A 230686-nucleotide genomic window follows, 5' to 3' on the forward strand; every position below is an offset into this window, starting at 1 on the left:
ATTATTATACTATTACTTCCAGTCTTATCTTTATTTCTACTTTTATTTTTTATATTTGTATTTTGTTTAATCTTTTGCTGGGCGTAGCATCCCGCAAGTATTATTTTTTTCTTTTTATCTGTTATACTGGTCATTTTTTTTAAAAATAAAACCGACATTTTAGATGAATGTTCTTCGTTAAACCGGTTTATTAAATAGGTGATATTATCATTATCCAACGAAGAATTTTTCTTATTTTGAATATCTTTAATATGCAGTTCATCAAAATCTTTTATTATCTCTTTTTTAACTTTAGCTTCGTCAATTCTCGAAACTTCTATCGCCTTTCTTACGTTTTTTTTGGTTATTTTGCCTTGCAAATCGTTTTCTACGCTTAAAAGGGAAATCATATCGCTTATATGACTTTTGCTTTTACCGACAAGACTTGCTATATCCCTTATAGTTTTGTTTTTGTCTAAAAGTTTTTTATATGCCTTTGCAAGCTCTATGGGTTCTAATTCTTTTCTTTGCAGATTTTCTATAATCTGAATTATAAAAATATCTTCTTCCTTTATATCGTTTCTTATATTGGCTTTGATAGTTTTTAAGCCTAACTGTCTAAACGCCGCAAGCCTTCTTTCGCCGCATATAAGATTATAGTTGCCGCCACCGTCTTCTTTTACTACTATAGGTTCTAATAATCCGTGGGTCTTAATAGAATTCATAAGTTCGTCAAACTCTCTACCGCCTATATTTTCTCTTGGCTGCGAATATATTATTTTGACTTTTTCAGTTTCTATTTCGGTTTTATCGGTTTTATTTTCTTCGGCTTTTCCTCCGAGCCAAGACAAGGGATCTTTTAGTTCAAATTTTGCCATATTTACCTCCCGTAATTTCTTTGGCAAGGTCGATGTAGTCCGCCGCGCATTTAGAATTATTTTTGTAAGTATAAACCGTTTTACACATTGCTTGAGCTTCTTTTAATTTAGTATCCGTTCTAATAACCGTTTTAAACATTTTATCTCCAAGCTGAGGTTTTAAAACAGATTCATAAATTTGTTTAGATACGGAAAGTCTTTTATTATAGCCCACGGCTAAGTATCCCATTATTTCGAGATTATTATTGATTTTTGATTTCACTCTGTCAAAAGTATTCAAAAAATCCGAAAGGCCGTCCACGGCAAACTTTTCAAGAAGTATAGGCACTATTATCCGGTCTGAAGCGGCAAGGGCGTTAAGTGATATTAAACCTAAAGAAGGCGGGCAGTCGATTAAAATATAATCGTATTTGTCTTTTACGTCCTTAAGAGCGTCCTTTAAAATATATTCCCTGCCTATTTTCATAAAAATTTCAAGCTCTACGCCCGATAAAGAAATATTCGAAGGCACTAAATCAATGCCGTCAACGTTGATTACGACATCTTTTAATAACGCCTTTTCCATTAAAACCGCTGATATTGATTTTTCCGGTTCCACTCTTTCGGTTAAATGAAGCGTAGCGTTTGCCTGAGGGTCTAAATCTACGAGCAGTACTTTTTTTGAAGCCAGAGGCAAGGTTAAAGATTTTGAAAGATTAACAGCCGTCGTAGTTTTACCTACGCCGCCTTTCTGATTTACGATAGAAATAATCATAAAATCCCCTATTAAATTAACGTTGATTAAAAGTCCGCAATGCGAACTATTAAATAAATATCACTTTAATAAATCTTTGTCAATACAAAATTTATTGACAATGTCATTTTAATATGGTATTTATTAAAACATTATGAAAAAAATATTGATTTTTATTTTTATTTTGGCCTTATTTTTTACGGTAAGAAATACATTCGCTTATAATATAGGAGACCCTGATGCTAAAATAAAAATTATAGAATACTCCGATTATGAATGCCCCTATTGCAGAAAATTTGAACTCAATGTATTTCCTTATATTTATAAAAACTATATTAAAAGTGGCTATATAGATTGGGATTTTAGGGATTACCCGTTGGTAAATATTCATGCTTTCGCTTATAAGGCGGCGGTTATAGCCGACTGCTCAGGAAATAATTATATGGCGGTAAGGTATTATCTTTTTAAATATCAAAACGAATGGAAACAAACCGGAAATATATATAAAATATTAAAAAGATATATAAACATAAAGCCTGTGGAAACTTGCGTTAATACGAGATACTCTAAAAAGATAGTAGATAACGATTTAAGGCAAGCGTATAAATTGGGATTAAGAGCTACACCGAGTTTTGTTATTTATAAAAACGGCAAATATTTACAAACTATAAAAGGATATCATAATAGCAGTTTTTGGTATTTAACTTTAAATTTTCTGCTATCCGAAAAATAATTTCTTTAACCGCACCAATATGGAAGATACCCGGGCAAACCTCAATTTGTCCGGTTTTTTTGTCATTAATTTTATCGTCTTATACTCCACATGTCCTCAGTAGTTTTTTTTAAATAGAATACTTTTTGTCAACTTGATTATCTTTCCGTATAGTGCTATATTTTATTATATTGAGTTATTAATTTTTACATAGAGGTTTACGATGTCGGGCAAGGATTTAATAATTAATGAAATTGATAGATTGCCGGAAGAACTTCTTCCTGAAATATTGGATTTTATAAAATTTTTAGAAGTTAAAGAAGAACATACGATTCATTCTTCGCAGGTTCTTTCCGAAAGAATTTTTGAAAAGATATGGGATAACGCCGAGGATGCCGCATATGACGCCTTATAAAAAGGGCGATATAATTCTCGTCCCCTTTCCTTTTAGCGATCAAACATTTTCTAAAAAAAGACCCGCGGTCGTAATAAGTTCCGATGTTTACAATAGCCGTTATTTAGATATAATTATAATGGCTGTTACAAGCAATACCCAAAATCCCCTTAGAACCGGAGAGTGTCTTATCGAGGATTACGCTTCTGCCGGACTCCTAAAGCCTTCGGTTATTAAGTCCGCTATATCTTCGATAGATAAATCCCTGATTTTGAAAAAATTAGGGGCATTGTCATCCGGCGATTTAGATTTGTTAGATAAAACGCTAAAAGAATTACTATCCTTATAATCTATTATAGGATAGAATAAAAAAATATGATTAATTTATATAAATTTCCGCCTAAACGCCAAAAGGAAGTCAGTAATAGTTAATCATCGTTATTGTGTTGTAAATACATTCCTGCTGCTTTATCATCTAAATTTAAATATTTATTATCATTATCATCATTATGATTATTATGATTCCGTGCGTTTAATCTTTTATTTAGCTTATCAAGTTTAGGATATTTTCTTGTAAGTAAATTAATAATTCCTAATACAACACCAAATATAATAAAAGGTAAATAGCTCATTTTCTCTCTCCCTTTTCTTTCGCCTTTACCTCAAAGGCAATTAATTTACCGCCTCTATTCTCTTGATAGAGGCTCTTGATTTAATTATACAACTAAAATATTAAAAGTCAAATTAAAAGGCTTAAAAAGGCAAATACGAAAAGATTTTAAAATAAGCATTAATACAAGAAAAACAGTTGATTTTTTATAAAAAATCCTTTCATATTTGCGTTTTAAGGGCTTTGATTTTTCGTTTAGGTATAAAACGATTAATCTTTTTTGCTGCTCTTATTCCACACGTCGTCAACGGCCTTACGTAAAGTGCTTGGAACTAAATGCGAATACCTTTTCGTCATCTGCGTCGTTCTATGTCCCAGAAGTTCCCCTGTAATATAAAGCGACGTCCCGTCCATTACCATTTTACTTGCAAATACGTGTCTTAAGTCATGAATATGCATATCCTTAAATCCGGCATTTTTGCAAGCGGTATGGAAAGAATTCTTAAAATCGCCTAATTTAGCCCCGTTTTTATTAAATACATATAAACAGTCCTGTTTTTTTTCAATGCCACTCAAAAGAGCTTTTAATGGCTTACTTATAGGAATATACCTGTCGTATTTGGTCTTCGTTCCTTTTATCGCTATTACATCGTTCTGCATATCCACGTCGTCCCATTTGAGGTTAAGGGCTTCCCCTTTCCGGCAGCCTGAAAGGATTAAGAAAGTTATTAAGTCTTTAGTAAGTTTATTGGAAGCTCCATTAATCAATTTTAAGATATCTTCATCGGATAAAGTTTTTAACCTGGACAGCTCGTTAAGTTTTTTAACGCCGCCTGCCGGATTCTTTTCGATGAGTTCCTTTTCAATGCAGAAATTAAAAAAATTGGAAAGAATTAAAATTTCCTTGTTTAAATACGCAAAAGATATTTCAGATTCTCTTTTTCCGATATTTTTCGGCATGGCCATAATTTCTATTTTTCTTTTTAACTGATAATCCTTAATATTGGACTGCGTAATTTCCCCGATGTTTTTATCCTTAAAGGCGGGAATAAAATGTTTAGAAATCCACTCTTTAACTTCGACCGTTCCTTTCGAATTATTTAAAGAATTAAAATATTGCTCCCATGCAGTCAAAAAGGTATAATTATTTTTAACCGGCATGCTGAATTTTTTCCGGACCAAGTCGGCTTCAATTGTATTTGCGATTTGCTGAGCGAGTTTTTTGTTGTTGGTTTTGGTAGAGCCACGGTATCTGAGTCCGTCAAGACGGATTTGATACCAATAAATATCGCCTCTTTTGTAAATATTTGCCATATTTTAGCCGTAAAGTAATGTGGTCGTTTTTGTGTCCAAAATAAAAATATGATACGGTAAAATATAGCACTTTACGGACTAAAAAGGCAAGAAAAATTTTGAAATGAAAAACAGCAAAGTCTTGAAAGTGTTGATTTAGAATGATTTTTATACCATTGATTTATCTACCTTGACACGGTAGGGGTCGGCGGTTCGAGACCGCCCGTGCCTACCAGTGAAATCAAGTATTCAAAGCTTTTCAATTTCTTCTTTATAATCTACTGCAACGATTTTGCAACGGTCGTCTAAAATTTCAACTGCTTTCTTAATATGAGCTTGCGATAAATGAGAATATCTTAGGGTCATTTTTATATCTTTATGCCCTAAAAGCTCTTTAACGGTTGTTAAATCAATACCTTTCATTACTAATTGACTTGCGAATGTATGCCTTAGATCGTGAAAATGAAAGTCTATTATACGAGACTTCCTTAATGCAGTTGCAAAGCTCCGTTTATGGTTATCATACGGCTTTAAGGTTTTTTGATTAAAGAATACATAAGGAACGTCTATCCGTCTTACAATATCTATAAGAGTTTTAAATAAAGTATTATTTATCGGTATTTCCCGCCTTTCGCCGTTCTTTGTTATATCAAGCAAAATTATCCGGTTCTTTAAATCAACCCTATCCCAAGTCAACTGCAGAATTTCCGATTTTCTCATGCCGGTATTTAACGCCGTTATAACGATAGGTTTTAAATAGTTATCGCAGCTGTCAATTAAGCGCTCCGCCTCTTCGTCGGATAAATATCTTAAACGCTTATTTTCGCCTTTAAGCTGCTTTGCTTTCCGGACCCGCTTCAAATCTTCTTCGGTTATCATTTCCCAATCTAAAGCTTTATTATACATTGCTTTAAATACCGTTAATATCTTATTAATATAAGATATTTTATAATCGTTTTTTAGATAATCGCTCTGGAGCTGCTCCATGTCGTTAATTGAAATTTGATTTAATTTAAGTTTGCCGATTCTTTTTACAAGTATACCGATAATATAGCCTTTTACCTTAGCCCCTTTCTGTCTGCCGGACATCCATTCAATATACTTTCCTGACAAATCATCAAAAGTATAAGAACGTTCAATTTCTTTTTCTCTTATAGGCATAACGCCGTTAATAATTTCATTACGCCTGTTTAAAAAAATCTCTTCGGCAAACTTTTTATTTTTGGTTTTTGTCGACTCGTAAATACGCTGTCCGTTAAGCTGAAACTTCATAAAATAATAAGGGCTGTTTTTTCTTTTGAAAAGTCCCATGGTTATTTACCGCCTCCTTTAAGGGACTTTCCGCCTGTTCCCCTATTATACGGTTTAACTTCGCAAGTTTCAAGCCATACCATTACGGCGTCAACATCAAACTTGACGAGCCGTCCTAATTTATAGTGAGGAATTTTACGCGTAGATGTCCAGTCGTAAATAGTTTTAGGGCTTGTATCTAACATCTCCGCTATTTTTTCAATTCCGACTAATTTCATTGTTATGTCCTTATTATTTTTAGCGCCTGAATCGTTATTAAAGTCTATCTTATTAATCTTTAATAAATATATGTCTTTATTTCTTTTATGCCTTTAAAATGCGTTTACGGCATTTCTATTGTTCAGTATTTTTCTTAGCTCTATTTGAACGGGTCTTTGCTCTATCGTATATGTCCATAATGCCGGATATAAGGCTCCGATGTCTTCTTCTATTACTTCGGTTCTTTCATTTAATAAAGCCTGGGCTTTTAAAAGTCCCAAGCACCAAATCTGCCTTCTTTCGCTTATCACTATATTATTTAATTCTAAATTTTCAATCAAATCCGCAAATAATTCTTTTATTTTATTTTCTAAATGAATTTTTTTAACATCATTTTGCAATGTTAAAATATCATCTAAACTTACTTTTAAATCATTAGCGCAATAATCGTCTATGTTATAAAGTCTTAGCCTTTCTTCTTTTAGCCTTAATCTTTTCAGTTCATATCTCAATAAAAATCTATCGTATAAAGCTTCTAAAGAATCCCCCTGTCCGGGTTTTTCGTTTGAAGCTCCAAAAAAACTTATTAACGGAATTTTAAGTCTTCCCGGATTGTAATAAATCTTATCGCTCATTGCCAATAATAAACTTTGCAGCGTTTCTCCCTTCGCCTTAAAAAACTCATCGCCGAAAGCAATATGCGCCTCCGGCAAACGATATTCTATATTTCTAAGCATTCTGTCCAGGCTCTTTTCTTTTATGCTCCAATGCCCCATTATTTCTTCTTCGGTGGTTGAAGGCGTAAATAAGTATTCCCAATATTTTATTCCTTCTATATGGTCGCATACGCAATGCAAAACATGGCTTTTGGCAACTCCCGGAGGTCCCAAAAGCAATGCGTGTTTGCCTGTTGCTATTGCTAAAAATATACCGTCAATAATTTCCTGCCTTTTAATAAAATAATCATTAAGATTTTTCTTAATGTTTATAATTTTTTGTAAGTATTCCATATATTCTTTTTACCTTTTCCTTATATCTAAAGCCGTCGCCGTTATGATAATTTTGCACGCCCTGCCAAATCCCGTTGGCTTGATAATGTTTTAAAATAAATGCTCCAGCAAGTATATTTATTTTAGAAGTTAATAAATTTCCTATCGATAAATTTAGTCTTTTACCCCAAAAATTATAATTAACCTGCATTAATCCGATATCTACGCTATAATTTTTTTTAATATAATATCGTGCGATATATATTGCTTCCTGTTTTGATTTAGGATATACCGCATTTCCGTTTATATCTAAAGCGTATGGATTTAAACCGCTTTCTACGTATGCAATTGATACTAATATTTTATAATTTGTTCCCGTAAGCGTTCCAGCCGTTTTAAATATATTGCCCGCTATTGATTCTCTTGCCGTAAATATTAAAATAGAGCCTATTAAGATTAATTGAATAACAAAATATATCTTAATATTATTTAGAGCCTTAAATCGCATTTCAGAACGTTTATTCTTCTTCATCGCTTGAGTTTTTCTTTTTTCTGTATGGGTGAAATTTATGCTGATTTGCATTTTCGGCGGCGTGTCTTGCCGCTCCCTTTTTTTTACTTGCTATATCTCTTGTAGCCTGAAGGGTTCCTCTTCTCGCCATTTTAGCGCCTATCCCTCCCATAAGACCGCCGCCGGTTATGCCTGCCGCTCCTAATGCCGCCGCCGTTCCGCCGGTTATTACCATTGTCGTTGCCGCACTCGCTATCGAACCCAAAGCCCCCATTCCGCCTTTATAAAGTTTTCCTGTAAGCATAGGGGCAAGTATAACAAGAACGATAAATAAAACAAGTATCGCAGCCATTACAATCGGATCTGTATTAGTTAATGAAGGAAAATCTATGTATGTACTTATTAACGTGTTTAATATTTGATATAAAATAGCAAGAGTAATAAGCCATGACATTATTTCTATCGTATCTCTTATCCAAGCCTTTAAAAGAGGTCTTAGAGGCGGTATTATGCTTAAAGATATTACTATAGGTCCTATTAAATACATAAAGGCAAGCAGTAAAAATCTGAGCCATTCGATTATCCATGCCGCTAATCCCGCAATAGCCGCAGCCAAAGCACCAAGTATGAGATTTAAATTTAAATCCCATATGCTTATTTTCGGAGAGGTTTCGCTGAATAAAGTCTTAAAGAACTCGCTCACCTCGTTAGCCGGCATAATAGCCGTGGCTATACCATGAATTACCGCTTCAAGCCAATTCCAGACCACATTATACATAACAAGCAAAGATATAATGAATATCATATAAAAGATTTCTTTCATATATCCGCCTTCTTCATTCAAATATAACCTTATAGCCATAGCAAACAAAAATATCAAAAATGCAAAAGGTATTATTGTTTTTTCTAAAGGGACAATATTGCTATTCATTAAAGTTTGGAATGTAGCCGGTATTGTTGAAGCCGTTCCTATTTTAGGATACTTCGTTATAATGTTGGTCTGTCCTGTATCTGCAAAAGCCGTCCCCGCTCCCGCCGTTATAGATATAAATAATATTATTAAAACAAATATTTTTTTCATAATTACCACCCTGCCGCTAAACTTGTAGCCAATGACTGATTAGTTTCCATATCGGTCTTTTGCTGATATGTCGCTTTCTGTGAATCTCTTAACCGCCTTGCCGTCTCCGCTGCATTAGCCTGATTCTGAACCGCCTGATTTTGCAGTATTTCGCTTAAAAGTTCTATGATTTTTCCGTTTGCGCTTGCCGTTAATCTTTCTGCGTCAAGTCCGTTTGCTTTTGTTGCTTCCTGTGAAATTAAATGTCCCGCCGTCGTTGCCGTCTGCGCTTCTTTTGAGTCTAAAGCCGCCGTTGAAGATTCGCTATTGATTGCGGATTCTTCTATCTGCTGCGTGTCCTGCGCCGTCGAGTTTACTCCAAGAGCGGAGTCCCACGGATTAGCCGCATTTAAATCGCTATTGCCGAGACCGTTGACATAATTTACAAGACTATTATCCAAACTTGCGTTCGGAGTTCCTGTCGGCACACTCGGTATAAACTGCTTATAATTTTGCAAAAAGCTGTCCATTCCGTCCAAACTTTTCAAATTCTGAATAAAGCCCGTGGCGGTGTAATAATAATTTTGATAAGTTTGAAATTGATTATATGCCGCCATAGCCTCCTTAACTGCGTCCGCATTCCTTACATCTTGCAATGCGGTTTGAATTTTAGTATTGATTGCCTGAACTTCGGTATTAGCTGCCGTTGCCGTTGTTTCAACATCAGTAGCTATTGACTGCGGATTAGGCACTGACAAAACCGCTAATTGAGCATTAGCTTTTTTAACCGGCATTATCAGCATTCCTGCGATTAATAAAATAATCATACTTAATTTTTTCATCGTTGTCCTCCATAATTATTTTTAATTTAATTATTTTTTAAAATTATTTGCTTTTGCCTTTCTCCCCCTTTGCTAAGGGGGCTGGGGGTTAGGGCTTGGTGAAAAAAAGATTTAGCCCGTCGCCGTAAGTTTTTCAATAGCCCTTTACCTGTGAAAATCGGCTTTTTGATTTTCATCAGGCGTCCATAGATTTATCAATAGCGGTTTTTTGCTGTTGATTAATCTGTGGACGGGGCTGTTGAAAAACTTTTTATATTAAAAGCTACGCAGGGTATGATTCTTCTAATTTTAATTGCTTAAATATTTTTTTTACGCCCGTCAGTTCTTCAAAATATATTTACTTATTATAATTTCAATAAAAATTAAAAATAACGGCAATGTTATAAATAAATATTCCTGTAATGTTTCCACTTTTAAAATCTTAAAATAAATTCCTGTTTTTACCGGATAAAAAGGTTTTTCTTCCTGAAAATTTAAAGTGTCTAAAGCTATATGCGATAATAATGCTAAAAATATTATTAGCGCATATATTTTACTGTAATGAAAATGCGATAATATAAAATAGCTTATAACCGTTAAACAAAATGCAAATAAAAGCGTGTGTGTAATTCCTCTATGTTTAAATAAATGCCAATTCCAATCTTTGCCCTCTCCAAATAATTTTATGTCTATGTCGGGGAGTCCTCCGGCAATTGCCCCTATTATTATTCCGTATTTACAAACTAACCCTCCTATTACCGCTCCGCCGAGCATATGCGTTATTCTTGTCATTTTATAACTCTCTCAGCGTAAAATGTCCTTTCGGATATTTTCTTGCTAAATTATATAAAAGCTCCGCTTTTGAATTAACATTGTTAAACTCTTCTTTTAAAAGGTTGTCGTTTTTGTTGTTAGTGCATATCCAGTAATCTACGCTTGAAGGTTCTATCTTTAAAATAACAGAATTGCCGCCATATTTCATAAAAGCCTGCGAGTAATAGCCGGGCCTTGATTTTAACTCGGATATTACTACCGTTTCCCTGTCATTCATACCAAATCTTTCTATCACATCAATGCCGTCTTCTACATTAAGAAAAATCTTAATAAAAGTATTATTCATTATTGCGTCTGCCGCAGGGTGTTTTATAAAATCTTTAGGGCTTTGCGATATGGTTGTTATATCTAAATTATATTTTCCGCCCATTCTATATAAATCCGCTATCATCTTAGCCGCTATTTTATTAAGTCCAAATTCGTGAAATTCGTCTAAGACAACTTGATAGCGCCCCTTCTTTTTATTCTGCATTTTTCTTAAGACCATAAAATTAATCGTAAAAAATACCACGTCTCTAAGTTTAGGGTGCGCTTTTAAAAGACTTAAATCAAAACTTACAATTCTATTATTAATATTAAGTCCTCCTTTTGAATTTAATATTTTTGAATACATTCCGCTTGTCCAATAGTGCAAAGCTTTTCCTAATATTCTTGCCTGTTTTGCGTCATCATTGTCCCGCCCTTTATATTCAAACATTTCCGTTTCTACATTTGATAAAATCGGCATATCGTTATCGTCTATATTGTCGTAAGCATAAATTATGCACTTTTCAATTATATTTAATTCATTTTTAGTTAATTCTTCCCCTTTTTCGCTTGTAAGAAGTTCAATAATCGTCGCTAAAAATTGAATTGTGTCAGAATCATAATTATCGCCTTTGATAATTTCATTTTTAACCGGAAATAAATTTAAACTGTCTGTTTCTAAATTTACCTGAAAATAAGAACCTTCAAAAATTTCAGTAAGAAATTTATAATCCGGTCCGATATCTATTGTCGTAAGTTCATTATCGCTATTACTCATTAAGAAGTTTGTCAGCAAATAAATACTTAAAAAAGACTTTCCTTTGCGGGTGCTTCCGGCTATTATTTTATGCTTTGCGTTCAAATCTCTGTCGTCAAAATCGAAATTAATCAAATCATCATTGTCGGTTTTAAGCAGCGTCTGTAAATTATCCGTCCCTTTCCAGTTCTGCCACATCGGAAGCCACATAGCCAAAGCGTCGGTTTTAAAAACAAAGGTTAATTTATTTAAATTTCCGTGTCCGGGCAAAAAACTTAAAAACAATCTTTCGTGATCGCTGTCAAATTTTATTGCCTGCGCATTGGATAATTTTGTGAAAGACTGTATTGCCGCCTCTATTTTTGAACTTAAATTGCTGTATATTTTATCTTTTATAATTACGCATATGCTGACATTGAAAAGTTTTTGCGTTGAGCTTTGCATTTCTTTCAATAAAGAGTCTTGCTCGTCAAATTTATTCTGCGCTTCATAATTATTGTTACTTGTTTTTAAAATCAAATCGCTCTGTTTTACCTTCCTTTTTAATTTGTTCAACTCATTTTCCATAATAGGCACGTCGATTGCAACTTGCAGACTGTAAGTAAAAGGCAATTCCATTATAGTTTTTAGATCCGTTATCATTGCAGATTCAGGCGGCACTTTCATATTTACCGCTACGCAATAATAACCGTCTATAAAAAAATAGCTCCATGAGGGTTTTGCCGGCGAAAATGCAATTTGTTCTCTTGTGGTTAATTCAGGATTAAATCTTTTCGGAGCGTTTATAATATTTTTTCTTTCCGGATTTAAATGACTATATACATAGTCTATCAGGTCTTCATCGGTCAATCTTTCATACTCTGCTTTCATAGACGCAAAATATTCTTTAGTTCTGTTTAATATTATATTTAATTCCGTTAAAGTATTTTCTCTTTCTTCTTCCGCTATTTTCTTATAGTTGTTAAATTTTACGGACATATCCATAAAATCTTTTTTAAAACCGTTTCTTTTCAGCGTTATAAAAAAATAAATATTTACCTTCCTTATTTTTTGATTTCTTAAAGCCTCTAATTTTGAATTAAAAATTAATTTTTCAATTTCTGTTTCAGGTTGCATATTTTCATATAGTCTAATCATTTTTTCATTGCCGTCGTCTACATCGTAAATTATCTGAACCTTTAATTTTTCGGTTAGATTATTAAGCATGCTTCTGACGCCCGCTACAATGTCGGTAGCTTCATTTTCATCTACTAAAAATATATTTTTCCCAGCAATTTTAAAACCTGCCGTATAATCTTCGTTAAGTCCTACAATGCAATTGTCCTCTATACTCCAGATGTTGATTTTATTGTAGAAGCTTTTTAACCCTTTCTGTTCTTTAGCTTTTTTCACTGTTTGTTTGCCCTCTGTTATCTTTATATAATCTAAATCTTTATTAGCTAACGTATAAGCTTTATTGCTTCCTAAATAATAAAATAAATTAGAAGTGTAGTTCGGCGGTTTGTTAAATTTAAATATTCTGAGTCCCGCATAACAAACCGCCACTATCGCTAAATTTAAAAAGGTATTCTGAGATATTGAAAAGGCTATCCCGAAAACCGCCCCCACTAAAAATAAATCCGTTATCTCAAGACCTAAGAATTTAGGTCTTACAGCTAAACTTCTTTCAACATTTACCTGAATAAGCGGCATTTATACTCCTTTAAATTCATAAATTTCTATTTCATTTATAAGTCTTGAAGATGTAATATCGGAAAAATTATTTTTTAAAAATCTTTTTACCGCTATTAAATCTTTATTTTGATTCTGATATATTTTTTTTAAAGTTTCACATTCTATATGCGATAAGATTTCTTTGTTGTAAATATCTAATATATAATCTTCAAAGTTCATTGCTCCTCCTCTGCTTCCGCCTCTCCGTTAAATAAATCGGATTTATTATATAGCCATTCGGCAATTTCAATAACGCTTCCCGCTTTTTTAACATGATTAATAGGAAACCATTCCGCTTCTTCCGTTTCGCTGTTCTTAATTAAAATCCCTTTTTCCGTTTCATGCTCAACCTCAAATTTTCCGTCCAATTTTACATACTCGTTAGATTTTTGCTTGTCTTTCAAATTGAATTTAGACATTGCCGTTCTCCTAATTTAAATTTAATTTAACTTTATCGTTTTTTTTAATACCGTATTCTTCCGCTATTCCCGCATTAACTTCTAAAACTCTGTTTACAAGGGTATCGGAATAGTATTTTTTGCAATTTTTAGTTGCGCATACAGGTAGATTTTTATAAATATTAACTACTCTGTTATTTAGAATATAAATACAGTCGATAGGCATTAGCATATTCTTCATCCAGATTGCCACTTTTGCCGGCGGCATAATCATCAATAGCCCTGTATTTTTATCTAAATGCCTGATAAACATTAAGCCTAAAATCCACTCTTTAGGCTTGTTTGCTATTAAAACATTAGCACTAAAAGTCTTTTGTCCGTATATTGTTATTTTACTTGCCCTATAAGCATAAGCAGTGTTTATGCTTATGCTTATAGAAAATATTATCAAAATTATATATTTCATCTATTAAATCCGTTTAAAAATATTAATTTTATTGTTTTTCCCGCTTTTACGGTTATAGTAGTTTTATTATTAGCCTGCGCATTTGCAAGACTGTTTGCCGCCTGATTGGTTAAAGACGAGCCTGCCGCATATTTTAGCTGGTCATTCATCGAATAGGGATTAGAATTATTTCCTCCAAAGAATAAACTTCCGAGTCCTAACACCGCTTCCCCTACTCCTTCTAATGTGTCTGCGAGCGCTGGCGAGTTTACCTGTCCCTTTATGCCTGCGCTGCCGTTATTTGATAGCGCAAGTGCATTAATATTGTAAGTTTCGCCGTTCGGATATACTGCCTGCGAAAATGCGATATTAACTCTATCCTGTGAATGAATCGTCGATACCGTTCCTAAAAATATTGTTCCCGCAGGCATAACAAGTTTATGGTTCTCCGTATATATACTTTGAAGAAGCTTTGCTTTGGCGGGAGCTTTCGTATTATAAGAAAAGACTGCCGTTGTAAGTTCTGCGTATGCCGTAGTTCCCGGCGGTATTCCGTTAAAATACGATATTATATTTTTTTTAGTTTTTTCCGTTAAAGACGTTTTAAGAAGTTTAGGCAATTTTTTCTTATAAATAAATACCGTCATTTTAGAATTTAATTTAGCTTTTTTTAATTTGATTTTTTCTTTCTGTTTATTAATTTCCTTGATTTTATGTTTTGCTTCTATCTTTGCGATTGCGATATTCCTTTTTTGTATCTTCTGCCTGAAAGATAAAAGGTAATTTTTTAAGTTTTTATTTACCTTCTTTGTTTGCGCCTGTTTTTTAATAATAGGCGTTTCTTGAGATTCACCTTTTTTAGCAAGTCCCATAAGCTGGCTGAAAATATAAATTGCAAATACTACTACCGCAAACCCGAATAATACGATTATTAAAGTTTTTTGTTTTTTAGTATTTTTTATATTTTTTTCTGTTTCTTCAGGCGGCGTCTGCTCTATATTATTATTTCCCATTTTTTACCCCCTGTATTTTTTTATTTAATGTTCCTGCCGAAGATATTACAGGCAAGCCTTCTAATTTATCTGCTTTAATCCCAAGTTTATATTGTTCCGTTTTATTTAATTTATGATTATTTATGTTGCTATTGCTATAAGCACAACCTGCCATAATAGCCATTGTGCCTGCAATTGAAAGCATAAGAAGGATTTTTTTAATAATTGTCATTAGAATTGTTTCCTCCTTCCCCTAAACTATTAAAACTAAATTTCTTAATAATTTTATTTTCGCTAAATAATAAAGTTAAATTAACCGGCTGAGCTTTTTTAGCTTTAAAAATTATAAGTCCTGTTTTAATAGTTAAGGGCTTAAATGTTTTATTTATGAGGTTTGACTTATAAATCGGCAAAATATGTCCGCTATATCTTGTATTTTCATTTAAAAACAAAAACGGTTCGGAAGAATTATTTATAATTTTATAACTTATATAATCGTATCCGTCTGCTCTTGAAATGAAATTTATTTTTACTTTAAACTTGCCGTTTAAAGCGGTTTGCGATTGATTTATTTTTACTTTATTTATTTTTAGCATTAATCCTAAAACAAATCTTTTATCGCCTGTGATTTTTTCTTTTAATTTTGCCAGTCTTTCAAACTTACCATGGTATATCTTCTGCAATTTTGCTTCTTTTATTCTTAATTTTCTATCAAAAGCGTTTTTTACATAAGTTCCTGACCACGGAGATTTTACAAAAATTATAAAATCCGCCATTTTTGCCGTTCCGGATATTATCCTGTATGAAAACTTTAAATTTTTTGTCAATATTACAAGGTCTGTTTCCGCTCCTATTTTATATGTAATAGGTTTTATCACTATATCTTTACCGTATGCGCTCGCTCTAAAGTTTGAGGTATTTCCTAAAAATACCTTTAAAGCTTTAGAAGGTAGTATTATTGTAGTAAGATAACCCGGAGCGGTATAAATCGTATGTACTAAATTATGATAAGCAAATGTTTTTCCGATTCTTCCTGAATAAACATATTTAATACTTTTGGCGTAAGCATTCGTAGTTAAAGCAAAAAATGCTATTAAAAATGTTAAAATAACCTTTTTCATACAATCTCCTATTTTTGTTTAATTTTATTTAATATCGTTTGACTATATATTGCTATTTCAAGCCCGTATGGTCTTGAAGCGCTTCTTAAAACTTTTTTTAATACTAAATGTCCTTCCACAGTTTCAATCGTAATTTTTTTATTTTCAAAATGATTTTTAATGATATTTAAAAATACTTTTAAATATATATATTTACCTTCTATCTTTGTAATTCTAATTTTTTTTATCTTTATTTTTTCTCTGATATTCGCATTTTGAATATTAGAAATTGTATTGTTTTTCTCAATACTGTATATATTTTCTTTTTCATACTTTTCCGACATCATTCTTAAAGCCCTGTCAAGCTGATTTGCTACGCCATAGCTTGATAACGACAGATAACGTCTTAAAAATAATTTTGAAAATGTATATATTTCTAATTTCGTAACCTTATCGTTATATAGAAGGTTTTTTATTACCTGTATTTGTCCTTTTGCATTTTCTCTTATAACGATAGGCGGTTTTTGATATGCTTTATATGCCAAAAATAATGAACCGCCTAAAAGAATTATAAGGATTAAAGACAGCATTTTTAAAAAGGAGTTCATGTCCATTACAAACCCCTTTATATTTGCGTGATTTAATTCTTTTACTTCTTCAATATCTTTCTTTTTTTTAAACATTATGCCCCCGTCCAAGAAGATATTAATGCCCATGCGGCTTCGCCCAGCAAAATAATTAATCCGCCGACCATAACCCTTAGTCCCCAAACATGACCCTTTTCACTTCCGATAAAATGCGCTACCGCCACGCCGGCAAGCCCCATTAAAAACATCCCCGGACCGAAAATTGTTTTAATCCATGTCTCTGCGCTCGAAAACGATGTGCCGATAGCCGAAGAATTTCCGCTCGTAAGCTGCGCCGAAGCGACAATCGGTCTTAGCCATACCCCTAAACTCCCCATTAATCCGATTAAAAATAATTCTAAAGCATAACTTAATTTTTCTAATTTCTTTTTCATAATCCCTCCTTCTTAAATTTAATAATTAATTTTTAATTTAATTTTCAGTTTTCGGATAAAGTAAATCTATTGCTTTAATTTCGTGATTTGTGTATTCCTCAATTTTCATAGCAAGCTTAGGAGAAGGAATATTTTTATATCCCCATATGTTGTAAACATGAACTTCGGTAATGCCTAAATCCAAAGCCAAGATTCTGCTCGTAATCTTATGTTCATTGCAGTATTTTTTTAGTATGTGTATATTCATAATTTATAAAATACAACTTTAAAGAAAATATGTCAAGTATATTTTTACTTTAAAGAAAGAATTTTATCAAAAGCTTTAATTATAATGAATTGCAGGATAAAACAATATTTGATAAAAATTTAGGAATTATGGAAAGAAATGTTATGTTTTAAAAAAATATAGGGGGCAGGGGGATTATTTCCCTGCTTTCTAACTTATATAAGATTTATTATTTACAAAAAAAAGGGAGCGTTTGCTCCCTTTGATATTATTTGTTTACATTAATTTTCTATTTTGAATTTTATCATATTTTTTACAGTATTTTAAAATATCTTTAAAATATTTGATTCTTACAATACTTTTAGACAGCGTTTCATAGCTTTCTAAATCTAAACTGCCATTATTATATAAATCTTTTAAAACCTGACGGCAAAAACTCTGCTCTTTTTTCATTTTTAAATATTCTGTGTCCTGGCTGTTTTCTAATTCTTGATGCAATGCCGATAAATAAGTCATCTTTTAATCTCCTTTTATTAATTATTATTTTTAAAATTAATTTATAGAATGATACCGGCGTGAAAACCTCTGCTCACGCCGGCGATTATCAAAAATCACATTTTTTTATAGCAAATGAATTGATGATAATCTCTTTTCTTTCTTGGTCGACATTTTCGGCGTCGTACCAAAAAATTACATTAACGCCTTTTTCTAAATCATCTTTATCTGATTTGTTTGGATTATTTTTTTTTATTTTCCATCCATCAATTAACTCGATTGTTATCAAGTTATTTAATGCTTCAAATGAATTGATTTCTCTAATTCGACACTCCTCATGTCTCGACATATGTTGAAGTACTGCAGCGACCCCCAATAATTTTCCTAATTTACTCATTTTTAATCTCCTTTTTTTGTTTATTAGTTATTTTTTAACAAGTTCTTTTTTCTTAAAAATATAATTCTCTATCTTGCCGTTAATTGTAGCTATTACTTCACGTCTGTAAAATGTAATATCGTCATATATCGCAGGTAATACAACTTTACAATTAGATTTTTCGATTCCTTTTTTTCCTGTTTTCATATTTTTAACTAATATACAGTGGTGATTATAATAAACCTGCGCTTGTATTTCTCTATCGTTTAACATTTTTAATCTCCTTTTTTATTTATTTTATTTAATTTATCCTGGCATCCTTGATTGGTGCTTCTCTCTAATGTTTTTTTCTCTCTGCACTCAATTTAATTTTTAATTTCATGTAATTTATCCCGTATATCCCGTCTTGTATGCTCTCGCAAATATGAACGAAGAAAAATTTACCATTTTTTTTGCAAAGAATGACAAAATTTTAGATATTTAAAAATAATTTAAACTTTTTCACTGCTAAATATAAATAAAATAAAATGCTGTCTAAAAAAATAAAGCTAAATAATGGAATGAAAAGTTTAAATTATTTTTAAATATCGTTAAGAAATTTTGGCGTGATTTGCGTACTTAAAAAATGGCAAGCGAAGCGCAGTCCCGAAGGGATAAATTTTTCGTAGTGAACTTCGAGCATACAAGACGGATATATGGGATTTTGTGAAATTAATTAAATTGGGTGCAGAGAGAACTAATAAAAGATGGTTTTATTTCCTTATAAATTTGTTTAAATTGTAAAAAAACCGACAGGCTCGGTCTTTCGTGAAAGACTTTTTTTACAATTTAAACTCCTTACTGCTTTTTGCTGAAATTATTATAAAGTAATATCGACCAACGGGAGATAAACACAGGTTAAACTGCGATTTTTGATAGTCGCCGGCGTAGCAGAAGTTTTTACGCCGGCATCATTTTAGTGATGTTTTTGTGCGGAGCGAAGCGGAGCACAAAAACTACTTACAAATTAAATCAACTGTTTTTATTTGCCGTATTTTGCCGCAAACGCTTCGTCAGACATAGTAAGATATATTATACCCTCAATAAAGCCGACAAGTTCCGGTATGAACGTCCAACAAAAAATTAAATAAACAATGCCCCACCCGATTTCTCCAAGATAAAACTTATGTATGCCTATACCTCCGAGGAAAATGCCGAATAGCCCTGCAGCTATTTTACTTTTGCCGCCGGATTGAACCGCATATTCCTGTCTTACTCCGCATTTTGGACAGATTTCGGCTTTTGCGTTTATTTTTTCTCCGCAGTCCTTGCAAAATTTAGTTGGACCGTCCATAGTTATTTGTTCTTCCATAATTCCTCCTTAATTTTTTTTATAATATTGTTAGTTCAACTTCCCGCTATTCACCGTAATGCTTCTTTGCGGCATTAAAAAAGTTTTTATGAAAAGTGTTTCCAAGGTGTTTGACAACATTTTGAGCATTAAAGCAATTTTCGTTAGCTTTCGATAAATCAAATTTCTTAGAATTCTGATTTACAAATTTCGGATTATTTTCGCATGCCTTATAAATCGTTTTAGCCTGCTTCTTATGTTTCATGTAATACGAATAAGAATGATAATTATTAACTTGATTATTTTTAGCACACCCGGATAAACCCGCAACAACTAAAAATAAAGCCCCAAAAATTAAATACAATTTTTTCATAAATTCTCCCTGTTTTTTAATAGTTTTAACTGTTATTATTTTTTATCATACTATATTACTATATATAGTATGCTTTAAAGCTCTATTCTAACTATATATAGTCAGAATTATCTATATCCGCTATAAAATCATCTAAATTAAGAACCTCTAATTTCTTAATAGTTTCATCTAATATAATTCTTTCATCTAAAGTTTTACCGCCTTTATATTCATCTATTTTAATTAATTTTTCTTTAAATTTATTTGCATTGCCTCTAACTATATAGATAAGCTTGTTTATCTCTTTTGTATTTTGCAATGCTGCTAACTTTTTTTCGTATTTTATCATAGATTTATATTCTAATTCTATCTCAAATGCTATTTTATTTTTAATTAAAATTAAATCAGGAACTAACAACCAATCAGGTTTTGTTTTTTTAATGTTTAAATCTATTTCATAATCTATATTGCGATTATTTAGTATAGCCCCTATTTCTGCTATTATTAAGTGATGATTTGCATTATTGTTAAGGGCTACTCTGTTAATATTAATGTTAAAATATTTTATATCATTTTCAAAAGATTCTTTTAATACTTGATAACCTTTAATATCTAAAGTGTATATATTTTCCATATTTTTAACTTTTAAAACCTTTATATAACCAAAATTACTTATTTTTTTTAATCTTGCATATAGAGTTTTTATTTTAACCATATATAATATATTTATCGCTTTAAGATTTGCATATCTATGTTTATACAAGAACTTAAATAGAATTATGTCCTTTTTGCTTAAATCAACCCGTCTCTGTTTTCCCATAACTACTCCAATTTAAATTTATCGTTATTTTGCGCCTGTGTTTTTGATTGTTTTTCTTCCTTGTTAAAATTCTTATCTTTAGTTTCATTGCCTACCTTTTCTTGATATTTAGCTTCAATGTTTATATGCCGTTTTTCTTCAGATTTTATGATTTTATAAGCTGTATACATAAAGATAGCTTCAAGAATAATGATGTTTTCTATTAAAAAATAAAAAGCTAACATAACTGCGCTATGTCCGATATTCAGATTAAGATATGTCCACTGTCCGCTTTTAATCAATATTTTTAACATTCCGTATTCTTTCCAAAAGTCCTTTCCGTAAAACCAATTTAATATTAAAATTGGCGCTGCAATACCTGAAACAAAAGCTGCAAATAAACCTATCAGCCATACCTTTGACATATAATTTTGAAAACTGTGTCCTTTACCTAAACTATTGCTGTTATTGCCGCTGCTATTGCCGCTGCTTTGATTATTCATCGCTTCTCCTATAATATTATTATGAAGTGTCTATTTTATTATCTTTCAATCTCCACTCTATTAAATTGAAGTCCTACTAATTCTAAATTTCCGTCTATTATTGCCTTTGCAAATGCCTGTCCGGGTTTTAATTTACTGAAAGCCTGCGGCTGTATAATATAATCTCTTCTTTCGCTTTTACTGATTCCCAATGTTCCTGTATTGTCTTTGCTTTCCGCTTTAAATTCAAATATCTTATTTCCAAATAATTTTGAGATATCTTCATTTCTTATTGAATCCTGTTTCATAAAATATTTATTCTGACTGTTGGACAAAAGAATATCTAATAAAGCTTTATCAAATCTGTCTGCGTCCGATAAAGACTGTGTCATCATTACTAATTGAACTTTAAAGCTTCTAATTTCCTTTATTATTTTTGAAAATGAAGAAAACATTAAGTCTGCAAATTCATCTATACACAAACAAACATCATAGTTTAATTCTTTCGGCTTTCTCAGTCTTAAATTTTCTATAATCATTCTTCCCATGCTGTTTTCTTCCTGTATGTTTCTTAAACTAACCCAATTTACTTTAGAAAAATTAATATTATCCGCTTCATCTATATTAAAGTTTTTTGCTAAAACATAAGGCTGTAATTTATCCATAAACCCGGAAATATATCCTGCATAATTTTTGTCTTCCACTAAACCGCCGGCAATAAGTTTTTCCGCTTCCGTCATTTTGCCGGCATGCTCTTTATATAACTTCGCAATATTGTCTTTATATAAAGCTATAAAGATTTTTTCAAAGGTAGGTTTTTCAATATATTTTAAAATAAATCTTAAAGCCTGTGTTGCAAATGACTGATAAAAACTTTCCGCCGTTGATATTTCTTTCGGATACAAACTGTTAATTATTAGCTCTGTTATTTCCTTTTCGCTTAACCCTTTTAGAAGGTTTATATTTGATTGAAAATCAAATATATTTGCCTCATCTCTTAATTTTTTAGCCGTGTCTTTTGCCGCTATTTCTCCCTTACCGTCAATAATAGTTATAATCTTTTTTCCTATCCAAAAATTTAATAATACGCTTTCCGTTTTACCCGCTCCAGTTTCTCCAAAAACTATTGTGTGTCTATCCGGCAATTCAATTTCAATTTCTTTATTATTTTCTTCTGTTAATATTGTTGCTTTTGCAAACATATTTCCTCCATAATTATCAAAAAATATTTTAACCCTCCAGTGTATTTAAGGTAGTTTGTTTTTAAACTTCCTTATGCACTTTTATTCCCCTCCTGAGAGGAGGGGGTAGGGGGCGGTGCTTCATTCTCCCCCTCTTCAGAGGGGGGCGGGGGGGTGTTTGCCTGTCGTCCGTGAAAGTTCCAATCACGGCACGACCAACCCAAAAAAAGCGTTTACGGTTTTTGCGAAGCAAAAATAAATTTCGCAAGAAATTTAAGTGCGGTCTTGTTTTAAAATTTTCGTCAGAAAAGTTTAGTTTGGCGAAGACAAACCACGAATTAGCGAAGCGTTTGCCGAAGGCAATTTGTGAAACAAGATTTTTTGGGTTGGTCGTGCCGTGATTGGCTAGCGAAGCGTTTTGCGAAGCAAACCATAAACGGCACGGACGACAGGCAAACTCTAATGGGGGCAAGGGGGTGTCCCCCTTCCTAATGCCTTTAATGTCTTTAGAATGTATTCTAAAGGTAATTCTAAAGGTAAATTTTATATTATTCTTAGTTTTTACACTGTCTACGATTTTGTTTTTGCTTTGCTTTTGCATTTTATTTTATTTTAATCAGTCTTTAATATCCTTGTTATTTTTCTGTTCCTGTTCTATTCTTTTTGCAATAATGTTTCTTGCGTTATTTACCACCGTTCTTGCGATTAATGCCTTTTCTACTCCAAGCAGTTTCGCCAGTTCCGTTATTGAATTATACAATTCGCTATCTAATGAAATTGTAATTGATTTCTTTTTGCCTTTTGTGTTTTTTATACCGTCAAATATATCCATTTACTCATCTCCTTTAATTTTAAATTTATTTAAATACTTAATAAATTTACTTGCCGTTGCATTGTCTTTAGCGTATATTGCCACAATATTATCTGTGCCAAAATAACTGTCAATAATATCAAATCTTATGTCAATTTTAATGTCTGTATGCGTATCGTTAAAATGGTCTATATCGGTTTGGATTATAGAATAATTCTCTTTAACAGCTTTATTAAAACGCTGGTCTCTTTCTTTATAGTTTCCCCATTCTTCTTTATTATCTTTATTTAAATTAATATTATTTTCTTCCTTATTTGTATCTAAGTTATTTCTTTTATTCTTAACTTCCCCTGCAGTAATGCTGTCATAATTTTTAATAAGCTTTTTCTTTTCTTGTTCATCTTTAATCTTTGATATTTCGATTGCTTTTTTAATTGTGCTGCCCGTGATTTTTTCTTTTAATTCTTCAGGCATTTCACATATACTTAATATCTCTTGCACATACGATTTTGATTTATGAATCTTTTCCGCTATCTGTCTAATAGTCAATCCTTTTTCCTTCAATTGTTTATAAACATTAGCAAGCTCTGGCTTGCTCAAATCTTTTCTTTGAATATTTTCTAAAAGCTGATAAATCAATATGTCTTCTTCTTTAATGTTCTTTACAAGACAAGGCACACTGTTTAATCCCGCCCTTTTAGAAGCCTCTAATCTTCTTTCTCCGGCTATCAAAAAATATTCGTTATCTTTATTATTATTTCTCATCACTAAAAGATTTTGATTAACTCCAAATTCTTTTATTGATTCCGTAAGTTCGTCAATATCTTTCAAAACATTTTCTTTATTTCTAATCTGCTCATTGACAATTATTTCATCTATATTTATATCAATAACGCTTGCTTTATCTTCCGTATCTTTGCCAATCCAATCTAAAGGATCGTTTAATTTCTTCATAAAATCTCCCTGTTTCTACTTTTAATTATTTGACTGACTTCTTCTCCGAGTTTTTCATAATCTTCATAACCTCTGCAATTTTTCTTATAATAAAATATGCTTTTGCCGGTTCCCGGAGCTTCCTTTAAAGAAGTATTTACCCTGATAATAGTTTTAAAAACTTGATTATCAAAATGTTTATGCAAATTTTGCAGTATATCTTTTGATATTGAAGTATTTGCATAACCTGTGGCAAGATAGCCTAATATTTCAAGTTTGCCGTTAAGTTTCTTCTTAACCATGCTTACCGTTTTTAGAAAATCAGACAATCCTTCCATTGCAAAATATTCAGTTAAAACCGGCACTATTATTTTATCCGCCGCTACTAAAGCGTTTATAGACAATAAGCCCAAGCTCGGCGGACAATCAATAATAATAATATCGTGGTATAAATCTTTTACGATATCTTTCAAAATCATTTCTCTGCCGACTTCGTTTACTATTTGCAGCTCAACTCCTGCAAGCGCTATATTCGCCGGCGCTACTTCTAAATTTGAATCTGCGATTTTTATTATATCCTTAATGTTTTTTTCTCCTGACATTACCGCTGCCATTGAATTATCTGCGGTTTCTCTAATTCCTAAATGAATACTTGCGTTTGCCTGCGGGTCTATATCAATTAATAATACATTGTCGTAATTTCTTTTTAATGCAACGGCAAGATTTACCGCCGTCGTTGTTTTACCTACTCCGCCTTTCTGATTCATAATAGCAATTATCATTTTTCACCTCTTTATTTTTTTATTTAATCTTGTCCGCTGAGTGGACAAGAAATATAATTTACTTTATATTTAATATTTATGGTCCGTTAGGGTTCTCGCTATTAAGCATATTTGATACTTCTGCTTTCAACTTTAATATTGCAAATACATTGCCCAAATCGTCATCTTTGTAATTATTTTCTATAATTATTTCTTTTATCCTGTTATTTTTTTTATCTTTCGGCATTTTTGCGATATATTCATCTGCAAGCTTTTCAGCTTCCTCTTCTTTTTCCCTTTCTTTTATTTCAGATACAATTTTTTGTTTTTCGTTTGCTATTTTTTGCTGTTCTTGCAAAATTATTTCGTCCACATCCGAAAATAAGCCGTCTTTTAATGTTTTTATTAATAAGCCGCAGGGGTTTTTTACAGCTATCTTTCCTTTTTTAGCCTGATAATCTAAATATTTGCCTGCAATAGCGGCGTCTTTATGCTGCCTTTCTATCTTAAACAAGACATTCTCATCTTCATTCTTAAATAATTCAAGGACTTTTAGCGAGGGCGTGTGTGAGTTATTTTTATTATTTTCTTCACACACGTTTTTTATAGCGGTAGGATTAACGAAATCGTTTTGTGTGTGTGATTCTTTTTCTTTTAGTGATTCTTCTTTATCTTTTATTCTTATTAGTTGCGGATTTACCGTATACGGCTTAACCGTATACGGCTTTTCAGGACACGGTTGAGATTGAGTATTATCAATGCTTTGCTGATTTAAAGGTTCTTCTCCGATAAATTCTTTATAAATTTCTTCGTAATTATCGTTAAGCGATAAAATACGATATAAAGTTTTAGAAAATTTGCCGGCGGTTTTATGTTGCTGTTTTTTTAAAAGCAGTTTAGCTTCAATTAATTCATTCATTACCCTGTATAATTTATCTCTTCCGACTCTTCCGTGTTCACAAAGATATTGAATTGACGGATATGAAATTCCCCCAAACGACCTTAGAAGTAAATATAATCCCATTACCTCCAGAGACAAAGATTTTGACCTTATTAGATCATTTTCAACCCAAGTAAACGGAGCTGCTATTTTATTTTCAATTATTATTTTTTCTTCCATTGTTTTGTTTTATCTTTAAATGTTTTCCGTTTATATTTAATATTTAGGACATGTTATAAATCATAATTTATAAAATACAACTTTAAAGAAAATATGTCAAGTATATTTTTACTTTAAAGAAAGGTATTTATTTAAAACTTTAATTATAATGAATTTATAATTTTTAGATAATATATTAATATTAAAGAGGTTTCGTTAATATCATTTACAATAAAGAAAAATATTAATTTAAATTCATAATTGTCAATACATAAAATGTCAAAAGAAATTAAGGATAAAAATCTTAAATTATTAAAATCAATAGGTGAAAAATTAAGAAGTAAACGTAAGGAACTTAAAATTTCTCAAGGAAAAATAGCAGATTTGCTTGATATCAGCGATACGCAGATTTATAAATATGAGCTTGGCTATTCTTTAATACCCTTAGATAACTTACTTAAGCTTTGCGAATTATTTAACGTAGATATACATTATTTTTTAGGAGATATTAAAAAAGAAAAACAAGAAAATATTTCTGTCATTAATTATCCGTCTAATCCGGAGTTTGCAAAAAGAGTCGTGATGTTAAAAGAAATATACGATTTTAATTATGAAGATTTAAATCTTGGTGTAAATAATTGCATAGATTCAATGTATGCAATATTAAAAAACCGGGAGAAGCAGGGAAGAGATAGAGAAACTCCTAAAAAAAAGAAGAATGCGAATAGCTAAATTTGAAAATTAATTAATATAATGAAAATAATGATTATTAATATATTATAAAATAATGATTTTGGCAATAATTTAAAAGGTTTTAAATATGGAAATAAATAATACAAATAATGATAGTCCTGTTATAAAGGAACAACCAGAAATATTTAAAAGTATTTTAGAAGAGTCAAAAGGAATAGATGCATATAATGAAATAAACAAATTAATTAATTTGGATAATATAGGAAGTATAATAGATGATATTTCTATTAATTATTCAGATGAAACAAAAGAATATAATAAGGGTATCCAGAAAAGACTTAATAATAATCTATTAATAAATAATATAAATGATTGCTTAAAAGATGCAAAAATAGACTTGAGAGCTTATAACGCCTTATTTAAAGATGCAAACTATTCTCGAGCAATTTTTAATCTTCAACAAGCAGCTGAAAAAACGATAAAGGCTTTATGTTTTATAATGTTTGACAAATTTGAACCTCTTAAAATAGGGCATAGTCCTCTCACAATTTTTAATTTCTACTTTAAAAAAGAAAAGTTATTTTCAGAAATGTTAAACATTATTATAAAAAAAGCAGATGCACAACTTAAAACAGATATGTTAGACGTTTTATCTAAAATTTATGATAAAAATTATCAAAAAGATTTTAATATAAATATAATAAAAATATTTTTAATCAAAGATGATTATAATATGGCTGGTTTAATAATAAAATTATTGCAAAACATTAAACAAAAGTTTTTGAATAATGATCATAATTTAAATAATATATTTTTTTCTTCAGAGTTAATGATTTTTAATTTAATTGTATCTCCTCATGAAAATTGTTCTAGATATTCTGGGCAAAAAATAAAACCTGAAAATTATACTTTTGAATCTAAAATAGTAGGATATTCAAGCGGTATTGCTTTAGAATTAGGAAATATAATTAATTATATAGATAAGTTAGTTAATATCGATAGTAATTCTACGCCATAAATAATTACTAATTTTGCAACTATATATAAGTAAAAATTAACTATACTTTAAGAACAAAGATTTAAATCTTGGCATAAATAATTGCATAGATTCAATGTATGCAATCTTAAAAAAACAGGAGAAGCAGGGAAGAGATACTAATCCTAATAAAAAAGCTAAAATGGAAGGTAATAATAAATCATAATTTTAAGGAATAATATTTAATATACGAAAAATATTGTTTAACGTCAATGCTTATACAACAACTAAAATAGGAATATATATAATAATGAACCTACATCAAGCAAAAAAGAGGGTATGGAATTATAAGATTATATCGATAATTCTAAGATATCTGCCTCTACTTTTAATTATATTTGGAACATTAAGATTCATTCGTTATACATTTGTTTCTGCCATAAACAATAATAATACCAAAGGTATCCAAGCATTCAATCAAATATACAGGACTTTGGTTAAATTAATAAATTCCATTCAACATGAATCAATTTTCTTTAATTTTTTTTTGAAATATTCGCCAATGCCAATTTTAAGTCAAAATATAGAAAAAATGAATACAATCGGAAATTATGAGTATTTGTTTCTTATCCTTCTAATTCCTATTGGAGTTTCCTTAGGGGAATCAGCTAAGAATTTATCTAAGCGTATTCGTAGAGTAAAAGATGAATTGGAAGAACAATACGAATGGAAAAAAACATCTTATTACGGAAACAAAAATAACGTTCAGTTTCTTGAAATAAGGATAGAACCTAAAGATAATTGGTATAACAGTTTGTGGGTTAAAATAGTTACAGGCATAGCAATAGTTGTATTGGGTCAAATTGCACTTATGTGGTTAGGTTTAACAAAATATAATTCTTAAGCTAAATATACATAAAATATTCGGAAGTTTGAAAGTGTCCGTCAGGCGGACAATAACACATTTATAACGCTAATCTATAAATTATTTTTATAAATTAAATTTTAAAAATAAAGAGGTGCAATGTCAAAAATTGACTTTAGAAGAGAAGGTGTCGGTCATCTAATTATTGATAACTTTATGGAAGTTCCTGCATACCAAAGATCATATGCATGGGAAGAATTAAATGTAAGAGATTTAATCGAAGATATCAGAAATTCAAATTTTCAAGAATATTTTATAGGGACCGCAGTTGTCACTCCTAATAATAATGGGGATTTAGAAATAGTTGACGGACAACAACGAATTGCAACAATATATATGTTTTTTGTGGCAATAAGAGATTTGATGAAAGAAATAAAAGATGACGCAAACGCAAATATTATTGAAAATCAATATTTGCTAAAAACAACTTTCGGAAGTAAAGATATAAAACAAAAATTAAAGCTAAACGATTTGGATAATGATTTTTTTCTTAAAAGAATTATCCAAGGGGACATCTCTCAACTCCCTTCTAAAGAATCTCATGATAGAATTTTGAAAGCATATGAACTAATTAAGCAATTCGCCAAGAATGAATATAATAGTTTTGGAATGGAACGAATTACAGAACTGATTAATTTTATGGAAAAAGACCTTGCCGTTATTATGGTCAAAGTCCCAGATGATGTTAACGCTTTTACAATTTTCGAAACTTTAAACGATCGCGGCTTAGCCCTTTCTCAAACCGATTTGATAAAAAATTATTTATTAAATATATCTAATGATAGACTTCAAGAAACACGAATAAAGTGGACGCATTTTACGGGTGCAATTGAAGCAGCAGAATATGAAGATGAGGTTCTGAATTACATTAGGTATTATTGGTCATCTAAATACGGATTAACAAGGGAAAAGGAATTATTTAAAAATATTAAAAATAGTATTACAAATAAGAATGCCGCGGTTACATTGCTTTCTAATTTAGATAAAGATAGCCGACTATATTTAGCTATCCTAAACCAAGATAACGAACACTGGAAAGATATGCCTAAGTGTGCCGAGTATATAAAAGCTTTAAAAGATTTGAGATTAACCCAGAATAGACCTTTGATACTCGCAATACTGGAAATGTTCAATGATAGCGAAGTTGAAAAAGCTTTAAAATTAGTTCTTAATTTATCTGTACGAACTTTAATTACCGGCGGCGGTGGCGGCACATTAGAAACAGAGTTTTCAAATCTATCTAAAAAAATACATAATGCTCTTATTAAAAATGCCTCAGAATTAAAAAACGGAATGAAAAATATAGTCCCCACTGATGAATTATTTAAGAAAAATTTTATGATCACCTCATTCTCTAAATCTTACATCGCTCGGTATTTTCTGGTTGAAATTGAAAAATATATGGACAACACCATGGAAATCATACCAAATCAAAATCCAGAAAAATTAAATTTAGAGCATATTTTGCCGGAAACCATTTCTAACTTTTCAGATTGGCCCAGTTTCAATGAAGATAGTCATAAATCATATTATAAGAGAATAGGTAATTTAACGTTATTGGATACAAAAATGAACTCAGATGCAGGAAATAATGATTTTCAAAGCAAAAAGAATATATATAAAGATTCAAGAATAGCTATTACAAAAGATTTATGTAATTTCAATAGTTGGTCTCCGCAGGATATTGATAATAGGCAACAAATATTTGCAGATACCGCTGCTAATATCTGGAACACAAAGTTTAATTAATTTAAATGAAATTAATCTCCAAAAAAATGCTTTTGCCATAACTGTAAATACTTTTTTATTAAAATTTATATGACTCTGGCTATTTTTTCGGACTTTCTAGTTTTAATTTATTTGCGGAAAGTGTCTGCGCCCTTTTCCGCGATATTCCTCATTAATCCATTTTCCTTAATTTGCTTCGTCAGACAGCCATGAATATCCGCATTAAATAAAAGTTTTAAATGCTAATTATAGTATGTAGAACTATTGTATGCAACATTCTAAAATTAATAATGTGAAAAATATTAAAAAAGAAATACTTTTAAAATTTGGCAATAAAGTAAGGAAGGAAAGACTTAAGTTAAGCCTTTCCCAAGAAGAGCTTGCAGAGAAAGCAAACGTTCATAGAACTTATATTGGAATGATAGAAAGAGCAGAAAGAAACATTACTCTGGAAAATATTGAAAAGATCGCCAAAGCACTGAATCTAACAATTAAAGATTTATTCTAGGCAAAGGCTATTAAATTATGAATATAACTGACACTATCGTTTTATTATCAGAATCTAAATCAAAAATTTTAAACCACCTCAGGAAAGTAAACGAAGAAAATAACTTTAATTACCGAACATTCGGAACTGAAATAGAAGATTATGTAGTAGATATATTAGTAAAAATCCTGAAGGAGGCCGGGTTTATCAATAGTGAAGACGATTATAATGTGGCTAAAGATAAAAATGAATTTCCTGATTTTACCCTGAACACAACAACTCCTAAATTAGCATTAGAATTCAAGTCTGGCAATCTTAGTAAAAAATCTGACGGCAAATGGGTTAAATGCAACAACAGCAACAATGATATGGGTACTCTAAATAAGTGGGAGGAAAAGCTCAGTCAATTCGGCGGCGATAATATTTACTATATTTTTATCATTTATAATTTTAACGACAATGTTAAAGAGATTTCCGATATACAGATAGAACCATTTTATAAATTTATCGGAATCAACAGAGACGGAACGCTAAAATATCGTGAAAAAGACGGCAACTTAAGGCCAAAAAACTTTGATGAACCATCCCCTATAACCAATTTAAGCATTTTCGAAAAGTTACTTGGAAAAACTAAAATATATCGCTCAAAACGCATAATTAAAAAACATGTCAAAGAAATACCTATTGAAGAAAGAAACGTTTTTCTCGATAGTCTTAAAGTTCTTAAAAGTTAAGATCTAAATATCTCTGTTTCTCGTCATTTAATAAAGCTATTCTGCCGGCTTTTAAAACCCTATGAGGTTCCGGATAAAGTATTTTTAATTGTTCTATATCTATTAAAAATTTTTCGACAAATTCATTTAGCGTTGGTCTTCTTCCAAGAGCTTGAGAATAAGCCTGCACTTTGGTTTCCAATTCTTTTTTGGTATAGACAGAAACCGCTTTATTATTCTTGCCGACCCTGTCTAATTTGCCGTTTTTCTCGATTTGCTCAAGTTTAGCTGCCGTTATGTTTAAATAGTATTCGTCTAATTCTATAGTCGTATATTTCCTATTGTTTTTTAATGCACTGATAGCAGTCGTTCCGGCCCCGCAAAACGGGTCGAATACCAAATCGCCTTCATTTGAATATGACTGAATGATCCTATCCATAAGTTTATCGGGTAATTGACAGGGATGGTCATCTCTGTCAATTTTATGTTTTATTCTATGTATATCCCACCAGATATCGGATACCGGCACTTTGTTATCTATATTTGCATTTTTTCTTGTTTTTATGCAATTTGCCCTTAAGCAATACTCTAAACTGTCGATATCCGCCGGTTTATTATAGGTAAAACCATTAGGGGCTTTAGAATATGCCAATAATGCATAATGGGCGGGCATAATTTTGCCTTTAGGCAAAGAGAGGGCATCCCACACTATCCAGTTCTGAAAATACGCTATAGAGTTAAGTAGTCTGGCATGCTCTAAAGCCCATTTCGGTATATTCAATATAAGAATATTGCCGGTCGGTTTCGTTAATTTAACGCATAATTCTAACCATTTATTACACCATTCAATATACTGTTGCTCCGATAGTTCGTCATTATATTTATTATAGCTTTTATCTAAGTTATACGGGGGGTCTGCAAAAACTAAATCAAATATACCGTCTGGATATTCTCGGGCAATTTCTTCCATTTTAGCAATGCAATCACCGTGAAGAAGCTTGTTTCTGTAACGACTCGAATCTACAAATATTTTGTCGGCAGGCCGTGGCTTTGACGTAAGATTCAGAGGTGCGATATATTCTTTATCGATATTGAGATATAGTATATTCCTTTCCTCTTCTTTTAAAAGGGCTAAAAGTCTTTTTAATACCTTATCCGGCATTCTACCATAGTCAAAATAATTGTTCGAAGATTGATAGTCTATTATATTCAAAGAAATATTATTATTATCCGGATCATTGACAGTTTTTTGAATATCGTAAAAATCTTTCCATACGTCGGATATACCTGTTCCTTTAATATTCATTAAATGTTTCTTTCCGCCCCAGTCTTTAATATTTCTCTTGCAAGCGCTGCAAGCAATATAATCAATTCGCGTATTTTTTGTGTCTAATTCTAAAAACTGCCCGCCCTTGCTAAGCATCAAAATACCAAGATGATTATGCTTCAAATGATTTTTAGCTTTTTTCTCGATAGTATTTATAGAATCTATGGCTATCCAGTATCTAAATTTAAATCCGTCAGGAATATATTCATAACACTTCATAAGCTGCGAAGGCGAACCATAAATAAACAGCAAACCTTTATCGCATATCAATTGCAATGAAGAATCAAAAATTTCTTGTATTTTCTGCACAAAATCCGGATTAAAATGAATATTGCTAAATGATTTTACCATATCTTCCGAATATACCGGCAAGTCTATTATCAAAGAATGAAAATATTTATCTTGATATGATAATTTTAAATTTTTTGAATTAAATATATTTATTTTTTTTATCATTATTTTTCCTATTAGACCGTATTTATTACAATTATAATATATAATTTATAAAAATACAAAACCTTAAGTGCAAAATGTAGCTTACACAGACACATATATATAAGATATTACAGTTGTAAGTTTTAAATGTATTTTAAATTTTACAATAGAAATTGAATTATGCAAATATTGTTGTTTTAACTTTTTTTATTGATTTAAAAAAATAAATATGGCATAATATTTGCATTACATGAATACTATTCCTAATTAACAAGGAGGAGGTGATTAAATTGCAGAATAATTATTTTAATATTCTTTTAAAGCAAGTTATTGTCGGATTAGCTGTTACTTTGGCCGCTCACGTAATAATTGCCGCATTAGAAGAAAAGTAACATTTTAGTTTAATTGGAGAAAACTGAAATTGGTTAAAATTAAATTATTCTCCTTAGGCCGTCAATGTAAGATTAAACATATAAACTACTGACGGCTTAAGGATTTAGTAAAATCATATTTTCATTATACTATGCCGTATCTCTTTTAACAAAGCAATAATTGCCGAAAAATATATTATCCTCTCTCTCCCTTTTTGCTCTTTATCGCTTATCCTAAATAAATCCATAAATTTATTATTTAATAATTTATCCATACTGTCTGTTTCCGATTCTAAACTCCTGTTCGTTTTTCCGGTAAAGAAATCGTCAATTGCTTTTTTTGACGATACCGCTCATATTTACGGTTATCTCCAGTAACTCCAAATCAACCGGCGGATATCCTACAAGTTCTTTTATATTAATCTTTATTTCATTAGTTGAATTATAAATACTTTCCATTATAGCAATAAATGTTGTTATTCTTATAATTTCTTCAGACGGATTGCCGACCATTCCGTTTTCAATTTCAGTTTTAAGCTTTTTTAATTTCCCCAGACAATTTTCATCTTTATATTTTGCCGCTGGCTCTTCCAATACTGTTAATAGTCTTAATGTATATTCGAGGTTTGCTTCAACAATGCCTGCAAAAAGGGATAAGTTATGAGTTATATCGTTCAAAATTTAATTTTATAAATATTAAAAATTTTATCTGCAATATAAAATTACATTTTATTTATTTAAGATGGTCGGACAAAAAATCACTTGTTTTTTTAATCATATCTTTAACATCATTTTTATCATATTCATCGAATTTTCCGTGATCTGCATTGTTGCGAATATCGTTCAATACCTGGATTTTCTTTTGTATTAATCTGTTATAAATATTGCTATCAGCACATTTTTGATTCATTGAACTTAGGTCTTCTTTAGATTTTAGCTTTATCCCATTTTTTAATGTTATTTTTCTAAGTCCATCTTCTAAAACTGCTCCACATAAAGAGGCGGCTGGGTCTTTGTATCCGCATTCCAAAAGGTGTTTCGCCATTTCTATGAAATCTGTAAATATTTCTGCAGAAACAAGCATCTTTATATCGGTAAGAAATCCACCTAAAACATCTTCTCTAACAGAATTAAGAATCGCCTGACCCGACCTCACGGAATCTTCATATGCTGCCGTCAATTTTATAATTTCCTTAAAACTTTGCACATATGTGTGGGTCTCTCCCAGTAAATTAATTAAAAAAGCTATCGTCTGGGTTTGCCACCCTGAAAATGAAGCTGAATCAAGGGTTGGTAATCCAAAAGGATTTGGTAGATTAGGTTTACGCGTTTCAAGTACTTTATCGCCTTTTTCAATTAGTCTGCCTATATGTTCTAATATTTTTTCTTTAGACATTTTAATACTACCTCTAATTCGGCATGCCGGTCAATATTTATAATTATTATTCAACTGTATTAAAAATCAAGTATTTTTATTGTGCCATGATTTTTAAAAATCCGGCGGATTTTATTTTCCTGAACCGTTCTTTTATTATTACGAAGCAAGCATTATATTTATTTCCCTGGAAAAATGTTATATACTTTTATTCATATCTTTTATTTTTAATCTTATGCTTTCTGCTATTTCATCGGCTTGTTTAAAAAGTTTAATGATGTTCTCTTTTAAGGAATCCAACGCATACATCTCTTCGCTGCAAGCTTTTTCTATTTCCTCACGGCTAACTTTCTTTGGGTAATATTTTTTAATGTATTCTTTAATTATATTTTCTTTTTTATCGCCCTCATCCTTATCTTTCAAAAAATCCCGCCAATTTTTATTTCCTTTTTTTGAATTACAATCTTTACAGCATGGTACAAGATTCCCGATAACATGACCATATCCGGAATATTCAGAATTTTTTACTAATCCAACGAGATGATCCCAAGTCTCGGCAGGTTTACCGCAATATACACAATGCAAATCGTCTTCATTTTGGCCAAGTAAACGAACTGCTTCTTTAAGTTTGTTAATATCGTATGAATCATTTGGCGCAATCGCCGAAGCAAAGGCATGATTTATGGTAGTCTTTCTTTTGTTGGTTATTGAGTATGGTCTTAAATGAGATTTAATGCTATCTATTTTCATTGTTTTCATAATTCTGATATAGTTATAAAACCTTTATCATTTTATTTAACGCGACATTTTTTTGTTCGACGAATTACATATTTCAAATTCTTCTTCGGTTTTGTATTCGTTGAAAAAATCACATTGCCCCATATTATATTAGTATTTCTTTTTATAACTATAACAAAAATATAATAAAATGTTAATAAAATTATATAAAATATGCACTTTTTTTAAATTACATAAGCACATAAGAATGAAATGACATACATTATCGCCATTATAATTTAATTATTTTCTCACTGCAACGCTTTTGCAACGGTAATAAACAAAAAGGCTATGAATTAACGGAAATATACGGAATAGACGGAATGGGTCAAACTGTTTAAATAACTGCAAAATCAGGCGGAAAGTCGGTTTAGTTAAATTAATTGAAACGTTTTGACACGGTAGGGGTCGGCGGTTCGAGACCGCCCGTGCCTACCAGTTAAAACCGCAGTAAACAAGCACTTTCTGCAACATTCCTCTTGACAGGCATATGCACAAAAATGTATAAATATGAATAGAAATAACTTATTTTTACTACTATATTACTACCATTTACTACTAAAAAAATGGCATGCCAAGCATTTCCTGCCGGTTTTAGGGAATAAAAATATTGCCGATATTTCGACTAATAAAATATCTTTTGCAATCTCATGTTTTTTTAAATCTGTGTCCGAAAAACCGTATAGAAATATATTCGAATCAAGGAGGATATTATCTTTCATTGGCTTCGTCTCTCGATAAAAAAGATACGCCGTCCCTAAGATGAACGGGATTGTTTACCGTCCTGAAAATAAAATCTTTCTCGCCTTTAGAATCTTTATCTAATATTATGACCTTAGCTTTTTTTGCGTTAAAATATTCTTTAGGCAAATGAATTATGCCGTTTTCTATTTCCGCCTCAAATTCTGTATTTCGCATCTTCCGTGCCTCTTAATATATTATGGTATTATAATTCTATAATAAATAAATCATTTATTTATTCATTTATTAATTATACTGCTTTTTTTGGATGTATTCAATATTTTAGCATTTTTCGCATTTTTTATTGAATCTGTAAATTTGTAATAGATATTGTTTATAATCTGTATTGTTTATAATCTGTTCTTTACTGCCATATTACTACCTTATTATAAATATGTATTAATGTATTTGCCTGTTTTATGGGACAGTAACTGCTATTTTATGAACTTGATTATTTCTATAAATAGATATATATTGAATATATATTTATATTTATATTTTATTAATATAGTTGTAATTTTTGTTTTTTACAAGTCAAATAATTATTAAAATAAAATATGGATAATAAAAATATAGTCGTAAAATTAACAAAACACGCTGAAATAAAAATAAAAGAAAGAAATATTTCTTTAAATATCATAGAAAAAATTATTTCAAATCCTGAAATGATTGAAAATGACAAAATTGACGAATAATTAGTGCATTTCATAGGAAAAGTTGACGGACGGTATTTACGAATAATTGGAAGGCGGGATAGTAAAAACAGTTTCTTGGTTATAAGTTCTTTTTTTGACAGACGGATTAAAAAAATAAACAATTGAGGTAAATTATGTTAAAAATAGATTATGATAAAGACGGCGATATTTTAGAAATTAGATTTTCCGATAATCCCATAAAGGATAGCGAATATATAAATGAATCCGGTTTAGTGATAGATTATGACAAAGACGGTAAAATAGCCGCAGTTGAAGTCATTTCATTTTCTAAGAGAGTAGCAACAAATAATTCGCTTGAAGCATTGGCTGTTTAATAAACAAATAATCACTCCTGTTGTATTTGGTAATATTTTAAACAAAAAGTACTATACAATGCTCATAACCGTTTTCTTTCATTCTTTTTATTTATTTTATTAATATTATACAATTTTATTGTCTTTGGCAAATATGATGCGAAAAACTTAAACACCTCTAAGTTCCATCCGGGCAAAACCACATGACCGCTATTTTTTGCTATAAATAGCTGCTTTTTAGATTTAATTAGTTTATATACGACGAAAGTGCCTTTGGGCGGACAATCCTCATCTTTAAGTCCTACCCCAATAAGAACGGGCGATTTAATCCAGCCGGCAAAATTCTTTGTATCTACATAATACAGTGATCTCATAACCTTAGTTTTATCGGACGGATGTTTTTTTAAGAACGATTTGACTTCCATATATGGACCCATCTTTGCAAGAGGCATCTGTACCGGTATATCGCTCAAAAAGGGAACATCTGCGGCGGCGGCTACGACATGATGGTCTATTGCGGCGTCGATTAATGATAGCCCTCCTCCCATACTTCCTCCTGTAACGAATATAAATTTAGAATTTATATTTTTAAAATGCTCAAGAAATCTTAACGACGATAGAGAATCCATTATTATTTTTACCATCGAAAAAGTTTTTACGCGTAGAATGCCGTTTGTCATGAGCCCCGGAAACCCGGGATTGTAAACTGACCTGCTCCTTCCGTGCCCCCTTAAATCAATAGAAAGTGCGCCGTAGCCCCTTTCTGCAAAAAAATGTGCCCAGCCCGGAGTACCATAGGAACCGTATCCATGCAATAACAGCACACCGGGATATTTTTTTCCTTTAACTCCGTATGGAATAGCAAAATAACCTTTTAACTTTAGTCCGTCATATGATGTTAAGGTTAAATCGTAGGTCTCTATTTTATTTATTTTGTCGTTATACAGCGGTTTTAGACTATAAACGACATTTTTTTTGCGAAGATTTCTATACATAGTGTTCCAGAATTTTTTAAACTTATGATATACAACTGACTTCATCATTGCCGTTTTAACATTATCCTTATAATAAACAGCATTTTTAATCGGTTTTGCAACCTCTGCCGATATAAAAAAGTGAGCATATAAAAAAAATGACGCTACAAAAATTATCACTGCAAACAGTATTACATATAAAATTTTATTTTTCATAAAATACCGCATTTTATCATAATTTTATTATAAAAATAGGTATATTTTTTGAAATATTCCAAAAATATACCTATAAACGCACCAATAAATATTATTATTATTTGAGTTAAATTTATCTTTTTACCTTTCTATTGAGTAAAGCAGCTGTACAAAAAGAAATTTTCGATTAATATTCATATATTTATAAAATAACGCAAATGCCCGTTGATTAATATATAAAATGAAAAAAGAAACATCATAATACCAATCAGCAGGCTATAATTTTATAAAAATAGACGGCTGAACTAATCAGAATTTTTACTTGACGGACGCGATGTTTTAAATTGCGCAGTCCTTGCATTTTGGCTTTTACCATAACGCTGCGGTCGGTTTTGGCTGCCGGGCGCTGCAGTGCGAGGCATTGCTGCATTATTTGTACGGGTTGTATAATAATTATTACCGGCACCGGTTTTTCTGCTATTATCATCAGCGTTTGCGCCGGCGGTATACCTTTTATTATCGGCACTGAAAGTCCTGCTGTTAGTGCTATATCCCCTGCTGCTATCGCCGGCTCTGTTAGCGGTTGTGCCTGCATATCTCTTATTATTATTATCGGCTCTGTTAGCGGTAGTGCCGGTATATCTCTTATTAGTATCAGCGGTTCTAGTGTTATCAGTATTAAAATTTGCGCTCGCAGTCCTTCTTGGCATATTCTGCCGGCGCGGCGACGAATTTTGAACTTCAGCCGGAAGATTAGCCGGCGGCACAAAACTGTCAAATACTACTTTAGGAATCTCCCGTTTAATAACTCGTTCAATTTCTTTTAAATATTGAAGCTCTTCTCTATCTACTAATGAAATAGCAGCACCGGCGCTGCCTGCCCGTCCTGTGCGTCCTATACGGTGAATGTAATCTTCGGCAACATTCGGCAATTCAAAATTTACTACGTGCGGCAGATGGTCTATATCTAATCCGCGTGAAACAATATCTGTAGCAACCAGTACAGAGAGGGAGCCGTTCTTAAATTGGGTTAGCGCTTTTGTCCTTGCAGGCTGACTTTTGTTGCTGTGTATAGCTGCCGACGAAATGCCGTCTGACAGCAGTTTTTCAGTAAGTTTATTGGCGCCGTTTTTAGTGCGTGTAAACACTAACACCTGTTTCCAGTCATAATGTCTGATGATGTGTGAAAGCAAATGGCTTTTAAGACGCTGCTGCACTAAATGCACACTTTGTTCTACAAGCTCAGACGGAGTATTCCTGCGTGTAACTTCGACAAATACAGGGTTATGCAATATACCTTTTGAAAGAGATTTAATCTCTTCGGAAAAAGTCGCCGATAGTAATAAATTCTGTCTCTGTTTGGGCAGCAATGCCGTTATTTTTTTTATATCCCTAATAAAACCCATATCTAACATGCGGTCTGCTTCATCCAGCACCAAAACTTCTACGCCGGATAAATCAAGCGTTTTTCTCGTTATATGGTCAAGCAGACGTCCGGGCGTTGAAACAACTATATCAATATGCCTCCTTAAAGATTTAATCTGAGCGAAAATACTGACGCCCCCATACATAACCATAGTTTTAAGAGAAGTATATTTCCCGTATGTTTTCACTGATTCTTCTACCTGAGCAGCCAGTTCACGCGTAGGGGTCAGTATTAAACAGCGCGGAAAACCTGAGCGGTTATTATTAACTGACGGCTTTTCCAACAGATGATGTAATATCGGCAGGGTAAAAGCGGCAGTTTTACCTGTGCCGGTCTGAGCACTTGCCATTACGTCGCCGCCTGCCAATATTAGCGGAATCGCCTTAGCCTGCACTGCGGTCGGCGTGATATAACCAGCGTCGGCAATAGCGCGCATTATCGGCTGTGATAGATTTAAATCTGCGAAAGATATAGAAGCATTATCCGCTTTGTCTGCACCATTATCCGCATTTTCCGGCATAGTTTTAAAAGGTGCCGTTTTAAATTCCGCTTTTTTTGCAAATTTTGAATCGTAGTTCTTTCCGTTTTTAAACATTTTTTTCAATACCTCCGGTACTGTTTTGACAAATCAAATAGTTATATGTTTTGACGCCATATCTATTCTCCGTATCTATTCTAAAGTTAAATTCTAAAGTTAAATAGTTAATTTAGAAATGCCTATACTTTGCTCTCTTTAAAATAACATAAAGCGAACATACTGCTTTCTTTAACAAAAGCCGTAAAGACAATGCTTCGTTCAATTATAGATAAAATAATCTTCACTCGGCTTTTTAGGCAATTTCTTCAATTTGAATTAGATAATATGAGATATAAAAATCAGGCTGTCAAAACGATAAAAAATTTAATGCGGAGTCAAAGCAAAAAATAACTATAACCATCACCGAAGCGTATTTTTCATCAGCAGATATTTTTTCAAATTTTTTTCATTTGAAAATTTGAAACATATATTTCATATTTACGTTAGTATATCATATTTTGGAAAAGTAAACTATTCTAATTTAAATAATTTCATTTTAAAACATTTAAAACCAAAGAGATTTTTATTCGCATAATTAATGATTAACTAATATGTTACTATTTATAAAACATTAGCAGCGCGAATTTCATGCTTAACTTAATAAAAAAGCGGAAAGACTTTTTCTGCACAGTCTTCCCGCTAATATTTTCACTATTGCTAATCAGCTCAACAGCAACATACTTTTTTTATAAAAGTGTCTCTGCTCTCTTGCGCATTTATTAGAATGCGAAGAATAAGCCTGTCTGCAATGTGTTGTCCTGTGTATGATTGGTAAAATCATATCCTGCATATAAATGAGCATTGTATGCCAAATTATATTCAGCCATTAGATATAATGCATCTTTTACACCATCGTTTCCATTATATGAACCAACTTGGTACAAATCATCATTATTTGGGTATGAAGAATTTAATGTTCGATCAAATGCTTCCTGAGCATCTTTATGCGCCCATGAATATGTTGCATAATCAGCATAAACCATCAAACCGTCTCCAACCTGCGGAAATAAATATCTTCCGTAAACTTCAAAGTCTGAATAGCCGTTTGAAGTATTGTTAATAGTATTATTACCTGTTAAACCATTAAATGTATTCACATTTTCATTGCTTGGTCCATATGGATTAGAGTCATTCTGTTCCATCCAAGTTGCGCCAAGTTCGTAAATGTCGTTAGCTAAATCTACGTCAATGCCGTTAACCGTAACTCTGTCAGTCCATGAACCAACAGTTTTAGCGGAGGCTGTTGTCTGAATCGGCTCTGCGATTGTTGCTCCATAGTAACCAAACTCTAACTGACCGACAGGGACTGGATAATATTCTTTTAACTGATAAGAATATTCCATTGCGTTGGAAGTTGTATCATTACTTAGAGCTGCATCATTATTTGCTAATGTAATTCCAGAGGTATTAAGATTTGGATTGTTATTAATAAAGCTACCCGCACTTCCTGCATCATTCGTCATTGTTACTTTATACCACAAATGATATCCGGGTGTTCCGTATAATTCGATACCGGGATTCTGGGCGTGAATTAAAGTACCAGCTTCGCCGTCATAACCAATGTTTAAGTCCTGACCATTACCTACCGGACCGACTGAATTCCAATCCATCATCTGTCTGTAGAAATAAGGACTTGCGGTTGTGATGATACCCATTTTTAAGTTAAGCAAATGCGGTGCTATACCGAAACCTGAACCTAAACCGTTAAGAGATGCCCATACCTGATTATTTTTTATAGCATTGCCATTTGTTGCTCCGGTATGCACATAAAAAGATATAGAATTTGACAGCGGTGAATAAATTTTGAATGCTCCGCCGGCAACTATACCTAATTTGTCGTTAAAACCGTCGGTTTGACCGGTACTTCCGTTATCAACAAACCCTGGAGTAGCAATGCCTTCATTTCCCTGATGTAAATAAGCAATATTCGCCTCAATCATGATAGGTACAGGCCATGGATTCGGCAATGACAATCCTTTTGTAATCTGTGTTGCGTCTGCAGGCGTTCCGTTTGTGCCCGGAAGTCTGAATCCGTTTCTCCAGAATGCTCTTCCGAAGGGGTTTAAATTTGGAAATACCGTGTGACAGACTGCGCATGAAAAATGATACTTCTGCGCAAAAGCAGGAATTGCGTTTGCTTTCTTAGGGACGATTGCGAAAGAAACCCCTAATACAAACAAAGCAATCAAAAACACTGTAAGTTGCTTTTTCATAATTCTCCTCTCTTTTAATTAATGATTAAATTTAATTTTAAAACGTTTAATAAATATAAAACAGTTAACGAACACGGGTTAAATAAATTTTAATTAAATGCCAAAGCACTTTTAACATACTTACGATTTATTAATATTTTCACCTCCAACACAAAATCTCAGTATATAAAATTATATTAACATATGCATAAATATTATCTTTAAAAATATTATATCACTTAATTTCTATTTGTAAATATATTATCTGCTATTTTAATAAAATATTAAAATAAATACATTATCTTTTGTGAAAATAAATTTGAATTTACAGCTTTATATTTATATCGCAAATTAATGCCGATGTCAATATTAAATCTTTTCTCTAATTCTGCAATAGAAAGTTATCTTTTGCTTAACCGAGCAAAGAAATGCATAAATATTTTCCATTGCAGGGTTAAGGTATAGTGTAGTATGAGTATGAGATGCAAACCCTTCTATTAAATAATTTCCAAACCAACTACTTATACTAATTATATTATACTAATTATACGAATATACAAACATCTAATATGCTAACATGCGATTATTCGGCAGCCCGAATATATTTTATATATAATATATATCGCAAAGCTATTATATTGTCAATATTAATTTGCTGCCATTCTAATAATTTTTTGGTATCTATTTGATAATATTTACATTTTTTTTATTATTTTTTTACGTAAACGGTGTATTCCGGTTCGGCTATGTCGTAGGAAAGAAATTCGTGACCTGTCTTTTTACAGTAGCTTTTTAAATCTTCGATTATGCCCTCGTCTGACGCCACAACTTTTAAAACTGAGCCGTCCGGAATCTTTTTAAATTCTTCCGCTACTTTCATTATAGGAACCGGACAGCTCAATCCGAATGTATCTAATTCATAATCGTAATTCATGGTCTATTTTTAAGTCTATTTTTAATTTAAGTCTATTTTTAATAAATTTTAATTCGCTTTAATTTTTTTTAAATTAAGCGTGCTCCAACTCGTCTAAGCCCTCATGTTCATGGTCGCAGGTCTCAACCTTGGCTATATGACCTTTACCGGCTTTTACGGATCTATAATCTTCTATTGCAAGATGAAGCGCATCAGCGGCTAAATTAGAACAGTGCATCTTTACTGGAGGCAGCCCGTCAAGAGCCTCCGCAACGGCAGCATTTGATATTTTTTCGGCTTCTTCAAGCGTCTTGCCTTTAACCAACTCCGTAACCATAGAACTGGTCGCAACGGCTGCGCCGCAACCGAATGTTTTAAATTTTACGTCTTCAATCTTATCGTCTTTTACTTTAATATAAATTTTCATTATATCGCCGCAAGTAGGATTTCCTAACTCTCCTATTCCGTCGGCGTCCGTTATTTCACCTACATTTCTTGGATGCTGAAAGTGATCCATTACTTTTTCAGAATATACAGGCATATTAATTTCTCCTTATTTAATTATTGTATTTATATTTAGTTTTTTATTTACCGCTTTTAGCTTCTTCATACAGCGGCGACATTTCCCTTAACTTCTGAACTATGGGAGGCAGCTGTTCCGTGAAATACTTGGCATCTTCCATGTTATTGTCTTCTCCCAGCGATATAAGCAGCGAGCCCTGCGCCAATGCGGCATCGACACCTATTGCGGTCAATACATGAGAAGATTTAAGGATTTTAGAAGTGCAGGCTGAACCGCTCGCGACCATTATCCCGCTGTTGTTGAGCCACATGAGAATAGATTCGCCTTCTATATATTTTATGACAAAATTTATATTATTCGGAAGCCTGTTCGTCCTGCTGCCGTTAAGATACACTTCGTCAATAGACGATAAAACGGTATCTATAATGTGTTTCTGAATAGGCAAAAGATGTTCTCGTCTTTTATTTAATTCATTTTTTGCAAGCTCGCACGCTGCGCCTGCTCCGGCTATTGCCGCCACATTTTCAGTTCCCGCCCGTCTTCCGAATTCCTGCACCCCGCCGTCGATCAGAGGCATTATGCGGGTTCCTTTTTTCAGATAAAACAAACCCGCTCCTTTAGGACCGTAAAACCTGTGAGGAGCTGCCGAAAGCATATCCACGCCGAGTTCTTTAACATCGGTTTCTATAAATCCGCACGAAGTATTGGCATCCGTATGCATATATGCTCCATTGCCAAACCCGTGAACTATCTCAGATATAGCTTTTATGTTTTGAATAGTGCCAATTTCGTTAGAAGCGTGCGTTATACTGACTAATATCGTATCTTTCCTCATTGCGTTTTTAACGTCGTCTGGATTTACAAAACCGTCCTTGTCAACCGGAAGAGCCGTAAACTCAAATCCGAGCTTTGTGAGCGATTTAACAGCGTTTAAGACGCTAAAATGTTCTATACCGGAAACAATTATATGTTTGCCTTGGGCCATACGCGCAAAAGCAGCGCCTTTTATAGCAAGATTGTTAGATTCCGAACCGCTTGAAGTAAATATAACCTCGTTAGAAGCGCAGTTAAATAACGAAGCAGCCTGAACGCGGGCTTTATCTAACGCCTCTCTGGGCGCATCGCCGAGATTATGTATGCTCTGCACATTTCCGTACTCCTCTATAAAAAAAGGCTCCATAGCCGACTTTACTTCCGGCCTCATTTTTGTTGCAGCAAAATGGTCAAAATTTATAGTTTTCAATTTTACCTCCATATGATAATAAGCAAAAAAGCATATAAATAATATTACCGCTATGCCTCATTCTTATTAATTTTTACTTATCTCTATTTATCTTGCTCTACTTTTATTTTTATTCTTATATTAATATTATTTATTTTTGTTGAACTATTCTATTAATCTGTGCTTCTTATTTACAGTAAAACATACATTACTAAATTAGTCAAGTATTATTGAAAAAAATGAGGGGCAAATTAAAATCTGCCCCTCATTGCTATGATAAAATTCAGATAACTATTTTATTTTAACTGTATTTTAACTGTATTTTAACGTGTATTTTTTTACATTATCCATAATTATGCTGCCTAATCAAGCAATTATTCTTAAACCTCACGATTCAAGCCCGTACATAAGTAGCGGTTTGATTGACTGCTGCTGATTAGCTAACATTCAACTCATTACTTCTTACCCATTCGTTGCCGATTATTTTAAAGAATCTAAATAAGAAGCAAGTTCAAACAATTCTTTTTTATTCAGCATTTTATGGTCAGGCATAATAGCCATGAAAGTTTTACCGTTTATTTTGACCATAGAACCGGATTTAAAATGTTTCCCCGGCGTGGCTATCTGTACTTCAATCCAGTGAATAGAATGTTTTGCAAGACCTTCTTTTGAAAGATTAGGTCCAACGTTGCCGCCTTTGCCGTCTATCGTGTGGCATGCAAAGCAATCAATACCGGGTTTATGGGAATGAATAAGCTCGCCCCCTAACTGAGCGGCGCTTAATTTCACCGGAGCAGTTAAAGCATGAACGGTAATATAACCGAAAACTATTACTAAAACAATAAATACGACTGTAATTCCTTTTTTCATATTTCCCCCTTAGAAATAAACGGATAAAAAATCCGCAATGTATTTTATTTAAATTAATTTAATTAATTTATTAGTTCCGATTGTTATTTAATTATTAAACTAATTTCATAGCTGTGTTATTAATTATATATAATATATATTAGGTTGATAATTTTATTATATTAAATTAACAACGACTAATAGGATATTAAAGAAAATACCCTATACGGTTTTAATTTTTCTCTGCCGTTTAAAAAAGCTAATTCTGCCAAAAAAGCAGCCTCTACTACTTCTGCTTTAAATTCAGATATAAGTCCGGCAACGGCGGCGGCAGTACCCCCTGTTGCAAGAACATCGTCCGCTATAACAACCCTGTCGTTTTCTTTAAGGGCGTCTTTATGAATTTCTAGCGTTGCGCTGCCGTATTCAAGGTCATAACTCATGGCATTGCACTCTGCCGGAAGTTTGCCGGGTTTTCTTACGAGTATAACGCCGCAGCCAAGTTTATAGGCAAGCGCCGAACCGAAAACAAAACCTCTAGCCTCGACAGAAACAATATAGTCTACCGATTCGCCGATATAACGATTCGCAAGCATATCAATCGTATAATTGAAAGCCTTAGAATGCGTGAGCAAAGTAGTTATATCATAAAAATTAATTCCTTTTTTAGGAAAATCAGGCACTTCGCGGATATAACTTTTTAACTCTTCAGGATTTTTTATGTTTTTCATTTTTTTAGGTTTAAGTTACATTTATATTTATTTGATTTATATTAGCTTAATTTATATTGATTTTATGTATATTGACTTTATGTATATTGATTTTATTTTTTCGTCTAACTGTTTAATGTTATATCTTAATGTTATATCTGATTTATTTTGTAATTATAAAACATCAATTTTTTTATGTCAATAATTTAATACCGAATATATAAAAATCTATCTTCATTTATATATTCCCAGCCTGAGTTTCAGTACCGTAAAAAATGCTTCAAATATAATGGACTTAGACATTTTAGATTTGCCGAATGTTCTTTCGTAAAAAATTATAGGTATCTCTTTATATGCGCATTTCTGTTTTATAATTCTGTATTTCATTTCTATCTGAAAAGCATAGCCTTTAGATTTTATCCCTTTCAAATTTATTTTCTTAAGACATTCCGCGCTATATGCGTTAAATCCTCCGGTCAAATCTGTTATATCCGAGCCTGTAATAAATTTAGCATATATATTGGCGAAATAGGAAATTAGAAGCCTGCTCATTTTCCAGTTAATAATCCTTATACCGTCTTTATAGCGTGAACCTACAACCATACCGCATTTTTCATTTTCTATTGTTTCAATAAATTTTTTTATTTCTTCAGGGTCATGTGAAAAATCGCAGTCCATTGTTATTACATAATCGTAATTATTCTCAGCCGCAAATTTGAAGCCCTGTACATAAGCCGTCCCTAAACCTAATTTTGACGGTCGTTTGAGCAAAAACAGCCTGTCCGCAAAAACATATTTCCCGTCTTTTTTTTTATTTTTTAAATCTAAAATGATTTCAGCCGTCCCATCCGGAGAATTGTCGTCAATAATCAAGAGATTTATTGATACATTATCATTATCGCCATTGCCATTTCTATCACCATCATCATACTTGTCTTTGTAATTATAGCTATCAGCTAAAAAATTGCTTTTCGCCGCATTTTCAAAAGATAAAGACAGAACGGCATTTATCATCTTTTCTATATTATCTTTTTCGTTATATGTCGGAATAACCGTCAATATTTTCATCGTTAATCAGAGAAATTTAATTGAAGAATGGCATTATTTTTTTAAGTTAATTAGAAACAAGTGATTGTTTGAAGTGATACACTTTATTATTATTTAATCGTTATTTTTTATGCATTATTCATTAATTATTATTTTTTAATTTTTATTTTATCAATATAATTTGTCAATATAATCTTTTTGACATATGTCTGAGCGCATATTTAGCATGGAAATCCTTCATAAGATAAATATAAAATTCTCTGACCGGCATAAATTTACGATAAATATCAAGCCTTCCGATAAATACTATGGATTTAAAATATTTTAAATAAGTCGAAACGGGGTTTATCATGTATTTATTATCCATGACAAACATAGCGTCTTTGCCGTCCAATCCTAAAATTTTGCTTCTGTTCTGCCATATATCATACTGATTTAAAAAACCTGAAATATTATATATATTCGCCTTTTTATCAAAAGCCGGTTTAAAATTCCCGTAAAAAACAAGCTCATCGCTTATAGCGTAATGATGGGTAAGCAAAAATAAGGAATGATATTTGTTTTTATATCCGGAATACACCATTTTCAGATATTTTGCGGAAGCCGTCCAGCCGAACAAATCGTCGGTAATATTCGCAGTCTTAGCTTTGCCGGGTATGTGCGGAATCAGTTTAAAGATGCCGCCTTTATGTAATTTATGTTCTTTATCTACATAGCTTATTATTTTTGCAACAGGTATAAAATTATAATAAATCTGATAATAAAGAACCATACTCATAAAAAAACCGATGAAAAGAGACAGGTATAAAAAAGATTTAAACATATTCAGTTTAAAATTATCCGGCTTTACAGATTTTGCAGAATTTTCATAATTTTTTATAACGGAACTTACGAAAAAACCTGCAAGCGGAAAAGCGGCTAAATAACCGATGTCTGGCCAGTGAAACAGTATCCTGTGGGAATAGCCGTTTACGATAAAAAAAACAAGTATAGGCGCTGACATACTTAGGGCATACAATATGCTTTCATTAAAAATGTTTTTATTATAAATAATGAAAATAATGTAATAGATAAAAACAAAAAATAAAGCAATATATATGAAAGGACTTATAGCAACAAACTGTTCAAGCCAGTTTTGAAAAAATAAAACGGCATTGGGAGCGGGACTGGAAAAGCCGTGCGACAGCTGAAATTTAAAAGAAATGAAATTATGCTCCATATTCCAGTAAATTACGGGAGAAAACACAATAATGGCTATCACAAGAGAAAAGTATGGATAAATTGTCTTAAGCAGATATCTGTTTTTATTAGAAAATAATAGATAGAGCAATGCAGAAGGCGGTATCAAAGCCGCCGTATATTTGCTTAAAAATGATAGTCCGAGAAAAACACCTGCTATAAGCCACCATTTAATATTTGTCTTAATATTGTCATTATTGTCCTTATTGTTCTCATTTTTAATACTGTTCTTATTATTATTGTTCTTATTGTTATTACCGGTCTTATTGTTCTTATTGTTCTTATCAATATTATTATTAATATTGATTCCTGAATTATTATCTGCCGTCTTGTTTACCGCTATATAAAAACTTATTAAAAAAAGCAGATAAAAGAACAGCAGGGGGGTATCAGGCAAAATCATCACCGAGAGGACAAGACCGAATATAGGAGCGCATAAAAAAAACAAGAATGCAAAAAAAGCTGCTCGTTTATCTTTAAATAACAGATAACTGAAATAATATATTAAAAAACCGTCAAAAAAAGAAAATATAATAGCGGTTAATCTCGCCGTCAGTTCGCTTTTGCCAAAAATATGCGTAAAAAAATAAATACAGTATGCAACAAGCGGGGCATCGTCAAGATAACCCGCTGACGGATGAAGCGACCATACATAATAGTGCGCCTCGTCGTTTCCGAGATTTAAAGTAGCGGCAAGATGTTCATGAATAAAAAAAGCGATAACTGATAAAATTACAAGCCATATTTCAAATTTATACGATTCTAAATAATCTAAAATTTCATCGGACTTTTCTTCTACCGCATCGCTTATTATATTTATTTTTTTTAAAATATTCTTCAAATTTCTCACTATTTAAAACTTTTTAAATTTAATTTTTTTGATACCTATAAACTCCGCATCTCAAGTAATTGCGCTAATACGCAGTTGTATCTGTCTTTTAATTCAATAGACGCGTCTATCGTCAAAACAGTTGCGCCGCCAGACTCTAAATCCGGTTCGTCGAGGGTTTTCTTCATTCTCAAATAGACTTCTTCATCTGCGTCCGAATAATCTTTGGTAAAATCGTTTGATTTAAAATTCTCATTCTCAACGGTTTGAGAATCTGCATGAAAGCTGCAGTCAACAGAATAACCGGAAAATTCTGAAGACTTTGCAGATTTAAAATCAGATTTTGTCTTTCTGCTTTTAAGCCGATCAATAATTATATTTTCCTTTTCTTTATATATTTTAGAGTAAATAACAATAAAATTACAGTATTTTTTAGTAAAATAATCAATAAATATTTTTCTATGCGCTGCTTCCAAAAATGTTGCATCCATGACAACGCTTTTTTTAAGTTCGACAGTTTTTTTGGATTCCTCAAATATATATTCGTAAACCTTTTTACTTATAGATTTATCATATAAATATACGTCTTCTGATGCGAATAATTCTTTTCTTATTTTATCGGAAGCAAACAGCGAAGCGTTTAAATATCTGCTTAAAAGAAAAGACAGAGCGCTTTTTCCGCTTCCCGGGAGTCCTACGTTCATTACGATAACGGGTTTTGTCAACAACTCGGCATAAAACATAGCTAAATTAAAATAATTGACTGCTTCATTAAGTTTATCCGCACCGTTTCCTTTACTATCATTGTTCTTTGTATTTTTTTCGTTTTCTTTGCTTTCTTTGCTTTCTTTGCTTTCTTCTATCTTATTATTTTCACCGTGTGTTTGCAGAATAGAGATTTTGCATCTGACAAGAGCCCTGTACAATTTGTATGCCGACATTACTTTAAATTCATATTCCCGAAATAGATAAATAAGACCGGAGCTAAAATAATTTTTGTAATAATCAAATATTTTAACGGATTCATAAAAATATCCCCTATGTTCCATATCCATCAAAAGAAAGGCAAAATCTAAATAAACATCCTGAAATCTTAATTTTTCGCTGAATTCTACGCAGTCGAGAATGCATATTCCGCTGATTTTCGAAATATTTCCGATAACTATATGCTCCATTCTTAAATCGCCGTGGCAATCCTTAATTAAACCTTTGCTTATTCTTAATTTTATATATTGAGCAAATTCACCGGAATTTATAAAATCATAAAAAATATTTTTCAGTTTTTTAAGATTATTTTGATTATATAGAGCATTTTGATTGTTTTGATTGTTTTGATTATTTAAAATTTTTTGAGCATTTAAATAATTTATATTGTTTGCATTATTTATGCTATTTATGTTGTCTGCGCTATTTATGTTATTTATGTTATCTAACGCATCAAAATTTAATTCTTTTTCTCCGCTGATAAAATTATAGACGTCTGAATAATTATCGTCAAAATTTTCTTTTAATATATCAACCTTTCCGAACATGGAAATTCTTTTTGAGCTGTTTGCGTTTTTATGAAAAAGATAAATCCTTTTAGCCGTCTTTTGCAGAATTTTATCAATATCAGTATTAAAATTAATATCAGTATCTTTATTTTTATCTTTATCCTTAGCAAAGATACCGTCTAAAAATTTATCATCTGCAACACGTTTCATCCTAACCAGATAATCTATAATTTTTCCTTTTTTATATCCCAATAGCAGACTGCCGTCATTCTTTAGCCTTAATTCAGGCATATCAAGGTATATTCCGGCGCACGATCTTCTGTTAAGTGACAATTCTTTTCTGCAGTAAAATTTCCTCTTTTCTAAAGACGTATAGTCTAAAAATCCGAAATTAACTTTTTTCTTTTGTTTGTATGCGAATTTTTGAGTGAGATAGATTAACGAAATGTGGGTTTCAATAACTTTTATTTGATTAATATTGTCGGAATTTATCGGCTTTTTTTCAAACTTTATAATGGCTTTAATAACATCTGCGCTGTTTATTTCATAGCCATTTAGTATCTCTGTATCCTGCATTTTATTAACAAAACTTTAAAGTTATGCGCCGTTCGGTTATACACTGCCAAGTTATATACCGCTGCATTTTATTGCAGACATGTTTTATATTAGTATAATAAGAATATTTATTTGATATAATATATTTTCTATATGTACTATGCTATATTTCCTCTATTTTTCCAACACGCCTGATTCTTTAGCCATTTTTTGCAATTTATCCATAGCTTTTGATTCAATCTGTCTTATTCTTTCTTTAGTAAGATTAAAAATACCGGCAATTTGATGTAATGTCATAGGTTTTTCATAATTCAATCCGTATCTCATCGTAATAATTTTTCTTTCGTTTTCTTTTAATGAAAAAAGCCAGCCGTTTAATAAATTTATAGTTTCAATTTTATTTAATATTTCATAAGGCGATGTACGTTCCTCGTCTTCTTTGACGACATTGTTTAAAGACATGTTCTGGTCGTCTTCATTCTGCGACATTGAATAGTCTAATGATGTTATGTTGGCAATAGACCCGTAAATTTTTTCAACTTTATCGGAATTAATGCCTATATATTCTGCAATATCTTCGGTATTCGGTTCATAGCCGTTTTCTTTTTCTAAATTTTTTGAGGCTTTTGAAATTTTAAACATACTTTCGGAAATATGTATCGGAATCCTGATGAGACGCGCAGAATTTAATATTGCCCTTTCTATAGCCTGCCTTATCCACCAAGTGGCGTAAGTCGAAAATCTAAATCCTTTAGACGGCTGAAATTTCTCAACCGCTTTCATAAGTCCGATATTTCCTTCTTCTATTAAGTCTTCAAAAGAAACACCTCTTCCAAGAAATCTTTTCGCAACCTGAATTACTAATCCTAGGTTTGACTGTATCATTAAATCTCTTGCTTCTTTATCGCCGTTCTGAGCTTTTAAACTGAGCTCATATTCCTCGTCTTTAGTTAAAAGCGGATGTTTATGAATATTTTTAAGATATTGGGTATAAATATTATTATTATTAAGTTCCTGATATTCAGTTTTGGGCTCATCAGGAAATATTGTATTGTTATTGTCTGTCATAATATTTTATATTATTATTGTTTTTATATTTTTAATTCTGTTTAATTATATATCTTAATATAATTAAATCAGCCTGCAAAACCTGATTTACCTATAAGTTTTACAAAATTTGCCGGCGCTATAATTTTTTTTTCTATCTTTCCGCTATTTTTCCTGATTACATAAATATTCTGCTGGCGGTCTATTTCAAGCGGCATTACCATAACGCCTCCGTCTTTCAGCTGGTCTATCAGCGGTTTTGGTATTTCAGGAGAACATGCGGTAATAATAATTCGGTCATAAGGGGCATATTCCTTAAAACCTATGGAACCGTCGCCGATTATAAATGTTATATTTTTGCGATTTAAGCCTTCAAGGATTGTCCGCGATTTTAAAGACAGCTCCCTGATTCTTTCTATAGTATAAACTTCCGATGCCAGATTTGAAAGGATTGCAGTCTGATAACCGGAGCCTGTTCCTATTTCTAATACTTTATGATTTTTATTGAGTTCAAGGACCGAAGTCATCAATGCAGCCGTATATATTCCCGATATTGTCTGTTTATGTCCTATCGGCAGAGGAGCATCGCTATAGCTCAATTCGCTAAAAGATTCTTCAACAAAGATATGACGCGGAATAGACCTTATTGCGCTTATAATATCGGCATCACAGATACCTTTAGATATAATATATGAATTAATCATTTTTTCAATCAAATTTTTATAATTTGCCATAAATAAAAATATAAAATTAAAATAATTTAATCTTTAAATGAAAAATCTATATTTTTAAACTTTTCGATAGCGTTATAATTCGTCAGATCAATCTGAATCGGCGTTATAGAAATAAAACCTGCATGAACTGCTTCGTAATCACTGTTTTCAATATCTTCAAATTTTATATTTTTACCGCCTATCCAGTAATATTTCCTGCCGCGCGGGTCTTCTTTTTCTACAACGAAATCTTCAAAGTATCTTTTGCCCTGCCTTGTAATTTTATATTCAAAATCCGGTGATTTGATAATTGTCTGCGGAATATTAACATTCAAAAAAGTAAATTTAGGAAGTTCTATTGCTGCAACTATGTTGGCAAGACTGACTGTAAATTTTGCAGCTTTTCTGAAAGAAAGTTCAAGGTCGTCTTCTAAAGCAGGGTCTTTAAGCAGATAGCCGCCGCCTTTATTTACGACTAAGGAAACAGCTATTGATTTTATGCCCATTATAGCGCCTTCCATAGCGGCGGAAACCGTACCGGAATATGTTACATCGTCGCAAATATTTCCGCCGTAATTTATGCCGGAAATAATAAGGTCGGGTTTATATTTCAATATTGAATTAACGCCGATATTTACGGCATCGGTTGGAGTACCGTCGACTGAATAAATTCCTGATTTAATCTCATGAACTCTCAGCGGTCTGTCAAGGGTCAGAGAATGCGAACTGCCGCTTCTTTCCCTATCCGGAGCTACAACGACGGTATTAAAATTTTTTCCGGAAGATTTAAATTCATCCAGCAATATATTTATTCCTGATGCAAAAACTCCGTCATCGTTTGAAATCAGAATATTCATTGATTGAGATGATATCTCTAAAAGCTGCAGCGATATTATTAATATTGTTAGATGTTAGATTTATCTTTTATTTATGGATATTTTGGAATAAAATATTTTTGATTATTTTCAACTCTTCAATAATTTCACTTACGTTTATGCGTCCTGAATTTTCAGCACAGCCGCTCGCTTTACCGTTGCAATCAGCATAAACAATTTGATTTTTATTTCTGTCTTCGGTATCTTTGATGTCTATAATATCTGTAATATCCGGACCGATATTGCAGCTGCTGCTGCTATTATTTTCCGCACTGTCAAACGGTACGCAATCTATTGCCGCCTGATTATTCCGCGATACAACGCTATTCGGACATTTTGAAGTATCTGCGTCATTATTAGCGGCATCGGCATTAGTTTCGGTTAATTTATAAAAACCGGATTTTAAAGCATTCCTGGCGCCTTTGATAGTAAATTTTTTATCATAAAGCAAATCTTTAATGACTAAAAGTTTCTCTATCTCTTTTTTAGAATATAGTCTATGAGAACTGTTTAATTTTAAAGGCTTAATAAATTTAAATTCCGTTTCCCAATATCTTATGACATAAGTTCCGACCTTTAAAATATCGGCTACTTCTCCAATTTTATAATAAACTTTTTCCTTTTCATCCTTCCAATCCATTTTGTCTATTTACTTTATTTTTTAATACATTAGAAGGTTTGAACTTGAGAACTTTTCTTTCGCTTATATACATTACCTCCCCATTTTGAGGATTCCTCCCTTTTCTTTTAGTCTTTTCTTTTACCGCAAAATTTCCGAATCCGGAAAATTTTAGCAATCCGGTTCTTTCGGCTTCAGATTTAACCATTTCAAAAAAAGAATTTACATATTTAAGCGAATCGTTATGAGGAATTCCAACCTTTTCATGAACTTTTGAAGAAATTTCTGATTTTGTTAAAGACATTTTTTATTTTTATTTTATATAAATTTATAATTAGACTATTTATAAACTGCCTATCAATAAATAAGCTTCATTGAACTGCGTTTGATAGGGGTGAGCAGCCTGAAAGCTGCTCAAAAAACGTACTTGCTTAAAATTTTAAAATAAAATTCTCAAAATAAATTTTTTAGAAAATTATCTTGATTGTGCGGCTGCGGTTTTAACAATTTCTGAAAACCCTGCAGGATCAGACAAAGCAAGTTCCGATAAAACCTTTCTATTTAACAATATATCATTTTTCTTCAGCATATTCATAAAAACGGAATAAGATATCCCATTTTTTCTGCATTCGGAATTAATACGCACAATCCATAGCGCTCTAAATTGTCTTTTTTTAACTTTCCTATCCCTGTATGAATATTTTAAAGCTTTATCGACTGCCTCCTGAGCAGTTTTAAAAAGTCTGTGCCTTGCGCCATAGTAGCCTTTAGCCTGTTTCAATACTTTTTTATGTCTTTTTCTAACGGAAATTCCTCTTTTAACTCTCGGCATTACTAAATCGTAAAATAAAATTTTTTGACGGTATATAACAAATTATTAATATTAATAATTAATATTAAATTGACAGCAAATTGCAGCCTATTCAGATTAATATTTATTATACACGGTAACAAAATATTTTATTTTTACGCCTCCTTTATTTTTAATTATTAAATTTAGTTTTATTTTAGATATTTGAAATAATTACTGCTGTTATTTATTTTAATAATTTTAATAATTGATTAATAATAAATTATAAATAAGGTATTAACTTCTTTATATTCAAAGAATCGACTGCGTTTACGACCCCTTGCTTAGCCAATCTTTTTTTTCTTTTATGCGCCTTTGATGTCAATATGTGGCTTTTGCCGGCTTTATAGTGCATCACTTTACCGGTACCGGTAATTTTAAATCTTTTTTTTGCTCCCTTGCTGGTTTTAATCTTTATTTTTTTCATTTTTATATCCTCTATTAAATATATTATTAAGCATATTATTAAGCATCTGGTTAAATATATTATTTTTAACAATTAAAACTAAATTTCACAAAGTAATTTACTTCTATTTTGTATATATGCTGCTTACACATAGTCCTATGGATACAATAAGTCCAATCAGTCTTGCGGCTTTGTCTGAGTACGCGGCGTACTCTTCAACGGAGCGACTATCGTGCTGAATGTTCTTTTTGCATCGGGCTTAATTGGAGATTCAGGCGATCCTATGTCTTTAATATCTTCAACAACCCTCTGCAGCACCTTCACGCCAAGGTCAGTATGAATTATCTCTCTGCCCTTGAAAGCAATGGTCAGCTTAACTTTATTTCCTTCTTTAAGAAAAGAAATAATATTTTTTAATTTAAAATTATAATCGTGGTCATCGGTATTAGGTCTGAATTTTATTTCTTTAGTATGTATAATAACCTGTTTCTTCTTTGCCAGCTGGTCCTTTTTGTTCTGCTCGTATTTGAATTTTCCATAATCCATTATACGGCAAACCGGAGGCGTGGAATTTTTTGAAACTTCAACCAGGTCTAAAGATTTTTCTCTGGCAAGTTTAATGGCGTCCGCTAAACCGATTATACCTAATTGTCCGCCCTCATCATTGACTACGCGGACTTCTTTAGCTTTAATTTCTTCATTGATATCGAATTTTTTTTGGATATTAATATCCCTCTCTTCTAATTTTATAATTATTTTATTTGTAATACTTAAATCGTATTTATTCTAAGGATTATTACATAATTCGGTATAAATTGTCAAGAATGATTTATAACCGTTCATGCTATTCTTTTTGTATATAAACTTCCTGAAAAATTGGTCTGCAGAATTTCCTTGTATTTATCGGCTTCTGTTTTATTATTTAAATTCTTATAGCATATATAAATATAGTATAAATCTTTAGGAATTATAGGATATCCTCTATATTGTTTTAAAACAATTTTAAACATATAAGCCGCCTGTTTCCACATTCCGGCATTAAAGTAGTATAATCCGGTAAAAAACGTATTTTTTGAAAGATGTATATTTATAATTTTTATCAGTTTTAGTGCTTCTTTTGAAAATTTGCTGTAAGGATATTTAGAAATAAGTTTTTCAAATTCAGCTTTGGCTTTTTTTGCCTGATTTTGAGACCTTCCGACCCCCATAATCCTTTTATAATGCGACATCCCTATATAAAACATTGCGAAAGGGGCTTCTTTGGAACGGGGATGAAGAACTAAAAAATCGGTATACGCTCCTCCGGCTTCAATATATTTCCCCGCAAAGTAATAAACATCGCCCAATTTTAATTCAGCCTTTCTTGTATTGCGATATGACGGATAGTTGGTTATAAGAGATTTAAAATTTTTTGCAGCGGCGGAATAATTTTTATTTTTTGCTTCATATAGAGCTTTTTTATAATAAACCTGCGGAGGCAATATCTTTTTGGTATTTTTAGAAGCACATCCCGAAAGCATAAAAGAAAAAGAAATAATAGAAACGAATATAGCAAAGAGAAATACAATTTTTAACTTTTTCATATTTTAATTTTTAAAGTTTCTGCTTAATGTTAATTTGCTTCCTTTTGAAAGTTTAATAATCATTTTAACATTGTATAAATAATCGTCAATATTAATTTTCAAAGGAAGATAAATGCCGCTTTTCTTTATATATCTGCTAAACGTAATTGTTTCAATAAATTTTTTGTTTCTTATAGCCGCAATTTTATTTATAAGAAAATTGTTATTAACGTAAATATAATAGTATTTTTGTTTTGGTTTATATTCAAAAAAGTATCCGTTTTCGGTATTATAGAACATATCCGATTTATTTATTTTCTCGGTATTGTCCAAGTTAAGAAGCAATCTGACCGATTTGAATATTCTTTTATAAGAATTAATGCTTTTAATTTTATATTTTTTATTAAATAAAACCTTTATTATGGGGTTTGGATTTTTTTTAGTTCTGTATGTATTGGTAAAAATTGCTCCGTTATTATTAATTTTAGACGAAAAGACAACGTTTCCGTACATATCCATTATTGCAAATTTTAGACATTTCCCTTTTAAATACTTATAGAATACCGATTCCTCGTAAGGCGTTCCGCCGTAATAATACAGCATTTTTGCCCTTCCTGAAATATTCTTAAATCCTTTATAATTTGCAGCCACTTTTTTTATAACGGTTTTTTCCGGAATAAAAATATGACTTTTGCGTATAGGAACGGTCTTTTCTTTAATATTATTATAAGCGCACCCTGTTAAAAAATATGACGCTGAAACAATGAGACATACGGCAAATATTTTAAAAAATAGCTTCATTGAATGTTATGTCGTCTAATGTTATATTGCAATTATTTTCATCGATAATACAAGGCACTTCGGCATTATGTCCCGCAATTATTAAAAATTCGTTATAAGCGTCTTTATCTGTTTCTATATTGTAAAGTTTAAAATTGATTCTTTTAAGAATCAATCCGTGTATAGCTTCATTGCATTTTTTTGAATCAGAACGTCCGAATATTCTAATGATTTTCATAAGTTATCTTATATTATCTATTGTTATCTTATATCAGAAAACCAAAGCTGTCTAATCAGTTTCCATAAATTATCTTATATTGTCTTATATTATCTTATTATAGTAATTAATGCAGACAAAATACAACGTATGTGCGGCGATAATTGCCCGTACAACAAAGTTATTGCACTTCCTAATTATATTATATATGTTTATTATTAAAATTTAAATCTTTATTTCAAATAATTTTTTATAATGCTCTCGGCATCTGCTTCAAATTCCTCGTATTTAGATAGATTAGAAGTGCCGCCCTGGGCAAAATCTTTTTTGCCTCCGCCTTTTCCGTCAAGCTCTTCCGATATTAATTTTATTATTTTAGCAGCGTCTATGGAACCCTCGGTAACCGCAATATAAATTATTTTTTCGTTTTGATAAAATGAACCTAATATGATAATAAAATTACTACTATTAGAATCGTTGACATTGACGCCCGCACCTGAACTATATTTTGATTTTATCATATTTGCAAGCTCTTTAAGTTCATCAGGAGTAAAACTGTCTAATTTTTTTATTAGATATGAATAATTTCCTATTTTCTTAAATTCTTTGCATAATTCACCCGCTTTAAGCATAAAATTGCTATGCTTAAGCTCTTTATTTTCTTTTTCTATAAACTCATAATCATAATAAAGCTTTATTATTTTATTATAAATATCGGCTTTGTTTGAATTTAAAAGGACTATTATATTGTTCAAATTATCTTCTTGAATATATACCGTATTAAGATAATTATATCCTGTAACGGCTTCTATTCTTCTAATTCCTGAAGCAACGGAAGATTCAGATATTATTTTAAAAAAACCTATCGAACCGGTGCTTTTAATATGAGTTCCTCCGCAAAATTCTTTTGAAACGCCCCCTATATTGACAATTCTTACTTTATCCCCGTATTTTTCGTCAAAAAAATGCAGCGCGCCTGAATGCAGAGCTGTTTCCATTTCAGTTTCTTCAACCTCTACCGCATAATTAGAAAATATAAAATCATTAACTATAATTTCTATTTTGCGGATTTCTTCATCTGTTAAAGGTTTAGAATAATTAAAATCAAATCTTAATTTTTCGGAATCCACATAAGAACCCTGCTGCGAAGATGTGCTTCCGAGAACCTCTCTTAAAGCTGCGTGCAAAAGATGGGTAGCGCTGTGATTTGACTCGGTCATTCGCCGTAATTTTGCGTCTACTTTAAAGAATGCCTTGCGGTGTAAGTAATTACCGGCATTGCCGCTGCCTGCCGCTCCTGTTTCCAATCCGGTGCTGTCGGTTATCCTGCCGTGATGCAAAAATACGCCTGATTTTGTTTTAATCGTCTTGTCAACTTTAAAATATCCTGTCTGCCATTCTATTATCCCTTTATCTCCGTCCTGTCCGCCGCTTTCGGCATAAAAAGGAGTTTTATCGGAAATTATAAATCCGGTCGCGTTATTTTCAGGATTACTTAATAAATTGACCTCTTCGTCTAAAAAACCGATTATTTCTGCTTCTTCTTCAAGTTTATTGTAACCGACAAACACGGTTGGATTTAAATTTAAATCCAGACCCGTAAAATCTATTTTACCCTTTTTCTGCTTTGAATAATTTTTTTGATTTTGCATTAATTTTTCAAAACCTGCCAGATCAACGTTTAAATTATTTTCGGAAGCCGCATCTATAGCCAGGTCAACCGGAAAACCGTAGGTATCGTACAGTTTAAAAACAAAATCGCCGTTTATTGTTTTTATTTTTTCAGTTTTAAGGCGGTTGATTTCATCTTCAAGCAATTTTGTGCCTGAATTCAAAGTTCCTTTAAAACGTTCAAATTCGTCTGATATAATCTTTTCAAATATACCGAAACTTTCCCTGATTTCCGGATAAAAAGCAGCCATCGTTAATACTACGGTATTGCCGATATAAACTAAATTGCTGATATTAAGATTTAATTTCAAAGCGTATCTGAACAGTCTTCTCAATATTCTCCTGAAAACATATCCTCTTCCTTCATTAGACGGAAAAATTGACTCGGAGGAAAGAAAAACGGAAGTTCTTATATGATCGCTTATAACCCTCGCCGCCGTGTCATAAAGATTGTTTCCGTCCTGATATTTTATTCCGGTTATATTTTCAATTTCACTAATATATGGCATAAAAACATCGGAGTCATAATTTGATTTAACATTCTGGAGGACTCTTGCCATTCTTTCAAGTCCCATACCTGTGTCTATTGAAGGTTTCGGCAAATTTGAAAGTTTTCCGTTGGTATCTCTTTCAAACTGCATAAATACTAAATTCCATACTTCTAAATACCTCCCGCAATCGCAGGTCACGTCGCACTCTGTATGCCCCCATTCGGAAAATCCCGTATCAAAAAAAATTTCGCTTGAATAGCCGCACGGACCGACATCTCCCATCTGCCATAAATTAGTATCATCGTCCAATTTATATATTTTTTTTTCGTCAATCTTTATTTTATCTTTCCATATCAAATACCCTTCTTCGTCTTTTTTATGAACGGTTATATAAAGTTTTTCGGCATCCATCTCAAGTTCGTTAATGAGAAAATCCCACGCAAAGCTGATTGCTTCATTTTTAAAATAATCTCCGAATGAAAAATTGCCGAGCATCTCAAAAAAAGTGTGGTGTCTTGTGGTTTTCCCTACATTTTCAAGGTCGTTATGCTTACCGCCTGCGCGCATACATTTTTGAGCAGTTACGGCTCTGTTGAAAGACGGTTTGGAAATCCCAGTAAAATAATCCTTAAACTGCACCATGCCGGCGTTGGTAAACATTATTGAATCATCGCCTGCAGGAATTAAAGACGAACTCGGAATATGTTTATGTCCTTTTTCTTTGAAATAAGCAATGAATAATTCCCGCAGTTCGTTAGAAAGTAAATATTTCATATAAAATTAATCCTTTATTAATTTAGAGTGAATTAGAGACAGGCGCCTTTTTATTAATCCGCTATAAATTGGGGCAATTGCCGTCGTTTGTTTTATTTATTTATATTTTTAAATTAAATTATTTCTATGTTTCTATAGTTTTCTTATATTTTTATATTTTTATATTTTTTTCTATATTTCTATGTTTCTATATTTCTAAATTTTTAATTATACATATTTTTCAGAATTTCCCATTTATTATATCTTCAACCGCGTCTGAAGAAAAACCTCTCCTCTGCAAAAAATCATACAGTTTTTTTTTATATATTATTTTGTCTTCTTTATATTTTATTAGAGCAGGTTTCTTTTTTTCAAGGGCTTTTTCGGCAATCTGCTTTTCTTCTTCCGAAGTATAGAGGCTTTCTAAAAGATTATTTATCAGCGAACTGTTTATTCCTTTAGTATGCATCTGATAGGCTAATTTCATTTTACCCACCATTTTCAATTTGCCGATTCTTATCATATTTTCGCCGTAGCTTTCATCATTTATATAATTTAAATCCTTCAGCTTTTTTATAGTTTGGCTTATAGATGAAGTAGAAAATCCTTTCTTAATTAATTTTTGAGCCATTGAACTTTCTGAATATGATTTAATTGCCAGAAGTTTTAAAGCATAATCCATAGGAAGCTTTTCAGTATTGCTTTTCAGTACTTTCATTTTGTTTCCCATATGGACTGGTTTGAAGACCCGGAACCGGAAGCAGAGTCCACGCCGGATATAAGCAGAGCCAGATCGTTAGGACTGGTCGATTCGGCTAATGCATCCTCGTAAGTAATAAGATTGTTTTTATAAAAACCGTATAATGACTGGTCAAATGTCTGCATACCATATTGCGTATTTCCTGCTTTTATATAATCCCTGATACCTGAAGTCTTGTCTTCATTCAGTATGCAATCCTTTATCGTTTCAGTGCCTATTAATATCTCTGCGGCGGGAAGTCTGCCTTGCTTATCTGCTTTTTGGATAAGGCGCTGGGATATGACAGCCGTAATAACACTGCTTAATTGTATTCTTATCTGCTTTTGCTGGTAAGGAGGAAAAACGGCTATAATTCTATTAATAGTTTCCTGAGCATCTAACGTATGTAATGTGCTCATAACGAGATGTCCTGTTTCGGCAGCGGTAATTGCGGTTTCTATAGTTTCAAGATCCCGCATTTCTCCTACAAGAACAACATCCGGATCCTGTCTTAACGCTTCCCTGAGTCCATGAGAAAATGAATACACGTCCATACCTATTTCACGCTGGTTTACTATGGATTTAATATCTTTGTGAAGATATTCTATCGGGTCTTCTATGGTGATTATATGAACCGACTTATTAGCATTAATATAATTTATCATTGAAGCAAGCGTCGTGGATTTTCCGCTTCCGGTGATACCTGTTACTAAAATTAGACCTCTTTCTTTTAACGCAACCGATTTGACAATAGGAGGCAAACTCAGCGTATCAATGGAAGGTACGCTGAACGGTATATATCTCATGGCTATACTTAAACTGTTTCTCTGAGAAAAAATATTTACCCTGAATCTGCCGACATCGGCAAGACTATATGCAAGGTCAACGTCTTTATTTTCTTGAAAAACTTTCATCTGATACTTATCTATCATACTGAAAGCAATCTTATCTATAATTTCCTTTGAAAGCACCCCGAAATCCGGTTGAACAACCAATTCTCCGTTAATTCTGAAAATAGGAGCGGAATTAACTTTCAAATGAACATCGGAAGCTTTTTTATTCACTGAAAATGTCAGAATTTTCTCAATAAATGTAAGAGATTGTTTCTGCTGTTCTAAAGCAATATTGCGCTGAGCGCCGTTAATATCATCTGTATTATTCGTATTGCTTATATGATTTGTATTATTTATATCAGTTATATTGTTTATATTATCGGTTTCCATATTAATCCATAATAATTAGATTACATTAAATAAGTAATTAATTAAGTTTAACCGCATTTAATTAAACTAAGTAAAACAAAATTAAATTCTTAAATTTTTTTACGGTTTTAAATTAAAATGATTCATTATTTTCCCCATTATTTCATTTTTTATAGCAGGATTGTTTCTAAGAAATTCTTTAGCGGCTTCCCTTCCCTGACCCAGTCTTTCTTTTCCGTAGCTGAACCATGTTCCCGCTTTGTCTATGATTCCGCTTTCGGAACCTATATCTACTATATCGCCTTCGGTAGATATACCGCTGTTATATATTATATCAAACTCCGCTTCTTTAAACGGAGGGGCAACTTTATTTTTGACTATTCTTGCTTTTGTACGAGAACCTACCACTTCATCCCCTTTTTTGATAGAACCTATCCGCCGAATATCAATACGTACCGAAGCGTAAAATTTAAGAGCGTTCCCTCCGGTTGTAGTTTCGGGAGAACCGAACATAATACCTATTTTCATTCTGATTTGATTAATGAAAATCACTGCTGTATTTGATTTTGATATAGCCGAAGTAAGTTTTCTCAGTGCCTGAGACATCAATCTTGCCTGAAGTCCCATATGGGCATCGCCCATATCTCCTTCTATCTCCGCTTTAGGAACAAGCGCTGCAACGGAATCGATAACAAGAACATCTACCGAACCGGACCTTACAAGAGAATCTGCTATTTCTAAAGCTTCTTCGCCTGTTCCCGGCTGTGAGACTAAAAGATCGTCCACATTTACGCCGATTTTTTTCGCATAATTTAAATCTAAGGCGTGTTCTGCATCAATAAAAGCAGCTATGCCGCCTTTTTTTTGCGCCTCGGCAATTATCTGTAAAGTCAACGTAGTCTTCCCCGAAGATTCCGGTCCAAAAATTTCAATAACCCTGCCCTGCGGTATACCGCCTATTCCGAGAGCTATATCTAGAGAAAGAGAACCCGTTGAAATTGACGGTATGTTCTCTACTATCGGTTTACCGCCTAATTTCATAATAGACCCCATGCCGAACTGCTTTTCTATTTGAGAAATAGCTAGCTCAAGCGCTTTTTTCTTTTGTTCGTTGATTGGATTTGCAATATCTCTGTTTTTTTCTTTCTCTTTTTCTTTGTATTTGTCTTCTTTTTCTTTGTCTTTGTCTTCCGGCATATCGGAATTATTAATTTTAGCAGCCATGATTTAATTTATCCTCAATAATATATATTTAATTATTTGATATTATATTATAAATTTTATAATATCAAGTTAAAATAATTTTAAAAATAGATTACATTATTGCTACGTTATATTTACAATATTGTTACATGAGCGTTACGCCTTGGCATGCCCGACTCCATCATTGCTAAAGCAGCGGATAATCTTCGCCGTACCACGCCCCGTTTCCGCAGCATTTTATTATTTATCCGTCCCTGCATATGCCATAAGTCTATAAATCCAGAATAGGACCATTTTGGCGGTATAAATCTTTATTTCATTTCTTGTGCCTGAAAAATTATACTTTCTGACCTCCTGAATATTATCGGAAGATAAAGCTATAAACACAGTTCCTACGGGATAGTTGTCCGATTCTCCTTTGGGTCCTGCAAAACCGGTTACTGCGGCGCCTATATCAGAATAAGCTTTTTTTCTTATATTTTCAGCCATTAGTATAGCACATTCCGAAGATACCGCTCCATTTTTTTCTATAATATCTTCATCAATGCCCAGTTCATTTATCTTCGCAAAATTGGAGTAGACTATCTCGCTTAAAATAAAATAAGCCGAAGCCCCGGGCGGATCGGTTAATTTGTTAGAAATATAGCCTCCGGTTAGCGACTCTGCAATAGCGACGGTAATTTGATTTTTTTTTAGCAAAGCTGAGCAAACCGTTTCTAATTCATCATCGTCATATCCGTAAATAAAATTATTAAACTCCGCAAGTACAATATCGTCTATTGCTTTGATAGCGTCTTGAAGTTTTTGGGTTGTAATGCCCTTTACGTAAATACTTAGAATAATTTCACCATAAGAAAATTCAAACGAATATTTTAAATCCGCAAACTTGTCGCTTATACGCTTTAAATTGTTTTCAAACTTTTTTTCTTTAAGACCGAATAATTTATATTTTCTTTTTTTAATAAAATAAGATATTCCCAATTTCCCTATCATTTTTCCGAGTACATGATTTTTAAACATTGCCTTTGCATCATCCGGTTCTAAAGGCATAGCGGCAAAAAAAACAGGTTCGGTCAGGTAAAAACCGGAAAGCCCGGAATTTTGATTAGGAATAACAAATGAATTTTTTGGAAAATAGCATGATTTTTCATATGCAGATTTATACTGTTTACCTTTGGATTCATATACAAGTTTCATCAAATCCAGCGCATCTTTGCTTTTTATCAGCTCCCTTTTTAATACATTCGATACCATTTCAGACGTAATATTCAAATCTTCTTTTAAACCGCCGCAAACCAATATTGCCGAGGAATCTCCCGTCAGCATATACGACAAGACTTTATAAATACTGTCTGATGAGTCGTCTGGAAGACATACCGCTTCTTTAAATTTCAAATTATAATCGGCAAGCGTATCCGAAAAATCTAAAAGAATCTCGCCTGCTTTTTTAAAATCGTAATTATCGGCAATAATTAATATCTTAATATCATCCATTAAGTTATAGGAAATTATTTTAAATATATACCCTGTATATTTTTATTATATATATTTATTTATTTAATAAATTATTTAACAAATTGTGTATTTTCATTTCTTCATGCGCGTTATGCATCTTTATAATAATATATAATGATATATAATGATATTAAGTTTTACAGACCTACAATTATAACAATTATCAATCTTAAAAGCACTGCGGAAATAACCGCGGCTATGACATCGTCAAGCATGATGCCTATGCCTCCGCCGATACGTTTGTCTGCGGCGCCGATAGGAAACGGTTTAATTATATCAAAAATTCTAAATAATAAAAATCCTATTAAAATATATAGTATCGAAAAAGGCGCCCAAAAAGCTCCGAGCATAGTGATTAAATAACCTTCAACCTCATCTATTACAACTTCTGAAGGGTCTTTTTTACCAATAATTTTTTCTGCTCTTGAAGAAAAAAATATTCCCGCAAAAAACAACACGATACATAATATAATATAACCTGAAAAGGTCAGATAATGAAAAAAGAGAAAATATAGAACCATAGAGGCAAAAGTTCCGGCAGTTCCGGGACCGTACGGAAAATATCCGACATAAAAGAAAGTTGCAAAAAATATAGATATGCTGTCTATAAAATTTTTATTTTTATACATTACTGTTGCATCCCGCTTTATGCTATTAATTCGAACACGATAGCTATTTTTTTAATTTTTAATCTTTCCCTGTATTATTACAGTTTTATCAAACCAGCGCTATAACAAACTATCATTAAATTAAAATTGAATCAAAATAAAAATAAATAAATAAATATTGTATGCCCCTTAATTTCCTGACTTATGCGGATTTGCGCCCCTAAACCCTAATTTTTCTTTCTATCCGGACTGGTATTTATATCGCCGCATTGATATGTTTAATAATATTGCTACGGCAGATATATCCACAATCAGCGAAGTTCCTCCGTAGCTGAAAAATGGAAGCGGAACGCCCACTACCGGCAATAAACCGATAGCCATAGCAATATTAATAACCGTGTGCAGCGTAATTATAAATAAAGCTCCTGAACCCAGTAAAAATGCCGGCAGTCTTTTAGTATTATAGACTATTTTAAATCCTCTTATAATTAAAATAAAATATAATCCGATTAAAATTATCGAACCGATAAATCCGAACTGCTGGGCATAGGTAGAAAATATAAAATCCGTCTGTTTGGCAGGCAAAAAATTTAATATACTCTGACTGCCGTGCCTGAATCCGTCACCCAGAATTCTACCTGCGCCGACTGCTATTTCAGATTGTATAATATTATAGCCAGCGCCTAAGGATGCTTTCGCCGGATGCAAAAATATAAGAATTCTGCTCTTCTGATAAGTTTTGAGATGTCCCCATATAACAGGCAATACAACAATGGCAAAAAACAAGGCAATCGCCATTGAAACCCTTTTGATGCCTGAAAGATAAACAATAATGCATCCGACAAAGAAAACAATAAGCGATGTTCCGAGGTCCGGTTCTTTAGCTATAAGTAAAACAGGTATAATAATTATTAAAAAAGGAATCATCAAATCGGTTAATTTATAATATTTTTTTTTAGCGTCTGTAAAATATTTTGCTAAAGCAAGAATTAACGCTATTTTCATAAGTTCTGAGGGCTGTATCGTAAACAATCCTAAAGAAATCCACCTTGACGCGCCGTGCGATATTTTCCCCTTTATTAAAACTATAATTATTAAAATCAGAACAACGCCGTAAATATAGTATGCAATATCTATAAGAGTATTGTAATCTATTGATATTATTGCAAACAGCACAAAAAAAGAAATTCCGAACCATATAATCTGTTTCACAACATAAGAGTTAAGCAATTCATGATGATTAAGACTTAATGAACCAAGCAGATTAACTATTCCTAAAAAAGAAATTATTACTACCGTAAAGAATAAAATAAAATCAAAATTTTTAATGTTATCCGATAATTTCATTTAAATATCAGTTATACTTTTAATTTATATTATATATATTTATAATTTTTGTTTTATATTAATTTTTCTAAAAACTTGTATAAATAAAACTTGGAAGATTTTTATTTTTATTATTTTTTCTTTTTTTGAGAGACGGTTTCCACATGCCTTTCTGTTCAAGATATTTTTCAACTATTTTTTTTGCAACTACTGCTGCATGAGCTCCAAGAAATTTTGCGTGCATTTCAAGAACCACTACGGCAATTTTTGGATGATTCATCGGGGCAAATCCAACAAACCACGCGTTATCCCTATCTTTTCTCGGAATATATTTTGCATCGTAAATAGAATAAGTTTTTGAGATTATCTGCGCAGTTCCGGTTTTGCCGCAAAATGAAATGCCTCTTATCCTTCCATTAGTGGCAGTTCCGTTTTTTCCGTTTACCACTTCGTAAAGACCTTTTTTTATAGCTTTTATATAGCTTCTTTTTAGCTTAATCCGTCTTATCAATCTGCTTTTAATCTGTTTTACTATCCTACCCGAACTCGATACAATTTTACTTACTATATAAGGACGGTAAAGATAGCCGCCGTTTGCGATAGCGCTGTACGCCTCAACAAGTTGCAAAGGGGTAACTGAAACATAACTCTGTCCGATTATAGAGGATAACGTTGAACCTTTATACCATCTTCTATGATAAACTTTATAAACTAATTTTCTTGTAGGAATAAATCCGGGATTTTCAGCAGGCAGATCAATTCCTGTTTTTTTGCCGAATCCAAGTAGATGCGCATAATAGGCTATCTGAGAAATATGAAGCCTAACGGCAATAGAATAAAAATAAGTGTCTACGGATTCTTCTAATGCGGTATATAAATTTATTTTCGAATCCTGATTGGGATTCCAGTTATAAAACACCGCGTCCCCCAGTTTAAAAGTAGGACCTGCAAAAATCTTTTTATTTGGTGTAATCAGATGTGTTTCAAGACCTGCAAGCGCACCGACAATTTTAAACGTGGAGCCAGGCGCCAAAGAATTTTGTATAGCTTTATTTTGAAGAGGATGTTCGTCGTTATTTATAATTTTATCCCATTCTTTTGTTGAAATACCCTTGGAAAAATAAACAGGATTAAAAGAAGGGGTAGATACCATAGCAAGAATTTTTCCGTTATTCGGATTCATTGCAATTACGGCACCCTCTTTTTTTTTCATAAGTTTATATGCAAGTTTTTCTAAAGTAAGATCGAGCGTAGTATATACATTATCCCCCATTTTAGGCTTTTCGACCACGACTTTTCCTTCGCTTTTACCGAACGAATTCACTACAACCCTTTTTTCTCCGTCTTTTCCGTGTAAATATTTTTGATAATAATATTCCAATCCTGTTTCTCCGATAATATCGGAAGGATTAACATACGAATATTTTTTTTCTTTTAATTGTTCAGAAGAGACTAAACCGACGTACCCGAATATTTGCGCTCCTATATCTCCATATTTATAATGTCTTATAGGTATTTTTTCTATAAAAAAACCGGGGAGATAGAGTTTATTAACCTCAAAAACAGATAAATTTTTTATAGACAGATTTCTTATTAAAACTATTGAATCATAATCAGGTATAAATTCTTCTTTTTTTACTATTTTGTACAATCTGGAATATTTTTTATGAAACATGGAAGCAATTAAATGAAGTTCTCTTTTTAACGACTTTGTATGAGCTACAGTTACGGCAATATTGAAAGACGATTCATTATCAACCATAATCTTGCCTGTGTCAGATAATATATATCCTCTCGGCGCCGGCAGATATATTATCCTTGTAGCATTATTTTTAGCAAGATAATAATAATGATTTCCGTTGATAACCTGCAAAAAAAATATTCTTGCAATAATCAATAAACATATCACCGAAAAAATCAACGCAATAAAATTTAATCTTTTTTTTTGGCTATTAAATATCCCGTTTTCGTTAAATGCAGAAGACATATTAAAGATATAGTTAATAATAAAATATAAAAAATAATATAAAAAATAATATAAAAAATAATATGTAAAAATGTATTTTTAATTTTAAAAAAGGTAAATTTTCTTAATCGGCACTAAGCAGAAATATGACTATATTTTAGCAGTATCTACATAGTTGCGGCGTATCTCATATTATATTTATAATAAAATTTAATAAGACTAAATAAAATTTATAAATTAAGTCCGCTGTGATTTATTCCTTCAATATCTACCGCAACTGTTTTAAATCCTATTTCTTTTATTTTTGATATAATATCAGATAATGATTCATATTGCATCAGGTTATTAATCTGCGCCGAAGGAACTTCAATTTTTGCCAGTTTTCCATAATGTCTTATCCTTACTTCGTTAAATCCGTTTTGCATCAGCACATCTTCAGCCCTTTCAACCATTTTAATTTTTTCTTCCGTTACAATGCTGCCGAATGGTATTCTTGACGCCAGACAAGCCATTTGAGGTTTGTCCCACGTATCAAGCCTAAAAAATTTAGAAGCATTTCTTATATCATTTTTAAAAAAACCTGCTTCTTTTAAAGGAGATATGACATTAAATTCTTTTTCGGCTTTCATTCCCGGTCTATCTTTAAAATTAGCCTCGTCCTCGGCGTTAGTTCCGACGGACAATTTATAGCCCTCTGGAATATAAGGTCTTATGGTCTTAAATAATGCAATTTTACAAAAATAACATCTTAAATAATCATTTTTTAAATATGATTCGTCTAAATACTCTTTAGTTTTAACTATAATATGCTTTACGCCTAATTCAAACGTTTTTTTTTTACAGAACTCAATTTCTCTGCCAGGTATTGTAAAGGAATTACCGGTAACAGCCAGTACATTTTCGGCGCCGAGCGTTTTTCCGGCAATAAATAATAGAAAAGTTGAATCGACCCCTCCGCTGTATGCGACGGCAATTTTTTTTTCGCTGCCGAGGATCGTTTGAATCTTTTCTATTTTTTGCAATAAATTGTCATCTATTTCTATCATTTTATCCGCTGTATATGTTGAAGCTGCAGTACTTATTGAAATTTCCGTATCTATAACAGTATTCATAATTGTTCACATTTTTTATTTTTTTATCCGTAAATTCGTTCTTACACACGCTGCATTATTTTATTTATTAATGGAATATTATATTTTATGTGCGATTTAGATTCAAGGTATGTTACGTAATCATCTAAAAATTCAGTCTGCTTCTCAAACATATAATTTCTGTACGCGGCAAACTTTTTTTGCGGCGTAAGTTTAAAAGCAGGAAAGTGAATATGTTTTATTTTCAATACCGTAAATCCGGATTTTATAGAGATTGGAACTAATGAAATCTTGCCTTGAATACCGGATGACGCCGCCTGCAGCACTGTACCGTTGAAGTTATATTTTTTAAATTTATTTGAAGCAATTAATTGAGTATCCGTCTGCAACGGAAAATTAACAATCTTGGCTTTAAATTGAATTGCCAGTTTTTTAAATCCGCTGTTAGAAAGAACAATTTTTTTAATAAACTTATAAGCAGCGTTTTTGGTCTTGAAAATAGCTGCTTCAAAAGCAACTGATTTATTCTGCAATATATAATTATCGGCAATCTGCTGTTTATTAAAACTAAAAGAACTCTGAATAATTGCACGCATAAAATGCCTATCGATTGCGTGTTTATAATGTTTTTCAAAAATAGCCTGCGTCATATGATTCTGGGCAAGAACAGCTGTAAAGGCTTTATTGCTGAAATTTCCGTTTTTTTGAAATGCGTAAATACCGGCTATTTTATTTGCGAGATAATGCTTAGAAACGCTGACGCCAAAATTATTAGCTCTATTTTCTAAAACTTTATCTGCGACAATAGAAGATAATGCTTTGCCGGCTATATATTTTTTCATAGTCTTATTAATATTTTTGCCATATAATTCTCTGTAATAATTTTCAAGATTACCGTAATATCTATAAAATGCAGCTACCGTAACAGGTTTCCCGTCAACCATAGCTACATTCTGCGGAGATATAGCGCTGCCTCCTCCCACAATATACGGTAAAAAGCTAAAACCTACTATAAATAAAAATCCTACAACTATTGTCACTATCTTGCCAAATAAAGAACCGTAAAATCTTCTTAAAAACTCAAGCATAAATAAATCCTCTTTTAATTTTTTAAAATTAAATATAATATATAATTTTATACGTCTTATGTTTTTAATGCAAATAAAAAATAATTTAAAGGTTAAATTAAAGAGCAATTTTATGGAGCCTTTTGACAAAAATTTCACGGACAGCGATACTTGCGCCGACACGAATTATATCAACCTGCATTTTGCAAAGTTAGATATTAACCGCCTTAAAAGAGCAGGCAAACCTGAAGCAGTTTTATGCGACGGAAAAACCCCTGCAGAAATTTTAAAAATAGCAAAAACATTAGAAAGGATTGCAAATAACGTAATTTTTACGAGAGTAAATTATAAAATCAAGAATATTCTTCTTTCGAACTGCAAAAAAACAATATACCACGACGAAGCAAAAATTATAGTATTAAATCCGCTGCAGCCGGAAGAATGCAAACTTAAAGGAAATATTCTTATCGTTACCGCAGGTACATCTGATATACCGGTTGCCGAAGAAGCCGCAGTTACGGCGGAAGTTTTGGGGAATAAAATATCTAAACTTTACGATATAGGAGTTGCCGGAACTCACAGGATTTTTGATAATATAGACAAAATCAAATCGGCTGGCGTTATCATAGCCGTTGCAGGAATGGACGGCGTGCTTCCTACTTTTATTTCAAGTTTAGTAGATGCAACGGTCATCGCAGTTCCTTCGTCTAATGGTTATGGAACCGGATTTAACGGAATATCGGCTCTTCTTTCTATGCTTAACAGCTGCTCCGGAGGTTTATTAACGGTAAACATAGACAACGGATTCGGCGCCGGCGTGGCAGCAAGCATCATTAATAAAAAGATTAATATATAGAAAATTTATATAGAAAATATTGCTTATCTATTATTATTAGCAGTAGGAATAATATAATTAAAAATAACATAATATTGCAGAAATAGTACAATATATTAGAAATATCACTAAATATTAAATTTTTAATCCGGTTTGCGACCGTTTATATCTGTAATAATCTATTTTTCTAAAAAAATAAAAGACTATCGGGGCTACCATAGAAGTAGCAGCGCTAACAGGCAGCAGATAAAACAAAACATAATAAATCAAGTTATATCTGTACTTAAAATAAATAAAACTTACGGCAAATATTAAAAAATAATAGAGCGCCGACGATATAAACGTTATAAAAATCTCGTAAATTATATTATCCGATAAAAATTTTTTCCATAAATAAAATGCAAAAATAAAAATGATAACGCCTGCCATAGCATACGTGTAAGGGTTCATAGCGGTAAAACATCCGTATACGTAAAAAAATAGATAAGATGCGATGAGCCCGTTAAAAATATTAAAATAAAGAGCAAAATAAATAATAGCAATAAGCGCAAAATTAGGTAAAATAAAAGGATTTTCAAAATAATTGGAAAAAATCAGGGTAAGAATAAGCAAAAAAAGAGAAAATAGGGTTATATAAACATTTCTTATTATTTTATCTCTCAATGAGAACATTTTTCGAATTAAATAAATTTTTATGAGGCTCTACTATTATTTTTTTAAATATATCGTTAGGCTTGCTTGTAATTTTAACTATATGACCGACGGGCAATCCTGCCGTAAAGACCCCGCCTAACCCGGAAGTCAAAATAGTATCCCCGATATAAGCCTTCTGGGTAGAAAAAATAAATTTAATCTTTAGATAACCGTTTCCTATACCTTTCGCTATACCTACAACTCCGGTTTTGGCGTCAACTACCGAAAATGCGCATTTTGGATTTGTAATAGCGATAGCTTTTGAATAATAGCGTCCCGCTTTAATAATTCTTCCTATAACTCCGCTGTCCGAAACAATTCCTTCCCCGATTTTAATTCCGCTATGCCGTCCTTTGTTTATATAAAAACTTCTGAACCACGATTGTATGCCGTGAATTGTGATAACTGCAGATATAGTTTTTTTTGAAATAATATTTCTTTTTAAATTAAGAAGTTTTCTAAGCTCGCTGTTTTCTACTTTATAGGTATTTAATTTATAAAGTTTTTCTTTAAGAATATTATTTTGCTTCAGAAGAATTTTATTGTCTTTTTTTATAGATATTAAATCAATATAGTTCGAAAAAATATTAGAAGATAACTTTACCGGATAATCCGCAATTCTATAAATAAAATATATACTGCCGTAAATGGGTCCTGACAATATACCGTTATATTTCTTGCTGTTCAAGTGAGCTAAAAATATGACGGCGGCGATAATCACGACTAATATCAGCAAAAAAATATCTTTATTTTTTTTAAAAAATTTTTTAAACCCTTTTTGCATGGATATTTTTATTATATTGCAGGTACTGTTGAAACACCTAGTTATTAGAATTTAAAACAGCTTTTTCATGAACGTTGCTATTATCACGCCGTTATTGCTAAATTGCATTTATCAAAATCTGCCGGCGATGAAATACGGTTAAATAAATAATTCATTTTTAAATAATTGGCAAAAAAATATATATGATTTTTTATTTTCTTGTAATGATATAATTGTTTTATCAATTGGTTCTGGTTTTTTTAATATGTTTTTTATCTGTTTTCATTAATTTTTAACCAATTAATAAGATATTAATTTATTAATTGCTATTAAATATCATCAACTATTTTCACGCTAATTTTCAAGAACAATATCTTTTAATATATTCAGTTCGTCTAACGCCATACCTGCGCCCCTTACAACGCAAGTAAGAGGGTCGTCCGCGATAATAACCGGCAGTTCCGTATTCTCTCTTATTAAAATATCTATATTTTTTAAAAGAGCGCCTCCGCCCGCAAGAGCAATACCTCTGTCAACAATATCGGAAGAAAGTTCCGGCGGAATTTTTTCGAGCGTAGTTTTAACCGCATCGACAATTTGGGATACGGGCTCAGATATCGCTTCATAGATTTCAGCCGAAGTAATCTCGACTATTTTAGGGATCCCGCTAAGAAGGTCCCTGCCTTTTATATTCATCGTAGATATTTCTTCGGTGGGGTAAGCTGTGCCTATCGTCATTTTAATCAGTTCTGCCGTTCTGTCGCCGATAAGGAGATTATATTTTTTCTTCACATATTGAATTATAGAATCGTCTATCTTGTCGCCGCCAACCCTTATGGATTTTGCATAAACAATACCGGACATTGAAATAACCGCAACTTCGGTAGTCCCTCCGCCTATATCCACTATCATATTTCCGGCAGCTTCCGTTATCGGCAATCCTGCTCCTATCGCCGCAGCGACAGGCTCTTCTATCAGATAAACTACTCTGGCTCCCGCAGCCTCTGCCGATTCCCTCACCGCTCTTCTTTCGACGGCGGTAATGCCTGATGGAACCGCTATAATAATTCTCGGTCTGACTAAAGTTTTCCTATTATGTATTTTTCTTATGAAATATTTAAGCATAGCCTCTACTACTTCAAAATCTGCAATAACTCCATCTTTCATCGGTCTGATTGCCTGAATGTTGCCGGGCGTTCTGCCAAGCATTTTTTTTGCATCCTTGCCGACCGACAAAATTTTCTTTTCTCCTCTTGAATCTATGTGAACAGCAACAACGGAAGGTTCGTTTGAAACAATACCTTTATCTTTCACATATATTAAGGTATTTGCAGTTCCTAAATCTATTGCAAGATCTTGTGAAAAAACTCCTATTATATTATCGATAAACATACTTCAACCTCTTTATAAATATTTTTTTATAGATTATAGATTAAATTTAGATATATATATGTATATAATTATTAAATTGAAAATTAAATTGAACTTTAAGGTCAACTTAGATTATATAACAAATATATATTAACAATAAGCATATTAATAATAAAAAACAATAAATAAACCCGGAATAAATGAAATTAATTTTTTATATGGTAATTTAATGTTATATCAGATTATTACCGTTTTTAGCAACAAAAAAATTAAAAAAATAAAAATTTAATCCATTGCTTTGATTTTTGTAAAATTATCTGCTATCATAAAATTTGATTATTAAATCAGAGATTTTCATAAATTATTTTCTTTAGTTTTTTAAAAATATAAATATTAAAAACATTTACTTATTAAAATATAAATATTAAACATATTTATTTACTTATCATGGATAAATTATTCATATCGGATTTAAAAGAAAATGAAAAAGCAGATTCAATTTTTTTAGTAAAAAATAAATCATTATTGAAAGGAAAAACAGGTAAAGATTATATATCTCTTAAATTATCCGATAAAACCGGCGATATAAAAGCCAATATCTGGGACAACACTCAAAAATTTGCAAATATTTTTGAAGCCGGAGATTTTATAAGAATTAAATCAAAAACCAGCGTTTTTCAAAATGAATTGCAGCTCAATATTTCAGATGCGGAAAAAATAGACGTCACTAGCGGCGATTTATGCCTTTTTCTAAGGTCTTCAAGGTTTAATATAGATGATATGTATTTGGAGTTATGCACTATATTAAGGGAAAATATTAAGGATAAATATATCAGCGAACTCATAAATTCATTTCTTAACGATGAACATTATACGGATAAATTAAAATCTCTGCCCGCTGCCAAATCTATACATCATGCATATATAGGCGGTCTTCTGGAGCACACTCTCAGTATCGTAAAAGCCGGTCTTTTAATGTCTATGCACTATAAAGATTCCGTAAATAAAGATGTGATGCTGGCAAGCTGTTTTTTGCATGACGCCGGTAAAATACAGGAATTGAGATTTAATAAAAATATAGCGGAATATTCTGACGAAGGAAGACTTCTGGGGCATATAGTATTAGGCATCAACTGTATAAGTAAAAGAATAGAATCTATAAAAGGTTTCCCTGAAAATTTAAAAATTATTATTTTACATTCTATCGCTTCGCATCACGGAGAATTGGAATTCGGTTCGCCTAAAAGACCTAAAACTATTGAAGCCCTTATATTGCATTTTATAGACAATATGGATGCAAGAGTAAATCAATTTGAAGGGTTAACGGAAGAAACCGCCAAAGTTTCCTACTGGAGCAATTATTCAAAGCATTTAGACAGGTATATTCTGGATTCAAAATCATATTTAGTTTAATTCATATTTAGTTTAATTGGAATATATACTTTTTTTCCTCATATCATATCGCAGCCGTATACCGATACCGATTGCCGCTGATTGCCGTCAATATCTGCTCGGAAAAGGTGTCAGATTTATTTTTTTGCAAATATTTTCTTTGTTAATTGAACTACTCTATATGCAAAAAAATAAATCTGACACCTTTTCCTTTATTGCTTAACCGAGCAAAGAAATGCATAAATATTTTCTATTGCAGGACTAAAGTGATTGAAAGAGTCTTGTTATTCAGTCATTTAATTATTCTGTTGACGACGCTATAAACTTCCTTTAAAGAAACATTATTGTTTAGCGCTATTTTTTTTAAGTTTTCATATTCGGGTTTTTTATTCAGGATTTTATTTCCTAATTTAGATACTTTAACTTTGATTGTACCGTATGGAGTATTTATCTCTTCCGTAAATCTGTCTATATAAATTTTATCTTTTATTGCTATTCTGACCCCTATAGTAGTGGTTTCTTCCATTATAACCGCCGATAATTTCTTTATTGACGGAACATCGCATAAAACATTCAAAACAATGCCGGGTCTATTTTTTTTCATTATTACCGGTGTGAGAAAAACATCTGCTGCCCCGTTTTTAAATAATTTTTCGATAACAAAATCATATATCTCCGGATTCATATCGTCAATATTACACTGCATTTCAACGATTTCTCCGTAATTCATCATATCCGTCATATCTGGAATTTGCGGATTATTGCCGCCGTCAATATTATTTTTGTAATGGCTAATGTCGTCGCAGCTGCCGCTGTTATCAGAATTGCAGCTTAAAGAAGAATGTTTATTTAATTTTCCGTAAAAAATTCTCAAAATATTCGCCAATCTGTTCAGGTCTTTCGACCCGCAGCCGTAACCTTCTGAAATAATTTCCATTGATGGTATTTTTTCGCTGAATCCGCCTGCGTAATATTTAATAAGCGCAGCTCCGGTGGGCGTGGTTAACTCGGTATCATCGCCAAAACCGTAAACCGGCACTTCTTTTAATATATAGGAAACTGCCGGAGGAGGCACCGATAAAGTACCGTGCGAGATATCTATAATGCCTGAACCTAAGTTTATTTTAGAACAGATTATATTATAATTTCCGTTATTTTTTAAATTAAGTTCGTTAATAATAAAAGCGGACAATGATACGTCTATAAGGGTATCGATGCTTGCAACTTCATGAAGATGCAGTTCTTTTAAAGATTTTCCGTGGATATATCCTTCTGCCTCAAATAAAATATTATAAATCAGGCGTATGTCGTTTTTAATATCATTTTTAAAATTAATTAAATTAATCTGCTTATCTACTTCGTTTACTGTTTTGAATTTTACGGATATTTTATCTTGATTTATTCTAAGGAATAACCCGCGAAAACCTTTTTTCTGCGTTTCTTCAAAAAAAATGTCTTTTGAAGAAAAATTCTGTATATTCAAATTATCTACTGCATCGCATAATTGCTTTTCTTTGATTAAATCTAAATTATATAAAGCGCTCAGGAATTTATCGCCTGATACGCCGCTAAAACAGTCAATATAGATAGTGTTTTGATTCATGGCGCAACCGATATATAATATAACCAATGAGACAATATTTAAAATTAAAATAAACAAACAAAATAAAATTAAATCAAATCAATACAATACATAGGATTAAATTCAATCAGCACAAATTGTTAAACAGAGTTGGATTTTTATCCGACAATTTTTTATCCGACATCATTATATTTACGAAATTTAAATTTTACCTTTTTTTCTTCCGCTATTTTTTTTACTTTTTCTATGTTTAAATCTTTTAACCCTACTGCCGAAACCGCAACGTCATTTATATATTTTTTCGATTCGTCTATAAATTCTAAAATTGAGTTAAAAGGGTTAATGCCTGAGACGCTATTTTTCTTTATCTGTGGTCTGCAAATTGCATTGTAATAATCGCTGTCGGCGGCATTAAGACTTATGCTTATACCGTCTATATATTCTCCCAGCTCTTTCGCCACATTCCTGCCATAAACGGCATTAGCAAGCCCGTCGGTATCAAGTCTTACATAAATTCCTTTATTTTTAAGATGTGCCGCGACTTTTTTAAGAACGTTCAAACGCAAAGTCGGTTCTCCTAGTCCGCAAAATACAACCTCTTTAAAATTGTAATAATGAAAAATAGATGCTAAAACCTCGGCTTCAGATGGTTCATGTTTTAATTCAAGATTGTATCCTTTTACATTAAAATTTATCGCGCCGTTCTGATATTTAGGGCAAAAAATACATTGATTTGTGCAGTTATTCGTAAGATTAACGTAAATTGAATCTCTGATTTTATAGGCTACGGCAGGATAAAAATTATCTACGCCGCTAAGAGAAAACAGATTCACGGTATTCTGCACTGTTAATTCTTTAAATTTTTCCAACTCAATATTTTTTTCGTTTGCTATTGTTTCAGCTATAAATCTTACATAAGACGGTTCGTTTCTTTTTCCCCGGTATTTTTGCGGAGCAAGAAAAGGGCTGTCTGTTTCTATTAATATTTTTTCATCGGGGAGGACTTTTGCAATTTCTCTTAAGTGCTGATTTTTTCTATACGTTATCTTGCCGGCTATTGAAATAAAATATCCCAGGTCTAAAAATTTATCGGCTTCTTCAATATTTTTACCTGAAAAACAGTGAATAACCCCTCCGTAAAATAAATAATCGGAATTATGATAGTTTTTTAAAATTTCATATGCTTCGTCGTAAGCATCCCTTATATGAACGGCGATGGGAAGTTTATTGGCTAACGCAAGCTCAATCTGAAATCTGAACAGCTCTTCCTGCTTTTTTTTATCTATCGTATTTTTACCCGTCTTTTCGACCTCTTCAAAATAGTCAAGCCCTATCTCTCCAATAGCAACAACCTTTTCTTTTAAATTTGAAAAATTTATTTCAAACAAATTTTTTATATCGCTAAGACTCTTATAATTACTTTTTGGATGAACTCCGAGTGTTGTAAATATATTGCCGTGCTCATTGACAATCTGAATCGTTTTTTCCAATCTTTCGTTTTCTGCTAAAGAACCTATGGATATAGCATGAGTTATACCGAATTTTTCCATGTTTTCAAATACGGCAGAACGGTCTGCATCAAAATCTTTCATTTCTAAATGGCAATGCGAATCTATCATAACTGCAATCCTATATTACTGCGTTAATTGATGTTGTGAATTAAGTCCAAAATATTATATTGGTATCAGCTGGCGGCTGCGCCATTTCTTAAAACGTTGTTTCTTATTATTATATAAAAGCGGGTTATCCCTGATTTTTACCGCCGGATATATTTAATCTAGGGAAAAGCATAACGCTTTCATCAGATATTTTAAAACCTTCTTTAAATACATCCTCCGGTACGGGAAATTGACCGCCGTCTGAAAAAAACTTGACGTTCAGCATGAAATTTATTTTATCCGATGTACCTGGCATAAACGGATAAATAAAATAAGAGATATAATATACCGAAATAATAGAACTTCTCAATACCGAATCTAAAAATTTGTTTTCAGTTTCATTATTGACGTCTATTTTCCATGGAGCGCTGTCATTTATATATTTATTAACTTTATTTATAAATAAAAAAGCATCTTCTAAAATTTTGGAAAATTCAAAATTTTCGTATCTTTTATCTAAAGAATCTCGCAAAGTTAAGGCATAATCAATTAAGTCCGTATTAATTTCCGCAGATATCGGTACAACACCGTTTCTATATTTCTTAATCATCGCTAAAAGCCTTGAAACTAAGTTGCCTAAATCATTAGCAAGCTCTGAATTATACCTTGTTGTAAAATTTTTCAACGTAAAATCCCCGTCAAGACCGAAAGTAACCTCCCTCATAAGATAATAGCGCAGCGGATCTTCTCCGTAAGTATTTACGACTTCAACCGGATTAACAACATTGCCTAATGATTTCGACATCTTTTTGCCGTCCATGAGCCACCATCCGTGAGCGAAAACCGTCTTCGGAAGAGGAATATCTAAGGCTAACAGCATAATAGGCCAATATACCGTATGAAATTTAAGTATATCCTTCCCTATAATATGATGAAGACTGCCGAAATAATTAATGAACTTATTTTCATTTTCGCCGTTATAATTGCAATTCGTCTTCTTGCCATCGGCATTAGCTAAATCATTTTCTTCTTTATATTTATCATCTTTTCGATAATTTAAATAGCCTGCTCCGGTCAAATAATTAATTAGAGCGTCAAACCAAACATAAATAACATGTTCGTTATTTTCGCTTACCGGAATTCCCCATTTAAAAGACGTCCTTGATACGCTTAAATCGTTTAATCCTTCTTTGATAAAACTTACTACTTCGTTTTTCCTGAAAGACGGTTTAATAAAATCAGGATTCTCATCAATATATTTTAATAGTTTTTCTTCATATTTTTTCAATCTTAAAAAATAACTTTTTTCTTTTATTCTTTCAACAGGTCTCCCGCACTCCGGACAATTTCCGTTTAAAAGAGATTTTTCGGTTAAAAAAGTTTCGCATGGGGTGCAGTACCAGCCTTCATAATCTGAAAGGTATATATCCCCTTTAGAAATAAGTTCCGAAAAAACTCTTTGCACTGTTTTAACGTGGTCTTCGTCGGTAGTTCTGATAAATCTGTCGTAAGAAATATCTAAAGAATTAAAAAGTTCTTTAAATTTTATATGGACATTATCCGCAAGTTCTTTGGGGGATATGCCTCTGGATAGAGCTTCCTTTTCTATTTTTAATCCATGCTCGTCCGTACCGGTCAGAAATAATACATTAAATCCGGAAAGTCTCTTAAATCTTGCAAGTATATCGGCAGATACCGTAGAATAGGCATGCCCTATGTGCGGTATATCATTAACATAATATATAGGCGTGGTTATATAAAAAAAATTGCCTTTATTTTTCATTTTTTTAACTTTTAATTTTGATTTATTTATTAACTTATTTATTAAATATTTTCATCATATGTATTGCAAAAAGACTGCGTGTCCTTGATGACGGAGACAAATTGTAATCCTTTAAGCGAAAGAAGCCTAAGCCGGAATATCTTCTTTAATCTCTGCATTGCCGCCGCATCCGCAGCCGTCATCATCAGAGGAACAAAACATAAAACAGCATAAAAGTCTGCCGCAAGAACCTATCATTCTCCCTGAATTCTGTTTTTGAAACTTGGCGCTTGCAGCCTTAAGAGTTATAGGTGCAAGTTCTTTTATGACTGAATTGCAGCAATACATTCTGCCGCACAAACCTATTCCGCCCAGAAGTTTACACTCATCGCGTATATTTATCTGGCGCATCTCTATTCTTAAATGGAATTTTGCCGCCATAATCTTGACTAGCTCTCTAAAATCAACTCTTTCTTCGGCGCTGTAATAAAAAATCATCTTATTTTCTGACGGAAGATATTTAACCTTAAGAAGTTTCATCGACAAGCCTAATTCTTTAACTCGTTGATTGCAAAAAACAAATCCTTCATCTTCTTTGGGATGATACTGAAACGCACTTACATCTTCATTGCCGTTGACTTTTCTTAATACCAGAGACATCTGCTCTGCGCTGCTCGGCAAGTCCTGCTTATTATCTTTAATTTCAGGCGTCTCTGATACAATACCGAGAAAAATTTTACCTTTCTTTTTAACCAAAACCCTGTCCCCGATTGCGATATTTAAAGCGCATGCATTGAATTCTTCGGATTCAGCGCCTTCATAAAGTTTTATTTTTACTGTTCTCATATTTTTTATGTTTTATTTCAATTTTATTATTATTTTATTTATTATTATTTTAATTGTTAGTTATTTATTTTATATTAATCTCATAAAACCCATATATACTTTAATTATTGTGTATATTCTACTATATATGCTTTTTATATATTATATATATCGGCATCATATTGCCGAAAAGTACCTATCTAAAGAAATATGTTTATTTAGATTATAATTGAGACCATTAATATGGCTTAAGGTAATTTCTATCATTTCAGAAATTTTTTCTTCATCAAAATTATCAAGCATAGTTATTTTTTTTATTTCTTCGTAAATATCTACATTATATATTAATTTTATATTTTTTGTAACTAAATAAACTAAAATATCTCTTAATATGACAAGTATAATTTCAAAAATATAGCTCTCGTCTATATCTATATTATCATTATCTGTATTTTTTGCCATGATACCGATTTTCTTACCTGACTTATTGCTTTTGCTTCCGTCTTCTTTATAATTTTTTATAATATTATTAAACTTATCGGACATATTATAATTATAAAAAGGTAATTTTTTGTTAAATGATTCGCTGATAAAAATGTCAAAAATTTCATTTCTGAGTTTTATGTAATTGCCGGACATTAAATTGGCTAAATTGGATATGCTTCCCCTTGCGAGCCTCACATACGCTGCCAGTATTTCGTCGTCGTTATTAAACCCCTTAATTTCTTTATCGGCTCTATTTTCTCTATTGCCGTTATTATTATCATTATTATTGTTGCTGCTGCCATTGCTATTTTGATTACCGTTGCCGTTATAGTAATTTTTAGCATAGTTGAATAATATTTCTTCATTTACGGGTTTAAAATTTACAATCATACATCTTGATATTATAGTTGGAAGAATATTATTTAAAGCTGCCGCTATTAAAATAAAAACAGTTTTTTCCGGAGGCTCTTCTAAAATTTTTAAGATTGAGTTCATTGCGCCTGCATTCATTTTAGAAATATCGTCTATAATGACAAATCTATGCATATTGTTAGCAGGCAAAAGCGAAAGAGACCTTGCTAATCCATTAATCTTGTCTATATTTATCAGTCCTTTTTCATGCTCTATGTAAATTATATTGGAATTTGTTTTATTAAGTATTCCGGCGCAGGATGAACATTTTCCGCACGGTTCAATCAATGCTGAAGAGGGATTATTTAAATTACTGCTGCGGTCGCCATTACTGTCTTCGATGCCGATCAGCTTCCTGCTATTGCCGCTATTAAAATTTAAATCTAAATTAAAATCTGAGCAAAGCACGGATGAGGCGAATGAAAAAGCGGTAAATTTTTTTCCTATCGATTCCTGACCGTAAAATATCAGACCGGATGGGATTCTGTCCTGTAAAATCAGACTATTCAGAAAAACCAGTTCACTTTCGTGTCCAAGCACCTTTGAAAATCCATACGGAAAATTATTCATAATACTGATAATGATAATATTAATAATATATCTATAATATATTTATTTAATTTATTTAACTTGCCTCATTTGGCAGAACATTTACAACTTTATTTTCTGTTCCGAAATAACAGGATTTACCGTAACATTTTATTAAACTTGTTTAACAGGGCATTTATAACGTTATAATAATCTTCATAATATATTCACGGCAATAAAGAATCCGTATCCGATAAAATTTCCGATACTATTTCATCGGTAGTTTTGGAAGCGTTTATCAATGTTATTCTATTCCGATATATTTCATAAAGATATAAATAGTTTTCTCTGATTTTTGAAAAAACATCGACAGATTGAACATCATACAGGCTCTTGATATCTTTTTTAGATATTCTTTTACCGGCTATTTCGGGGTCTATATCAAGCAGATAAGTTCTATCTATTTCAATATCATTTATATCAAGAATAAAACTGTTTACTTTAAGAATAAATTCTTTAGCTTTGTTTATTTTAGCTTTATCTTCTATTTCATCAAAACTTTGATAGGCAAATGTAGAATCTGTAAATCTATCGCATATAACAATGTCATAATCTTTAATTTTATTTTTAATACTGCTCAAATGAGCTGCTCTGTCGGATGAAAACAAAAACAGACAAATTAATTTATAAGAAATTTCGTCTAAATTATTAATATATTCATGCAGCAGTTTGTCTTTTGTACCATTATCTTTTGTATCATTATCTTTTGTATCATTATCTTTTGTATCATTATCTTTGCTTATATTATTGTTTTTGTAATTGCTGAAATTGTCGTCTTTATAATTATTTTTTTCACTGTCTCCTAAAATATATTTCTTAATAAAAGCACCCAGAGGTTCGTCTGTCGGTTCCATAGTGTATAAAACACTATAACCTCTTTTCTCAAGTCTGCTTTTTAGTTCATGCCCCGCAGTTGTTTTTCCGCAGCCGTCTATACCTTCTAAAGTTATAAATAGATTATTATTTTTATATGTTTTCATTGTTCTTCATCGTTAGTTAATTATTTTATCTTCATTTTATTCTTATTTTATCTTATTTTATCTTATTTTATCTTATTTATTTTATTCTATATTTATAATTATTTTTAGTTAAGAAATATTATTATTTTTAGAAAAATCTGCGAAATTCCCTTCTTTTTAAAGGAAAATTGTAAATATTTTGTTTAGCTAAAAGATGCAAATTAAGCAATAGACGCTATAAAAGTTATTTTGTAATAGACATTATAAAAGCTATAGAGATAGCAATTATTTATGTAATTATTTATATTTATATATTTACGGTTATTATGATATAATGCAAAAAAAAACTCAAGATTTAAAATTAAATACAACAACTCAAAATCAGATTTAAAATTAAATACAACAACTCAAAATAACTGAAAATATATGAAATTAGAAGATTTTAATTACTTTTTTGATGAAAAACTTATCGCAAAATATCCTCTTAAAAATAGAGATGAATCGAAGCTTCTTGCCGTTAACGTAAAAAAATTCACGGTAGAGCATAAAAAATTTTACGACATTATTGATTATATTAATCCCGGCGATGTAATAACAGTTAACAGCTCTTATGTCAAAAAAGCGCGCATATTCGGCAAAAGAGAGACCGGCGGAAAGGTTGAGATTTTTATACTGGATTTTCCGAACAAAATTACTTTTCCTCTTACCTTAAAATGTTTGCTTAAAACACATAAAAAAATAAAAAAAAATGAAAGAATTACAGTTTTGTCTTCGAACGGTGAAAAAAACACCGCCTGTGACAATCGGCATACATCGGAATATTTTGATTTTAAAGAAGATTTTAAAGAAGATAGGAACAGAAAAAATGAGGATAGCTGCTGCGATAATTATAATAATTATAATAACGGCAATCAAAATAATAATTTTTTTATTACCGCTTCAAACTACCTTGGAGAAAGTACATGGGAAATAATAATTCAAAATGAGAACGATTACAATTTCATATTTGATAACTGCGCCGCTGTTCCCCTGCCTCCATATATCAAAAGACCAACCGATAAGAATGATGAAATTTATTATCAGACCATATACGCAAAGGAAGCTTCCGGTTTTTCAGTTGCAGCTCCTACTGCAGGACTTCATTTTACGGAAAATCTTATTAATAAAATAAAAAACAAGGGCGGCATTTTTACGGATATTTCATTGAATATAGGATTAGGAACATTTGCGCCGGTGCGTGAAAAAGATATTGAGAACCACAATATGCATGAAGAAAGATATAAAATATCGGAAAAAACGGCAAACATAATCAACAACGCGCTCAAAAACGGGAACAAGCTAATCGCCACGGGAACGTCCTCCGTAAGATGCTTGGAATCGTCAACCGGCAATGACGGTACGGTCCGACCTGAAAGTGATGCAATTACCTCATTATATATATATCCGGGCTATAAATTTAAAATAACTAAGAATTTGATAACTAATTTTCATCAGCCTAAATCTTCTCTGTTTATTATGCTCAGCGCATTAATAGGCTTAGATAAAATGAAAATATTATATGAAGAAGCTATGAATAACGACTATAAATTTTTTAGCTACGGCGATGCAATGTTTTTATATAATATATAATAAGACATTGAAAAGGTGTCCACTGAAAAGGTGTCAGACACCTTTTCCGGAAAAGTATACGGTAAAATGAGTAACATAAAAAGGTGTCAGACACCTTTTCCGTTATAATAAAATGAGGAGCCGGCTGCTTTGCGGCAGGATTAACATAATCTATAATTAAACTATCTATATAAATAATATATGTTTGAAATTCTAAAAAAAGACCCTTTGAGCAATGCCAGAACCGGCAAGCTTCGCACAAAAAACGAAACAATAGATACGCCGGTTTTCATGCCGGTCGGAACGTTAGGCACTGTAAAGTCAATCTCTCCGTTAGAACTTTATAATGAAGGTTTTAAAATAATGCTTTCAAATACCTATCATCTCTTTTTGCGTCCCGGTATGGAAGTTATTGAAAAATTCGGTTCTCTAAGAAATTTTACAAATTATAAAGGCGCAATATTAACAGATTCAGGTGGTTTTCAAATATTCAGTCTGTCCAAATTTGCAAAAATAAGCAGCGGCGGCGCAGAGTTTATGTCTCATATCGACGGCTCGGTCCATATTTTTACGCCTGAAAGAGTTGTTAAACTGCAGGAAACTTTTGATTCTGATATAATAATGCCTTTAGATGTTTTCTCAGGTCCGGGCGTATCAAAAAAAATAGCCGAAAAAGACCTCGATATAACTTTAGAATGGGCTGAACGTTCAATCAGCGCAAAAAATAAAGAAAAAAACAATTTAATTTTTTTAATATCTCAGGGAAATTTCTTTGATGATTTGAGAGAAAAATCGGCAATATATTTATCCGAACTGAATGCCGACGGATATGCCATAGGCGGTCTTGCAGTAGGAGAAGATAAGGAAACAATGCGTGATATGCTCGGTATTTCAGTTTCTAAACTGCCTGAAAATAAACCGAGATATCTGATGGGGGTCGGCACTCCTGAAGATATAATAACAGCCGTAAGCCTCGGCGTTGATATGTTTGACTGTGTTTTGCCTTCAAGAAATGCAAGAACTGGGTTTGCATTCACATCTAAAGGTAATTTAAATATTAAGAACTCTGTTCATAAATTTGAAAAACAGCCTATAGACGATGAATGCGGCTGCTACGCCTGTTTAAACTTTTCCAGGGCTTATTTAAGACACGCTTTTATGAGCAAAGAAATATTTTCGCAGAGACTTTTGACGATACATAATCTTCATTTTTATCAGAATATGATATTAAATATCAGACGGTCTATAAATGACGGCAACTTCACAGACTATAAAAATGATTTTTTAGGAAAAAGACAACAGACAGCTGTACTGCCTGAAGATACCTCTTTATAACAATAAATGCAATTTATTCACTTTAATCCGAAATAGAAAATATTTATGTATTCTTTGCTCGGTTAAGCAAAATATAAAAACGGCTTCTGCTTATCCAAATTTTTATAATTTAACGCTTATTTTTTACATTTACTCTTTACTTTAATCAGAAATTTGAATAGAATAATAAATCAAAATATAATAAATTATATTGATTTAATCTATTAATTTAATCTAATCAATAAATAAAAAGGTAAAAAAAATGAAAATTCTATCTGATGTATTAAATTTATTTTATCCCACAAATGCTTATGCAGCACCAGCAGCCGCCGGAGGAAGTTCTCTCCAGAATGAAATTTGGAGTTTTGCTCCGCTTATCGCAATAGTAGTTATATTCTATCTTCTTGTAATATTACCGCAGCAGAAAAGAACAAAAGACCATAAAAAAATGATTGATTCTTTAAAGATAGGCGACCAGGTGATAACTAACGGCGGTATATACGGAGTAGTTGCCGGAATTGCAGACCAGGTATTTACGCTTGAAATAGCAAAAGATGTTAAAATTAAGGTTGCGAAAAACACGATAGCGACCAAAGCGTCTTAAACTTATTTGCCTTAAATTTAATTTGACAGAAAAAACAAACGATATTATTGCCGCTAATAAAAAATGTCTTAAACTTATTTGCCGTAAATTTAATTTGACAGATAAAATGAATTTAATACTAAATATTAAAGAGGGCTATTTTTCAATATTATGAAACCTGTTAAAACAAGAGTAATTCTTATAACCGTTTTAATTATCGTATCTTTATTTTCAATAGTTCCGTCAATTTACCCCAATACGCCTTCATGGTGGAAAGCGACCATAGGAAACGCCGAGATGCATCTTGGATTAGATCTTCAGGGCGGTCTTTATCTTGTTGAAAAAGTCCAGACAAACAAAGCTATCAATGAAAAATTATACAAAGATTATTCTGATATCGCGGCTTTTACCGTCTCGAAAGGATACAGCAAAAACAACATTGTGTACAATAAAAGCTACTTATCCGTCAAAGGAAAACTGCTAAAAAACAAACCGTTTTTAATGAAATTTATTTCCGAACGCCATCCTTCTTTAAAACTTGTCGGGGATAAAATAATATTCAAAAAATCGTCCGTAGCTTTATTTAAAAAGGAAGCGGTCAGCGGAGCTTTAGAGGTCATGCGCAACAGAATAGACCAGTTCGGCTTAGTAAATCCTAATATCGCAAGACAGGGTAAAAATACTATCGTTCTTGAACTCCCCGGCGTGAAGAATGTAAAACAGGCTGTCAGTCTGATAGGCAAAACTGCCAGATTAACCTTTCAGCTGGTAGATGATAAATACAGCTTAAAAAAAGCACTATCCGGCGAGATACCTCCGGGAGATGAAATTTTATATCATACTACCTACAATAAATACACGCATAAAACTATGAAAAGACCTTATCTTATCAATAAAACGGTTTTAATGAGCGGAACTAATATTTCAAGCGCCAATGTCCAAATAAATCAGTATAATCAGCCGATAGTCGCAATTTCATTTAATTCTAAAGGAACAAAGGAATTTGCAGCCGTTACTACAAAATATACAGGACAAAGACTTGCTATCATCTTAGATCATAATGTAAATTCCGCTCCTGTTATAGAAGAACCTATTACAGGAGGAAATGCTACTATTTCAGGCAATTTTACTATGGCGAAAGCAAATGACCTTGCTATAGCGCTGCGTTCGGGCGCTTTGCCGGCTCCGGTAAAAATAATGCAGGATGTGACAATAGGACCTACGCTTGGTGCTGATTCTATACATGACGGTATTGTAGCGGCGGTAGTCGGGCTTATCCTTGTTATGGGATTTATGATATTTTATTATAAATTATCAGGACTTATTGCAGATTTTGCTTTGATAGAAAATATTCTTTTTCTTATGGCAGCGCTGTCTCTTTTCGGCGCAACGCTCACGTTGCCCGGTATTGCAGGTATAATTCTTACTATAGGTATGGCTGTCGATGCAAACGTTCTTATATTTGAAAGAATAAGGGAAGAACTCAGAGAAAATAAACCGATTCCTATTGCAATAGAAAACGGCTACAATAAAGCGTTCTTTACTATACTTGATTCGCATGTTACGGCATTAATAACGGCTGCCGTTTTATTTTATTTCGGTTCAGGTCCGGTCAAAGGTTTTGCAGTTACTCTTTCATTAGGTATTATCATTAATCTTTTTACTTCTTTAGTAGGAACAAAGGTTATTTTTGATATTGTAGCAAATAAGAAAAAAATTGAAAAATTAAGCATATAAGGAGCCGATAAAAGTGGAATTTATAAGAAATACGCATTTTGATTTTCTTGGAAAAAAGAAATTTTCTTTTGTAATATCTTCCGTACTTGTTATCCTCGGAATAATCGAGGTCATTACTATGCTTCTCGGCACTGCTAACATAGGTATAGATTTTACCGGCGGCTTAACAATGCAGCTTCTTTTTAAACATAAGCTCAACGTTCCGCTAGTCAGAAAATCATTAACATCCGGCGGATTTAAAGACATCAAAATTATAAAATTTAAAGGGAAGAATGAATGTATTATTAAAACAAAATTAATCGGCAACAATATTACGAAATATGCAGATAAACTAAAATCTGTAGTGAAAAAATCTTCACCGGGTAACCCTTTTAAAGTAATAAGCAATGAGATGGTCGGTCCGTCCGTAGGCAGCAGTATGACAAAAGATGCTATTATAGCTATAATTATAGCTATAGTAAGTATTGTCATATATATCACGTGGAGATTTGAATTCAGATTCGGGGCGGCGGCGGCAATCGGGCTTGCCCATGATATCCTTGCTCTTCTTGGAGTTATATTTATATTCGATAAAGAAATTACGCTTCTTGTAATAACGGCTATTTTAACCGTTGCGGGATATTCTTTAACGGATAAAGTCGTTGTTTTTGATAGAATAAGGGAAAATCTCAAGCTTGAAAGCGAGCAAAAACAGCCTATTAATTTAACAAATTTGGTAAATAAAAGTATAAATGAAGTTTTAACCCGAACTGTAGTAACTTCATTGACTGTTATATTAGTTGTTCTATCATTATTTTTTCTTGGCGGATCGGTGCTGCATGATTTTGCTTTTACACTCCTTTTTGGAGTTATAATCGGAACATATTCTTCTATTTTCATAGCAAGCCCTATTATGGTAATATTCAATGAAAAATATTATAAATAATAATGAAAATGACGACACGGACTTTTCAAACTTGAAGAAGTACGGGTATGACAGCGAGGTGATTTTTTTATCAATAAAAAATAATTTAGATAAATTTCAGTTAAGCAATCTCACCAAATCTATTATTTCAAAAAGAATATTTTCTCAGCTTTGTTTTGAACCGGCATTTTTGAATCTGATAATATCCGAAAAGGATAAAGCGGATACTTTCGATGCAAATTCAATAAACATTTCGACAGAAATTTTAGATAACTATATATATAATTATATATCGAACTATATTGAGCCATCGTTAAAAAATCTCCACAATCCGTTTCTTATGAAAGATATGGATAAAGCGGTAAACCGTATAATTAGCGCATTAGTAAACGATGAAAAAATATGTGTTTTCGGCGATTATGACGTTGACGGAATTACCGCAACATCTTTTTTAGTTCTTTTTCTCAGAGAAATTAATAAATATATTGTAAAAGCCAACAGCAATGGTAATACCGACGGCAGTGCAGGCAATAAAGACACTGGGATTGCTATAAACGGAAACAGCGATGCCGTAAAAAAAGTAACTGATGATAACAATCATAATGAAAATGGAATAAATGGAAGCTTCGAAAACAATCATACGAATAATATATGCGGCAACGCTTGTACAAACGGCAGTAAAAACACATCCGATAATAACATAATATATAAAATTCCGGACAGAATTAAGCATGGCTATGGACTTGGCATTGAACCTATAAATGAACTGATAGCCGATAATAATTGCGAAAATGGAAAGCCGGTCTCGCTAATAATTACGGTTGACCTCGGTATCACTAATTATGAACCCGTAGAATATGCAAATTCCAACAGCATAGACGTTGTTATATGCGACCATCACGAAGTCCCCGATAGGATTCCTCCTGCAATCGCAATACTTAATCCTAAACAAAGAGACGATAAATTTCCTTTTAAATTTTTACCGGGCGTGGGCATTGCGTTTAATCTTGCAATGGCTCTAAGAAAACAACTTTTTGACGATGGTTTAATAAGTTCTTATCCAAATCTAAAAGATTTTCTTGACATTGTTTGTATTGGGATTGTAGGCGACATCGTACCTATGTATGACGAAAACAGACTGCTGGTTTACTACGGGCTTAAAATAATTAATAGCGACCCAAGACCGGGAATAAAAGAATTAAAAAAAATCTGCAATCTTCGTTTTGACAATGCAACTGAATCTGACATTGCATGGAAAATAGCTCCGAAGATCAATTCATCGGGCAGGGTTGGAAATCCTAATATCGCTATTGAATTACTCATGTCGCAGGATTACGAACAAGCAAGAACTTTAGCCTTAAAATTAGAAGAACTGAATAAAAAAAGAAAAAAATTAGAAACAGAATGTTTTAACAGCGCAATTATAAAAATAAATCAGATGGACGGCGCGAATTATTCAAATCCAGTAATTATTTTATCAGATGATTCATGGCATCCGGGGGTTATAGGAATAGCATCGTCAAGATTAGCCGAATCTTTAATGAAACCTGTTTTGCTGCTATCAGGATATAAAGAAGACATTTTTATAGGTTCTGCAAGGTCATATGAAAATATTGATATCTATTCAATTTTAAAACAATTTAAAAATTTTTTTATAAAATTCGGCGGTCACAAGCTGGCTTGCGGTCTGAGTATTAAAAAAAACGAATTCGATAAATTTATTGACGCTGCAAATAAATTATGGGAAAAAGATTCGGATAAACTTCAATCTGATATTGCTTATATCAGGACAGGCTGCAAATTTAACTACGACGAAGAACTGTCAGCCGACAATATGAGCAATGAACTTATAAATAAGCTGAGACTAATGGCACCCTACGGAGTACTGAATGAACAGCCAAAATTCTGCATAAAGAATCCTTTAATAGACAATATTATAACAAGGAAAATAAAAAATACTTACAATTCCCGCAACAGCAGCGATCAGAGAAATGCAGACACTCCTTCCCCCGCAGATAAAGTATTAGATAACAATTTAAATTTTAATTTTAAAAAAATTATAAACAATGAATATTTTACTTGCGACATAATAAATTACGGAGACAAAATCAGCAAATCGAATAAAGCTATCATTTTTAAAAATATATCCTGCTTCAGAGCCGAAGATTTTGATTTTAAAAATCTTAACAATACTACAGTTAAAAGTATAATATTTGAATTTTTTAATAATTATATTAAAATATTAGATATTATCTACTAACTAATAAATATTTTATATATAACTATATACAAATATACATAAACATATAAATAAAAATAATCATATAAATATACATAAACTTATAAATAAAAATAATCATATAAATATATATAAATATACATAAACTTATTTATAATATATATATAGGATTATAGATAGATAGCAAATAAAAAAATAGACGGCAGATAGTTGGTATATATTAGATAATAAATAATCTCCAACGATATTTAAATTTCTTAATAATTGAAAATATAATATAGCATATATGTCAAAAACCTTCACGGCAGCCATAATAGATTACAATTATATTAAAATCATTGAAGCGACTAAAAGGAATAAGACTTATATTATAAATAATTTTTCGCTCGAAAAGCTTAACCAAAACAACATTGACGCAGCAACCCATAATGATAATCCGGAAAACACGGAAAATATTTTAATGGCGGAAGAAATAAAAAAAGCATTCGGCTTAAGGCAGTTCAGTAAAAAAAATGTTTTTACAGTTTTAAATGATGATTATATTTATAATTATAATTTTTCACTCCCCGAAATGCCTGCATCTGACCTTGCTAAAGCGATAGAATACGAGATCAAGAAAAAATCTCCGTTTCCTATGTCTCAAATTGTTTACGATTATATTTACACCTATCAGGAAGATAATAAAGATGGTGGCTGCAGCCTTTTAATAACCGCATACGTCGCTAAAAAAGAATATTCCGAACAGTTAGTTAAAATTTTCGCGGATGCTGATATAAAGCTCAGGTCAATAGAATCTAAAACAACCGGGCTGTATAATGCAAATTTATTTATTTATGGGAATAATGCCGGTCTGCACTATATGCTTATAGACATCAATCTTATTTCAATAAAGATAATCATCATATATAAAAATACGATAATCTTTGAAAGAAATATTGAAGAAGTTAATATCATCAAAAATACCAAAAATATAAATGAAGCGGGAGAGGCTATAAGCGCTGAAATTCAAAAAACGGTTGATTATTATTATGCAGGAAAATCAATAGAACCGATTGAAAAAATATATATTTCAGGGGTTTACGCAAACAATGAAACATTTAAAGATATAATATCTAATTTAACAAATATACATATAGAAACAACGAGCATTGTAAAGCTATTAGACAACACCAGCGGCGCAGACAAACACGATAATAACGCAAGAAATAATAGCGTCAAAGCCGATAGCGCACGCAATAACGATGAAAATAATAAAAAAAGAAATAATAAGGGATATAAAATTCAACCTTTAATAAAACTGTCATCAAAACTTCACAAAAAAATTTATAAAACTAAAACTGCCGCAAAAAAAGTGCGCAAAGCAAACAATAGCAATAAACCGCCGGACGGCAGCGGCAATGGCATTAATAATTACACCGATAACGGTAATATCGGCAGCAACGGCGGCAATAACAGCAATAACATTAATAACATTAATCGTTATACCGATAATGACAATATCGGCAGCAATAACGGAATGATGAATATGAACGCAGATGGGCAAATGTTACCAAATTATATTCTGTATGACGAAAATAATTTATTTGATATACTGGATATTATGCTGCCCGCATTTGGGCTTATACTTGGGAAATAAACTTGTATCTCATGGTAAAATCCATCGTTAAAAAAAAGAAAAACAAAACTAGAATAAATTTATTGCCGTTAAGCGATAAAATAAATACAGCCAGAAGGAATAAGCTTATTGTTTATTTAATCGTTTTGCTCAGCTATATTTTTATCTTATCCGGATATGATTATATAATATACGGTAAAACAAACAATGCGAGAACCGTTATTTTTAATCTGAATCAGAAATTGGAGACCATTAGAAATAATAATATAATTTATACGACAATTCAAAAAGCTATTCTGAATAAAGAAAAAATAGAAGCATCGCTCAAAAAAGATTCATTGATAATAAATCAGTTAAACCGGCTTAAAAAGAAAGAATATAAAAAATTTATCGAAATAATTAAATTTCCGATGCCGGACGGCATATGGCTCAGCAGTTTATCGTCAAATAACGGAAATTTTATCATTAACGGCAATAGTCTATCATTAAAAGATGTTTCCGTTTATATTAAAAATATTAAAAAGATGAAAATATTCAAAAAAATATATTTATCAGGCATTGAAAAAAAAATAAAAAAAGGTAATAATTATTATACTTTTGATTTAAAATGCAAACTTTGATTATGAAATATTTTGAAAAAATAAAAGAATTTCTTAACAATTTAAGAAATAATAAATTTTTCTTAATATTTTTAATGCTTTTAGTGTTTATCTATTTAATAAATAATGATTTTTTTTTACAAAAATTTAATAGAAATTACTCTTTAGAAGCTATCAAGATTACACAACTGAACGGAAAGGTTAAAAAAATGCAAAAAAATTATTCTTCTATCAGCGCTGAAAGATTTGAACTATTGAACACAAAAAAATATATTAAAAAATTAAAGCTAATACTGAAACAGAATAAATCTTCGCTGCCCGATACTTTTCAGATTGCATCTTTAGTTAAACAAATATCGGATTGTATGCCGGAAACCAATTTCGAAATTAAATATATAAAATTTAATAAAATCATTAAATCTAAAAAAATAAATTACAAAATACTGCCTATTTCTATTTCAATAGTAAGCGGATATAATCAGGCTTTATTATTTTTAAAAAAGATTAACTCATTAAAAAGAATAATTTTATTAAAAAACATGGAAATTTCGGCAGACCGGAAAATACCGTCTTATCTTGAAATAAATTTAACGGCTGAAACTTTCGCTTTGACAAAAAAATAAACGTTATATCAATAAATAAAATGAAATCTATTTTTCTAAATATTCTATCGCCTGTCGGTATTACAGGATTATCTTTTATAATGCTTTTTATATGCGTAAATTCCGTCAATGCTTACGCTTACAAATTGAAAAATCCATTTATTTCACCGTTTAAACAAAAATCAATCTCAATAATACGCCATAAAACAGTTCATAAGCTAAATTTACAGGCAATAATCGCAAGTTCCGAAAAAAATCTTAATATTGCAATAATTAACGGTAAACCTTATTATATAAACTCAAAAATTTTATCAGTAGGTAAGATACTCAATATAACAAAAGGCGCTGTCATTATTGAATCAAAAAAAGGCAGAATAATACGTTTGATTTTAAAAAAATTTGAAGGTTTCCAAAATTAATTATGAAAATTCATAAAAACTTTTCGTTTATTTTATTTTTTATATTACCGGCGGTACTATTTGCTATATTTTTAGATTTACAAAATAATACGGCTGCTTTTGCAAAAACTTTTCATAGCAATAATCGCAGCAGCAATATCAGATATAATTTTGACAAAAGAGCAATTAGCAGAAAAATAAAATATATTAACTTTTACGGCATAGAACTGCCTGAAAATAAAATAACTATAAATGGAAATGATATTCCGCTGAGACCGCTCCTTATCGGTTTAACTCATGAATTTCATATTAACTATTCATTGAGTAATGCAGTAAAAGGCGATATAACCCTTCACATAAATAAGATTTATTTAAATAAGGCGCTAAAAATAATTTTTGAAGCGGGAAATTTAAATTTCAGCGTTAAAAACAAAGTACTTTTTATAGGTACAAGCTCTTCATTAAAGAATAAATTTAAAGTTTATAAAATTAAACTAAAAAATATACCGGCATCTAAAGCAATATCTCTTTTAACTCCAATGATGCCAAAAGGCGGAAAAGTTATTGCGCTGCCGAACGGTAATGAAATTTTAGCATATGATTTGCCCTCTAATATTAAACAGATAAACAGAATTATAAAAAATATAGATGTAAAAAAGAGAATTGTTCGTATTCAGGCAAAAATAGTTGACATCAGCAATAATTTTACCAGAAATTTAGGCGTTTCATGGTCAATGTCCCCCTATGCAAATAATACTATTACTACTACAGGTACGAGCATATCCGGTTTCAGCACGCCTGTCGCTCTTTCTTCAGGTACTATGAATCTGAATATAGGAACGTCATGGCAGAATTTTGGACTAATTTCGGCTCAGTTAAGCATGGGACAGCAATTAGGATACGATAAAATAATATCATCGCCGGATGTGACGGTAGTAAGCGGCAGCACGGCTACGATAAATTCCGGCACTACATTGTATTATACGGCTTATACGGCATCTTCAGGAACAGGCTCTTCGTCGCCGACATCTTCAACCGGTACCACGATCATCACACAGCAGCCAGTCACCTCTACATTGCAGACAATAACTTTGGGATTGACGCTGACGGTTACACCGATTATAGAAAGCGGAGGCAATATCATTTTAAATCTTACGGTTACTAATTCACAGCCTGATTTTGGACAGGAGGTGGATGGTTTTCCCAGCGCAACGAATCAAAGCGTTACTACGACAGTTTCGGTAAAAAATAATTCCACACTTGTTTTAGGCGGTATTCTTTATACGGAAAAATCACGTTCAAATAACGGCATCCCTTTATTATCAGATATACCTATATTGGGTTATCTGTTTTCATCAAGACAGAAAGTCGTAAATAAAGAACAGCTGATGATATTTATTTCCCCTAAATTAATTAAATAATATTTATATCATAACAAAATAAATAAGACTGATAGATAATACCGCTGATATCTAAAGCTAAAATTAAAATTAAACTATTAAAATTAATCAATTAAAATTAAACTATTAGAATTAAACAATTAAAATTAAGCAATTAAAATTAAACTATTAGAATCAAACAATTAAAATTAGACTATTAAAATTAAACTGTGGTTAAGCCACTGAGGCTAAAATAGAACGCGCTATGGAAAAAAAAATAAAAAATACTGACAATACAGATAATGCAAATAATACAGACAATACAGACGATTCGAGAATGCCTTTCCTCGAACACTTTTCTGAATTAAGAAAACGGATTGTCCATATTTTTATTATTATAATAATTACCACCGGTTTTTCATGGCATCTATCGTACAACGCCGTTAACGTCATTGAAATGCCTTTAGAGAAGCCTACTTACATTACATACTTTTCAGGAGAACTAAAAAATATTATCAAACAGAAAGTCCCTTTTATTTATTACGCCTTCGGACTTAATAAAACACCTAAAAAATTTACAAAACATATATTGCATTATTCCGCCCCGCTGGAACCGTTTTTTATGCAGGTAAAAGTATCAATTATACTTGGATTTATGATGGCATTGCCGTTTATATTCTTTGAAATATGGCAATTTATTAAACCCGGATTATTAAAAAAGGAAAGAATGTACTTGCTGCCTTTCATGTTTTTTGGAACACTTTCATTTATATCAGGAATGGTTTTTATGATATTTTATATATGGCCGGCAGTGATAAATTTTTCACTCAGTTATCAAAATACGAATTTGTCGCCTTTGATAAATCTTACTCATTTTGTTAATTTTGCTTTGAGATTAAGTATTATTTTCGGAGTAATATTTGAATTGCCGATTATTTCTACTTTGCTTTCTATAGCAGGAATACTGAAACCGGATATTTTAACCAAGAATAGAAAGTACGCTTTAATAGGCAGTTTAGTTATTGCGGCATTTCATGCAGACATTGTTACTATGTTTTTTATAGCTATACCGTTATATTCTATGTATGAAATAAGCATTGCTATCTCAACCGTCGTCTGGAAATTGAAAAAAATAAAACAAAAAAGCGCAAAAACTGAACAATAAAAGATATTTTTAATCCAAAAATTCACCAAATTGCAGAATTAATAGAATTATTTTTAGTCCAAATTCACCGTAGTTAATAATAAATAGCACTATTATAGTGCTTATATATTATATAATAATGCCAATACGCCGCACTGTAGCATATATAACGAAATGCTTAGCGCAACGTGTCAAAAAAAACTGCCGGAAACCGCAACCGCGGGTGCCAGACATCTCATATTTATAATACAAATACCAACAAATTAATAATTAAAACGATGAAATTGGACTAAAAAAATTTGCTTGTTTTAGATAAAAAATTAATAAGGAATTTATGCTTTTTTTACATAAAATTTAAATTTTCCGCCTTCTTCTGCAGATTCTAAGAGCTCATTTCCTGTTCTTTTGCACCATGCCGTCATATCATTTTTAGAACCCGGGTCGGTAGAAATAACTTCAAGAACCTGACCTGAAGTCATTGAATCGATTTCTTTTTTCGTTTTAACAATAGGCAACGGACATGATAATCCGCTTGCGTCAAGAGTTTTGTTTGATGCTGTTGCCATAATTAAATACCCTCCATTTAGTTTTATTGATTTTATTGAATTAAGTTAATACCGTCAATGGCATATTTATTAAACAAATACCGATAATACCTTTATTTTATGAAGCGTAAAACATTTGTACATTATATTATTAAAATATAAATTTGTCAATAAATACAAAGTTAAATTGACAACTTTTAAGGTATCTATTTTAATAAAGTATAATCTATTTTTGTTTCGGAAAATTTAAAGTTATCACCTCTTTATTTTTGCCTAATTTTCCAAGATATTTTCCATTATAGCTTAGCAATATTCCGCCTGCATTCCCAATTTTGATATGCAAATTCTTTTTGGCTTTCCATATTTTAACAGTTCCGGGATATAGCATGCTCTGCTTTTGCCTTGAATCGTCTATAGAAACATCTACCCATGTTTTTCTGATAACCTTGCCTTTAAGTATTACTTTATAATGGATATTAGATTTGTTTTTAATATACTTGCTTTTTAATGATTTTTTTTTATTGACAAGTTTATGTTTATGTTTTGCGGAAAATATAGAAAATAATTTGGAGGAAATATTATCTGTTCTAACTGCTTTTTGAATATTAATAAACCCGATAATGCCGAAAATAATTACAATAATAATTGCAGCTGATATAAATAATCTTTTCTTTAATTTTATTGATTTCTGATGCTCTTCTACAAATTTTTGTTTTACAATATCTTCGTGCTTAATTTCAGAAATATTTTTGTTAGCCGATTCGTAAAGCTTCATAGCATAAAATTCATCGGCTTTAATTGCTTCGGCAATTGATTTTATATAGCCCTTAATTGTATAAGAAGAAGGGAAAGGTAAAAAATTATCGTCTTCTATCGCCTGAATATATGCCGGCGATATTTTTGTTATGCGGGCAATATCGTTCTGGGTAAAATTATGCCTTTCCCGTTCCGACTTAATGTATTTACCGACCGTTTCTATATTAATTTCATCTTCCATATATCTGTAATGACAATCAATTAATAGTTTTTTAATTTTTTAAGATAATCCGACGCTTTAATGCCGAATGAATTAAGTTTGTTCTGAATATAAATTTTGCTAAATATAGCACGAGCCTTTTTATATCTTTTGAGTTTAAAATAATTTTCCCCTTCCTTAAACTGAGCAGGCACAAAATAGGCATCTATCTTCAATGTTTTTTTATAATCAATTATAGCTTCAAGAAACTTTCCTCTTTTTGAATAATAGCTTCCCAAGTAATAGTAAGTCAAAAAATATTTCCTGTTAAGCGCTTCGGAAATTAAAAGATATTTTTTGGCTTTTTTAAATTTGTTCTGAATAATATATATTTTGCCAAGTAGTGTATATGATTCATAAGGCTGATTATAAAAAGGATTCAGCAGAGCCTTTTTTAAATTTGCCGCAGCAAGATGATATTTTTTTAATTTTATATAAATCATTGCAAGATTATAAAAGGCATATGAAAATTTATTATTCAGTCTAGTTGCCTTTTTAAAACACTTTATAGCCTTATTTTGACGATGGGTCATCATATAGACTGTGCCCATTGCATTATAATTTTTAGCAGAATACGGATTTACCGTTCTGGCTTTTATAAAGTCTTGCAATGCTTTAACATAATTGCCGCTGTTGAAATACCCCGAACCGATTCTGTAGTAAAGGACAGACTTCAGTTTATCCGTCTTACTGACCTGAGAAAATCCGCATCCGTACAACATAAAAGAAGACAATATGCTTAGCGCAATAATAAAACTTATTTTAATAAGAAATTTTTTATCTAAATTAAATTTAAAAAAGCGAGACATAATTAAGTTAAGCATTAAGTGTTAAGTGTTAAGTGTTAAGTGTTAAAAAAATTTTAACTTAACTAAACCGAATTAAATTAAATTAGACTATACCGAATTAAATTAAATTAAATTAGACCAAACTGAAATTAAACCAAACTAAACTAAGTCAGAGTAAATAAAGAAATATAATTAAGATATCAGATATTATAATTATAATATATAATGTTATTATAATATAACATTTGCAACATATGCAATTAATTATTATAGGTTAAATAAATTTAAATATTTTCAAAATATGTCATATTCCTAAATTTAGAAAATCTATCTTTTATTTTATCTCCGTCTATTGAAAGAAGTTTATCAATGCTAAATGATTCAACGGCAAATGATGCCATGATATTGCCAAAAACAAGAGCTTTTTTTAAATTTTCATCGCTTAAATTACCGGTATTATCAATATATCCTAAAAATCCGCCGGCAAATGAATCGCCTGCTCCGGTCGGGTCTACGACATTCTCTAAAGGATATGCCGGAATCATAAAAAACATCCCGTCGGTAAATAGAGTAGCACCGTAAGAACCTCTTTTAAGGACAATTATCTTAGCGCCGTATTTAAAAATTTTTTTAGCGGCAGAAAATATGGAAGCCTCGCCGGTTAGCAATCTTGCTTCAGATTCATTTATGATAAATATATCAGATTTATTTATAGCCTGCAGCAATTTATCTTTCTTTTTTTCAATCCAGAAATTCATAGTGTCTAACGCAATTAATTTAGGAGATGACATTTGCTCTAAAACTTCAAGCTGAATATCCGGGTCAATATTAGCTAAAAAAAGCGCATCGTTTTTAAAGATATGCGGGACTGAAGGTTTAAAATCTAAAAAAACACCCAGTTCGGTATTAAGTGTTTGAGGGTCCGACATATCATAATCGTATTTTCCTTCCCAATGAAATGTCTTACCGTGCTTTTTAATTATATTATCAACGTTTATGTTTTTACTTTTTAGAATATCTATATATTTATCGTCAAAATCGCTTCCTACTACCGCAATGACATTGACATCCGTAAGATACGAAGAGGCAACCGAAAAAAAAGATGCAGAACCCCCCAGTATATTTTGTTTTTTTTCAAAAGGTGTTTCTATATTATCGATAGCAACAGAACCTATAACAGTTATAGCCATATTTTTATTTTCCTCAAAATTATTTTATTTAAATTAGAATAAATTAGATAAATTGGAAATAATCAGGGATAATTAGGGATAGACACTAATTTATATGCCCTTAATTACAATATATACTTTTTAAGTATTTAAATTAGTATATGCCATTAATTATATAATATATATTTTTTAATTATTTAATTAGTGAATGCCATTAATCAGCAATTATTTTATTTATATATTTCAAAAATAGCAAGTTTTTTTAAAATTTGTTCCGGCACGTCTTTTTTAGCAGTCACAACAGCATGCTCTAAAGACGATGGACATGAGCAGGAGCAAACATTATAAATATTTCCTTCAGGGTTTATATTATTTGAATAATGTATCTTATTAATATTAGCATAGGCATTATCATTACGATTATCAATATCAGCAATATCATTAATATTATTATTAATATTATCGTTTCCGGCATTATCGCCATAAGCTATATGCTTAATAGCTTCCTTGATAATATTTTTTGCTTTTTCTGCATTTTCGTTTAGAATTTTGATAATAATATCGGCATTAACATTTTCTTCATCTTCGTGCCAGCAGTCATAATCCGTCGCCATAGCAATCGTGGTATAGCAGAGACTTGCTTCGCGGGCAAACTTTGCCTCTGTTGCATTTGTCATACCTATAACATCAAATCCGCTGTTTTTAAAAAATAAAGACTCCGCTTTTGATGAAAATTGAGGTCCTTCTATGCAAATATACGTTCCTTCGGAATGATATCTTATCCCCAAAGATTTGCACGAATCAATAACGATATTCCTTAGGCATGGACAAACCGGCTCCGCCATAGAAACATGAGCTACAATACCGTCTCCGAAAAAAGTATTTTTTCTATTTTTAGTAAAATCAAAAAACTGGTCAACGATTACCATATCGCCCGGAATTATTTCTTTTTTAAGACTCCCCACGGCGCTGACGGAAATAACCTTTGAGACTCCTGCCGCTTTAAGAGCGTAAATATTTGCCGCGTAATTTATCTCAGAAGGTAAAATTTTATGCCCTCTTCCGTGTCTTGGTATAAATACCAACTGTTTTCCGTCAATTTCTCCAAAAATAAGATTGTCGGAAGGCGCGCCGAACGGGGTATCTGCAGCAACCTCTTTAATATTATTCAATCCTTCAATATTATACAATCCGCTTCCGCCTATAATACCTAAGATATTTCGCGAATTTTTCAATTTATCATTCTCCAGATATCAGATAGTTATTTTTTAAATTATTTATGCGTTATTATTAATATTTTTTATATAGCAGGACAATCTTTCTTTAATATTATTATTCCCTGCCCTAACAATCTTGATTTTTCTTGTGCAGCCGTCTATTTTGAGTATTGTAGAACACCCGCCCGCCAATTTTCCGTCGTCTATCGCAATTATACCGTCGTCTTTGTCATTATAATCGGCGAATATACAATCTAGTTCATTTTCGCTGAACTCATTAAGACTTTCTTTTGAAGATATATTTGCGCTCGTAGAAATAATAGGATAATCTATTTCTTGAAATAGTTCTTCTATAAACATATGCGAAGATACCCGAGCCCCTATGCATTTAGAATTTGATTGAAATAAATATTTTTTGTCTGTCCGAGCTTCAAATAATATGGTAAGAGGTCCGGGCCAGAATATAGAAATTAAATCTTCTTCACCCTTTTTTATATATGCTATATTAAGAAGCATAGCCGGATTCTTGATAACAACAGGCAGCGGTTTTAAATTATCCCTTTTTTTTAATAAAAATATTTTTTTTACAGCCTCGTCGTCTAAAGCGTTAGCTCCAACAGCGTAAGAAGTCTCAGTGGGATAAATTATAAGGTTTGATGAATCCAAATGTTTCTTGATAACATTATAATCAGCTTTGGTCATATTGTGATAGTCAAAAATTTTCATAATAATGGGATAATAATTATTTTTATAATCATTGATGATTTATAAACTATTTTCATTAATCTTTTGCTTAATATTTTACTTAACCGAGCAAAGAAATGCATAAATATTTTCTATTACAGGATTAAGAATTTTATCTTAGATATAATTATTCATTATATGATATATAAGATAAATAAAATATACCTAATGTACAATAATTACATATCTATATTGCTATCTGCCGCGATTACCTTATCCGTAAGTTCTTTTCTATAATTTTTTAATTTTTCGGAAAGTTCGTCGCTATTTAATGATAAAATTGATACTGCAAGCAAGGCTGCATTTACTGCGCCGCTTTTACCGATAGCCGTTGCCGCAACAGGAATTCCTCCAGGCATCTGAACTATAGAAAGCAAGCTGTCTAACCCATGCAGCGACGATGAATCAACCGGAACTCCTATTACAGGCAAAATTGTACACGCAGCAGCTACACCAGGCAAATGCGCACTCATACCAGCGGCAGCTATTATAACTTTAAATCCTTTATCTTTTGCTTCCTCAAAAAGAATCACCGTTCTTTTTATGCTTCTATGAGCGGAAGAAACATGGACCTCATAACCTACTTCAAATTTTTTTAAAATTTCGGCTGCGCCTTCCATTACGGGCAGATCATTTTGCGAACCTACAACAATCAGCACTTTCTTGTTTTCCATAGCATTTTACGCCAAACTTACGCTTATAAAAGTCTAATGAAAGACATAAGTTTATAAGGCGCCTCCTTTTTTAGTTAGTTAATTGGTTAGTTAATTAATTATTCAGTTATTTTGCTATTTAATTATTTAATTATTTAATTAACATAAGAAGTTAACTTTTTAAGATACTTATCATGCCGATATCCTGCCTGTAATATTTATTTTTAAATTGAATAGCGTCTGCCGCGCTATAAATATTATCTGTAGCAGTTTTCAAATCTTTGTTCTTAGAACAGATATTTAAAACCCTTCCGCCGTCGGTAAAATATTTATTGCCTATTTTTTTTGTTCCGGCATGAAATATATAAATATCTTTATTTTTATTTATATAGCTCAAATTATCGGTGCCGTAATGAAAATATTTTTCATATTCTCCGAATAATATTTCAAAACCCTTTTCGTATTTATCTGGATAGCCTGCTGAAGATAAAACTAGACAAACCGCCCGCTTATCATCAAATTCAAGATTGTAGTCATCTAAAGTTCCGTTTATACATGATTCAAATAAACCGACGATATCCGATTTTAATCTTATTAAAATAGATTGCGTTTCAGGGTCTCCAAATCTGACATTAAACTCTAAAACATAAATATCATCGCCTTTAATCATTAATCCTGCATATAATATTCCTTTATAAACAATTCCTTCATTTTTTAATGCCGACAATACGGGTTCTATAATATTTTTTTTTATCTTTTCTTCCAAATCGGCAGATAAAAAAGGGTGCGGAGAGATAGAGCCCATTCCGCCCGTATTTTCGCCTTTATCTCCGTCATAGGCTTTTTTATAATCCATGCTGGTAGCTAGAGGTTTATAAGTTTTGCCGTCCGAAGCGATCATATAAGATAATTCAAAACCTTCTAAATAATCTTCTATAACAACCGTTTCTCCGCTTTGACCAAATATTTTTTTATTAAAAATCAAATCAAGATAATCTTTTGATTCAATAATATTCTGAGGTATAAACACGCCTTTTCCGGCGGCAAGACCGCTTGCTTTAATTACAATAGGATGCAGCCTGTTTTGAACGTACGCATATGCGGTTTCAAAATCATTAAAAGACTGATAATCAGCGGTTTTGATATTATTTCTTTTTAAAAACTCTTTTGTAAATTGCTTAGAAGATTCAAGAAGCGCAGCTTTTTTATCAGGTCCGAATATTTTTAGTCCGTTATGTAAAAATTTATCAGCTATTCCAAGTGAAAGAGGTACTTCAGGTCCGACAACCGTTAAATCTATTTTTTCCGATAAAGAAAAATTAAGCAGTCCGTCAATATCGTCATATTTAATATTTACTATTTTAGCGTTATCCGATATGCCGCCATTGCCGGGTGCGCAATATATATCGACATCTCTTCCGGATTTTAAAATAGAATAAATTATAGCATGTTCTCTGCCGCCTGAACCTATAACAAGAATTTTCATGTTTTATTTGCTATTATGTTAGCTGTTAAGTTATATTATTTAGTTATTTAGTTATTAAAATATTAAAATAAATTATAGCCGCTATTATTATTTAGTGTTTAAAATGTCTGATTCCGGTAAAAACAAGGGCAATACCTGATTTATTGGCTTCCTCTATCACCTCTTCATCCCTTATAGAGCCACCCGGTTCGATAATAGCGGAAACGCCCACCGTTTTAGCATATTCTATTGAATCCTTAAATGGAAAAAATCCGTCCGACGCCATAACACATTTTTCAATTTTCTTGCCGTAAGAAAACAGCATCTTTTCATAAGCAAATTTTGCGCTGTCTATTCTTGACATCTGTCCTGCTCCTATACCGAGCGTAACACCGTCCTTTGCATATACGATAGCGTTGGATTTTACATGTTTTGCGATCTTCCATGCAAAGAGCAGATCATTAAACTGATATTCATCCGGTTTAATATCTGAAACAGTTTTAAATTTTATTATATTATCCGTTCTAATATCTTTTTCCTGCATTAAAATGCCGCCTGCCGCGGATTTTAAAATAATCTCCGAAGACGACAAAATAAAATATTCGGAAACCTTAATTATAATTGTATTTTTTTTGGATTTTAATATATCCAGAGCGTCTGCTTCAAAATCAGGCGCAATTATTACCTCCACAAACATAGGTTTAATTTCTGTGGCTGTTTCTTTGTCAATAATTCTGTTAAAACCCATAATGCCGCCGTAAGAAGAGATTTCATCGGCTTTTTTTGCCTTTAAAAATGCATCTTTTAATGAAATATTGCTTATTGCAGCGCCGCATGGATTAGTATGTTTTATTATTACGGAAAAATATTCTTCCGCGCTGTTTTTATTGTTTTTATTCTCATTATTTTCATGCTCATTATTTGTTATATCTGTTGATGTATTAGTTTCTGTATCTGTATATTGTTTATCATATTGTTTATCTGCGCCTGAAAAATAAAAATCTCTTATAATGTTTAAACATGAGTCTATATCAAGCAAATTATTATATGATATTGCTTTACCGGATAATTTTTCAAAATTTTTGTTTGTTCCGCTGACGCTCATAATTGAATTATCCGCGCAAGGTAAATTGCCGCTCATATCGGTGCTATTATTCTTATTGCTATTATCATTGCCAAGGTCAATACCGCTGTTTAAAATATTGATATTATAATTATAAAATGATGCTTTTTGATGCGGATTTTCCCCGTATCTTAATGTGTCGATTTTGTTTAACTGAACGCCTAAACTGTCGGCATTTAACAAACTCTCGATATCAGACGGGTAATCCGAATTTTTGTTTATATTGTCGGATTTAAGATTTAAAAAAGAAAAAATTTCATTATCATATTCGGCTGTTTGTTTAAAAACCTCAACAGCCAGTTCAAATTTTATATCTAAAGGAATTCCGGCACTGCATTTTTTAATATACGGGATAATTCTTTTATATTGACACGGATCAGATAGCACGGTAACATATTTGAAATTTTTTGCCGCCGCCCTGAGCAGAGAAACTCCGCCTATATCTATATATTCTAATTTTTCGTCAAAAGTTATATCTTTATCTTTCATTTCTTTGAACGGATAGAGATTAACGATGACAAAATCAATAAAATTTATTGAATTTTCAGTTAAATCCTTTAAATGATTTTTATCTTCCCTCAAGGAAAGAATGCCGCCGAAAACTGCAGGGTGAAGAGTTTTGACCCTGCCGCTTAAAATTTCAGGGAAATTAGTTATTTCGTCTATTTTTTTTAATTTTATACCGTCAATATTTTTCAGATAATTATAAGTATTGCCTGTTGCTATAATAGTGTAGCCGGCAGAACTCAGATATATGGAAAGCTCGTCTATTCCGGTTTTATCAAAAACAGATATCAAAGCATATTTTTCACCGATCGAACCGGCTCCATCGTTATTATTCAATCCGTTCCGAGCAGTAATTGTATTCGTTGAATCGGCTGCGCCGGTTATCCCTGTAATAATTTTTCTATCGTCTTCATTGTTGCCGATTTGCTTTTTACATGTCATTATGTTATAATCCTTTAGTATTTTTATAATATCTATTTTTTTAATGGGTATATTTCGTATTTTACCTTAATCCTGCAGTAGAAAATTATCTACTTGGAAAAGGTGTCAGATTAATTTTTTTGCAAATATTTTCTTTGTTAATTGAAGTATTCCACATGCAAAAAAATAAGATCTGACACCTTTTCCTTAATATTGATTTTTTATATCGTATATTTATTTATTTTTAATTTATTTTTAATTTTAACTATATTTACAAAATTAAATTCATTGCATTATACTTGATTTGTAGTATAATTTCAATTATTAAATAACGTTGTTTGATAAAAACATTATCTGACAAAAAAATATAAACAAAAACCGGGGAAATTTAATATGCAAAAATCTAATATGCGTAAATTTAAAAAAATAAAATTAATGCTGGTTGTATTCATAATTATTATGGTTATGAATTTTCTGACAGGGTGCGCCCTTTTAGTTGTAGGAGGATTAGCCGGAACAACGGGTTATTTAGCCGCAAAGCAGGGCTACGGGGTGCAATCTCCCGTAACTAAAAAATAGTGAAATAATGCATACGCCAAAAAATACGCCAAAAAGATATACCGTATATTTAAATCTTTTTATTTCTATTATTATGGGGGTCTCGGCTCAGATTCTTATGAAGTACGGAATGGAAAGCGTAGGTCATATAAATAATTTGTTTTCAATAAAAATTATTTATATGTTCTTAAATATATTTGTTTTATCCGGAATAATATCTTATCTTATTTCTATGTTTTTCTGGATAAACGTATTGTCAAAAATAGACCTTTCGGCTGCCTATCCTTTTGTCAGCATAGGAATTATCCTTACAGTATTGCTTGCGGCTGTCATGCTGTCCGAAAAAATAACGGCTCAGAGATGGATAGGTATATTTATCATTATAATAGGCGTTTATATTATAGTTTCTACACATAAAGTCAGTAAATAATAAAATAAAATAATAAAATAATAAAATAAACAGGATAATGCAAAACAAGGCAGAGCAGGCATAAAAGCCGGCAAAAACAAATAAGAACAAGGCAAAAACAAAAACATCGGCAAAAACAAATAAAATCACGCAATATACTAAAATACGGATATTTTAAAATGGAAAAAATCATTCGCTCAAGATTTAATGAATCGAAAGAAATAAATCGTCTTATTTCAGAAAATAACGATATTATAAATAAAATACAAAAATTTGCAGAAGTGATTATAGAAAGTTACAAAAACGGCGGTAAACTTTTCATAGCCGGAAACGGCGGCTCAGCAGCCGATTCTCAGCATATAACCGCAGAATTAGTCTCAAGATTTTATAAAGAAAGAAAGGCGCTGCCTGCAGAATCGTTGAACGTCAATACGTCAAACTTAACTGCAATAGCAAACGATTATGATTTTTCGGAAGTTTTCTCAAGACAGCTTGAAGCAAACGCAAAAGAAGGAGATATTTTTTTAGGTATATCTACATCGGGAAATTCTAAAAATATAATAAAAGCATTGAAAATATCGAAAGACATGAATATCGCAACATTGGGTTTTACCGGAAAAGGCGGCGGCGAAATGGCGGAGATGTGCGACAATATAATAATGGTGCCGTCCTCAAATACTCCAAGGATTCAAGAATACCACATAACAATAGGACATATTATATGCGAGCTTGTCGAATCTTCATTGTTTCCTGACTGATGCGAGCTTCTACGACCTTATTACGCCGGCAAAAAATTACCGGCAATTACAGTAAAGCCGCTTGCGTCAGCTATGGGAGAATGTCAATACAATAGATTTAATAAGAATAACTGCCCAAACAAACTATTTTTGTCTCAGGCACTGTCTAAGAAATAACCGAATGCAGCGATAAACAATAAATGCAATTATAATAAATTATAATATTTGCTCAGCAGCGCCATGCTTATTAATTCAAAATAAAATCAAAACGGTGACAAATCCGATATATTAGCGGTTTCAAACAGAGAAGAATATAGTTTCATAGCATATAAATCAGTCATCCCGCTTATATAATCCGCACATATTTTGTATAATTTGTCTTCGTTGTATTCATCGTAAAAACCGTTATTATAAAGTTCCTGAAAATCATCCGGATAAAGTTTCAGAGTCTCATCTTCTTCGCCTTCATAGTTTCCTCTTGAGGAAAATTTGTCAAATAATTTGATTAAGATATGCTTGGCTTTATTTCTATTAAATAAAATATTTCGATTCTCCATTATCAATTTATATGAAATAGTTTTTAACGCTTGAATTTCTTCATTTATATTATTTTTCCCAACGACGCTGTACTTATAAGAATAATCGTTTGCAGTATCCAATCCCGGAATTCCGTCTTCTATTAAATTAAAAAAATTAAAAAGTTCTGAATTATTATCGGCAGATTTTAAAAAAATGTTATTGTTAGATAGGAAATTAGCAGATTTAAAAATTCCTTTTCTTTCGGTTATATCGATATTAACTATAAATTTTGATATATAATTTGAAAAAAATTCTTTTAATTTCATTTTTATTTCAAGCTGCGGCATTTTTGTAGTATTTATTTTAAAAATATTACCTAAATTACTGAAAAAAACATCAATGCTTTTTTTATTTTTTTCATTAGCGTCAAATTTTATTTTATTATACCCGTTAATATCGACTAATTTGGATTCCACTCCGTCCTCAAGGTCGTGCGTAGCATAGGCTATATCATCTGCCGCGTTTAGAATCTGGCACTCTAAGCTCCTCGTCAATTCAAAGAAATATTCTTTAACGGAGCTGTTTGCGTTTAACAAATTATAATTATTTTTTATAAAATATATAAATTCGTCTCCATGCAGCCTTCTTAAAATAAATTCGTCTGAATCATATATAAAATGTTTTTTTTTATCGGAAAATTTAAAGGGGAGTTTATATTTAAGTATTCCGTCAATAGTTTTAAGGCATGGATTAAGTCCGCACAGTCTTATTTTTCCGTCATTACCATTGTCGTATAATTTTTTTTCCAGAAAATTAAGTATTCTAATATTCTGTCCGTTAGCTTCAAAACCGCATCTGCCTTCCGTCAATTCAGATAGCTTAGAGTTTATGATTTCTTCGCCGAGATGACCGAAAGGCGGATGCCCTATATCATGGGCCAGGGCTATTGCTTCTATAAGATCAAGACTGATATTCAGTCCGTGTTTGTTATTAATGTTAGCAGCAATAGCACGCGCTATCTGAGATACTTCAAGTGAATGGGTAAGCCTGGTTCTATAATAATCAAGAGTGAACACCCCGAAAACCTGCGTTTTATTTCTTAATCTTCTAAAGGAACTTGAATGTATTATTCTATCCCTGTCTATCTGAAAAGGATTTCTTAATGAAGGCTCCTTTTTTTTATAGCTGCAGTCGTCAAAAACCCGTTCCGCATTAAAATAAATTTTATCTTTTCCGCTGCCGCCGTCCGCAAAATTATAATAAGATTCGATCATTTAAAAACTGCCTCATTATTGATAATTAATATCGATATGTTTAGATTTCACTCTAAAAAACTTGCTTTTATTTTTTATTTTATTTTTTAATAAATATATTTTTTTTATTAAATCAATTAATCTAAATAAAACTAAAAAACTTGCTTTTATTTTTTAATAAATATATACTAAATCAAAAATTTTTTTTAAATTTTAAAAATATAATACAATAATAATACAAAACAATTATATTTACAAATATTATATATATATGCGGCTTATTTAAAAGCTGCATTACATACTTATTTGTTCAGTGAATTTAATATCATATATACAGTGAATTTAATATCTAAATTTTGCTAAACGCCGAATGCTGTGTTTAAAAAAATATTTAAGAATACATTATTAAGGAGACATTATGACGACGGAACAAAAAATTGCGAATAAAGAAGCTAAAAATATAGACGTGCTGCATGAAGACGCTGCGGATTTAATCGAGTCGGGCGACCCTGATTTCACGCCGGAAGAACTCGCTGCAATAAAACAAAATTTAATTGCAATGAGAAAAGCTCTTTTAAAAGAAATAGATATGAGCATTAAGGAGGGTTCTTCTAAAGACACTACTGAACCAAGCGGAGATATATACGATATTTCCTCAAATGAAAGAGACCGTGAATTGTCTTATATGCTTGGCGATAGAGAAAGAAACAAATTGAGAGAAATAGATAACGCAATTTCTAAAATTGAAGACGGAACATATGGCATATGCGATGAATGCGGAGAAATTATTTCTAAAAAAAGATTGTCGGTTATTCCTTATTCTAATCTATGCATAGCCTGTAAATCAAAAATAGAAAAAGAAGAAAAAGAGAAGTTAAACGACAGCTATTCCGATAATTTTAATGCGATAGCAATTTTAGACGAAGATACGACATATAATCATACGGAAGAATAATACGGAAAAAAACAATTTACCTGAACATCTCCGTTTTCTTTTAGCTCTGGTTCATTATTAACACATTTGTCTTCTCTTCTGCCGCATAACTTATAATATACGCAGCCTCGGCTATTTTTTTCAATTCCTGCGTTTATATTGTTTACATTAATATTTCCGGCATCAGCAAATTGCAATATATTTTTTGGACCGTATGCCAGAATCGATTCTAATAAGACTTTTGAATAGGGATGCAGAGGACCGTCGAAAAATTTATCTACAGGGGATATTTCCATGATTTTTCCGCCGTACATGACACAGACTTTATCAGCCATATGTCTCACTAATCTTAAATCGTGGGTTATAAATATATAAGTAAGATTATTTTTTTCATGTAAATCTAAAAGCAGATTTAATATCTGAGCTGAAACAGAAACGTCAAGAGCTGACACCGGCTCATCGAGCACAAGAAGTTCGGGATTAACCGATAAACTTCTTGCTATAGATATTCTCTGCCGCTGCCCTCCTGATAACTCATGCGGAAATTTGAAAACATAATTTTCATCTAACCCTACTTTTTTAAGCATCTGCATTGAATATTGCAGAGCATCTTTTTTTTTAATGATTTTATTTTTTATTGCCGGCAACGATACAATTTTATAAATCTTTTTTTTGGGATTTAGCGAAGAATACGGGTCTTGGAACACTATCTGAATTTTTTTTCTCAAATCTAATTTTTTTAAATTATAATTTAATATATTGCCTTTATAAAAAATTTCACCGGAAGACCTGTTTGTAAGTCCTAAAATTAATTTTGACAATGTCGATTTCCCGCACCCTGTTTCGCCGACAATTGAAAAAATATCGCCTTTGTAAACCTTAAAAGAGACATTGTCTACAGCTTTTATAATATTTTTTTTAAAATTAAATAACGAACTATAGCCGGAATAATGTTTACTCAGCTTATTGATGCTTAACACCTCAGAATCCTTGCCGTTATCCATAAAATAGAGTTATAGAATTATATAGTTGTAGAGTTATAGAGTTATATTATTATAATTATAATATAGATATAATATAATATAGATACAATATAGATATATTGCAATTATATAGTTAATTATAATGTAATAATTAGCTATATAAGAAAGAAAAGAAAAGGTGTCAGACACCTTTTCCGAGTAACTTTCTATTGCAGGATTAAATACAATATAGATATATTGCAATTGCATAGCTAAATATAATTTAATAATTAGCTATGCAATTCTTTTATTATATATTTACGCATCTTGCAAATCTCCCACTGCCTAATTTTAACAGCGGAATTTCATTTAAACATCTTTCGGTCTTTTTAAAACATCTGCTGTAAAACCGGCATTTTCCCGATTTAAAATCACTCTGGCTCAATGAACCAGGAATTACAAAAAGTCTTTCACGCGGAGCATAATCTTTTGATAAACCTGGAACTGATTTCGTTAAAGATATTGAATACGGATGCGCCGGATTATTTATTATATCTTCAGTTAAGCCATATTCCATAATTTGTCCTGCGTAAAATACTATCGTTTTATCAGAAATATTTCTTGCAATGCTTAAATCGTGCGTTATAAATAATACGCTGACATTTTTTTCGAACCGCATTTTTTCAATCAGGGCAAGAACCTGAAGCGAAGTTTTTACGTCTAATGCTGTCGTCGGTTCATCGGCGACAAGCACAGCCGGCTCAAGCACCATTGCCATTGCAATCATAACTCTCTGCCTCATTCCTCCCGACAGTTCATGAGGATAAGAATTAAAACGGGCTTTTCCGTCAATCCTCATAAGTTCAAGATAATGTATCGCAATGTCGCAGGCATCTTTTTTTTTCATTTTTTTATGCGCTAAAATTGCTTCAATGATTTGATCTCCTACTTTTATAACAGGATTTAACGAAACATTGGGGTCTTGAAAAATCATTGAAATTAAACGCCCTCTTACACCGCTTAATTGATTCTCTTTTAATTTTACAATATCAACTTTTTCAAAACCGCCCGAATCTGATATTGATATACTGCCTGATGAAATCTCGGATATGTAAGGAGGATTAAGCCTCATTAGCGATAAGCCTAAAAAAGACTTTCCGCTTCCGGATTCGCCCACAACGGCAATTATTTCTCCATTTTGAACGCTGAATGAAACGGAATCTGCAACATTGAAGAATTCTTTTTTTTTAAAATCTGTATAAAGTTTTACGGTCAAATCGTCAATTATCAAACTCATTGTGACATTTTTATTATATTATTTTTATATTTTTATTATATTATTTTATATTTTTATTATATTATTGTATCGTTTTTATATTATTTTTATATTATTTTTACATTTTTTTTAGAATAGGCACAGATAATAAATTCAGACCGGACTCAAGAATTATTTTTACCGAAATAAGAAACATAATCCTGCTGTACACAAAATCAGGTTCAAGATTCATAAGTTTATAATTTTGATAATAGCTGTTAAAAAGTGCGGCTACATCTAATAAATATGAGCTTATTGCGGATGGCTCATCATGAGATGCCGCATCTTTTATTATATCTTCAAACAAAGACAGATGCTTAACAATTTCAAATACTAAATTAAAATCATGGTCGTTTATGCTGCAAAAATCTTTTTTTTCCGCATCTGCAATAATATTAGAAAACGTTTCAGAAGTATACGGATTTTCTATTTTAATTTTAAATGAATATTCTTTATTCAGCTTTTCAATAAGACTATTTATTCTGGCGACTGAATATTGCAAATACGGACCTGTCTGCCCTTCGAAAGAAAGTACATTGTCCCAATTAAAATTTACATCAACATTGCGCCGTGTCTTGAGGTCGTTAAATATTACAGCTCCCACGCCGACTTTTAACGCTATGTCATCAATATCAGCATCGGCATCAGTACTGACATTAGCACTGACATCAGACGAAGCAATAGACATACCGTTTTCCGACTTATCGGCAGCGCTGACGTTTGACGTATATTGTTTATCTGCCTTAAGTTTCAGCAGCGCTTTTTCTTTAGCTTCATTAATATAGTCTTCTAAAAATACGAGATTGCCTTTTCTTGTGGACATTCCTATTATTCTGCCAAATTTTATATGATGCAGTTTGCCTGAAATTTCGGAAGCATATCTAAAAAATAAATCAGAATCGATTGCCGTATTTAAATTTATACTATCATATTGTTCAATCTGTTTATTATTTTTAATAATTTTAAATATATTAAACAACTGGCTGAAATGGAGAGACTGCTCTGAGCCCACGACATACAGCATTTTATCAAATTTAAACTTTTTAAATCTCAGCATAGCAGTAGCAATATCGCGAGAAAGATAAAGCGTTGTTCCGTCGCTTTTTGCGATTAAAGCAGGTGTTTTTTCCATAGGAATTATAACGGCATCCATACTTCTTTCCGCAATCTTTGTTTCCAATAATATATTTACAAGATTAACGGCGATTTTTGACGCTTGAGACTCCCCTTCGTAAAAATCAAAAGATACATTGATTATATTATAAATGCGCTTAAATTCTTTTATGCTTAATTTTCTGAATAATTTCCATAAATATAATTCGCCGGAAATCTCTTTACCGGCGGTTTCATTTTTATCTTCATCTCTGCTTTTATATTCGTCTCTACCTTTATCTCCATCTCTGTCTTTATCTTCATATTCTTTAGTATTATCGTATTTACGCTCCTCAGCGCTATATTCTCTAAAATTGTCATTGCAGAAGTTATAAACATCGCCATTGATATTATTATCATAGTTGTCTAAATCATCTGCAATATCGTCAAACAGTTCAGATACATCATCTATTCCAATAATTGATTGCTCAAGTTTTTTAAATCTGAGCCTTGCTTCATCATCAAGCTCAGGGTTATTTTCCGATTCAGAATGAAATTTTACATACAATTTATATAAAAACTTTATGGGGTCGTTTTTAAATTCAGTTAAATCAAGATTAGCATTTCTGAAACGGCAGAATGCGGTTATCAGCTTTCCGAATTGCGTTCCAAAGTCTCCAAGATAGTTTATTTTTACAGTCTTGTACCCGCAAAAATCATAAATACGCGCGAGACTCATACCTATGACGGTCGACCTTAAATGTCCTACGCCGAAAGGTTTTGCTATATTTGGAGAAGAAAAATCTATTATTACCGTTTTGCCTTTCCCTGAATAGTTTCTGCCGTAATTATTTTTTTCGGCTAATATTTCTGTAATAATATAATTGGCAAATTTCTGTTTGTTAACATAAAAATTAATATATGCCCCTTTAGCATCGGCGGAAACAAAATATTGCTTAAAATTTTTTAATATATCATTATTATCATTGTCATTATTATTATCATTATTATTATTATTTGTAATTTTATCTATTTCTGCTGCATTATTGTCAGGCAGGTTAATTATATATGAATATATGAAATCGACTATTTTATTTGCAAGAGCTTCGGGCTCTCCTTTGAAACCGTTCTGTTTTAAATAATATGAAGGAATGCAATAATCACCGTAAGACGCATCCGGCGGCAGCTTAATGAGTTTTTCGATTTCGGCGGTATCAATCTTGCTTAAATCAATATTTGTATTAAAATATATACTGTTTTTATTTTCTTTATCTTTGGCGGCATTTTCATCTTTATCGGAGCCTAAGTTTTCAATTAATTCTTTATTTATTATGATAAGATAAACAATAAGAACTAAATTAAATTTAAAAATATTACCTGATGATTCAGCTGTTTCCGTCATTTTACGCTAAGTTTTCCGATTTTAAAGTTGTATTATTTTATTTATATATAATTATGCTATTTTATACAAAAAACACAAAAAATAAAAGTTAATAATTTAATAAACTCAATTTAAAATTAATTATGCAAATGTGAATATTTACTTTAATCCTGCAATAGAAAATCATCTGTTCGGAAAAGATGTCAGATTAATTTTTTTGCAAATATTTTCTTTGTTAATTAAACTACTCCATACGCAAAAAAATAAAATCTGACACCTTTTCCTTATAACCCATTGATATTATTATATTTTATTTTTTATTTTGCAGTCCGCATAGACATTTCTATTGCCTCATAAATATAGTAATATCAATGTGTTGCTGATAATTATGGTGAAGTTGGGTTAAGAATATAAATTAAAAATTTTATTTCTAATTTATCCTTTTATCTGATAAAATATAAATATATATAATATATTTTAAAGTGCATGGTGCCAAACAATATTGTTGAGTTGCGATACGGATTATAATACGGTAGAATCAGCAATAAAATATGACGGCTGCAAAATTGTAATACAAAAAAGAAAGAGGTGAATATAAATTGAGCACTAATAAAAACGATAATGAAAATATAGACGAAAACGGCGCTAAATACATATGTCAGGCGTGCCCGTACATTTACGATCCTGCAAAAGGAGATCCTGAAGGCGGCATTCCGCCGGGTACTCCTTTTGAAGACATACCGGATGACTGGGTTTGTCCTATCTGTCTTGTTGACAAAACACATTTTGTTCAGCTTAAAGACAAGAAATAGTTTGCGTTATATGATATTTTCTATCGCAGGGTTAAGGCATATAGTTCAGTTTGATATTATTTAAATTTTAAATATTATTTAATTTATATTATTAAATTTAATTTAATTCAATTAAATGGAGATTATTAGATGGATAAATACCAGTGCGAGGTTTGCGGATATATTTACGACCCTGAAAACGGGGACAGTATAGGGGGCGTTGAACAGGGTACCGCTTTTAAAGACCTGCCTGACGATTGGGTATGTCCGGTATGCGGAGCAGATAAAACGCATTTTGTAAAATTATGACGGACAAATGAATATAACCCCGATCGACAACGGAAAAATAAAAACTTACCTGCTTAAAGATAGACCGTCTAAAGTAAATATCAATTCTTTTGCTAAAAGATTTAACAAAGGCGGTTCTTTTAATGATTTTATTAAGATATTGCCTGATTATTTAGCCGCAAGCGATATTAAAGAGCTTTCAGAAGAAATAATAGCCCGGCACAGAAAAGGTTCTTTCATTGCCGTCGGTATGGGCGCTCACGTGATAAAAGTAGGGCTTGCTCCAATACTAATCCATTTAATGGAAATTGGTCTCGTTAACAGCATAGCATTGAACGGAGCAGGAATTATACATGATTTTGAGATAAGTTATAGCGGGAAGACATCGGAAGATGTATCGGCTGAAATAGACAGCGGCTTGTTCGGTATGGCAAAAGATACTGCGGAATTGCTTAATAATGCTATCAGTGAAGGCGCTGCGGAAAATAAAGGCATAGGCGAAAGCATAGGCAGGTTTATTTATAATTCTGATTTTAAAAATAAAAATTTAAGTATTATAGCAAGAGCATATGAGCTTGGCGTACCTGTCACGGTTCACGTGACTATCGGAGCGGATATTATACATATGCATCCTTCTGCAAACGGCGAAGCAATCGGAAAATCAAGCCTTATAGATTTTAAAAAATTTACATCTATAGTTTCTAAGCTTGACGGAGGAGTGTATTTAAATATCGGTTCCGCCGTAACTATGCCTGAAATTTTTCTTAAAGCATTGACGCTTTCAAGAAATCTCGGATTTGCGGTTAATAATATCGTTACGGCTAATATGGATTTTATACAACATTACAGACCGAATGTTAACGTACTTAGAAGACCTACTCAGCAGGGAGGAAGATTTTTTTCCCTTACCGGACACCATGAAATAATGCTTCCTTTGCTGTATTCAATGCTGATTGACAAATTATAGTATTTATTATAATATATAACTCAATATATATTATTTATATAATATATTATTTATTATACATTAATTAGTATATTGTATTAAAATTATATATTTACCGCCGGTTGCCGTAAATCCCGTGCTTTAGCAATGTGGAGTATGTCAAAGGCGTTAATTATACCTTGTTAACATTCAAATCAAACTCCTTAAAATTAAATTAAGATTAAAAAGGTGGTCAAGATGAAACATAATTATCTGCTAAACGATATATGCAGCGATAAAAATATCGGATTAAGAACAAAAAATCGTCTGGCTAACGGCGATGCACATTATTTAATACTTGCTGATCCCGCAAGAAATAATATTCAATTAATAATTTACCAGCTCTTCATTATCATATCCTGCATGCTGCTGCTGCTTTTTATAAATGTTTCGACAGCTTCGGCTCATACAAATTTAACGCAGAGAACAATCGCACATCTTGTGAATGCTCAAAGGGTTCAGGGTAATCCTGATGCAAATGTTACCATTGTTGCCTATACCGATTTTCAATGTTACTGGTGCAGGAAATTTGAAGAATTAGACCTGCCGTATTTAATAAAAAATTATATTAATACCGGAAAGGTATATCTTATCTATAGAGATTTTCCTTTAACGCTCATTCACCCTTTCGCTTTCAAAGCAGCTAAGTATGCTGACTGTTCAGCCTTGCAGAGCACAAAACATAATAATAAATATCTTAAAATAAGAAACCTGCTTTATAAATATCAGTCAAAATGGAGCACAATAGGCGATATTTATTATTTTTTGAAAAAAAATGATAAAGGACTGCTGAATATGAAAAAAGAGCAGTCATGCGTGAAGCATAACGTAACCGTCAGTCTCATAAAGCAAAACATAAAAAAAGGAACAATGCTCGGCGTCACAGGAACTCCAACATTATTTATATATAAAGGTCTGGAGTTAGTAAAAACTATAAGGGGATACCAGCCAATCGGCAAATTAAATAAACTGCTACAAAAAATAGCAGGATAAATATTATAGACAAACAATAACAATACTTAGAAATATTATTATCATTTTAAAATTATACTTTTTAAAACCTTATCCTGTATAAACATAAACATTGCAGTCAGGTAGTATACTCAAATATTTGCCGTTATATAAATTTTTTTGTTTTCTGAATTATCAGGTATGGTTTTACAATTATTTATTAATTTTTCGACAAATATTTCCGTTTTATTTAAAGCATCATAAGGGTTGATTCCTTTAGTCAAAAGAGCCGCCATCATTGCGGAAAATGCGCATCCTGTTCCGTGAATCTGCTTGTCTGTAATAATACGCCTTTTTTTGTATGATGCGAACTCATTGCTTTCAGTTAATAACAAATCTGTTATCTCTTCGTCTCCCGCGCAATAACCGCTTCGTACAGCATTATTAATGCAGCGGTTTTCATTATTGTAATCGGCATCATCTATCGTTATACCGCCATACTGAGAGTGAGAGCCTCGTAAATGCGAACCTTTTATTATTATATTTTTAATGCGGCGATATTGCTTTTTTATAGCAGCTGCTGCATCTTTCATGCAGTCAAGATTTTTGATTTCTAGACCAGAAATGATTTCTGCCTCGTTAATATTAGGCGTAATAACTGTTGCAATATTCAATAAATGTTCTAAATAACCTGCATCGAAATTGCCGCCGTTAAAGCCGCTCTTATTTCTGCTACCGCCTGCTCCGGTATCCCCTAATCTTACACCTGAAGTAGATACAAATACAGGGTCTAAAATAACATCTTTTACGTTATACTTTTTGATATAGCCGGCTAAAACGACGCTTTGCCGTTCGCTTCCGATAAGCCCTATTTTAACGGAATCAATCTTAAAATAATCGAATATCGCTTTAAGTTCATAATCAAAAAAATCGTCGTCGACAGCGGTAATTTTATATATATTATCCGGATTTTGAGCAGTAAGCACACTTATTGCCGACAACCCCAATATATTCAATTTTGAAAAAATTTTCGCATCAGACGTAATTCCTGCACCGCCTGAACCGTCGTATCCTGCAACCGATAAAATTTTTTTCATATTCTTATCTATTTAAAATAACTGTTGTTATTGTTTGTTTTATTAACTTTTATTGGTTTATTGTTTATTTTATCAATATTGTTTATTTTATTAATATTGTTTATTGTTTTTTTGATTAAACAGATTTATTCAATTTATACTCTCTTATTGTTTTAATCTTATTTAAAACTTCGTTTATACCGTAAGTATTTAATACATCATTCTTTGTTGTCCACCCCTTTCTGGCTGCGTTTACGCCATATTCTATAACATCAAAGCCTTTTTTATTATGCGCGTCAGGGTTAATTGAAAGCATAACCGATTTAGAAATTGCTTCTTTAATGTATCGCCAGTCAATATCAAGCCTTTTAGGATTTGCATTGAGTTCAACTATCGTTTTGTATTCGCTTAGAGTATCTATAACAGCGGAAATATTAACCTCATATTCTTTTCTTTCCAGAAGCAGCCTTCCCGTTAAATGCCCGAGCATAGTCGTGTAAGGATTTTTTATTGCCTTCATTATTCTTGCGGTCATATCTTCTTTATGCATATTGAATCTGGAATGTACCGAAGCTATCACAAAATCTAACTTAGAAAGCGTCTCGTTTCCATAATCAAGGTCGCCGTTTTCTAAAATATCGGATTCAATTCCTTTTAGTATTGTAATTTTTCCTTCATATTGTTTATTCAGTCTGTCGATATGTTCAATTTCAGAATTTAATTCATCGGCACTGAGCCCGTGAGCATAGGGCGCGGAAACTGAATGGTCGGTTATGCCTATATACTCAAAACCCAGTTCTAAAGCAGTTTTAACCATTTCTTCCAAACTTTCTTTCCCATCGGTATAGGATGTGTGTACGTGAAATACACCTCTTATATCTTTAATGTTTATCAGCTCGGGAATATCGTGCTTCAGAGCCTCTTCTATCTCTCCTGCGCCCTCTCTCAGTTCAGGCGGAATAAACTGCATATTAAAAACATTATAAAAATCTTTTTCATCTGCAACTATTATTTTATTATATTCCGTCTTGTAAATTCCATATTCATTTATTTTATAACCGTGTTTTTTTTCACGGCTTCTCAATTCTTCATTGTGAAGTTTTGAACCTGTAAAATGATGCAGGGCGTATATATAATCTTCCGGCGGTACTATCCTTAAATCAACACGCATACCGTTTTCCAGTACAATGCTTATTTTTGTATCTCCGTTAGATTCAATATGCGCTATTTTATCGTATTTTAAAAAGACTTCCGCTATTGCCGAAGATTTTGATGCAATTACGATATCTATATCGCCTACTGTTTCCAATTTCCTTCTTAATGAACCGGCTATTTCAATGTTTGATATTAAACTGCCGGCTGCTTCTAATAAATATGAAATAATCAGACCTGCTTCCAGCTGCGCTTCTGGATACAAATATCTTTCTTTAAAGTTATTATATTCTTTTATAGATTCGGTTAAATTGCTTACGGTTTTTTCTCCAAATCCATCGAGATAGAGTAATTTTTTATCTTCAAGCGCCGTTTTTAAATCCGCAATATTTTTTATTCCTAATTTTTCATATAAAATCTTAGTTTTTTTTGGACCGAGTCCTCTTAATTTTAACAATTCAAAAATACCTTCAGGCACAGATTTTTTTAGCTCTTCATAATAAATCAGCCGTCCTGTTTTAACTAATTCTTCAATTTTAGAGGCAATATCTTTGCCTATTCCGGGAATTTTTGACATTTCGCCTTTCAAAACTGCATCTTCAATATTTCCGGGAAATTGGCTTATAACACGTGATGCGTTTAAATATGCCCTTATCTTAAAAAGATTATCGCCTTTAATTTCAAGCAATTCAGAAATTTTTTCAAATATTTCAGCAATTTTTTCTTTGTTTATGCTCATTTTTTAATCAGTTTTTTAATTAGAGACAAAGACTTATTTATTTATTATTAATTCTTCACATTAGCCAATATGCAATAAAATTTCTATTACTGCTATAATTTATCGTATAATTATACTATATTATCACATTATATTATAATTTATAATGCCCGTGTGATATAATTAATTACAGATATAATGCCGATAGAAATTCAATTAGTTAAAAAAAATAGCAGAAAAATGACAAAAAATTAAATTATAGCAAAAGGCGTAATGTCAATAATAATTAAAATAAATAATTAAAATAAATAATTCATTAACAATGATTAACAATTAAATCAGCGGGAGAATATTAATGGGATTTTCATTGAATCTAGTTTTTTTTATTTTTAATATTATAAACATAATTCTTCAGGCTTATATGTGGATAATAATTATCAAGGCATTAGTTTCTTGGGTTAATCCCGACCCGTATAATCCTATTATAAGATTTCTTAACGATATAACCGAACCTGTCCTCCGAAAGGTAAGGGCGGTAATTCCTATCGGCAATATCGGAATAGATTTATCACCTATAATTGTTATTTTTGCAATTTATATATTGCAAATGCTTCTTGCCTATTTACAGAATGACTTGGTAAGCTATTTAATCAGCATGAAAATTTAACTTAAGCTTATTCAATTTCAATATTTAAAATTATAAATTAAAATTATAAATTTGACATTTTATATATATCTAATTAAAATAATTATTAAGATAATAATTTATTCAGATAAGGAGCATTTTATATATGGAACTTTCACCATTGGAGATTAAATCTCAGAAATTTTCACGCAGACTTAAAGGCTATGACACTACAGAGGTTGATAATTTTTTAGAATTGATAGCCAAAGACTTGGAAAAACTTTACGGCGAATTTTATAATCTCAAAGAAGAAATTGTAAAAAAAAATCAAGAAATTAAAGAATTTAAAGAAAAAGACAAAATGATAAGCGACGCCGTATTAATGGTAAGGTCTATAGGCGACGAAATTAAAACAGCCGCCAAAAGCGAAGCCGAGTCAATAAAAAATAATGCAATCATGGAAGCCAAAAGAATTACCGATGAGGCGTACGCTAAATATTCTGAAATATACCTCAGCGCAAATGAACTCTTAAATAAAAGAGTTCTGATACTAAATTCTATGAAAAATCTGCTTTCTACAAATATTGATCTGGTTAACGTAGAAGAATCTAAAAAACTTGAATTATCTTTGTCCGTTAAAGATAAAAAAATTGTAGATAATCTTGCAGACGCCTTAAAGACCGATAAGAATCGCTCTAAAATAAACGATGATAAAGAAAACGAAAATGGCGCATCATCCCACACATCCTACACTGAAACAAAAGAAAAAGCGCAGGAAAATAATAAAATAAATAATAATTTACCGACGTCGGATAATATGCAAGATAGGAATGAGAATATAACTGAAAAAAAAATTGAAGACGGGCATAACACTAACGATGCTGCCGAAGTCCATATTCCCCGCACAGAATCTGATAAAGCCCTAAAAAATGAAGCTGACAGCAGTAATAAAAGTCAAGCAGATAATAATAGCGACGGCGTCGATATAGACAGCGAAGAACTGGAAAAATTGTTAGGCGACGTCAATAAGTTCACGTTTTAAACCGTTTAATTCATTATTTGACCGAAGTCATATCTATCTATGTTATATATATATTATGTTATATATATGCGCTCTGTATGTGCAGCAAACATACTAAAATTTTAATTTTATTCAATTAATTTCATCTGCTGATTGCGGTGTTATCTGTATAATTTATTTTGATTACTATATTAAATAGGCTAATGATACAAATATAAAAAAGATGACAATAAACTGACGGTTTATTATCATCTTTTACGTTCATGTTCGATATTCTTAAGTATGATTGCTATATATTTTTTTAAAGGATGCAATATATAGACCATACTCCCTCCTAAAGGCAAAACTGATAATACATATTACATAATCATAATTTTTATCAATTTTAGCAGTTATGCTTCTTTTTTGCTTCTTTTATTTTCTTCCTTTGCTTCTTTTCAAAATAATCATATTGAATAGACCAATATATAACGGTATAACGGTCAATATCAATTGATATTGACCGAATGTTGTAGCTATATCAGAACGTCATTATTAAACCAACCTGACTGTAAAATCCGTCAGGACCGTTATCGCCATGCAAATCTCTAAGAACACGAGCGTCTAACATAACATTTTTTATATGATAGTCAATACCGAAGCCGGACGCAACATCTTTATAGCCGTTATTTATCTGCATATATACAGGCGCGTTTTTTCCAGAATATCCATTATTAGCACCCTGATTCACATAAGAAGTTTCATTATAAATATCCAAAGCAGGCGTTATATAATAATTTAGAAAAATATCGGCAAAGAAATTATTTCCCGGATTTGTAATACTTGCTCCGCCGCTTTTAACCTCTGCCATATTAATTGCAGAATGCCCCTCGTTGTAACTGTAACCGATTGCATAATCTAACTTTAATGCCATGTTCGACGGCAAATTATACGCAAATTCTCCGGTTAGTGTGGGCATTATCTGCCATTCATCCCCGCCTAAGTTTACAGTAGAATCGTTATTCCAGCTGCCTGCCGGAACCGTAAAACTAACCTGCGGAAAAATATTTGCCGATAAATTTCCGTCTGAATATGTTTTACTGGATACCCCTTCATAAACTAAAATATCGCCTAATCCTGTGCTTGAATTTTCATACTGTGATGACGGATTACTGAGATGCTGGGTCGCCTGCCCAAAAGGGACTATAACTTCAAACAGATTAGTCGCATTTGAATTAAGCAGGCTGTTTGTCCATATAAATTCCGGCAGATAAACGTATCTCGTGACACTGGCAGGCAGATTTTTAACGGAGCCTGTATTTGTAAATACCGAACCGAAAGCTTCATATGTCATCATCTGATATGTTATAAATTTGTTTGCGGGCGGAGTTCCGAACGCAAAAGAACCTTTATAAAAAAAATTATTTCCAGCCCCGTCAGGGTCTGCAAACGCCCTGCGTACAAGACTTAATTTTACAAACATACTTGATGAAATTACTAAAATAAAAAATAGTAAAATTTTTAAGAAACTTTGATGTTCCATTGCAGTCTTTTTCATTCTATCCCCCATTTTGATTAGATTTTTATAATAAATTTTATATATCATGCGCAATCTTTTGATTCATCCGGCAATCCTGTTTCAGTCGATAGACACGGGGCTTTAAACAGATATCCATGCCACATGCCGTGCAGCGTTTTTGTAGTTACGACGGTCCAGAACATTGCCAGCATCGCAACAAAAACAGCACCGGCAACCCTGAACAATTCAAGGTCGGTTACTCTATACAGGATAATAGTAGCGGCGGTGTATACCCCAAGAGGGAATGTAAACCCCCACCAGCCCATATTGAAAGGCAAATCCTCTTTCATATACCTGAATGTCAGCAGTATTGCCATGACAAGCCACCAAAATCCAAACCCCCAGATAACCAAACCCCCTATCGGTCCAAAAGCATAAGCTTCTTTCGCATAAACATAAAGTTTAGTTCCGATGAACGCACGCGGCGCATCGCCGCCTAAAAGAAGCAATCCCATGCTGCCTGTGCCTATAGGTCCTAAAGTAAGCCACGTTGACACAGCCATATCTCTATGCGGCAGTTTGTGCCATGCAAGGCGTAAAAATAAAATAACAAGAACGCCGAAGGCTAACGGTACGGAAAATGCCCACAATGCGTAACCTAAAATCACGATATGTCTCGCTAAAGCGGGTGCAACATGCTGCGCAAGAAACCCCGCCGATGCCGCAGCAACCTCTGCGGGAACTATCGGCAGCAGCCAAATAGCCGTCATATCTTCTATACTGTGTCTTTGATTCGTAAACATATAGAAAGGTACTAACAAACCTATTACTACTGAAATAAAGGCGTCAAACCACCATAGGTTTAAAGCAATATTTACTCCTTTGGGCGCATCAAAAATTAAAAAACCGTTTATAATTGTTACCAGACCCATAGGAATAGCTCCAAGGAACATGGATTGAATGGGATGGGTCAATAGTTTTTTTGCCGAATCAAAATAAAATGTAAATCTGCTTATAAATAAAATACTGAATATTATAAAAAGAATAATATTAATTACCCATAACGTTTCCGCTGCAATCTGAAGACCCGGTACAGGATAAGGAAACGCCGCTAGCATAAGCGACAGAATGCCCGTTCCCATATTCATAGTAAACCAGTTAGGAGTAAACTGTTTTATGATATCGCTAGGTTTATTCATCTGTTTTAACGGCCGCAGATTATTAGCAAATGAATTAATTTTTTTTTTCATGATTTTCCAATTTTATGTTTTATGTTTAATGTTTAAATATGATAACGCAAAAGGGATTTTAATTTTAAATAATTAAAAAACGCGGCGGCGTACTGCATAACATAGTTACATCATATCCACACACAATATATATATAAAATGTGTCTAAAAACTTTATAATCTAAATTATATAACGTAATTATAAACTGCTTAATAAAGCATGTTTGAAATATATCATTTTTTTAATATAAAGTCAATAAAATAAATTATAAAATATAATAATGTTATATTTTATAATTTATTACGATGTTCTGAAATATTTATATATTTTAAATAAATTTGAGTAATTCGAAAATTAGTAATCGGATTATTAATTGAGTAAGGAAATTAATTTTTAATATTTAATATATATTTAATATAAATATAAAACAGTTTTATAGAAATAATAATTTAGTCATAAATAAGTTTCATTAAAAAAATTTATAAAGAATTAAAGATAATGTAAAAATTAAAAAATTATAATACAATTTAAAATTAAAATTATTAACGAAATTTCAAAAATTTTCAGAAACTTCATTGGAAGGATTTTCAAAAGATGTAATTCTGTCAACATAGGTTAAATTTACTATTCCTGTTGGACCGTTTCTCTGTTTTCCTATTATTATTTCTGCAACGCCTTTTTTGTCCGTATCTTTTTTATATACATCTTCACGATAAATAAACAATATTACATCAGCATCCTGTTCTATAGCTCCGGATTCTCTTAAATCAGCCAGTTGAGGTCTTCTGTCTGAGCGGGATTCTACAAGCCGGTTTAATTGAGACAGCGCAATTATAGGTATTTTAAGTTCTTTTGCAAGGGCTTTCATAGAACGGGAAATATCAGCTATTGCCTGTTCTCTCGATTCTATATGGGAAGGAGCTTTCATAAGCTGAAGATAATCGACTACAACAAGCCCGATATTTTTTTCCATTTTTAACCGTCTTGTTTTGGCTCTTAGTTCCATAACGGAAATACCTGCGCTATCATCAATATAAATAGGGACATTTTCCAAGATAGCCATGGCGCGCTGAAGTCTTTCAATGTCGGGATTGTGAAGTTTTCCGCGTCTTAGCTGCGAAGAGTCTATTCTGGAAACCTGAGAGATAAGTCTTGTAACCAACTGTTCTTTTGACATTTCAAGAGAAAAAAAAGCCATAGGAATTTTAAATCCTGCCGATACATTCTTTGCTATAGATAAAGCAAATGCAGTTTTACCCATAGAAGGTCTCCCCGCAATAATAATCAGATCTGAGGGCTGGAATCCGTTTGTCATAGCATCTAACTCCCTAAAGCCGCTATGAACACCGCTTATATCCTTATCGTCAGTTTTTGAGGTTAATTTCTTAAAATAGTCAAGAACTAACGGATACATCTCGTAATATGACTTGGTTGTATTTTTTTCGGTAACGTCAAATACAGTTTTCTCGGTAAAATCAAGAACATCTTCTAATAAATCTTTTTGTTCATAACATTTTCTCTGAATTTTATGAGCAGCAGCTATTAACCGTCTCAATATAGATTTTTCTTTAACAATTTTAGCATACTGGTCGACATTCAACAGACCGGCAGGCAATTCCATAAGACCCGTCAAATATTCAGCCCAATCAAAAGACGACAGGTCCTGTGATTGCATATCAATAGCGTCAGGCAGCAAATTACTGAAAGCTGACGAGTCCTTTTTATTCGAATAAGATTTTCGGCGACCTTCGCTTTCATTAAGCAGACCTCCGGACAAAACATTGTTAAGGGTAACAATATCGATAGGTTCCCCTTTTTCCGTCAATATAGTAATCGCCTTAAAGGCTTTATAATTGACAATATCGTAAAAATCTTCCGGAGCAACTAATTGAATGGCCGAATTTACCTGAGAATTGTCAATTATTATAGAGGATATTAAAGCACGTTCCGCATCTATAGACCTTGGAGGCATCAGTAATCCGATAGAATCCGGACTACCGAAGCTTCCCGCAGCATTATCCTGTATGGAGGTTTTTTTTCTCATTAAAACAAATTTACCAAATAAAAATTAAACTTCAGGAATGACATTTACATGAAGTTCGGCAATTACTTCCGAATGTAGTTTTATTTTTACACTGTGCATTCCAAGGTCTTTAATGGGCTCGGCAAGCATAATTGTTTTTCTGTCAACGTTAAAATCAAGTTCCTTTAATTTTTCGGCAATATCCATTGAAGTTATAGAACCAAACATTTTTTCGTATTCCCCGACTTTAACCGGAATAGAAATAGATAATGCTTCCAATTTTTTCTTAAGGTCATCAAAACCGGAAATTAATTTTTCTTTTCTTTTTTCAATTAATTTTTTTTCATGTTCCACTAATTTAATATTTGTTTTTGAAGCCGGTATAGCAAGATTTTTAGGCAACAGGAAATTTCTTCCGTAACCGTCTGCCACAATAACAGTATCCCCCATATCGCCAAGATTTTCTACATTTTCTTTCAGAATTATTTTCACGACTTTTTCCTCCTGCAATTATTTTTTATTTTAATTTAATACCGTTAACTTTCCTGAAATCGAACCATTCGTCAAATATTCCTAACATTACAATAAATATTAAAAAAGGATTGCTGAATAATAAAATGAGCGCATAAGCAAAAAATCTCAAAATTTTATTCACATTATTCTTTTTAAAGTAAAAAGATAATATTGTCAAGCCTTGTACAAAAAAAACCGAAGCTAAAATAATAATTATATTATAGCCTATAAATTTATATAATCCGTTAGCAAATACTATAATAATTAAACCAATTATCAATCCGATAATTAAAAAATCTGACGCTTTCCAATTCAGTAAATTTTCATCAGTTCTAAAAAAACTATTATTACCGTCGTCCTTTGAAATTCGATTTTTAAGAACAATGAAACAAAGCCATAAAGAAAACCATGAAAAAATTATCAGAATAGACGGGGTAAGCAAAAATATATCTTTAAGTATTATAATCAATTCAGGTTTAAACTTGGCTATCAACGTATCAGATATACCCATTTGCTTATAAATATTTATTACTTTAATTATTATCACGCCTGCATATTTATTTAAATAGCTGCCAAGGTCAGAATACAGGTACGCATTATTATAGTAAACATATGCGGCAAAAAATAGAAATAACAAGGAATAAATACTTAATACGGAAAAAGAAACAGCTTTGGCTAAACTTAATTTTTTATTGTATAAATAGGAAAATGCATACGGAATAACAACAAATATTAAAATGACAGATAAAATTTCTATACTTCTGCTATAATTTATATAATTATATACGGACATAATTCCCGCAAAACAAACTATAGCGGCAGGAAGTATTGAAGCGCCTTTATAATTTTTAAAATACCAGATAATAATAAAACTGAAAAACAAATAAAAAAGGGGATTAGCAAAACTATAATAACCGGCTGCCAAACAGTCGGTTATTAAAAGATACAGCAAAAAAGTAATAAAAAAAATAGATAAAAATTTCTTAAATTTATACATTTAAAGAAATATAAGGCATTATTGCAATATTTCTGGATGCCTTTATAGCTTTTGCAATTTTTCTTTGATGGTAAGCGCAATTGCCTGTTACCCTTCTCGGCATAATTTTGCCTTTTTCAGTTACAAAATTTCTCAAAAGACGCGTATCTTTATAATCAATTTTTAAATTCTTGTCTGCGCAGAATCTGCACATTTTTTTTCTTGTAAATGGTCTATGAGAAAAGTTTGCATTTGCTGCCGGTCTGCTTGCAGACGTTCTTTCAAATTTTTTAAACATTGACGGCTTCCTCCCTTGAAGACTCTAAATCATTTGTGAATAATACGGTTTGATACCTAAGGCAATCTTCTATATTTCTTAAATTTCTTTCCAACTCGGCTACAACATTGCTTTTAGCCGAATAATGAATAACGATATAACGTCCTTTGCCGGTTTTTTTAATTTCATACGAAAGCTTTCTTAATCCCCAATCGCTTACGCTTATAATTTCGCCGCCTTCTTTAGCAATAATTCCTTTAATTTTTTCTACAAACTGATTATATTGCGAATCATCGAAATCAGGATTGACTATTATAACAGTTTCATACTTTCTAAAAAAATTATGGTTAATGTCTGAAAATATATCGATTTTCAAAATTCCTCCTCTTTTAATCGTTTTTTAGTTACTTAATTATTTACTTTTTATCTGTTTATTTATCTTATCGCTCTTATCGCTCATTATTACATACCGATATTAATTATATATTATTACCATACCGTATTATAATTTTATTCCATAAGGTTAAGAAAGATATTATAAACGCACATACAAAAATTTGCAATAATTTTTTTATTTATTTTTTTATTTTACAACTGCTAACGGTTTTGCAATAATTTTTTTATTTATTTTATTTATTTATTTTATTTTATTTTATTTTATTTATTTTTTTATTTATTTTACAACTACTAACGGTAATGTATAAGTGGACGGCGTTGAAATGCATTTCATAGATCTTTTTAATTTAATCATATGGTCCAAAGACATTTTACCCATCATCATATATTTAATAACAAACAATACATCGTTTGCCCTCAAGTTTAATTTTTTATATGACGTTTTATAAAGATTTGAAAATTCTTTAAAAAATTCTGTAGTCGGTAAAAGAGTATCTAATACAGGATGAAACAAATCATAATAGGAATAATCGGTAATAGTCAGCTTGCTCTTTAATTCATTAAATAATTTAGTTCCGGGAAGCGGCGTAAGAACAGAAAAAACAGGCACGCTTATTTTTAGCCTTTTAACGAAATTCATTAATTTTTCAAAATCAATCTTAGAAAAACTTGGCGATACTATAAAAGATGCCGTAACGGCAACGTCGTGTTTCTTTGCAATATAATAAGCTCTCTCATTCATTTCTGATGAGTTATCCTTATGAATATCATTTAACGTTTCATCGTCCACACTCTCAAACCCTATAAAAATATTGGATAGACCTATCTCTTTCCATTGTTTTATAAGTTCAGGATGCTTAACAATGGTATCGCTCCTTGCCTGAATTGTATAAAGTTTCTTTATCTTTGCTTTTTTTACAAGTTCGCCGATAGCTTTTGCTCTTCTGACATCGCTGAAAAAATTATCGTCCGTTACTAAAATATAGTCCTCTTTTATAGATTTTAATTCGGCAACAACCCTTTCCGGAGATTTAGATCTGTAAGTTCCTCTATAAAAATTCCATACACTGCAAAAATCACATTTAAAAGGGCAGCCTCTGGCTGTTTCAAGACACGCTAACGATGTTCTTATGCCGAGATAATATTTTTTTCTGTATTCTGCAGTTAAATGCCTGGCAAAAAAAGGAGCCTCGTTAATATTTTTTATTAAACTTCTCTGTTTTGTTTTAATCTGCTGTCCGGTATCGCTGTCGCAATAGGCAATGCCGTCAACATTTGCAAGAGGCTTTCCGGCAGAATAGGCCCGCAAAAGCTCAACAACGGTCACTTCTCCTTCACCTATAACAACGGCATCAATTTCTTTTATATTAAAATCAATGTGATAAACGGAAACGTGATGTCCCCCGACAAAAACAAACTTTGCCCCGTAGTTATTTTTAACCTTCTTTGCAAGTTCAATCACTCTATAAACATCCGGAGTAAAAGAGCATGAAAAACCGTAGGCATCCGGTTTAAAATCTTTTATGGCATTGTCTAAATATTTATCCGGGTCCTTCCCCACAGCTCTTAAATCGACTATTTTAACATTGTGTTTGTCATTTAAAAGGCTTCCGCCTATGGCTTCCAGCCCTGTAGGCTCAATTAAAGCAACGTTATTTAAACCTACCGTATTTTTATTATCTGGTTGAATAAGCAAAATCTTCATAATCAACACCCTTTATTTATATTTTTTATATTTTCATATTATATTATATAGTATGTCAACATCACTATCATTATATTAAATATACCACATAAATATAAATTAAAAAAGATTTAAAAATAAAAATATCTTAATTTTATTTATATGTTATTTACAATATCAAAAATATTAATTTATTTATATTTTTTGATATTTTTGATTTTTTATATTTTCGATATTTTTTATTGACAAACTTAAATAAATATAATAAATTAATTCCATATAGTTGACTATTTTAGTAATGTATTATTTTACATTTTTTATAATTTTTTTGTATCAATATGACTTAGCTTCGTTATATAATTATACAATTAGCCTGCTGTATCAAAATTAAATAATTAAATAATTAAAAATTTAAATAATTAAATTAATTAATTAATTAGAATAGACAAACAAATCTGAAAATTAAGGCTAACATTACATAAATAAAAATAATAAGAAGTATAAAAACTAAATTAAAATTTTAGAATTTTCATTATTATTTATAATAATGAAAATAAATTAGATGAATAAACATCATTCAGAAAAAAATAATTATAAAAAAAGCAACAAATTATTTAAATCTGAAAACTCGGAAAATTTTAAGAAAAAATACATAACAAGCAACGATGAATCTGAAATTCAGGTTCAAAAAAGGAATAGAAACAGATACGGAAAAGATAAAAAATATAGGGACAAATTTAAAAGAGTTGCATATAAATGGCTGCATTTTTTTAAGGTATTAGGTCCAGGTTTTATTGTAATGGTAGCAGATATGGACGCCGGTTCTGTCACTACCGCCGCAGTTTCTGGAGCGCAGTGGGGTTACAAATTAGTGCTGATGCAGATAATCCTCATTCCTTTTTTATATCTTATTCAATCAATGACTTCAAGACTCGGGTGCGTGACAAGAAAAGGGCACGGTGAACTAATAAGGGAATATTACGGTTCAAAATGGGCTGCTTTTTCGACTGCCCTTTTATTTTTGACGGTTTTTGCAGCATTATTAACAGAATTTTCAGGAATAGCGGCAAGCGGTGAAATATTTAATATTCCTAAAATATATTCTATCGGATTCAGCGTTCTAATCTTACTCATTGTTGTTTTTAGGGGAAGCTATAAAAAAGCGGAAAATATAGCGCTTATTTTTGCATTGTCCGGTTTTGTTTTTATTCCTGCCGCAATTTTTGCCCATCCGGATTTACATAAATTAGTATTTAGCGGTCTTATAGGCTCTCAGCCGATCTTTAACAAAAATTATGCCTTTTTAATAGCGGCTAATGCGGGCGCAGTTATAATGCCATGGATGATATATTATCAGCAGAGCGCTACCGTTGACAAAAATTTATGCAAAAATGATGTTAAATTAGCAGCTGCAGATACGTTAGTCGGCAGTATAGCAACACAGCTTCTTATGATTGCGGTAATAGTGATGACCGCAGCTACACTATACACACATCATATAATTCCTTCATCCGCTAAAGCAATAGGTCAATCTCTTATTCCTCTTGCGGGAAAATATGCCGGACTTCTTTTTGCAGTTGGATTATACAGTTCAAGCGTTCTCGCCGCTTTTGTCGTATCCATGGCTTTTGCGTGGGCAGCCGGTGAAACATGGGGATTTAAACATAGTTTAAATAATAAATTCAAGGAATCAAAAATGTTTCATTTTTTATATATGGCGCTAATTATTATGGCTGCATTAATAGTGCTTGCTCCTAACATACCTCTGGTAACTCTGATGGTGGACGTTGAAGCATTTAACGGTTTTGTTCTTCCGATTGTACTTGTGTTTTTAATATTGCTTGCCGGCAATAAGAAGATTCTTGGCGAACATGCCTACTCAAAAGCAAAATTGGCTATAGTAGCGTTGGTAGGTTTAATAATGGTTGTTCTTGGAATAATTACGGTACTTCCTCAAAATTGGCTTTAATTCACGCAATATAATTATTTTATTTGCGATTTCGCAACCATAGCAGCCCCTATTAATCCTGCGGATTCGCCAAATTCTGATTTAATAATTTTCAAAGAATCCACCGACACTTTCAGCGCCCTTTTTCTTATTTCTTTTTCTGCTATTTCGACTAAATCAGGTATACCGTCAATAACTCCTCCGCCAAGAACAATCATGCACGGATTTAATAAATTTACGACGCTTATAATGCCGTCGGCGATATAACCCGCCGTTATATGCACAAGTTCTTTTGCTGCTTCATCCTCTAGCATATAGGCTTTGCTGATTGATTCGGATGAAATATTATTTACGCCGCCGGATGATAATTCTATCAGCATTTTATATTTTTCAGGATTTCGAACTGCTTTTTCCACGGCTATTTCTGCAATCCCCCAGCCTCCTGCGTACGCTTCAAAACATCCGTTATTTCCGCAATGACATTTTCTTCCGCCAGACACTATAACAGCATGCCCTATTTCACCTGCCGAACCGTTACAACCTTCAATAAGCCTGTTGTTAATAATCAACCCTGAACCGATACCCGTCCCTATAAAAATACATACCAAGTTTTTAAAGCCTTTACCGGCACCAGTTTTCCACTCTCCATAGGCTATTGCATTCACATCGTTCTCGATGAAAACAGGGGTATTAAATAAATTTTCAAGTTCTTCTTTTATACGAACATTTCTCCAATTAAGATTAGGAGAATATATAATAACGCCGCTCCTTCTGTCTATTTGTCCCGCAGCGGCAATTCCGACAGCTTTTATATTTTTTATACCTGTATTTTTTGTGTCATAATCTTTACGTTGCTCAATTAATCTTTTTATAAATGTTTTAATCTGCCCTATAGCTTTATCTGCAGACTGTTCAATAGGCATCGAATTAAAACTTAACAGTCTGCCTCTTGCATCTACCATGCCGAATCTTATATTCGTCCCGCCGATGTCAATACCCAGATATTGACCGATTTTATCTATATTTTTATTCATTCTTATCCTTCTGAATTAAAATGAACTGCCGCCGTCTTTTCGGACGGAAACTTCTCACAATATTAGTTAAATCTAATTTATTAATTGAGGCGCTGCTGCTATATTGTTATATATAAAATTATAATCCATCAACTTATTCTTATTCTATTATATTTTTTCTTATATTTATATATTATTTTAATACACAAGTTAGGCGGATTTAAAAAAAATGCAGCTGCAGACACAGGCAATAATAAAACCTATGTCATACAGCTGCATCTATAGCCATTAATCTACTCAGCCTAATCAAAAATTTAAATTGATATTAAATTCATTAAATAAATAAATGTTTAGGAAAAGGTGTCAGATTTTATTTTTTTGCATATGGAGTAGTTCAATTAACAAAGAAGATATTTGCAAAAAAATTAATCTGACACCTTTTCCTAATAGAGCAATAAAATTTTATAATGCTGAAAGCGGGATAGCATTAATCCAGCCGAAATTGGTTCCTATTATCATAGTTTTACCTATAATAACGGCGTCCTGCGGTCCATATCCTCCGTTATGCGCATTATATTTGCTTATTATATGCCCGTTATTTTTGTTTAATACAAATATAGTTCCGTTACCGGTCGGGAAATAAACCTTGTATCCGAGCAATACAGGCGCTGCTTTCATTCTGATAAGTTTCTTGCTCCATAATATCTTGCCTGTTTTCAGATTAATAGCATATGCTTTTTTTGTAACAGGGCTGCCTGTATATATTATTCCTTTATGTATCATAGGAACAGCATCTTTGTTTCTTGGCGGCACAGTTCCGGAACCTAATATTTTTTTCCAAATAATGTGCCCGTTTCTTGCATTTAATGCAATTTCTTCGCTTCTTGAAGTTCCCGCCGTTAATCCCGGGATTTCAATCTGATTGACTTCAATACCGCTTTTTGATACGGCAGGAGAACCATCGCCGCTGCTTGATGAAAAACAATGAGCAGGTTTTACCTTCCATATTAATTTTCCCGTATTAGCATTAACGGCATAAAAATAATTAGGATGTGTACCGTTAGTCAATACAATATTTTTATATCTTGTGGCAGACGACATACTGACAAACGATCTTATATATATCCTCCATAATAATTTGCCTGTCCTTGCATTTAAACCGTAAATATGCCCGTCACCGTTTCCAAAGATAAGTTTGTTATGATAATATACAGGCGTTGGCATATCTTCGCCTTTTGTATGATATTCCCATATAAGTTTACCTGTTTTTGCGTTTAAAGCATAATATGCGCTTACGTCGACGCCTCTGATGACGTGAGAATGAGGCTCCGCAAATTTTATGGCGTGCGAATAGGCAAAAACTGAATTGCCTGCCCCGATATAAACAATTCCATGAGCTACGACAGGCGTACCCATAAGCTGATTTAACGCATTAAATTTCCAGATAAGTTTGCCGGTCTTTGCATTTAATGCATAGAGATAATCATTGTCGCTCGGCACATAAACAACTCCCCTGGCGACAGAAGCTCCTATAGGAATGCCCATAATATCTCTTACGGTTGTCGGATTAAAATACCGTTCCTTAAAAGCCCTCTTGGACATACGTGCAGAAATAGCTCCAGGAACTCCGACAGTCCAATATGCATCTAAATTGCTTCCGTTTTCGTACACAGGATTGTGGTCAGAATTCATAGCGTACATCGTCCAATTTGCAGGATAAGTACCGGCAAAAGACTTAGACGTCACCATAAACGCCAATACCGCAAATACAAGCGCAAATACTAGGCTTATACGCAACAATGACAAATTAATTTTTAACTTCATTTGTTTCCTCCCTTTTTAGTTTATATTGATTTAATGATCTAATAACTAATTACTGCATAGCTGATAACTGTCTTTAAATTATTTACATTATGTTAACTGAAAAATTATAAAATAAAAAAATTAATTTATAACTTCGATTGAAAAATAATTTCTCAGTTTTAATAAAATTAAATTAATTTAATGCAGCAAAGCATCACGAGCGATTAAACGTCGCGTTAATTAAAACAAGCGTAAAATTGAGAGTTTTTCTTCGTCTAGTTAAATACAGCAGAATAAAAAATTTAATAATTTAAATAATAAATACGATAGAATAATTTAAATAATTTATTTTTAAAAATAATTTTTTCTAACAATTAAACATCTTTACATCAGAAATCTTTACATCAGAAATCTTTACATCAGAAATCTTTACATATATCAGAATGATTTAAATAGGTTAATAATTTATTTTTAAAAATAATTTAGTTAGCAATTAACCGTCTTTCCATTATTATTTAATTATTATATCAAAAAAATAAATTTGTCAAGTATTTTATTGCCGAATATACATTATTTACTACGTGGTGCGAAAGGGGGGACTTGAACCCCCATGGATTACTCCGCTGGATTCTAAGTCCAGTGCGTATACCAATTCCGCCACTTTCGCGATACTGTATGAACTTGCAGTTTTTATATCTATAATGACATATATTATATTACGTAAAAACCGAATAATAGATATAAATAAACAATATGCATTGCAAATAAATCTTTTAATTTATATAGGAAAATTGTTTTAAAATATTTTAAATTATATCAGAATAATTTGATAAATAAAAGATGTTAAATTTGTATTTGCTCTAATTGCGGAATTGCATTAACTGAACGTCATTGATGGACTAACTAATTAACATTGCGGAATAATAAGCAAGGCAGCAAATAAAAAAAATGAAAAGAAAAAACGTCTATACCCAATTTAAATAATTTTCTAATTGGCGGGGCCGACGGGGATCGAACCCGCGACCTCCGGCGTGACAGGCCGGCGTTCTAACCGGCTGAACTACAGCCCCGCATTATAAAAATACACTATATTTGTGATTATATAATTAAATTTTGACAATGTAAAGAAGTAATTATTTTTTATTTTTTTATCGTCGGTTCTGGAGCCCACCCATACACAATAGATAAATATTGGAATTTTTTCCAAAATATTTAATAGCCGAATTCCTAAATATTTCCGCTTCATCATACTACAGTCTCATATTGACACCATGATAGCCGGTTTTATGTAATAATTTCATCTTTGTCCATTTTGAAATCAAGTTCCGCCTTGATTATCTGCTTTATAGATTCTATACTCAAATTGATATACTCTAATTGACGCACCTTCTTTTAAAAAAACCTATAAAATTCCCCATATATATTTTGGATATACAAGTCATATATTTTTTAAATTATCTCAAGTATTCACCTGAAAAAATAATCTAAAAAAATACACCTCACGCTATTAATAGTTATATGTAGCATATATTTTTTAAAAAATATGTAAAGCATTTTTTAAAATTTATTTACAATTTATTAATAATTTTGTTAATAATTCAAATTAAAATTTTAAGCCTTTTGAACCGATTTATTTAAAACATAAGCGAATAGCTTAGCATTATTCCCTGAGACGGGCTTTCGTTTGTAAAACCCTTTATATAAGTAACGCCTATCGTATTATTTTTTACCACCGTATAAATTGCAGACAGGTTTCCAGTTACAGTATCGTGCGTTCCCGATATAATTGCCTGCGACCATGCTCCCGATATGGCGATAGAGAGGTTCTTCGTGATTAATTTACCCGCGCCTGCGTATGCAGAAAAAGGATTAGTAAGGCTGGCAATGTCCGAAGGTTTGCCTAAAACTGTATATCCGCCGTTTATAAAATAAAAATAAGATTTTATTAGCTGCGTAACACCAAATTGAAAACCATAATTTGCCTTTCCCGTTCCCAAGCCGTTAGATTCGCTGGCCGTGGGAAGGTCAACGAAAACAGTTGCCGTTAAGGTCGGAAGGGAAGGGTTTACTGTCTGATTTGTAATGTTATAATTTCCAGTCAAAACTATATCTCCCAAACCGCTTTCGGTGGTCGAAGTCGAAGCGCCCGCTTTTTGAACGGGTATATTGTTTACCAACACCGTCGATGTTTGCTTATGAACCTGCATATAAGGTATAGTAGCTTGAAAATTAAAAGTTTTATCAGGGTAATAATTTATATTAAGCGGGATATAAATTAAAGATGTGGTATAATTCGTGCCGTATTTGCCCCATGTTTCGTTATAGCCCGTTCCTATCTGCAAACTTGGAGCGCTAAACGATTTGGATATATTGACATTTAAGGAAATTATTAAAAAAACAAAAACAAAAAAAACGATATTTAATACTTTTATTTTTCTTATCATTACCGAATATCCTCCTCCTTATTTTACTAAAAAAAAAATGCAAGCTAAGTTACAATTATATTCAGGTATTTTTGCACTTAGCTTACATTTTTATATTGTTTATAGAAAATTAATTAATTACCTGCCCATCATCTGCTGTTGCATATTATTAGTTTGTTGAATCTGCTGTTGCGTGTTGTTCATCTGCTGCATCTGCTGTTGCGTGTTGTTCATCTGCTGCATCTGCTGTTGCGTGTTGTTCATCTGCTGCATCTGCTGTTGCGTGTTGTTCATCTGCTGCATCTGTCTTTGTGTATTATTGACCTGATTCATCTGTCTTTGCGTATTATTTACCTGATTCATCTGGTTTTGCAAAATATGAGTTTTATAAACATTGCCGTTCTCGTTAGTCATATAATTTCCTAATTTTAAACTATGCGTCGTGTTCGGCGTGTTGACCTCAAGAGACAGGGCATGATCAACGGTTACGCCGGTTTCAGTTTTATAGACCTCGTTTACCACCTTTAAGTTAACTGCGCCGTTCATTTCTTTAATTACATTTTTAACATTTACATCGTTGCCGTTAAGCTGAGATATGGTATTGTTGTCCATCAAATATTTTTTGATAAAGTTTTTTACGTCTGTCTTGTTTACACTGTTAGTATTGTCTTCGACTAACTTTATAAAAACGGCATTTCCAACTCCCATGCCTTTTTTCATATATAACTTTAATGCCGAGGGGCTTACCAGAAGCCTTTTTTCGATTTCTAGTGCCGCTTGTTTATTATTACCGACTTTATTAAGTATCTTTATGTATAACTTTATTAATTTTGCGTCATTATTAATTACCGTTTTGTGCGTAATTTGGGTCGATGCCCCGTAAGACGCTCCTGCAAAAACGGACGCAAGTACTGCACTGCCGACTCCTAAAACAATAAAACCAATTAAAAAAACTTTTAAAAATTTTATAGCTTTCATAATTGACTCCTTTTACTTTGTTAGTAATTTAAATCTTAATTTTAGTAAGAGAATAATTTTCATTACATCTTATTATAAACTGTTCTCTTTGTCAATACACTTTACTATAATTAAAATGATAATGAAAAAGAATTAAAAAAGGGAAGTAAGAAAATAAAAAATCGGTCTTGACAAATGGGGTGCAGTATAGTGACGGATTTGTGACAAATATTATACAAATTTGTATCATTTACGGCGATTTTAACAAGTTTAGTGCGGAATGTCAAGAGGCTTGAAAGTGCTTATTTACTGCGTCTTTGAATGGTAGGCGGAGCAGGGTTCGAACCTGCGACCCCCGGCTTGTAAAGCCGATGCTCTAACCGGCTGAGCTATCCGCCCATATTATATTTATATTTTATTCAACTATATAACATAACAACAACAGCAAACTACCTGCCGCTAAGGACGCAGCTTATTTTAATCCGTTATGACCTGTTGATTTATAAGGAACTTAGTTTTTACGCTACATCAGTTTCTAACGATGCGACTTTTTTGCTGGAAAACAAACCCTCGTTCTTTTCACAAAGAATCGAGGGTCAAATTATGTAAGTAAACTAAACCATATTAACTGCTATATACGATTTATATGATTTAACTTGTTTTACGGTTATTTTCCGGCATTAACGGCTTCTTTAAAGGTCTTGCCGGGTTTAAATTTAGGAGATTTAGATGCTTTTATCTGAATCTCTTTACCGGTTTGAGGATTTCTGCCTTTTCTTGCGGCGCGTTTAACGACTTCAAAAGTTCCAAATCCGACCAATCTGACGCTGTCACCTTTTTTAAGCGCAGCAACAACAGATTCTACCGCTGCATTTAATGCTTTTTCACTGTCAGCTTTAGTAAGTTTAGATGACTTTGCAATTGCATCTACTAACTCAGCTTTTGTCATAAATTCCTCCTTCATAAATTATAAAATGATTTGTTTAATTTTGCTTTCATGCTGAAGCTATTTTTCTTTTAAATGCTTCAACACCAGCATATTAATAAACTATTATTAATATATATATGTTTATTATAAATATGTCAATAAAAATCTTTAATTTTATAAAATTTTTTATAAATTTAATAAAATATTATATACTATATAAATACTATTCAATTAACACGTCATTATAAATTGACTTAACAGCCGCCATTGCCGTCAATTTAGCCGGAACTATACCTTATCCTCACTCTTTGCATGCCTTGCCAAACCAGAGCATTGCCGCCGATTCAGTTGGAACTAGACCCTGTTTTACCGGGCGAATCCATATCTTTTTCATAAAGAATAATCGGCATAGAGTTATTTAATATTACATCGTCATTAATTACGCATTCTTTAATAGTAGAATCGGTCGGGATTTCATACATTATATCAAGCATAATGGATTCTAGAATAGCTCTTAATCCTCTTGCTCCTGAACCATGTGTAATTGCCTGCTTAGTAATTTCTTTAATAGCCGAATCGGTAAACTTAAGTTTAACATTTTCCATATCAAATAGTTTCTGATACTGCTTGATTAAGGCATTTTTAGGTTTAGTTAAAATTTCTACCAGCGCTTTTTCATCAAGTTCTTCTAACGCTGCTATAACAGGAAGTCTGCCGATAAATTCAGGAATAAGTCCGAATTTAAGGAGATCTCTTGCCTCTACTTTCTTAATAATATCGTAAGAATGCGTTTGCTGTTTTTCTCTTTTAATATTTGCGGTGAACCCTATCGGCTGAGAATTCATTCTTGTTTCTATTAATTTATCAAGACCGGTAAAAGCGCCCCCGCATATAAAAAGAATATTTGTAGTATCTATCCTTAAAAACTCCTGATGCGGATGTTTCCTTCCGCCTTTTGGCGGCACATTGGCAACAGTGCCTTCTATAATTTTTAAAAGAGCCTGCTGAACACCTTCTCCTGAAACGTCTCTTGTGATAGAAACATTGTCGGATTTTTTTGCTATTTTATCTATTTCATCAATATATATTATACCTTTTTGAGCCTTTTCAACATCATAATCGGCATTTTGCAGCAGCGATAAAATAATGCTCTCTACATCCTCGCCGACATAGCCGGCTTCTGTTAAACTAGTTGCATCGGCAATAGCGAAAGGGAGTTCAAACATCCTCGCAAGAGTTTCTGCTAATAATGTTTTACCGCTTCCGGTAGGACCTATGAGAAGGATATTGCTCTTTTGCATTTCCACATCATGAAAAGGATTCCTGTCTTTCGATTCTTTTAACCCTTTATTTTTTTTTAAAGCTGCATTGTATTCAATTCTTTTATAATGATTGTATACCGCAACGGAAAGTATCTTCTTAGCTTTGTCTTGACCTATTACATACTGGTCTAAAAAATTTTTAATTTCTGCCGGTTTGTAAATCCGTTCTTTATCATCTTTCGATTTTAATTCCGCAGCCTCAGGAATTTCTTCCGAAATAATGTCGTTACATAGCTCTATACATTCATCGCATATATAAACCGACGGACCAGCTATGAGTTTTTTGACCTCATCCTGTGATTTTCCGCAGAAAGAACAATATAGCTCTCTGCCGCTGCTGTCATCATTATTATTTTTCTTAGCCATTTTAATTACCTCTTTATTTTTTATCTTTACTATTTATTTCTTTATCTGCACCCTTTTTTTCAACCACTTTGTCTATAATACCGTATTCGACGCTTTGAGCCCCGCTCATGTAAAAATCTCTTTCTGCATCATCCTTGATTTTTTCAATAGACTGTGATGTGTGAAAAGATAAAATTGAGTTTAATTCTTCTCTCATTCTTAAAATTTCACGCGCCTGTATATCAATATCGGTAGCTTGACCTTGAAAACCTCCTGACGGCTGGTGAATCATTATCCTTGAATGAGGCAGCGCAAATCTTTTCCCCTTCGTCCCCGCAGCGAGCAGTACCGCTCCCATACTTGCGGCTTGCCCCATGCAAAGAGTCGAAACATCCGGTCTTATATATTGCATCGTATCGTAAATAGCAAGCCCGGAAGTTATAACGCCTCCAGGCGAATTAATATAAATACTTATATCTTTTTCCGGGTCTTCCGATTCTAAAAATAAAAGCTGAGCTATTATAAGATTTGCGAATGTATCGTCAATCGCTTCGCCTATAAAAATAATCCTATCTTTTAATAACCGCGAATATATATCGTAAGCTCTTTCACCTCTGTGTGTCTGTTCAACGACCATAGGGATTAATGACATATTTAGTTTCTCCTGATTTCTTAATTAATTTCTTAATTAATATTAATTCTTTTATAACTATTCGTTTTATATGTTACTCTTAATAGCTGCAGCAAAAGATGCTCGCCATGATTTAAATTGACGTCCGGAACAAAAAAAAGACGCTGAGTGCTGCTAAGCATCAAAAGACGTCCGTCCTGATTTGAATTGACGTCCGTCTCTAATTTATCACAATTTACCGCTTATTTATCTATATTATACATAAGATATCTTATTTGCAATAATAAAATTATATATTTTTTCTTCAAGCATATGATTTTTAAGATTTTCATAATTTTCTTTATCATTTGCATATAGTTTTTTGATTTCTTCAAATTCTAAACCCGACTCTTTAGACGTTTGGCGGTAAAAATCTTCTATGTCTTTATCGCCGACTTCAATTTTTTCTATCTTTCCTATGTTTTCTATTAAAAGATAAGAAATAATATCTTTTTTTGCCATAACTTTCAATATATTAAACATATCCTGTTTTTGCTTATCCGTCATTGAAGCATTTTTATATTTTTCGTCTTTCATTAAGTTGTCAAATCTGGCTCTTGCGTCCTGTTCAATCATACTTTCGGGTATTTCAACCGGATTATTTTTAATTAATTCTTGGGTTATTGCCTCAATGAGCTTCTGCTGCTGTTTTTTATCTTCATAAGTTTCCAGTTCCTCTCTCAATTTTTTCTTAAAATCTTCTACGCTTTCAAAATCTCCAAAATTTTTAAGTATATCTTCGTTTAAAACTGGCATAATCTTCTTTTCAATATTTTTAATTATGCCTTTTATAGTAACGCCTTTTTCTTTATCGTCAAATTCAAAACTGTCGCCTATTTTTTTACCGTTAAATGACGACTCCAGGTCCTTTTCCGAAGCACCGGAATTGATATTTAACGTATAATCTTTTGCGCTGTCGATAGTATTGTTTTCAGAATCTACGGTAACATAATCTATATGGACAAGATATCTGTCGTGTTCGTTAATGGTTTCATCGGCGTTCAATTTAACAGTTTCAGACATTCTTTCAAGAAGGTAGTTAATTTCATCTTCTAAAACCGCTTCTGTAATTTCTCTTTTTTCAATTTTTTTAATTTTCAAATCTAAATTAACGCTTGATATACTCGGGAGAACTTCAAATCCTATCTCATAGGTATCTGCCGATAATTCCCTGTCAACGGATGGATTGCCTGCCAGCATAATATTTTTATCGCTCACTAACTTTTTAAAGTCATCATTAAGCACATCCATTTTAGCTTCTTCTAAAAGTTCTGCTTCATGAAACTTTTTGATTACTGAAATTGGAGCTTTGCCTGGTCTAAAACCTTTTATATTCGCTTTCTTAGCAACTTCTTTTAATTTTGATTCAACAAGACTGTTGACTTTTTCAGTATCTATCTGTATTTTTACTTTTCTTTTGATAGGAGAAATTTCCTGCACTACAAGTAAATCTTTGTTCTGCGCTATATCGACATTCCCTGCGTTTTCTTCCACTATTGAAACCTCCGGATAGTTATTCTTCGTTTAAATATACTTACTTATATTATAAGTTATAGCTATTTGTACTTAATTGTACTTATTTGTATTTAGTTAAGTTTATTTGCATTTATTGATATATAGTTATACTTAATTAAATTTAATTGTATTTATTTATACTTATTTGTATTTATTTGTGCTAAGTTATATTTACTTATCTTGCTACACTTATTTGTATTTATTTATACTAAGTTATATTTACTTATCTTGCTACACTTATTTCTGCTTATTTTTATTTATTTAGTTATGTTTATTTATATTACGCTTATTTATGCTTATCGCTCGCTATCCGACAAATATCGGTCTTTTAGACAGCATATCGGCAACGTTAAGATTTCTAAAAGGCAAATCTTTGGTCTGGTCTAAAATTTCTTTAACAAGCGCATCTTTGGTCATATTTTCAGTTTTTCTGTCTCGGTATCTGTTTCTTACGGATAATAAATTTGAGGTTTTTTCTTTTTCGCCTACAACCAAAATGTATGGAACCCAGTCCTCTTCCGCAAACATTATTTTTTTACCCATGCTGAAATCTCTATCGTCAATATCAGTTCTTATTTTATACGAAGAAATATTTTTCATTAATTCCGCGCAATATTCCATATATTTTTCAGAGACCGGTATAATTCTGACCTGTGTGGTACTTAACCATAGAGGTAAAACAGGAATTTCCTTTTTAAGCGCTTCTTCTAAGAGCAGATACATCCAGCGTTCTATTGTTCCGACTGAAGAATGGCAGATTGTGCATCCCTCTTTTTCGCCTCTTTCATTTACAAAATTGATGCCGTATCTTTCCGCATCAATAACATCTAACTGAACGGTTGAAAGCTGACACGAACCCCCGACGGAATCAATTCCTTGAAATTCGTGTTTTAATGCCCAGTAATGTTTCATTTTAGATAGATTTTCAATTAACGCCGGTTTTTTGGAATATTTTAAAAGGCTGACCAATTTGTCTTTGTATTTATCGTAATATTCCTTAACTATTCTGAATACCACGGCATACTCTATATTAATGGCATCTGCCAGGTCGGAATACTGTCTGTAAAGTTCCTGATATTCATCGAATCCTTCTTCAATATTGCTGCAAAAACTGTGTATGTCCGGCATCGTAAATGCCCTCAAACGTCTTAATCCTGAGAGTTCTCCGCTTCTTTCATATCTGAAACTTTTTGAATACTCATAAAATCTCAATGGCAGCTGTTTATAGCTTATCTTTGCATCTTTAATCATAGAAAATAAACCAAAATCTCCGGCAAATCGCAGCACGAATTCTTTTGTTCTGTCAAAAACAATTGACGCTGAGTCGTCTTTGATTTTTTCGTCAGGCACCATTATAGTATAATGCCTTTCATGGAAAGATTCGCCTTGTCCTTTGATATCGGGCTTGTTCCAATTATATATCAGAGGGGTTTCTATCTCCATACATTTCAGTTTAACTAATGCAATCTCTTCAGCCCAGTCTGAAATAAGTTTATACAGCAAAGTTCCTTTAGGATAAAGCCTTAAATGCCCGGAGTCTGAATTATCTTCATGGTCGGCAATTTCAAGACGCCGCATCGCTTCGACTGAAGGAGGTTCTGCGCCTTCTTTTACCTTAAATTCTTCAAATGCTATAAACTTTTTTAAAGAAGGGTATCTGTTTAATATTTCGCTGTCTAAAATATTTTTATCGTTAATATCTATTGGTATTTCACTGCCGTCCGGATTTAAAATAAAAAATTCGCTTTCTACCTCTTTTGCAATATCATCCCTGTTTTTAGATTTTGCAATTTTGTTATTAGCGGCATTAACATCCGATGCCCCTGTTCTATTTCCTGAAGAAGAGACTATATGCCTTGAAGATTCGCTCAGCGGATGACCTTTGCACGCGATAGAAAAACTTTTATACCATCCGAAAGGCGCTCGTTCTATTCGCACATACGGCAGCGCATCCTGAAGTTTGTTTTTCAGTCCGTCCAATATTTTTATAGCGTCTGACGGTCTTCCCAAATCATTTGATAAGTGCGCATAAGGATATATTATGATGGTAGGCGGTTTTAGTTCGTTGAAAAGTTTTTCGATTTCAATAAGAGCTAAATTTATAATATCATCAGGCTCTGAAGCGTCTGAGCTTTCTATGGTGGAAAAAACTACCAATGAATCATTAAAGGTATTACTTTCATGAACACTTTCATCTATTTTCTCAGCCATCGGAGTTTTTCCGGTAAGCCCATAGCTGAAATTATCGGCGTGAATAAGGAGTAATCTCATATTTTTGCGTATTAATCTTTCATTATATTATACTGTTAAATTAGATTAAAATAAATATATTTTCCGGCGTTGCTAAGTTCTATAACATATAGGCTGCCAATGCAGCAGGTTTCATAAATATTATACTTATATAAAAAATAATTTGCAAATAAATTAAACTCAAAAAAAAATCCCGCCGTTTTTTTAAAACAGACGGGAATATTTAAAATTTATATTTATTCTATTATTATTTATATGAAGATATTTGACATATACCAGCATCCTCATTGCTAAAACAAGGGGAGCGGTAAGCTGCTCTGCACATTATTGCTATCGATATCTGATAATATTTCAAAGTTAAAAATCGTTAGGCATGGATTCAATCTCTTTTGCCGTGAAAACAGGTCCTTCTTTGCAGACATAAACGCTGCCTATGTTGCATCTTCCGCATTTTCCGATGCCGCATTTCATTCTGTTTTCAAGAGTTGTGATAATATCTTCTTTATTAAATCCCATTTTTTCTAAGGACTTTAAAACAAATTTTATCATAATAGGAGGACCGCAGACAACGGCTATTGCATTATTGCCTTTAACAGGCAGCTCTTCAAGTATAGTAGGAACAAAGCCGACTCTGCCTTTCCAATCAGGCGTTTCTCCCCCCGGGTCTACCGTAATTACAACATCGGTATTGGCAAAAGATTTCCATTCTTCAATTGCGTTTTTATACATTAAATCCATAACAGTTTTTGCGCCGTATAATACCGTTATTTTCCCGTAATCATTTCTTTCGTCTAAGCAATACTCAAGAATTGATTTGACCGGCGCCATTCCGATGCCGCCTCCGATAAATATTATGTCTTTGCCTTTCATTTTACCGGTATCAAAAAAATTACCGTAAGGACCTCTAAAACCTATGCTGTCTCCAACATTCAAACTGTTGATGCCTGCAGTAGCTCTCCCCGATGTTCTGAAACTGAATTCAAAAAATTCTTTTCTCAGGGAAGACGAGGCAAAACCGAATGTAGATTCCCCCTCTCCTACACAGGAAAATTCCCCGAACTGACCTGGCAGATAATCGATGCTCGCGCCGTCAACCGTGAGTCTAACCGTCTTTGTATCTGGAGTCTCTTGAATTATTTCTTTAATAACCGCCAGCTTAGGCAAATAAATGTTTTCCATTTCAAATCCTTATTAATTATATGTCTTAATTGATTTTAATTTAACTTAACTTGCTTTATATTCATTGCGTTATATCATCTATTAATATTTACTTTATAGTTATTGTATTTACTTTAATTCTAGTTATTCTATATATTTAATAACATTCAAATCTGAATTATAATTAAACCTTACACGAATAAGATTATTAATCCTCCGCTGAATTTTCCATAAGCGACAATTCTGAAGTTATTTCTCTCAAATCTATGTCTTCAGGACAGTTTCTTGAGCATCTGCCGCATCCCACGCATAAATATTTATTAAACTTTTCATTGTATATTTTAAATTTATGCATAAGTCTCTGCCTGTATCTGTCTCCCTGCGTCACTCTAGGATTGTGTCCCGACGTGTGCAGCGTGAATATTCCAAACTGGCAGGAATCCCAGTTTCTTATCCTTTTACCCTTTTCGTTGGTTCCCTCATCCTGAATATCAAAACAATGGCATGTCGGGCAGGTATATGTGCATATACCGCATCCAATACACGATAAAAACTTTTCCTGAAAATAGCTGCTCGTAAAATTCTTATCAAGAAAACCTTGAGTTTTTTTAATGTCAAACGCAGCTTTCCAGTCTTTATCGGCAGGAAACGCTTCTTTTGAAATTTCTTTAAACAAACCGGCGTTTTCAGAAGTTGAATTTATAAGCTCCAATCCTTTCTCGGTCATTACTTTGGCGTAATAGCCGCTGCCGCCTTTTTTAAGCAGAATATCGGAACCGTAGGAACTTTCCGGTGACAGCTGAGCTTCTGTGCAAAAGCAGTAATTATCCGGCTGAACGCATGCAATAGATATTATATATAAATTTTTAAATTTTTCATTAAAAAATTCGTCTTTATAGTCCCAGTTGAAAACTTTTTCCATAATAGGTCCTGCACCCGCATCGCACGGTCTTGAACCGAATATTATTCTCTTCCCGATTTTTTTGCCGCTGTTTCCGGTGCCACCGCTTCCGTTATTGATACCGCCATCAGCGCCGGCATTTTCTAATGGGTCTATGATATTAATATTACTGCCCGAAATGGAGTATTCAAATAATGTTTCTGTTTTTGGAAGCAAATATTCTTTAAAAGACAGTTTAGGAAGCAGGATATTTAAATCTGCATCTTTAAAATCTGTTATTTTATCATAAAATGTATCGCCGTCTTTATCTTTCGGAGCTATTACTTCGTTATTCTGCACAACTAAATTATTTACAAATTTTTCTATGTTGTCCGAAGAAATTTCATAATATTTTTCTTCCATAAGCTGTTTTCTCCATCAAGAATATTAATTTACGGAATATTTCCGTATATATCTTTTATTTATGTTTGTTTATTTTAACTTAAATCTATCTAATTTAAATTTACCTAATTTAAACCTATATATTTTAATTCTTTATTCATTATTCTTAATTATTATTTATTATTTTATAAATTCATTGAAATCATTAGCGTCAAATGTACCAAAAACCGGTTTAGCGTTTATATCTACGCCTGATTTATAGCCAAATTTTTCAAAGACGTCTCTTGCCATTTTCTCATTTACAAGCATAAGAGGTATATTCACCGGACATGCTCTTTCGCATTCGCCGCAGCCGATACATCTGCCGGAAAGATGGTAAGCCCTAATCATATTCCACTGAGCGTTACCTGTTTCTTCTATATTAGTTTCAATCCATTGCGGTGTATTTTTTTCTACTATGCATCTTGTGCAGTAGCATAAGGGACAAGCCTGCCTGCATGCATAACATTTTATGCATTTCTCAAATTCTTTCTGCCAAAACATATTTCTGTCTTCAACACTCATGGCGTCAAGTTCTTCTATTTTTGCATAAGGCTTAATGTCTCCGTTTATTTCAAAAGCAGGTTCATCCGATTCGACAAGATAATCATAAAGCAGAGGGGTATGTACCTCGCACGCTAAGCATTTATCGTAAACGGTAGATTGTTTAACAGAATCTTCTCCTCTGTCAGCCAAGTTTTGCTTCACGACTCCGCGGCATTCAACCCCGATAATTTTTATGTTATCTCTTGAAAGCTGATATTCCTGAATTAAAGTATTGACCGCTTTTTCATCGCATCCTTTAACAACGAGCCCGACTTTTCCGAATTTTTTTACTTCCGGTTTTTTTAAGAAAACAGCTAAATCCTGAACGCAGTGAGCATTGAAAGATAATTTAGATACATCGTTAGGGTCGGTTATAAAAACGGAACGCATTCTTAAAGGATTAGACCCTTTAGTAAAACCTATAATTAAATTTACTTCTTTATTTTCTAAAAGTTCTTTTGCGGTATTTTGCAGTTTATCATTCATTTTTTCCATAAGATATATCCTGTTTGGGCTGATGTTATATATTATTGATTGTATTATATATATTCCTATTTACTTTAGCTAAATTGCACAAGCTGATGTTATTTATATATATTATTGATTGCATTATTTATTGATTGCATTATTTATTTAATTATTTTTTACTGAATATATCGCTGTTGTCCTGCAATGATTTTATTTTATCTGTAAATTCATTTATAACTGAAACCCATTTATTCCCCTCGGACGCGCTTATCCACGAGAATTCTACTCTGTTTATATCAACTCCCAAATAGCTCAGTAAATCCCTGAATGCAGTATATTTCCTTCTTGAATGGTAATTACCGCTGGTATAATGGCAATCACCAGGATGACATCCTGAAACTAACACGCCCTTTGCGCCTTTTTTAAACGCTTCCACAACAAACAGCGGGTCTATTCTGCCTGTACACGGCAATTTAATTACCCTGACATTTTCAGCATATTTCATTCTGCTTGTTCCTGCCAGATCCGCCCCGTTGTAAGTACACCAGTTGCAGACAAAGGCAATTATGCGCGGCTCTTTATCTTTAGCTGTGCCCGCCGAATATTCTTTATTATTCCGGTCGTTCTGAACATCTTCGACTATATTGTTTTCCATGTAAATCTGCTCCAATGTATGTTTAACAATTATTCAAATATATCAGTAAGGTATCAATTGTATATTTATTTATATTAACTATTAAATTTATTTATAAATATAACTCCTAATGTAATTTTAAATATATATTGCACGTTTGCGCACTCTTCAAACGGCAAGAGATTTTATCTCCGCAAAAATCTGCTCGTCTAAATAGCCTTTTAAGTCAATTGATTTAGAAAAACATGCATTTACGCAAGCGCCGCATCCTGCGCATAATCCTGAATTAACATTTGCGACAACCTTTAAAACATTGCCGTTTCTGTCCTTAATTTCTTCTTTGCTTATTGCGCTGTATGCGCAGACTCTCCTGCAGTAAAAACATCCCACGCACGTCGTCTTATTAACAGAAGCAATCGTTCCTTCAACTTCATACTCGCTTTTTGAAAATAGTCCAAGTATTTTAGACGCTGCTGCAGAACCGGAAACAACCGATTCGGGAATATCGCGCGGACCCTGCGCCATTCCTGCAAGATATATGCCTGCAGTTGAAGACTCGGCGGGACGAAGTTTAGGATGAGATTCAGTATAAAAACCATATTTATCGTATGAGATACCGAGCATTTGCGCCATCTTATCGGAACCTTTTTTAGGTATAACGCCGGTTGCAAGAACAACCATATCGGCAGCAATTTCAACCTGATTTCCGGACAGCGTATCCGCACCTTTGACAATCAGCTTTCCATTGTCTTCGTATATCTTGGAAACCCTGCCCCTTAAATATATAGCGCCTTCATTTTCCATCGTGCCTCTGACAAATTCTTCATAACCTTTGCTCGTTGCCCTTATGTCTATATAGAAAACATAGCTTTGAGAACCATGAACCTTGTGCGCAAATAATTTTGCGTGTTTAGCCGTGTACATGCAGCAAACTTTTGAACAGTAAGGAACGCCTTTTTCAGGGTCTCTTGAACCGACGCATTGAATAAAAACAATCGTCTCAGGTGTTTTGCCGTCTGACGGTCTTTTAACAACGCCTTCGGTAGGTCCGGAAGCCGATAAAAGCCTTTCAAACTGCAGTCCTGAAATCACGTCTTTAAATTGACCATAGCCGTATTCGCCGTATAAAGAATTTTCCATTAAATCATAACCTGTTGCGGCAACAATAGCGCCTACTTTTTCTTCTATTATCTCATCCTGCAAATCAAAATTTATACATTTAGGTCCGCAGGCATCGTAACATTTTTGACATTTGCCGCCTTTTTTATAATGCAGGCAAACACTTCTGTCTATGACCGGAATTAACGGAACCGCTTGCGGAAACGGAACATAAATAGCAGTCCTTTCGGATAGATTAACATTAAATTCACTTTTTACATTTTTATGCATAGGACAGATATTCCAGCAGTCTCCGCAGCCTGTGCAATCTTTTTCGACTATGCTTCTCGCCTTCTTTTTTATTTTTACATTAAAATTTCCTATATAGCCGGAAACTTCTTCTAATTCGGAATATGTGTAAAGTTTTATATTGGGATGCTGATATACTTCTACCATTTTAGGAGTCATTATGCAGCTTGAGCAGTCGAGAGTAGGAAATGTCTCATCGAGCTGTATCATTTTCCCGCCGATAGAAGGCTCTTTTTCAACAAGAATAACCTCGACGCCGCCGTTGGCAATGTCAAGTGCAGCCTGTATTCCTGAAATACCGCCGCCTATAACAAGCGCTTTTTTCGTTAGAGGGACCCTTACATCTTCAATAGGTTTGTTCTTCTTTACTTTTTCAACCATCATTTTCAAGAGGTCTATTGCTTTTTCCGTCGCCTTTTCTTTATCTTCATGCACCCATGAAACCTGTTCTCTGATATTTGCTATTTCAATAAAATAAGGATTAAGACCTTCTTTTACGGCAGCTTTCCTGAATGTATTTTCATGCATGTGCGGAGAGCAGGCGGCAAGAACGACTCCCGTGAGATTTTTATCTTTAATCATTTTTCTCAAGGTATTTTGCCCAGGGTCGGAACACATATACTTGTAATCAACCGCTTCGACAACTCCCGGGATTTTAGCAGCCTCTTCGGCTACTCTTTTAACGTCTACGGTTCCCGCAATATTAGAACCGCACCAGCAAACAAATACTCCTATTCGTGCCATAATATATTTACCTCAGTATAAAGTATAAATAACAAACAAATTTAATTTCATAATACGCAATATATTTAATTTAATTTCGGAAAAGGTGTCAGATTAATTTTTTTGCAAATATTTTCTTTGTTAATTGAACTACTCCATATGCAAAAAAATAAAATCTGACACCTTTTCCTTATATTTTGCTTAACCTAGCAAAGAAATACATAAATATTTTCTATTGCAGGATTAAGAATATAAAAACATAATAATAAATACCGGTATAGCGTATAATTAATAATAAAAAATAATAAAACCTACGATATTTTTTTCAGTACTTTATCGGCATTTACCATATGTCCGCCAATAGCCAGTTCCTCCGGGGAAAAACCGAAAGCAAGCCCCAGAAGTTCAGTAATAAACAGAACAGGCAGCCCTATCCTTTCCGCATATTTTCTTTCTATCTCTCTCTGTCTGACATCAAGATTAGAATGACATAACGGACAGGCAACGACTACGAGGTCGGCGCCGTGTTCTTTAATATCATATAAAATCTTTCCTGTTAAAGCCATAACAACGTCAGGTTTTGACAGCGAATTAATAGCTCCGCAGCACTCTGTTTTGTAAGAATAGTCTACCGGAACGGCTCCTGTTAAAGCTACTAATTCATCCATCGATGCCGGTCTGTCGGGGTCGTCAAACTTCATGACCTTAGGCGGTCTTACTAAAAGACATCCGTAATACGATGCGACTTTTAAACCTGACAGAGGTTTTTTAACCAGCGATTTTATTTTTTCTTTACCTGCCACGTTAATTAAGAACTCAAGCATATTAGAGATATTAAGGGAATTGCTGTAAGGCATTTCTAATGAATCCGTTATCTTCTTCTTTAGGATATCGTCTAAACCCATTTCATATTTTGCCGTTTTTAATCTGCTTGAACAGGCGGCGCAAGGCGCCAGCACTTCTTCAAAACCGTTGTTTTCGGCAATTGCAAGATTTCTTGCAGGAAGAGCTACGGACAAATTATGATTCAGACTATGCGCGGCGGAAGCTCCGCAGCAATTCCAATCGGGAATTTCCTGAATTTCAATATTTAATGCTTCTAATATTTTTAAAAGAGATACTTCATATTCAAATGATGTCCCTTTAAGACTGCATCCGGGATAATATGCAAGTTTCATATATTGTATTTTACGGTTAAGCTTCTAACTAAACCGTCCTCCGTTTATTTTATAAAAATAGATACCAACCTGTTATTGATTGTGTGGTTTTTATTACATTTTGACTATTCTTATTTGCCATTAATTATTGCCTGTCGTTTGTCGCTTACCTGCCATTGTTAATTACTTATCGGCAATTAATTATTAATTATTAACCGTTAAGCTGTATAAGCCGTATTTTATTTAATTATTCAATTATTCAAAATCTTTAAATATTTTAGCAATCTGATTTATATCGGAAACTTTGTCGCTGTGCATTTTTAATTTTCCTTTTTCAATCATCTTTGGCGCAAGGAACATATCTCTGAAAAGATGTTTAGTCTTCAGCTTATATTTTCCGACTAATTCAAGTTCAAAAATCCTGCCGTTAGATTTAACATTGTCTAAAAAAACTTCATGAAATGTTTGAACTTCTTTCTCCGTTTTTGATTCTATACCCCTGTTAACGGCAATCTCGCGCAGCACGTCCATTATGCCCGCCACTTCAAAACCTTTAGGGCATCTTGTAGAACATGTATTGCAAGAAACACACAGCCATATAGTTTTAGAATTTAAAACCCTGTCTGCCATGCCCAGTTCCGTCATTTTAATAATCTGGTTCGGAGTAAAGTCCATTTCAAAATTTACAGGGCATCCAGCAGAGCATTTTCCGCATTGATAACATTTTGCAAGCTTATCATGCAGTTTAGATTCTACTTCTCTTGCAAAATTTCTTCTTTCCTGTTCATTTATAACTGTTTTCATAATATAATTTCCATTTTTTTTATTCTATTATTTTTTTACTTTTATCGTGCCGTGTTTTATTGCGCCGTCAACGTATTATTGTTTATTTGTAAATAAAATTATTGCTAAAATTAATACTAAAATTAATACGCTGTTTTAAAAAATGAAGTCTTTTTATTTTATTAGATTTAAAAACAATAGTCAAGTAATTTTAGTTGAAAATTTTTCCGCACAATAAAGAATAGGAACAGTACCCGCAGACTATATCGTCTGAATAATCAGGAACAAAAGGTTTTTCTTCGTCTGATATTTCTTTTATTATATTGGCTAAAGACGGCATAATGATATTTTCCATTATATCTGCGCCGTCGTTATTTTCTTTGTTCGCATTAAACATATACTGCCTATATTTATCCTTACCTGTTCTGATGTCCTGAGACACCATGCCGAGACATGCATTGATTTTAGCGTAATCGCCGGCGCCGGCATTTCGGCAATCTTTTACCGGAGCTTTTTTATTATCCGCGTTCAGCACCGCCTGTTTGAATAAATACATATAGACCGGAAGCTGAAAAGATTTTATAAATTCTTTTATCTTGCTTCTGTCTGTCAGCGGTTTCCCGCCGCAATAATCGTTCAGCTTGTCTATATCCGGTTTTGCCGCATGTTTGCCGGTTTTGTAGTCTATAATGATAAAACTTTCGCCGCTATCCAAGCTATTATAGTCACGTTCATGATTATAATTATTATCATTATTATCATTATTCTCGTTATTATTATCACCGGTGCAGTTATTTTTAAATTTGTCTATTCTGTCTATTATTCCAAAAAGTTTTACGGTTTTTTCACAATTTATTTTATCAGAATCTGCTTCGTATTTCCCGATATTAAACTCTGCTTCAATCCTGCGTTCTAATCCCAAAATTTCCCATCCTTTTTTATTAAGACAGTTGTTTGACAAATCATGCTTAATAAAATTAAATAGTAAATTTTTGGACGTTTCTTTTACTAAAAAATCATCCGCTTCATTTTCGCATCCGTCAATTATTCCGTTTATTTTTTCTTTAATATAATTATCCAAAAAATTTTCATCTGCAGCCGCACATGTCTTAATATGAATCTTCATACCCGTTTCCGTTTTCGCATCAGTATAGCTATCAGTAGTATTCGTGCAGGTATTTCTATTTTTATTTATATCCGTATTTGTATTTGCATACATATTTATATTTGCGCTATTTGCGCAGTTTTTATTAAAATCTTTCGTCGTTAAAAAATCTTCATAAAATTTCTTAAGAACTCTGTGCTCAAATATTCCTACTCTATCAGCCCCCGCATAACCGGCTTTTATTGTATCGGCTTCGGAAAGCCCCGCTATATATTTATAGTAAAATTGCACCGGACAATTTATGTATGTATCTATTGCGGTAATGGAAAGTTTTGTAAATATTTTATCTATTATTTCTAATATCGGTTTATTTTTTTTAATTTCAAAATCATTGCTGCTCTTTTGTAAAATATCAGTCTTAAAACTTAGTATATTTATATTTTTTATATCAAGTTTTTTTGCTTTTTTTTCTTCATCCCAAATAATTTCTTCAATAAATCTGCTTCTTATCTTATTATCGTTTTTAATATAAATTATGTCGGCCTCGCGCGCTCCGAAAATTAATCTTCTGAAATAATATCTGTATAACGCCTCATAGTCTGCATAACATAATACGCCTAATTTTTTTCTTAATGTATAAGGCAGCATCGGATCATATTTTTTTACTGGGGGCAAAATATCTTCATTTGCATCAAATATTATAACCTTGTCGAACTGTAAAGCCCTTGTCTCAAGAAGACCCATAATTTGCAGACCTTTAAGGGGTATGCCTTTAAAAGCTGCAAATTCATTATCTATATAATATTTAAATAATCTGAAGATTGATTTCTGCGTCATTGTTTCATTGCCGCAATAAGAATTTCCTAATATGTTAAGTATTTCTATTATCTTTTCCGTAAATTCGGGAGCCGGTTTGTAATCTGCTGCAGCGCTGCTGCTATCGCTTTCACTAATTATTATTTTGTTAATTATTTCAGATATTTTATTTGAAAAATTTTCTGGCGTAGTTTCATCTGCTTCAAAATTTATAAAAAATTGCTCATGAATTTTTTTAATAGCATCCGTAAGAATATTAACATCTGCATCTTTATTTTCATTACTATTTTCATTACTATGCGGAGCATCAAAACTTAAGACCGAGTTTTCAATATCATTAAGCGCAATATAGCTGTAATTGTTTGAAATTATATATTCTTCTGCAGCATCTGCCGCAGAAACAGCGCCTTCACCGCATAACATCTTAATATACGGATGCTTTAATAAATTAATATAATCTTTTGCAAAATATCTATATTTATATTTATATTCGTGATTATTTTTCTTATTGCTATACTTATCTTCAGCATCTTCTGTGCTGCCATTTTTTATACTATTTCCATTTTTTTCCGGCAATTTTGTTCCTTGAACTTTAGACACAAGATCAAGCAATGAATAAAGCGGCGTTCGTTTTAAGGAATATCCCATAGTTATATTGTAATCGCAATCCATATAATTTATTACATGATACAGAAGCGGCATTAGTGTATTAGAATCCGGTAAAATAATAGCGCTGGTTTCCGGAACAAAATTGCTTTTATCTAAAATATTTATATTTCTTTTTGATTCTAATTCAGAATGCACATCGAACCCTTCATGAAAATTTAAAACAGTTTCGGAAAAGCTATTCATACCATTGCTATCATTGCTATCATTGCCGTACTGCGGATTTTTCTGCATATTCTTTGAAAAAATACACTCAATTTCAGGATTACCCAGCGCATTAAGTAATTTTGAAACAATATAATCTTTTGAATATTCCTCTTTTTTTAAAGATTCAAATTGAGTATAAAATTCTGCGTCTCCGCTTTCAGCAAGGGTTTTAAAAATATATGCTTCGGTTTTATTGAGCGAGATAAATCCTGCAAAATATATTTTTTTGAATTCATTTCCAAAATCACTTATATTTTTACTTATATCTTCGCTTATATTTTTTGATAATATATTTGCGCCGCTCTTAATGTATTTTAAGGCATCAATATAGTCTAATCCTGGCGAAGACAGATTATTTTCGTACAATCTATTGTGAAAATTTTCGCGTATCACCGACAGGCTGTTATAAAATCTGCGGATACTTTCAGGCATGTCAGGCAGATAAGATTTTAAAGATTTAAGCTCGCTATTTTCTACAGCTTCGGCGTCTAATTCGTTAATTACATTAAATAGCTGCAGCCCCCATGGAAAAAAATCGTCGAATTTTTTTATATTTCTAAAGCCGATATTAATATTTATATGGTCATTATTTTTCTCAATATTTTTGCTACCGCCGCCTGTGTCTGCAGCAACTGCCGGAGCAGCAGTATTTTTCTGATTTAGGGCATAACTTTCCGCTTTAAAAATATCCTTTGTAATATTATATAAAAACCAAACAGCATCAATAATGCTTATATCTTTTCGGACACCGCAAGATTTTTCGGCGATAAATTTAATAAATTCATTTATTGAAAAAATATGCGGAGGTTCGCAAGGTGCACCTATTTTATCAGAAAGAATATTTTTTAAATATAAAGCAGGTCTTTTTCCTGCAAAAACTATAGCATATTTTGAAAAATCCCTGCCTGTTGTTTTACTGTTTTTTATATTATTTTTTATATATTTATTTTCGGCGTAATTATTATGTGCTCTGCCGCTATCGGTGCTGCAGCCGCTCTTATCGTTGTCATTGCCGTTATTTTTGCTGCCGGTATTGCCATTTATATTATTATTAAAATTATTAAAAGCTGCATTGCAACCTGCATTGCTGCCGTAATTAACGTCATTAATCCCGTCAGTTTCGCCTATCAATTTTTCTGCTATATGTTCAATAATAGAGTCTTTATATGTCAGAGCATAAATTTTCATTACAATTACCTTGTATTTATTACAATGATGCTTATTATTGATTATTAGTTATTGATTATTGACCATTTTTTATGGCAATTCTTCCGCATCTATATTATTTATTTATTAACTTATTTATTAATTAATCAATGCTTATAACAACATTATCCTTAACATTCTTGCAGCTGCAGTCGTTACCGCTGCCGCCGTTAAAAAACAAATCTATTAATCTATTTTTATGATTGCCTATTTTGGGCGGCAATAAAATATAAAGTTCATTTTCCGCTCTTGTCAGCGTTACATAAAAAAGATTTAATTCATCTATAAAATTTAATGATTTTTGGCGTATATACGAAACTACAGATTTTACGGCAATATTTTCATCGTTTTTAATAATATCTTTGGCGATGCTTAATAAGAAATTCTGCCCTGTTTTATCTGCATAGTCAAGCGCAATGCCGCAGCTGGTATAATCGCCGCTCTCATTGCCGCCGGTGTTGTTTAGACTTAAATAATCAACTATTATTTTATTCGGACTGTCAACTTTCAAACCTGCATAGGGAATAATAACTATCGGAAACTGCAAACCTTTAGATTTGTGCATAGTTAAAACATTCACGGCATCTTTGTCGGAATTAAGTTTAACTAAAAATAATTTTTCTTCAGATTTAACGTTTTCAAAAAAATCTATAAACGCTCCTAAGCTGCTTTCGCTTTCCTGTTCTCTGTTTTTTAAAAGTTCGAGCAGGTGCATAAAGAAACCGAGATTATTTTTAAAATTTTCATAAATATTAAATTTTTGATAAAATATACATACAAAATCGTAAGGCGGGTAATAGTCTGCGCTCTTTATTAAAGGTTCAAAATAATAATCCCAGATAACATTCTCTGTCTCATTAATATTCGTATTTTTTATATTGCTTGCGATATTATTTGCGTTGCCTATATCGGTTATTCTATTTATCTTATTAAAATTATTTATATAAATCGTATTATCAAAACACTCATTCGGCAGTAATTCTTTAAACCATTTTTTAAGATACGGATAAATAAACTTTTTATCTCTATTTTGCGCAACGAAATAATTGAGTTCATCTTTAAATTTTAAAACGGTGAAAGAATCCGGCAATCCAAATATTGAAGCAAATATTGAACCGCTTATAAAATTAATCAGAGAAAGATTGTCGGAAGGTTTATTTATAAATTTCATAAAACTGATAACTTCTTTAATCAGAGGGTTATTTCTTATATCGGCGTTCTGCTCCGATTCTGCCGGTATTCCGTCACGTTTCAATCTGAGAACTATATCGCTTGATTCTTGATTTGTGCGTGTCAAAATTGCAATATCTTTATATTTGTAATTTCTGTTCTTTATATCCTTTATCATATTTATAGTTTTTTCTAAGCATATTTCTTTAATTTTCTGAGAATTTAGAGTTTCGTCAGAAAACATATCAGCGTTGTCATCGGTGTTGCCGCTATTATTGATGCCGTCATTAACCATATTATCATTATTATCATTATCATGAATATATTTTTCTTCGCTGTTTTTATTGTATTCTGTATGTGTATAGCCAGTCTGCCTGCGTTCCGTCTGTTTGTACCCTGTCTGCTCATGTTCCGTCTGCTCACCGCACTCCGTCTGTTTGTACCCTGTCTGCTCACCGCACCCCGTCTGTTCCGGTCCGTCCTGTTTTTCTAAAATCCGCTCAATATAGATAAGCCCGCCGCCGCCGCTTTCCTTTCCGGCAGCTCCGTCGGGCGATTTCTGCGCATGGTCCTTATACACCGTATCTATAAGATGCTCAATATTTTTATTTACAAGACTATCCATAGAATCGGCTGCATATAGCGAATCTGAACATGTAAAATCAGTAGAATTATTGGAATTGGATAATAAACGGGAAACTAAATTTTCAGGGCTGAAGGTTTGATTGAAAAAGTATATAAGTTCTTTTTTAGACCTGAAGTTATAAGAAAGTTTTTCTTCATAAAAATTATTTTCATCTATAATATTTTCGCTGCGGAAATCGTCCATAACCTCATCGAATAAATCAGCATCCCCTCCTTTAAATCTATATATGGACTGTTTTTTATCTCCGACATAAAAAAATGTGCCTCCGTTTGCAATGCTGTTCCCGACCAATGCTTTTATATTTTCCCATTGAAGCCTGTCAGTATCCTGAAATTCATCTATAAGATAATGATAAATTTTTTCTCCGATATTAAAATATATCTCAGGCACTCTATTATCTCTTATCAATTCATTTACTTTTATTTTTAATTCATCTATAAATATGTTTCCGTCGTTTTTAGATTTTTCCGCTATAATTTTTTTTACTTCTTTTAATATTTTTATATAAGAATAAAATTTTATGCCGTTGGCGGTTAAAATAATATTTTTTATGCTTTCCCTTATGCTGTCCCATGTCTGCTGAAGTCTGTTTAGAATAATTAAATTATCTAAACTCTCTAAACTTTTAGCATTTGTTATAAGTTGGCGTATATTATTTTTAAGAAGATAAGCCGAACTGAAATCCATTCTTGAAATTTTCGCTAATCCCTTTAATGCATTTTTATTTAAAGCTATTCCTTTAGATTTAGATTTAGATTTGGATTTAGATTTGGATTTGGATTTGGATTTGGATTTGGATTTGGATTGAGAAGCCGTTTTTGCTTTTCCTGCCGGTTGCAATTCAGAATTATCCGATATATTTATATCTGCATCTGATGTACCTATATCATTGAAAGCGTCTATTAAATTAACCAATTCCTGCAATTTTCCGCCGCAATTGCGCACATCGTCTATTTCGAAAGGTCTCTCACATATATTTTTAATATTTGTTTCTATATAATTATGCGATTTAATTAAATAATCTTCATCATTCGGGACTATGAAATATTTACCTTCCGTATTTTCAATATTTCTTAATTCTTTTATTGTTTCTACGATTGCCTTGCGCGGATTGAAGCTGCTTTTGCCCTCTATCACCGTGTAATTTTTAATAAATTCCCTGAACATATTTTTTATTTCTCTGCCTTTGTTTCCGTTTGACCCGCCTGACACGTTTGACCATTCAGCCGAGCCTAATGCGCTTGGTGTGTCTAACGTGTCTGACGCCTCTAAAAGCAGACTGTCTAACGCATATTCTATATAAGACGTCGGATTCATAACTATATTAAACCCGGGTCTTATATCAGTCTCAAGTAAGGATGCTTTAATTATATCCGTTAAAAAACTGTCTATTGTTTTTACATTAAAATCTGAATAATTTTTAATGATGTTATCTACTATCGCCAGAGCTTTTTCTTGAATTTCTTGAATATTTTTTGAATTAGCGCAGCTGCCGATACCGGTACTTTCGCAATTTACGGCTATCACTTTTTTAATCTGTTCTATTGCGCGCTTATCCCCTATAGCAATAGATTTAAGAAGATTAAGAATGCGGTCCTTCATTTCTCCCGCAGCTTTGTTTGTAAATGTTATAGCTATAATATTATTTAAATTATTTGTTTTGGCATTATTTGATTTTATTTCAGAAGACAAAAGAAACTGAACATACCTTAAGGAAAGATTATGCGTTTTACCGCTTCCAGCAGATGCGGACAGCTGGAAAATATGGGGAAACTCAAGTTCTTTATCGTTTTTTAAAGGATTAGCGATATCGTTCATGTTTAGGCGCTGCTGCGATCAAGTTAATGTTCAACCATCGTGAAATACCCCGCTCTCACGAACGGAAACTTCTCGACAATAGACAATATTAGTTAAATATTAAATCTTACATTCAGGTTGTCCATAATTTATTTATTTAATTTAATTATTGGAAAAGGTGTCAGACACCTTTTCCTAGACACCTTTTCCTGCTACTTTCCTATAGGCATTTTTATTGCTCAAATAAATATAGCAATATTAATCTGTTGCTGATAATTATGGTGAAGTTGGTTTAACTGCAATCAATCCCGTATAAGTCATAATTTTTTTGTTTTGTAATTTTTACCTGTAAGAAATCGGCTCCTTCATGTTTTTTTATGGAACGTTTTATAACGCCGTAATCAGTTATTCCGCCGGTTATTTCGCCGGTTATTCCGCCTTTATTTTCGGAATAAATATAAGTGCATCCGTCTATATCAGGCGCCTGAAAGTAAGTTCTTGTCCGTATTATATTTTTACCGCTATTCTCGTTATCTATAATCGCTTCATACTGCTTTCCATTATATTTTGCAAATATTTCAGGCAGCAATGAATTTTGCAGCTCCATAAGCGTTTTATATCTTTCGTTTTTTGATTTTACGCCTATTTTATTTTTAAGCTTAAAAGACGCTGCATCCAGTTCGTCCGAATATTTAAAAACTCCGAGATTATCAAACTTTGTTTCTTTGACAAAAAACAGCAGTTCATTAAAATCATCTTCTGTTTCTCCGGGAAAACCGCATATAAGAGATGTTCTCAGCGCAATATCCGGAATTTCGGTTTTAAATTTTTCAATCAGCCTCAATATAGCTTTTTTATCGGTTGACCTTTTCATCAATTTTAATATATTGTCGCTTATGTGCTGAACAGGCATATCGACATATTTAAGAATCTTTTCTTCATTTTTAATAAGAGATATAAGATTATCGGTGATAAGAGCCGGATAAAGATACATAAGCCTTATCCATTTTATTTTCTTAACTTTTATCAGTTCTTTTAATAAAATATATAGACCGTCTTTAATATTGCAGTCAACGCCGTAGTAAGTGATATCCTGAGAGATTATTATTAATTCTTTAACGCCGTTTTCCGACAAATATAATGCTTCTTTTTTCAAATCTTCAATGCTTTTGGATTTATAAACCCCTCTTATTGCAGGTATTACACAAAAAGAACAATGCCTGCTGCATCCTTCTGAAATTTTTAAATAAGCCGTTCTTTTCAGATTAAAATGCTCTCTTTCTATAAATTTACTATCGGTAGCCGCATTTATATTTATATTTATATTTGTATTTGTATTTATATTTATATTTATATTTGTATTTGTATTTGCGATTATATTTGAACCGGTGTTTGTAGTTATATTTGTATTTAAACTTATTTCAGAACTTGCGTTTTCGTTTTCGTTTTCGTTTTCGTTTTCGTTAAGTTTTTTTGCAATATCGGCAATGGCAGTTTCGTCAAAGGTAGATAAAAAATAATCAACTTCAGGCAAGTCTTTTATAAGGACATCCTTGTTGTTATTGACCATACATCCTGTTACTATTATATGCTTAGTGCTGCCTTCAAGTTTGTGATTTATGGTTTCCACTATTATATCGATAGATTCTTTTCTGGCTTTCTCAAGAAAACCGCACGTATTTATTATACATATATCGCTTCCTGAGACTTCAGGACTGAAAATAAGCCCCTCTCTTTTTAAAATAGTAAACATATCTTCAGAATCAACCTGATTTTTCGGGCATCCTAAACTTATAAGATGAAATTTTAAATTTTTCATATTAATTTTTATTTTATTTCAATATATAAATAAATGTGAAATCGTGAATTTTTTATATCGGTTTTTATTTTATTTTATGATTTTTATAATGTAAATAAAAAAATAAATTGTAAATAAGACTTGTTTATATTAAGTTTACAAAACCGCGCTATAATAACACCATATATCTTTAATCCTAGCAATAGAAAGTTATCTGCTCGGAAAAGGTGTCTGACACCTTTTCCTGGACACTTTTTCCTGCTATTTTGCTTAACCGAGCAAAGAAATGCAAAAATATTTTCTATTGCAGAATTAAGGTATATACTATGCCTACTATACGCTCTTTCAATATGCTATAATGCATATAATGCAGCAGATAAAACATTGTGAATAAAATCGGAAATTCAAATAGAAGAATAATTAAAAAATATTATGAAATCAACAGAGTCTAATTATACCAAATTTTTTACGTTATGTTCCTTTTTTTTAACCGGCATATTAATTTTTTCAGCATTATCTCCTGCCGTTTCATACGCCGGTACATTATTAAATAATCCGAAAAAAGCCGGTCAGACGAGTTATTTAAAAAAGACAGGGTATGCTCCTGCCGGACATTATGATAACAAAAGCAATATTAATATTGAAAATTATCTTATCCCTGTTTCCCAAACCGCGTTTAAAAAAACGTTTAATATTGCAAATAAAATAGCAAACATACATAACAGATATATCAGCCTTAAGCAGGCGCTGAAATTAGCGTTGACAAATTATCCGGGGATATTATCAGGCAAATATAATTATCTTAACTATGTCTATTTAAATAACGAATCGACCTATAAATATTATCCTCAAATTTCAGCTAATGCCGGATTCACCAAAGAAACCGTCATGAATGTAAATAACGCGGGAGAGGCTCAGACTATCGGGAACCAGGTGCTCATACATAACGTCAATCAAAATTATTTTGTAAACAATTACAGCGGGAGCATTAACGCTACATTGGAATTATATTCTTTCGGTTCGCGCTATTATAATTATCTTCAATCGAAATATAATATGCTGAGTCAGAAATATGCATACAATCTTACTATTAATAACGATTTATACAATGTCATATTTGATTTCGAATCATATTTTGAAGATAAGCAGTTGGAAGAAGCCGACAGGGAAAATTTAAAAAATGATGAAATCCAGTATAAATCAGCTTATGCTTTTTATAAAGTAGGAACGGGAGACCTGCTTGACGCCGAAACCGCGAAAGCTGCTATGGAAACGGCTAAAGCATCTTATATAAATTCTACTTTTAATGTAAAAATAGCAAAACTTGCGCTTTTAAATTCTATTGGATTATCGCCTGAAAACGGTAAAAATAAGGTCAGATACCATTTTGTAAATTCTGTGTCGTTTAAACCTTTTAAAACAAAATTAAAAAATCTGCTGTCAAAAGGACTGAAACATAATCCTCAGCTAAAGCAGGCGGCTTTTGCGGTTAAATCGTCTAACGCCTCGGTAAGGCAGGCTGTTTCGGGCTACTATCCTTCTTTAAGCGCAAGTTTTAATTATACCGGAGAAAATTCATCTTTTCCTTTAGACAGAAATTACTCTGCGGGTATAGCCGTTAATATTCCTATATTTAACGGATTTTTGACGGAAAATCAGGTAGGAGCCGCAAAAGCTCTGCTAAATAGCAGCATCTGGAATAAACAGTTAGTTAAAAATAATCTTATATATGACGTTTCTAACGATTACTACAATATAATTAATCAATATTTGACGGCAAAGGCTCTGCGCCAATCTTTTGTATCTTCAAAACTGGCGTACAAACTGGCTCTTAAGAGCTATCAGGTAGGGGTAGGCTCAATGGTGCAGCTTGTAACCGCAAATTCCCAATACATAACGAGTAAAACAAATTATATAAATGCGGAATTCACATATTTTTATGAAAAAGCTAAACTGTATTCAGACCTCGGTCTGCTTATACATCATTATTTAAAATGAGTTATCGAATCAACTAATTAATTAATTAGTTTGTAAGTTTGTTGAACAGTTTGTTCAAATAATTTAGTTAGTTTGTAAGTTTCTAAGTTTCTAAGTTTGTTAATTAGTTAATTAGTTGAGTTATCAAATTTAAAATGATTTGGCTATTTATTTAATGAATTAATTAATTAATGTATTATTTATGACCGGACAACTTATAATTTATATAAACTTATAATTTACGGAGATTTAAATTCTGATGAAAAGCAAGAAAAAATTATACGCAGTTATCGTTATTCTTATAATAGCTATCGGTTTAGCGGTATATTTGATAAAAAAAACAGGCGCGCCGTCATATTCTTATAATTTATATAGGATAAAACCTATAACTATTCAAAAATCAGTACTGACGACCGGCACGATAAATCCTGTTAACACAATAAATGTAGGAGCTCAAGTTTCAGGTCTTATCAGCAAACTTGACGTCTGGTATAACACCAGAGTAAAGAAAGGGCAGCTTTTAGCAGAAATAGACCCTACAACATTTATTGAAAGAGTAAATATGGATAAAGCGACATTATCATCGGCACAGGCAAATATTCAGAAACAGATTGCATTATTAAATTACGACAGATTAACCTATATCAGGGATAAAAAATTATGGGCGGAAAATTTAATATCCCATTCAACCGAACAAAATGCAAAAAGCGTTTATCTTCAAGACATAGCACAGCTAAAATATTTAAAAAGTATTGAGGCATCCGACGAATCCCAGCTAAAGATTGATGAAACAAATCTGTCATACTGTAAAATATATTCCCCTGTTAACGGCGTTGTTATAAACGTTGCGGTAGCAGTCGGACAGACTGTCGCATCAAGTTTTCAGACGCCGACGCTTTTTACGATTGGCGAAAATATAAGCAAAATGGAAATTGATACTACAACGAATGAAGCAGACCTCGGAGGGATAAAAAAAGGGGACAAGGTCTCATTCACGGTATATGCGTATCCGGATAAAACATTTTACGGATATGTACATAACGTGCGAATTAATCCGACTACCGTTTCTGGTGTTGTAAGCTATAACGTTACTATTTTTTTTGACAATAAAAATCATTTACTTTTACCCGGTATGACCGCTATACCTAAAATCTATATTGAGAAAAAATCTGATGTGATTGCCGTGCCTAATACGGCATTGAGATTTGTTCCAACAAGCGAAAATAAATATATACTAAATAAAATTACCGATGAATTAAAATCAGGCGAGGGCGTAGTCTGGATTTTAGAGGAACACAAACCGGTTCCCGTCATTGTAAAATTAGGTATTAATAACAACAGCTACACAGAAGTAATTTCTAAAAAAATTAAAATAGGTTCGGAAGTTATTACAGGATTAAATATGCCGGGCAATTCACAAAATCAGCAGTTTCAAAGACCAAAAAGAAAAATGTTCTTTTAATTAAACATTTTTTTAATTAAATTAAATATTAAACAAAATAGTAATCAAAAAAATTAACTAAAATTAAAATAAATAAATAAGAGAATGCGCAAAATATTAACTAAACTAAATTAATTAAATATTTTTTCATTAAAAATGGACGGCAATATAAACAAAACGGTTATAAGACTTGAACATATAGGGATGATTTATAAAACCGGCGCTATTAATTACGAGGCTTTGAAAGATATTAATCTAACTATATATAAAGGTGAGTTTTTTTCAATTATGGGTGCCTCTGGTTCCGGAAAATCAACATTAATGAATATTCTCGGCTGTTTAGACCAGCCTACTTCCGGAAAATATTTTCTTGAAGATGAGGATGTTTCCACGCTGAGCAAAGACCGTCTGGCTGATATAAGGAATAAAAAAATAGGCTTTGTATTTCAGGGTTTTAATCTTATTCAAAGACTTTCTATAATAGAAAATGTTGAATTGCCTCTGTTTTATGCCGGCGTAGCTCATAAAGAAGCCGTTATGGAAGCAAAAAAAGCTCTGAGATTGGTAGATATTGCCGAAAGTAAAGAAAATAATTTCCCAAACCAGATATCCGGCGGAGAGCAGCAAAGAGTCGCCATTGCAAGAGCAATAGTTCACAACGCTTCGATAATTATGGCGGACGAACCGACAGGCAATCTTGATTCAGTGAGAAGCAACGAGCTTATGTCTTTTTTTAAAAAGATAAACGATGAGAGAAATGTCACAATAATACTTGTTACGCATGAACCGGATGTAGCCGCTTTCGCAAAAAAACATATAATAGTCAAAGACGGTCACATTGTTGACAATTGATGATCAGATAAAATTATCGACAAACACAATTTTCTTAAACTAATTAAACTAATTAACCTAATTAAACTAATTAACCTAATAAATTGTAAATTAATATAAATTATGGACCGACACCATTTTATATATATTTTAATATTTTTTTAAATATAAATATATTATAGATAGCGGCAGATAAAAAATATAAATAAAAATAAATGAAATAATAATATGCGCCAATAATATACACCAATGCTATGCGCTATAATTGGCGTCTATCGTAGTTAAATTAAAAAAAATGATAAAAAAATCATGAAATTTCCCATTTTACTTGATATACAATCTGCGTTTAAAACTTTTACCAGAAATAAGGCGAGGTCTTTCCTTACGACGCTCGGAATAATTATAGGCGTTGCATCCGTCATTGCCACGGTCAGCATAGGTCAGGGCGCATCGGCTTCGATTCAGAACGCTATTAACGCTCTCGGCTCTAATCTCTTAATAATTCTTCCCGGTTCGTCTAATATCGGCGGAGTGCAGACCGGTTTCGGAGAACTGTCTACCTTGACTTTGCAGGATGCCAAGGCAATAAGGAAACTGCCTGCCGTAAAAACCGACGCGGCAAACATAAGAATGAATGAACAGGTTATATGGAGGGGCAATAACTGGGGCACATCCGTTATGGGAACAAGTTCGACATTTCCCGTAATAAAAAATTGGCCTGTAACTAAAGGCGAGTTTTTTGATAAGCAGCAGGATAATACCGCCGCAAATGTAGCGGTAATAGGAACGACCGTTGCGACACAGCTTTTCGGTCTTATGAATCCTGTCGGTCATATCGTTTTAATACACAATGTGCCGTTTAAAATTATAGGCGAATTAAAGGCTATAGGATTCAACGCATTCGGTCAGGACCAGGATGATATAGTCGTTATACCGGTGACTACAATGATGGAAAAAATAGCTGGCATATCATGGGTAAATATCATTATGGTATCGGCAAAATCTAAACAAGATACAGGGTTAGCTCAGAGCCAGATTACCGCCCTTTTAAGACAAAGGCATCATATCCCCCCTCATAACCCGAACGATTTTTATGTAAGAAATCTAACTCAAATTGCCCAGACGGCAGGCTCAAGCGCTCAGATATTTACAATACTTTTGGCAGCCGTAGCCGCCGTTTCTCTGTTGGTAGGAGGCATAGGAATTATGAATATTATGCTTGTATCCGTTACCGAAAGAACAAAAGAAATAGGTATAAGAATGGCGGTAGGGGCAAAAAAGAACGATATACTGAAACAGTTTTTGATTGAATCGTCAGTTTTAAGTTTATTCGGAGGAGTACTGGGAATAGGACTCGGCGTGGGTATATCCGATTTAATTTCGGTTGTCTCGCCGCTTCATACAATAATAACTATTGAACCTATTCTTATATCTATTGTATTTTCAGTGGCTGTAGGAGTATTTTTCGGCTTTTACCCCGCTTATAAGGCATCAAATTTGAATCCCGTCGAAGCCCTGAGATACGAGTGAACACGTTTTTGTTAATCCTGCAATAGAAAGGTTATCTACTCGGAAAAGGTGTCAGATTAATTTTTTTGCAAATATTTTCTTTGTTAAGTGAACTACTTCATATGCAAAAAAAAATAAAATCTGACACCTTTTTCTACACCTTTTCCTTATAATTTTGCTTAACCAAGCAAAGAAATGCATGAATATTTTCTATTGCAGGATTAAGGTTTGTATTTTTGCTATATTTTCGCCATACTGCTATGCTATGATTCCGGGGTTTTTTTTCAGGAACAGAACATTGCATTCCCCGTCGCTGTGCCGACCATTCACCAAATATTCAAATTGCGGAAGCCCCTGTCTTTAGGCATGGGACTATAACATTCAAGTCGTCTTTTTTCATAAGTATACCTTCAAAAAAGGTATTTGGCGGGATTTCTTGGGTATGCCGCATTCTATGTTTTTCATCATGTTTTGCATCATGTCTTTTTTCGGCAATTTTTCCGCCGTTTGCTTCGGCATTTATTTTATAATAATCTTGTCCGGTTATTATTTTTTCGTCTGCGCAGCCGCCGTATATTATATTTCCTTTTATATAATTTGAGCTTATTGCCTGACTCTTTGAGAGACTTAGAAAATTTAGCGTCCTGCCGTAAAATTTTTTATGAAAAATATCTTTCTTGTTTGATGAAATATCTCTTAAGATTGCAGTCCTCTGTTTTATTGTTTTCGGATTTATTTTAATTTTACTATCCATAAGAAACGCTTCTGTTCCTTTTCTGTCCGAATAAGAAAATATGTGCATATAATATATGTCCAATTTATTCAGATTATTTAACGTTTCAGCAAAATATTCTTCAGTTTCTCCGGGAAAACCTGAAATGATATCGGTACCTATAGCAGCATCTTTAATTTTTGAATTTATCTTATTTATTATAGTCAGATATTCTTCAAAAGTATAATTCCTTTTCATTGCTTTCAATATCTTATTTGAACCGCTCTGCAGCGGAATATGAAAATGGTTCTGTATTTTTTTACTATTTGCCAGAATATTTATTAAATCGTCATTGAAATGAATAGGGTCAATAGAACTGATTCTTATTTTTACCGGAATATCCAGCTCTTCTATGGCTATTAACAGGGAATTAAAATTCTTTTCCGATTGAGCGTTTGAACTGCCGTAAGAACCGATATTCATTCCAGATATAATAATTTCTTTAAATCCGGCTTCATAATATTCCCTTATAGAAGACAGAACCTCGCCGAACTTTAATGACCAGTGCGTCGGTCTTGCCTCAGGTATTATGCAGAATGAACATTTTATATCGCATCCTTCCTGTATTTTTAAATTGGCTCGTATTCTTTTTTGTGAAGAAATAAGCGTTTTCTTTGTATCTGCAATATTATTATTATGCTTGTCATTGCTATAATTTGTCAGAATATTCAGTTTGCTGACGTTATCTATTAATTTTATGCCTGAATTTCTATATTCGGCTTTAGTGTAAGTTTCTTTATTTAACTGGGCAAAACATCCCGTAAGGATAATAGCGCTCAGCGGATATTTATTTTTTATTCTGTTGAGCATTCTTTTTGTTTCATTATCTGCTTTTTCCGTAACGGAACACGTATTGATAAGAAACAGGGGTATATGTATTTTATGTTCGTCAATTTTATGTATATTAGATGCATCTGCATCTACAATATTAAACCCGCGTTTTTTTAATAATGATTCAAATTGACCTGCCTCGAATTGGTTTAATTTGCAGCCTGAAGAGATAACGGCACAGTTTGCTTCGCTACCGTTAGATTTAAGTTTTAATATTTCACCGTCTAAATAATTTAAAAAATCATCCATTACGACCTATTAACCCTATTTGACCCATTGTGACTATATTTGAGCTATCAACTTTATTTAATAACCTATATTCAATAAGCCGTTCCTGCCTATTATCTGCTATCCGGTTGTATATTCGGCTTATGTACTGCAGGCAGAGACCTTAAAATATTCGGAAACTAACAAAATATCTTTATTATCCGGTTGTATATTCGGCTTATTCACTGCAGAGACCTTAATTTAAGCACGGATTTTTTTACAGCGTTCACCGCATATTCTATATCGTCTTCGGTCGTCCATCTGCCTATACTGAATCTTATAGCGGATTGAACCCTTGCGCCGTCGTATCCGTGAGCTTCAAGAACGTGGGATTTGACTAATGCGCCGGCATTACACGCAGAACCTGCGGAGGCGCTAATGCCGTAAAGGTCAAGATTAAATAGAAGCGTCTCGGCTTTTATTCCGTCGATAGATATGTTTATAGTATTTTTGAGCCTATTTACAGGATGACCGTTTAATCTGACATTATCTACGGCAGAGAATAATTTATCTAAAAACATAGAACCCAAAAAATTTATTTTTTTAAGATTTTCTTCCGCATTATTTTTAACTATTTCTAAAGCCTTTGCAATAGAAACTATGCCTGCAGTGTTTTCCGTACCGCCCCTATAGCCGCGTTCCTGATGTCCCCCGTGTATTATAGGGTCAATTTTAATGCCCTTTTTAATATACAGCACGCCATTGCCTTTCATAGCATAAAATTTATGCCCTGAAAAACTGCACATATCTAAAGGCGTATCTTTCAGGGAAAAATAATGTTTTCCGATAACCTGCACTACATCGCTGTGTATTACAATATTTTCATTTATTTTTTTTATTTCGTTTATAATATTTTTTAACGGGAATATTGTCCCTGTTTCATTGTTTGCACCCATAATTGAAATCAAAACAGTATTTTCTTTGATTGACGACAATAAATCGTCAATGAGAAGCTCGCCGAAATTATTAATGCCTATATAAGTGGTTTCAATACCCTGAGTTTCTAAAAATTGAAAGGTATTTAAGACTGCATGGTGCTCTACCGCCGTCGTGATAATATGCAGTTTTCTGTCTTTATCTTTATTGACAGACATGAGACGATTAATATATCCTACAATAGCAAGATTAATAGATTCTGTTCCTGAAGATGTAAAAATCAATTCATCTTCAAAATTGGCATCTAAAAACAATTTAATAAATTGCCTTGAATCTTCTATTAAAATTCTTGCAGCCCTCCCTTCTTCATAAAGACTGGAAGGATTTCCTGAAATATTTTTTAAAACATTGCACACGTCTTCCAAGACATCCGGGTCTAAGGGCGTTGTAGCGTTATAGTCTAAATAAATTCTTGGCATTATTGTTATGTTTAAATTTATTTTTTATTTTATAATTTACTTACGTTTTACTTGTATGTTTTATTTGCAATTTACCTAAATTGCAAATAAATATAATACAAAAAAACTTTATTGCCTTATTTCCATGCAGTTAAAGTTAATATCTCTACACTACAGCTGGCTAAAGTATGCAGCTCCAAGGCAGTTGTCGATAATTTATTATGCTTTATAAAGAGTTATATATTATTTATATATTATATTGTAATTATTTACGATTTATTACAATTTTTATCGGCATTTTCTAAAGTCTCCTGCAGGTCATTGTTTTTAATATTATAATTATTCTTAATATTATACTCCGATATGACATCTGCAATAGAAATTGAATTAAGGAACTCTATAATTTTTGAAGATATGGAATTCCACATATCAAAAGCCAAACATATAGATTGCCTTTCGCATCCTTTTTTATTATGTTCTTTGCTGACGCAGCTGATGATATCAATGGGTTCAACCGAAGCAATAAGATCGCCTATAAATATTTTTGACGGATCCTGATTAAGGAGGTAGCCGCCGCCGGGACCTCTCAGGCTTTTAACTATTCCTGCCTTTTTCAACGTAAAAAAAATCTGCTCTAAATATGTTAAAGATATAGATTCGCGCTTAGCAATATCTTTTAAACTGATAGGCACGCTATTATTCTTTGAATTGTATGCAAGGTCGATAATAGCTCTCACCGCATATTGACCCCTGGAAGATAATCTCATATTTTGTCAGTTTGAATTATTTAGCATCTGAATTATTTAACTTTGAATTATTTAACTTTTGAATTTGTATCCATATTTTTTATTTTATTTTCCAGTTCTGTAATTCTTTGTTTTAATGTTTCAATCTCATAATAATTGGGGTCAAAAAGTTTATGATGTTCAAGGTCAACATGGTCATGAACTTCAGATTCGTCTCTCTTGATAGATTTAGCAGGAACTCCCGCCACCGTAGAGTGAGGCGGAACGCCGCTGACAACAACAGAATTGGAACCTATTTTGCTGTCATGACCTACCGTAAACGGACCTAATATCTTTGCTCCTGCTCCTATCATAACATTATCTTCAATGGTCGGGTGCCTTTTTTCTTTTTTCCAGCTTATTCCTCCCAGCGTAACCCCGTGATATATTGTAACGTCATTGCCTATTTCAGCCGTTTCGCCTATTACCACTCCCATGCCGTGGTCTATAAAAAACCTTCTGCCTATTTTAGCTCCAGGATGAATTTCTATGCCGGTAACAAATCTTGCAAATTGCGATATCAGCCTTGCCGGCAATTTAACGTTATGAATCCATAAAAAATGCGATATTTTATGAAAATAGATAGCATGAAGCCCGGGATAGCAAAGCAAAACTTCTAAAGTGCTCCTTGCCGCAGGGTCCCTTTCAAATACTGAATCGATATCTTCTTTTATAATTTTAAACATTAAGCTATATATATTTCTTAACGGTTTTAACGATATTGATAATTTTGATAATTCTAATAATTTTAATAATTTTGATAATTCTAATAATTTTAATAATTTTAATAATTTTAATAATTTTAATAATTTTTTTTTGAATTATTAGAATTATGTTATATAATGAAAAAATCAAACTGACATACTACGATTATATCATTGTATTATTGCACAGTTATACTAATATAACAAATTTTATATCATTTTTAAATATGATTATAAATAAGTCAGGCAAAACATCATCTTATATATATTAAGTGAAAGCTCGAAAAGAATACAAAAGAACCATAATACTAAAAAATTAGGAGAGAAAGAAAAAATGGAGAAAGTTATAGTTAAAATTATTACTAAAAATCCGCCTCACGGAAGGTGCAGGATGTACACTTCTATAGTATGGCTTATGATGAATTATTATAAAAATGTTACAATAAACATTATACCTGAAATTTATAGAAACGCCGATGACCCTGATGCTCCATGCGTTATAGTCAACGGGAAACTCATAGAACCATCCAATACAATTTATGTTTCAGGAGAAGATTTAGTATCTGCTATGAATGGAGCAGGGGCAATATCATATGAAGAAATTCAACCCGATATTCTTAAATTTGACGAAATTATTGAACAATGTCTGAGTTGATAGCGTGCTATATATAAAAAATATTAAAAAAACCGTCGCCGTTGCCATGTCCGGAGGCGTGGACAGTTCTGTTAGCGCTATTATATTGAAAAATAGAGGGTTTAATGTAATAGGGCTCTCAATGCGTCTTATCGGAGATTTGAACAATAAAGAACCGGCTGAGAAAAGCTGCTGCTCCGTGTCAGACTTAATTGACGCAAAAAGAGTTTGCGTAAAATTAGGCATACCGCATTTTGTTATAAATCTTGAAGATGAATTTAAAAAAAATGTCATTGATAAATTCACTAAAGAATATCTTGAAGGAAAAACACCAAATCCATGCATATTGTGCAATAAAATTTTAAAATTTGATATTTTACTGAAAAGAGCAGCTCAGCTTGGCGCTGATTATCTGGCGACCGGACATTACGCAAGGATAACAAAAAAATTAAACGGCGGATTTAATCTCATAAAAGCAAAAGACCCTTTAAAAGACCAGTCGTACGTTTTATATAATTTAAATCAAAAATTACTAAGCAGACTAATCTTCCCCGTGGGCAATCTACATAAATCCGATATTAGAAAAATAGCGCTGGAAAATGGATTTAATGAAATTTCAAAAAAGAAAGACAGCGTTGAAATCTGTTTCATACCGGATGGGAATTATCATAAATTTATATTAAATCAATTGAAATACTTCAATAAAAATGGCAGCGATGGCAATAATGACAGTAATGACAGCAACAACGGCAGCGATGGCAATAATGAATATAACCTTCATGAAACCGATAGCGGCTATAGCGGCTATATTAGAAATATGTCCGGCGAAATCCTCGGAAAACATAACGGAATATTTCAATATACCGTGGGGCAGAGAAAAAGGCTGGGAATATCGTCTGTCCGCCCCTTATATGTAATTAAAATAGATTCCGCTGCAAAAGATATATTTGTTGGAGATATAAATGAATGCTTCGGTTCGGAACTTTATATAAATGACTTTAATTTTATAGATGACGGATATAAAAATATGCTTTCAAAATTAAACTTGACGGCAAAAATAAGATATTCTTCTTTAAATTACGAATGCTTTGCGGAAATTATAAATCATGAAATACCAAAAACAGCTAACATTACGGATAGGATAAAAATTACATTTAAAGAACCTGTCAAATTCATAACCCCGGGACAATCGGCAGTTTTATACAGCGGTATGAAAGTTATAGGCGGCGGAATAATCGGAATAATAGGGACATAGTTTTTTTCGCATAATTTACTATAATTAATATAATCAGGTATAATTATTAAAAGTATGATAAAATCTAATAAAACGGAAAAACTTATTGAAATGAACGACGATGCGCTGATTACCGATAGCGAAACATCACAGAATATAACCGCTCTGTTAGATATAAACCAGATTAATACTATTGAAAAACTTATAGGCTATACATTTAAAAATAAAATATATTTAATTACGTCATTAATCCATAAGTCGTTTAATAATGAAATAAATTATGAACGGCTGGAATTTCTTGGAGATTCTGTAATAAATACAATTTATTCAGAGGTGCTATATAAATACTTTTCGTTGTACAATGAAGGTGAATTATCAAAATTAAAAGCAATTCTGATAAGTTTGGATAATCTGGCTGAAATAGCCGGAAAATTAACAATCAACGATTATATTATTATGGAAAAAGGTGAACTTCTTACCGGAGGCAGAAACAAAAAAAGAATAATAGGCAATGTATATGAATCTGTTGCAGGGGCTATTTTTTTAGATTCTTCATACAATACGGCAAAGACGGTACTGTTAAATCATTTAAAATACAGCAGCTATTTCTCAAGTCTTGTAAATGTTGACAATAAAAATGCAGATATTGCAACCGATCACAAATCGGCATTGCAAGAACTAATCCAGAAAAAACATAACATCGTACCAAAATATTTTGTTTTAAACAAAGAGGGTCCGGACCACAAGAGTATATTTTCGGTATGCGTAAAAATCAATAATAAAATTTACGGCTACGGCAAAGGCGAAACAAAAAAGCAGGCTGAACAATCTGCCGCCTTAGCCGCATTAGACCGGTTATCAGAAGAAAATAATAAATAAGGAATTAGTAAAATAATATGAACAAAAATAAATTCATGACAATGCTTATAGGAAGACCCAACGTCGGCAAATCCACCATTTTTAATAAACTAATAGGTGCGAAAACTGCCCATACTTCCGATATTGCCGGAACGACTATTGATGTCAACACAAAAGAAATATCTTATATGAATATTGATTTCCTGCTCGCTGATTCAGGCGGTTTCAATCTGCACCCCGCTAACGAATTAGAAAAACAAATAATAAATATGGTGTTTAAATACGCGGAAAAGGTTGACCTTTTTCTGCTTGTAGTGGACTACAAAGCTGGGCTTATTCCCGAAGATATTGAAATCTACCGGAATTTTATTAAATACGGAGTTAATGTTTTTTTATTGATTAATAAAGTTGATTCTATAAAAAATGTTGAAAATGCCCTGTCGGAATTCGGAAAAATAGGGATAGAAAATAAATTCGCTCTTAGCGCCGAAAATTCAATAGGTATTGACGATGTACTTGAATCAATCGTTGAAGAATTTAAATCTTCTAATCTCAAATGCAAAAAAGATAAAAATATTAATGAAACTATCAAAATTGCAATAGTCGGTAAACCTAACAGCGGTAAATCGACTTATATCAATACCGTATTAAAAGATAATCTGATACAAACCGGCGATAAACCTGGCACGACAAGGGATTCTATAGATTCTGTATTTAATTATAAATGTAAAAAAATAATTTTAATAGACACCGCCGGCATCAGAAAAAAATCAAAACTTGATTTTAATTCCGCAAATTTTCAAAAACAGACAATTTCTTCAATTGAGAGGGCGGACATAGTATGCGTATTTATAGATATACAGCACGGCTTAACCCATGATGATTTGTCCCTGCTGAAATTGGTTACGGTAGAAAAAAAACAGTTTTTAATCGCCTTCACAAAATGGGACATTGTTAACATTGATTCGGAAAGCAATACAATTCAGGATATAAAAAATGAAATAGAATTAAATCTGAAAGAATTCGCCGATTCGCACTATATTTTTATTTCGTCAAAAGAAAATAAAAATATATACAAAATAATAGATACCTGCATTGAAATATACGGTTCTAAAAATATAAAAATAAAAACTTCAGATATAAACGAATTTATATCTGTTCAAAAAAATAATTTGCTGAAAGGAAATATATTTAAACATATTGCATATGGAGTGCAGAAAAATACGGATGAAATCTTTATGCCTACTTTTATTTTTTTTACGGACAATAAGGGGAAAATCTTTAGCATGAAAGATATAAAGTTTATAAGAAATACAATTAAAACATATTTTAAAATAAAATCAAATGTTGAGGTCTTAATCGAATATAAAAATTATCAAAAATAATACCAAAAACAACAGAAATTATCAAAAACAATAGAAGTTTGGCTTTTCTTACCTAAATTTTTAATAAAAGAAAAGCGCCGCTTAATAAACCAAAATATATGAAACCGGTAAACTAATCATAAAAGGAATTTTTGGTAAAAAAAGCGCCGCTTAATAAACTGCATTAAAAAAATATGTTATTGCTGCTTATTTTATTTTCTTACTCAATTCGTCAATTTTAGCTTCCAATTTTTGAATTTTTTTAGTTAATTCATCAATATCGTAAGTAGTGGCAAAGTTCATTTCGTCTAAAAGTATATCCGATACCTTTTCTTTTAGCCCGTGCAAAATAATGGAAGATTCATGCGTAACTATATCGATGATTTGTTCTGCCGATTCTTTACTTTCTTCGTCGGAAATATCAACATAATCGTCTAATTTTTCTTGCGCGATAATCGAAAATCCCTTTAACGCTTTTAGGATTAAATCTATACTTTCAGACATATCTATTTTCCTTCCTTTTAATTTTTATATAATTTATTTTAATTTATTTTGTTTAATTTTAGACATTACCGCTCTGAAAGAAATATTATGTCTTGAAAAACCCATTTCCGCATAGCTGCCGCCAAGCGCAACACCTATCAGCTGCGGCAGATGTAATACCGGAAGCGATAATTTCTTGTTTATATTCATAGCCGCCACACCTTGATATGTGTCTAAACTCAGATGGCATAAAGGGCACGGCGTAACCATGACATCTGCCTTGTTTTGCTGCGCCTCATAAATAGCATTTCCTGCCAAAGAAGTGGAAGTAACCTCGTTAACGAGTATAGTCTGAAATCCGCAGCATTTAGTTCTTCTTATATAAGAAACAGGCTCAGCGCCTAAAGCCTTTATCAATTCTTCAAATCCCGACGGGTTTTCAACATCGTCAAACTTGACAACGCTGCTTGGTCTCAATATGTGACATCCGTAAAAAGGAGCTACTTTAACACCGTCTAAAGTATAGGTAACGGCTTGTTTCAGTTTATCCAATCCTATTTCATCCCTGATTATGTAAAGCAAATGCTTAACTTTAACAGTACCGCTATATTTAAGCCCTATCTTGGAAAGATATGCATTCGTTTTTTCTAAGGATTCAGGATTATTTATAAGTTCTTCATTGACTTCGCTTAATGTTAAAGTACAGGTATTACACACGGTTAAAATATCATATCCTAACTTTTCAGCCAAAGCTAACGTTCTTCCATTGATATATAATTTTAAATTATGGTCAAATCCATCTACTACGCCTCCGCCGCAACAGGACGCCTCAGGCATATCAATTAAATTAATGCCAAGTTTTTTTGCAATAAACCTTGTAGAGTTATCTAACTCTTTTCCGCTTTCCTGCGCAACGCAGCCGGGATAGTATGCGTAATTAATCATGTTTTTCCTCCAGATTTAAGTCTTTAAAGGCCACTCTGATATCTTCCATATCTTTTATAAGTTTAAGTCTGAGAGGAGGCATCTTGCCTTTAAGTCCGGCGCCTATAGCAACAGGCAGGTCGTTTAAAATACCCGATATACCGACTGAATCTACCGCTACTTTGATTTCATCAAGTCTTCCCGTTTCCTGAATAGACCTTGCAATTCCGATAATATGTTTTGCGCCTTTAGAAAAAGTTATGGAGTTTTTAATAGCTTTTTCGTGCATTCTGACAATCACTTTAACGGGCGAAATTCCTTTAGGGCAGAATTCCTCGCATGCTTGACAATGAACGCAGTCAAACATTCCTGCCGGTTTTGACCCGTTCACAAGCCGAGAACCGTTTTTATCATTATCTCTCGGGTCTTCGCTATATCTGTATAATTTAGCAAGAGCGGCAGGTCCTAAATATTTTGAATTTGCTACAACGCCTCCGCATTCAGAATAGCAGCATTCGCACAATATACAATTGGGGGTATCGTTGTTTCCCGTTAAATTTTGAAACTCAGTTTTATAATATACAGGCTGTTTGATTTTTTCGCCTTCTTTCAATGCTTTGAAATCATCGTCTATATGGTCTGTTTTACCAAGCAGATATGGCTTAATTTCTTTAATTTTATCAAAAAAGGTTTCCTGGTCAACTATGAGGTCTCTTATTATAGGCATATTACCAAGAGGGTCCACTTTTATGACGCCGAATTTTTCAATTTCTGCGCTTACCTGCGTTTTGCACGCAAGTTTGGTAATACCGTTTATTTTCATTGCGCATGAACCGCAAATAGCGCTTCTGCATGACCTCCTGAAACTTAACGTTCCGTCAATCTCCGCCTTAACCTTCATTAACGCGTTTAAAACCGTCATACCCGGAAAATCATTAAGTACATATTCCTTATAATACGGCTTTTCGTCAATCTCAGGATTAAATCTATAACTTTTAACTGTGAACTCCATTATTTGCGACTCCTTAAGCTATAATCTCCGATTAGTATCGATTAGTATCTATGTTATTATATTAGATGACGCAAGCTATGTCTGCGTATCCATAATTTTTTACGACTCGAATTTTTTTTTATAACCTGTTAATACGTTCTCGGCTGCGGTTTGAACTTTGTAATTTTTACAGGACTGAAATCAAAATCAATTCCGCCGCTTGCATTTAATTTTGCTATTGTATGTTTAAGCCATTTATCATCGTCTCTTTCGGGAAAGTCATTTCTATAATGGGCTCCTCTGGACTCCTGCCTCATTATGGCGCCTCTGGCTATAATTTCTGCTATAAGCAATATATTTTTAAATTCAAATGCTTCTACGATATCCGTATTGAAAAGATGCGATTTATCGTCAACTCCGATATTTTTTGCGCGTTCTTTAAGCTCTTCTATCTTTTCTATAGCTTTTTTCATAAGAGATTCTTCCCTGAACACGCCTACGTTTTTGCGCATATCCTCCTGCAGTTCTGCTTTAAGCAAACCGTGTCTTTCCTTGCCAGCTGATTTCTTAATGTTTTCAAATATCTCTTCGTCCCTTCTCACTGCAGATTCGTCAAACTTGCCAAAATCAACATTTTTAATATATTCTGCCATGTCTATTCCTGCCCGCCGTCCAAAAACTATAGTATCTAAAAGCGAATTTCCGCCCAATCTGTTTGCGCCGTGAACGCTGACGCAGGCGGATTCTCCAGCAGAATAAAAACCCTCTACCGTTGTTCTGCCGTTGTTGTCTGTTTTAATACCGCCCATAGAATAATGAACTCCGGGTCTGATAGGTATCGGCTCGTAAATGGGGTTGACTCCCTCAAAATCAATTGAAAGCTGCATAATCTGCGGCAATTTTTCCATTATTTTTTCTTTCCCCAGATGACGAACGTCAAGCAATATGGCTCCGTCAATGCCTCTTCCTTCATTAATTTCCGTCTGTTCGGCTCTTGCCACGACATCACGCGGGGCTAATTCCATTGCTTTAGGAGCATATTTAGACATAAATCTGACTCCAAGCGAATTTAGAAGATAAGCTCCTTCGCCTCTTGCTCCTTCCGTAACAAGAATACCCGTACTTTTAAGGGTTGTAGGATGAAACTGGACAAATTCCATGTCCATAAGAGGAACATCAGCTCTGATAGCAACCGACATGCCGTCGCCTGTATTTATTAAAGCGTTTGTATTGGATGAATACACCTGACCGTATCCGCCCGTTGCGAATAAGACAGACTTTGCAGCAATACCGTGAAACCTTCCCTCTCTTATATCATAAGCAACTACTCCGCTTATTTTTCCGTTATCTACAACCAAACTTGTGACAAAATATTCATATAGAATTTTCGTATTATATTTAAGAACATTATCAAACAATCCGTGAAGCATCATATGTCCTACGGCATCGGCATAATAGCATGACCTTGGAAAGCTTTGCCCTCCGAACGGTCTTTGCGCAATACCGCCTCTATCATTTCTGTTAAATACTACTCCCATTTTTTGTAATTCAAGTATATTGCCCGGAGCTTCGCTCGTTAATATTTCAATAGCGTCCTGGTCGCCTATATAGTCGCTGCCTTTGACGGTGTCAAAAAAATGCGATTCCCACGAATCATTTTCGTCAAAAGCGGCATTAACCCCGCCCTGAGCAGCACCGGAGTGCGACCTTGTAGGATATACTTTACTTACTATTACTGCGTCTACGCCTCTTTTTCTGAGTTCGACGCATGCCCTCAGCCCTGCAAGTCCCGCACCAACTATAATAACATCATGTTTAAGCATTTACAGTCCTCTGTTTTTTATTCTTTTTTTTAGCAAGTTATAATTATTTTTCTAAATTCTTAATATTTTACAATAATTTTATTACAATATTCAATAAAAAAATAAGAAAGGCAATTAATATAAAAATATTTCAACTTTTAATTATATAATTCAATTTCATAAATGCTAAGATATTTTATAATTAATATATGTGATAATTAAATAATTAATATATTATTTTTTAGCGTATTCATATATTCCGCTTTTCCCGCCTTCTTTCCTCAGCAGATAAATATCGGTTATCCTGATAGATTTATCAACAGCCTTAAGCATATCATAAATGGTAAGAGCTGCTACGGAAACAGCCGTAAGACTTTCCATTTCTACGCCGGTTTTTCCGGAAATTTTTACTATTGATTTAATATTTATGCAATTTTTGGATTTAACGGGCTCAAATATTATATCGCAATTTTCGATATTTAAAGGATGGCATAAAGGAATAAGCTCCGATGTTTTTTTTGCAGCCATAATTCCTGCAATCTTAGCGGTAGAAAAAACATCCCCTTTTTTACCTTCCCCTGTTATTGCAAGCTCAAACGCGTCCTGCGACATATATACGCTGGCGGCAGCAGTAGCAATTCTGACAGTTTCGGTTTTAGACGAAACATCGACCATAGTTGGCATACCGTTTTCATCTAAGTGAGTCAATTTTTTTTCTTCTGATTTTAATCCGTTCATTTTTCTTTAGATTTCAATCCGTTCATTATATTCATTATATTATATTGATTATATTAATTGCCTAAATTATATTAATTAACTGTTAACTGACTACACTCTGACAACAACTCTCTATGTGCTGGTAGATTATATCATAAACAAAATAAAAATCAAGGATTTAGCAAAACCTTACTCCTGCAATAGAAAATATTTATGCAGTTCTTTGCTCAGTTAACCCAACTTCACCACTTTTATCATTCTAAAATTATAACCAATTGATATTATTATATTTTATTTTTTATTTTGTAGTCCTCATAGACATTTTTATTACTCCATAAATATAATGCTATCAATGTGTTGCTGATAATTATGGTGAAGTTGGGTTAAGCAAAAGATAACTTTCTATTGCAAGATTAAAGCAAAACTTTAATATCCGATTTAATATTTTTATCGTTATGTTATTTTTGATATAACGTATTATCTTACATTTTTACATTGTAAATATACAATGTCAAGAAATTTTTTCATTAACAAACCAGCGCCGTATGTCATATCCTATTCCGGCAGGCGCAGGCTTAATTCCTCCGACGGTGGATTTAACGACCGGCATTGCTTCTGGAATATATAAGAACGTATAAGGGCAATCTTCTGCCAATAGACGCTGTATTGCAAAATAATATTTTTTTTGTATTTTCAAATTAAAAGTGCTTCTCGCCTTTATAAAAAGTTTATTAATCTGCGCATTGTTAAACGAAGTAAAGTTTAGACCCTTAGGAACAATATCGTTTCCTGAAAATATAGAAGAAGCGTCTGCAGGGTCGGGAGTAATTGTAAAACCCAGCAAAACAGCCTGAAAATTTTTTTTCATTATAAATTCAGAAATAAGCGATGTCCATTCCATTACCCTGATATCTACTTTAATACCTATTTTTTTTAAATTTTGCTGCATAATTTCGGCAGCCGAAAGTCTTTCTGGATTTCCCTGCGGCGTTAATATTGTAAATTTAAACCGTTTGCCGTTTTTAATAAGCCGACCGTCAACCAGATTCCAGCCGTTCTGTTTTAATAGCCTAAGTGCCTTTTCGGGATTGTACCTATATTTTTTCACGTTTCCGTTGTAGTAATAAGTTCCCGGCATATAAGGTCCGTAACAATGTCTTCCTAAACCGAGCAGCGCCCCTTTTATTATTTCCTGCTTGTTGATTGCATAGCTGAGCGCCTGTCTGACTTTACGTTTTTTAAATAATTTATCGAGAATATTGTATCCTAAAAAAGTAAAACTTAGAGACGGATGAATATATTTTTTGAATTTTTTAATAAAATTTTTTCCTTTCGATTCAAACTTATACTGTATAGGGGTCAACCCCATATAATCTATACCGTTTGATTTCAGCATTAAAAACATGGAAGAAGAATCCGGCACTATTCTGTATATTATCTCTTTTATATGGGGCGCTCCCATAAAATAATGAGGATTAGCCTTTAAAATAATTTCGTAGCCGTGAATCCATTTGTAAAATTCGTAAGGACCGGTTCCAACAGGATGGCTTCTCAGTCTGGTAGTCAGTAAATTCTTGCCTTTCAGAAGAAAACGCGGCAGTATGCTTAATCCCCAGCTTGAAAGAGCAGGCGCATAAGGCTTTTTATAAGTAACCTGAAAAATATATTTTCCTATAGTGCGCGCTTTTTCAACTTTAAGATAATCCGCGGAATACGGGGTCGGCGTTTTAGGGTTTATCATAAGATGATATGTAAACAAAACATCCCTTGCGGTAAACGGGTGTCCGTCCTGCCATAATACATGACGGCGCAGTTTAAATGTAATAGTCCTGCCGCCGTTTGTAATTTTCCATGATTTGGCTAAGTCGGGAACTATTTTTAAATTCCTGTTGTACCTGACTAACCCGTCATATATTTGAGATGTAACCTCTGCCGTAGGCGCGTCCGCCGCCATATTGCCTATAAGATTTGTGGCGTCGGCTGACAATCCTATTATAAGTACGCTATTATTTTTATTAAAATTGCTATTTATACTTCCGGCATAATTTATATTGTTAACACTATGATTATGATTACTATGCGCATATACGTTTTTTTTGCCTGAAGCTGCGCATCCGCTTAAAACTGCTATAGATATTAAAATAAATAGCGCGGATAAAAATTTAAAAGATATTTTACGGAGTGTAGTCATAATGAATAATAATCAACGATAAATAAAAAATAACAAAAATTCAAAAGATATCTGCGCCTGCCTACGATTTACGGATAAGGCGTAAAATCGCGTATTTCATAATCCGCCGGCAGCCCGAACATAAGATTCATATTCTGTACAGCCTGCAGAGAAGCGCCTTTTCCCAAATTGTCTATAGCGCTGACTAATATGAGATATGCGCCGTTTTTTGAAAAAGATATATGACAGACATTTGAATAAATTACATTTTTAATGTCAGGCAGAATACCGTTTTTCAGCAAAACAACAAAGGGGCTGTTTTTATAAAAATTATTGTATATATCTTCAATTGCATTTTCGCTGATAGCGATGCTATTTAACTTAATATAGATTGTTGTTAGTATTCCGCGTATCACCGGTATAATATGCGGAGTAAAAATTATTTCTGGATAATTTTCCTCACTGTGCGTCTGTTCATATTTCCGTTGAATTTCCGCAGGTTCGGCTTCGTGCTTATGCAGATACGCAGGTTCATCATATATGGAAGGCTTATAACCATCAGACTTACCGTTACCGCACGCAGATTTATACCCGCCCGTAAGCATTTCGTTGCAGATCTTTTCTTTAATTTCAGGAAGATGCCGATGTTTCCATAAATTATAAGCTCTCACGGAATTTTGAGCTTCGCAGAATAGATTCGATATATTAGCGCTGCTTCTGCCGGCTCCTGAAATGCCGGATTTAGAATCAATAATAACAGGGCTATTAAAATTTATAATTCCTGCCTTTATGAGAGGCAATAGCGGTAAAAGAGCGCCGGTCGGATAACATCCGGGATTTGAAACAAACTGAACTCCTTTAATTTTATCTTCATAAACGTCTGCCAACCCATAGACAAAATATTTATTCAGGTCAGGCGCTGCATGTTTTTCATAATTTAGCTCGTAGTTTTCTAATCTGTCAAAACGAAAGTCCGCCCCTATATCTATTATTTTAATTAACGGATTGAGCTTTAAAATAGAAGACACGATTGAAGAGCTTTTTCCGTGAGGCAGACATAAGAAAACAACATCGCTCGAAGCAGCTATAAGCTTTTCGTCTAATTTTTCAAAATTAACCGAACATCCGCATCCGTTCATCTTACTAAATGAAGGGAATACTTCAGATATTTCTTTGCCTGCATTGCTCTGAGACGTAATATGAACCAGCTCGACATCTTTTCTTAGCAGAAGCGTATAAGCCAGATAAATTCCGCTATATCCTGAAGCGCCGACAATAGATACTTTAATCATGTTTATATAATTTATAATATATAATTTATAATAATGTAATAATTAGTGTATTCTCAAACTGCCCTCGCACTACAACACTTTTTTTCGGAGTGGACTACTTGCTAAAACATACAATTAACCCAACTTCATCATTTTACCACTTCACCGCTTTTATTATTCTAAAATTATAACCCATTGATATTATTACATTATATTTTTTATTTTTAGTCCCCATAGACATTTTATTGCCACATAAATATAGTAATACCAATGTGTTGCTGATAATTATGGTGAAGTTGGATTAAAAATAAAAAAAACCAGAAACAACCCATAATAATCGGAGTAAATTTCTGGTTTATAATATATTTATATCGTACTTCTATAAAGTATTCTACTTTTATAACTAAAGAATAATAATAGAAATAGCAATAATAATTATTCTTACAATTATCTTTTTGAAAATTGAAATCTCGCTCTTGCTCCCTTTTGACCGTACTTCTTCCTTTCCTTAATCCTTGAATCTCTTGTAAGCATACCTGCTTTCGACAGGGTAGTTTTCAATTCAGGATTTAGCAGAAGCAATAAATGAGCGATTGCAAGCTTAATTGCGCCTGCCTGACCGTTAAGACCGCCGCCTCTGACATTGACAAAAACATCATACTTGTCTTCAATAGGAAAAAATGCAAGCGATTTAACCGCCATGACCCTCTGATTTTCAATAGGGAAATAATCATTAAAATCTCTTCCGTTTATTGTTATCTTTCCCTTGCCTTCCTTGAACAAAACCCTAGCAATAGAGGTTTTACGTTTTCCGGCTGCCTGCAATATATTTTTTTTAGCCATATTCCAAATTACTCCGTATTTTATTACTTAATTAATTTATTTTAATTTATCCTATTTTTTCATAAATCTGCGTATTTTAGTATATAAAATTACATACCTTAATACTGCGTACGTATAGTATAATTTAAATCATCGTTTTTATGTCAACCGCAACGGGATTCTGCGCAATATGCGGATGATTTTCGTCTGCATAAATTTTTAATTTTTTAATTAAAACATCAGCAAGCTTGTTCTTCGGCAGCATTCCTTTAACGGCATGGTAAACCGGAAAAGTCGCGTCTTTATGCAGCATATCTTTATAATTAAATGTTTTTAAACCGCCCGGATATCCGCTATGAAAATAATATTGCTTGTCCGTTAATTTTTTTCCTGTAATTTTAGCTTTTGCGCTATTAATGACAACTATGGAATCTCCCTTATTGGCATAAGGTGCATAGTCTGCTTTGTCCTTGCCCATTAATTTATTGGCGATAAAACTTGCAAGCCTCCCTAAGCTGACATCTTTAGCGTCAATTAAAATCCAATTATTTGAAATATCGTCACTGCTTTTAGACATTTGTTCCTCCAATATAAGATAATTAGTTATTTTCTTATAATATTAATTTTTTGTCAAGAACTTTTTTTTAATCAGTCTTTCGTATTTTAATCATTTCTTGCAATGCAACGTATTATTTTATTTTATTTTTTTTCTTTTTGAGATATTTAATTTAACCAATTCTCCACAGACATGGACGCTATATGCCGGGTGTTTAGAACTCCGCTCTGCATGATATGAAGAAGTCATAATCATATTTAAGTAAGCGTTTGCGCCTACCTTTTCGGCTTCAGGTTTAATAATTTCATTTATCTTTTTATTTATCTGCAAATATTGAAACGTTCCTGAATATTTAAAAGTCCGGCAGTATGTTCCGTAGTCTTTTGCAATTATTTTGCCTTTTATGCTGCGCTTTGTAGAAACTAAAAAATTATATTTCTTCGTCTGTATCTGTTTTTTTAAAGCAGAACCGGATTTTTTGCCGCTTAATTTTTTACTGCAGGCGCTTACCGTTAAAATAATTATAAAAATAGCCGCCGCCAGTATAATTTTTTTTATATAATTTTTATTTTTCATAAATTATTATTGCAGCAATAATATCAACCGTCATCACAATATATGCAATCTATTAATCTATTGATAGTTTATTAAGTTATTAAGTTATTAATTAATAATCTACTGGCATAATTAATCTATTATATATTTAATTAATTTATTTATTTAATTAATTGATTAAATAAATAATCAATCAAACGTTAGTTTCTTAAATAAAACCTTTTTTGACGAAATATCTTTTAAACCCGCCGGTTTCACCATTTTCACCGCTCCAAAACTGCAAAGGTCTTTGCATAATCTGCATCCAGTGCATAGATAAGGGTCAAGTATAACGGCGCCGGCTTCATCATTATTATTATACGTTAATGCGCCGGTTGGACAAAATTCCCAGCAATTAGCGCAAAGCAGACAATTTCTATTTATTGACGGCAATCTGATATCCAGCAGATCTAAACAATCAGGATTGCATTTTATAAAATTAAACAGTTTAAATCTTTTTTTAAAAAAAAGCTTATTTAGATTTTTGTCCTCATTTGATAAAAAAAATTCATTAAATGGTAATTCTTCCAATGGAAAATTTTTTGCTAACTTTACGGCATTTTCTTTTATAGTTTTGCTCATTTCCCGAAAAAACAACCTTCTTTGCGAATATTCATCAGTTGAATTATTTATATTGCCGGACTCCATCCGCGTATTTGCAAGCATATTTGAAACAGCGGCAGCATTATCATTAATATTGTCATTATTATTATCATCATAATTATCATTATAATTATCATTATCGGAACCGGTCATAGAAACAGCAATACTTTTTATTTTTTTGCTTTCTTTTTCATTATTATTAATAATACAAGAAAAATCAAATTTATTATGATCAATAAACTTAATTTTTTCCGCTATGTTTATATTATTACCTTCCGCATCCGTCAAACCGTTTAAAATACGGTTTATTGCTTTCATTTTCCTTTTATAAAAAAAATTATATCTGCAATCTTCGCAGCCGGCGGTAACAAAATTAATATCATCGGCATCGTTAAGATGTTTTATTATATCAGCATCGTCAACTTCGTTAATACATGATACAATTCTGCCGATATTTGACTTAAGATTAGAATTGACCATACTGCAAAAATAATATGCGCTATTTTGGTACATTAGAACTTTGTCCGATATGTCTGTTCCTTCTTTTAAATCAAAAACATAATTGGGGCAAATATTTATGCATAGTTTGCATAGAGAACATTTATCCGATATTTTAATTGCAGAATCATTTATTTCTATAGCCTGTTCAGGGCATTTATTTATACATACATAGCAGCTTGACATGGGGCTTCTGAGCCTTGTGCAATAATATTCATTAATTAAAATTTTATTGCCGTTTTCGCTGCCGCTTATAATTTTATCGATTATTCTTAATAAATTCATAGGTGAACTATTTATGTCTAACTATTTATCCTTAATCCTGCAATAGAAAGGTATCTACTTGGAAAAGGTGTCTTACTTGGAAAAGGTGTCTGACACCTTTTCCTTAAAAATAGAAAAACAGCAAAAAAAATAGCGTCCGTCCCAGACAATTCTATTATTTATTTTACTGCTTTTCCTTCTTATTTTTTATAAACTTCTCTAAAAAAATAGCTATTTTATCAGGTTGATTTATATCAATCTGCGGTATTTTCAGATTATTTATCGCAACATCTCCGCAAACCAAGATACAATTTGCATCGTCTGTGTATTTTAAACGCAATTCAGGGTTCAATTCCTTTCTGAAAAGTTCAACTTTAGGAATCGTAATATCTCTGAAACCTTCTACTATTAAAATATCGGCGTCATTAAAAAATTTATTAATTAAATTGTCTATCATGTTAATATTTTCATTTTTTTTAATATCGCTAAAAAAAGCCATAGAATCATCGGATAAAAGCATCGTGGAAAACGCTCCGGCATGTTTATGCCGCCATGAATCTTTTCCCTTAATATCCGCTTCAAATTTATGGTCGGTATGTTTTATAGAAGAAACTCTGTAATTTTTTTCAGCGAATATGCGTATCAGTTTTTCTATAAGGGTTGTTTTTCCTGTGCCAGATTTTGCAAGAAATGAAACTGCGAAAGGTTTGCGCTCTGAATTATTTTTCATGCCTGTTATATCTTATAGGTTATTTATTATATATTATATTAAAATGCAGCCATCAATAGTCTTTTAACAATTATGTAAAAATTTTTCAATAGTTTTTTATGCTAAATCTTTTTTATATTATTAAAGGATTTTATTATATCACAATAATTTCTCGCATTGTTAACTTCAAGTCTAAATATTTTTGCATTATCAAATCCTGTTAAAAAATTATACAGATGAGGTTTTATTAAATTAGCTGCTCTTTTTTCTCCATAAAATGCGAGCATCTCTTCAAAGAGTTCTATGAGTTTATCTAAATTATCCAATTTATGCAGCTTATCTTCATCTTCATCTTCATCTTTATCTTCATCTTCGCAGTAATTTAAATTTTCTATGCTATTTAACTTATTTAAATTATTTAAATTATTTAAATTATCTGCATCAGTTAATTTATTTAACTGGGAGTGCAGTTCCGAATAGTTTATGAAATCTTGAAAAATCCATGGTTTGCCTATGGCTCCTCTGGCAAACATAATACCGTCGGCAGCAGTACTTTCTTTAATATTTTTTGCGGAGTGTATATCAAAAATATCACCTGTTGCGTAAACAGGTATGGAAATGTTTTTTTTTAACAGTGCAGTCAAACTATGGTCAGCTTTTCCGGAAAACATTTGAGCTCTAGTTCTCGGATGAAAAGAAATAGAATCTACGCCTTCTTTTTCGGCTATTTTACAGGATTCGAGATAATTTTTGGAACTTTCGTCGAATCCGCTGCGTAGTTTTATAGTTAAAAGGTTATCGTTTCCGATATTATTCTTTACTTCGGCAATAATTGCCTTAAATTTATCTAAATCTTTTAATGCCGCGCTTCCTGCCCCTGTTTTTATAACCTTTTTAGCAGGACATCCAAAATTTATATCTATTGCTTTAAACCCGGACTGAATTGCCTTTTTTGCAGCTAAACCCATGATATACGGGTCTGAACCGAAAAGTTGAATCCCTGTGTTTGCCGTATGCAAACCGGAATATGTTAATTCCAGCGTAGTTTTATCGTTCTTTATATAGCCGATAGCGCTTACCATTTCCGTAAAACAAAATGATGCACCATACTTCAAGGCTATTTTTCTAAAAGGATAGCCTGTAATTCCCGCCATAGGGGCTAAAATGCAATCCCCTATAATCTGGTTATTCATAATTTTACATAATTAGATAATTATTTGCTAATTTTATTAATCAGCCGTTAGCCGTTACAAATTTTATCATCAGGAAAAATTGCCGACGCATAATTTAAATACTTAATAAATTCCTGCTTCGTCGGTTTCCTTTTAGCGCCCACATTAAATATTTTTCTTTTTTTTTCATACCATGCGTCAAAATTCTCTTCAGGTATGCTTTCAATTTCTATAAGCAGCTGCTGAATTATATTGCTGTCGCCTTCATTATTCATATTTTTAGCCTTCTTTAATTACTTTAAATATATAATATTAATATATTTTATGTAAATTTTATATAAATCTTGTATAAACTTTACTTAAATTCCATAAAAATCTTTCATCTCTGTTTTAAAAAAGAGAGAATTTCACTAATCATCTTATATATGTTATATATATATTTATATGTATATATGTATATTTATATGTATATGTATATGTATATGTTAAAATTTTCTCATTTCTTTATAGTTAGTTATTGTCTCTTATATATATTAATATACAGTTAGACCTTAAAAGCATAAATATCTCTTGCCTCTTACCTCCAGTTAGATCTTGAAAACTGGGGAAGATCCTCAAAATCGCCTCTTATGGCATAGCCTTCATTAATATTATATACTTCAAACTCGTTATCTATAACAAACGAGTATATGTTGCCTTTTAAGAATTCATCTTTATATTTTAAACATTTTTGTCCCTGCCTTATTATAGCCGATAATATGCCTGCTCCTGCAACATCGCCTAAAAGTATTGCTCCTACAAGAACTTGACCGTCATAAACTAATTTTCTGTAAATAGATTCGCCTTCCTGATGAACAAACACGGTTTGCGATGGATCGTTTGGATTAGTAAGCCCTATGGTTATAATAGGCAGTCCGTATATCTCGACTGAATTAAGTCCCATGCCGCCGTAATATTCTCTATATACTCCAGCCATATTTGTGCCGGCAATTCTTCCCTGTTCACAGGCAAGAGGAACTATAGCTATTATATTGGGTTTTTTATTTAAAATATCATACGATACTATAGCGTCGCCGCCGGCATATACATCTTTAATATTGGTCATCATGGTTTTATCTACTATTATTCCTCTGTCAATTGTAATACCGCTGCCTTCAAGAAAACCTATGTTCGGTCTTACGCCTATTGCCACAATAACGATATCTGCAACAAGCTCCCTGCCGCTTTTCATTATAACGCTGGTAGGATTGCCAGCCTCATCTACGTTAATTTTGGTAACGGTGTCGTTAGTTGCCGTGTCAATGCCGTTTTCGTTCAGTTTTTTTGCCGTTATGCCGCCTGATATTTCATCAAGCGCCAAACCTAAGACACGCGGAAGAAGTTCTGCTATTGTAACGTGCATATCAAGAGCTCTCAAACCTTCCGATGCTTTCAGACCTATCAATCCGCCGCCTATAACTATAGCCTCTTTATGTTTAGCTAATTTTGCGCCTCTTTCCATTTTTTTTGCATCATCAAATTTAGTAAAAGTTCCCATCATTGGGGATTCTGCGTTAAATCCATCTATCGGCGGCACAAACGGGACGCCTCCAGGTCCAATAAATAACTTATCGTATTCAATAGACTCATTGTCGTCCAGCACTACTTTTTTATCTGCCGTGTTTACCGATACAACTTTTTTTCCGAATAATGTTTTATAATTATTTTTTTCGTAATAATCATCATCTTTATACCATATAGTTTCGTCTGTTGTTTTACCTTCCAGATAATATGAAATCAAAGGTCTTGCATATGCCTTATATGATTCGTCGGATATTATCGTAATCTCTCCAGTTTTATCAAATCTTCTTATCGCATCGGCGCATGAAAGACCTGAATAAGAATTACCGATTATTACATATCTCATTTTTATCCCCTTCTCCGTAATTTATATTAATTTGACAAACAATATATAAATAAAGCAATTTTATATCTATTCTATAACGGACGGCAGCTTGGTTTATAAATACCGTCCTGCTTTATCTGTTCTTTTTTAGCGATTATTATTCTTATAACGGTTATAATTAATTTTTAAATGCGGTCCGTATAATTTATTTGCAATCATCAACCTTCTTTCATATGAATAATTTTTAATGCCTGTTTTCTTTAAAGCTCCTTTTTTACACGCTTCTACGCATTTTGGCGTATCTTCATCAATGCACCCGTCGCATTTTGAAGCATAGTGGTCTTTGCCAACCCGTTCTATTGCGCCGAACGGACAAACCATGACGCACATCCAGCATCCCACGCATTTTTTGTAGTTTGTCAAAGTCCAGCCGTTTTCAATATCCCTATACCTTGCGCCTGGCATACATGCATCAACGCACGGGGCTTCTTCGCAATTATGGCATAAAATAGGAAAAAATTTATTTCCTTTAGATTTTATATTAATTCTTGCGGTGTTATACTTTCCGTATTTTTCCTTCATATGAGTTTCGCAGGCCTGAACGCATGATTTATACTCCTGCCCTTCGCATCCGTCACATTTTGAAGGGTAAAGCATTATTTCTATCTGATTTTTTTTAAGGTCCTCTTCAAGGTTTGTAAGTTTTATACTCTTCATATTTTTTTCCATTTCAATGTCTCCAGAAATATAATTTTATTATAATTTTTTGTAAAAATTTATAGCTTTTTGAATTTTAGCTGCAATAAAAAATAAATTTTTATTTAAATAAAAATTTTTTTCTTTATTTAAATAAAAGATAAGTTTTTTTAAATATATTTTATCGATTTTATCGGCATTGTTTTTATTATTATTTTCGTTAATATTTTTGTTATTATTTCCGTCGTAGTTATTTATGTCATTTATTATATTGTTATTTATTATATGGTTATTTATTATATTCTCTCTATAATTATCATTATTATTATTGCCGATATTTTTACTGTTATTAATATCCTTTTTATTTTTGCTGTAAAGTTTTAAATAATATAATTGATTAGCTAAATAACCGTAAGGCTTAGCTAATTTGCCGTTATGTATATCTTCAGCCAGATTTTTTTTACGGTTCAGCTTACCTGATAATATAAGAAAATTATTCCTTTTAACTGCTATTATGCTTTTTTTATGTTCTGTATCCTTCTTATATTTATCTTTGTATTTATATTTACCCCTATCTTTACAGTCATCTTTATATTTATATTGATTTTTATTTTTATCCTTTGTTTTAGACTCTGATTTTATCTCGTCTAAATTGACGCTGTTGACAATATTTACATTGATGCTGTTAACAGTTCCGTTACTTTCACCCTTATCGGTATTACCTGATGTATTTTCGCAATTTAATTGTTTCAGAATACCGATTAAACTGTCTTTGTCATTAATATTGCGAAAGTATTCAGATTTTATCCGATTATTTTCTTTAATTATATCATTTATATAAAAATAATAAACCCTGCCGATAAATCTTGCAATATTTATTGCATCGTTATAAATAAAATCGTCGTAATTTGCCAAATTTAAAGCATAACTGTTTAGCATTGATAAAATGCTTAACGTTTTTTTTCTATTATAGCATGCAAGAAGCGGCTCTATTGTAGAATCTGACCACATAGGCACTACAGCATCGAAATTTTTATAATTACCGCCTTCTCCGTTTTGTATCTTATTTATTAGAATGTTAGCACAGTCAAAATTAAAAAAAGGCGCGTCGCATTCTAACAACAAAACATAATCATTTTTTAGATAATTAAAACAGCTGAAAATGCCTTTTAACGGTCCTGCCAATCTGCTATTTTTATCATCGGCATCGGCTATTATTTTGAAATTTAAATATTTTTTATTGTTATGCCGATTAACATGGCGATTATTTTTATCAGCATCTTTATCAGCGTGTATTTTTTTATTTTTTAAATCATTTTTTATTTTACCGCAATTACGGTTGATATTACCGTCTATTATATAATTATCAAGCTGTATATCCTGCGCATTCTGTATAGCAACCGCAATTTCAACCAATTCTTTTTTATATCTGACGTTCGATTTGCAATTTATTGCAAAATCTGAACCGCTATAGATTTTGTTTAAAATAGCGATTAACGCACAGCGGAATTCATCTAAATTATTTATGTTCCTTACTGAAATTATTATATCGTCTGCAACTTTCAAAGCCGTTTCCAAAACTCTTTCAAAAAGAGACTTCCCATCAAATACATAAAGGGCTTTGTTTTCTCCGAATCTTTTTGACTGTCCGCCCGCCAATATTAAACAGCTTATATTGTCCATTAATTATTTATCTTAAATTTTTTTTAATTTTTCCTCTCTGTCCGTGACCTTCGCTTAAAACAACTTCTATATAATTAAGCGATGCAAATGCGTCGTCGTTTTTAATATCTGTAATAAGCTGGTCAATACAATAAACCGCAAGATCTTCTATGTTTAGAGACGGAATATTTATTCTGAATATATCAGATTTTGGAATCAGATAATATTTATTATTAATTTCTATATGATAGTGCGTTTGTTTATCTGTAATTTTTTGAATTGATTCAGGGTAGTCAGCCAATAATATTTTGTCTTCAAAAGTTGAACATAGTCTGGCTATTATAGCTTTTAGATTATACAGATGAACAATTCTTCTTTTATCGTCAAATTCCCCGTCCACAGAGACGTCTATGTAGTGAAAATGCGGATGAATTCTTGAACAGTCTCCTCTTCCCGGAACAATATGCATACATTCAAATGTTAATCCTGCTTCTCTTCCCAACAATTCGACTATCATAAAACCGTCCCCTCTTTAATTTTTAATATGTCTCTTTTTAATATGACTCTATACGGAAAAGGTGTCAGACACCTTTTCCGTATATCTTTAAATAATTAATTAATTTATTAATTCTAAATTAAGCTAAATTAATGCTAATAGTTAAAATCGGTCAGCTGTCCGTCGGGAAGCATTCTAAGCCCTGAGCATCTTCCGTTTGACGATAAGCAAACGTCTTTAATGCTGCGGCAAAGGGTGATGTTTATTCCCTTATATTTAATTTTTTTTCTGTCATTATATCTGTCTATATTAAAATCAAGTCCTATTTTTTTTAAAACGTTTATCGGCTCAGCGTAATATTTTTTGTAAACGTTTAAATTTCCCGCCTCGGATAATTCTATAAATTGCAAATTAAAATTATTTAAACTGCAGAAATCAATTATTTTAAGCAGGTCTTTTTTATTTGTATTTATTGATTTTAGCAGAACGGAATCAATTTCTATATTAAAATTTTTTTCGCGTAAGGTCTCTAATCCTTTTATAACTTTACTGTAATAGTTTTTTCCAGTGAGCAGCCTATATTTTTCTTCATCAAGCGTATCTAAGCTTATTGAAATTTTTTTAATAAGCGATGGACTTATTTCATCAATTCTTCTATCGATTAAGGTTCCGTTGGTAGTTATAAATATGTCTATATCGCCTATTTGTTTTATGGCATAAATAAGCTGTTTTATTTTTTTATAGAGAAAAGGCTCTCCTCCGGTCAATTTTACTTTTTTAAGGCCAAATTCCTTCAATGAATAAATTGTGCTGATGATATTTTCAATTTCAATACTATGCTTTGAAGATTTAGAAATTCCTTCGTTATGGCAATACAGGCAGTCTTCGTTGCACTCTCCCGTCAATGAAATCCTTAACGAATTAATTGTAAAATCCTTGTCTGCGTCGTAATCATCTAATTCTTCGTTAACAGGAAATGCACCTTCGTAATAATTAAACAAATAATTTTTCATATTTTAGATTTAAGTCAAAATTAAAAAATAAATTGCATTAATATCAAATTAATTGACATACTCCCTATTACTGAAACATGTCAAAGAGCTTTAAAACAAATATCTGCAATAGAAATAGATTAGTTAAAAAATATTATAATCATTTAAGACTTTCATAGAAGCGGATATATCTAAAGCATCAAGAATAAATAGATTAGTTAAAAAATATTATAATCATTTAAAGTAACCGCGACCTCTTCACCGGCATGTATAACCACGGTTTCCTCGTCCATCGCAAAACTTCCGTTTGCCCTTATCAGCGGCGAAAGTGACCTGGCTGCGGACGGCGGTTTTGGCGGCTGAATAACTGAAGCCGTTAATTTTCCGTTTTCCTCTCTGGCTATTTTAACCTGAAAATATTTCCGAACGCCTTTTTCCGAGGTTACCTCTTCTTTCAATATTGCTTTAATTTCAGGGTATCTTTTATAAATATTATTTATACCGGTCATTTTTTGAATAAACGGTCTTACGAATAAATCAAAGGTTATTATAACAGAATACGGCCATCCTGCCAAAGCAAAAATGGGCGTATTATTATTAAGTAATCCAAATGAAGTAGGTTTTCCGGGAACTAAGTTTAAGCCGTGAAAACACAATTTTCCTGCTTTGCCGATAGCGGACGGTATTAAATCGTAAAAATTTGTAATTTCTTTGTTATCAAGAACTAAAAAACTTGCACCTGTTCCTCCGGTTGAAATCAGCAGATTGTATTTTTCGGATTTATCTGCAGATATGAGAGCATTTACGATACTTTCTGCATTATCCTCTACCACGCCTATAACTTCCGGAATTCCTCCGGCATCTTTTATCAATGCTTTTAAAGCGGTAGTGTTAATATCATATATTTTATTGTTTTGTAATTCATCGCCGGGCTGTACAAGCTCATTGCCTCCGGATAAAATTCCGATAACCGGTTTTTTAAAAACCGATATATTTTTATATCCTATTCCAGCCAGAGCCGCTATGTCGCACAGTCTGATTTTATTGCCTTTAGAATAGAGCTTTTTACCGGATTGAATATCATCGCCGACAGGAGAAAGATACGAGCCTGACTCAACTTTTTTATCGTATGATACATATCCGCCAGAGTAATCCAAGGTATCTTCAATTAAAATAACAGAATCCGCGCCAGGTGGAACCGGAGCGCCTGTCGTAACAAACGCAGCCTCGCCATGATGTATTTCGTTAAGAGCATTATTAAATCCGGCAGTTATCTGCTGCACAACTTTTAATTTTGTAATTTTATTTTCTGAAAAATCACTAGCTATAACGGCAAAACCGTCAACGGCAGACCTGACAAAAGGCGGAATATCAACTTCAGGAATGACATCATTCGACAGAACCCTGTCTAAACTGTTCTCAACAGGTACTTCTTCTTTATCCGTTATTCTCCGTATGTATTTATCCGTCAGTTCCAGCAGGTCCGAAGCTTGTTTTTTATTTTTATCGCTCATATTTTTATCGTAAATTAAGTTACAATCTTTTTAATTAAAAAGCCGGCGTATTATCGCTTCTATAATTTATTATAGATATTATAACGACGCCGGTCTAAAGTTTACTGATATAACAAATATTTTTCATTTTACATTCACTATCTTGCAAATTGAACTTCAAGAGTGAATAGTTAAAATAAAAAGAAAATAAACAAAATAAACAATTAAAATTAAAAATAAGGTTCTACGGGATACATTTTGATACCTGCACCCTCTAATATTTTCTTGGCATTTGCCTCGTCTTCAAGATTTACGAAGATAGTCGCATGATAGGGCGTGATGCTGGCAACATTTCTTCCTACAATCGCAATTTTTGATTTTTTTAAAGTATCTTCCGCTTTATCAAAATCTCCATTATTGTAGTCAACCCTGATAGGCGCATTGTATATAGTTCCGACCGAACTTAACTTTGCCATATTTGATCAATCCTCCGTATTAAACGTATTAAATAAATATTATTAAATAAATTTAACTAAATATTTGTTATATATATCTATTGTACTTTAATCCTGCAATAGAAAGTTATCTACCCGGATAAGGTGTCAGATTAATTTTTTTGCAAATATTTTCTTTGTTAATTGAACTACTCCGTATGCAAAAAAATAAAATCTGACACCTTATTCCTCATATATTACTAAGATGTATATTATATATCACTTGATGTATATTATATATCATTAAATTTATATATAAATTATAATTTATCGTTAATAAATTAAATCAACCTACCTTGGAACTGTTATCGTTATCTTCGACGGAAGAAGTGCCCTGTGTAGAATGCGGCAAATCAAATCCGAAGAAGTGTTCCGTCATTTTACGGGCGGTTTTTTCTCTGTCGATTGTTGAAATTCTGTTTATATTGCCGAACCAGAGCGCATCCGTAGAACAGAGAGTAACGCATGCAGGCAGTAATCCTTCGTCTATTCTGTGTCTGCAATAATCGCATTTTGTAACCTTTCCGGTCGCATCGTTAAACTGGGGCGAACCGAAAGGGCACGCATGTATGCATGATTTGCATCCAATGCATGTAGTCGGGTCGTTAAAGACTATGCCGTCAGTTCTTTTTTGCATTGAACCTGTAGGGCAGGCTTTAACGCAGGCTGCATCATCGCAATGAAAACAATTCATTGGTAAATAAACGGTTTTAAGCTGACCTTTCTTAACAAAATATGGTCCTACCTGGATAACTCTCATTCTTCTCGGTCCAACCGGAAGATTATGCTCTTTTTTGCAGGATACTTCGCAAGACATACACCCTATGCATCTATCAATATTAACCTTCATAGAATATTTAGGGTTTGAAGATTTAAGAGTTATTCTTGCCGCTCTTTCTTCTCCAAGATGAAATCTGTCAAATCCATATTCAGATGACATATTTGACTCCTTTATAATATAATTTAATTATTAAAATTATTTTTATATTTTTAACAATAAGGGCATCACTAATTACATTACAATAATTATATTATACATTGTATGCCATTATATGGTACCCTTATTGTCAACAAACAATCCATGCACATGCAATTTAAATAAAGTTTAATTAATATTTATTATATTTATTAATCAATATTTATTTATTAATATTTTCTCGTATCGCATGAAACAGGCGTACACTCTACCGGTTCTTTGAAATTAACCAATTTTTTCCATCCGATACTCAGTTCGTGATATTCTTTCCAGTGGTCTTTCCATTTACCGATAATAACATCCTTGTCTTGATGTTTCGGGTCCCAAACCTCAGGAAATTTCTTCTGTAAAAACTCGACTACGTTTTTAGCAGTTCCTTCCGGATCTTCATCGCCTTTTCTATATACTCTGCACAGAATAGCTTTGAATTGAATCTGACCGTAAACAGGGTCTTTTATAATATCATCGATAACGGTATTAATTGACTCATACGGATGAAAAGGCTGATATCTGTCGAAACCAAAATTAGCCCAAATTCCGTCTTCAGGCACCATTTCGGTAACCCATGCCGGACCTTCAACCCAGCCTCTGTCATTTTCAACTATTACCATATCTCCGTCTTCAATACCCATAACGGCAGCGGTAGCAGGATTTATTTCGATATTTCTATCCGGTTCCAGCTCATCGTTCCATGGCCACCAATGACCGCCTTCATGAAATGATTGAGCAATTCTGGTAGTATTCAGAATAAGCGGATATTTTTTTGCTCTTTCAAAATTTCCTAAAGGAGATTCCGAACCTTCAACCTGGGTAGGAACTTTGTACCAGCCGATTTTCTCCAGAGGTTCCGAAGCAAGTTCAATTTTACCGGAAGGTGTAGGAAATCTTTTATCTGATTCAGGATAATTTTCACCTTCTTTATACATTATCCATTTTCCGCGAAGAACGGCTTCGTCATCCTGAAAAACCGCTTCTTCTTTAGAAAATACAGGCCACATAAGTCCGCCTTTAGGATTTTTCTCAGGATTCAGAACATCATATTTTATGCCTCTTGTAAAGGGCTCCTGATCATTAAAGAAATCTGTCATATGTATTTCATTAACCCTGCCTTTATCGGGACCGTCTTCATAATAGCCCCATGGATTGAATTCGACTTCGTTAAAATGACCGACGCCGGCATTTTTTAATCTCTTCGCAATACCGTCAAATACGTCTATATCCGCCCTATGTTCATGCTGATAAGGAATTACTTTGTTATGCCATTGTATAAGTCTGTTATTGCCGTGATGACAAATGCTGTCGGTTTCAACGGACATAGCAATCGGAAACGCTACATGACTGAACATATAGGTATGATTCGGATATATGGAAAGATGCACATTAATTATATTTCTTTTCATTGCTTCTTCCATTTTCCACGAGTTCGGAAACTGGGGAAGATGATCTCCGTTCCAGATAATACCTTTTACCGGATACGGTTTTTCATACATCATCGCATTTATAATACACGGAACTGAACTATCGCCCCACGAAATCAATTTGTCGGTAATTTGAGGTCTTTTCGGCAATGGAATATCATGCAGGTCGTTCCCGTAATTTAGCGGGGGTCTGCAGTTATGAAGCCAATTCCAGCCGCCGCCTTTCACACCGATAGAACCGGTTAATGCAAGAAGAGCCGCAATAGACCTGTTGACATTGTTTGAATTATAAATCTGAGCTGTTCCTAAATTTCCGGTAACAGAAGCAGGTCTTGCCATACCGAACCTTCTTGCCGCTTCAATTATTGTTTCTTTAGGAATATAAGTAAGTTTTTCAGCGCGTTCAGGAGACCATTTTGCGCATTCTTTAGCATATTCCTCAAAACCTGTTACCCATTTATCGACAAATTCTTTATTGTAAAGTTTTTCCTGAATTATTATATTTCCCATAGCAAGAAATAATATCGCATCTGAACCTGAGCGGATTCTCATGCCTATATCGCATTTTGAAAGCGTTGCGTTGAAACGCGGGTCTACGCCTATTAAGAAAGCTCCGTTATCGCGTGCATCAAGAAGATGAGTCATTGTAATGGTTTCTTGTGCAGCCATATTTGTTCCTACTAGCAGAATACATTTTGAATTTTTCCAATCCTGCGACGGATTCATAAGTCTTCCGAGACCTTTTGCCCCAAATACGTAATTCATTGACACGCCTGGGCTTTCGCAGCATATTGGACCTTGACCGTAAACATTGGGAGTGCCGAATATTTTGCCAAACCTTGCAGCTCCCTCTTTGTTACCGAAAGACGACCTGCCTGTTCTAAAAATAGCAAGAGCTTCTGGTCCCTGTTCGTTATAGAGTTTGATAAGCCGTTCAGCCGTAAAATCAAGAGCGTCATCCCACGAAACGCGTTTGAAATCATCGGTCAAAGACTTTCTCATGTATGGATAGTTTACCCTTAACGGGTCATACCACCACTGAATCTGTCCAACACCTTTAGAGCAAAGACCTCCTCTATTCTGAGGATGTTCAGAATCGCCCATTACATCGACAATTCTGCCATTTTTTAAAAATATTTTGAGACCGCATCCGCTCTCGCACATATTCGTACATGTGGAATAACGAACAGTGTCATGCTCTTTGGAAGATTCCTGCGGGCGATGGTCGGGCTTTATTTTCATAAGCCTGTTATCTTTCACTCTCAAGAATCTTTCTTTGCCTAATTCATCAAAATCCATGTTGCCCTCCATATTATTAATTAATTAACACTAAAAATAAAATTAAATTGCGGTTTCCGAATATAAATTAAACGCATAATTTGCATATTCGCCAAGCTCAACCTCTAAGCCTGCCAAGTATCCGATAAGCTCTTCAAAACCAACCATCGGCGCAAACGATTCTAAATCCGACATATCGACAGCATTAATCAAATTCTGCTGACACATGGAACATATTGTTAAAATATAATCCGAATCGGTTTCATTTGCTTTTTGATTTATTGACTTGAAAAATTCATTTAAATCATTTGCGCTTTCTATTCTTTTATTCCTCAACGGAGTGACATTTTGCAGTTTCTCTCCGCCGCAGCACTCAGAATATAAAGACACCCTCGCGCCCAGATTTTCTAAAAATTTTGTTAATTGAAGTATATTGTCTTGATTGTCGTAACAACCTGTATAGAGTAATATAGAATGACCTTTTAAATTTTTAACTGCTTTTTTTAAAAAATTTTCTGCGGTTTTATTTTCAGCTGCAATATCGCCGGAATCATTCGTTTCTATATTTGTCTCATTAAGGGCGAACATTAAATCCAGAATATGTTTTGCTCCGGTTTTATCGGTATCGGTATCGGACAGAACAGCCTTAAACGGCTTAAGACTATAATCTATCTGATTTTTATACATAGAATTTTTATTAACGGTATCAAGAGCTTTATTTATGGATTTGCTGCATACCTGACAACCTGTATATAAATACTTAGCTCCTTTGCTCTGTGCTAATCCCAGATTTCTAAGCGGCATAACAACTTTATTAAAAAATTTATGGTCATAATAGCCCGGAGCTGCGCCGCAGCAATTCCATTCTTCAAGAAGTTCCGCTTCTATATCCAGAAATTCAAAGATTTTATAAAGATTTTTATTTTTAGCTTTTATATTATTTGACTCCACGCATCCGGGATAATATAATATTTTTTTCAAAATTAAACCTGCTTTATTTTTAATACAATTATATAATTATATAATTATCTATAGTTAATTTAATTTAATTTTAATATGGTTAATTTAATAATTTGATACAGTTAATTTAGCTATATTATTCTGCTATTCTGCTTCTTTACTATTTATTCTTTACTATTTACTATTTACTAGTTACTAGTTACTATTTATTATTTATTGCAAAAAACTTAATTTTTCTATTTTTTTTGCAGTCTAAAAATCAATAAGATATCGGTTGATAATTTTAACGGTTATAGAACAATTATTATAATCTTATTTAAAATCTAAAATCAAGTATTTTTTTGGCAAAAAATTAAATTCATAAAAAATTTTTAAAAAACTATTTTATTATTAATATTATCGGTATATGAGCAAAAATATACGCAAAATATGCTGCTTGCAACATAATTTATTAATTTAATTTTTAAAAATATGATAATTATAATTTATAATGCTATATTTAAAACACTTTTTGGTATTTAATTACCATATAGAAGTATTCTAATATATAAATAATATCAATAAATAATCAAACAAATAATACAAATAATACAATAAATAATCTATACAATGTAATTGTTTATTAACATTTCTAATAAATATTTTTTTATGCTATTTTATTTTATGCTTTTGATTTGATACTATCTTAATGCTTTTGATTTTATTCTATCTTAATCTTAATGCTTTTGATTTTAAAAAACTTTTCGAAAAAATATATGCCTAAAAAAACACAAATATTTTAAAAAAATTTTTTAATATTGTCGAAAAAATATTAAAAACATATCAAAAAAAATATTGTAATATAAAATAATTTATGTTATGATTTGTCAACTAACCATTATTTATGGTTTGCGCATATTTTTTTTCGTATATATGTTGTTTTTTCATTTTCATATATATTTGGTTTATGTATATTTTCGTGTTATCTGCTATTAAGTTAATTTGTATAATATGCCAGCAGTAAAGCAATAATGATATGCCGAGATAGCTCAGTCGGTAGAGCAGAGGACTGAAAATCCTCGTGTCGACGGTTCGATTCCGCCTCTCGGCACCACTTAAAAATCTTACAAATCTATCTAAACTTCAGATTTATTTTTCCGAATAAAGCTATAAAGAAAATTTATGCTTTATATCCAACTATTATACTTTATCTTGAAATTTGTAATATAAATAGACTATAATGTCATATAATGTTATATAGATTTTAGATGCCCCCGTAGCTCAGTAGGATAGAGCAGAGGTTTCCTAAACCTTTGGTCATCGGTTCGATTCCGGTCGGGGGCACCACTAAAAGACGCAGTAAATAAGGCACTTCGGTAAAATACCGCTTAAAAAAGATAAGCATAAAAATGTATAAATATGAATAGAAATGACGTATTTTTACTACCATATTGCTATCATTTACTACTAAAAAAATTATTCCCGAAATTAAACCGTTAATAGAAAAAATATTTATTAGCTTTAAAAATTATTGATAAGGATTCTATTATTTGCTACTATATTGCTACTGCATTTTAAATACGCCAATATTTATTAATAATATCAATAAGTTATAATTAAAAAATTAAATGGGGGGCAGATTTATTTATTCTCATACTGCACTGCTGCCTATGTTTTCAAATTATTTATTTCCGATAGCGTAACTTTTTATATCGTCCATAACCGCATCTATAAGCTATCGGAATATTTTAAAACTATCCCTGAATTCTGGATGAATTTGCAGACAAAATACGATCTTTATAAAACAAAAGAAAATATGCTTCGCACGGCTTAAAAAAAATGTCTATTAATAGTATATATATATTAAATTTAAAATGGAATATACCGATTATGGCGAGGCAAAAATATAATATAAAGCAGGTCGAGGTTATAACCATAAATGAAGATAATGACATTATAATAATTACGGCAATAGCAAAATATTTTTAATTAACCGAAGGAGTTTTAAATGAAAGTAACGTATGACCCGAAATATAAATAAAAGGTGTCAGACACCTTTTCCCTTAAGTGAACTACCTCGCCCTCACGGACGAGGATTCCTGTTTCGTCGTATGACGGCTATATCCGATACTCTGGATACCCGCCGGAGCATACTCCGCAGGCGTTAGACTTTTGTCCGGTTCAGGCGATACCCGCCTTACCTTTAGACGTGTGCTGCCGTAGGCAGCATTAAGACCCACAAGAAATAGGTTAATACTGGCGTTTATATCTCTGTCGTGAGTAGTATTGCAGTCGGGGCAAGTCCACTCTCTATCTTTTAATTGCAAGTCTTGCTTGATAGATAGAACCTGTTGACTTTAAAAATATCCCTCCCGTACCAATCGGCTTTATATTTAAGCTGGTCGGTAAACATGCCCCACGATACATCGGATATAGACTTAGACAAATGCCTGTTTTTAACCATTCCTTTGATATTTAAATCCTCAAGAACGATAACTTGGCTATCGTTTACCATTCTTAATGAAGCTCTGTTTATATAATCTTTACGTTGATTAGCTACTTTTTCATACACGGTTGACAACTGTTTTCTGAAAAGAAAAGGTGTCAGATACCTTTTCCTCTTAAATCAACCGTACCTCTTTCATCTATTAGCGGAACACACAAGTGTGAACCTTGGATAAAACTTGTGTTATATGGTTTCCTACAAAACCGGAAGCGCCTGTTAGTAAAATATTCATATGTTTCATATGTTATTTTAATTTTAATATATTTATTTAAATATAGTAAAATATTTAATTAATATCAAAAATCCATCTTAAAATATGAAAAATTAATCAGATACCTTTTTCTTTAAAACAAACGGCAGATACAGACAGAAGTAAGAGATAAAATAAATCAGATATGATTTATACGATCACTTAAAATGCAGTCGGGAGTACGAGAATAAATAGATCTAGAATAAATATATCTGACACCTTTATTTATACTACTATCTTCTTGTTGATGCATCTAATATTGTCAAGCCGACAATATCTTTTCCGCTATATCTAAGCAAAATGCCATTTTTTAACATTTCTGAATCAGTTGCTTGTTGAGGCTTCTTAAAACTAATATATAAGACATCCGCTTCATCGTCGTAATCTATCCACATTCTTTTATTAGGAAAGTTTAAGAGATGCGGGGTAATTTTAGAAATATCACCGATTATTTTTGAATCTATAGTTATTTTTTCCATAAAATTTCCTCTTTTTCCAATTTTATCTTATTAGTGAAATATGCGGTAATAGCAAATCCATCGGTTTTATCAATTTCCTTATATATAACGGCTAAAAATTTTATCTCGGAAAACTTTTTTAAAGCGATTAATGCATTATTATAACCTTTTATTATAAAATCTGGGTTTTCAATACATTCCAGCACGAAATCATAATATCCGGCAATATCTTCATGGTTTTCTATTATATGAAACCATCTCTCTGCGGTTATCCTGATATCAACTCCGTTTATTGATTTAGCCGTATCGAACATTCTTGCTAATTAATTAACATCTAAATTTATATAAGTTATATATAATATTTAAGTAAAATATAGACGGATATAAAATTATAATAAACTAATTCCCTTAAATAATCAAGTTTACATAACGGGATATTATGGGGGTAGATAAGCCGACGAACGAGAAAATGCGGTTAAGAAAAAGGTATCGGATTTTATTTTCCGCCAAATAATAATATAGGAAACTTACAATCAGCAACTGCGGAGAATTAATCGGATACCTTTTTCTAAAAATATTGATAGGTATAATTAAAAGGAAAAGGTGTCTGACACCTTTTCCTTTTACCGAAAAAATAATTTATGGAAAAGCTGATGATAAAGATATATATAATGGTATAAATAAAGATAAAGATGCTGAACACATAAACGACAAAATAGAAAATTGCCGTATATTAGATTTAGATCAAATTTTTTTAAGTCTTGGAGAAACCAACAGCGCAAGATTTCAAAACTATGAAAAATTCATCGGCGAAAATATCCCGCTAGAAGAAATTAATTTTTTGAGAGATTCTGTAAAACGCGGGCAGCTGACCGGAAATTTTCTATTTGAAGAAGCTGTACAGCGTATTATAGGGGTTAGAATAGAAAGACGCTCGCAAGGAAGACCGTTTAAAAATAAATGAATCTGACACATTTTCTTAATTTTTCTTTAAAACTCCCAATCACGCAAAACACAGTCGAGAGTAAAGGAATAAATAGATCAGACACCTTTATTTAGACACCTTTATTTTTATTTATTAAATGTTTATTATATTTAACCAATCAATTCTTGAAAAATGCTTCTTATCAAGCGTTAATATGTCGGTCAAGCTATGTTCTTTCATAAAGAAAGCGTTGTATGCATCTACGAAATCAATATTTTTAGATACATAAAAATTAAGCGCGTCTAAAATTAGACCAGAATCTTTCACTCCAAGACCGTTTGTATTCATAATTTTTAAAACAGCCGTTTCTATTTCTTTTTTTGATTTATCGTAGTATGATTCTAAAACAAATATAATTTCTATAATTACAAGCGAATTTGTGATAAGTAAAATCTCTCCTAACGAAGCTTTTTTAAATGTCTCTTCGATTTTATCCGAAATAGATTTATTATCGTTTATGAGATATCTTAGAAAAATATTTGTATCGACAAAAAACTTTTTATTCATCATTTAACGATAACGACTCTTCTATAATTTTTTTTGCGGCTGATTTTCGTGCTATATTTCTAATCTTTTCAAAATCTTCGTATTCTTTTATAGGTTTTAAACTGCCCCTTAGATCAAAAATATCTCCGCTTATATGTTTTAAGATTATATCGCCGTCTTTTTTAACGAACATTACCTTATCATGCTCTTTAATTCCTAAAATATTTCTTATCTCTTTAGGTATAGTAACCTGACCTTTTTTGGTTAATGTGCTTACAGACATCTAACGCCTCCAAATATTTAAATTTGTATTTAAAATTCTTACTTTTTTATTTTAGCATTACTTTTATCTAAAAGCAATAAAAAATCTTTTTGGCATAAAATTTAATAAATAATTAAATTAAAATTAAAACAATTATAAAATCTATTTCCTTCTAGGAAGTGTGCGGAAAATAGTAGAAAATAGGGACAGTAACCGTTTTTTATTGTTTAAGCTTGAGGATTTCAGGCTTTATTTGGAAAGCATGTTGGGACGGGAAGTTGATATCGCAAATAAAAAAAAATTGAAACCTTATATCTGCAGACACATATTGGAAGAGGTAATGTATATTTGAAAAATAAAGATATTCGTGATTATTTAAACGATATTATCGATGCTGCGGCTAAGATACTGGAATTCACTCAAAACATTACTTCTTATGATGAATTTATTGAAAACGATATGCTGTTATCCGCCGTTATTAGAAAATTTGAAATAATCGGCGAAGCAATAAAAAAGATTCCTATTGATACTCGCTAAAAATATAATAATGTTCCATGGAAAAATATAGCCGGTGCAAGAGATAGGCTTATCCATAGCTATGACGATATAGATTATTAAATTTTATGGGTTTTAGCGATACTTGATGGGAAAGAAATTCGTTTGAAAAAATTAGAAATAGGAAGTCCATTAAGCGAAAATGACCCCATATGGAAAATTATAGGTGCCGGCGAGAGTAATAAAAAACATATTTCGGTAAACCACGATAAATATCTTGCTGAAGGAGAAACAAAACATTGGGCCGAATAATGGTTGATACTAGCGCAATATATGCTCTTCTTGATAAATCCGACGCAAATCATAATGATGCGGTTAAACTTTTAAAGACAATAGCGATGGAGAAGAAGGACGCTATTCTTACTAATTTTATTGTTGCCGAAACCCATGCATTAATTTTCGTAGAAAAAATGGCGTCCGATTTATTTATTCTTCCCGATACCATTAACATGATATAATTTACGTTAATGATAATTTATTTTACATTTTATTTTTTTGTGACATATAATATATTATAGCATAATATAATTAATAATTATTTATGATGATAATTCACCCTCATGCAAAAGAACGAATGACTGAAAGGGGCATTAACGAAAAAGAAGTTATAGAAACTTTAGAAGATGGAGAATGTTTTCCCGTTAAATTTGGCAGAAACGGTTTTAGAAGAAATTTTATTTTTAACGATTTATGGCGAGGCAAAAAATATAATATAAAGCAGGTCGAGGTTATAACCGTAAATGAAGATAATGACATTATAATAATTACGGCAATAGCAAAATATTTTTAATTAACCGAAGGAGTTTTAAATGAAAGTAACGTATGACCCGAAATATAATATTTCTTATATTAAATTAGCTGAATCTTCTGAAAAAGTCGAAACTATAAAAATAAGCGATGAAGTCAATATCGACTTATCCCCCGACGGAAAAATTTACGGCATAGAACTTTTAAATGCAAACGAATTGATGAAGCAAGACGGGGAACTTGTTTTTCTTAATGAAGGCACAGGCGAAGAAACTAAAATTGCAATTTGAGTAAGGGGCACTATAATATATGACTACATCAGTTAGACTTACCTAAAAAATAGAAGAAAGACTTAATTTTTTATCTTCAATGACTGGACGCACGAAAGCTTATTATTTACGCCAAATTATAGAAAAAGGTCTGAACGATATGGAAGATTACTATCTTGCATCGGAGGTCTTAGAACGTATCCGCAAAGGCGAAGAGAAAATATTTTCTGCAGAAGGGGCGGAGAAATATCTTTATATTGCAGATTAAATTTTCCGAAACAGCGGTCAAACAGCTAAAAAAAATTGATAAAAATACGTCGAAAAGAATTGCCAAAACCAATAATCCACGCAACATCGGTAAAGCGCTGACTGGACCTTTGGGTAATTTTTGGCGTTACAGAGTCAGCGATTACCGCATTATTTGCAATATTCAGGATAATAATTTTGTTATTCTTGTTTTGAAAGTAGCAAACAGAAACGAAGTATATAGAAAATAAAAATATGCAAAAGAAAGTAAAGTCAATTTCTCAAAGCTCTTATTTAATCAAAAATCAATATTTTCAAGTATTGCTTTAAATGACTCAGCAAACGACAAAGAAAAGCTTCTTTTTTATTTATTTAGGCTAATCGGAAGGCGAAACCCCAAATTTAACATTCAGATTTATTATCCCTTACCCTTTTCATATCCGCTTCAACCATAAGTTCTATCAACTCTTTCATCTGGGTTTTAGCCTCCCAGCCTAATTTTTCTTTAGCTTTTTTGGGGTTGCCGAGCAGTCTTTCAACTTCTGCCGGTCTATACAATTTTTGGTCTATTTCGACATAGTCTTGATAATTTAAACCGACGTAATAAAATGCTATTTCGCACATCTCTCTGACCGAAGAAGTCTTGCCTGTGGCAATAACATAATCGTCCGGCGCGTCCTGCTGGAGCATCAGCCACATAGCTTCGACATAGTCTTTGGCATATCCCCAGTCTCTCTGAGCGTCTATATTACCGAGATAAAGTTTGTTTTGTTTGTCATATTTTATTTTGGCGACGGCATCCGTTACCTTTCTCGTAACAAACTCTATGCCTCTTATAGGGGACTCATGATTAAAGAGAATACCGGCGGAGCCGAATATATTAAAACTTTCCCTATAATTAATAGTAAGATAATGGGCAAAAAGTTTAGCTGCTCCGTATGGGCTTCTGGGATGAAAAACGGTATTTTCGCACTGTATAGTTTCGGTTGTTTTACCGAACATTTCAGATGTAGACGCCTGATAAAATCTAATTTTGTCATTTACAATTCTTATTGCCTCAAGAACATTTACGACGGCAAAACCGGTCACCTGCGTAGTAAGTATCGGCTGCTGCCATGAGGTTCCCACAAAACTTTGAGCGGCTAAATTATAGACTTCGTCGGCTTTTGACAATTCTAAAGCCCTGATAAGCGAAGACAGATCAAGCAGATCTCCGTCTATGATTTTAATATCGTCTAATATATTTAAATATCTTAATCTCCATAAAGTATCAGAGCCTCTTCTTGCAAGAAAGCCGTAAACATTATAACCTTTTTCAAGCAGAAATTTGGAAAGATATGCCCCGTCCTGTCCCGTTATGCCCGTTATAAGAGCGCTTTTTGCCATAATAATTTAACTCCTCCTTTTTTTATCATAATTATTTTGTATATTATCTTGTATTTTGTTAAATGTCGATATTTATAAACGATTCATATAACTTTTATTAATTAATCAAATAACGGCATGATAATTTATTAGCATAATTATTATATAGTTCCATAATGTAATTATGGAATGATAGTAATTAAAACAATTTAACTATAAAATATGATTTTAAGCAAGAAAAAATTTATTTTTTTAGCCTTTCTTTCCAATATCCTAAAATATCCGCCAAACTTTTTTCAAGCGGTTTTTTTTGCTCCCATCCTATAATTTTCTTAATCTTTTCATTACTGCCGCATACCCTTTTCTGTTCATTAGGTCTTAATTTATTTTCATCTATTTCTATTTCAACCTCAACACCGGCAATATTACAAAGAGTATCGATTATAGAGCGCATTGCGACCTCTTTTCCAGAGCATACATTGTATATGTCATATATGTCGGAATTTATCCCTTTTTCTAATAATAGCTTATAGGCAGCCGCGACATCTCTTACATCTAAAAAATCTCTTGTAGTATCGATATTACCGATTATAATTGCCGGTTTTTTTAGACCGAGACTAATTTCGGCTATCTGTTTTGCAAAACTTGATACGGCAAATCTTTCGCTCTGATTAGGTCCTATATGATTAAAAGGTCTTGCTATAACAATTTCAACATCTTCAGTAGCAGACCACTGGTAACACAGCGCTTCAGCCGCAGCTTTGCTCACAGCGTAGGGATTTCTCGGTTTTAACGGATAATCTTCTGTTATTGGGAGTTTGTTTTCGCTGACATAACCGTAAATATCGCTGGAGCTTATATAAAGTATTTTACCGCAAAAACCGTATTCTTTTAAAACACTAAACAGGTTATAAGTGCCGATGAAATTTATATTATAAGTTTCAAGAGGATTTTTGAAAGATTCAGGAACAAAACTCTGTGCGGCTAAATGGATTACAGCATCATAGCGGCAATTTTGCGAAGAATTTAAAAAAGATTTTATTCTACCGATATCTCTTAAGTCAACCGTACCTCTTTCATCTATTAGCGGAACACAAGTGTGAAACCGAGATAACTCTTGTATTATATAATGTCCCACAAAACCGGAAGCGCCTGTTAAAAGAATGTTCATAAGTTAATTATTAATTAATTAAAACTGTTAGTTATGTCTATCTCCCGACAGAATAATAATCAAAACCGTATTCTTTCATCTTATCTTTATCGTAAATATTTCTTCCGTCGAACACGGCGGGGGTTTTTAGAAGCGACTTTATTTTGTTAAAATCAGGCATTCTGAAATCGTTCCATTCGGTGGCTAATATAAGTCCGTCAGAATCTTTTAAGGCATTATACATATCGTCAAAATAGTCTATCTGCGGAAATACGTTTTTTGTATTTTCCATGGCAATAGGGTCAAAAGCTTTGACGGATGCTCCGTACGACAGAAGTTTAGATATTATGGTAAGGGCGGGCGCTTCTCTTATATCGTCTGTTTTCGGTTTAAAAGCAAGACCCCACAGTGTAAATGTTTTGTTTTTAATATCAGATTTAAAATGTTTTAAAAGCATATTGACGATTATTTCTTTCTGGATATTGTTAACCTCGTCCACGGCTTTTAATATTTTAAAATCGTATCTGTGCTGTTTAGCGCTGTGATAAAGAGCCTTTACGTCTTTCGGAAAACAGCTGCCGCCGTAGCCTATTCCTGGGAAAAGAAAAGATTTGCCTATTCTTTTGTCGGAGCCTATTCCGATTCTTATGCTGTCTATGTCCGCTCCCGTTATATTGCAGAGATTGGCAAGTTCGTTCATATAGGATATTCTTAAAGCAAGCATGGCGTTTGAGGCGTATTTTGTTAATTCCGAAGACAGTCTGTCCATAAAATATATTGGAGCGCCCGTTCTCACGAAGGGTTCGTATATTTCGGAAATAAGCTCTTTTGCTTTGGTGTTTTCTTTATGATTATTTAAACCGGCTATAATCCTGTCCGGTCTCTGAAAGTCATCTATTGCCGCCCCTTCTTTTAAAAACTCCGGATTAGACACGACATCGAAAGGAATTCCCGTTAATTCTTTTATTCTTTTTTCTACTGAATCGCATGTGCCTACCGGAACTGTGCTTTTAACTATAATTACTTTGTATGAATCCATGGACAGAGCTACGCTTTCCGCTACCTTAAAGACGTTTGAAAGGTCTGCTTCGCCGTTTTCTCTCGGAGGTGTGCCGACGGCTATAAATATGACTTCCGAGTTTTTAACGGCTTTCGATAAATCGGAACCAAACTGCAGCCTTTTAAGTTTAGCGTTTTTATCGCAGAGTTCTTTGAGTCCTGGCTCATATATAGGGATAATACCTTTATTTAAAGAATTTATTTTATCTTCGTCGTTATCTATGCAATAAACGGTATTGCCGGAATCCGAAAGGCAGACGCCGGTGACAAGACCTACATAGCCTGTGCCTATTATTGAAATGCGCATATATCCTCCTAATTAAACCAAATTAAATTAATTTATTCTACTTAATTATAGTAAATACTTATACTATGCAAAGAAATATTGCAAAAATTTATTTAAATAATATATACTATGCAAAGAAATATTGCAAAAATTTATTTTATTTATTTAAATAATATATACCTACAAAATTTAAACTAAATTTAAGTGCACATTTGTTTAACATGAAATTATACAAAGGTAAAATTTCTATCCTTATGCCCGCCTACAACGAAGGCGAAAAAATATATGAAAATTTGATTTATGCCTATAAGATATTTAAAAAGTTCAGATTTCCTTTTGAAATAATATTAATAGACGACGGCAGCACCGATAATACAAAAGCTATGGCTTTAAAAGCGGCGGAGGAGCATGAAGAAATTAATTTTGTTTCAAATGTGCGTAATGCCGGCAAAGGGTATGCATTAAAAAACGGTTTTGAACATTCTACAGGCGATATAATAGTATTTTTAGACAGCGACCTTGAAAATCACCCTTCGCAAGTAGGAAAATTGCTTAAAGCGATGAGTGATAATAACGCCGATGTTGTTATAGGCACAAGAAGAAGCAAAAAATTGAAAGCAAAATATACATTACAAAGAAAAATATTAAGTTTTGGTTATTATTTAATGATAAAATCTTTGTTTAAACTAAATCTTACGGATACCCAAGCCGGTATTAAAGTTTTTAAGCGAAATGTTTTAGAAATTATTTTTCCAAAAATTTTATGTAAAAAATTTGCTTTTGATATTGAAATTTTAGCCATAGCTATCCGAAAAAAATTTAAAGTAATTGAAATACCTACCACATATATTTTTTCACGCGAAAACAGTTTAGGAAGAATTAAGATTAAAGATGTTTTTGATATGGGGTTGGATACCCTTGCTATATTTTATCGAATGAAAATATTACATTATTATGATTAAAAAAATGTATGTTTTGTCCATTTTCTCCATATTGTTATTGTTTTGTATTGATTTGTTATTTTTTCAATTTAGTGTAATGTATGATGTCATTATTATTGCAGCAATCAGATCTAAATGAAAAATATATTAAACGATAGTTTGCTTAAAAACGGAATTTACATCTTTATTTTTTCCATGTCGGCAAATTTCTTCAATTATCTTTTTCAAATTGCCATGGGTCGTTTATTAACCGTATCAGAATACGGCACATTAAATTCGCTATTTTCAATTTTATTAATAATTTCTGTGCCCGCAGGCACTATAACTATAATAGCTGCAAAAAATATATCTCATAATTTAGCAATTTCCGAATTTAATAAAGTTAAAAAATTTATTAAAAGCATATCTTTAAAGGTTCTTTTTTTCGGATTTTTCATTCTTGCCATTTATTCTATTCTCATACCCCATTTAATGAATTTCATGAAAATAAATGTTTTTTTATATTTTGCTATATTGGGTGCAGTTTTGTTGACAAGTTTCTTTTTTTCACTAATTTTAGGCATACTTCAAGGTTCTAAAAAGTATGGCTTATATGGGTTTGTTGGAAGTTTATCGTCAGCTGGAAAATTAGTTATAGCCATTATTCTAGTGCTGTTTGGCTTAAATATAACTGGAGCGCTCCTTTCAACTTTAATAACGCAGGTTGCCGTGTCTTTTGTAACGGTTATATTTATATACAATTACTTTAAAAAAATAGGTTTAGAACAGGTTTTAGACGAAAATAACGGTGAGACGTTAGAATATATTTTGACGATTAAGTATTTTCTGCTTGTATTTTTTTCATTATTTTTCTATACTTTTTTTACTAATATAGATTTAATAATGGTTAAACATTTTTTTTCTTCAAAAGAAGCCGGCATTTATGCAGTAAGCGCGTTACTCGGAAAAATTATATTATACCTGCCAGCCAGTTTTGCAGTTGTAATGTTTCCGGAAGTATCGCACGCACACGCTTTAAACAATAAAACAAAAAGGATTTTGTTTAAAACTATTTTCATCACAATTTTATTATGTTTTTTTGGTGAAATTTTTTATATACTTTTTCCTAATTTTATAATATCAGTTCTTATGGGAAGTAAATATTTGAAAGCCGCGCCTTTATTAAGTCTCTACGGATTAAGCATGTTTTCTTTTGCTATTGTCAGCATAATGGTTAATTATTATATGGCGGTGCAAAAATATTTTTTTGTATTTTTAATGTTTCTTTTCGCGATGTTAGAAGTTGTTTTAATAAGTTTGTTTCATCAGACATTGGTTTCTGTTATATATTGCGTAATGATTACTGGCTATATTCTCGCTATAGCATCTTTAATTAATATCTTTTATTATGATTTTATTTTATTGTATAAAAAAATTTATGTATTTTTATATAATTTAAGAGGATAAACAACAAATGATAAATACTATTAAAAATAATTTAAACACCAACGCCAATACCAATATAATTGGGACATCCAATAATCATTTAGTTTCTATTATTATTCCAGTTGCTAAGATTAATAATTATATTATTGAAGCTATTTCATACTATCTTAATATGAGTTATAAAAATTTTGAAATCATAATTTTACCGGATGAAGAAGAAAATTATACTTTTAAAAAATCAGTAATTGTTCCAACAGGTCACGTAGGTCCTGCTACAAAAAGAGACATAGGCGCCAAAAATGCTAAAGGCGATATACTTGCGTTTATTGATGATGACGCCTATCCTCAGGCGAACTGGTTATTAAACGCTTTAAAAATACTCAAAGATGATTCAATAGCTGCGGTCGGTGGACCAGCAATAACACCTGAAGAAGATAAATTTTTTCAAAAAGTTTCAGGCTCTGTATTTTTAACTAAAATAAGCGGCATAGACCCAAGGAAATATTATCCTATTGGAAAATCAGCTGATGTAAAAGAATGGCCGTCCGTTAACTTTATAATAAAAAAAGATATTTTTTTACTTATAAACGGTTTTAATTCGGATTTATGGCCTGGAGAAGATACCGAACTCTGTTTTAAAATTACAGAAATAGGAAAAAGAATTGTTTATGACCCGTATACTATTGTATATCATCATAGAAGAGGCAATTTTGCAATGCATCTAAGACAAATAGGAAATTATGGGATCGTAAGAGGATGGTTGGCTAAAAAACATCCTTTGCACTCATTTAAGTTAAAATATTTCTTATCATCTTTTTTTGTGTTATACTTCTTAATGACTTTTTTATTATTGTTTTTAGATTTCAAACTTTTTACTTATATGTTTTTAGGTTTATTATTTTATATCCTTATTTTACTTTACGCTTTTTTCGATATCAATAAAAAAACCAAAAATGTAAAAATTTCATTATTTGGAACTGTTTATATATTTATTACGCATATTTATTATGGTATTTCTTTTTCTTATGGCTTCTTATTTGTAAAAAAAATAACTTGAGGTTTAAATAATTATGAAAATTTCTATATCTTATCCGCCATTAGAATCTAAAAAGGGCACCCCATTGCTTTCCCAAAACAGGCAGTTTCAGTGGTTTAAAGACCCTACATATATATATCCTGTGGTGCCTGCTTATGCCGCGACACTTCTTAAAGAAAACGGATTTGATGTTTTTTGGGATGACGGGATAGCTGAATCGTTAACATATGATAAATGGATCTTGAGGCTCAAAAACGAAAAACCAGATATTATTGTTTTTGAAACTAAAACACCTGTTGTAAAAAGGCACTGGCAAATAATCTCAGATATAAAAAAAATTTATGATCAACCAGCAAATGAAGATAAATTAAAGAATTGTTATAATTTTCCTATAGTTATTCTTATGGGTGATCATGTAACAGCAATGCCTGAAGAGTCTTTGATAAACTCCAAAGTAGATTTTATTATTACCGGTGGTGATTATGATTTTTCCCTTCTTGGACTATGTAATGCATTAAAAAATATATCCTCGCTTGATGATTTGAAAAATATACCGTCGGGCATATATTATAGGAAAGGACAAGAGATTCTGAATTCAGGAAAATTTAAATTAGATAATGATTTAAATAAACTTCCTTACATTGACAGAAACCTCACAAATTGGAAACTCTATGCTTACAAGAACGGAAATTTTAAACATACGCCAGGCACATATGTAATGGCGGGAAGAGACTGCTGGTACGGAAGGTGTAGTTTTTGTTCATGGACAACTCTTTACCCAGGCAAAAATTTTAGAACGACAAATGTTTCAAAATATCTTGATGAAATAGGAATTTTAATTGAAAAGTTTAAGGTCAAGGAAATATTTGATGATACAGGCTGTTTTCCGATAGGAAACTGGTTGGATGAATTTTGCAAAGGCATGATAAAAAGAGGTTATAACAAAAAAGTAACAATGGGCTGCAATATGAGGGTTGGTGCGCTGTCTCAACAAGAATGGAGTTTATTAAAACAGGCAAATTTCAGAATGATTCTTATAGGTTTAGAATCAATAGTTCCTTCTACACTGGAGAGATTAAATAAGGGAATTAATGCATCAAATATTGAAACTACTCTAAAGATGGCAAAATACGCTGGATTAGAACCCCAACTTACGACAATGATAGGCTATCCTTGGGAAACTATTGACGACGCCGCTATGACTATCAATTTTGCCAAAAAAATGTTTAAAAAAGGGTATATTGATACATTACAGGCAACTATCGTCGTACCTTATCCAGGGACGCCTTTATTTGATGATGCAAGAAATAACGGCTGGCTTTTGACGGAAGATTGGAATAGATATGATATGAAAGAATCTGTCTGGAGAAGTCCTGTAACAAATGAAGATGTGCTAAAATTTGCTCAAGATTTGTACACTTCAGCCTTGAATCCTTATTTTATTTTTAAAAAGTTAGTTTCTATAAGAAATATTGACGATATAAAATTTATATTTAAGGCTGGGAAAAAAGTATTATCGCATTTTACAGATTTTAAAAAAGAAAATAATGGATACTGATATGAGTTCAGTGTTAGTTTCGGTTATAATAACAACGAAAAACGAAGAAAAAAATATAGAGATGTGCCTTAAAAGCATTAAATTTCAATCTTATAATAATATCGAAATAATAGTCGTTGATAATCAGTCGAGCGATAAAACAAAAGAAATCGCAGCTAAATTTACCGATTTGATTTATGATAAAGGACCTGAAAGGTCGGCTCAAAGAAATTACGGCGTTAGCGTAAGTCATGGAGAATATATATTGTATTTAGACTCCGATATGATTTTAGCTCCTTTTGTCATTGAATCATGCGTAGATGAATTTAAAAAGAGTTCCTCCGTTGTCGGATTATATATACCGGAAATAATAATGGGCAACGGATTATTTTGCAAAACAAGAAGATTTGAAAGGTCTTTTTACAACGCCACTCCGATAGACGCTATAAGATTTGTGAAAAATGATATTTTTATTAAAGCAGACGGTTTTGATGAAAGTTTTTCAGGACCGGAAGATTGGGATTTTAACAGAAAAGTTTCAAAGTTAGGAGAGCTTAAGCTTTTAGGCGGTTATAAAGTTCTATCTGAAGAAAAAGGGGTAAAGGAATGGAAGAAAAATGGTTTTTCAAAAGAAATTATAACTTTTTTAATTTCAAACGGGATTAAGTCTAATGATTTAAATAATAAATATAATAATGTAATATTTCATAACGAAACAAATATAACTTTATCAAAATATTTTGGCAAAAAAAATTATTATATGAAAGGCTTTGATATATATATAAATAAATGGGGCAAAAATGATATTATCGTTAAAAAACAATTTGGCTTATATTACAGGTATATAGGGGTTTTTATAGAAAACGGCAAGTGGAGAAAATTGGTTAGGCATCCGCTGTTAACGGTTAGTGTGTATTTTCTAAAGGGTGCAGTAGGAGTTGTATATGTTTGGCATAAGTTATATAAATTCATTAAATAATTTTTTTGTGTATACAGTATTAATATATTATTTTATTTAAAATATTAAGATAAAGAAATTATATCGGTTTGCAATATTGTTGTTATTTCTTATTTATATTGGTTGATAAGATGTATTTTCGACAAAAATTTATAAAGTTGATGTAAATTCAATAGTTCAAATTCAATTAAATTAAAAAATATCTTGAGGGTATTGTTGTGAATCTTGAGGAATTGTATAATAAGAAGTATTATTTAGATAGGGATTATTTACCTATACATCTTCAAAATGCTATAGAAAATGTTCTTATACAAAACAATTTTCATAACATTTTAGAAGTAGGTGTTGGAACAGGAAGGCTTATGAATTCCCTGAGAGACAAGGGTTATAATGTCAAGGGAATTGATTCTTCACCTATTGCTGCAGAGATGACTGGTGCTATAATTGGAGATGCTACTTCAATACCTTTTGAAAACGAATCATTCGATTGTGTTTTGGGCATCAGTATTATCGAACATTTAAATGAAAAAGACGGTTTAGTATTTATTAAGGAAATTTATAGAGTATTGAAAAAAGGTGGTGGCGTATTTTTAGTCACTCCAAATTATTCTTCTCCTTTAAGAATTATAAAAGGGAATAATTGGTATGCTTATACCGATAAAACACATTTATTTTATTATACTCCAAAAAATTTACGTAATTTATTAAAAGTAAATGGCTTCAATAAAATAAAATTTACATTTAGATTAAAAGATCTTCCCGATTTCTGGCCTGTTGAATGGCCAATGGGATCAATTTTTAAAAAATTACCAAATTTTTTTAAGCATATCCCCTATCGCATTCTCATATCATCTCCGTTAGGACTTTATAGAGATACTTTTTGGATTTTTGGGAGGAAGATGTTATGAAAATAGGTGTTTTAATTGATAGATTAAACATTGGTGGCGTTGAAAAAATAGCAATCGAAGAGGTAAAAGCTCTGATTGACATTGGCGAAGATGCCTATTTATTAGTACTTTCAAGAAAAGCTGTTATTAAAGACGCTTTTGCAGATTTATTAAAAAATATTCCTGTAGTATATTTAGACGATAGATTACCTAAAATATTAAAATACTCCTTTAAAATACCAGGTTTTTATTTTTTTTCCTTTTTTCATTTGACTTACCCTTTTTTATTGCCTTTTGTCATCAAAAAAAAAGAATATGACATCATAATAAGTCATAATATATACACAACATTTTCTGCACTTTCCTTATCAAAATTCAATGCTATTCCATATTCTGTCTATGTCTGGGACCCACTTGCTTACAATCTAAAAAAAACATACAATAAAGGATTTATCCACAATATAATGTTTTTTATTCTTTTTTTAGGAAAAATAATCGATAAGATTTTAGTTAATAACTCAATGTTGGTTTTTGTTTCTGGCTATATTCACTATTCACAGCTTAAAAGTATCATTAAAGATGACAAAAAAATAAAATTAATACCATTAGGACATGATTATTTAAGGAAAATAAAAAATTATCGCGGTGATTATATTTTTATTGCAACTGCATGGAAGGAAGGAAAAGGGCTTGAAAATTTATTAAATGTTATTCAACAAATTCCGAATTGCGAACTTAAGGTAGGAGGCAAATGGATACAGGATAACTATAAAAATAAAATAGAATCAATTATAAAAAATTTAAAAATTTCAAATAAAGTTAAATTATTAGGAGAAATTAGCGAACAAGAATTAAATGATTTATACGCGAATGCTAGAGTTACCGTTATTATAAACGATGAACCAGGTTTTGGCATGCCTATTTTAGAAGCTGCTTCTAATGGATGTACTTTTATTGCAACTGAAACAAGCGGAGCAGCATATTTTTTTGAAAAAAATAAAGATGGATTTTTTTATCAATACAAGGATTATATAACTTTGAAATCATATTTAATAAAATTATTATATAATGAACGACTTGCCTATGATATGGGAAAAAATGCATGGCAAAAGGTAAAAGAGAATTATACTTGGCAAAAACACGCTCAAATTTTAATAAATGAAATAAAAAGCTTGATGATTGGAAAATAGGGCTATATAAAGTGCGATGATATTATTATGCGATATTGATTCTTAGACATAAGAGCTCTTACAATACGATAAAACAATATTGTTAAAGTTTAATTGTTTTTATATATAATTGATATACTGGAGAGAAATGAATCAGGTAATAATAATAGCAAATAATACTTTCGGAAAGATGATGAGTGGCGGAGATAGAATATGGATTGAACTCACAAAAAATTTAACGAAAACATTGAACATCGTTTTATTTACATCTGAAGAAGGTTTATTATTGCTTAAGAAGAGTCAAAAAAAAGAAGCTAATATTAGCATTATTAAAACCGATAAGGAGTTTGAATATAATAATTTATATTCTATTTTAGGATTAATTAAGATGCAAATCCGAAGAACATACAAAGGTATAAAATATATTTCAGCAAATATAGATATTATTAAAAATTCAGATTTTATATATTCATCATCTGACTTTTATCCTGATTTTTTACCAGCTTTTTTTGCAAAAATAATTAATAAAAAAATAAAATGGGTAGCCGGATTTTATCTTTTTGCACCTTTTCCATTATTCAGAAATACACCATATAAAGGAATTCATAGAGTAAAAGGACTACTTTACTGGTTTATGCAACTGCCGTCATATTTTATTGTTAAATATTTCGCAGATTATGTGTTTGTAACTAGCGAACCCGACATTAAACGATTTCACTTTAAGAAAAAGAATAAATCTAGAATTTTAGCAATAAAAGGTGGTATAGATATATCAGAATCTGAAAAATATTTGAAATTTAATGATAATATCATTCCGCTAGATAAAAGAAAATATGATGCCTGTTTCGTTGGAAGATTCCATGCCCAAAAAGGATGCCTTGAACTTATAGATATATGGAGTAATGTAAATAATAAAAAAAAATTAAAACTTGTATTGATAGGCGACGGAGAATTAAGACATGAGATAGAAAATAAAGTAGCCAAACTTTCTCTGCAGAACCAGATTGATATATTAGGCTTTTTAGACGGAAAAGATAAATATGAAATATTTAAACAATCAAAATTAATGATCCATCCTGCAATTTACGATAGTGGTGGAATGGCTATGGCTGAAGGGATGGCCTTTGGGTTACCAGGAATGAGTTTTGACCTTGAGGCTTTAAAGTCATATTATCCAAAAGGTGTTATTAAAATACCATGTTTTGATATTGATGCTTTTGCTAATGCAATTATTAGTTTGTTGGAAAATGAAAAACTTTACAAAGAATTTTCAAAAGAAGCTTATAAATATGCTAAAACCTGGGACTGGAGAGAAAGAGCAAATTATATTTATAAACAGGTTTTTGAAAAATAACATAAAATAGCGAATAATTAATTTTCTTTATAACTTAACTTAAGTAACAAAATATATATATAAAGTTTAATTGATGAATTAAAGTCTTTAATAATAATTTAAGTAAATATAATATTATCTAAAATTTAGTTAATTAATTTATCAATATGATTGTTAAGAAAATTATTAATAAACTAAATTTCCATAAGTATCCGATAATTGTTTTTATAATACTTTCCTTTATTCCTTTTTTATGGTTTCATGGTGAGCCAATATCTTTTGGAGACCCAGGATTTTTTTTTATATTTTATCATCCTAATTATATTATTAAAAAAGGCTTTTATTTAATTCTTCCAACAAACTTAGGTATCTTTCCTTATTTATTATATTTTTATCCTGTGCTTCTAATCTTTTCCGCTATTTTTTTTGTCAGCGGACATAATTATTTAATTTCGCAAGAAATTATATTTGTTTTAATAATGTTTTTTTCAATGTTATATTTTTATTTATTTTGTATGGAACTAAATATTTTTGAAAGAAACAAAAAATTTATTTCTACTATAGCTGCTATTTTTTATTTATTTAATTTATTTGTTCTTATTTATTATATTACAATATTTCAATTCAGCTTTTACTTATTGCCATTTACTTCAATATTCCTCTATATCCTTATAAAATGGTTAAATACAAAAAAAATTATTTATATTGTAATTATGTCATTAATTATTTCATTATTCTCCATAGGCGAATTTGAATTTCCAACCTATACTGTGATTATTTTATTATTTTTGTTTATCTTTATATATAAAGCTTTGGAAACGATTAATTTCAAAAATATAAAAGAAAAAATTAAATACTCAGGACTATCTTTGTTAATAATTTTTTTGATTAATATGTGGTTTATCTTGCCATTTCTATATAATTCTTTTTCAGAATATTATAGTTTTCAAAAATATACCCCAGCCTTTAAACAAATTTATTATGGAAATTCATATTTCACAAATATTTTGGAGTATTTTTCCAATGGTGCTTCTTTTGTTAATAGCGGATTTCTTAGTTCGATGCATTTTAATTGGGTAAATATGTACCATAATGATATTTTTACTATTTTAGGTTTTTTAGAAATTTTTATAATTTTAATTCCTATCATAATAAATTTTAAAAAATTTATTATGATAATATTATTATTTTTATTAGGCATTTATTTCAGCATTGGCGCAAAGCCACCGTTTAGCGATATTAAGATATGGCTATTCCAGCACTTACCTTTTACAAAGTTATTTAATGAAAATTATGCTTTTAATTCATTCGTTGTTGTCTCTGCGTCAATTTTATTTGCTTATGGCATTGGAATAATTTATAATGCTATTAAAAAAAAATTAAGATATTTATATGCCAATATTATAATATCAATTCTTCTATTTATATTTTTAGGTTTATATGTTTTTCCTTTATGGTCAAATAATATTTTTAAAGGTTATCAATTTTATAATGGAAAAAAAATATTATTTAGTATAAAAATTCCCGACTATTATAATAAAGTTAAAAAATATTTTAAACAGAGGAAAGTTAATTATAATATCCTTACGTTACCATTAGTCAGTAGTGAAAATCATTATAATTGGCATTTTGGTTTTGAAGGAAATGGCCTCACATTTTTATTATATGAGCACTCCAGCATATCAAATCTAATGCATGGTTTATTTTCTCAGGATATTTTAATAAATAAATTTCAAAATAATGATTATAAAAAATTCATTAACGCAGCAAATCTGTTTTCCATAAAGTACATCGTCTTGCAAAATGATATACTAGAATACCATAAGTATTACACATTAATAAAAAATCATTTTAATCTGAAACATATATCTAAGGCAGAATTACGCTCAATTTTAAACACATCAAAAGGCATAAAATTAGCAAGGAAATTCGGCAAACTCGACATATACAAGATATCCGATAAATATTTCCTATTCAAAGTATGGACGCCAAAAAGAGTAATATTTGTAAAGCATGAGTTAAAATTGCATGATTTAGACAATTATATGGTGCCTATTGCAATGCAAAATAGCTTTAAAGTCAGAACAGCGGTATTTGCAAAACTATTTTCTCAAAACAGGCATTCGGAAAGAATAAAAAATCATGAATTAAATAATATTGCGGATAAATATTCAAAACAGTATTCATTAATCAATAAAACATTATATATACCAGAATCTGATAAAACGCTGAAAATATCTGAAACAGTAAAAAAAATTACAGCTCCGACCATTGAATTTAAAGAAATTAACCCTTCAAAATATGCGGTT

General features: G+C 32.1%; 217 protein-coding genes, 5 tRNA genes and 3 pseudogenes (1 of these 225 cut by a window edge). 63 read left to right on the forward strand and 162 right to left on the reverse strand.

Annotated features, from left to right (window positions below; all coding sequences use genetic code 11):
- Window positions 1–857, reverse strand: an 857-nt coding sequence (locus EVJ46_00005; GenBank protein ID RZD16659.1) for a ParB/RepB/Spo0J family partition protein, incomplete at its 3' end; no start/stop codon positions are given.
- Complete coding sequence (locus EVJ46_00010) at window positions 844–1611, reverse strand: ParA family protein (GenBank protein ID RZD16660.1); 768 nt, start codon at window positions 1609–1611, stop codon at window positions 844–846. The genes EVJ46_00005 and EVJ46_00010, both read right to left, overlap by 14 nt.
- A 133-nt stretch (window positions 1612–1744) precedes the next feature.
- Between EVJ46_00010 and EVJ46_00015 the strand changes: the two genes are divergently transcribed.
- The 3 genes from EVJ46_00015 to EVJ46_00025 all read left to right on the forward strand — a co-directional run bounded on the left by EVJ46_00015 (window position 1745) and on the right by EVJ46_00025 (window position 3045).
- On the forward strand, window positions 1745–2323 hold the full coding sequence (locus EVJ46_00015; GenBank protein RZD16661.1) for a hypothetical protein: 579 nt from the start codon (window positions 1745–1747) through the stop codon (window positions 2321–2323).
- 202 nt (window positions 2324–2525) lie between these two features.
- Window positions 2526–2717: a DUF2281 domain-containing protein gene (locus tag EVJ46_00020; GenBank protein ID RZD16662.1), complete on the forward strand. Its 192-nt coding sequence runs from the start codon at window positions 2526–2528 to the stop codon at window positions 2715–2717.
- Window positions 2704–3045: a type II toxin-antitoxin system PemK/MazF family toxin gene (locus tag EVJ46_00025; GenBank protein RZD16663.1), complete on the forward strand. Its 342-nt coding sequence runs from the start codon at window positions 2704–2706 to the stop codon at window positions 3043–3045. Before EVJ46_00020 ends, EVJ46_00025 begins: the two co-directional genes overlap by 14 nt.
- A gap of 79 nt (window positions 3046–3124) precedes the next feature.
- Here EVJ46_00025 and EVJ46_00030 read toward each other — a convergent pair whose 3' ends face one another.
- From EVJ46_00030 to EVJ46_00180, 31 genes are all read right to left on the reverse strand, one after another.
- On the reverse strand, window positions 3125–3328 hold the full coding sequence (locus EVJ46_00030; GenBank protein RZD16664.1) for a hypothetical protein: 204 nt from the start codon (window positions 3326–3328) through the stop codon (window positions 3125–3127).
- Between the two features lie 248 nt (window positions 3329–3576).
- A complete protein-coding gene (locus EVJ46_00035; GenBank protein ID RZD16665.1) occupies window positions 3577–4620 on the reverse strand; it encodes a site-specific integrase in 1044 nt (347 codons plus the stop codon).
- 228 nt (window positions 4621–4848) lie between these two features.
- Window positions 4849–5910: a site-specific integrase gene (locus tag EVJ46_00040; protein ID RZD16666.1), complete on the reverse strand. Its 1062-nt coding sequence runs from the start codon at window positions 5908–5910 to the stop codon at window positions 4849–4851.
- 2 nt (window positions 5911–5912) lie between these two features.
- Window positions 5913–6128 (reverse strand): DNA-binding protein, encoded by a 216-nt coding sequence (locus EVJ46_00045; protein RZD16667.1) that lies wholly within the window; start codon window positions 6126–6128, stop codon window positions 5913–5915.
- 93 nt (window positions 6129–6221) lie between these two features.
- A complete protein-coding gene (locus EVJ46_00050) occupies window positions 6222–7118 on the reverse strand; it encodes a MoxR family ATPase (GenBank protein ID RZD16668.1) in 897 nt (298 codons plus the stop codon).
- Complete coding sequence (locus EVJ46_00055; GenBank protein RZD16669.1) at window positions 7087–7680, reverse strand: hypothetical protein; 594 nt, start codon at window positions 7678–7680, stop codon at window positions 7087–7089. Before EVJ46_00055 ends, EVJ46_00050 begins: the two co-directional genes overlap by 32 nt.
- Window positions 7616–8689 carry a hypothetical protein gene (locus EVJ46_00060; GenBank protein RZD16670.1) on the reverse strand — a complete coding sequence of 358 codons (1074 nt, stop codon included), beginning with the start codon at window positions 8687–8689 and terminating at the stop codon, window positions 7616–7618. Before EVJ46_00060 ends, EVJ46_00055 begins: the two co-directional genes overlap by 65 nt.
- A 2-nt stretch (window positions 8690–8691) precedes the next feature.
- The gene (locus EVJ46_00065; GenBank protein ID RZD16671.1) at window positions 8692–9510 is read right to left on the reverse strand and encodes a hypothetical protein; all 819 of its coding nucleotides are present in this window, start codon (window positions 9508–9510) and stop codon (window positions 8692–8694) included.
- Window positions 9511–9828: 318 nt separating this feature from the next.
- Window positions 9829–10281 (reverse strand): metal-dependent hydrolase, encoded by a 453-nt coding sequence (locus tag EVJ46_00070; GenBank protein RZD16672.1) that lies wholly within the window; start codon window positions 10279–10281, stop codon window positions 9829–9831.
- A 1-nt stretch (window position 10282) separates the two neighbouring features.
- Window positions 10283–13018, reverse strand: coding sequence for a hypothetical protein (locus tag EVJ46_00075; protein ID RZD16673.1), 2736 nt, complete (start codon window positions 13016–13018; stop codon window positions 10283–10285).
- Window positions 13019–13219: a hypothetical protein gene (locus EVJ46_00080; protein RZD16674.1), complete on the reverse strand. Its 201-nt coding sequence runs from the start codon at window positions 13217–13219 to the stop codon at window positions 13019–13021.
- On the reverse strand, window positions 13216–13458 hold the full coding sequence (locus EVJ46_00085; GenBank protein ID RZD16675.1) for a hypothetical protein: 243 nt from the start codon (window positions 13456–13458) through the stop codon (window positions 13216–13218). The genes EVJ46_00080 and EVJ46_00085 overlap by 4 nt, the downstream gene beginning before the upstream one ends.
- A 10-nt stretch (window positions 13459–13468) precedes the next feature.
- Window positions 13469–13903: a DUF192 domain-containing protein gene (locus tag EVJ46_00090; GenBank protein RZD16676.1), complete on the reverse strand. Its 435-nt coding sequence runs from the start codon at window positions 13901–13903 to the stop codon at window positions 13469–13471.
- Window positions 13900–14895, reverse strand: a complete 996-nt coding sequence (locus tag EVJ46_00095; GenBank protein ID RZD16677.1) for a TrbI/VirB10 family protein — start codon at window positions 14893–14895, stop codon at window positions 13900–13902. The genes EVJ46_00090 and EVJ46_00095 overlap by 4 nt, the downstream gene beginning before the upstream one ends.
- On the reverse strand, window positions 14885–15106 hold the full coding sequence (locus EVJ46_00100) for a hypothetical protein (protein ID RZD16678.1): 222 nt from the start codon (window positions 15104–15106) through the stop codon (window positions 14885–14887). Before EVJ46_00100 ends, EVJ46_00095 begins: the two co-directional genes overlap by 11 nt.
- A complete protein-coding gene (locus tag EVJ46_00105) occupies window positions 15093–15995 on the reverse strand; it encodes a hypothetical protein (GenBank protein RZD16679.1) in 903 nt (300 codons plus the stop codon). The genes EVJ46_00100 and EVJ46_00105 overlap by 14 nt, the downstream gene beginning before the upstream one ends.
- Window positions 15996–16003: 8 nt before the next feature.
- Window positions 16004–16657, reverse strand: coding sequence for a hypothetical protein (locus tag EVJ46_00110; GenBank protein ID RZD16680.1), 654 nt, complete (start codon window positions 16655–16657; stop codon window positions 16004–16006).
- Window positions 16657–16995 (reverse strand): hypothetical protein, encoded by a 339-nt coding sequence (locus EVJ46_00115; GenBank protein ID RZD16681.1) that lies wholly within the window; start codon window positions 16993–16995, stop codon window positions 16657–16659. The genes EVJ46_00110 and EVJ46_00115 overlap by 1 nt, the downstream gene beginning before the upstream one ends.
- Window positions 16996–17032: 37 nt before the next feature.
- Window positions 17033–17242: a hypothetical protein gene (locus EVJ46_00120; GenBank protein RZD16682.1), complete on the reverse strand. Its 210-nt coding sequence runs from the start codon at window positions 17240–17242 to the stop codon at window positions 17033–17035.
- Window positions 17243–17497: 255 nt separating this feature from the next.
- Window positions 17498–17737 carry a hypothetical protein gene (locus EVJ46_00125; GenBank protein ID RZD16683.1) on the reverse strand — a complete coding sequence of 80 codons (240 nt, stop codon included), beginning with the start codon at window positions 17735–17737 and terminating at the stop codon, window positions 17498–17500.
- 88 nt (window positions 17738–17825) lie between these two features.
- Window positions 17826–18065, reverse strand: a complete 240-nt coding sequence (locus EVJ46_00130; protein ID RZD16684.1) for a hypothetical protein — start codon at window positions 18063–18065, stop codon at window positions 17826–17828.
- A 75-nt stretch (window positions 18066–18140) separates the two neighbouring features.
- Window positions 18141–18365 (reverse strand): hypothetical protein, encoded by a 225-nt coding sequence (locus EVJ46_00135; GenBank protein ID RZD16685.1) that lies wholly within the window; start codon window positions 18363–18365, stop codon window positions 18141–18143.
- A 748-nt stretch (window positions 18366–19113) separates the two neighbouring features.
- The gene (locus tag EVJ46_00140) at window positions 19114–19443 is read right to left on the reverse strand and encodes a zinc-ribbon domain and TM2 domain-containing protein (protein ID RZD16686.1); all 330 of its coding nucleotides are present in this window, start codon (window positions 19441–19443) and stop codon (window positions 19114–19116) included.
- Between the two features lie 46 nt (window positions 19444–19489).
- Window positions 19490–19795 carry a hypothetical protein gene (locus EVJ46_00145; GenBank protein RZD16687.1) on the reverse strand — a complete coding sequence of 102 codons (306 nt, stop codon included), beginning with the start codon at window positions 19793–19795 and terminating at the stop codon, window positions 19490–19492.
- 91 nt (window positions 19796–19886) lie between these two features.
- The gene (locus tag EVJ46_00150) at window positions 19887–20594 is read right to left on the reverse strand and encodes a hypothetical protein (protein RZD16688.1); all 708 of its coding nucleotides are present in this window, start codon (window positions 20592–20594) and stop codon (window positions 19887–19889) included.
- 2 nt (window positions 20595–20596) lie between these two features.
- Window positions 20597–21076: a hypothetical protein gene (locus EVJ46_00155; protein ID RZD16689.1), complete on the reverse strand. Its 480-nt coding sequence runs from the start codon at window positions 21074–21076 to the stop codon at window positions 20597–20599.
- Between the two features lie 38 nt (window positions 21077–21114).
- Window positions 21115–22257 (reverse strand): hypothetical protein, encoded by a 1143-nt coding sequence (locus EVJ46_00160; protein RZD16690.1) that lies wholly within the window; start codon window positions 22255–22257, stop codon window positions 21115–21117.
- A 595-nt stretch (window positions 22258–22852) separates the two neighbouring features.
- On the reverse strand, window positions 22853–23068 hold the full coding sequence (locus tag EVJ46_00165) for a hypothetical protein (protein ID RZD16691.1): 216 nt from the start codon (window positions 23066–23068) through the stop codon (window positions 22853–22855).
- Complete coding sequence (locus EVJ46_00170; GenBank protein ID RZD16692.1) at window positions 23069–24001, reverse strand: ParB/RepB/Spo0J family partition protein; 933 nt, start codon at window positions 23999–24001, stop codon at window positions 23069–23071.
- Entirely contained in the window at window positions 23998–24762 is a 765-nt protein-coding gene (locus EVJ46_00175) for a ParA family protein (GenBank protein RZD16693.1), read from the reverse strand. Before EVJ46_00175 ends, EVJ46_00170 begins: the two co-directional genes overlap by 4 nt.
- 76 nt (window positions 24763–24838) lie before the next feature.
- Window positions 24839–25861: a hypothetical protein gene (locus EVJ46_00180; protein ID RZD16694.1), complete on the reverse strand. Its 1023-nt coding sequence runs from the start codon at window positions 25859–25861 to the stop codon at window positions 24839–24841.
- A 255-nt stretch (window positions 25862–26116) separates the two neighbouring features.
- On the opposite strand from EVJ46_00180, the gene EVJ46_00185 reads away from it, so the two are divergent.
- From EVJ46_00185 to EVJ46_00210, 6 genes are all read left to right on the forward strand, one after another.
- The gene (locus EVJ46_00185) at window positions 26117–26572 is read left to right on the forward strand and encodes an XRE family transcriptional regulator (protein RZD16695.1); all 456 of its coding nucleotides are present in this window, start codon (window positions 26117–26119) and stop codon (window positions 26570–26572) included.
- Window positions 26573–26660: 88 nt separating this feature from the next.
- Window positions 26661–27551 carry a HEPN domain-containing protein gene (locus EVJ46_00190; GenBank protein ID RZD16696.1) on the forward strand — a complete coding sequence of 297 codons (891 nt, stop codon included), beginning with the start codon at window positions 26661–26663 and terminating at the stop codon, window positions 27549–27551.
- A gap of 268 nt (window positions 27552–27819) precedes the next feature.
- Window positions 27820–28413, forward strand: coding sequence for a hypothetical protein (locus tag EVJ46_00195; GenBank protein RZD16697.1), 594 nt, complete (start codon window positions 27820–27822; stop codon window positions 28411–28413).
- A gap of 120 nt (window positions 28414–28533) precedes the next feature.
- A complete protein-coding gene (locus tag EVJ46_00200; GenBank protein ID RZD16698.1) occupies window positions 28534–30183 on the forward strand; it encodes a DUF262 domain-containing protein in 1650 nt (549 codons plus the stop codon).
- A 247-nt stretch (window positions 30184–30430) separates the two neighbouring features.
- Complete coding sequence (locus EVJ46_00205) at window positions 30431–30670, forward strand: XRE family transcriptional regulator (protein ID RZD16699.1); 240 nt, start codon at window positions 30431–30433, stop codon at window positions 30668–30670.
- Between the two features lie 17 nt (window positions 30671–30687).
- Entirely contained in the window at window positions 30688–31383 is a 696-nt protein-coding gene (locus tag EVJ46_00210; protein ID RZD16700.1) for a hypothetical protein, read from the forward strand.
- Here the strand turns inward: EVJ46_00210 and EVJ46_00215 are convergent.
- From EVJ46_00215 to EVJ46_00235, 5 genes are all read right to left on the reverse strand, one after another.
- The gene (locus tag EVJ46_00215) at window positions 31373–33145 is read right to left on the reverse strand and encodes a site-specific DNA-methyltransferase (protein RZD16701.1); all 1773 of its coding nucleotides are present in this window, start codon (window positions 33143–33145) and stop codon (window positions 31373–31375) included. The genes EVJ46_00210 and EVJ46_00215 overlap by 11 nt on opposite strands.
- 677 nt (window positions 33146–33822) lie before the next feature.
- Window positions 33823–34173, reverse strand: a complete 351-nt coding sequence (locus EVJ46_00220) for a hypothetical protein (GenBank protein ID RZD16702.1) — start codon at window positions 34171–34173, stop codon at window positions 33823–33825.
- A gap of 55 nt (window positions 34174–34228) precedes the next feature.
- Window positions 34229–34891 (reverse strand): HEPN domain-containing protein, encoded by a 663-nt coding sequence (locus EVJ46_00225; protein RZD16703.1) that lies wholly within the window; start codon window positions 34889–34891, stop codon window positions 34229–34231.
- Window positions 34892–35068: 177 nt separating this feature from the next.
- Entirely contained in the window at window positions 35069–35629 is a 561-nt protein-coding gene (locus EVJ46_00230) for a hypothetical protein (protein RZD16704.1), read from the reverse strand.
- A 729-nt stretch (window positions 35630–36358) separates the two neighbouring features.
- Window positions 36359–36565: a hypothetical protein gene (locus EVJ46_00235; GenBank protein ID RZD16705.1), complete on the reverse strand. Its 207-nt coding sequence runs from the start codon at window positions 36563–36565 to the stop codon at window positions 36359–36361.
- Between the two features lie 380 nt (window positions 36566–36945).
- Between EVJ46_00235 and EVJ46_00240 the strand changes: the two genes are divergently transcribed.
- Both EVJ46_00240 and EVJ46_00245 read left to right on the forward strand, forming a co-directional pair.
- Complete coding sequence (locus tag EVJ46_00240; GenBank protein RZD16706.1) at window positions 36946–37083, forward strand: DUF4258 domain-containing protein; 138 nt, start codon at window positions 36946–36948, stop codon at window positions 37081–37083.
- A 134-nt stretch (window positions 37084–37217) separates the two neighbouring features.
- Window positions 37218–37418, forward strand: coding sequence for a DUF2283 domain-containing protein (locus EVJ46_00245; GenBank protein RZD16707.1), 201 nt, complete (start codon window positions 37218–37220; stop codon window positions 37416–37418).
- Window positions 37419–37480: 62 nt separating this feature from the next.
- Here the strand turns inward: EVJ46_00245 and EVJ46_00250 are convergent, their stop codons facing one another.
- The 32 genes from EVJ46_00250 to EVJ46_00405 form a co-directional block, all read right to left on the reverse strand.
- Window positions 37481–38599, reverse strand: a complete 1119-nt coding sequence (locus tag EVJ46_00250; GenBank protein ID RZD16708.1) for an alpha/beta fold hydrolase — start codon at window positions 38597–38599, stop codon at window positions 37481–37483.
- Between the two features lie 272 nt (window positions 38600–38871).
- Window positions 38872–40428: a DEAD/DEAH box helicase gene (locus EVJ46_00255; GenBank protein ID RZD17432.1), complete on the reverse strand. Its 1557-nt coding sequence runs from the start codon at window positions 40426–40428 to the stop codon at window positions 38872–38874.
- A gap of 860 nt (window positions 40429–41288) precedes the next feature.
- A complete protein-coding gene (locus EVJ46_00260) occupies window positions 41289–42782 on the reverse strand; it encodes a hypothetical protein (protein ID RZD16709.1) in 1494 nt (497 codons plus the stop codon).
- A gap of 688 nt (window positions 42783–43470) precedes the next feature.
- Window positions 43471–43695 carry a sulfurtransferase TusA family protein gene (locus tag EVJ46_00265; GenBank protein ID RZD16710.1) on the reverse strand — a complete coding sequence of 75 codons (225 nt, stop codon included), beginning with the start codon at window positions 43693–43695 and terminating at the stop codon, window positions 43471–43473.
- 73 nt (window positions 43696–43768) lie between these two features.
- Window positions 43769–44215, reverse strand: coding sequence for a Fe-S cluster assembly scaffold protein NifU (gene nifU / locus EVJ46_00270; protein ID RZD16711.1), 447 nt, complete (start codon window positions 44213–44215; stop codon window positions 43769–43771).
- 43 nt (window positions 44216–44258) lie between these two features.
- Window positions 44259–45452 (reverse strand): cysteine desulfurase, encoded by a 1194-nt coding sequence (locus tag EVJ46_00275; protein ID RZD16712.1) that lies wholly within the window; start codon window positions 45450–45452, stop codon window positions 44259–44261.
- A 447-nt stretch (window positions 45453–45899) separates the two neighbouring features.
- Complete coding sequence (locus tag EVJ46_00280) at window positions 45900–46289, reverse strand: cytochrome c (protein RZD16713.1); 390 nt, start codon at window positions 46287–46289, stop codon at window positions 45900–45902.
- 176 nt (window positions 46290–46465) lie between these two features.
- Window positions 46466–46999 carry an adenine phosphoribosyltransferase gene (locus EVJ46_00285; protein ID RZD16714.1) on the reverse strand — a complete coding sequence of 178 codons (534 nt, stop codon included), beginning with the start codon at window positions 46997–46999 and terminating at the stop codon, window positions 46466–46468.
- Window positions 47000–47212: 213 nt separating this feature from the next.
- On the reverse strand, window positions 47213–48046 hold the full coding sequence (locus EVJ46_00290) for a polyprenol monophosphomannose synthase (GenBank protein RZD16715.1): 834 nt from the start codon (window positions 48044–48046) through the stop codon (window positions 47213–47215).
- 163 nt (window positions 48047–48209) lie between these two features.
- Window positions 48210–50114 carry a glycosyltransferase family 39 protein gene (locus EVJ46_00295; GenBank protein ID RZD16716.1) on the reverse strand — a complete coding sequence of 635 codons (1905 nt, stop codon included), beginning with the start codon at window positions 50112–50114 and terminating at the stop codon, window positions 48210–48212.
- A 35-nt stretch (window positions 50115–50149) separates the two neighbouring features.
- The gene (locus EVJ46_00300) at window positions 50150–52162 is read right to left on the reverse strand and encodes a hypothetical protein (GenBank protein ID RZD16717.1); all 2013 of its coding nucleotides are present in this window, start codon (window positions 52160–52162) and stop codon (window positions 50150–50152) included.
- Window positions 52163–52315: 153 nt separating this feature from the next.
- Window positions 52316–53209 (reverse strand): RNA polymerase sigma factor RpoD/SigA, encoded by an 894-nt coding sequence (locus tag EVJ46_00305; protein RZD16718.1) that lies wholly within the window; start codon window positions 53207–53209, stop codon window positions 52316–52318.
- Between the two features lie 68 nt (window positions 53210–53277).
- Window positions 53278–53922, reverse strand: coding sequence for a protein-L-isoaspartate(D-aspartate) O-methyltransferase (locus EVJ46_00310; protein RZD16719.1), 645 nt, complete (start codon window positions 53920–53922; stop codon window positions 53278–53280).
- A 26-nt stretch (window positions 53923–53948) separates the two neighbouring features.
- Window positions 53949–54758, reverse strand: coding sequence for a 5'/3'-nucleotidase SurE (gene surE / locus EVJ46_00315; GenBank protein ID RZD16720.1), 810 nt, complete (start codon window positions 54756–54758; stop codon window positions 53949–53951).
- A gap of 67 nt (window positions 54759–54825) precedes the next feature.
- Window positions 54826–55416, reverse strand: a complete 591-nt coding sequence (locus tag EVJ46_00320; protein ID RZD16721.1) for a MerR family transcriptional regulator — start codon at window positions 55414–55416, stop codon at window positions 54826–54828.
- Window positions 55400–55699, reverse strand: coding sequence for an integration host factor subunit alpha (locus tag EVJ46_00325; GenBank protein ID RZD16722.1), 300 nt, complete (start codon window positions 55697–55699; stop codon window positions 55400–55402). The genes EVJ46_00320 and EVJ46_00325 overlap by 17 nt, the downstream gene beginning before the upstream one ends.
- 171 nt (window positions 55700–55870) lie before the next feature.
- Window positions 55871–56227 (reverse strand): 50S ribosomal protein L20, encoded by a 357-nt coding sequence (locus EVJ46_00330; protein ID RZD16723.1) that lies wholly within the window; start codon window positions 56225–56227, stop codon window positions 55871–55873.
- Between the two features lie 241 nt (window positions 56228–56468).
- Window positions 56469–56672, reverse strand: a complete 204-nt coding sequence (gene rpmI / locus EVJ46_00335; GenBank protein ID RZD16724.1) for a 50S ribosomal protein L35 — start codon at window positions 56670–56672, stop codon at window positions 56469–56471.
- A gap of 156 nt (window positions 56673–56828) precedes the next feature.
- Window positions 56829–57374: a translation initiation factor IF-3 gene (locus EVJ46_00340; GenBank protein ID RZD16725.1), complete on the reverse strand. Its 546-nt coding sequence runs from the start codon at window positions 57372–57374 to the stop codon at window positions 56829–56831.
- Between the two features lie 116 nt (window positions 57375–57490).
- Window positions 57491–58234, reverse strand: coding sequence for an outer membrane protein assembly factor BamD (gene bamD, locus EVJ46_00345; protein RZD16726.1), 744 nt, complete (start codon window positions 58232–58234; stop codon window positions 57491–57493).
- 3 nt (window positions 58235–58237) lie between these two features.
- Complete coding sequence (locus EVJ46_00350) at window positions 58238–59014, reverse strand: hypothetical protein (GenBank protein RZD16727.1); 777 nt, start codon at window positions 59012–59014, stop codon at window positions 58238–58240.
- The gene (locus tag EVJ46_00355; protein RZD16728.1) at window positions 58998–59231 is read right to left on the reverse strand and encodes a hypothetical protein; all 234 of its coding nucleotides are present in this window, start codon (window positions 59229–59231) and stop codon (window positions 58998–59000) included. Before EVJ46_00355 ends, EVJ46_00350 begins: the two co-directional genes overlap by 17 nt.
- Before the next feature lie 212 nt (window positions 59232–59443).
- Window positions 59444–62146: an alanine--tRNA ligase gene (gene alaS / locus EVJ46_00360; protein ID RZD16729.1), complete on the reverse strand. Its 2703-nt coding sequence runs from the start codon at window positions 62144–62146 to the stop codon at window positions 59444–59446.
- Window positions 62147–62366: 220 nt separating this feature from the next.
- On the reverse strand, window positions 62367–62855 hold the full coding sequence (locus EVJ46_00365) for a regulatory protein RecX (protein ID RZD16730.1): 489 nt from the start codon (window positions 62853–62855) through the stop codon (window positions 62367–62369).
- The gene (locus tag EVJ46_00370) at window positions 62840–64087 is read right to left on the reverse strand and encodes a type IV pilus twitching motility protein PilT (GenBank protein ID RZD16731.1); all 1248 of its coding nucleotides are present in this window, start codon (window positions 64085–64087) and stop codon (window positions 62840–62842) included. Before EVJ46_00370 ends, EVJ46_00365 begins: the two co-directional genes overlap by 16 nt.
- Window positions 64088–64186: 99 nt before the next feature.
- Window positions 64187–65263: a recombinase RecA gene (gene recA / locus EVJ46_00375; GenBank protein ID RZD17433.1), complete on the reverse strand. Its 1077-nt coding sequence runs from the start codon at window positions 65261–65263 to the stop codon at window positions 64187–64189.
- Window positions 65264–65509: 246 nt separating this feature from the next.
- Complete coding sequence (locus EVJ46_00380) at window positions 65510–66763, reverse strand: nicotinamide-nucleotide amidohydrolase family protein (GenBank protein ID RZD16732.1); 1254 nt, start codon at window positions 66761–66763, stop codon at window positions 65510–65512.
- 158 nt (window positions 66764–66921) lie between these two features.
- Window positions 66922–67413: a phosphatidylglycerophosphatase A gene (locus EVJ46_00385; GenBank protein ID RZD16733.1), complete on the reverse strand. Its 492-nt coding sequence runs from the start codon at window positions 67411–67413 to the stop codon at window positions 66922–66924.
- Between the two features lie 219 nt (window positions 67414–67632).
- Window positions 67633–68739: a rod shape-determining protein RodA gene (rodA, locus tag EVJ46_00390; protein RZD16734.1), complete on the reverse strand. Its 1107-nt coding sequence runs from the start codon at window positions 68737–68739 to the stop codon at window positions 67633–67635.
- A 67-nt stretch (window positions 68740–68806) separates the two neighbouring features.
- The gene (gene mrdA, locus EVJ46_00395) at window positions 68807–70705 is read right to left on the reverse strand and encodes a penicillin-binding protein 2 (GenBank protein ID RZD16735.1); all 1899 of its coding nucleotides are present in this window, start codon (window positions 70703–70705) and stop codon (window positions 68807–68809) included.
- A 209-nt stretch (window positions 70706–70914) separates the two neighbouring features.
- Window positions 70915–71796, reverse strand: a complete 882-nt coding sequence (larE, locus tag EVJ46_00400) for an ATP-dependent sacrificial sulfur transferase LarE (GenBank protein ID RZD16736.1) — start codon at window positions 71794–71796, stop codon at window positions 70915–70917.
- A gap of 41 nt (window positions 71797–71837) precedes the next feature.
- Window positions 71838–72863 carry a hypothetical protein gene (locus EVJ46_00405; GenBank protein RZD16737.1) on the reverse strand — a complete coding sequence of 342 codons (1026 nt, stop codon included), beginning with the start codon at window positions 72861–72863 and terminating at the stop codon, window positions 71838–71840.
- A gap of 58 nt (window positions 72864–72921) precedes the next feature.
- Between EVJ46_00405 and larB the strand changes: the two genes are divergently transcribed.
- A complete protein-coding gene (larB, locus tag EVJ46_00410; GenBank protein ID RZD16738.1) occupies window positions 72922–73698 on the forward strand; it encodes a nickel pincer cofactor biosynthesis protein LarB in 777 nt (258 codons plus the stop codon).
- A gap of 114 nt (window positions 73699–73812) precedes the next feature.
- Here larB and EVJ46_00415 read toward each other — a convergent pair whose 3' ends face one another.
- The 3 genes from EVJ46_00415 to EVJ46_00425 all read right to left on the reverse strand — a co-directional run bounded on the left by EVJ46_00415 (window position 73813) and on the right by EVJ46_00425 (window position 76525).
- Window positions 73813–74127: a hypothetical protein gene (locus EVJ46_00415; GenBank protein RZD16739.1), complete on the reverse strand. Its 315-nt coding sequence runs from the start codon at window positions 74125–74127 to the stop codon at window positions 73813–73815.
- 202 nt (window positions 74128–74329) lie between these two features.
- Window positions 74330–75154 (reverse strand): rod shape-determining protein MreC, encoded by an 825-nt coding sequence (mreC, locus tag EVJ46_00420; GenBank protein ID RZD16740.1) that lies wholly within the window; start codon window positions 75152–75154, stop codon window positions 74330–74332.
- 333 nt (window positions 75155–75487) lie between these two features.
- Window positions 75488–76525 carry a rod shape-determining protein gene (locus EVJ46_00425; GenBank protein ID RZD16741.1) on the reverse strand — a complete coding sequence of 346 codons (1038 nt, stop codon included), beginning with the start codon at window positions 76523–76525 and terminating at the stop codon, window positions 75488–75490.
- 426 nt (window positions 76526–76951) lie between these two features.
- On the opposite strand from EVJ46_00425, the gene EVJ46_00430 reads away from it, so the two are divergent.
- Entirely contained in the window at window positions 76952–77917 is a 966-nt protein-coding gene (locus EVJ46_00430; GenBank protein RZD16742.1) for an HD domain-containing protein, read from the forward strand.
- A 271-nt stretch (window positions 77918–78188) separates the two neighbouring features.
- Here the strand turns inward: EVJ46_00430 and larC are convergent, their stop codons facing one another.
- The 6 genes from larC to EVJ46_00460 form a co-directional block, all read right to left on the reverse strand.
- Window positions 78189–79499 carry a nickel pincer cofactor biosynthesis protein LarC gene (gene larC, locus EVJ46_00435; protein RZD16743.1) on the reverse strand — a complete coding sequence of 437 codons (1311 nt, stop codon included), beginning with the start codon at window positions 79497–79499 and terminating at the stop codon, window positions 78189–78191.
- Between the two features lie 152 nt (window positions 79500–79651).
- The gene (locus tag EVJ46_00440; protein RZD16744.1) at window positions 79652–81097 is read right to left on the reverse strand and encodes a YchF/TatD family DNA exonuclease; all 1446 of its coding nucleotides are present in this window, start codon (window positions 81095–81097) and stop codon (window positions 79652–79654) included.
- A gap of 124 nt (window positions 81098–81221) precedes the next feature.
- Complete coding sequence (locus EVJ46_00445; protein ID RZD16745.1) at window positions 81222–82859, reverse strand: methionine--tRNA ligase; 1638 nt, start codon at window positions 82857–82859, stop codon at window positions 81222–81224.
- Window positions 82860–82985: 126 nt separating this feature from the next.
- Window positions 82986–83684 (reverse strand): hypothetical protein, encoded by a 699-nt coding sequence (locus EVJ46_00450; protein RZD16746.1) that lies wholly within the window; start codon window positions 83682–83684, stop codon window positions 82986–82988.
- Between the two features lie 156 nt (window positions 83685–83840).
- A complete protein-coding gene (locus EVJ46_00455; protein RZD16747.1) occupies window positions 83841–85130 on the reverse strand; it encodes a hypothetical protein in 1290 nt (429 codons plus the stop codon).
- A 185-nt stretch (window positions 85131–85315) separates the two neighbouring features.
- The gene (locus EVJ46_00460) at window positions 85316–86128 is read right to left on the reverse strand and encodes a thymidylate kinase (GenBank protein RZD16748.1); all 813 of its coding nucleotides are present in this window, start codon (window positions 86126–86128) and stop codon (window positions 85316–85318) included.
- A 405-nt stretch (window positions 86129–86533) separates the two neighbouring features.
- On the opposite strand from EVJ46_00460, the gene queA reads away from it, so the two are divergent.
- The 12 genes from queA (at window position 86534) to tatC (ending at window position 100250) form a co-directional block, all read left to right on the forward strand.
- On the forward strand, window positions 86534–87736 hold the full coding sequence (queA, locus tag EVJ46_00465; protein RZD16749.1) for a tRNA preQ1(34) S-adenosylmethionine ribosyltransferase-isomerase QueA: 1203 nt from the start codon (window positions 86534–86536) through the stop codon (window positions 87734–87736).
- 180 nt (window positions 87737–87916) lie between these two features.
- Window positions 87917–89050, forward strand: coding sequence for a tRNA guanosine(34) transglycosylase Tgt (locus EVJ46_00470; protein ID RZD16750.1), 1134 nt, complete (start codon window positions 87917–87919; stop codon window positions 89048–89050).
- A gap of 241 nt (window positions 89051–89291) precedes the next feature.
- Window positions 89292–89633 (forward strand): preprotein translocase subunit YajC, encoded by a 342-nt coding sequence (yajC, locus tag EVJ46_00475; GenBank protein ID RZD16751.1) that lies wholly within the window; start codon window positions 89292–89294, stop codon window positions 89631–89633.
- Between the two features lie 150 nt (window positions 89634–89783).
- The gene (gene secD, locus EVJ46_00480) at window positions 89784–91349 is read left to right on the forward strand and encodes a protein translocase subunit SecD (protein RZD16752.1); all 1566 of its coding nucleotides are present in this window, start codon (window positions 89784–89786) and stop codon (window positions 91347–91349) included.
- Between the two features lie 13 nt (window positions 91350–91362).
- The gene (gene secF / locus EVJ46_00485) at window positions 91363–92274 is read left to right on the forward strand and encodes a protein translocase subunit SecF (GenBank protein ID RZD16753.1); all 912 of its coding nucleotides are present in this window, start codon (window positions 91363–91365) and stop codon (window positions 92272–92274) included.
- Window positions 92255–94513: a hypothetical protein gene (locus tag EVJ46_00490; GenBank protein ID RZD16754.1), complete on the forward strand. Its 2259-nt coding sequence runs from the start codon at window positions 92255–92257 to the stop codon at window positions 94511–94513. Before secF ends, EVJ46_00490 begins: the two co-directional genes overlap by 20 nt.
- Before the next feature lie 265 nt (window positions 94514–94778).
- Entirely contained in the window at window positions 94779–96128 is a 1350-nt protein-coding gene (locus EVJ46_00495; protein RZD16755.1) for a hypothetical protein, read from the forward strand.
- Window positions 96129–96139: 11 nt separating this feature from the next.
- The gene (locus tag EVJ46_00500; protein RZD16756.1) at window positions 96140–96727 is read left to right on the forward strand and encodes a hypothetical protein; all 588 of its coding nucleotides are present in this window, start codon (window positions 96140–96142) and stop codon (window positions 96725–96727) included.
- Window positions 96715–97329, forward strand: coding sequence for a hypothetical protein (locus tag EVJ46_00505; GenBank protein ID RZD16757.1), 615 nt, complete (start codon window positions 96715–96717; stop codon window positions 97327–97329). Before EVJ46_00500 ends, EVJ46_00505 begins: the two co-directional genes overlap by 13 nt.
- 20 nt (window positions 97330–97349) lie before the next feature.
- On the forward strand, window positions 97350–97727 hold the full coding sequence (locus tag EVJ46_00510) for a hypothetical protein (protein ID RZD16758.1): 378 nt from the start codon (window positions 97350–97352) through the stop codon (window positions 97725–97727).
- Window positions 97728–97729: 2 nt separating this feature from the next.
- Window positions 97730–99127 (forward strand): hypothetical protein, encoded by a 1398-nt coding sequence (locus tag EVJ46_00515; GenBank protein RZD16759.1) that lies wholly within the window; start codon window positions 97730–97732, stop codon window positions 99125–99127.
- 223 nt (window positions 99128–99350) lie between these two features.
- Entirely contained in the window at window positions 99351–100250 is a 900-nt protein-coding gene (tatC, locus tag EVJ46_00520) for a twin-arginine translocase subunit TatC (protein RZD16760.1), read from the forward strand.
- Window positions 100251–100561: 311 nt separating this feature from the next.
- Here tatC and EVJ46_00525 read toward each other — a convergent pair whose 3' ends face one another.
- From EVJ46_00525 to purH, 9 genes are all read right to left on the reverse strand, one after another.
- A complete protein-coding gene (locus EVJ46_00525; GenBank protein RZD16761.1) occupies window positions 100562–100795 on the reverse strand; it encodes a sulfurtransferase TusA family protein in 234 nt (77 codons plus the stop codon).
- 205 nt (window positions 100796–101000) lie between these two features.
- Window positions 101001–101771: a helix-turn-helix domain-containing protein gene (locus EVJ46_00530; protein RZD16762.1), complete on the reverse strand. Its 771-nt coding sequence runs from the start codon at window positions 101769–101771 to the stop codon at window positions 101001–101003.
- Window positions 101772–101791: 20 nt separating this feature from the next.
- A complete protein-coding gene (locus tag EVJ46_00535; protein RZD16763.1) occupies window positions 101792–102613 on the reverse strand; it encodes a hypothetical protein in 822 nt (273 codons plus the stop codon).
- A gap of 248 nt (window positions 102614–102861) precedes the next feature.
- Window positions 102862–103767, reverse strand: coding sequence for a sugar kinase (locus EVJ46_00540; protein ID RZD16764.1), 906 nt, complete (start codon window positions 103765–103767; stop codon window positions 102862–102864).
- A 209-nt stretch (window positions 103768–103976) separates the two neighbouring features.
- Window positions 103977–104996, reverse strand: coding sequence for an S-methyl-5'-thioadenosine phosphorylase (gene mtnP, locus EVJ46_00545; GenBank protein RZD16765.1), 1020 nt, complete (start codon window positions 104994–104996; stop codon window positions 103977–103979).
- Window positions 104997–105023: 27 nt separating this feature from the next.
- On the reverse strand, window positions 105024–105689 hold the full coding sequence (locus tag EVJ46_00550; protein RZD16766.1) for a threonylcarbamoyl-AMP synthase: 666 nt from the start codon (window positions 105687–105689) through the stop codon (window positions 105024–105026).
- 197 nt (window positions 105690–105886) lie between these two features.
- On the reverse strand, window positions 105887–106381 hold the full coding sequence (gene purE, locus EVJ46_00555; protein ID RZD16767.1) for a 5-(carboxyamino)imidazole ribonucleotide mutase: 495 nt from the start codon (window positions 106379–106381) through the stop codon (window positions 105887–105889).
- Between the two features lie 151 nt (window positions 106382–106532).
- A complete protein-coding gene (gene purD / locus EVJ46_00560; protein ID RZD16768.1) occupies window positions 106533–107846 on the reverse strand; it encodes a phosphoribosylamine--glycine ligase in 1314 nt (437 codons plus the stop codon).
- 91 nt (window positions 107847–107937) lie between these two features.
- Window positions 107938–109896 (reverse strand): bifunctional phosphoribosylaminoimidazolecarboxamide formyltransferase/IMP cyclohydrolase, encoded by a 1959-nt coding sequence (purH, locus tag EVJ46_00565; protein RZD16769.1) that lies wholly within the window; start codon window positions 109894–109896, stop codon window positions 107938–107940.
- A 372-nt stretch (window positions 109897–110268) separates the two neighbouring features.
- On the opposite strand from purH, the gene EVJ46_00570 reads away from it, so the two are divergent.
- From EVJ46_00570 to EVJ46_00580, 3 genes are all read left to right on the forward strand, one after another.
- A complete protein-coding gene (locus EVJ46_00570) occupies window positions 110269–110454 on the forward strand; it encodes a hypothetical protein (GenBank protein RZD16770.1) in 186 nt (61 codons plus the stop codon).
- 7 nt (window positions 110455–110461) lie between these two features.
- The gene (locus EVJ46_00575) at window positions 110462–110863 is read left to right on the forward strand and encodes a hypothetical protein (GenBank protein RZD16771.1); all 402 of its coding nucleotides are present in this window, start codon (window positions 110462–110464) and stop codon (window positions 110861–110863) included.
- A gap of 158 nt (window positions 110864–111021) precedes the next feature.
- Window positions 111022–111600: an SIS domain-containing protein gene (locus EVJ46_00580; protein ID RZD16772.1), complete on the forward strand. Its 579-nt coding sequence runs from the start codon at window positions 111022–111024 to the stop codon at window positions 111598–111600.
- 242 nt (window positions 111601–111842) lie between these two features.
- Here EVJ46_00580 and dgt read toward each other — a convergent pair whose 3' ends face one another.
- Window positions 111843–113372: a dNTP triphosphohydrolase gene (gene dgt, locus EVJ46_00585; GenBank protein RZD16773.1), complete on the reverse strand. Its 1530-nt coding sequence runs from the start codon at window positions 113370–113372 to the stop codon at window positions 111843–111845.
- Between the two features lie 397 nt (window positions 113373–113769).
- On the opposite strand from dgt, the gene EVJ46_00590 reads away from it, so the two are divergent.
- Window positions 113770–114306, forward strand: coding sequence for a TraR/DksA family transcriptional regulator (locus EVJ46_00590; protein RZD16774.1), 537 nt, complete (start codon window positions 113770–113772; stop codon window positions 114304–114306).
- Here the strand turns inward: EVJ46_00590 and EVJ46_00595 are convergent.
- From EVJ46_00595 to argS, 3 genes are all read right to left on the reverse strand, one after another.
- Window positions 114291–115289, reverse strand: a complete 999-nt coding sequence (locus tag EVJ46_00595) for an ABC transporter ATP-binding protein (protein ID RZD16775.1) — start codon at window positions 115287–115289, stop codon at window positions 114291–114293. The two genes, EVJ46_00590 and EVJ46_00595, sit on opposite strands and share 16 nt — an antisense overlap.
- A 268-nt stretch (window positions 115290–115557) precedes the next feature.
- The gene (locus EVJ46_00600; protein ID RZD16776.1) at window positions 115558–116544 is read right to left on the reverse strand and encodes an ABC transporter ATP-binding protein; all 987 of its coding nucleotides are present in this window, start codon (window positions 116542–116544) and stop codon (window positions 115558–115560) included.
- A 97-nt stretch (window positions 116545–116641) separates the two neighbouring features.
- Window positions 116642–119056 carry an arginine--tRNA ligase gene (gene argS / locus EVJ46_00605; GenBank protein RZD16777.1) on the reverse strand — a complete coding sequence of 805 codons (2415 nt, stop codon included), beginning with the start codon at window positions 119054–119056 and terminating at the stop codon, window positions 116642–116644.
- 608 nt (window positions 119057–119664) lie between these two features.
- Here argS and EVJ46_00610 point away from each other — a divergent pair.
- The 4 genes from EVJ46_00610 to EVJ46_00625 all read left to right on the forward strand — a co-directional run bounded on the left by EVJ46_00610 (window position 119665) and on the right by EVJ46_00625 (window position 122092).
- A complete protein-coding gene (locus EVJ46_00610) occupies window positions 119665–119847 on the forward strand; it encodes a rubredoxin (protein ID RZD17434.1) in 183 nt (60 codons plus the stop codon).
- A 129-nt stretch (window positions 119848–119976) separates the two neighbouring features.
- The gene (locus tag EVJ46_00615) at window positions 119977–120135 is read left to right on the forward strand and encodes a rubredoxin (protein RZD16778.1); all 159 of its coding nucleotides are present in this window, start codon (window positions 119977–119979) and stop codon (window positions 120133–120135) included.
- 7 nt (window positions 120136–120142) lie between these two features.
- On the forward strand, window positions 120143–121081 hold the full coding sequence (locus EVJ46_00620) for a hypothetical protein (GenBank protein RZD16779.1): 939 nt from the start codon (window positions 120143–120145) through the stop codon (window positions 121079–121081).
- Between the two features lie 216 nt (window positions 121082–121297).
- Complete coding sequence (locus tag EVJ46_00625; GenBank protein ID RZD16780.1) at window positions 121298–122092, forward strand: DsbA family protein; 795 nt, start codon at window positions 121298–121300, stop codon at window positions 122090–122092.
- A gap of 110 nt (window positions 122093–122202) precedes the next feature.
- On the opposite strand, the gene EVJ46_00630 is transcribed toward EVJ46_00625, so the two are convergent.
- Both EVJ46_00630 and polX read right to left on the reverse strand, forming a co-directional pair.
- On the reverse strand, window positions 122203–123147 hold the full coding sequence (locus EVJ46_00630; protein ID RZD16781.1) for a hydroxymethylpyrimidine/phosphomethylpyrimidine kinase: 945 nt from the start codon (window positions 123145–123147) through the stop codon (window positions 122203–122205).
- Window positions 123148–123262: 115 nt separating this feature from the next.
- On the reverse strand, window positions 123263–125011 hold the full coding sequence (polX, locus tag EVJ46_00635; protein ID RZD17435.1) for a DNA polymerase/3'-5' exonuclease PolX: 1749 nt from the start codon (window positions 125009–125011) through the stop codon (window positions 123263–123265).
- A gap of 340 nt (window positions 125012–125351) precedes the next feature.
- Between polX and EVJ46_00640 the strand changes: the two genes are divergently transcribed.
- Together EVJ46_00640 and EVJ46_00645 are read left to right on the forward strand one after the other, a co-directional pair.
- Window positions 125352–125663 carry a YggT family protein gene (locus EVJ46_00640; protein RZD16782.1) on the forward strand — a complete coding sequence of 104 codons (312 nt, stop codon included), beginning with the start codon at window positions 125352–125354 and terminating at the stop codon, window positions 125661–125663.
- Between the two features lie 124 nt (window positions 125664–125787).
- A complete protein-coding gene (locus EVJ46_00645) occupies window positions 125788–126663 on the forward strand; it encodes a DivIVA domain-containing protein (protein ID RZD16783.1) in 876 nt (291 codons plus the stop codon).
- A 499-nt stretch (window positions 126664–127162) separates the two neighbouring features.
- Here EVJ46_00645 and EVJ46_00650 read toward each other — a convergent pair whose 3' ends face one another.
- From EVJ46_00650 to EVJ46_00685, 8 genes are all read right to left on the reverse strand, one after another.
- Complete coding sequence (locus EVJ46_00650; protein ID RZD16784.1) at window positions 127163–128179, reverse strand: transporter; 1017 nt, start codon at window positions 128177–128179, stop codon at window positions 127163–127165.
- 44 nt (window positions 128180–128223) lie between these two features.
- Entirely contained in the window at window positions 128224–129390 is a 1167-nt protein-coding gene (locus EVJ46_00655; GenBank protein ID RZD16785.1) for a C4-dicarboxylate ABC transporter, read from the reverse strand.
- A gap of 533 nt (window positions 129391–129923) precedes the next feature.
- Complete coding sequence (gene dnaB, locus EVJ46_00660) at window positions 129924–131414, reverse strand: replicative DNA helicase (GenBank protein ID RZD16786.1); 1491 nt, start codon at window positions 131412–131414, stop codon at window positions 129924–129926.
- Between the two features lie 24 nt (window positions 131415–131438).
- Complete coding sequence (locus EVJ46_00665; protein ID RZD16787.1) at window positions 131439–131885, reverse strand: 50S ribosomal protein L9; 447 nt, start codon at window positions 131883–131885, stop codon at window positions 131439–131441.
- A gap of 25 nt (window positions 131886–131910) precedes the next feature.
- On the reverse strand, window positions 131911–132903 hold the full coding sequence (locus tag EVJ46_00670; protein RZD16788.1) for a DUF2232 domain-containing protein: 993 nt from the start codon (window positions 132901–132903) through the stop codon (window positions 131911–131913).
- A complete protein-coding gene (rpsR, locus tag EVJ46_00675) occupies window positions 132896–133180 on the reverse strand; it encodes a 30S ribosomal protein S18 (GenBank protein RZD16789.1) in 285 nt (94 codons plus the stop codon). Before rpsR ends, EVJ46_00670 begins: the two co-directional genes overlap by 8 nt.
- On the reverse strand, window positions 133173–133553 hold the full coding sequence (gene rpsF, locus EVJ46_00680; protein RZD16790.1) for a 30S ribosomal protein S6: 381 nt from the start codon (window positions 133551–133553) through the stop codon (window positions 133173–133175). Before rpsF ends, rpsR begins: the two co-directional genes overlap by 8 nt.
- A gap of 279 nt (window positions 133554–133832) precedes the next feature.
- Window positions 133833–135260: a radical SAM protein gene (locus EVJ46_00685; protein RZD16791.1), complete on the reverse strand. Its 1428-nt coding sequence runs from the start codon at window positions 135258–135260 to the stop codon at window positions 133833–133835.
- Between the two features lie 541 nt (window positions 135261–135801).
- On the opposite strand from EVJ46_00685, the gene EVJ46_00690 reads away from it, so the two are divergent.
- Window positions 135802–137208, forward strand: coding sequence for a divalent metal cation transporter (locus tag EVJ46_00690; protein RZD16792.1), 1407 nt, complete (start codon window positions 135802–135804; stop codon window positions 137206–137208).
- A 14-nt stretch (window positions 137209–137222) separates the two neighbouring features.
- On the opposite strand, the gene EVJ46_00695 is transcribed toward EVJ46_00690, so the two are convergent.
- The 22 genes and pseudogenes from EVJ46_00695 to rimO form a co-directional block, all read right to left on the reverse strand.
- Window positions 137223–138221: an ROK family protein gene (locus EVJ46_00695; GenBank protein ID RZD16793.1), complete on the reverse strand. Its 999-nt coding sequence runs from the start codon at window positions 138219–138221 to the stop codon at window positions 137223–137225.
- A gap of 441 nt (window positions 138222–138662) precedes the next feature.
- Window positions 138663–140024 carry a hypothetical protein gene (locus tag EVJ46_00700; protein ID RZD16794.1) on the reverse strand — a complete coding sequence of 454 codons (1362 nt, stop codon included), beginning with the start codon at window positions 140022–140024 and terminating at the stop codon, window positions 138663–138665.
- Window positions 140025–140585: 561 nt separating this feature from the next.
- Window positions 140586–140670: transfer RNA gene (locus EVJ46_00705), tRNA-Leu, on the reverse strand.
- Window positions 140671–140996: 326 nt separating this feature from the next.
- Window positions 140997–141073: transfer RNA gene (locus EVJ46_00710), tRNA-Asp, on the reverse strand.
- 564 nt (window positions 141074–141637) lie between these two features.
- Entirely contained in the window at window positions 141638–142447 is an 810-nt protein-coding gene (locus EVJ46_00715) for a hypothetical protein (GenBank protein ID RZD16795.1), read from the reverse strand.
- A gap of 192 nt (window positions 142448–142639) precedes the next feature.
- A pseudogene (locus EVJ46_00720) lies at window positions 142640–142840 on the reverse strand (hypothetical protein).
- Between the two features lie 865 nt (window positions 142841–143705).
- A tRNA-Val gene (locus EVJ46_00725) sits at window positions 143706–143782 on the reverse strand.
- Between the two features lie 268 nt (window positions 143783–144050).
- Window positions 144051–144332, reverse strand: coding sequence for an HU family DNA-binding protein (locus tag EVJ46_00730; protein ID RZD16796.1), 282 nt, complete (start codon window positions 144330–144332; stop codon window positions 144051–144053).
- Between the two features lie 323 nt (window positions 144333–144655).
- Window positions 144656–145999, reverse strand: a complete 1344-nt coding sequence (gene clpX / locus EVJ46_00735; GenBank protein RZD16797.1) for an ATP-dependent Clp protease ATP-binding subunit ClpX — start codon at window positions 145997–145999, stop codon at window positions 144656–144658.
- Between the two features lie 13 nt (window positions 146000–146012).
- Window positions 146013–146630, reverse strand: coding sequence for an ATP-dependent Clp endopeptidase proteolytic subunit ClpP (clpP, locus tag EVJ46_00740; GenBank protein RZD16798.1), 618 nt, complete (start codon window positions 146628–146630; stop codon window positions 146013–146015).
- Window positions 146631–146864: 234 nt separating this feature from the next.
- Window positions 146865–148145, reverse strand: coding sequence for a trigger factor (gene tig / locus EVJ46_00745; GenBank protein RZD16799.1), 1281 nt, complete (start codon window positions 148143–148145; stop codon window positions 146865–146867).
- A gap of 324 nt (window positions 148146–148469) precedes the next feature.
- On the reverse strand, window positions 148470–150434 hold the full coding sequence (locus EVJ46_00750) for a threonine--tRNA ligase (protein RZD16800.1): 1965 nt from the start codon (window positions 150432–150434) through the stop codon (window positions 148470–148472).
- Window positions 150435–150770: 336 nt separating this feature from the next.
- Window positions 150771–151592, reverse strand: a complete 822-nt coding sequence (locus EVJ46_00755) for a heterodisulfide reductase subunit F (GenBank protein ID RZD16801.1) — start codon at window positions 151590–151592, stop codon at window positions 150771–150773.
- A 187-nt stretch (window positions 151593–151779) separates the two neighbouring features.
- A complete protein-coding gene (locus tag EVJ46_00760; GenBank protein RZD16802.1) occupies window positions 151780–152874 on the reverse strand; it encodes a 4Fe-4S ferredoxin in 1095 nt (364 codons plus the stop codon).
- 159 nt (window positions 152875–153033) lie between these two features.
- On the reverse strand, window positions 153034–153933 hold the full coding sequence (locus tag EVJ46_00765) for a Fe-S oxidoreductase (GenBank protein ID RZD16803.1): 900 nt from the start codon (window positions 153931–153933) through the stop codon (window positions 153034–153036).
- Between the two features lie 142 nt (window positions 153934–154075).
- On the reverse strand, window positions 154076–154561 hold the full coding sequence (locus EVJ46_00770; GenBank protein ID RZD16804.1) for a hydrogenase iron-sulfur subunit: 486 nt from the start codon (window positions 154559–154561) through the stop codon (window positions 154076–154078).
- 147 nt (window positions 154562–154708) lie between these two features.
- A complete protein-coding gene (locus tag EVJ46_00775; protein ID RZD16805.1) occupies window positions 154709–156691 on the reverse strand; it encodes a CoB--CoM heterodisulfide reductase iron-sulfur subunit A family protein in 1983 nt (660 codons plus the stop codon).
- 290 nt (window positions 156692–156981) lie between these two features.
- Window positions 156982–157848, reverse strand: a complete 867-nt coding sequence (locus tag EVJ46_00780) for a heterodisulfide reductase subunit B (protein ID RZD16806.1) — start codon at window positions 157846–157848, stop codon at window positions 156982–156984.
- 234 nt (window positions 157849–158082) lie between these two features.
- Window positions 158083–158631 (reverse strand): heterodisulfide reductase subunit C, encoded by a 549-nt coding sequence (locus tag EVJ46_00785; GenBank protein RZD16807.1) that lies wholly within the window; start codon window positions 158629–158631, stop codon window positions 158083–158085.
- Between the two features lie 190 nt (window positions 158632–158821).
- The gene (locus EVJ46_00790; protein RZD16808.1) at window positions 158822–162592 is read right to left on the reverse strand and encodes a hypothetical protein; all 3771 of its coding nucleotides are present in this window, start codon (window positions 162590–162592) and stop codon (window positions 158822–158824) included.
- Between the two features lie 121 nt (window positions 162593–162713).
- Entirely contained in the window at window positions 162714–166244 is a 3531-nt protein-coding gene (locus tag EVJ46_00795) for a hypothetical protein (protein RZD16809.1), read from the reverse strand.
- A gap of 271 nt (window positions 166245–166515) precedes the next feature.
- On the reverse strand, window positions 166516–168042 hold the full coding sequence (gene rimO, locus EVJ46_00800; GenBank protein ID RZD16810.1) for a 30S ribosomal protein S12 methylthiotransferase RimO: 1527 nt from the start codon (window positions 168040–168042) through the stop codon (window positions 166516–166518).
- Window positions 168043–168453: 411 nt separating this feature from the next.
- Here rimO and EVJ46_00805 point away from each other — a divergent pair, with 411 nt between their 5' ends.
- The 4 genes from EVJ46_00805 to EVJ46_00820 all read left to right on the forward strand — a co-directional run bounded on the left by EVJ46_00805 (window position 168454) and on the right by EVJ46_00820 (window position 173800).
- Window positions 168454–170019 carry a TolC family protein gene (locus EVJ46_00805; protein ID RZD16811.1) on the forward strand — a complete coding sequence of 522 codons (1566 nt, stop codon included), beginning with the start codon at window positions 168454–168456 and terminating at the stop codon, window positions 170017–170019.
- A 238-nt stretch (window positions 170020–170257) separates the two neighbouring features.
- Complete coding sequence (locus EVJ46_00810) at window positions 170258–171460, forward strand: efflux RND transporter periplasmic adaptor subunit (GenBank protein RZD16812.1); 1203 nt, start codon at window positions 170258–170260, stop codon at window positions 171458–171460.
- 135 nt (window positions 171461–171595) lie between these two features.
- Window positions 171596–172291 carry an ABC transporter ATP-binding protein gene (locus EVJ46_00815; GenBank protein ID RZD16813.1) on the forward strand — a complete coding sequence of 232 codons (696 nt, stop codon included), beginning with the start codon at window positions 171596–171598 and terminating at the stop codon, window positions 172289–172291.
- Between the two features lie 288 nt (window positions 172292–172579).
- A complete protein-coding gene (locus tag EVJ46_00820; GenBank protein ID RZD16814.1) occupies window positions 172580–173800 on the forward strand; it encodes an FtsX-like permease family protein in 1221 nt (406 codons plus the stop codon).
- Window positions 173801–174116: 316 nt separating this feature from the next.
- Here EVJ46_00820 and EVJ46_00825 read toward each other — a convergent pair whose 3' ends face one another.
- From EVJ46_00825 to EVJ46_00845, 5 genes and pseudogenes are all read right to left on the reverse strand, one after another.
- On the reverse strand, window positions 174117–175631 hold the full coding sequence (locus tag EVJ46_00825) for a MiaB/RimO family radical SAM methylthiotransferase (protein RZD16815.1): 1515 nt from the start codon (window positions 175629–175631) through the stop codon (window positions 174117–174119).
- 200 nt (window positions 175632–175831) lie between these two features.
- Window positions 175832–177004: a cysteine desulfurase gene (locus EVJ46_00830; protein ID RZD16816.1), complete on the reverse strand. Its 1173-nt coding sequence runs from the start codon at window positions 177002–177004 to the stop codon at window positions 175832–175834.
- Window positions 177005–177252: 248 nt separating this feature from the next.
- A complete protein-coding gene (locus EVJ46_00835) occupies window positions 177253–177750 on the reverse strand; it encodes an Rrf2 family transcriptional regulator (protein RZD16817.1) in 498 nt (165 codons plus the stop codon).
- A 47-nt stretch (window positions 177751–177797) separates the two neighbouring features.
- Window positions 177798–178454 carry a serine O-acetyltransferase gene (cysE, locus tag EVJ46_00840; protein RZD16818.1) on the reverse strand — a complete coding sequence of 219 codons (657 nt, stop codon included), beginning with the start codon at window positions 178452–178454 and terminating at the stop codon, window positions 177798–177800.
- Window positions 178455–178458: 4 nt separating this feature from the next.
- Window positions 178459–178584, reverse strand: a pseudogene (locus EVJ46_00845) (type I restriction endonuclease subunit R).
- 222 nt (window positions 178585–178806) lie between these two features.
- On the opposite strand from EVJ46_00845, the gene EVJ46_00850 reads away from it, so the two are divergent.
- The 4 genes from EVJ46_00850 to EVJ46_00865 are packed head-to-tail and all read left to right on the forward strand — an operon-like array spanning window position 178807 to window position 182583.
- Window positions 178807–179127: a hypothetical protein gene (locus EVJ46_00850; GenBank protein ID RZD16819.1), complete on the forward strand. Its 321-nt coding sequence runs from the start codon at window positions 178807–178809 to the stop codon at window positions 179125–179127.
- Between the two features lie 4 nt (window positions 179128–179131).
- On the forward strand, window positions 179132–180361 hold the full coding sequence (gene mnmA / locus EVJ46_00855; GenBank protein ID RZD16820.1) for a tRNA 2-thiouridine(34) synthase MnmA: 1230 nt from the start codon (window positions 179132–179134) through the stop codon (window positions 180359–180361).
- A 54-nt stretch (window positions 180362–180415) separates the two neighbouring features.
- Window positions 180416–181219: a ribonuclease III gene (rnc, locus tag EVJ46_00860; protein ID RZD16821.1), complete on the forward strand. Its 804-nt coding sequence runs from the start codon at window positions 180416–180418 to the stop codon at window positions 181217–181219.
- A 17-nt stretch (window positions 181220–181236) separates the two neighbouring features.
- Window positions 181237–182583, forward strand: coding sequence for a ribosome biogenesis GTPase Der (locus tag EVJ46_00865; GenBank protein ID RZD16822.1), 1347 nt, complete (start codon window positions 181237–181239; stop codon window positions 182581–182583).
- A gap of 186 nt (window positions 182584–182769) precedes the next feature.
- On the opposite strand, the gene EVJ46_00870 is transcribed toward EVJ46_00865, so the two are convergent.
- The 24 genes from EVJ46_00870 to EVJ46_00985 all read right to left on the reverse strand — a co-directional run bounded on the left by EVJ46_00870 (window position 182770) and on the right by EVJ46_00985 (window position 208509).
- The gene (locus EVJ46_00870) at window positions 182770–183066 is read right to left on the reverse strand and encodes a hypothetical protein (GenBank protein RZD16823.1); all 297 of its coding nucleotides are present in this window, start codon (window positions 183064–183066) and stop codon (window positions 182770–182772) included.
- A 33-nt stretch (window positions 183067–183099) separates the two neighbouring features.
- Window positions 183100–183990 carry a heterodisulfide reductase subunit B gene (locus EVJ46_00875; protein RZD16824.1) on the reverse strand — a complete coding sequence of 297 codons (891 nt, stop codon included), beginning with the start codon at window positions 183988–183990 and terminating at the stop codon, window positions 183100–183102.
- Window positions 183983–184981 (reverse strand): succinate dehydrogenase/fumarate reductase iron-sulfur subunit, encoded by a 999-nt coding sequence (locus EVJ46_00880; GenBank protein ID RZD16825.1) that lies wholly within the window; start codon window positions 184979–184981, stop codon window positions 183983–183985. Before EVJ46_00880 ends, EVJ46_00875 begins: the two co-directional genes overlap by 8 nt.
- A gap of 128 nt (window positions 184982–185109) precedes the next feature.
- Window positions 185110–186783 carry an FAD-binding protein gene (locus EVJ46_00885; GenBank protein RZD16826.1) on the reverse strand — a complete coding sequence of 558 codons (1674 nt, stop codon included), beginning with the start codon at window positions 186781–186783 and terminating at the stop codon, window positions 185110–185112.
- Between the two features lie 213 nt (window positions 186784–186996).
- Window positions 186997–187500, reverse strand: a complete 504-nt coding sequence (gene moaC, locus EVJ46_00890) for a cyclic pyranopterin monophosphate synthase MoaC (protein ID RZD16827.1) — start codon at window positions 187498–187500, stop codon at window positions 186997–186999.
- Between the two features lie 490 nt (window positions 187501–187990).
- Window positions 187991–189670, reverse strand: coding sequence for a peptide-binding protein (locus tag EVJ46_00895; protein ID RZD16828.1), 1680 nt, complete (start codon window positions 189668–189670; stop codon window positions 187991–187993).
- A gap of 68 nt (window positions 189671–189738) precedes the next feature.
- Complete coding sequence (locus EVJ46_00900) at window positions 189739–190941, reverse strand: N-acetyl-gamma-glutamyl-phosphate reductase (GenBank protein ID RZD16829.1); 1203 nt, start codon at window positions 190939–190941, stop codon at window positions 189739–189741.
- A 426-nt stretch (window positions 190942–191367) separates the two neighbouring features.
- Complete coding sequence (locus tag EVJ46_00905; GenBank protein RZD16830.1) at window positions 191368–191763, reverse strand: 30S ribosomal protein S9; 396 nt, start codon at window positions 191761–191763, stop codon at window positions 191368–191370.
- Window positions 191764–191887: 124 nt separating this feature from the next.
- The gene (locus EVJ46_00910; protein ID RZD16831.1) at window positions 191888–192319 is read right to left on the reverse strand and encodes a 50S ribosomal protein L13; all 432 of its coding nucleotides are present in this window, start codon (window positions 192317–192319) and stop codon (window positions 191888–191890) included.
- A gap of 117 nt (window positions 192320–192436) precedes the next feature.
- Window positions 192437–192874 (reverse strand): hypothetical protein, encoded by a 438-nt coding sequence (locus tag EVJ46_00915; protein RZD16832.1) that lies wholly within the window; start codon window positions 192872–192874, stop codon window positions 192437–192439.
- Window positions 192875–193042: 168 nt separating this feature from the next.
- A complete protein-coding gene (locus tag EVJ46_00920; GenBank protein ID RZD16833.1) occupies window positions 193043–194278 on the reverse strand; it encodes a 4Fe-4S dicluster domain-containing protein in 1236 nt (411 codons plus the stop codon).
- A 163-nt stretch (window positions 194279–194441) separates the two neighbouring features.
- Window positions 194442–194987 (reverse strand): molybdopterin-guanine dinucleotide biosynthesis protein B, encoded by a 546-nt coding sequence (gene mobB / locus EVJ46_00925; GenBank protein RZD16834.1) that lies wholly within the window; start codon window positions 194985–194987, stop codon window positions 194442–194444.
- Window positions 194988–195088: 101 nt separating this feature from the next.
- Window positions 195089–196159: a tRNA-dihydrouridine synthase family protein gene (locus EVJ46_00930; GenBank protein ID RZD16835.1), complete on the reverse strand. Its 1071-nt coding sequence runs from the start codon at window positions 196157–196159 to the stop codon at window positions 195089–195091.
- Window positions 196160–196206: 47 nt separating this feature from the next.
- A complete protein-coding gene (locus tag EVJ46_00935) occupies window positions 196207–196413 on the reverse strand; it encodes a hypothetical protein (protein ID RZD16836.1) in 207 nt (68 codons plus the stop codon).
- A 302-nt stretch (window positions 196414–196715) separates the two neighbouring features.
- Window positions 196716–198044 carry an NAD(P)/FAD-dependent oxidoreductase gene (locus tag EVJ46_00940; protein RZD16837.1) on the reverse strand — a complete coding sequence of 443 codons (1329 nt, stop codon included), beginning with the start codon at window positions 198042–198044 and terminating at the stop codon, window positions 196716–196718.
- Window positions 198045–198170: 126 nt separating this feature from the next.
- Window positions 198171–198752 (reverse strand): hypothetical protein, encoded by a 582-nt coding sequence (locus EVJ46_00945; GenBank protein ID RZD16838.1) that lies wholly within the window; start codon window positions 198750–198752, stop codon window positions 198171–198173.
- A gap of 27 nt (window positions 198753–198779) precedes the next feature.
- The gene (locus EVJ46_00950; GenBank protein ID RZD16839.1) at window positions 198780–200402 is read right to left on the reverse strand and encodes a hypothetical protein; all 1623 of its coding nucleotides are present in this window, start codon (window positions 200400–200402) and stop codon (window positions 198780–198782) included.
- Window positions 200403–200409: 7 nt separating this feature from the next.
- The gene (locus EVJ46_00955) at window positions 200410–200898 is read right to left on the reverse strand and encodes a hypothetical protein (GenBank protein RZD16840.1); all 489 of its coding nucleotides are present in this window, start codon (window positions 200896–200898) and stop codon (window positions 200410–200412) included.
- 134 nt (window positions 200899–201032) lie between these two features.
- Complete coding sequence (locus tag EVJ46_00960) at window positions 201033–201890, reverse strand: radical SAM protein (GenBank protein ID RZD16841.1); 858 nt, start codon at window positions 201888–201890, stop codon at window positions 201033–201035.
- 197 nt (window positions 201891–202087) lie between these two features.
- Window positions 202088–203383, reverse strand: a complete 1296-nt coding sequence (locus EVJ46_00965) for a molybdopterin molybdenumtransferase MoeA (GenBank protein ID RZD16842.1) — start codon at window positions 203381–203383, stop codon at window positions 202088–202090.
- Window positions 203384–203592: 209 nt separating this feature from the next.
- Window positions 203593–203838 (reverse strand): hypothetical protein, encoded by a 246-nt coding sequence (locus EVJ46_00970; GenBank protein RZD16843.1) that lies wholly within the window; start codon window positions 203836–203838, stop codon window positions 203593–203595.
- A 304-nt stretch (window positions 203839–204142) separates the two neighbouring features.
- The gene (locus EVJ46_00975; GenBank protein RZD17436.1) at window positions 204143–204706 is read right to left on the reverse strand and encodes a 4Fe-4S dicluster domain-containing protein; all 564 of its coding nucleotides are present in this window, start codon (window positions 204704–204706) and stop codon (window positions 204143–204145) included.
- Window positions 204707–205002: 296 nt separating this feature from the next.
- Window positions 205003–207561, reverse strand: coding sequence for a hypothetical protein (locus EVJ46_00980; GenBank protein RZD16844.1), 2559 nt, complete (start codon window positions 207559–207561; stop codon window positions 205003–205005).
- 30 nt (window positions 207562–207591) lie between these two features.
- The gene (locus tag EVJ46_00985; GenBank protein ID RZD16845.1) at window positions 207592–208509 is read right to left on the reverse strand and encodes a hypothetical protein; all 918 of its coding nucleotides are present in this window, start codon (window positions 208507–208509) and stop codon (window positions 207592–207594) included.
- A 996-nt stretch (window positions 208510–209505) separates the two neighbouring features.
- Here EVJ46_00985 and EVJ46_00990 point away from each other — a divergent pair.
- Both EVJ46_00990 and EVJ46_00995 read left to right on the forward strand, forming a co-directional pair.
- Window positions 209506–209581 (forward strand) — tRNA-Phe (locus tag EVJ46_00990).
- A 156-nt stretch (window positions 209582–209737) separates the two neighbouring features.
- A tRNA-Arg gene (locus tag EVJ46_00995) sits at window positions 209738–209814 on the forward strand.
- A 725-nt stretch (window positions 209815–210539) separates the two neighbouring features.
- On the opposite strand, the gene EVJ46_01000 is transcribed toward EVJ46_00995, so the two are convergent.
- From EVJ46_01000 to EVJ46_01015, 4 genes are all read right to left on the reverse strand, one after another.
- Window positions 210540–210806, reverse strand: a complete 267-nt coding sequence (locus EVJ46_01000; protein ID RZD16846.1) for a hypothetical protein — start codon at window positions 210804–210806, stop codon at window positions 210540–210542.
- Window positions 210785–211048: a hypothetical protein gene (locus EVJ46_01005; GenBank protein ID RZD16847.1), complete on the reverse strand. Its 264-nt coding sequence runs from the start codon at window positions 211046–211048 to the stop codon at window positions 210785–210787. The genes EVJ46_01000 and EVJ46_01005 overlap by 22 nt, the downstream gene beginning before the upstream one ends.
- A gap of 408 nt (window positions 211049–211456) precedes the next feature.
- The gene (locus EVJ46_01010) at window positions 211457–211702 is read right to left on the reverse strand and encodes a DUF2283 domain-containing protein (protein RZD16848.1); all 246 of its coding nucleotides are present in this window, start codon (window positions 211700–211702) and stop codon (window positions 211457–211459) included.
- The gene (locus EVJ46_01015; protein RZD16849.1) at window positions 211690–211995 is read right to left on the reverse strand and encodes a hypothetical protein; all 306 of its coding nucleotides are present in this window, start codon (window positions 211993–211995) and stop codon (window positions 211690–211692) included. Before EVJ46_01015 ends, EVJ46_01010 begins: the two co-directional genes overlap by 13 nt.
- A gap of 263 nt (window positions 211996–212258) precedes the next feature.
- Here EVJ46_01015 and EVJ46_01020 point away from each other — a divergent pair, with 263 nt between their 5' ends.
- A complete protein-coding gene (locus EVJ46_01020) occupies window positions 212259–212645 on the forward strand; it encodes a hypothetical protein (GenBank protein RZD16850.1) in 387 nt (128 codons plus the stop codon).
- 114 nt (window positions 212646–212759) lie between these two features.
- On the opposite strand, the gene EVJ46_01025 is transcribed toward EVJ46_01020, so the two are convergent.
- Window positions 212760–213176 (reverse strand): type II toxin-antitoxin system VapC family toxin, encoded by a 417-nt coding sequence (locus tag EVJ46_01025; GenBank protein ID RZD16851.1) that lies wholly within the window; start codon window positions 213174–213176, stop codon window positions 212760–212762.
- Window positions 213166–213435, reverse strand: a complete 270-nt coding sequence (locus EVJ46_01030) for an AbrB/MazE/SpoVT family DNA-binding domain-containing protein (protein RZD16852.1) — start codon at window positions 213433–213435, stop codon at window positions 213166–213168. Before EVJ46_01030 ends, EVJ46_01025 begins: the two co-directional genes overlap by 11 nt.
- A gap of 279 nt (window positions 213436–213714) precedes the next feature.
- Here EVJ46_01030 and EVJ46_01035 point away from each other — a divergent pair, with 279 nt between their 5' ends.
- From EVJ46_01035 to EVJ46_01065, 7 genes and pseudogenes are all read left to right on the forward strand, one after another.
- Complete coding sequence (locus EVJ46_01035; GenBank protein ID RZD16853.1) at window positions 213715–213951, forward strand: DUF86 domain-containing protein; 237 nt, start codon at window positions 213715–213717, stop codon at window positions 213949–213951.
- A 27-nt stretch (window positions 213952–213978) separates the two neighbouring features.
- Window positions 213979–214032, forward strand: a complete 54-nt coding sequence (locus tag EVJ46_01040; protein RZD17437.1) for a hypothetical protein — start codon at window positions 213979–213981, stop codon at window positions 214030–214032.
- Between the two features lie 188 nt (window positions 214033–214220).
- Window positions 214221–214427: a hypothetical protein gene (locus tag EVJ46_01045; GenBank protein ID RZD16854.1), complete on the forward strand. Its 207-nt coding sequence runs from the start codon at window positions 214221–214223 to the stop codon at window positions 214425–214427.
- Between the two features lie 83 nt (window positions 214428–214510).
- Window positions 214511–214759, forward strand: coding sequence for a DUF4258 domain-containing protein (locus tag EVJ46_01050; protein RZD16855.1), 249 nt, complete (start codon window positions 214511–214513; stop codon window positions 214757–214759).
- Between the two features lie 19 nt (window positions 214760–214778).
- Window positions 214779–215006, forward strand: a complete 228-nt coding sequence (locus EVJ46_01055) for a DUF2283 domain-containing protein (protein RZD16856.1) — start codon at window positions 214779–214781, stop codon at window positions 215004–215006.
- A 19-nt stretch (window positions 215007–215025) separates the two neighbouring features.
- A pseudogene (locus tag EVJ46_01060) lies at window positions 215026–215253 on the forward strand (CopG family transcriptional regulator).
- Window positions 215240–215482, forward strand: coding sequence for a type II toxin-antitoxin system RelE/ParE family toxin (locus EVJ46_01065; GenBank protein ID RZD16857.1), 243 nt, complete (start codon window positions 215240–215242; stop codon window positions 215480–215482). Before EVJ46_01060 ends, EVJ46_01065 begins: the two are co-directional and overlap by 14 nt.
- Before the next feature lie 151 nt (window positions 215483–215633).
- Here EVJ46_01065 and gmd read toward each other — a convergent pair whose 3' ends face one another.
- The 3 genes from gmd to EVJ46_01080 form a co-directional block, all read right to left on the reverse strand.
- Complete coding sequence (gene gmd / locus EVJ46_01070) at window positions 215634–216617, reverse strand: GDP-mannose 4,6-dehydratase (protein RZD16858.1); 984 nt, start codon at window positions 216615–216617, stop codon at window positions 215634–215636.
- 223 nt (window positions 216618–216840) lie between these two features.
- Window positions 216841–217767: an NAD-dependent epimerase/dehydratase family protein gene (locus EVJ46_01075; GenBank protein ID RZD16859.1), complete on the reverse strand. Its 927-nt coding sequence runs from the start codon at window positions 217765–217767 to the stop codon at window positions 216841–216843.
- A 37-nt stretch (window positions 217768–217804) separates the two neighbouring features.
- On the reverse strand, window positions 217805–219112 hold the full coding sequence (locus tag EVJ46_01080; protein RZD16860.1) for a UDP-glucose/GDP-mannose dehydrogenase family protein: 1308 nt from the start codon (window positions 219110–219112) through the stop codon (window positions 217805–217807).
- Between the two features lie 200 nt (window positions 219113–219312).
- On the opposite strand from EVJ46_01080, the gene EVJ46_01085 reads away from it, so the two are divergent.
- The 9 genes from EVJ46_01085 to EVJ46_01125 form a co-directional block, all read left to right on the forward strand.
- On the forward strand, window positions 219313–220053 hold the full coding sequence (locus EVJ46_01085) for a glycosyltransferase family 2 protein (GenBank protein RZD16861.1): 741 nt from the start codon (window positions 219313–219315) through the stop codon (window positions 220051–220053).
- Window positions 220054–220167: 114 nt separating this feature from the next.
- The gene (locus EVJ46_01090; GenBank protein RZD16862.1) at window positions 220168–221478 is read left to right on the forward strand and encodes a hypothetical protein; all 1311 of its coding nucleotides are present in this window, start codon (window positions 220168–220170) and stop codon (window positions 221476–221478) included.
- Between the two features lie 7 nt (window positions 221479–221485).
- Window positions 221486–222514 carry a glycosyltransferase gene (locus tag EVJ46_01095; GenBank protein RZD16863.1) on the forward strand — a complete coding sequence of 343 codons (1029 nt, stop codon included), beginning with the start codon at window positions 221486–221488 and terminating at the stop codon, window positions 222512–222514.
- 13 nt (window positions 222515–222527) lie between these two features.
- Complete coding sequence (locus EVJ46_01100) at window positions 222528–224051, forward strand: B12-binding domain-containing radical SAM protein (GenBank protein RZD16864.1); 1524 nt, start codon at window positions 222528–222530, stop codon at window positions 224049–224051.
- Window position 224052: 1 nt separating this feature from the next.
- On the forward strand, window positions 224053–225009 hold the full coding sequence (locus EVJ46_01105; GenBank protein ID RZD16865.1) for a glycosyltransferase: 957 nt from the start codon (window positions 224053–224055) through the stop codon (window positions 225007–225009).
- Window positions 225010–225179: 170 nt separating this feature from the next.
- Window positions 225180–225896, forward strand: a complete 717-nt coding sequence (locus EVJ46_01110) for a class I SAM-dependent methyltransferase (protein ID RZD16866.1) — start codon at window positions 225180–225182, stop codon at window positions 225894–225896.
- The gene (locus tag EVJ46_01115; protein RZD16867.1) at window positions 225893–227065 is read left to right on the forward strand and encodes a glycosyltransferase; all 1173 of its coding nucleotides are present in this window, start codon (window positions 225893–225895) and stop codon (window positions 227063–227065) included. Before EVJ46_01110 ends, EVJ46_01115 begins: the two co-directional genes overlap by 4 nt.
- A gap of 127 nt (window positions 227066–227192) precedes the next feature.
- Entirely contained in the window at window positions 227193–228398 is a 1206-nt protein-coding gene (locus tag EVJ46_01120; protein RZD16868.1) for a glycosyltransferase, read from the forward strand.
- Window positions 228399–229438: 1040 nt separating this feature from the next.
- A protein-coding gene (locus tag EVJ46_01125; GenBank protein ID RZD16869.1) for a hypothetical protein crosses the window boundary here: on the forward strand, window positions 229439–230686 show its 5' portion. Its footprint extends 606 nt past the window's final position; only the first 1248 of its 1854 coding nucleotides appear in the window; it begins with the start codon at window positions 229439–229441; the stop codon falls past the right edge of the window.

It is taken from the genome of Candidatus Acididesulfobacter guangdongensis (assembly GCA_004195045.1).
Taxonomy (GTDB): Bacteria; SZUA-79; SZUA-79; order Acidulodesulfobacterales; family Acidulodesulfobacteraceae; genus Acididesulfobacter; species Acididesulfobacter guangdongensis.

Excerpts from the sequence above, each read along its gene's own strand:
- EVJ46_00040 (RZD16666.1), bottom strand. The coding sequence starts at position 5,910 with ATGGGACTTTTCAAAAGAAAAAACAGCCCTTATTATTTTATGAAGTTT.
- EVJ46_00145 (RZD16687.1), bottom strand. The coding sequence starts at position 19,795 with ATGAAAAAATTGTATTTAATTTTTGGGGCTTTATTTTTAGTTGTTGCG.
- mobB (RZD16834.1), bottom strand. The coding sequence starts at position 194,987 with ATGAAAAATAATTCAGAGCGCAAACCTTTCGCAGTTTCATTTCTTGCA.
- dnaB (RZD16786.1), bottom strand. The coding sequence starts at position 131,414 with ATGAGAAAAAAAACCTCCATACAGGATAATGCTGCGGGAAGCTTCGGT.
- EVJ46_01120 (RZD16868.1), top strand. The coding sequence starts at position 227,193 with ATGAATCAGGTAATAATAATAGCAAATAATACTTTCGGAAAGATGATG.
- EVJ46_01100 (RZD16864.1), top strand. The coding sequence starts at position 222,528 with ATGAAAATTTCTATATCTTATCCGCCATTAGAATCTAAAAAGGGCACC.
- EVJ46_00945 (RZD16838.1), bottom strand. The coding sequence starts at position 198,752 with ATGGAAAAAAATATGAAGAGTATAAAACTTACAAACCTTGAAGAGGAC.
- EVJ46_00785 (RZD16807.1), bottom strand. The coding sequence starts at position 158,631 with ATGAAAACAGTTATAAATGAACAGGAAAGAAGAAATTTTGCAAGAGAA.
- EVJ46_00900 (RZD16829.1), bottom strand. The coding sequence starts at position 190,941 with ATGATTAAAGTATCTATTGTCGGCGCTTCAGGATATAGCGGAATTTAT.
- EVJ46_00780 (RZD16806.1), bottom strand. The coding sequence starts at position 157,848 with ATGAAACTTGCATATTATCCCGGATGCAGTCTTAAAGGGACATCATTT.
- EVJ46_00760 (RZD16802.1), bottom strand. The coding sequence starts at position 152,874 with ATGGAAGAAAAATATTATGAAATTTCTTCGGACAACATAGAAAAATTT.
- EVJ46_00150 (RZD16688.1), bottom strand. The coding sequence starts at position 20,594 with ATGGGAAAACAGAGACGGGTTGATTTAAGCAAAAAGGACATAATTCTA.
- EVJ46_00915 (RZD16832.1), bottom strand. The coding sequence starts at position 192,874 with ATGAAAAATAAAAATTATATAAAAAAAATTATACTGGCGGCGGCTATT.
- rimO (RZD16810.1), bottom strand. The coding sequence starts at position 168,042 with ATGAAAAATTTAAAATTTCATCTTATAAGTTTAGGATGCCCGAAAAAT.
- bamD (RZD16726.1), bottom strand. The coding sequence starts at position 58,234 with ATGAAAAAGTTAAAAATTGTATTTCTCTTTGCTATATTCGTTTCTATT.
- EVJ46_00055 (RZD16669.1), bottom strand. The coding sequence starts at position 7,680 with ATGCAAATCAGCATAAATTTCACCCATACAGAAAAAAGAAAAACTCAA.
- rnc (RZD16821.1), top strand. The coding sequence starts at position 180,416 with ATGATAAAATCTAATAAAACGGAAAAACTTATTGAAATGAACGACGAT.
- purD (RZD16768.1), bottom strand. The coding sequence starts at position 107,846 with ATGAAAATTCTTGTTATAGGTTCAGGCGGCAGAGAACATGCTATAATT.
- tatC (RZD16760.1), top strand. The coding sequence starts at position 99,351 with ATGGAAAAAAAAATAAAAAATACTGACAATACAGATAATGCAAATAAT.
- EVJ46_00330 (RZD16723.1), bottom strand. The coding sequence starts at position 56,227 with ATGCCGAGAGTTAAAAGAGGAATTTCCGTTAGAAAAAGACATAAAAAA.
- EVJ46_01050 (RZD16855.1), top strand. The coding sequence starts at position 214,511 with ATGATGATAATTCACCCTCATGCAAAAGAACGAATGACTGAAAGGGGC.
- EVJ46_00125 (RZD16683.1), bottom strand. The coding sequence starts at position 17,737 with ATGACTTATTTATCGGCATTGCATCAAGAATTAGAAAACAGCCAGGAC.
- EVJ46_00975 (RZD17436.1), bottom strand. The coding sequence starts at position 204,706 with ATGAAGGTTAATATTGATAGATGCATAGGGTGTATGTCTTGCGAAGTA.
- EVJ46_00440 (RZD16744.1), bottom strand. The coding sequence starts at position 81,097 with ATGATAGATTCGCATTGCCATTTAGAAATGAAAGATTTTGATGCAGAC.
- EVJ46_00630 (RZD16781.1), bottom strand. The coding sequence starts at position 123,147 with ATGAAAAAAATTTTATCGGTTGCAGGATACGACGGTTCAGGCGGTGCA.
- EVJ46_00090 (RZD16676.1), bottom strand. The coding sequence starts at position 13,903 with ATGAAATATATAATTTTGATAATATTTTCTATAAGCATAAGCATAAAC.
- EVJ46_00715 (RZD16795.1), bottom strand. The coding sequence starts at position 142,447 with ATGATAAGAAAAATAAAAGTATTAAATATCGTTTTTTTTGTTTTTGTT.
- nifU (RZD16711.1), bottom strand. The coding sequence starts at position 44,215 with ATGCCTGTATATTCTGAAAAAGTAATGGATCACTTTCAGCATCCAAGA.
- queA (RZD16749.1), top strand. The coding sequence starts at position 86,534 with ATGAAATTAGAAGATTTTAATTACTTTTTTGATGAAAAACTTATCGCA.
- EVJ46_00570 (RZD16770.1), top strand. The coding sequence starts at position 110,269 with ATGCAAAAATCTAATATGCGTAAATTTAAAAAAATAAAATTAATGCTG.
- EVJ46_00750 (RZD16800.1), bottom strand. The coding sequence starts at position 150,434 with ATGAGATTACTCCTTATTCACGCCGATAATTTCAGCTATGGGCTTACC.
- EVJ46_00530 (RZD16762.1), bottom strand. The coding sequence starts at position 101,771 with ATGGAAGATGAAATTAATATAGAAACGGTCGGTAAATACATTAAGTCG.
- EVJ46_00280 (RZD16713.1), bottom strand. The coding sequence starts at position 46,289 with ATGAAAAAAGGAATTACAGTCGTATTTATTGTTTTAGTAATAGTTTTC.
- EVJ46_00685 (RZD16791.1), bottom strand. The coding sequence starts at position 135,260 with ATGAAGATTTTGCTTATTCAACCAGATAATAAAAATACGGTAGGTTTA.
- gmd (RZD16858.1), bottom strand. The coding sequence starts at position 216,617 with ATGGCAAAAAGCGCTCTTATAACGGGCATAACGGGACAGGACGGGGCA.
- rodA (RZD16734.1), bottom strand. The coding sequence starts at position 68,739 with ATGAAATTATCGGATAACATTAAAAATTTTGATTTTATTTTATTCTTT.
- EVJ46_00655 (RZD16785.1), bottom strand. The coding sequence starts at position 129,390 with ATGAAAAAAAAAATTAATTCATTTGCTAATAATCTGCGGCCGTTAAAA.
- EVJ46_00015 (RZD16661.1), top strand. The coding sequence starts at position 1,745 with ATGAAAAAAATATTGATTTTTATTTTTATTTTGGCCTTATTTTTTACG.
- EVJ46_00820 (RZD16814.1), top strand. The coding sequence starts at position 172,580 with ATGAAATTTCCCATTTTACTTGATATACAATCTGCGTTTAAAACTTTT.
- EVJ46_00645 (RZD16783.1), top strand. The coding sequence starts at position 125,788 with ATGGAACTTTCACCATTGGAGATTAAATCTCAGAAATTTTCACGCAGA.
- yajC (RZD16751.1), top strand. The coding sequence starts at position 89,292 with ATGAAAATTCTATCTGATGTATTAAATTTATTTTATCCCACAAATGCT.
- EVJ46_01115 (RZD16867.1), top strand. The coding sequence starts at position 225,893 with ATGAAAATAGGTGTTTTAATTGATAGATTAAACATTGGTGGCGTTGAA.
- EVJ46_00310 (RZD16719.1), bottom strand. The coding sequence starts at position 53,922 with ATGGCAAATTATAAAAATTTGATTGAAAAAATGATTAATTCATATATT.
- clpP (RZD16798.1), bottom strand. The coding sequence starts at position 146,630 with ATGTCATTAATCCCTATGGTCGTTGAACAGACACACAGAGGTGAAAGA.
- EVJ46_00235 (RZD16705.1), bottom strand. The coding sequence starts at position 36,565 with ATGCGAAATACAGAATTTGAGGCGGAAATAGAAAACGGCATAATTCAT.
- EVJ46_00135 (RZD16685.1), bottom strand. The coding sequence starts at position 18,365 with ATGTTAAACGATAGAGAAATACAAGCGCAGGTTTATTATAATCACCAC.
- EVJ46_01105 (RZD16865.1), top strand. The coding sequence starts at position 224,053 with ATGAGTTCAGTGTTAGTTTCGGTTATAATAACAACGAAAAACGAAGAA.
- EVJ46_00380 (RZD16732.1), bottom strand. The coding sequence starts at position 66,763 with ATGGATGATATTAAGATATTAATTATTGCCGATAATTACGATTTTAAA.
- EVJ46_00065 (RZD16671.1), bottom strand. The coding sequence starts at position 9,510 with ATGAAAAAATTAAGTATGATTATTTTATTAATCGCAGGAATGCTGATA.
- rpmI (RZD16724.1), bottom strand. The coding sequence starts at position 56,672 with ATGAAAAAAATAAAGATTAAAACCAGCAAGGGAGCAAAAAAAAGATTT.
- EVJ46_00880 (RZD16825.1), bottom strand. The coding sequence starts at position 184,981 with ATGGAGTTCACAGTTAAAAGTTATAGATTTAATCCTGAGATTGACGAA.
- EVJ46_00815 (RZD16813.1), top strand. The coding sequence starts at position 171,596 with ATGGACGGCAATATAAACAAAACGGTTATAAGACTTGAACATATAGGG.
- EVJ46_00060 (RZD16670.1), bottom strand. The coding sequence starts at position 8,689 with ATGAAAAAAATATTTGTTTTAATAATATTATTTATATCTATAACGGCG.
- EVJ46_00640 (RZD16782.1), top strand. The coding sequence starts at position 125,352 with ATGGGATTTTCATTGAATCTAGTTTTTTTTATTTTTAATATTATAAAC.
- EVJ46_00755 (RZD16801.1), bottom strand. The coding sequence starts at position 151,592 with ATGGAAAACATTTATTTGCCTAAGCTGGCGGTTATTAAAGAAATAATT.
- EVJ46_00500 (RZD16756.1), top strand. The coding sequence starts at position 96,140 with ATGGTAAAATCCATCGTTAAAAAAAAGAAAAACAAAACTAGAATAAAT.
- EVJ46_00160 (RZD16690.1), bottom strand. The coding sequence starts at position 22,257 with ATGTTTGCAAAAGCAACAATATTAACAGAAGAAAATAATAAAGAAATT.
- EVJ46_00950 (RZD16839.1), bottom strand. The coding sequence starts at position 200,402 with ATGGACAATATAAGCTGTTTAATATTGGCGGGCGGACAGTCAAAAAGA.
- EVJ46_00100 (RZD16678.1), bottom strand. The coding sequence starts at position 15,106 with ATGACAATTATTAAAAAAATCCTTCTTATGCTTTCAATTGCAGGCACA.
- EVJ46_00200 (RZD16698.1), top strand. The coding sequence starts at position 28,534 with ATGTCAAAAATTGACTTTAGAAGAGAAGGTGTCGGTCATCTAATTATT.
- EVJ46_00305 (RZD16718.1), bottom strand. The coding sequence starts at position 53,209 with ATGACAGACAATAACAATACAATATTTCCTGATGAGCCCAAAACTGAA.
- EVJ46_01090 (RZD16862.1), top strand. The coding sequence starts at position 220,168 with ATGAAAAATATATTAAACGATAGTTTGCTTAAAAACGGAATTTACATC.
- EVJ46_00615 (RZD16778.1), top strand. The coding sequence starts at position 119,977 with ATGGATAAATACCAGTGCGAGGTTTGCGGATATATTTACGACCCTGAA.
- EVJ46_01085 (RZD16861.1), top strand. The coding sequence starts at position 219,313 with ATGAAATTATACAAAGGTAAAATTTCTATCCTTATGCCCGCCTACAAC.
- EVJ46_00805 (RZD16811.1), top strand. The coding sequence starts at position 168,454 with ATGAAATCAACAGAGTCTAATTATACCAAATTTTTTACGTTATGTTCC.
- EVJ46_00275 (RZD16712.1), bottom strand. The coding sequence starts at position 45,452 with ATGGAGGTAAAATTGAAAACTATAAATTTTGACCATTTTGCTGCAACA.
- EVJ46_00405 (RZD16737.1), bottom strand. The coding sequence starts at position 72,863 with ATGCTTGAGTTTTTAAGAAGATTTTACGGTTCTTTATTTGGCAAGATA.
- EVJ46_00765 (RZD16803.1), bottom strand. The coding sequence starts at position 153,933 with ATGGAAAAAATGAATGATAAACTGCAAAATACCGCAAAAGAACTTTTA.
- recA (RZD17433.1), bottom strand. The coding sequence starts at position 65,263 with ATGCCGGAAGACAAAGACAAAGAAAAAGAAGACAAATACAAAGAAAAA.
- EVJ46_00970 (RZD16843.1), bottom strand. The coding sequence starts at position 203,838 with ATGGCAAAGTTAAGTTCGGTCGGAACTATATACAATGCGCCTATCAGG.
- EVJ46_00695 (RZD16793.1), bottom strand. The coding sequence starts at position 138,221 with ATGAATAAAAATATAGATAAAATCGGTCAATATCTGGGTATTGACATC.
- EVJ46_00210 (RZD16700.1), top strand. The coding sequence starts at position 30,688 with ATGAATATAACTGACACTATCGTTTTATTATCAGAATCTAAATCAAAA.
- clpX (RZD16797.1), bottom strand. The coding sequence starts at position 145,999 with ATGGCTAAGAAAAATAATAATGATGACAGCAGCGGCAGAGAGCTATAT.
- EVJ46_00540 (RZD16764.1), bottom strand. The coding sequence starts at position 103,767 with ATGGCTATAACTGTTATAGGTTCTGTTGCTATCGATAATATAGAAACA.
- EVJ46_00070 (RZD16672.1), bottom strand. The coding sequence starts at position 10,281 with ATGACAAGAATAACGCATATGCTCGGCGGAGCGGTAATAGGAGGGTTA.
- EVJ46_00245 (RZD16707.1), top strand. The coding sequence starts at position 37,218 with ATGTTAAAAATAGATTATGATAAAGACGGCGATATTTTAGAAATTAGA.
- EVJ46_00850 (RZD16819.1), top strand. The coding sequence starts at position 178,807 with ATGGAGAAAGTTATAGTTAAAATTATTACTAAAAATCCGCCTCACGGA.
- EVJ46_00285 (RZD16714.1), bottom strand. The coding sequence starts at position 46,999 with ATGAAAAACATAAAAAATCCTGAAGAGTTAAAAAGTTATATCCGCGAA.
- EVJ46_00865 (RZD16822.1), top strand. The coding sequence starts at position 181,237 with ATGAACAAAAATAAATTCATGACAATGCTTATAGGAAGACCCAACGTC.
- EVJ46_01030 (RZD16852.1), bottom strand. The coding sequence starts at position 213,435 with ATGTCTGTAAGCACATTAACCAAAAAAGGTCAGGTTACTATACCTAAA.
- EVJ46_00260 (RZD16709.1), bottom strand. The coding sequence starts at position 42,782 with ATGAAAAAGCAACTTACAGTGTTTTTGATTGCTTTGTTTGTATTAGGG.
- EVJ46_00350 (RZD16727.1), bottom strand. The coding sequence starts at position 59,014 with ATGAAGCTATTTTTTAAAATATTTGCCGTATGTCTCATTGTTTCAGCG.
- EVJ46_00140 (RZD16686.1), bottom strand. The coding sequence starts at position 19,443 with ATGGAAGAACAAATAACTATGGACGGTCCAACTAAATTTTGCAAGGAC.
- EVJ46_00960 (RZD16841.1), bottom strand. The coding sequence starts at position 201,890 with ATGAAAAATTATTTGTTTAATTATTACGAAGGTGCATTTCCTGTTAAC.
- EVJ46_00670 (RZD16788.1), bottom strand. The coding sequence starts at position 132,903 with ATGTATAAATTTAAGAAATTTTTATCTATTTTTTTTATTACTTTTTTG.
- EVJ46_00175 (RZD16693.1), bottom strand. The coding sequence starts at position 24,762 with ATGATAATTGCTATTATGAATCAGAAAGGCGGAGTAGGTAAAACAACG.
- EVJ46_00600 (RZD16776.1), bottom strand. The coding sequence starts at position 116,544 with ATGAGTTTGATAATTGACGATTTGACCGTAAAACTTTATACAGATTTT.
- EVJ46_00425 (RZD16741.1), bottom strand. The coding sequence starts at position 76,525 with ATGTTTATCGATAATATAATAGGAGTTTTTTCACAAGATCTTGCAATA.
- EVJ46_00980 (RZD16844.1), bottom strand. The coding sequence starts at position 207,561 with ATGGAGGGCAACATGGATTTTGATGAATTAGGCAAAGAAAGATTCTTG.
- EVJ46_00130 (RZD16684.1), bottom strand. The coding sequence starts at position 18,065 with ATGTCGAGACATGAGGAGTGTCGAATTAGAGAAATCAATTCATTTGAA.
- mrdA (RZD16735.1), bottom strand. The coding sequence starts at position 70,705 with ATGTCTTCTGCATTTAACGAAAACGGGATATTTAATAGCCAAAAAAAA.
- EVJ46_00810 (RZD16812.1), top strand. The coding sequence starts at position 170,258 with ATGAAAAGCAAGAAAAAATTATACGCAGTTATCGTTATTCTTATAATA.
- EVJ46_00580 (RZD16772.1), top strand. The coding sequence starts at position 111,022 with ATGGAAAAAATCATTCGCTCAAGATTTAATGAATCGAAAGAAATAAAT.
- EVJ46_00290 (RZD16715.1), bottom strand. The coding sequence starts at position 48,046 with ATGAAAATATTGACGGTTATTCCGACATATAACGAAAAAGATAATATA.
- EVJ46_00445 (RZD16745.1), bottom strand. The coding sequence starts at position 82,859 with ATGAAAAATAAAGGCAATTTTTTTTATATAACCACGCCTATATATTAT.
- EVJ46_00320 (RZD16721.1), bottom strand. The coding sequence starts at position 55,416 with ATGGATTGGAAGGATGAAAAGGAAAAAGTTTATTATAAAATTGGAGAA.
- cysE (RZD16818.1), bottom strand. The coding sequence starts at position 178,454 with ATGTTTAAAATTATAAAAGAAGATATCGATTCAGTATTTGAAAGGGAC.
- EVJ46_00080 (RZD16674.1), bottom strand. The coding sequence starts at position 13,219 with ATGAACTTTGAAGATTATATATTAGATATTTACAACAAAGAAATCTTA.
- EVJ46_00450 (RZD16746.1), bottom strand. The coding sequence starts at position 83,684 with ATGAGAACAGTAAAAATAAAACTTTATGAAGGCGCTGAATCCGAAGAA.
- EVJ46_00490 (RZD16754.1), top strand. The coding sequence starts at position 92,255 with ATGAAAAATATTATAAATAATAATGAAAATGACGACACGGACTTTTCA.
- EVJ46_00510 (RZD16758.1), top strand. The coding sequence starts at position 97,350 with ATGAAATCTATTTTTCTAAATATTCTATCGCCTGTCGGTATTACAGGA.
- argS (RZD16777.1), bottom strand. The coding sequence starts at position 119,056 with ATGACGGAAACAGCTGAATCATCAGGTAATATTTTTAAATTTAATTTA.
- EVJ46_00195 (RZD16697.1), top strand. The coding sequence starts at position 27,820 with ATGAACCTACATCAAGCAAAAAAGAGGGTATGGAATTATAAGATTATA.
- EVJ46_00050 (RZD16668.1), bottom strand. The coding sequence starts at position 7,118 with ATGGAATACTTACAAAAAATTATAAACATTAAGAAAAATCTTAATGAT.
- EVJ46_00955 (RZD16840.1), bottom strand. The coding sequence starts at position 200,898 with ATGATAGTCGAATTGTTGGGAAGAGAAGCAGGATTAACATTTGAATGT.
- EVJ46_00830 (RZD16816.1), bottom strand. The coding sequence starts at position 177,004 with ATGCCAAGAATTTATTTAGACTATAACGCTACAACGCCCTTAGACCCG.
- EVJ46_00905 (RZD16830.1), bottom strand. The coding sequence starts at position 191,763 with ATGGCTAAAAAAAATATATTGCAGGCAGCCGGAAAACGTAAAACCTCT.
- EVJ46_00625 (RZD16780.1), top strand. The coding sequence starts at position 121,298 with ATGAAACATAATTATCTGCTAAACGATATATGCAGCGATAAAAATATC.
- EVJ46_00250 (RZD16708.1), bottom strand. The coding sequence starts at position 38,599 with ATGCGGTATTTTATGAAAAATAAAATTTTATATGTAATACTGTTTGCA.
- EVJ46_00185 (RZD16695.1), top strand. The coding sequence starts at position 26,117 with ATGTCAAAAGAAATTAAGGATAAAAATCTTAAATTATTAAAATCAATA.
- EVJ46_00885 (RZD16826.1), bottom strand. The coding sequence starts at position 186,783 with ATGCTTAAACATGATGTTATTATAGTTGGTGCGGGACTTGCAGGGCTG.
- purE (RZD16767.1), bottom strand. The coding sequence starts at position 106,381 with ATGGAAAACAAGAAAGTGCTGATTGTTGTAGGTTCGCAAAATGATCTG.
- EVJ46_00355 (RZD16728.1), bottom strand. The coding sequence starts at position 59,231 with ATGAAAATCATTAGAATATTCGGACGTTCTGATTCAAAAAAATGCAAT.
- EVJ46_00790 (RZD16808.1), bottom strand. The coding sequence starts at position 162,592 with ATGAAAATTTATGCTCTGACATATAAAGACTCTATTATTGAACATATA.
- EVJ46_00325 (RZD16722.1), bottom strand. The coding sequence starts at position 55,699 with ATGTCTTTAACAAAATCAGAAATTTCTTCAAAAGTTCATGAAAAGGTT.
- EVJ46_00795 (RZD16809.1), bottom strand. The coding sequence starts at position 166,244 with ATGAACGATATCGCTAATCCTTTAAAAAACGATAAAGAACTTGAGTTT.
- EVJ46_00025 (RZD16663.1), top strand. The coding sequence starts at position 2,704 with ATGACGCCTTATAAAAAGGGCGATATAATTCTCGTCCCCTTTCCTTTT.
- EVJ46_01055 (RZD16856.1), top strand. The coding sequence starts at position 214,779 with ATGAAAGTAACGTATGACCCGAAATATAATATTTCTTATATTAAATTA.
- EVJ46_00515 (RZD16759.1), top strand. The coding sequence starts at position 97,730 with ATGAAAATTCATAAAAACTTTTCGTTTATTTTATTTTTTATATTACCG.
- EVJ46_00085 (RZD16675.1), bottom strand. The coding sequence starts at position 13,458 with ATGTCTAAATTCAATTTGAAAGACAAGCAAAAATCTAACGAGTATGTA.
- larC (RZD16743.1), bottom strand. The coding sequence starts at position 79,499 with ATGAATCAAAACACTATCTATATTGACTGTTTTAGCGGCGTATCAGGC.
- EVJ46_00095 (RZD16677.1), bottom strand. The coding sequence starts at position 14,895 with ATGGGAAATAATAATATAGAGCAGACGCCGCCTGAAGAAACAGAAAAA.
- EVJ46_00875 (RZD16824.1), bottom strand. The coding sequence starts at position 183,990 with ATGATTAATTACGCATACTATCCCGGCTGCGTTGCGCAGGAAAGCGGA.
- moaC (RZD16827.1), bottom strand. The coding sequence starts at position 187,500 with ATGAACGGATTAAAATCAGAAGAAAAAAAATTGACTCACTTAGATGAA.
- larB (RZD16738.1), top strand. The coding sequence starts at position 72,922 with ATGTTTTTAATGCAAATAAAAAATAATTTAAAGGTTAAATTAAAGAGC.
- EVJ46_00365 (RZD16730.1), bottom strand. The coding sequence starts at position 62,855 with ATGGGAAACAAAATGAAAGTACTGAAAAGCAATACTGAAAAGCTTCCT.
- EVJ46_00215 (RZD16701.1), bottom strand. The coding sequence starts at position 33,145 with ATGATAAAAAAAATAAATATATTTAATTCAAAAAATTTAAAATTATCA.
- EVJ46_00730 (RZD16796.1), bottom strand. The coding sequence starts at position 144,332 with ATGACAAAAGCTGAGTTAGTAGATGCAATTGCAAAGTCATCTAAACTT.
- EVJ46_00430 (RZD16742.1), top strand. The coding sequence starts at position 76,952 with ATGGATAAATTATTCATATCGGATTTAAAAGAAAATGAAAAAGCAGAT.
- EVJ46_00895 (RZD16828.1), bottom strand. The coding sequence starts at position 189,670 with ATGACTACACTCCGTAAAATATCTTTTAAATTTTTATCCGCGCTATTT.
- EVJ46_00045 (RZD16667.1), bottom strand. The coding sequence starts at position 6,128 with ATGAAATTAGTCGGAATTGAAAAAATAGCGGAGATGTTAGATACAAGC.
- EVJ46_00965 (RZD16842.1), bottom strand. The coding sequence starts at position 203,383 with ATGAGCGATAAAAATAAAAAACAAGCTTCGGACCTGCTGGAACTGACG.
- EVJ46_00170 (RZD16692.1), bottom strand. The coding sequence starts at position 24,001 with ATGAAGAAATTAAACGATCCTTTAGATTGGATTGGCAAAGATACGGAA.
- larE (RZD16736.1), bottom strand. The coding sequence starts at position 71,796 with ATGAATACTGTTATAGATACGGAAATTTCAATAAGTACTGCAGCTTCA.
- EVJ46_00155 (RZD16689.1), bottom strand. The coding sequence starts at position 21,076 with ATGAATAATCAAAGCAGCGGCAATAGCAGCGGCAATAACAGCAATAGT.
- EVJ46_00505 (RZD16757.1), top strand. The coding sequence starts at position 96,715 with ATGCAAACTTTGATTATGAAATATTTTGAAAAAATAAAAGAATTTCTT.
- EVJ46_00935 (RZD16836.1), bottom strand. The coding sequence starts at position 196,413 with ATGAATAATGAAGGCGACAGCAATATAATTCAGCAGCTGCTTATAGAA.
- EVJ46_00240 (RZD16706.1), top strand. The coding sequence starts at position 36,946 with ATGGATAATAAAAATATAGTCGTAAAATTAACAAAACACGCTGAAATA.
- EVJ46_00910 (RZD16831.1), bottom strand. The coding sequence starts at position 192,319 with ATGTCTAAAAGCAGTGACGATATTTCAAATAATTGGATTTTAATTGAC.
- EVJ46_01010 (RZD16848.1), bottom strand. The coding sequence starts at position 211,702 with ATGGAAAAAATAACTATAGATTCAAAAATAATCGGTGATATTTCTAAA.
- EVJ46_00225 (RZD16703.1), bottom strand. The coding sequence starts at position 34,891 with ATGTCTAAAGAAAAAATATTAGAACATATAGGCAGACTAATTGAAAAA.
- EVJ46_00255 (RZD17432.1), bottom strand. The coding sequence starts at position 40,428 with ATGCGCGCTATTGCCGACGCTGGTTATATCACGCCGACCGCAGTGCAG.
- EVJ46_00180 (RZD16694.1), bottom strand. The coding sequence starts at position 25,861 with ATGGAAGAAAAAATAATAATTGAAAATAAAATAGCAGCTCCGTTTACT.
- EVJ46_00165 (RZD16691.1), bottom strand. The coding sequence starts at position 23,068 with ATGGATATATTTGACGGTATAAAAAACACAAAAGGCAAAAAGAAATCA.
- EVJ46_00300 (RZD16717.1), bottom strand. The coding sequence starts at position 52,162 with ATGCAGGATACAGAGATACTAAATGGCTATGAAATAAACAGCGCAGAT.
- EVJ46_01075 (RZD16859.1), bottom strand. The coding sequence starts at position 217,767 with ATGAACATTCTTTTAACAGGCGCTTCCGGTTTTGTGGGACATTATATA.
- mreC (RZD16740.1), bottom strand. The coding sequence starts at position 75,154 with ATGCAAAAAGGGTTTAAAAAATTTTTTAAAAAAAATAAAGATATTTTT.
- EVJ46_00075 (RZD16673.1), bottom strand. The coding sequence starts at position 13,018 with ATGCCGCTTATTCAGGTAAATGTTGAAAGAAGTTTAGCTGTAAGACCT.
- EVJ46_00870 (RZD16823.1), bottom strand. The coding sequence starts at position 183,066 with ATGTCTGAAAGTATAGATTTAATCCTAAAAGCGTTAAAGGGATTTTCG.
- EVJ46_00120 (RZD16682.1), bottom strand. The coding sequence starts at position 17,242 with ATGAATATACACATACTAAAAAAATACTGCAATGAACATAAGATTACG.
- EVJ46_01095 (RZD16863.1), top strand. The coding sequence starts at position 221,486 with ATGATAAATACTATTAAAAATAATTTAAACACCAACGCCAATACCAAT.
- EVJ46_00535 (RZD16763.1), bottom strand. The coding sequence starts at position 102,613 with ATGCTTAACTTAATTATGTCTCGCTTTTTTAAATTTAATTTAGATAAA.
- alaS (RZD16729.1), bottom strand. The coding sequence starts at position 62,146 with ATGAAATATTTACTTTCTAACGAACTGCGGGAATTATTCATTGCTTAT.
- EVJ46_00920 (RZD16833.1), bottom strand. The coding sequence starts at position 194,278 with ATGAATTTATTAAGAATAATCGATAAAATTATAAGCGGCAGCGAAAAC.
- EVJ46_00230 (RZD16704.1), bottom strand. The coding sequence starts at position 35,629 with ATGAAAACAATGAAAATAGATAGCATTAAATCTCATTTAAGACCATAC.
- EVJ46_00595 (RZD16775.1), bottom strand. The coding sequence starts at position 115,289 with ATGGATAACGGCAAGGATTCTGAGGTGTTAAGCATCAATAAGCTGAGT.
- EVJ46_00455 (RZD16747.1), bottom strand. The coding sequence starts at position 85,130 with ATGAATAATTTTCCGTATGGATTTTCAAAGGTGCTTGGACACGAAAGT.
- EVJ46_00030 (RZD16664.1), bottom strand. The coding sequence starts at position 3,328 with ATGAGCTATTTACCTTTTATTATATTTGGTGTTGTATTAGGAATTATT.
- secD (RZD16752.1), top strand. The coding sequence starts at position 89,784 with ATGAAACCTGTTAAAACAAGAGTAATTCTTATAACCGTTTTAATTATC.
- EVJ46_00190 (RZD16696.1), top strand. The coding sequence starts at position 26,661 with ATGGAAATAAATAATACAAATAATGATAGTCCTGTTATAAAGGAACAA.
- dgt (RZD16773.1), bottom strand. The coding sequence starts at position 113,372 with ATGATCGAATCTTATTATAATTTTGCGGACGGCGGCAGCGGAAAAGAT.
- EVJ46_00110 (RZD16680.1), bottom strand. The coding sequence starts at position 16,657 with ATGTTTAAAAAAAAGAAAGATATTGAAGAAGTAAAAGAATTAAATCAC.
- EVJ46_00650 (RZD16784.1), bottom strand. The coding sequence starts at position 128,179 with ATGAAAAAGACTGCAATGGAACATCAAAGTTTCTTAAAAATTTTACTA.
- EVJ46_00035 (RZD16665.1), bottom strand. The coding sequence starts at position 4,620 with ATGGCAAATATTTACAAAAGAGGCGATATTTATTGGTATCAAATCCGT.
- EVJ46_00020 (RZD16662.1), top strand. The coding sequence starts at position 2,526 with ATGTCGGGCAAGGATTTAATAATTAATGAAATTGATAGATTGCCGGAA.
- rpsR (RZD16789.1), bottom strand. The coding sequence starts at position 133,180 with ATGTTTAAAAAATTTGAAAGAACGTCTGCAAGCAGACCGGCAGCAAAT.
- EVJ46_00495 (RZD16755.1), top strand. The coding sequence starts at position 94,779 with ATGTCAAAAACCTTCACGGCAGCCATAATAGATTACAATTATATTAAA.
- EVJ46_00370 (RZD16731.1), bottom strand. The coding sequence starts at position 64,087 with ATGGAAACCGATAATATAAACAATATAACTGATATAAATAATACAAAT.
- EVJ46_00105 (RZD16679.1), bottom strand. The coding sequence starts at position 15,995 with ATGAAAAAGGTTATTTTAACATTTTTAATAGCATTTTTTGCTTTAACT.
- EVJ46_00265 (RZD16710.1), bottom strand. The coding sequence starts at position 43,695 with ATGAATTACGATTATGAATTAGATACATTCGGATTGAGCTGTCCGGTT.
- EVJ46_00930 (RZD16835.1), bottom strand. The coding sequence starts at position 196,159 with ATGAATAACCAGATTATAGGGGATTGCATTTTAGCCCCTATGGCGGGA.
- EVJ46_00770 (RZD16804.1), bottom strand. The coding sequence starts at position 154,561 with ATGGAAAACAATATAGTCGAAGATGTTCAGAACGACCGGAATAATAAA.
- EVJ46_00690 (RZD16792.1), top strand. The coding sequence starts at position 135,802 with ATGAATAAACATCATTCAGAAAAAAATAATTATAAAAAAAGCAACAAA.
- EVJ46_00775 (RZD16805.1), bottom strand. The coding sequence starts at position 156,691 with ATGGCACGAATAGGAGTATTTGTTTGCTGGTGCGGTTCTAATATTGCG.
- EVJ46_00460 (RZD16748.1), bottom strand. The coding sequence starts at position 86,128 with ATGAAAACATATAAAAATAATAATCTATTTATAACTTTAGAAGGTATA.
- EVJ46_00115 (RZD16681.1), bottom strand. The coding sequence starts at position 16,995 with ATGAAAAAGAAATTAGAAAAATTAAGTTATGCTTTAGAATTATTTTTA.
- EVJ46_00940 (RZD16837.1), bottom strand. The coding sequence starts at position 198,044 with ATGAGATATGTAATAATCGGTAATTCTTATTCAGGTCTTTCATGCGCC.
- EVJ46_01015 (RZD16849.1), bottom strand. The coding sequence starts at position 211,995 with ATGTTCGATACGGCTAAATCAATAAACGGAGTTGATATCAGGATAACC.
- EVJ46_00205 (RZD16699.1), top strand. The coding sequence starts at position 30,431 with ATGCAACATTCTAAAATTAATAATGTGAAAAATATTAAAAAAGAAATA.
- EVJ46_00385 (RZD16733.1), bottom strand. The coding sequence starts at position 67,413 with ATGTATAAAAATAAAAATTTTATAGACAGCATATCTATATTTTTTGCA.
- EVJ46_01045 (RZD16854.1), top strand. The coding sequence starts at position 214,221 with ATGGTTGATACTAGCGCAATATATGCTCTTCTTGATAAATCCGACGCA.
- purH (RZD16769.1), bottom strand. The coding sequence starts at position 109,896 with ATGACATGTAAAAAGCAAATCGGCAACAATGAAGACGATAGAAAAATT.
- EVJ46_00590 (RZD16774.1), top strand. The coding sequence starts at position 113,770 with ATGACGACGGAACAAAAAATTGCGAATAAAGAAGCTAAAAATATAGAC.
- EVJ46_00575 (RZD16771.1), top strand. The coding sequence starts at position 110,462 with ATGCATACGCCAAAAAATACGCCAAAAAGATATACCGTATATTTAAAT.
- EVJ46_00010 (RZD16660.1), bottom strand. The coding sequence starts at position 1,611 with ATGATTATTTCTATCGTAAATCAGAAAGGCGGCGTAGGTAAAACTACG.
- EVJ46_00470 (RZD16750.1), top strand. The coding sequence starts at position 87,917 with ATGTTTGAAATTCTAAAAAAAGACCCTTTGAGCAATGCCAGAACCGGC.
- EVJ46_00620 (RZD16779.1), top strand. The coding sequence starts at position 120,143 with ATGAATATAACCCCGATCGACAACGGAAAAATAAAAACTTACCTGCTT.
- EVJ46_01025 (RZD16851.1), bottom strand. The coding sequence starts at position 213,176 with ATGATGAATAAAAAGTTTTTTGTCGATACAAATATTTTTCTAAGATAT.
- EVJ46_00415 (RZD16739.1), bottom strand. The coding sequence starts at position 74,127 with ATGAACCCTTACACGTATGCTATGGCAGGCGTTATCATTTTTATTTTT.
- EVJ46_00550 (RZD16766.1), bottom strand. The coding sequence starts at position 105,689 with ATGAAAATTTTTGACTATCACAATATGACCAAAGCTGATTATAATGTT.
- EVJ46_00525 (RZD16761.1), bottom strand. The coding sequence starts at position 100,795 with ATGGCAACAGCATCAAACAAAACTCTTGACGCAAGCGGATTATCATGT.
- EVJ46_00835 (RZD16817.1), bottom strand. The coding sequence starts at position 177,750 with ATGAGATTATCTTCCAGGGGTCAATATGCGGTGAGAGCTATTATCGAC.
- surE (RZD16720.1), bottom strand. The coding sequence starts at position 54,758 with ATGAATATTCTGATTTCAAACGATGACGGAGTTTTTGCATCAGGAATA.
- EVJ46_00825 (RZD16815.1), bottom strand. The coding sequence starts at position 175,631 with ATGGATGATTTTTTAAATTATTTAGACGGTGAAATATTAAAACTTAAA.
- EVJ46_00700 (RZD16794.1), bottom strand. The coding sequence starts at position 140,024 with ATGAAGTTAAAAATTAATTTGTCATTGTTGCGTATAAGCCTAGTATTT.
- EVJ46_01080 (RZD16860.1), bottom strand. The coding sequence starts at position 219,112 with ATGCGCATTTCAATAATAGGCACAGGCTATGTAGGTCTTGTCACCGGC.